Here is a 228,408-nt window from a genome sequence, read left to right on the forward strand (position 1 = left end):
AGTTCGGCGAGGATCTGGCGCTGCCGTTCATACAACGGCCGGCGGTGGTCGCTGGTCATCACAAAGGTGGTGGCCAGGCCCTTCATCACCGCTATTTCCGTGACTGTTTCCTCTGGAACCACCATATCCGCGGCATAACGAGTCAGCGGTTCCGGCCCGAAGATCCTCCGGGTCGTATCGAGCGCGCTGGTGCAGAACCGGCCGATCAGCTGGCTGGTCATGTCCTTCAGCGCCGCCATCGAGGCACGGCTGCCGTCGGCTTCGCGGACCCAGACGGGTGTTGCTTCCAGCCTCGCGAGCGCATCTTCGACGGCGGCGGGGTCGCTGTGCGGCAGGTACCACTGCTGCGTGTAGCCAATGACACGGGCGCGTTCGTCCGGATCTGTCAGCTGTCCGAGCTGGAGGTGCCCCGCGACGATGGCGTCCTCGACGTCGTGCACGGAATAGGAAATGTCATCGGCGAGGTCCATCACCTGCGCTTCGATGCAGGGATGGCGTTCGGGAGCATTGGCACGGAGCCAGTTAAAGACCGGCAGGTCATCCTCGTAGGCACCGAATTTGCTGGTCCGGTGCCCGTGGATGATCGGCGCTTCGACGGCCGACCATGGGTATTTGCAGGCGGCGTCGAGACTCGCGCGGGTCAGGTTCAGCCCGGCAGGGTTGCCGTCCGGACTGATGATTTTCGGTTCCAGCCGGGTCAGCAGGCGCAGGGTTTGCGCATTGCCTTCGAAGCCGCCGACGTCGTGGGCCAGTTCGTTCAGGGCCGACTCACCGTTGTGCCCGAACGGCGGATGGCCCAGGTCATGGGAAAGACAGGCAGCGTCGACGACGTCGGGATCGCAGCCCAGGGCGCGGCCCAATTCCCTGCCGATCTGCGCAACTTCCAGACTGTGGGTCAGCCGGGTGCGGACGAAGTCATCGGTGCCGGGAGCGACCACTTGGGTTTTGGCGCCCAGCCGGCGCAGTGCCGACGAGTGCAGCACCCGGGCACGGTCGCGTTCAAAGTGCGTGCGGTACGTACTCTTGGCGGGTTCTGCGACCCACCTTTCGTGGTCCGCCTCGCTGTAGGCCGTGCCGACGGAACTGGCAGGAACACGCAGCCCGTCGTTGACCTCAACCACCTGATACGTCCAGTTCGGCTGCGGAGATTTCGCCCTGCTGCTCGGCGTTCAGGCAACGTTCCTCGAGCCAGCCCTGAGGCAGTGCAGGATTCTTCGGTGATCCGGCACGTCCGCGCGGGCCTTCGGCGTCGGCTCCCGGGTACGGTGCATTCGGGTCCAGCTGGTCCAGCAGTTCGCGCAGGACCTCCAGCGTAGGAACAGTCGCCAGTTTGGCCCGAAGATCGCCACCCACCACGTACCCCTTGAAATACCAGGCCATGTGCTTGCGGATATCGCGCAGCGCCTTGAGCTCATCACCGAAGGTGTCCACCAGCAGCTCGGCGTGGCGGTACACGCTGGCCGCGACGGCGCCAAGATCCGGCCGGTGCCGTGCGCTGCTGCCCTCGAAGGCAGCCATCAGATCGCCGAACAACCACGGCCGGCCCTGGCAGCCACGGCCGATGACAACGCCGTCGACGCCGGTTTCCGCGACCATCCGCATGGCATCCTCCGCGGACCAGATATCGCCGTTTCCAAGTACGGGAATGTCCGGCAATGCCTCCCGCAGCTCTGCGATGGCGTTCCAGTCCGCCTTGCCCGAATAGAACTGCGAGGCGGTCCGGCCATGCAGGGCGACGGCGGCCACTCCGCTGTCGCGGGCGATTTTCCCGGCCTCGCGGAAGGTCAGGTGGTCCTCGTCAATCCCCTTGCGCATCTTGATGGTGAGCGGAATGTTGCCCTTGGAGGCCTCGCGGACGGCAGTCTGGACGATTCCGGTGAACAGGTCGAGTTTCCATGGCAGCGCCGCACCGCCGCCCTTGCGGGTGACCTTGGGTACGGGACAGCCGAAGTTGAGGTCGATGTGGTCCGCGTGGTCCTCTTCGACGAGCATCCGCACGGCCTGGCCGACGGTGACCGGATCCACGCCATAGAGCTGGACCGACCGGACCTTCTCGTCGTCGTCGTGCGAAATGATGCGCATCGACTCGGGGGTGCGTTCCACGAGAGCCCGGGAAGTGACCATCTCCGAGACGTAGAGTCCCCCGCCATATTCGCGGCAGAGCCGGCGGAAGGCGGTGTTGGTGATTCCGGCCATGGGCGCAAGCACCACCGGCGTGTCGACGGTTAGCCCTCCGAGCTGGAGGGCCGGCAGGCTGAGGCGGGATGTCGTGGTCTCGGAAATCGTGGCTGTCACCCGTCTATTGTCTCAAAGGATGGCAAATCCTCCGACCCGGGCGCAGCACCTGTGGATGAACACCCAATAAGGCGTCCCAGGGCGCCGAATGGTTGCAACACGACAGGTATCGAGCCGCCTATTCGCTGACGATATCCGTTTCGCTCACGACGGCGGCTCCCCCGGCTTCAATCAGCGGGTCGACGACGGCGGTCAGCGCAGTCATCGACTCGTCGACCTCAACCTCGACCGGATACTGGTGCGTCAGCAGTGCCAGCAGCTGGCGCACTCCTTCGGAGGCGTTCGGGTCCGACGTGTCGTAACCGAGCAGCACGTCCGCCGGCGGCTGTTCAGCTTCAGGGTCCTCCTGCGGCTGGGTGTAGCTGACGGCGAATACCCGGATCTTGCCGTTTTCGCGCAGCACGACTGCCCCGTGGGCTCCGGCGGCCTCGCCGAGAAAGAGCTGGTTCACCTTGCCGAGACCGATGTCGGCGGGCGGGTCCCACTGGTGCACATTGACGTAGAAGTCCCAGAGCGCACGGGTCAACTCCACCGATCCGGTGGCCAGATCCTCCACGTCCTTCCGACTGTCCTCGCTAATGCCCTCCAGCCGCAGCGAACCGGCGGCCACACGCACAATGCGCGAGCGCTGGATGGGCTTCAGGCCGGCTGAAGCTGCGAATGACGCACCGGGAGTTCCAGGACCGACCTTCGCGCGGAACAGTTGAGTCCCCGTGCCGGCCGCTTCGGCCTCCTTCTTCAGCATGCCCAGCAGTGTGCCGCCCACGCCCTTGCCACGGTGGTCCTTGGCGACCTCGACGTAGGCCCACAACCGCTCGGGATGGACTCCGGCTTCGGCAACGACGGCGGCCGCCACAGGGATTCCCTGGTCCTCGGCAACGATGGTGCGCGAAAACGGCTCATCCGAAGGTTCACGGAAGAGTTCCCTGCCCGCAATGGCGTCGTGCTCGGCGTCGCCCCAAATATCATTCAGCGCGGCACCGTCGGACGGGTCCCACGGGCGGTAGGTCAGTTCAGTCATTGGTCCTCCTCTTAGGAGCCGATCAGCTTCGCTGCCAGGTAGCCCTCGATGGCGTCCAGCGAGACGCGTTCCTGCGCCATCGTGTCGCGTTCCCGGACCGTAACGGCGTCGTCGTCGAGCGTGTCGAAGTCCACGGTGATGCAGAACGGTGTGCCGATTTCATCCTGGCGACGGTAGCGGCGGCCGATGGCACCGGCGTCGTCGAAATCAATGTTCCAGTTCTTCCGCAAAGCTGCGGCGAGGTCCTTGGCTTTGGGCGAGAGCTTTTCATTACGGCTCAACGGCAGCACGGCGGCCTTGACCGGGGCCAGACGGCGGTCCAGCCTCAGCACAGTGCGCTTGTCCACCCCGCCCTTGGAGTTGGGCGCCTCGTCCTCGGTGTAAGCGTCAATCAGGAAGGCCATCATGGCGCGGGTCAGTCCGAAGGACGGTTCAATCACGTAAGGGGTGAACCGCTCGTTCGTCTGCTGATTGAAGTAGCTCAGCTCGGTTCCGGAATCCTTGGAGTGGACGCCGAGGTCATAGTCGGTGCGGTTGGCCACACCCATCAGTTCGCCCCATTCGCTGCCCTGGAAACCGAAGCGGTATTCCAAGTCGATGGTGCCGGCCGAGTAGTGTGCGCGATCCTCTGCAGGCACATCGAACCGGCGCATATTGTCCGGATTGATACCCAGATCCGTGAACCATTCCCAGCAGATCTCCACCCATTCCTTGAACCACTCGTCCGCATCATCCGGGGCCGTGAAGAACTCAATCTCCATCTGCTCGAATTCGCGGGTGCGGAAGATGAAGTTACCGGGCGTGATTTCGTTCCGGAATGCTTTGCCGATCTGGCCGATGCCGAATGGCGGCTTCTTGCGCGACGTCGTCAGGACGTTGTTGAAGTTCACGAAGATGCCCTGAGCCGTTTCGGGGCGGAGGTAGTGCAGGCCCTCCTGGTTGTCGACAGGGCCGAGGAATGTCTTGAGCAGTCCGGAGAAGTTCTGCGGCTCCGTCCACTGGCCGCGGTTGCCGCAGTTGGGACAGGCGATTTCCTCCATGCCGTTCTCCGGTGGCCGCCCCTTCTTGTCTTCGAACGCCTCGATCAGGTGATCCTGGCGCTGGCGGTGGTGGCAGGAGAGGCACTCCACCAGCGGATCGGAGAACGTGGCGACGTGTCCGGAGGCTTCCCAGACGGGCTTGGGCAGGATGATGGACGAGTCGAGTCCGACCATGTCCTCGCGGCCGCGGACCAGCGACTGCCACCACTGGCGCTTGATGTTTTCCTTCAGTTCCACCCCGAGCGGTCCATAATCCCAGGCCGACCGCGAACCGCCGTAGATCTCACCGGCTTGGAACACAAAGCCGCGGCGCTTGGCCAGGGAGATGATCGCGTCGAGGTTGGATGGATTCGAAGCCATGGGCAGTTACCGCCGTCTCTTTCTTGGGTGCTGCGGGGCCGCTGGATGCGGTCCGCGGGTATTTCGCCGCGCCGGAGCATCGTGCGCTGGTTATGGGCGCAGGCACGGTCAACGAAGCTATCGATACTACCCTACCGGCGCGGCGAATCCTGTGCCGCCGCGGTGGGCTGCCGAACAGGTTCCGGCTGTCTTTCCGGACGCCGGCGGGGCCAGGGCAGGGTGGCGAGGACGACGGCGGCCAGAGTCAGCACGGTGCCGGCGATGGTGGCCGGTGCAATCACCGTTCCCGCAGTCGGGGCAACGATGTCCAGCGCAAGTGATCCGAGCAGCTGGCCGGCAATCATCCCCAGGCTGACCAGCAGCACACCCATGGTCCTGACGAGCAGCGTCGTCAACCCAACGAAAATGGCCCCCAGCGGCCCGCCAATGTAGTACCACCATTCGGAGGGGAGTTCTCCTGAGGCGCCGCCAGCCAGGGTTTGGACCGTCCAGATCAATGCAAGCGTCGTGCCGCCAACGAGGAAGTTCAACGTCGTCGCGGTAATCGGGGTGCCATACGCGACGGCGGCGGTTCCGTTCACCGCGTGCTGCAGGCTGGAGAAGAGCCCGGCCAGCATCGGCAGCAGCACCAGCAGGATCAGCTGGGCCGGCTCTGCTTCCGCATTGATGCGGGGAGAAAGGGCTATCACGACGGCGGCGAGGGTCAGCAGCGCTCCGGCCAACCGTGCCACATTGATCCTCCGCCGTCCGCCGGGGCCGACGCCGATCCGGTCCACCACCAGGCCGCTCAACGATTGGCCGGTCACGACCGCGACGGTAAAGATGGCAACACCGAGCGGGCCAATCGTCGTCGCCTGCATCAGCACGAAAAAGGCGCCACTCATGCCCGCCAGCACATACCAGCGCGGGAAACGCCGCTCCCGGAGTGCGGGCAGAACATTCCGGATCCCGGCCCTCCCCCGCGGAAGCAGAACAGTGACGAGCAGCATCACCACAAGTCCAGTGGTGAAGCTGACCAAGGATGCCGTAACGGCGTCGTCCAGCTCCACCGCCAGGGCGCCGTTGATCCGTCCCTGCAGGGGAAGCAATACCCCGACGGCAAGCATCAGGGGCAGGCCTAGCAGCAAGGGGATTCGGGGGGAGGAAAACACGTATCCAGCCTATGTCAGGCAAAATGAATGCATGGATTCCGATGACATTGTTGAGCTGCCAATCCGCGACGCGATGATCCGCCTGGGTCAACTACTGAAGCTGGCGGATCTGGCCGAAGACGGCCTGATGGCCAAACAGATCATCGAGGATGGACTGGTGACCGTCAACGGAACGGTGGAAACCCGCCGCGGACGCCAGCTTGTGCCCGGCGACATGATTGCTACCCCAAACGGGGCGGTACGGATTTCGGCACCGGAGCCACCCGCCTGAGGGTTCTTTAGCCCTTCGGCGACAGGACAGTCAATTTGAGGAATTCGTTGACATGGCCGAGCTCCTGGGCGTTGATGCCGTGCCCCATGTTTCCGTACAGGACCTTGGTCAGCTTAGTGTGCTCGCGCAGCCATGAATTGGTGAACTCGACGGCCTCGGTGGCGATGACCTGATCCTCCTGGTCCCTGCCCCAGAACAGCGGGATCTGGCGGTCGGCGAGCTGGGCGTCGTCGAAGAAATTGTCCTCATTGTCCGCTCCCTCGGCTTTGAAGGTGAAACCGGAGAGTCCGACGACGGCGGCGAAGTCCGCGGGACGGTGCCGCAGCAGGCTGGTCGCCACTCCCATGCCCTGGGAGAAACCCAAGAGTGTGACGCTGCTGTGCTGGCCTTTGACGCCGTCGAGCCACTTCGTCAGAGCGCTTGTGGTGTCTTTCACGGCCTGCAGCGAGAACGAAAGATCGTTTTTGAGCGGAAACCAGGCGAAGCCGGGTCCGGTAGCGAGGGATGCCCGGACAGACACGACAGTGAATTCCTCGGGCAGTGAAGGAACGAGGCCGAAGAGATCCTGTTCGTTGGAGCCGTAACCGTGAAGCAGCACCAGCAACGGCGTTCCGGCCCGCTCCTCCTCCGGCCTGGACCAGATGACGGTGGGGGCGGCTACAGTCTGTTCAGTCATGCGTCCCATTTTGGCACCGTCCGCTGCGATGGGCTAATGCCGGCGTAACCTACGGTGGCGTAGAAGTTGCGGCGGGAGGATTATAGGTACTGTGAGCAACGATTTGAGTATTCCGGCGGTACCCTTCAATCAATCCACCACCAAGCACGCTTCGACCACGGAGGAGGAACTCCGGTTCGAAGAGGGTACTGCCCCGCCGGCCGCGGACGTCGCCCGAACTTCCCCGGCCGGGATGAGTGCGCGGCCGAACAACCCCCGGTCCCACCCCTGGCGGCGTTACGTTGCGCTGGGCGATTCATTTACTGAAGGAATCGGCGATCCGGACGAGCAGAGCCCGGGAGGCAATCGCGGCTGGGCGGACCGGGTGGCCGAAGAGCTGAGCCGCGGCCACCAGGATTTCGCCTACGCGAACCTGGCCATCCGCGGGCGTCTGCTGCAGCAGATCCTGGATGAACAGATTGAACCGGCTCTGGCGCTCAAGCCCGACTTGGTCACTCTCTCCGCCGGAGGCAACGACATCCTCCGTCCCGGCTCGGATCCCGACGTTCTGGCCGAAAAGCTGGACCGCGCGGTGGGTGATCTGAGCGTCGGTGGCGCCACCGTGGTGCTGTTCACCGGACCGGATTGGGGTGGTACCTCCGTGCTGGGCAGCGTACGGAGCAAAACCGCCATCCTGAACGAGAACCTGCGGACGGTGGCAACCCGGCATGATGCCGTTATTGCCGATATGTGGGCGCTGCGGGAGCTATCCGATCCGCAGATGTGGTCCGGGGACCGCCTGCACCTTTCGCCGCTCGGGCACCACACCGTCGCGATCATGGTGCTCGACACGCTGGCGGTTGACCATACTCTGCATCCGAAGGCTCCCAAGCCTCTTCCACCCAAGAACTGGCGGACCGCCCGGAGCGAGGATCTGGTGTGGGCCCGCGAGTTCTTCCTGCCGTGGGTTCTGCGCCGGATCAGGCATCAGTCGTCCGGGGACCATATCCGGGCGAAGAGGCCCGAGGCCGGACCAATGTTCGGCACCGGGATACCAAGCGACCCACGCTGAGCCGGGCGCACCGCTGTGCTCGCCGCCCTGCTGTCCGGCATCACGCGTCAGCCGTCAGCCGGCAGCCGTCTGCGATCAGCGGCTGATGATGTCGCTCAGTTGTGCCGCCTCGATCAGGAACGCGTCGTGCCCCACGGGCGAGTCGATGAGCTCCAGCCGGGCCTTTACTCCGTCCGGCAGGGCGGACACCAGTTCCTCGGATTGAGCCGGGTAATACAACCGGTCTGAAGTGACCGCGGCGACGACAAATTCGACGTCGGTCCCGGCGAAAACGTCGGAGATGCTTCCGCGTCCGCGGGTGATGTCGTGGCTCATCAACGCCTCGGTAATGGCGATGTAGCTATTGGCGTCAAACCGCCCGGCCAGTTTGCCGGCCTGGTAATCGAGGTAGCTTTCCACCTGGTACCGGCCGCGCGGCTTTGCTCCATTCCGCAGCGGTTCCTCCGAGCCCTGCGGCAGCCGGCCAAACCTGGAATCCAGGTCCGGCTCGCACCGGTAGGTGATGTGGGCGATCCTGCGCGCCAGCCCGAGCCCGGCGGAGGGGCCGTCGTCGTCGTAATAATCGCCGCCGGCAAAGTGCGGGTCCTGGCGGATGGCGAGCAGCTGTGCCTGTGCAAACGCTATCTGTTCGGCGGTGCTTGCCGCGCAGGCTGCGATGCAGATGCAGCGTTCGACCCGGTCCGGGAACATGGCAGCCCATTCCAGAGCACGGGCGCCGCCCATGGAGCCGCCGACGACAGTGTTCCAGCGGGAAATGCCGAGCGCGTCGGCCAGGCGTGCTTCGGCGACGGCGGAATCACGCAGGCTGACGAGCGGGAAACGCGATCCCCACGGCCGGCCATCGGGGGCAGGACTGGCCGGTCCAGTGCTGCCGTAACAACCGCCTACGATATTGGGCGCGACGACGAAATACTCGTCCGTGTCGATCGCCCGGCCGGGGCCGACCAATGGTTCCCACCAGCCGTCCTCGTTCGACGAACCCCGGCTGACGTGCGTACTGCCGGTCAGGGCGTGCAGCACCAGTACGGCGTTCGACCCGTCGGCATTCAGCGTCCCCCACGTTTCGAAACCGAGTACGACGCCGGGCAGCTCACCACCGGCCTCCAGCGGCAGGGTGCCGATCGGCAACAGCTGCAGAACGCCGTCGGGCGCGGCCTTATTGGGTTGGCGTTCCGCTGACGGCGTTTCCGAACCCGGGGCGCCGTCGTCGGGAAGCAGCCATAGTCCACCCTGCTGCGGCCACGAACCTGCCGCTGCGCGCGCTTCTGCGTGCAGTGGGTCATGAGCAGGCGCGCCAGCCCCGTCCAACGGAGCCGGCTCCTTCCATCCCCTTCGCAGTTGGGACGACGTGCTCACTCTGCCTTGGCCGCCCTGAAGCCGGCATCCAGGTCAGCCAGGATGTCCTCAATGTTCTCAAGCCCCACCGACAGTCTGACCAGTCCCGGTGAAACACCGGCGGCGACCTGCTCCTGATCGGAGAGCTGGCTGTGCGTGGTAGACGCCGGATGAATGACCAACGACCGGACGTCACCGATGTTGGCCACGTGCGAATGCAGCTCCAGCGCGTCGACGAAGCGCTTGCCGGCTTCCAGCCCGCCGTCGATATTGAAAGCGATGACCGCCGGGATTCCCTTGGGGCTGTAGGTCCGTCCCCGCTCGTACCACGGGCTGGAAGGCAGGCCTGCGTACGCGACGGACTCGACGGCGTCGTGCTTCTCAAGCCACTGTGCGACCTTCTGCCCGTTCTCCACATGCCGCTCGATCCGGAGGCTGAGGGTTTCGAGGCCCTGGGCGATCAGGAACGCGTTCATCGGCGCGACGGCGGAACCGAGGTCGCGCAGCAGCTGCACCCGCGCCTTGAGAATATAGGACAGATTGGCGCCGAGCGCTCCGCCTTCGCCGAGGTCGCGGCCAAAGACCAGCCCGTTGTAGGTCGGGTCCGGGTCGTTGAAGCCGGGGAACCGCTCAGGGTCCTGCGTGTAGTCGAACTTGCCGGCGTCGACAATTACGCCCGCGATGGCGTTGCCGTGCCCGCCCAGGTATTTGGTCGCTGAATGAACGACGACGTCGGCGCCCCACTCGATCGGCCGGATCAGGTACGGCGTGGCCAGGGTGTTGTCCACAATCAGCGGCACGCCGGCCTGGTGCGCGACCGTGCTGACACCCTCGATGTCGAGCACGTCCTGGCGTGGATTCGAGACCGACTCGGCGAAGAACGCCTTCGTGTTGGGCCGGACGGCATCGCGCCACTGGTCCAGATTGTCCGGATCCGCCACGAAACTGACCTCAATGCCCAGCTTGCGGAGCGTGTGCTGGAGCAGGTTGTAGCTGCCGCCGTACAGGCTGGGGCTGGCAACAATGTGATCGCCCGATTCGGCGACATTGAGAATCGAGTAGGTGGTGGCTGCCTGCCCGGAAGCGACGAGCAGAGCGCCGACGCCGCCTTCCAGGCTGGCGATGCGTGCCTCGACTGCTTCAGAGGTGGGATTGCCGATCCGGCTGTAGATCGGGCCGAGCTCGGCCAGGGCAAACCGGTCGGCGGCCTGCTTCGCGCTGTCGAAGACGAACGACGTCGTTTGGTAGATAGGCAGCGCCCGTGCGCCTGTTGCTGAATCCGGCTCTTGGCCAACATGGATCTGGCGGGTTTCAAAAGACCAGTTATTGCTCATGGAAGACTCCTGTCGATCGGGGCCGACAGAGCTTGGCTGGAACGTGCATTCCAGCACGAGATGTGACCCGCGCTTGCACTCAACCTTCTGGCTGAATGCCAGGTCTTCACCCGGGGCACCCCACCGCGGATGGAGGGTTGCCGGTCAGCAAGCCGGGGCATTGAATCTCATTCCCGTCCGCGCGGTTAAACCACGCCGGCGGTCTACAAGACTCTGCTGACACTCATGACCTGATTCAAGTGTGGGAAATGAATCGGCGGAGGGCAAGAATATGACATGAAGTGGCGTAACAATTACGTGCCGAGGGGTCTTGGACCGGCATTAGGTTGGCCTAAGTCGAGACGCGAATCACAACGTGTAAAGATGAACTATGCGCTTGGATCACATCTCATATGCCTGTGGACCTGACGGACTCGCCGCGACAGCTGAAAGGGTCGCCGACGCCCTCGGAATAGATGCCGTAAAGGGTGGTGTCCATCCTCGTTTCGGTACCCGGAACATGATCTTTCCCCTGACCGATGGCCACTATGCCGAAGTGGTGGAAGTGCTGGATCATCCGGCCTCGGACAAGGCGCCTTTTGGGCAGGCCGTCCGGGCCCGCTCGGAAGCCGGCGGCGGTTGGATGGGCTGGTGCGTTGCGGTCGATGACCTGACTCCGTTTGAACAACGCCTGGGCCGTGAATCCGTCCCCGGCAACCGCAAATTCCCCGACGGACGGGAGCTGGTCTGGCGGCAGATCGGCATCAAGGGTCTGATCGCCGACCCCCAGGTCCCCTACATGCTTAAGTGGGAGGGCGACCCGGATCTGCACCCTTCCAACGCACGGCAAAACGACGTGAAGCTGACCTCCCTGACCATCGCCGGCTCCGCCGCACGGGTTACGGAATGGCTCGGGACCGACGTCGGAAACCCGCTGGACGACGTAAAGGTCGAGTGGATGGCTCCGAACGGTACTCCGGGCATCATGTCCGCGAAGTTCGAAACTCCTACTGGCACCGTCGAGATCTAGCAGATCCTTCCTCGCCACCTTCCTTTGCTTCAGTTTGGGACAATTCGACAGGCGCGCGCATGTCGAATTGTCCCGGATTGAAGCTTTTCGCCGCTCTGGCTCCAGAACCGTGTATTCATCTGTCCAGTGACGCCGGTACCGGCCCTGTCGCCGACCTCAGTACTACACCGTTGTACCTACACCGTTCGCCACGCTCCTAGTTCGGACCCGTCCGCCACGCCCTAGTCATGAGCGATCCGCCACGCTCCAAGTCGATACCCGTCCGCACTCCCGGTTATCCGCCACGCTGATCGGTTCTCCTCCACAGAGGCGGGACACTGATGGGTTTTCCACGTCCAGGAAGATGGCGCTGTCGCTGGTCGGTGCCATACAGCACGCTGGAATCATGGCGAACGCTCTCATATCCGTCAGCGACTACGAACGAGCCGGAGAGAATCGAAGATCACTCGCACGTCAGGTGCAGCGTGGCGTCTTGGTCCGGGTAAGACCTGGTATCTATGCTCCCGCCCGCGAATGGCAGGACCTCACATGGTGGGACCAGTACCGTCTGAAAGTTGAAGCAGTCGCTCAAGGACCGGCATCCGATCCCATTTTTTCACGGCAGTCGGCAGCTTCGGTATGGGGCATTCCGTTTTTCGGTGCCAAGAACCATGTCCACGTCCAGGTTGGACCGTCTACCCATGGCCGTTTGAGCGCAGGCGTCCAAAGCCACCGGGACCTGGAATTGGAATCACCGGTCCAACGCAAGGAATTGTGGGTTACTACGCGTGCGCAAACTGTCATCGAGTTGGCCCTTTCGGTTCCGTTTCCACAAGCCGTCGCCGCCGCCGATCATGTGCTCAACGCAGACAGCGAGGAGTTGTTGGAATCACTCAGTAAGAACGAAATAATGGCCATCGCGGAACGACTGAATTCAAAGACCAAATTCAAGCGGGTTTCAAACGTCATGCGCTTTGCGGACGTACGCTCAGGTTCTCCCGGCGAATCCGCGAGTCGAGCCAATATGTATCTCGAAGGGTTCGTTCAGCCGGAGCTGCAGTACCGTGTCGAGGATGAGGACGGGTCATTGATCGGGATCAGTGACTTCTACTGGGAGGAGTTACGGCTGCTCGGTGAATACGACGGTCTGGCCAAGTACTCCCGTAATGAGTTTCTTCAGGGCAATCTGCCATCCGACATCCTGAACGCAGAAAAAGTCCGTGAGGATGCCATGCGGATGACCGGGCGCGGGATGGTCCGGTGGTTGTGGTCCGACGTGTGGGGTGCCGGACCTGATGCACCACCCAATCTTCCGGCGAAGCTGCGGGCAGCAGGACTGGCAACGGATAAGCGAAAACACCTCTGGTCCCCCGGACAGGAGCGGCGCTAGGACATCTTGGCTTCAGGTTGGGACATTAGCCATGCGCGCGCATGTCTAAATGTCCCGGATTGAAGCAGAAGCAGATCCGGAGGTGGTATTACCTGACCGGGCGGGGGCAGGGAACCCAACCAGTTCGGGGTCCCCTTCAGCGCGGGACCCTCTCCAACCTCTCCGGAGTTAGCCCAAGCCGAGGGCGTCGCCGAAGAGGGTGAAGCCGACGAACGCACCAATATCCAAAAGGGCGTGCGCAATCACCAGGGGCATCACCCGGCCGTACCTCGAGTAGAAGTAACCGAAAATCAGACCCATAATGAAGTTCCCGATGAACGGTCCGATCCCCTGGTAGAGGTGGTAACTGCCGCGGATCAGGGAGCTGACCAGAATGCTTACCAGAGTGCTCCAGCCGAACCGGGCGAAGCGGTCCAGCAGGTAGGCCACGACAATCACTTCCTCGACGATGGCGTGCCGAAGGGCGGACAAAATCAGCACCGGCACCGTCCACCAGTAAGCATCGAGCGCGGCCGGAACAATCGCCGTCGTAATTCCCAAGGCACGTCCGGCGACATAGACACCGATGGTTCCCACGCCAATGACGACTGCCAGCCCAAATCCCATCGAAAAATCCCACACTGGCCGGGCAAAGGTAAATCCCATTCGGCGGAAAGCGGTTTTGCCTCCACCGGTCAGCAGGAACAGCACCAATGCAACCGGCACCAGCGCGAACAATATGTCCAGCAGCTGGTACGTCAGATCGAAGTACGGCCGCTCGTTGAGGGGCTGGTTCATCGTCGTGGTCTGTTCGCCCAGCGGGGCCTTGGTGAGCTTGTCCAACAAATTGACGACGGCGTAAACGGCGGACTGCCCGAGCGACAATCCCAGCACAATGAGCACTTCAAACGTCAGCCAGCGGCGGCTGCGGGTTTCCGTGTAGTCCGGCGGGAGAGTTTCCGTAGGCATTTCTCTATCCTGCCCCGGACCAATCGGACGTGGGAAATGGCCCCGCCAAACGGGTGTCAGAATGCCAATCGGTGGTGGGAGATGGCCCCATCGAAGCACCTATGGGAAATGACCGATGGGATTGCGGATGAAGTGGCCAGCCCCGAATCAGGCGCCGGAAATAACCTGCTCGCCGGCCCGCCATACGGCGTAGGTCAGCGGGATGCCCGGACGGTACGCCAGGTGGGTGGCTGACGGCGCGTTGAGCATATGCAGATCGGCGCGGTGCCCGACGGCGATGCTCCCCACTGCGCGCCGGCCGTCCGAGTCTTCGCCTGTATCGCGCCGCAGCGCCAGCGCTCCCCCGTAGGTAGCGGCGCGGACAGCTTCGTGCACACTCAACTTCATCTGCAGCACGGCGGTCGTCACGCAGTAGGCCATCGAGGACGTGTAGGAAGTACCCGGATTGCAGTTCGATGCCAGCGCGATCTGGACTCCGGCGTCGAGCAGTTCGCGCCCCCGTGCCAGCGGCTGCCGGGTGGACAGATCGCAGGCCGGAAGGCAGGTGGCGACCGTGCCGTACTTGTCCGAGCCCGGAGTCCAGGTGCCCCAGGTTCCGGCAAGGGCGTCGACGTCGTCCCGGTTCAGGTAATTCACGTGATCAACACTGGCGGCCGCCATTTCGACGGCGAGCCGCACTCCCGGCCCCTCCCCCAGTTGGTTGCCGTGCACCCGAAGACCCAGCCCTGCATCCCGCGCCGCCTCCAGCACCCGGCGGGACTGCTCGGCGTCGAACGCACCGCGCTCGCAGAACACGTCTGCCCAGCGGACGTATGGGATGACGCCGTCGAGCATCGGGCCGCAGACAAGATCGAGGTAGTCCTGCGGGTCCATGCCGTCCGGAACCAGGTGTGCGCCGAGGTAGGTCACTTCATCGACCTGCTCGGCTGCGATCCGCGCGCTGCGGATTTCGTCGTCGACGCTGAGCCCGTACCCGGTCTTCGTCTCGAGGTAAGTGGTTCCCTGCGAAACGGCCTCGTCAATCCGGCCGGCCAGCAGCCGCGACAGTTCCTCGTCGGAGGCGTTGCGGGTGGCTCCGGTAGTGACGGCAATGCCCCCGGCCTGATAGCTTTCGCCAGCCATCCGGGCCTCGAATTCGGCGGTCCGGTCGCCGGCAAAGACGAGGTGGCTGTGCGAATCGACCCAGCCGGGCAGCACGGCGCGGCCGCCGGCATCGGTTTTGCTGTCCGCCGCCGGTGCTTCCGCCGCCGGGCCGGTCCAGCTGATGCGCTCGCCTTCAATCACGACGGCGGCGTCCCGAAGTACGGTGCCTTCGACGTCCTGGGTCATCAGTTCGCCGATATTGGTGATCAGATGGCTCATTCTCTACTCCAGTTCCTTCAGTACTGCGGACAGCAGCCGCGCCGGATCTCCCAGCGATTCGTGGATTCCATTCCGGGCGACCACTTTCCCATCAATGGTCACGGATTCGACGTCGGCGGCCGTGGCGGCAAGCGGCAATTGGTCGGCCGCGGCGCCGGCCGTGCGGATGCTGTCCGGACGTACGTGGATGAAGTCGTTTGGCCGTGTTGTTTCGGTCCTGGAGAGTGTCCCGGAAAGGCTGCGTGCCCCACCTGCGCTGAGTGCCTCCACCAGTTCGGCAGGAGTGAAGCGGCCGCGCTCACCGCTGCGCAGCCGTTCCCCGTGTTCCAGCGCGCGCATCTCCAACAACGGGTCGACGACGGCGTGCTGGTCGGTGCCGAGCGAAATCACGGCCCCCGCTTGTGCAAGTTTAAAGGCCGGGCCAATCCCGTCGGCGAGGTCCGCTTCCGTCGTCGGGCACATGACGATATTGGCCCGGGCCGCACCCAGCAGTTCAATATCCCGGCTGGTCAAATGCGTGGCGTGCACGGCGGAAAGCCGCTCCGATAGCAAGCCGTGCCCGGACAGCAACTCCGTCGGCGTCATCCCGTAAGCGCGTTGGCACGCCTCATTTTCGGCTGGCTGCTCGGACAGGTGCACGTGCAGCGGCAGGGACGGGTCGAGTCCCCGCTCAATCTTCGCCAGCGAGTCAGGATCGACGGCACGCACAGAGTGGATGGCGGCACCGACGTTCACGAACGACGGGTCGTAGGTCGAGGCGAAGTCGGCCCGCAAGGATTCCAGCCGCTCCAGCCAGGCGTCGGCATCGGCGTCGGCGAACCGTGCTTGCTCCGCGTTCAGCTCCTGCCCGATCCCGCCTTTGAGGTAGCAAGTGTCGAGCAGTGTCAGCCGGATACCCGCATTCTGCGCCGCACGGGCAAGCGCATGTTCCATCTCATGGGCCGGATACGCCGAACCGCCGGGCTGGTGGTGCACGTAGTGGAATTCGCCGACGGCGCTCCAGCCAGTCACCACCATCTCGGCATAGACGGCGGTGGCCAGGCGTTCGTACAGGTCCGGTGTCAACGCCGCCGAGGAACGGTACATCTGCTCGCGCCAGCTCCAGAAGCTGCCACGGCCCAGATGGGTGCGCCCACGCAGTACGCGGTGGAAGGCATGCGAGTGGGCGTTGACACCGGCCGGCAGCACGACGACGTCGCCCGCGGCAGCCGGGCGCTCGGCGTCCGCGGCAGACACAGAATCCATTCCGGCTCCGCTCCTCACAGCAGACCAGCCAGGACATCCGCGAGCGCGTCGGCCCCGGCGTCGGCATCCCTGCGCTCGATGGCTTCCTCGGGAGAATGGGAAATGCCGGTCGGATTCCGGACAAACAACATCGCCGAAGGGACCTTCGCGGCAAGGACACCGGCGTCGTGGCCGGCCCCGGTGGCGAGTGTTGGCGCGCCGGGCAGCAGGTCCTGCAGGTTCGACTGCAGCCGGGTATCGAAATGGACGGTGTTGCTGTAGGACTCCTCTGTCAGTGTCACCGAGCAGCCCTCCTCGGCCGCGGCGATTTGCGCCTTGCCGTGGATCTTCGTCACCAGTGACGCCGTCACGGCATCATCCGGATGCCGCACGTCCATCCACATCTCGACCTTCGACGCGATCACGTTCGTGCCACCGGGAACCGGCTGCAGGCGTCCGATAGTGGCCCGCGCGTCATCCCGCCCGGCTGCAACCTGCTGTACGGCGAGGACAATCCGCGCGGCTGCCACCATCGGGTCCGCACGGTCCGCCATCAGGGTGGTCCCGGCATGGTTTCCTTGGCCGAAAACGGTGAACTTCCAGCGTCCGTGCCCGAGGATGGAGGAACCAATGGCGATGGCGTTTTCGGAGCTGTCCGCCGGCCCTAAGCCGATCTGCCCGCGGCCCTGTTCAACATGCAGTTCGACGAACTGTCCGATCCTCGCCATTGCAGCTCGATCCGGCCCGATGTGCTCCGGATTCAGACCGTTGGCGCGCGCCGCTTCGGCGAACGTCACGCCGTCGGCATCAGTCAGCGAGCGCGCCCGGTCCGGGTCGATCGCGCCGGTCATCAGGCGTGATCCCAGGCAGGCCACACCGAACCGCGACCCTTCCTCCTCGGGAAAAACCGTCACCGCGAGCGGCCGGGTTCCGCCTTCTCCAGCAGTGATTCCGCGTTCGCGCATCTTGTCGACGGCGGCCAGCGCGGAAGCCACGCCCAGCGGCCCGTCGAAGGCACCGCCTCCGGGAACCGAATCGAGATGACTACCCGTCACCAGTGCGCCACCGGCGTCAGCGTTCGACGGCGGCGCTCCCCACCACGCCCAAATGGCACCATTGCGGTCGGTCTCGACATCAAGCCCGCGGCGCTGCGCCTGCTCGACAAACCACCTGCGCAGATCCAGCTCCGCCGTCGAATACACCGGCCGGCTGTACCCGCCGCGGCGGCCGTCCCGCCCGACATCATCAATCGAATCAAGCAACTCAGATACGGATTCCATCAGACAACTTTCTGTAAAACTACGATCGTACGCATCGCTCGGTCCGGAGGCCGGGACCCTACTCCTTCATCGGGATGCGTACGCCGCGCTCGGCCGCAACTTCGGACGCCCGGTCGTACCCGGCGTCGACGTGGCGGATAACGCCCATACCCGGGTCGTTGGTCAGCAATCGCTCGAGCTTTTCGGCCGCGAGGTCGGACCCATCGGCAACGGATACCTGGCCCGCGTGGATGGAACGGCCGATGCCGACACCGCCTCCGTGGTGAATGGATACCCAGGTGGCGCCCGAGGAGGTGTTCAGCATGGCGTTCAGCAGCGGCCAGTCCGCGATGGCATCCGAACCGTCGGCCATGGCTTCGGTTTCCCGGTACGGCGATGCCACCGAACCGGAATCCAGATGGTCACGGCCAATCACGATCGGCGCGGAGACCTTGCCCTCGGCGACAAGTTTGTTGAACAGCGCGCCGGCCTTGGCCCGGTCTCCGTAACCGAGCCAGCAAATCCGTGCCGGCAGGCCCTCGAACTCGACGTGCTCGGCGGCCGCCTTGAGCCAGGTATGCAGGTGCTCGTCCTCGGGAAAGAGCTCCATCAAGGCCTTGTCCGTGACCTCAATGTCCTTGGGGTCCCCGGACAGCGCCACCCAACGGAACGGGCCGAGCCCCTCGCAGAACAGGGGACGGATGTAGGCGGGAACGAATCCGGGGAACTCGAACGCACGATCGTAGCCGCCCTGGCGTGCCTCGTCGCGGATGGAGTTTCCGTAGTCGAAGACTTCCGATCCTGCGTCCTGGAAGCCAACCATCGCTTCCACATGCGCGGCCATCGAAGCCTGCGCCTTCTTGGTGAAACCGACCGGGTCGGCCTCCGCCTCGGATTTCCAGTCCTCAATTGCAATACCGGCGGGCAGGTAACTGAGCGGATCGTGCGCTGAGGTCTGGTCAGTGACGATGTCTACGGGAACGCCCCGCTTGAGCAGTTCCGGCAGCACCTCGGCGCAGTTCCCGACCAGTCCCACCGAGAGCGCCTGCTTGGCGTCCTTGGCTTCCTGCACCCTGGCCAGCGCCTCGTCCAGATCAGTACTGACGACGTCGAGATAGCGTTTGGAGGCGCGGCGGCGCAGGCGGGTCTCATCGACGTCGACAATCAACACAACGCCGCCGTTAAGGGTGACGGCCAGTGGCTGGGCGCCGCCCATACCGCCGCAGCCGCCGGTCACGGTCAGGGTGCCGGCCAGGGAGCCGTTGAACCGCTTCGCGGCGATGGCGGCGAAGGTTTCGAAGGTGCCCTGCAGAATGCCCTGGGTTCCGATGTAGATCCACGAACCGGCGGTCATCTGGCCGTACATCATCAGGCCCTCGGCCTCAAGTTTGCGGAACTCCGGCCAGGTGGCCCAGTCGCCGACCAGGTTCGAGTTGGCCAGCAGCACACGCGGCGCCCACCTATGCGTGCGGAAGACTCCGACAGGCTTGCCGGACTGGACCAGCAGCGTCTCGTCGTCCTCGAGTGTTTCGAGCGTGCGGACGATCGCGTCATAGGCTTCCCAGCTGCGTGCAGCCCGCCCGGTGCCGCCGTAGACCACGAGGTCGTCGGGCCGTTCGGCAACTTCCGGGTCAAGATTGTTCATCAGCATCCGCATCGGCGCTTCGGTCTGCCAGCTCTTGGCGGTCAGGCCGGTGCCGCGGGCGGCCCGTACTTCGCGTGCTCCCTGCATTGGTTTCTCCTTCAGGTTCAGTGGGATTGCTCAGTGGATGTGGTGGTCAGTGGATGTGGTTGGTCGAATACGTCCGTGGAAGCAGTGTTCAGGCGGTGGGTACCGCGTAGTGGTCCATGATGGTTGCTGCCTCAGCCGCCACCAGCTTGCCGATCGCCTCGGCGTCGTCGTCGCTGATCCGGTAACTTGGCGCCACGACGCTCAAGGCGGCCACTACGCGCGGACCCATCAGGATGGGCGCGGCGATGGCGGTGACATCCGGCTCAACCCCATTACTGACGACGACGTAGCCCGCCTCAGGCGTCGAGCCGTGCAGTACCTGTCCGGCGGCTGTGCCTTCGAGCGGAATGCTGCGGCCGACCCAGCTGGTGTGCCGGACCGAATGCGTTCCTTCTTCGATAGCGATGTAGATTCCGGCCTCGTCATCGGTCGGCATTTTCCGGGACGGGACGTTCAGGTACGCCGACTCGCCGGTCTGCTGCACCAGCCGTTTCATCGGCTCGGCCGCCAGCGACACCAGCGACTCGTGGCTCAGGGCCTGGGCGCCCAACTGAACGATCCGCATCCCCGGCCGGTAGCCGACGTCGTCCTTGCGGACGAAACCCGCCGCTTCCAAGGTGCGCAGCAGCCGCAGGGCCGTGCTGGCGGACAGGTCCACCCCGCGGGCGGCGTCGGCAAGGGTGACGGATCCGCGGTCACACACGGTACCGAGCAGGGATAATGCCCGCTCGACCGTCCGGGTTGAGGCGTCTGCCACGGTGATCTCTCCTTCGCCGGCTTCGTACTGAGGACCGGAATTTTCCGTGCAGATCTTGCAGATCCGCGTCAGATGTATTTCACTTAGTAAAACGGTAATTTCATTCTTTAGCAATATCAAGACCGCTGGCGAAGAATTTTGCCAGTAGCCTAGGACGCACCCCCACAATCCCGAGGAGTACCGATGACCGACACCAGCACGTCCGTTGTTGACGAGACCACCACGCGCGTCGTCGAAGTATCAGTTGGGGCACTCGCTCCCGCCGACGTCGTCGCAGTCACCAGGCGCGGCGCGCAGATCAGGCTGAGCGAAGACTCGATGACGGCGATGGCGGAATCCCGGGCGGTCATCGAGGCGCTGGTCGACGACGACAAGCCGCACTACGGCGTCTCCACTGGTTTCGGCGCTCTCGCCACGAAGCACATCCCCGTCGATCTGCGCTCCCAGCTGCAACGTTCGCTGATTCGCAGCCACGCGGCCAGCAGCGGTGCCGAAGTCGACCGCGAGATCGTCCGCGGGCTGATGCTGCTGCGTCTCTCCACGCTTGCGACCGGCCGCACCGGCGTACGCCCGTCGACGGCGGAGGCTTATGCGGGGATCCTGAACGCGGGCATCACGCCGGTAGTCCGCGAATACGGAAGCCTGGGCTGCTCCGGCGACCTCGCTCCCCTTTCGCATTGCGCGCTGGCACTGATGGGCGAAGGTGAAGTGCGCAATAACGACGGCGTACTGATGGACGCTGCCGATGCCCTCTCCGCTGCCGGCCTAAAACCCGTCGAACTCCGCGAGAAGGAGGGCCTGGCGTTGATCAATGGCACCGACGGCATGCTCGGTATGTTGATCATGGCCTCGGCCGACCTGCACCGGCTGCTCAAGATCGCCGATCTGTCCGCGGCCATGACCGTCGAGGGATTGCTCGGCACGGACGCCGTTTTCGCCGAAGACCTGCAGGCGCTGCGCCCACATCCAGGCCAGAAAACCTCCGCGGCGAACATCCGCGCGGTGTTGGCCGGTTCGCCATTGATCAATGAGCAGCGCCCGGAGGGTTTCACCCGGGTGCAGGATGCCTATTCCGTCCGGTGCGCGCCGCAGGTCCACGGTGCCGTCCGGGCCACGCTTGCGCACGTCGAGTCCGTGGCAGGCTACGAGCTGGCGTCCGCCGTCGATAATCCCGTCATCACCTTGGACGGCCGGATCGAATCCAACGGAAACTTCCATGGCGCTCCGGTGGGTTACGCGCTCGACTTCCTGGCCATCGCCGTCGCCGACCTCGCCTCCATGAGCGAACGCCGCACGGACCGCTTCCTGGATCCGGCCCGCAACCATGGCCTGAACGCGTTCCTCGCGGATGACCCCGGCGTCGACTCCGGCCACATGATTGCCCAGTACACCCAGGCCGGGATCGTTTCCGAGCTCAAGCGCATCGCCGCACCGGCGTCGGTCGACTCGATCCCGTCGTCGGCCATGCAGGAGGACCACGTTTCGATGGGCTGGAGCGCCGGGCTGAAGCTGCGCCGCGCCATCGACGGCCTGACCCGTGTGCTTGCGGTGGAAATCCTCACTTCGGCACGTGCCTTGGATATGCGCGACGGCGGCGTGGACCAGGCGAAGACATCAAAGGCGACGACGGCGGCACGGCAGATGATCCGGGCGGTCGTTGCCGGACCGGATACCGACCGCTATCTGGCACCGGAAATCGAGGCCGCCCGTGTACTGGTGGATTCCGGCGCACTCCTGCATGCCGTCGATGCGGTGTTGGACACTCCACTGCAGTGACCCAGCGGTTATCCTGATCAGACCGCCGACTGGTGGCCGGGCACCACGCCGCCGCACCGGGCGGAGTTGAGGCGCACGACCAAAGGAGAGCATCGTGATCGAGGCAGCATCGTCGGGAAGCGGCGGATCGGGAACAGCCGCGGAAGCCGAAACAACCGGCCGCTACATCGTCATCTTCGCAGGCACCGATACGGATGCCTCCGCGGTGCTTTCGTCGGCCGCGGGCCTGTCAAATGTGGCAAGCTCGAGGGATTTCCGTAACCGCGGCGCTGACCTCTCCGAAACCAGGGACGCCGACGCGACGATCTTCGCCTCGCTGGGAATGGCGGTCGTGTCGGCTAATGCCGAGCAGGCCGCGGCCCTGCAGGCGTCCAGCGGAAGCCAGGGAAAAGTCATTTCGGTCGTGCCGGAACTGGTGCACCGTGTACTGACGGACTCATCGTCGGTTTATGCCCACGGGTACCGCGACGGCGTCGCGGATCTTACGGCGCGGCTGGATTCCGGCGCCGATGCCGACAACGGTTCCGGCGACCGGCCGGCGAACTTCGAGGATTCGGCCACGGCCACTTGGGGCCTTCAGGCAACCCGCGCCACGTCCTCCCCGCAATCCGGGAAGGGCATCAAAGTTGCCGTCCTGGACACCGGCTTCGATGCCAACCACCCCGACTTCGCCGGACGCAATATCACCGCTGAGTCCTTCATCCCCGGCGAATCGGCGCAGGACGGACACGGCCATGGAACCCACTGCATCGGTACCGCCTGCGGCCCAAGGAGCCCTTCCACCGGTCCACGGTACGGCGTCGCCTATGAGGCCGACATCTACGCTGGCAAGGTACTGGACAATGCAGGATCAGGCAACGACGGCGGCATCCTCGCCGGTATCGACTGGGCCGTCTCCAACGACTGCGCGGTGATCTCCATGTCCCTCGGCGCCGACGTCGCGCAGGTCCATCCGCCCTACACCGCCGCCGGCCGGCGGGCCCTGCAGCAAGGCTCGCTCATCGTCGCTGCGGCTGGAAACAACGCTGAGCGTGACAAGGGCAATTTTGGTTTCGTCGGCACGCCGGCCAACAGCCCGTTCATCATCGCCACCGCAGCTCTGAACCAACAGCTGAAACTTGCCAGCTTCTCCGCGCGCAGCGCTCCTGCCAGAGGAGGGCAGGTCGATGTGGCGGGACCTGGCTTCGAGGTGTACTCCTCCTGGCCAATGCCGGAGCGCTACAAGACCATCAGCGGCACCAGTATGGCAACGCCGCACGCCGCCGGCATTGCGGCGCTGTGGGCCGGATCAACCGGCCGCCGTGGACTCGACCTGTGGGCGACCATCGTCCAGGAGGCGCAGCGGTTACATACCCCCTCCGTCGACGTCGGCGCGGGGCTTGTCCTGGCGCCGCAGTAGCCGGTGCCGCAGACGTATTATGGAGCCATGATCCACATCACAGTGACGGTCGATCAGGAACACATCCGCGTGATCGGAGACGTCGCGACCGTGCTGCGCACCAAGGGCATGCACGTGGAGCAGGTGCTCGATAGCATCGGCATCATCACCGGTTCGCTGCCCGAGGACCGACGCCCGGAACTGGAGGCGGCAGAGGGCGTCGAATCCGTGGATGAACAGCAGCATTTCCAGTTGGCACCGCCGGACAGTGACATTCAGTAACCCCGCCATCCGATGACTGCCGGCCGCTGAAACGGCTGACCCGGCCGGCCATCCCCGTGCAGTGGGCCGCGGCTGGTGGCTCGTTCAGCGGCCGGACCCAGACTCCTAGTTCAAAGGTGACAAGGCAGCGGCGATCGGGTCAGTATCGTCAATGGTTCCCATAATCAGACCCGTTGCCAGATCCGCCATCGCCCACGACGTCTGGATCCCGTAACCAGCCTGCCCTGCGAGCCAGAAAAAGTTCGGCGCTTCCTCGTCGAATCCGGCCACCGGCATTCCGCCCGCGCGCTCAGTACGAAGACCCGTCCAGGCCCTGTCCACACTGGTCAGGCCGAGGGTGGTTATCCCATTGACTTTCTCCATCAGCCGCTCGACATCAGTGGCAACGGGCCTGGCGTCCTCGGCCCTGCTGGGCACCGCCTCGCATGGGGATACCAGCAGTTGCGCGCCATCAGGCCGGTAGTAGAAACTGCCGTCTGCCGCCAGGATCATGTGTCCGTCCTCCGGGACCGGTTGACGGGTATTGACGACGGCGGCCGTCCGCCGGTAGGGCTCCAGGCCCAGGGTCCGCACACCGAAAATGACCGCCAGCGGATCTGCCCACGCTCCGGCAGCATTGACCACCGTACGGGCCTTGAACGCCTCATCCCCGGCACCCACGACCCACCCGGCACCGACCTGCTGGGCAGTATGCACCGGTGCGTCGCGGTGGATTTGCACCCCCGCTTCCAGGGCCCGGTCATGGTAGTAGTCGACCAGCACGTCAACTTCGACCTGCAATGAGGACTCATCCAGCGCGACTGCTTCGAACGCTTCAGGACGAAGATCGGGACTCCGTTCCAGGGCTTCGGCGGTGGAAATCGGCACCAACACCTCGTTGCCGGAAAGTTTGGCGTCAACGTCTTCGGTACTGCCGACAAACATCAGCGGCCTGGGACTGAGGATCCGGCGGCCAATCTCGCCGGAAATCCCCTCAACCTGCTCGATGGACCGTTCGGTCAGCTGGCGGATCGGCCACGGCCCGTGGCTTGGCTGCATCTGCCTCGCCGAGCGGGAAGAGGTGTGGTAGGCCAGAGAGCTCTCCGCCTCCACCAGCGCCACACTGCAGTCGCGGCCCAGCCGGGCGGCAAGTGACAGCCCGGCAATCCCACCGCCGACAATCAGAACGTCACAGTTTTCAGCCATAGGGGTATGGTATCGCCGAATCTTTTAGTTATCGCCGACTGAGCTGGCCTTCACCGCGTCCCTGCTGGCCACAAAGGCTTTGACACAGTTTTTGATGTCCTCCGCGCTGTGCGCGGCGGACAGCTGGACCCTGATCCTGGCGGCGTCTTTTGGAACGACGGGGTAGCTGAACGCCGTTACGTAGACTCCGTTACCGAGCATTTCGTCGGCCACTTTGCCAGCCACAACGGCGTCGCCGAACATAACCGGGATGATGGCATGCTCCCCTTCGAGCAGCTCGAATCCTTCCTCCGCCATCCGGGACCGGAAATGCGCCGCGTTTTCCTGGAGACTGCTCCGGAGTTCGCCGCTGTTCACGACCAGGTCCAGCGCCTTCAGCGTGGCGGCCACGATGGAGGGCGCCAGGCTGTTGGAAAACAGGTACGGCCGCGCCTTCTGCCGCAGCATGGCGACAATCTCGCCGCGTCCTGCCACATATCCTCCGGAGGCACCGCCGAGCGCCTTGCCGAACGTTCCGGTGAAAATATCAACCCGGTCCCCAACACCGGCATGTTCAGGTGTTCCTGCCCCGGTCTCCCCCATGAACCCGACGGCATGCGAATCGTCGACCATGACCAGCGCATCGTACTTATCCGCCAGATCGCAGATCGCCTCCAACGGGGCCAGATAGCCGTCCATCGAGAACACTCCGTCGGTAACGATAATCGTCCGCCGGGCGCCTTTGGACCCGTCGGATCGATCCTGCTCCGCCGCGGCCTGAAGCTGGGTCTCGAGATCGGCCATGTCGCGGTTCTTGTAGCGGTACCGTTTGGCTTTGCAGAGCCGGATTCCGTCGATGATCGAGGCGTGGTTCAGAGCATCGGAAATGACCGCGTCGTCGGGACCGAAGAGCGACTCGAAGACCCCACCATTGGCGTCGAAACAGGACGAGAAGAGAATCGTGTCGTCCGTGCCGAGGAATTCGGATACCCGATGTTCCAGCAGCAGGTGCTGGTCCTGGGTTCCACAGATGAACCTGACGCTGGCCATGCCGAACCCGCGTTCATCCATCGCTTCCTTGGCGGCGGCAATAATCTCCGGGTGGTCGGCCAGGCCCAAGTAATTGTTGGCACAGAAATTGAGCACCTCGGCCGGCTCCGCCCCCGGTTGTCCCGCCCGGATATGGCTGGACTGCGGCGAACTGATGCTCCGCTCGGCCTTGAACAATCCGGCTTCGCGGATCGCCTCCAGCTCGGACCGCAGATCTTCCTTCATAGCTGAATACATTGCTTCTCCTGTCAATCCGTCGCGGTTCTAGACCTGGGTCCAGTCCAGCACAACCTTGCCGCCCACACCATTGCGTGCGGCCTCGAAACCCTTCTCCCACTCGGCGGCCGGCAACTGATCGGTAATGACGCCCGAAATCGCGTCATGCAGCCAGTCGCTGGTCTGCAGCATAGCGCTCATGGCATACCAGGTTTCATACATCTCCCGCCCGTAAATCCCCTGCAAAGTCAGCATGTGCGTGACCACCGTCGCCCAATCAATATCAATCGACGACGCCGGCAGGCCCAGCATCGCAATCCGGCCACCATGGTTCATATTCGCAATCATCTCCGGCAACGCCGTCGGATGCCCGCTCATCTCCAACCCGATATCGAACCCCTCGGCCATCCCCATGCTCTGCTGCGCATCCCGGATCTTCGTCCGCGCCACATTAATCGGCAAATCCACGCCCACGGCCTGCGCCAGTTCCAGGCGCGGTTCGCTGACATCCGTGATGACAATGAAACGCGCACCGACATGACGCACCACGGCGGCAGCCATCAGCCCGATCGGCCCCGCCCCCGTGATCAGCACATCCTCGCCGGTGACAGGAAACTTCAACGCCGTGTGGACAGCGTTGCCCAACGGATCGAAGATAGCGCCCAACGCCGGTGTGATCCGCTCATCCTGAACCCAGGCATTCGTCTCCGGAATCACCACGTACTCGGCAAACGCGCCGTCGCGCTGCACACCGACGCTGACCGTGTGGATGCACAACTGCCGCCGGCCGGCCCGGCAGTTCCGGCACATGCCGCAGACAATGTGCCCCTCGCCCGAGACCCGGTCGCCGATCTTGGTATTGTGCACGCCGTCGCCGGTTTCGACGACCTCGCCGTAGAACTCGTGGCCGGGAATCAGCGGTGCGTTGATGGTGCTCTGCGCCCAACTGTCCCAGGACTGGATGTGCAAATCAGTGCCGCAGATCCCGGTAGTCATCACCTTGATCTTTACTTCGCCGGGACCAGGTTCCGGCTCCGGCCGGTCCACCAATTCAAATCCCGGCTGCGCGCCGGACTTATAAAGCGCTTTCACTGATACATCCCTTTCGTACCACCCCTTGAGCCTCGTTGCCCGGCTCTACGCTATCAAGACCGACGGGACTGCAGGATTCCAATCTTCTTCATGAGGGATGGCCTGTCGGCTTCACCCCACCGTTTTATCCACTTCCGGCGACGAGGGCCTGGTGGCCCATCCGTCCGGGCCGTCGGCTGCGAATACCTGACGATGTAGCCATGGCGTCATCCCCGCTGGGATTTTAGGCCGAGAGGCAGACATGGAGAAGTGCCCGTCACCCTTCGCATAGATAGATGCCTGCGACTGACTGAAAGAGAGTACTCATGACACAGTCCGGACCGCCCAACGCCGAAACCCGCCAAACTCCCCCGGCTACAGCCACCCTTCGCGCCCTGCAAGTGACCGCCGTTGTGAGCTTGCTGGCGCTGATCTCCCAATTCATCACCGCTGGCAACATCTTTTCCAGCAGTGTGGCCGCACTGAACCTCCACGGTGCCGGTGCAATTGCGATGCACGTGATCTTCGGACTAGCCACCTTGGCCGCGGCAGCGCACTGGCGTATCCGGCACGCACCGCTGTGGCCCGCAGTGGTCACCGCCGTGGTGTTCGTGCTCAGCTTCGTGCAAGCATATCTTGGCAGCGCAGCGACGCTGTGGGCTCACGTGCCTGGCGCGCTGGTGCTCACCATCGGCGTCGTATGGGTCACCTCATGGTCCTTTAGCCGCAGCGCGCGACACTGAGTGCTCGATGAACGCCTTGACGGTTGGTCGGCAGAGACGGTGAATCCGCCTTCGTGACGGGAGAGGAGCTGCCGCCGTAGGCACGAGGTATATTCCTTCCATCACCGCTGCATGCGGCAACCAGTTCGGCGCTGCCCCTCACCTCACTCGCATCCGACCCCCGGGGCAGCTGGCAACCGCTCCGCAGCCCCGAGGCCATCGACGACGTAGGCCGCTGAACGGTCCGCCGCCAGCCACAGTTCATGACCCTCGCGCCGATAGCCAGTGTCCTCGGCGTCCGCCGGCAGAACGACCTCGTCGTCGTAGGTTGTACGCGTCAGTTCGGCCTCGAACTCGCCGTCGGGGTCGCGCACGTACACCGCACCGCGCTCCTCCCCACCGAGGTACAAGAAGGTGAGGTCGTCCCAGCCGCAGTGTTCCGGGCCGGGTTGGGAGAGCACCATCGTGGTCGGCACCGTGCGGCCACGCTCGTCGGTCCAGAGGCCGAATCCCAGGTCCTCGGCTACCGCTGTGGGGAACTCAGCCGGGTCGCACTGTGCCCACGCCTCGATCCCCCAGCCGCGGTCGCCGGCGTAATTGCCGACGTCGGCAGCGGCGACGAACGCGACCTTGGTCTCGCCGTCGACGTCGTAGGACAGCAGCACCCGGCCACCGTTCTCGCGCTCCACCTGGTAGCCCTCCCCCGGAGTCGCGTATCTGGCATTCGGCTCCCCGGAGAGGTAGTTATCCAGCGCCTCCGCAGCGCTGTCCCCGATCTCGTAGAGGTCGCTTTCGAGGTAGTCAGCACCGCCCCCGGCGAACGGCTTACCCGAGCACTCGAGAGCCAGGCCGGCAGCGCCTGAGCGCTCCCGCACGCTCGCGCGGTCCGCAAACGACTGTGGCACCTTCATCGGTCCGGAGTAGGGCGTGGGAACCGGATCCCCCGCGCTGACCACGGTATGGGCGCCACACCCGGTAAGGAGCATCAGGACCGAGGATGCCCAAAGAACCGGGCTCGTCATGCACTGAGGTGAGCCCCTTGAGTTGATCACCTTCTCCCCCTTCCACATGCAGCACACTGGTCCCGGTACAACGGCCCACCGACAGGTCCGGTTCCCGGTTACCCAATGGTCTTACGGGGCTGTGAGATTTGGAACCGGATCTGTTGAAACACAGATTTGCAGTATTCGCAATGAAGGCGCAGCGACTCAATCCATGGCTGCCAATGGAAACGCCGCCGGCTTGATCCCCAGATTCTCGTCCCGTGATTGCCGTCCTGCCAGGGCGCTAGACTGCTGTGTGACCCTTCACGTTTTGTTTGGATAAGGGGCAGTAATGAATTCTCAACCGGGTCGTTTGCGATGAAGGCCAAGGATCATCCGACGGTGAGGCGCGCGTCCACTTGGTGGGCGACTCGAGCCATCGGGGCGGCGGGCCCAGCAGTCTTTTTTACGTTTTTAGCGGTTCGAGACCCGACAAACGAAACGCTTATATGGGCGGCGGCCGCCAGCGTCATTTTTGCGATCGTGATGGGCTTCTTCGTCGTGTGGCAGATAAAGCAGCTTCGATTCGAATATCGGTATAAAAATGAAGATAACGATGAGTGGGACCAGCGTTTCGAAGCTGAGTTATTGAAGTTGGGCATGACACCCGATGCTGCTGCCATGGCTATAGGCGTAGCAGCTGACAGCGGCGACAATTACGGCGATCCGAAAGAAGTGGCCCGTCGATACGCCGCAGCCAACCCGGATAAGCAATAGAGCGCAAGGCCTGAAACGCTCCCGTGCCGGGCACCCCCATCTAGGGGGCAAGCAACTGCTTGGCGGGAGTTCAAGGAAAGCAAGGGAAGGCTGCAGCTATGACAGAGAAGCAACGAACAAAGCCCGAGCAGGGGGCTGTTGATCTTCGCCGTCTTGGCCTTTACCGCCGGGACAGCGATCTCACCGCTTCTAGGCCTCAATCCCGGTGCTAGCCAGCGCATTCTGCGGATGACGTGGAGGACTGACCCGGCACGGCCTCGGAGGTCAGACGAGCGGTTCGTCGTCGGCCGGCGAGGCCGGCTGCTCGCTGAGCGCCCATTTGAGCTGGAACTCGATCTCCTCTTCTTCATCGCCGCGTTCATGCTCGATGGAGAACTCAGCCCGCGCCGGCACCCGAATGCGCTCTCCGGCGACCTGGATCCGGAACGAGCCTCCGCTCTCGAGTGCGTCCGCGAGGCGCCGTAGCTTCGCGACCACCTCGTCGGTGCCGTACACCCGCTCAATATCTCGTGATTCCTTGGCCACCGCGTTCCTTCCGTCCCGCTTGCACACTGCGTCTGTGAGCGACTATACCGCAACGTTTCTTGCCGCATCCCCGGCCGCTGTGGACGCAGTGATAACAGCGACTACCTTCACATAACCGGTTATAACCGGCGACGGCTGACAATCGAGAAGGCCCTCAGCTCCAAGGGTCAGAATCGATGGAACCAACCCTGTTCCGGTTTTCGCAACTTCTGACGGAGCGTGCCCATTGTGCCGTCTTGAGGTCGGACGCGTGTCGAATCCACCATGTAGACGCAGGTGGCACCCGGCGTCGGCCATGGTGCGGACCAAGGAGACGCGTCGACACTGGATGCCTATAGGTTCGCCCGTTTGGAAGTTCTGGACTTTGCAAGTCCGCAAGTTCCGGTGTGCTCGGATACCTTTTTCCCGACCGTAGAGGCGAGGGCCGCCTCGCTGAGCACGTCTTAGATGCGTCCGTCCAAGCCCCAACGCCGAATCAAGCTACCCCTTTTGTGAATGCACAGAAGCTTCTTCCGAATTATCTGTAGCGGCAACAGCCGTTGCCTCCGAATCGGCGTTGTCAGCGGTATTTCCCGTACCGTTGAAGTTTTGCAGTGTCGCGATGATGTCTAATCCGGTCGTGTCTTTCAAGAGTTGGAGTGATTCCTGAATCCCGGCAGCCACATTCCGGTTCAAGTGTCCGGCACCGTCCTGGGAAATGACGGTCATATTGTCTACGGCGCTCATCGGAGCTGCAATTTCCCTGGCGACACTCGGCAGCGTCTCGAGCACCCGGCTGATGACGGCGGCTTCGTTGAAATGGCTGTAAGCATCGGCCTGCGCCTGAATCCCGGCGGCTTCGGCTTCGCCTTTCCTCCTAATCACATCAGCGTCGGCTTCACCACGTGCCTTGTCTGCGTCTGCTTCGGCCTGCGCCGCGGCCAATCCTGCGGCCGCTTCCTGCTCGGCCTTGTATCGTTGCGCGTCGGCAGGCTTGCGTACCTCAGTGTTTAGTTCGCGCTCACGCAGTTCAGCACGCCGTTCGGCAACTTCCTGGTCTTTGAGAATGACGGCTTGATCCTGTTCAGCCTTGGCCAGCGGTCCTGCCGCGTTGGCTTCAGCCTGGGCCGCGTCAGCCTCCCGCTTCAGCTGCGCACGACGGATTTCCAATCGTTGTTCAGCTTCCGCGACTTTCTCGTCAGCAATTGCAGCAGCTTCAGCGGACTCTTGCCGCGTATTGGCTTCGGCAATATCGGCATTCCGGGCAACTTTCGCAGCCTCCGGCCGGCCGAGATTGCTGAGGTATTCCGTGTCGTCGTCAACCGACTGGATTTGGAATGTATCAATCATCAAACCCTGGTTGTTCATCGAGTGTTCGGCTTCCTCTTTCACCTTGCTGGCAAAAGATGCACGGTCCTTGATGATGGATTCGACCGTCAGCGTTCCGACAATGGAACGCAGCGAGCCGGAGAGGGTCTCTTGAGTGTAAGGGTCAATCTCATGCTGCTGGTCCAGGAAACGCTGCGCAGCCCTGCGCACATACACTTCGTTGCCGCCGACCTTGACCTGCGCAACGCCGGTCAGATGCAACTTGATTCCGTTCTCTGAAATACCCTCGATACGAAGGCTGACTTGACGGGATGCCAATGAAATGGAGTGCGCCCGTTCGGTGAAGGGGTTGATAAAAGCACGACCAAATACCACCCGCTGTTTCGCTTCTTCCATATCGGAATTTTCGGAAACCTGATCCCTACCGCTTTTCCCTGCAATAATCAGCGCTTCGGATGGCTTGGCGATCCGAAGCGAACGCATCAAAATAATTCCAATAATGGCGAGTACAACAACTACCGCCACGGTGACAATAATAAATTCCATATCCCCAGTACTTTCTATTGTTGCTGCATATACACCCAACCTACCCTCGATCGTGACCGGTAGGCGTCGACTAACGGACACACTTGAGAACTAGATCCACGGCGTAGTGCGGTGATGGATCCGCATACGGAATAGAAGAGATACCAAAATGAAGCTGCGATTCAACCCTATTTCTGGTTATCAGTTTCTGGAGGTGCCATTGTCTCCATAGTTGGAGCTTCGTGAAAGTTGACCATAAAAGAGGGTTTGTGATCTGCGCCATATTCTCGTGTTAGGTGCGAACCTGGATAAAAAGCACCGGGGCCGGTGACCGAACCCTTGACCACAATCTCGCCATCCTGCAACGCATCACTGGGCAGTAGATCCTCCCCGCCCCGCAGCCGGATCGTTCACTGTTCACATTGAGCTGTTGCCAAGGACGGGACAGTCCAGGAGCTGCGGAAGTTGAAAATTGACTACTTGGTCCAAGGGAGGACCTTTCGCATTTTCCGATGACGTTACAGCGTCAGGCACACAAGTCTTGGTACTGGAGGGCACACCATGCAGACGGATTCCTCATCAAGTCAGAGGTCGAAGTCCGAGAAGGTAATTGTCGGCTGGGCATGGCAAACACTTGGCCTAATTGCCTTGGTGGCGATTTTCTATGTGATCGCCTCCGCCACCCAGTGAGGAGTTCAGGCACCGGTGCATTCACTTGACTTGATCCCTGCTCACGGTCGTTCATGACGGCTATGCTCGCGTTGTAGGTGGAACCGCTTGGCAACGTTTTCCAGAAGGAAGAGGCCGATGAGGTTAGCTCCCCAGTCGTATCAGCCACAACGGGATCTCTACGACCCCAACCTGCCGGTGGGAGTCGTCGGACTCATTCTGGCGTTCTTCTTACCGCCGATTGGACTGCCAGTCAGTATCGTTCAGTGGGCCACTTATGGCATATACATCGGTTGTGCGGTCTTGCTCATGATGCTGGTAGTTCCCGTAGCCATCGCCTTTGGGGCCTGAACTGATACCAAGCGGCTTGAATATTCTTAGCCGCCATGCGTCAGGATGTGCCAGCAGAAAGCAGGGCTGCTTTGCTCGCACAAGCCGATCCTTGTTTGACACGCCGTTGCTGCGTCGCCTGTGGCGGGTCAAGCTGAGTATGATCTCGGCGTGCGTCGGGGAATCGCACGTCTGGAGGTCGCATGTCGGCCCCAACTCATTCAGTGCCTCAAAATGGACTCCTGGAGCGCACGGCTTGGTCGGCGCGGCCGACGGTATCCACCGCGCCAATAAATAATCGCCACTGTTCTCCCAAGTCCTTCAGCTGCCTGTGCCCCGAGTCCGTTAGCCCGTAGACCTTCCGCGCGGGACCCGAATCGCTCTGCTCCCACTGCGCCACAATGGCTCCTTCGTCCTCGAGCCGCACGAGCGCTGGGTAGAGCTGGGCACCCTTAATCGGTTGGAGCCCCGCCGACACTAGGGCCTGCGAGATGCCGTACCCATGCCGCGGTGCGACGGCGAGCACGCTGAGGATGAGCATCGGCAGTGAGGCCCGCTGCCACGCGGCAATGCTCACTGCCCCTCCCTCCACGGTCTCCGAACCCAGCCGCGGCCAAGAGCGCCAATGGCGACAGCGGCGAGAGCAACCGCCACCGGGATGCTCAACGTTGCCCAACTCTGGTTTGCCAGGACTAGCGTGGCGATCACCAGCGGACCACCCGTGGCAGCAATAGTGGAAGCCCACCAGCGCCGTGACCGCGCAATCTGATCGGACGCGGCCACTTCACGGGCCAGGGCCAAAGGGTGACCGAACTCCTCGAATGCCGAAGTCCCCTTAGATCCGAGCACCTGCTCGATCTCGAGGACGTGACCACGGGCGGCGCCGGCCGGCATCAGGCGGGCCCGCAGGCCGTCCCTGAAGCGGCGCAGCCACTCGATATCGTCCCAGCTCTCGCGGAGTGCTTGCTGCGGCATCCGGCCCCCGACCACGAGCACGATGACGCCCGGGGCAAGCATCGCCAGTGCCAGGAGCGGCACTGGTGCATTGCTCACCGCGATGTGCCCGGAACCTAGGTTCGCCGCGGCGGCGATGCCCGCGATAGCGATCGCCCCTGCCGCGGCCTGGGAACCGAAAGCTAAGACCGACCGTCCAGCGGAGAAGAGCGCTCGAGCTACGACCCATCCCACGGAGGCGGCCAGAACGCCCGCGGCGACCAAGGAGTGCGCGGTATCCATTTCGACCGACCAGCCATGGCGAATGATCGTAAGCAGCACTGCGACGGCGCCGACACCCACAAGCGTGCCCCCAACCTCCCGGAGCGCGGGTCGCAGCCCCCCGCCCAGCGAGGTCCGAACCGCTTCATTTACGGTCGCGAGCTCGGAAGCGTCCTCTGTCGCGAGCACGTCAGCGTTGCCGAAGAGTTCGGCTGCAGAGACCCCGGTCTCACGGAGCGCGTCGAGTAACTCATGCTCACGCTCTTCGAGTATGAGCACTGGAACATGTTTGCCGACCATCGACATCCGGTAGCGCTCCACCCACTTATGGTCCCCGACTGGCCACGCACTTACATCCATTGTTGTATCCTGTATCTAGATTGCAAATGTATCTAGATACAACCATATACGAGCGGACGTAAGCAACACCGCGATCGATTCGTCGTACTGGTCAGGGGTCATTACCAGGCAATGGCGGGCGGGGCCAGTCGTGCCGATTAGATTGCGAACAACCTGCCCGCTGGGGATCGACCACCGGCGCATGGACTGATAGCCAAGCAGCCAATACACGTCTTTTAGCGGCGGAATATCAGTGAATTATTGACGGGGACGTGGTTGGGAACGTATCGGTTCGGCTACGTTCCCAGTTGTCTCGCGCGGTGCGATGTGGAGGATGGCATACTACGGGCTACCGGCAGTACCAAGGCACAGCCGGACGACCCGAACTGCAGCGATATGTCATGAAAATACGAGTACTCCTCTTGACCAGTCTGGCTGTCTCTGCGATGACGGCAGGGTGCGGGAACCAGCAGGGAGACGCTGTCTTCGATGGCCCCATCTCCACTGGGCCGAATGGGGAGATCCTGCTGATAAATCCTGATAGCGGGTCGGACAACTTCGAGATGGAAGCAGCATTCGAAGGAACCTTGGCACTCGGCGACGGAAACTGCATCATCGGACGGACCACTCAGGGCCAGGAATCCACGTTGGTGTTCCCCGCCGATACACGGTTGCCCGGAAACGGATCGATGACCTTGAAAGTGGATGGACGCTCGATTGAGATCGTCGCTCCCGTGACCTTCGGCGGCGGCTTCCTCACGGGAGCACATCTCGAAATACTCTTGACGAACGCTCCTAAGGAATGCCGCCGTGCGGAGACGTTCTATGTGCAGAACATCCAGTAACTCGACCTCCGGGAACGAGCACGTGACAGAGGCGTGACCCCGGCTAATATCGCCGGTGCACCGACGCTGTCGAACGTGTCCGCGGCACCACCGCCCTCAACGGCCGATCCCCCCACGTCGACCTTGCGGATCAGGACCGGTCACTAGTGAACGACCGGCACCACAATAGGATCTTCAACGGGCACCGGAATGGTCGCCGGCTCATCCATCCGTGCGCATCAGGAAGCGGCCAGCGAGCCAAAATTCACGCAGCATCAGTGTCAATGCCCCGACGTAACAGAGAATGAGGAATATGCCGAGCCACAAGACTGTGCTGCTTCCGGATAGCATCTGGGGGATGAAGCCCAGCGGAATCATGGGCTGAATCAGAAGTTGAGTGGCAACATTCTTGCGCTGTTGCACCGCGGCGGCGCGAGTGATTTGAAGATGTTCTGCCTCCACCGGTTCCTTACCGAGTACCTGCCGTCTCACATGCTTCTGCTCATGGCTTTCCAACGACAGCGTCACGCTGACATTCCCAACATCGGCTGCCGGCCGGATTTTCTTCGCGTTGTAGACCACTCCACCAACCAAGGCGCCCACCACGGCCAAAAGGAGCCCGAACTGCAGGTTCAGCCGGTCCATCCAGGCGAGCCCGGTAAGGGCGGCGGTCCCTGCCGAACCCAACAGAACCAGGACAAGAAACCCGATGGGAAAGTATTGGAGAAAATAGGTCTTCAGTGCTGGGCCCAAACCGTTGTCGGCTATGCCTTTGGCTCTGCGGACGGCTTTGGACCACCGGTCATTGGACTCGGCCATCAGGCGGTCAATTCCATTCATGAGCCCACTTCTCCAGGGTTGGAGACCCTTGCCAAAGAGATCTCTCCTCAACTCTCATCAGTTGCGCCACCGGCTTCAACTTCATCTTCATACCGGTCCTCGTGATGAAACTGCTTGAGGGCTTTCCAGTGCAACAAGCCACAAACAATGGTGGCAACGACAGCAAATGCGGCCACGGCCAGTTTTTCGTTGGTTGGGTCCCGCATTTGCCAAAAAAAGATCAGAACCACTGCCAGCCTCGCGAGCTAGATGCATTGAGATGCCCAGATAAAGGTGGCGCGGCGCACCGTTGGGTGATTCTTGGCCCCCATGGTGGAGAACATTCATGGAGAACGCTTGGTAGAAATCCCATCACTGCCCCTGTCGGTAAGCTCCCCAGCGGATTTCGCAGCAGTCTATAGCGCCGGGCACGAGGTGGCCATGACGGGCTCAGGAGTCCAGTTTCGTTGAGATCTGTCCCAAACGTTGTCGAGAATTCTCCGCACGATGCATTGCTCACCTACTGACCTAGCTCGTGTTAGATGAGCCGGACAAATGATCGGCTTGCGGGGCCCCACGATCGGCTGACGACCATGCGAAGAGGGGGGCAGATTCAAGTGTGCAGGGTCGTTCGATCGTCAATCTGCGAACTTGATGGTGGTGACTTCGAACTTGGCGCCCCGGCAGGTCGCGGTCACGGTCACCTGCGGCCGATTCTTCACGGCTAAGGCTTCTTTGAGAAACGATGGGGTCGGCACCGGATCTGTGCTGCTGGTGACGCGCGCATTGAGTTCTACGCGCGACCAAGTATCCAGGTTCAGCCCCTTGCCGCGGGCGGTGGTGAATGCCGCGGTATAGGGAACTGTGAGGTCGTAGTCTCCCTCATCGGGCATGGCCCCGTCGTCGACGACGATATCCCACGTCCCGGTGAACTCCACCGGTTGTTCACACGCTACGGGCCGGGAAGCGGCCTTGACCAAGGCTGGCCACTCATCCATTTTCAGGGACGTGTTCACGTACACCGAACCGCGTCTGCCTTGGCCTAACAACACCGCCTGATCAGTACTGGTATTGGGCAGGGTGAACAACTCACCTTGGTACGACGTCTGTAGCGGACGACCGTCACAGTCGCCGAAATGCGCACTGCCCAACGAACGGCCAGGCCGCGGCATCGAGGCCACCGCCACCGCCCGGTACACCGCGTCGTCGTAGCGGACCCTGACCGTACACTCTCCCTCCATTCCCTGGTGGGGCGAGCACCCCGCGACGCTGACCCCCGTTACGAGAACACCGATCACGCCCCAGGTCACAGCACCGACTCTTCGACGCATCCGTGACCCCTTCCGGCTCGTATCGATGATGCTACGCGCCTTAGTGGCGGTTCGGGCTCCAAAAACGATCAATGGATATGTGGTGTCAGCCCGAACCGACCCCGACGGCGTCTTAGTCTGCTGCGCAGAGGGCGAGTGTCCCTGTGGTCAACGAATGACATAAAGACGTGCTACCGCGCATCCGAGTAATCTCGTCCATCGGCCAGCGTTGAAGTATCGGAAAGACAAACGGTCTGAAATTCCTTTCATGGGCTTGTGGACGGCGCTACCGCATCCCGCTTCGGTGCCGATCTTCAGTCATCGACCGGATGCGCAGGGAGGAATTGGCGAATGCAACTGCAACGAGCAGATAGAGAATGGCCGAAATCATTGTGAGCGCCGGCTCCGTCTGGATCGTCCAGTTTGTCATCAGCAAAGGGACCGCTTGGACTGTGAATATTGCCGCCACCACAAACCCGGACGTTGGTTTGGCTGTCAGCTTCCACAATGGACGGGGCGTAAGCGGCTCGCCTTCACCCCGGAATATCCGTACAAAGATGGCCACCATAGCCAACGTAAGCGCGAGAACAGTAACGATTCCAACTGCTGCACCGGCTATCAGTGTCACCGCAACACCCAAAAAGATGCTGAATATCCATCCAAAAACTAGATAGTTCACTTTAGTTGCATTAGAAGTCACATAGCGTGCCATTTTGTCCCGATCACATCGTGCCAAGCAAGAGCTGACGAGTCGAAGCCGCGATGATCATCCGCTCTGCCAGCTCACATCGCGATTATGAAGAGAAGCATATCCAGCAGTGGTCGGTTGGGGAACACATATTTGTCGTCTTCGTGTCAGCAAAACATTGACATCCAGCAGGGCCATGCGTCCGACGGGCAGATGGTGGGCTCAATAGATCACCGCAATCGCCTTCTGCTACTCCGCCCTTCGATTGCCGAGCGCAAACTGAGCTAGCTGATGTGGAGCCGGCACCAGCTACACAGCCTTCTGGCCATTTTTAAGTTATCGCTTCGCAACCTCTCAACTCTCGCCTTCATATGATCTCGCGGTTAGCGTGATACCAACGTAGTTTCATGCCAGACAGGGACCTAATGCGCACATTGGCCGGACTGACCGCTGGTGTTGTCGTACTGCTGGCGTTGGCCGGCTGCAGTAACGATCCGAAGCCTGGAATATCTGCTCTCGAAGTTCCACCGGGCACGGCTGACACTTTCGGCAGCGACGCCGACGCTTTAGACATTGCAGCAGACAGCATTCGATTGCTGGTGGAAGAGGACGGCTACGCGTTTTATACCGCAGCGCCGGATAATCCCGAGAACGGTAACGTGTGCCTGGTCATCGAGACCCTCGAAGCAAACACCCTATCTGCCGGGTGTACCAAGATCCCCAGCGCGACCCCCTTGGAGGTGACAGTCTCTGGCGTACGAGCGAAGCTGGTGGTTGATGACTATGACGCGGGCAAGGAGCTGTCTGAGGGCTGGCGGCAACTGCACCAGAACCTGCTGGTACTCCTCTAGCTTCGTTGGAAACTGAAGATCGGTAGACCGGCATGATCACCAGACGCGGGATAGTTGAAGACGTCGTCCTGCTGCTTTTCCTGAACGGCGTACTGCTCATCATGCTGCAGGAGCGCTATGACTTCGTTCTGATGCCGACCGGATCGATTATCGGTCTAGCCGGCGCCTCGCTGCTCATCCACGGAATCCGGCTCCTTCGAAGGCAGTACCGGCCGCGGGCAATCCAGAAACGTTGCCACCCGAAAGCCAGACCTCCAGGAACGCATGAATGACACCCATGGTCTGGGCCCAATATCCGGCCGCATTAACCCGGATGAGCTCTCGGCTGCCATTGAGTTCGTCTTTGCATCCACGCCGACGGGCCGGGAAATGCGGATGGCATCGGTCAGCGTGGAGGATGGGACAATCGCCGTCGTCTTCAAAGGCAGCGAAGAGGATGGCGGCGGCCCGTTTGGTGCCCGGCTGCCGGCTCCGGCCGTGATCGGCGACGAAGCGTGGGAACGCTACCCGGATCCAGTAGACCTTGAAGAGTGGGCAACGTATGCCGTCCTGGTCCTCATCGTTGAGGAATACGACACCGGGAGGTTGGAGGGCCGGGGTATTGTCGAGGACGGAATTTTCTGGCTTCAGGTCCAGTAGGGAAGCCGGTTCTTCCCGCTACGATGAAGCGTATGAGGCTCGGCGGCATTGCCAGACAGGCAGTACTGACTGTCCTTTTTGCTGTCGCCGCGGCCACGTTGTGGCTGATCTGGTTTATCTGGCCGGTCCAGTTGGGGTTGGGAAGCCGGGTTCCGGCCGCGGTGTGGATGATCGGGTTCGCCGTGTCGGCGATTGTCCTGATGATGTTCGCATGCCGAAATCTCCACCCGGCCGTCGTGTGCCTGGCCGTTCCCGCAGCCTTCACCCTGGGATTCGCCCTCACCCTGGTTCCTGCAGATTCCACCGGTCTCTCGCGTATAGGGCTCATGCTGGTGGGGCTTGCCAGCTTCACTGTCATTCCCCTCGTGGTGCTCGTCTATACCGGGATCCGCAGCGAAACCTCAGCGACGGCAAAATAAGCTGAGTTCGCAGATCCCTTGGGCACTTCGATCATTCAAATACGGTCAGAAGCTCGGGCGGTGGATGGGCATCGCCCTCAAACCAGGAGATTTCGACGCCGTCCACCAGCCCGTTCCGGTGCCACACCAGCAGCATGACGTTATCGTCCGCGCCGGTCGCCTGATCGATAGCGTTGAAGGCGATGGGGCACTCGGTCTTGCGGGGGATCCGCGGGGTGTCGGCGGTGACCACTATGTCAAAGCATCCATGGTCGCAGTGTTCACTCCTGCGCACCCGCGAATGTGCAAACTGAGCCTCCAGGACAGGCCCGTACTCCTCGCTGACGCTGACCATCCCTGCGTATAAGCGACGGTGTGCGGGACATGGCTCTTCCCACGGCGTTGACTGCTGCTGATCCGGCTCACCGACGGCACCAGCCATCCTTCCACCGTGATCCTCCTCGTACCTGCGATTCGTGCGGCGCTCCAGCACGAAGACCGAGATCGACAGTGCGCCAGCTCCGAGTGCCATCACGATCCGCGGTCGCTGGGAACCTAACGACCGCACCTTGTTCTCAAGCCAGCCATCAACGCGCACAGCCGACCCGGCGAACCTGTACATCAGGGCCGCACCACCTGCCGCCATACCAATACGGATGGGAAGAGTGGGGATCTCCTGCCTGCCGTCGCGCGGCCAGGCCGACAGCTCCAGAGCCGTAAAGGCTGCTAACCCGGTTCGGTAAGGGAGCCACCCGGACTCGGAGGGCAGAACGGGACGGGCAAGGGTTCCGACTGCGGCCACCACCGTGGATACGACGCCGTACTGGACGCTCCCGGAGTCACCGAGAGCGCGCAGCTGGGACAGAAAATCTGGCATGAAGTGAGCATACCGGGCCATGGCGATCCATCAGCAGCAATTCCCGTCAAGCCACCCCCGGGACGCCTGGACGACGTGGCGCCAGGCTTCCTCCATGCGATGGCCGAGCACGTTTCAAAATATGACGCCGGGGCAGGCGTTGGTTTCGGCCGTCATCTGGACGGCGCTGGGAGTGGGTCTCGTGGTGCTACGAGCGGTGGTAACCGATGAATCGCTGATGCTGGCTTGCAGGTGATCGGAGCGGATCAGCGCAGCTGTACGTTTCCGCGCGCACTCCGGAGAGCAGGTTTGGCGCTTGGCTGGTACCTCTGCGGATTGACAAACCGCGCACGCTGCGATCTCCGTACGTTCAACAACAAACGAGACCCTTCCCATATGTCGATCGGTTCGCGGGATGCTTAACCTGTTCTGCTATGCCGGTGTATCTCTTCCAGTGCGCTTTCGGGCCTCTGCGATCTGTAAAGCGGCTTGTGCGGCAGTGAGGTGGGTGGTGTCGACGACCTCAGCCTCGTCGTGCAACCATGAGCTGGCTGCCTCGGCGTAGGGCTCCAGATACCTGAGGCGGAAGGCAGACGGGGGCATATGTTCCCCCTCAATGCGCGCACGGAGGGTTGTTTGATCAGCGTGGAGAACGAAGTGGTGGACCGGAATGGAATGGCTGGCGAGGCCAGCGCTGATCTCGCGCCAGTACGGCTCGACCAGGACAGTCATAGGCATTATCAACGTGCCGCCGGTGTAGTCGAGAATGCGTCGGGCGGTTTCGACGACGAGAGGCCGCCACGGCTGCCAGTGCTGGAAGTTGTCTGTCATCGGCAGCCCGGGTGTGATGTCCATGAGTGTCTCGCCAACCTTTTCGGCGTCGAGCACCCGTGACTCCGGGATCAACGGCTGCACAAGCGCAGCGGTCGTCGTCTTGCCGACTCCGTGAGTGCCGTTGAGCCATATGATCACAAAACCCAACGGTATCGCGAACCCTCGGCCAATGCCTCAGAAACGCGACGAAGGTCCGAATCTGCGCCGGTTAGCTCACCGCAAATCGACCTTTGATGCGGAAGGAGCGAAAAAGGGCGGATCTAAAGCGTGTTGCACCATGGGTGGTCAGGATGGGCGACTTGCAAGGCCGACCCGAGCCATCGTCGGTCGGGCTCGTCCAGCAACGGTAGGCACGATTCGAAGTCCGCCTGATCCTTTGGCCGGAGTCCAGGAGCTTTGTGCAACAACTGGACCTCGGGCCGCAGATAGTCAACCCCATCGCGGGTCCAAAGAAGGTCCTCGGTCGGGCGACTGACACGCCCATCCCGTTTGTAGGTCCACATCGAATTGGCTTCGTCCATGAGAATGACGTCATACTCCCACGGCTCGGCCCCGCCAGTACGCGTCCACAGATTGCTGCAAGTGGATGGAACCGGTTCATTCACGTCACCGACCAGAGGACGTAAGGTTCCTTTATCAGCGGCCCACAAATCGAAGCGGGAGTTGAGGTGCTGTCGCAGGAGGACGATGTCGGATCGTGGGATGCTGACGTCCAAGTCGCCATGTGAGCGGTGTGTTCCGGTGAAGGCTTCGATCGCCCACCCGCCAGCGACCCACCACCGTCCCGGGTATCCTTTGAATAGTTCGACCGCATCAGCCGGGGCTCGACGACGCCACGGCCCGTACAATCGAACGATTTCCTCGTCGTTGAGCACGCTCCAAGTCTAAACAGCTCATCATTGCACCGGCACCATAAAGCGATCCCCATCGGGTTGTTTTGCCCTAGAGAGTTTCAAAGCAGGCAAAGTGTCGACTGTTGAGTAATAAACAACGATTCGTCGTGAACACTGCCTCCTACCACTGGTAGCTCTCCACTGGGTGAGATGTGTTCGTAGTAGCCCAACTTGTTACCCCAGGGATCCGCGAAGTCGAGGAACGCCACCGCTCCAGGCAATGCCGTCATCCAGGAGACCTCCATCCCGCTTTCTGTGAGCCGTGCATGCATGGCATCAAGATCATGCACCCCGAACCGAACACGGTTCAGTAGTGGTTGTACTTCACCTTGATGACGCCGACGAGCCGCAGCAGTTGTACCTCCTGTACGCATACGCCGCGTTCCATGGTTCGGGGGTGGGCGCGGCGCTCCTCAATGCATTTATCGAACGCACCGCGCCTGCTCGCTCTGGGTCACCGACCCCAACCCGCGTGCACAAGCCTTCTACCGAAGGAATGGATTCCTCACCGACGGCGCGGTGTCCGGCTGACGCGACGCTGATTCTGCGGAATGGTTAGCCGTCCAGATGAGCCAAACCGGCAGCGCCGTGCCTTGAACGGGTCCGCGCTACTCGGTATCGTGCAACGCATGCCCATCAAACTCGAGAACGTCGGGATCGCAGTCCGGGACCTCGATGCGGCGATCGCCTTCTTCACTGACCTCGGGCTGGACGTCCTCGGCCGTGACACGGTCAGTGGAGAGTGGACCGACATCGCCGTCGGTCTCGACGGCAATCACGCCAACATCGCCATGCTTCAGACGCCGGACGGCAATGGTCGTCTCGAGCTCTTCGAGTACATCCACCCTGACGCGATCGAGACTGGGCCCACCCTGCCTAACGAGATTGGCATGCACCGCGTCGCCTTCTCGGTCGACGACATCGACGAGGCCCTCGAGATCGCTGCCAGGCACGGCTGCCACCCGCTGCGCGGCGTGGCGACCTACGGCGACGCCTACAAGCTCACCTATTTACGCGGCCCTAGCGGCATCCTTGTGATGCTCGCCGAGGCGCTGAACAAGAGCTGACTAACATTTAGCAATCCAATCCAGAGAAGTGCTCGAGCCAGTTGTGCTGAGCACTTTTAGGCATCGTCGTGGACTTGCCGGCACCGTTCGGGCCGAGGAACCAAGTTATGGTGCCGGGCGCGTTGGTGATGCGGTGGGCCTGTGTGCGCGTCCGATAACCTGACCTGCCGGTATGGGCCTTGGAAGGCCCCTACCGGCAGGTCAGTGGTAGTTGGAGTCCCACCGCCAGGGACCCCACGCCGCGGCACCGAGGCAGATGGCTCCGAACGGGACGGGCACTGCTCAAGGGTTCACGCTTGTTGCTGGGCGCGAACGGCTTCACGGTCCGGGCTGGTCGGCGTGGTCGGCATGGTCGCCGACGGGGCGGTGCGGGGCCAGGCCCGGGCAGAGCGCAGGATAAACGCCAGGATCAGCACCTCGATGCCGATGGAGAGGGCGTAGAAGGAGGCCCATTCCCAGTTCGTCGATGCCGCGTTGAACACCATGACGGGGATGTAGAGCGATGCCACGACGAGGTTCGTGGCGCGGTTCGCACGGGCGGGCAGTGTCATGGAGAGCAGGATCATCAGGGCCGGGATCCCTATGACCACGACGAAAATGGTCAACAATGGCCCGCTGATGTCGAACACATAGATGACGCCACCCCGGATCTGGTCGATGGCGCCGGGCTTGTAGAGGTGGAAGTAGTCGATGTAGATGACGAAGAACATCAAGCTGGTCCAGGCGGCGGCGAGCTTGGCTTGCACCGGCATCCGCAGATGCTCCAGCGTGGTGGCGGGTTGATGTGTTCTCATCATGGGCTCCGTTGTTGTGATGAGGATCGGAAGGTCCTCGGGGTTTCGTCCAACGTGCGACTTACGGTTGTAAGGCACGATCACAAGTGTAGCCTTACGCGCGTAAGTGCGCAAGAATGGGGAAATGACGCGACCCACACCACTGAGCAGGAAGAGGATCATCGACGCCGCCGCCGCAGTCGCCGACCGCGCGGGTGTCGCCGCCGTAAGCATGCGCAGTGTCGCGAAGGTGCTCGGCGTCGAGGCGATGTCGCTCTACCATCACGTTCCAAGCAAGGAGGCGCTGCTCGACGACCTCGCCGACTGGGTATTCGAGAGGATCGAACTGCCCCAGGTCGGCGGTACCTGGCGGGAGGCCCTGACCGACCGGGCACGATCGGCACGATCGGTGCTCACCGCTCATCCGTGGGCGCTCGGGATGATGGAATCTCGTCCCAACCCCGGCCCAGCGCTGCTGCAACACCACGACCGTCTCCTCGGCGTGCTGATGACAGGGGGCTTCAGCCCCGCGCTCGCAATACACGCGTTCTCCGCGATCGACGCCTACGTGCACGGGTTCGCGCTGACCGAGACGAGCCTGCCGTTCGAACCGGGGGACGGCGCCGAGGGAGCGTTCGCCGTCAAGGTCGCGGCGTCGGCGGAGCTGTATCCGCACATTGCGCGCTCGCGCGCCGAGCTGCTGGGCGATGGCGCTTACGCGTTCGCGGACGAGTTCGACTACGGGTTGGAGCTGCTGCTGGAGGCCCTGGAGCGTCGGGTCGCCGACGAGAGCCCCGCGCTACGCGAGCGTTAGCGCATCCGCCTGCGCGAGTACGCTGTCCGGGCAGCAGGAGGGCGGACGTCTTCACCGAACGGCGAGTGATTGCGCGCCCCGGCGGGCGCGACTAGCGTCGGTGCATGAGAGCGATCGTCTATGACCGCTACGGGTCACCCGATGTGCTGCGGCTCGACGATGTCGTCACGCCGACGCCGGGGAGAGGCCAGGTGCTCGTGCGGGTGATCGCAACCTCGGTCAATCTGAGCGATTGGGAGGGGCTGCACGGGTCGCCCGCCTATGCCCGATTCGGCGGCCTGTTCAGACCCGGCCGCCGCACGCTCGGTTCGGACATCGCGGGAGTGGTCCAGGCAGTGGGCGCAGGGGTCACGTTGTTCCGGCCCGGTGACGATGTCTACGGCGACAATCTCGGCCTGAAAGGCGGTTTCGCGGAGTACGCCGTGGCGCCCCAGCACGCTCTCGCTCTCAAGCCGGCCGGACTCTCATTCGCCGAGGCGTCGACCCTGCCGCAGTCGGGGGCGATCGCGGTGCAAGCAGTTGCGCGCGCTAAGGCCGGTGAGCGGATGCTGATCAACGGCGCCGGTGGAGGAACTGGGGCGTTCGCGCTCCAGCTCGCCGCTGCTTCCGGCATCCATGTCACCGGCGTGGACAACGCCGGCAAACTCGACTTCATGCGATCCCTGGGAGCCGCCGAGGTCATCGACTATCGCGCCGACGACTTCACGCGTACCGGTCCGTACGACCTCATTATCGACCTCGTCGCCCGGCGGTCCGTGTTCGCGTATCGCCGTGCGCTCGCCCCTGGTGGCACCTACCTGATCGTCGGTGGGACGACGCGCGCCCTGCTGCGAGTTGTGACGGTAGGCGCACTGATCGGCACCATGACGGGTCGGCGTATGGGGGTTCTCGCCGTCAAGCCGGGTCCGGCGCACTTCTCGCCTCTTGCCGACCGATGCATCGCGGGAGATGTCCGTATCCACATCGACCGCGTGTTCCCACTCGAGCAGGTGCCCCAAGCGCTCACCTACGTCGGCGACGGCCACGCACTCGGCAAAGTGGTGGTCGAGGCGCGGACAGGTGCCGATTGAAGACCGCGCGAACCTACGAGAGGGTCAATTCCAACATTTCGAGGAGCAGGACGATCACGACCGCCGCGGCAAGGTACAGCCGTAGATTCTGGATATGGAATCTCGCCCCGACCCCTGCCCAGCGCTGCTGCAACACCACGACCGCCTCCTCGCGGGAAAGGCGAGGCCGCAGGCGCCGACAGATACGGGCTGGACACCCCTGACCGCTGAGTAGACGAAAATGTCACCCGGCGAAGATGCGGCCACGCTGAGGAGTGATTTCCACAACCCCTATCCGAGCATGCCGCCTGGCGCCGCCGTTGATCTCGTGACCTTCACAGTCCAGCAGTCAGGTTCGTAGAGCGAGCCGCATCTGGCTCTGGTTGTCAAACACCGGATCAGCACGGCATCTGCACCCCGACCGATGATGCTTTTGCTTTCTAGAACGCCAATAGCTGTGGCGGCTTCACGGGTCAAATATCCGATTCCTTTAATTCCGCCAGCACCATTGACAGATACCCCTGGGGGGTATATTTTGAAGGTGTTGGCAGACCCGCTCATCCTTGGTTCACACAAGCGGCGACAGGTCCTCCACCCCAACATGAAAGTGCAACTTAGCGATAACACAACACGTCTGTAGGACTTCCCTTCACTTGTCGGGGGCGATGTCATTTCGGACGAACGGCCCGCCTTTGAACGGGCTCTCACTTCATCCGAACATCTCCAAGTCTGGAAACATCCCCATGTCACAGGTCAGTCGTCAGCTCCCGAACACCACGAGCCACGCAACCCAAGGAGCACCCGAAAAACGCCGCCAGCCATTTCGGCGCACACTAAAAGCCACCGGCGTCATCGCTCTCACCGCACTGGGAATAACTCTTGCATCCACAGCGGCCAACGCACTTCTGGAACAGCAGGAGAAGTCGAGTACCGCTCAGTACGGTGACCTGGTGGAAGTCGCCGGCGGCGAGGTTAACGTCGTTCGGGCTGGCACCGAAGGTGCACAGCCCCTGGTCCTGCTCAGCGGTCTGGGCACAGTAGCTCCGGCGCTGGACTTCGCCCCCTTGATCAGGGAACTCGATGCTTACGATGTCATCGTCGTCGAGGGCTTCGGGTACGGCTACAGCGACATGAGTGCACGTGATCGGACCGTGGAGAATATCAGCACTGAGCTCCACGAGGCCCTCTCCACACTCGACATCGAGAAGCCATACGTTTTGGCTGGACACTCGATCGCGGGCTTATACACACTGGACTATGCGAACCGGTACCCGAGCGAAGTATCCGCCGTTATCGGCATCGACCCCAGCGTGCCTACCACCCAGCTAGCGAAAGATTCCGCGGCTAGCGGCGGCATCAATATCATCGGGATACTGTCCACAATTGGCTTGGTTCGAACAGCGGTCTCGGTCGCGCCCAGCCTGGTGGACCCGCCAAGCGACGACTACACCCGGGCCGAATTAGAACGCAAGCGCCAAATGACAATCTGGGACTACGGCAACGCGGCGGTCGCCGACGAATCCGCCCGGGTCGCCAGCAATGTCGCAGCACTCCAGGGAGTGACCTACCCGGAGGACTTGCCCGTTCTTCACTTCCTCGCCAGTGACAACGTGGCCCAGTCTCCCGACTGGCTCGAGTCGCACAAGAACCAGCTCAAGAACGTCAAACGCCACAAAATCGTCGAGCTCAAGGGCCCACACAACCTGCAATGGACCCAGTCGAAAGCCATGGCCCAGAAAATCACAGAATTCCTTCAGGACAGTGCCGCATCTCAGGTTCCGCCTACACCCCTTGCGGCGGCGACCGAAACGACCTAGGGGAACTAGAAAACGCCTACAGGCAGCCGAGTGACACCACATAGTGGCGCCACTCGGCTCCTCGCAGGCGCTGTCATCCCAGCCCTTCGGACGTCCAACGCGAAGAGTTCAGGCCAGGATCTGTTCAAGGCTGTCCTCGCCGACCTTGCGAAATACGGGATGGTCGTCGGAGGAGGCAAGCATGGCCGTCGACATCGTCAACGCCCAGCCCTTGGCTCGTTTCCAGGTATCGCTGTCGATACTGCCGTGTTCGTTGAGGCGGGCGATGAATCTGTGCCGGCCTTCGCCGTCGAACGTCAGCCAGGCGGTGGCCAGATCAGTGGCCGGATCGCCGGCGGTGAGATCGCCAAAATCGATGACCGCTCTCAGCCGGCCGCGGTCGAGGAGAATATTCGCGGGATGCAGATCACCGTGCAACCACAGTGCGGGACCGCGCCAACCGCGCACGCTGCTGAGTTCATCCCACAATGCCGCGACTTCGCAGCGGCGGGGTATTGCCCCGCTGGCCAACCGTTGAGCGACGGCGGCGTGCCGGGTCCTTAACGGGACGCCGCGCACGGGATTATGCGGTGCGTCGGCCGGGGCCGGGTGGTGAAGCTCCGCGACGAAATCGGCGAGGCTCTCCGCCAGCTCGGTCCGCTCGGCGATGGGAACTTCAGCGGCCTGGACACCGTCGAACCAGGGGCAAACGGACCAGGCCCAGGGATAGTAAGCCGTCGGGCTTCCGGTCCGGACGGGAGCAGGCACATCGACCGTCACGCGGGCCGCCATCGTGGGCAGCCAGTTCTGTTCGTTCAGGACCAGTTGCGCGGCCTGCTGCCGCCGGGGAACGCGGACAGTCAGTCCGGTTCCGAGCCGGAAGATGACGTTATCCCAGCCGTTCGCGGCCTGCTCCAGCGGGAGGTCCGCTAAATCCGGGTGCTGGTCAGTGAGCAACCGGCGGACCAGTTGCTCACTGACGTCAATTTCGGCAGCAGGGACGTTAGCCATTGACGCCGAGGCGTTCCAGGATCAACTCCCGGACACGTCCGGCATCCGCCTGTCCACGGGTCGCTTTCATCACGCCGCCGACAATGGCGCCCACTGCTTGAACCTTGCCGCCACGGATCTTGTCCGCCACGTCCGGCTGCGCCGCCAAGGCGCCGTCAATTGCCTCGAGCAGGGCGCTGTCATCCGACACGACGGCGAGTCCGCGCTGCTGCACGACCTCGGTCGGGGTGCCTTCACCGGCCAGTACGCCGTCGAGCGCCTGGCGGGCCAGCTTGTCGTTGATTTTTCCGGACTGGATCAACTCGTTCAGCTCAATAATCGTCGCCGGGGTGACGCCCAACTCCGCCGGATCCACTTCAGCAACCTTGGCCCGTCGGGAGACCTCACCCATCCACCATTTACGCGCGACGGCGGGACTCGCCCCGGCAGCGATGGTTTCCTCGATCGAGTCCATCAGACCGGCGTTGACCACGTCCCGGAATTCCTCGCCGGAGTAGCCCCAGGCCTCCTGGAGCCGCTTGCGCCGTTCCGCCGGCGGCTCGGGCAGCTGCGCCCGGAGTTCCTCAATCCACTCCTTGGTAGTGACGACTGGGACCAGATCCGGCTCGGGGAAGTAGCGGTAGTCGTCGGCGTCGGACTTGGGCCGGCCCGACGTCGTCGAACGCGTGTCCTCGTGCCAGTGCCGGGTCTCCTGGACCACCGAGCCGCCGTCGTCGAGCAGGGCGGCCTGGCGCTGGATCTCGAACCGGACGGCGTGTTCGACCGAGCGGAGCGAGTTGACGTTCTTGGTCTCGGACCGGGTCCCGAACTTCTCCTGGCCGTACGGGCGCAGCGACACGTTGGCGTCGCAGCGCACGTTGCCGCGTTCCATCCGGGCGTCGGAAACATCCAGGTTCTTCACGATCTCCCGGATGGCGGCGACGTAGGCCTTCGCCAGTTCCGGCGCACGTGCACCGGCACCTTCGATCGGCTTCGTCACGATCTCCACCAGCGGAACGCCGGAGCGGTTGTAGTCAACCAGCGAGTACTCGGCGCCCTGGATGCGGCCGGTCGCGCCGCCCATGTGCGTGAGCTTCCCGGCATCCTCTTCCATGTGGGCGCGTTCGATTTCGACCGTGAAGACGGTGCCGTCCTCGAGTTCGATATCGATGGCGCCGTCGAAGCAGATCGGATCGTCGTACTGCGAGGTCTGGAAGTTCTTTGGCGTATCCGGATAGAAGTACTGCTTCCGGGCAAAGGTGCAGGATTCGGCGATCTTGCAGCCGAGCGCGAGTCCGATCTTGATCGAGTACTCAACGGCCTGCTTGTTTATCACCGGCAGCACGCCGGGCAGGCCGAGGCACACCGGAGTCACGTTCGTATTGGGCTCGTCGCCGAAGACGTTTGGAGCAGACGAGAACATTTTGGTCTTGGTGTTGAGCTCGACGTGGACCTCGAAACCGAGCACCGGGTCGTACTTGGCGATGGCGTCGTCGAAGGACACGATCTGTTCTGTGGCGGTTGCCATCTACTTTGCTCCTTCGGTCTGCAGCCGGCTCTCGGCCAGCTCCGGGGCCTGGGCCAGCAACGGTCCGCCCCACTTCTCTTCCAGCATCGTTTCGAGCACCGCGCCCACCCGGTACAACCGGGCGTCCTCGCGGGCCGGAGCCAGGAGTTGGATTCCGACCGGCAGGCCATCCTCGGAGGCCAGTCCGCCGGGCAGCGACAGCCCGGGTACACCGGCCAGATTCGCCGGAATGGTGGCAACGTCGTTCAGGTACATTGCCAGCGGGTCTTCGAGCTTCTCCCCCAGCTTGAACGCGGTGGTCGGCGCCGTCGGCGAGATCAGGACATCGACCTGGGAGAAGGCCGCGTCAAAGTCACGCTGGATCAGCGTACGGACCTTCTGCGCCGAGCCGTAGTAGGCGTCATAATAACCGGCCGACAGGGCGTACGTTCCGAGGATGATGCGCCGCTTGACCTCGTCACCGAAGCCAGCCTCGCGGGTGGCACCCATGACGCGTTCGATCGTCGTCGGACCGTCCGGCAGCACGCGGTTGCCAAAGCGGACGCCGTCGTACTTGGCCAGGTTGCTGGAGGCTTCCGAAGGCATGATCAGGTAGTACGCACCGAGGGCGTGGTCGAAGTTCGGACAGGAGACCTCGACGATTTCCGCGCCGGCACCGCGCAGCAGGTCCAGCGATTCCTGGAATTTGCTGCGGACACCGTCCTGGTAGCCGTCGCCGTTCAGCTCCTTGATGACGCCGATGCGCAGTCCGGAAACATTGCCCATTTTGGCCGCCTCGACCAAGGGTCCGACCGGATCGGTCAACGAGGTGGAATCGGCCGGATCATGGCCGCCAATAACTTCATGCAGCAGCGCGGAGTCCAGCACCGTCCGGGTTACCGGGCCGATCTGGTCCAGCGAGGAGGCCATGGCGATCGCGCCGTAGCGGGACACTCCGCCATAGGTAGGCTTCACGCCAACGGTTCCGGTCATCGCACCGGGCTGGCGGATCGAACCGCCGGTGTCCGTACCCAGTGCCAGTGGAGCTTCGAATGAGGCGACGGCGGCAGCTGATCCACCGCCGGATCCGCCCGGAATCCGGTCCAGGTTCCACGGGTTGCGGGTGGGGCCGAAGGCGGAGTGCTCGGTGGAGGAACCCATCGCGAATTCGTCCAGGTTCGTCTTGCCCAGCATCGGCATTTTCGCCGCCCGGAGCTTCCGGACAACCGTTGCGTCGTACGGGCTGAGCCAGCCGTCCAGCATCCGGGAGCCCGCCGTCGTCGGCTGTCCCTTGGTGACAATCAGGTCCTTCACGGCGATCGGCACACCGGCCAGCGGATGCAGCTCTTCACCCTTGGAGCGTGCGGCGTCGACCTCGGCGGCGACGGCGAGCGCTTCGTCCGTATTGACGTGCAGGAAAGCGTTGATGGAGCCGTCGACGGCGGCAATCCTGTCGAGGTGGGCCTGCGTCAGTTCGACGGCGGTGACCTCCCCGGCGGCCAGCTTGCCGGACAGTTCTGCGGCGCTGTTATTGATTAGTTCACTCACGTATTAGTCCTCATCCAGAATTGCTGGAACCTTGAAACGCCCATCGGCGGAATCCGGGGCACCGGACAAGGCCTCCTCGTTGGTCAACGTCTCGCCCACCACGTCCTCGCGGTAGACGTTCGCCAGCGGGATCGGGTGCGAGGTGGCGGGGACGTCGTCTCCGGCTGCTTCACTGATCGATTTGATCGAATCAACGATCACGTCAAGCTCACCGGCCATCCGGTCCAGCTCATCGTCGGCCATATCAATGTGGGCCAGGCGCGCCAGATGCGCGACTTGCTCACGGCGAAGGGTAGACATGAATCTCCTGTGGGGAAGTGAACGGTTTGTTATTCCAGTCTAATCGGATGCCAAGGTTCACAGCGCAAGCCGGAAAACGAGCAGCCGGATATCGTATCCGTCAACCGTCCAGTCCCGCTCGGGCACTCTTTCGAAACCCATCGAGGCATAGAGCCGGTGCGCGCCGGTCATGCTCTCCTCGCTCGAGAGGACGACGGCGTTGATTGCCTCCAGCGCTTGAGCATGTTCGACGACGGCCTGCACCAAGGCGCGGCCGATGCCCCCGCGTTGGACGTCCGGGTCGACGGCGAGCATCCGGAACTCGAGCTCCCCGGCGGCGGCGATCTCCGCGTATTCGGAACCTGGCTCCCCTACCGTCACCGCACCTTTGATGCTGCGGTCGACCTCGGCGATCCATAACAAGGCGTGCTGGGCCCGGCGCGCGATGTTGGTGAGCACCGGCAGGTAGCTCTGATCGTCCGCATCGACGAACCCGGCGCCCACGTAAGCCGCTGCAGTGATCCGTTTAACGTCGTCGTAATCCTTTTTCCTGGCGGGACGGACTCGGACTTTCATATCGATCATCACTTTCTCAGGCCGCACGCCAGTACTGGCTGCCGTCCGCGTTCCGCTTCAAATACCCGTAGTCCACCAATGCCCGGCGCAGTGAAGGAACATCCCTGGCCACGGTGCCGAGCACCAGGTTCACTTGCGTCTCGTCGAGAACGTCCTCCGAAGGGAAAAGCCGCACGGCCAGATGGCTGAACAGCTCTTCCCGGTCCCCGGACTTGCGTGGCATGGCGGCGATCCGGCCCTGTTCGAAGAACCGCTCTGGGCCGGAGGGTTTGGATGGCTGCCCGGCCGCGAGCAGCTCCTTGAACACACCGTCATTGACGTGGACATCCCCGTACCTGTCCGGCTTCCGTTCAGCCCCGGGTGTGCCGGAGGAAACGAGCAGGCCCGCATCAATGAGCTTGTCGATCTCGCGCTCTGTAGACCCGCCGCGGATGTCCAGCACCCACTCGGCATAGACCTGCCGCAGCCGCGGGTTGGCGAGCGCGGCCGCTACCTGCTGCCAGCTGGTGGTCATATCGGAAATCTCTCCGACACGTCCGTTGCCGAGGCGGCGACCCAGGCGGCCAGCCGGTCGGGCTCGGACGGCCCGCCGTCCAACGGTGATGGGAGCTTCGGCCGATGCACCCAGGCCCCGGATTCCTCGGCGATCAGGGCTCCGGCGGCCCAGTCGTGTTCGTTGAGCCCGCGTTCCCCGTAGGCGTCCAGTGTGGCGTCCGCGACCATGCAGAGATCCAGCGCGGCCGAACCGAGCCGGCGCATATCCGACAGGCCCTTCATCATCGGCAGGAAATCCTTGACCTGCTCGGCCCGGGTCTCCTCGTCGTAGGAGAATCCAGTGCCCAGAATGCCGCCCTTGCGCGCCAGAACCGGTCCGGGCAGGCGGCGGGTTGTTCCATGCTCATTCAGCCATGCACCACCGGCGCGGGTGGCCCAGTACGTCCGCCGGAGGGCAGGGGCATTGACGACGCCGGCAAGCCAGTTTCCGTCGGCGTCGCAGGCTGCCACCGAGGTGCAGTAATAGACGATGTTGCGGATGAAGTTGGTGGTGCCGTCCAAGGGGTCGATGGACCATCTGATGCCGGAGAAGTTGTCCGCGAGGCTTGTTCCGAGTTCCTCGCCGGTGATGGCGTCATCGGGCCGGGCCGCAGCGATCACCCCGCGCACGGCCTCTTCGGCCGCGATGTCGAAGGAGGTGACCCAGTCGCCGTCGCCGCTCTTGTTGATGGCGTTCAGCTCAGCGGCGTTCCGGCCCGACAGTACATCCGCCCCGGCCTGCGCCGCCGCCTGGGCAATCTCGAGCAGTTCGCCGGTCAGGTCCGCGCCGTTCATGCCGGTCCCTCTGCCAGAAGTTTCCGGAAACCGTCTTCGTCCAGGACCGTCAGGCCAAGCGACTCAGCCTTATCCAGTTTGGTGCCGGCGCTTTCGCCGGCCACCACGTAGTCGGTCTTCTTCGATACCGATCCCGACGCCTTGCCACCGCGGATAATAATCGCCTCCTTGGCCTCGTCCCGGCTGAAATCCTCCAGTGACCCGGTCACGACGATAGTAAGTCCTTCAAGCGTGCGCGGAACGTTTTCGTCCGCCTCGTCCTCCATCCGTACTCCCGCCGCGGTCCACTTGTCTACAATTTCGCGGTGCCAATCCTCGGCGAACCATTCGGTGAGCGCCACCGCTATGGTCGGGCCAACGCCATCGACATCAGCCAGACGTTCCTCGCTGGCATCGCGGATCGCCCGCATCGAGCCAAAAGCCGTGGCAAGTGCGCGTGCCGCCGTCGGGCCGACGTGCCGGATGGAGAGCGCCACCAGCACGCGCCAGAGCGGCTGGGTTTTGGCCTTCTCGAGTTCCTCGAAGAGTTTGCGGGTGTTGGCCGATGGCTCCGACGGCTTTTTGGGGGTCCCCTTCGAATAGAAGTAGGGGACCAGTTCCCGCTCGCCAGTGGGGGCGCCTTTGGACCGTTTCTCCCGCTCGATTTTCACGGCTGCGAGGTCTTCGATCCGCAGGTCGAAAAGGTCGGCCTCGGTGCTCAACGGCGGTGTCTCCGGCTCCACCGGGCCGGTCAGTGCGACGGCGGCCTCCCAGCCGAGTGCCTCGATGTCGAAGCCGCCGCGGCCGGCGAGGTGGAAAATCCGCTCGCGCAATTGGGAGGGGCAGGACCGGGCATTGGGGCAACGGATATCGACGTCGCCCTCCTTGGCCGGTGCCAGCAGGGTTCCACAGGACGGGCAGTGCGTTGGCATCACGAATTCGCGTTCGGTGCCATCGCGCAGTGCCGCCACCGGACCGACGATTTCGGGGATGACGTCCCCGGCTTTGCGCAGCACAACGGTGTCACCGATCAGCACGCCCTTGGCCTTCACCACATCCTGGTTATGCAGCGTGGCCATCTCGACCGTGGAGCCCGCCACCTTGATGGGTTGCATCAGGCCAAAGGGAGTCACCCGGCCCGTCCGCCCGACGTTGACCTGGATGTCGAGCAGCTTTGTGTGGACCTCCTCGGGAGGATACTTATACGCCACCGCCCACCGCGGCACCCTCGACGTATAGCCAACGGCGCGCTGGGTGGCGAAATCGTCAATCTTGATGACAATTCCGTCGATTTCGTGCCGCAGGTCGTGCCGATGGCTGCCGTAGTACTCTATGAACTCCAGAACGGCATCCTGGTCATCGAGGACCTTGGCGTAAGGCGAAACCGGCAGGCCCCAGCCTTCCAGCAGGTCGTAGGTTCCGGACTGGCTTGCGGCGTTGAGCCCCTCCCGGGAACCGATGCCGTGGACGTACATGCTCAATGGCCGCTTCGCCGTCGTTTCCGGGTCCTTCTGGCGCAGTGAACCGGCAGCGGCGTTTCGCGGATTGGCGAACGGTGGCTTGCCTGCTTCGATCATGCCCTCGTTGAGTACGGCGAAGGCCTTGGACGGGATGAAGACCTCGCCGCGGATTTCCATCTCGGCCGGATGGTCGCTGCCCTTGAGCTTGCGGGGTATGTCCTTGATGGTCAGGACGTTGTGGGTGACGTCCTCACCGACGTTCCCATCGCCCCTGGTGGCCGCCCGCACCAATTCGCCATTCCGGTAGAGCAGGCTGATGGCCAGGCCATCGATTTTCAACTCGGTCAGCCACTTGAGCTTGCCGGCATGTCCGCCGCCCAGTTTCTCCACACTCGCCTGCGCCCGGGTCAGCCAGGTGTTCAGCTCCTCGATGGAAAAAACGTCCTCAAGGCTGTACATCCGCTGCAGGTGCTCCACCGGGCTGAAGGCCGCGGACACGGCGCCTCCGACCTCCTGAGTCGGAGAGTCGTTGGATTTCAGCTCGGGATGCAGGCCTTCGAGCTCTTCGAGCCGGCGGTAAAGCTCATCGAATTCCGCGTCCGAGACAGTCGGGGCGTCCTCCTGGTAGTAGGCAAAACGGTGTTTGCGCACCACCTCGGCCAGTTCATCGTATTCGGCGCGCAGTGCCTCACTGGGCGGTTCAGACTGTTGCTCCACATCTGTGCTCACAGTCCCATCTTGCCCTATTGCCCCGACGTTTTCAGTGCAGGTTTGTTCCGACGTTTTCAGCGCCAGGCCTGCACTATGTCCGCCGGTCGGCGTCGCCGTTCATGCTCTCCAGCAGCGGCAGGTCCGCGGCGGTGACCAGATGCGAGGTCACCGAGTGTTCGACCAGCCTGGCACGCCGGTTGCCGGCGGGTTTTCCATTGGCACCACGCAAACCTGCTACGCCGACCCGGTCCAGCTTTTCGCACACGTTATCCAGTTTCCGGTTGAACCGGGTCATAGCCCAGCCCAGCCGCCTTGCTGCTTCGGCCGACGATGGAATGGCGCTGAAACCGGTGCCGTCACGGCGCAGCATCGGCTCTGCCAGCGCAACGATGAGCGCCTTCTGCGAATCGGTGAAAATCACCGGGCCGATGGTGGTTTCGCCAAAACCGGCGTCGTCGGTCGTGCTCTGCAGAAAGGACGGTGTCTTCAGGTGGACGGCAAATTCGTATGTTGTCGGCCCGGCGGTGAAAATGATGTTGGTGTGGCCGAAGACCAGCGGAATCCGCGCGCCCGGGGCGAGCCAAGCCTGCATACCGCCGGAGCTGTCGGCCACGGTTGCCGAAATCATGCTCCCGATGTTGGAGAGCCACCAGATCCCGTCATTCCGGACGATCTGCAGGAATCTGCGGTGCAGGTACGGGTTCTCATCAATCTCGAGGTCACCCTCGCGGCCGATGTGGAACACTCCGTCACTGGCAGGGGTGTACCACTCACCGCAATAGTCGATCGCCAGATCATCCATCCGCGCCTCCGGGTCCTCTCCTTTACCAGTCATCACGGAACGCACGCCGTTGCGGGTTCAACCGAATACTTGCCACTCCCGCGGCGGATCACGACGTCGATGCAGGTTTGCCCTTGCGAGCGCAGTTCCACCCGGACTTCCGGCTTCTCCACCGGCGCGTATTCGCCCTTCCCTGTGACAGTTACAGGACGCCACATGAAAACGTCACCGGGCTGTGGGTCAGGGTTGCGCCAGCTGAATACGGCGCCGTCTTCCACCCGCTCGGCCGTGAGGTTTGCCGGTGCCGGAACCGTTGCGAAGCCGTCGACGGCGTCGGCCGGCTGGCTTGCCAGGCCCGTCGGTTCGGGATCCGCCACGCCGTTTCCCGTGCTGCCCAGCATCAGCCCCGCAACCACGGCGGCAATAAGTACGACGGCGGCGCTGGCCACCAGCCACATCTTCCGTTTCGAGCGGGGTGTGTGGTCAAGAGCGGTATCCGGATAGGCCTCGTTCGGGGAAGTTGTATCCAGTCCTGCCGAGGTTGCGGGACCAACCGGTAATACTGGCTCGGCCGATGCCTCCGGGCCGGGCGGCGCTCCGGGCGCAGGATCGATTGAAACTACCTGCCGCACGCGGGTGGCCACGCCGCCGTCGTCGACGCCGGACTCCTGTTGGCTGGCGGAATCCTCAAGCACCTCAAACGGAGTGAGGGACATATTCAGCTCGGCCTGCACGCGTTGCAGCGCAAGAGCGAAAGCATGAGCTGAGGCAAAGCGCCCGTCCGGGGCCTTCGACATTGCTGTCCCCAGCGCCAGTTCCAGCGAGTCCGGTACGTCGGCCCGTCCCAACCTCGGCAGCGGAGCGGTGCCGATGCGGGACATCAGCCCGCGCTGGGAATTGTCCGCCCCCGGAAGCACAAACGGCGACCGGCCGGCCAGCAGTGTGTAGATGGTCGCTCCGAGCGCCCAAATATCGGTCCTGACGCCATCGACGTTCCGCCCGTGGAACGCTTCCGGCGGGGACCAGGGGATGGACATTCCAGCTTCGTCAGCAGCTACCGAATCCACCGTGCCGGAGATGCCGAAGTCGGTCAGCGCCGGCCGGTTATAGTCGGTGATCAGCACATTGGCGGGCTTAATATCCCGATGCGCGATACCCGCGCGGTGGGCGGTTTCCACGGCGGACGCGACCTGGATACCCATTGCCAGCGCCTCGTCAACGCCCAGCCGTCCGCGGCGGTATCGAACGTCGAGACTGGGCCGGGAACAGTACTCCATCGCCAGATACGAGTGCCCATCGGCGGTGATCCTGGCCTCATAAATGGTGACGATATACGGATGAGAGGAGAGCTGGGCCATCAGATTGGCCTCGGATTCGAAGCGGTTCCTGGCCCCTTCACTCTTCAGATCCGAGAGCAGCACCTTGACTGCCACCCGGCGCCGGGGCTGATCCTGCTCATACAGGTAAACGTCGGAGAACCCGCCCGAACCGAGCAGACTGAGGTACTGATATCCGGGCAAGCCGGGCGGCGGACCGGGAGGGCGCTTGGGGCTCACTGCAGGTCCTCGAACTGGATGGAGACTTCGTCACCGATTTCGACCGTATCGCCGTCGAGCAGCATCGTCTGCTCCCCCGGCACCAGACGCCTCGGGGACTGGCCAGGCCGGGTCAAGAACGTACCGTTGGTCGAGTGCAGGTCCCGCAACATGACATGCCAACCTTCAAGTTGGACCTCAAGGTGCGAGCGGGAGATATCGCCATCCGCGCTCTTGACCTGCACCAGGCGCGGCATGCCGTTGCCCGCCACCCGCGACGCCGACGGTTGCCTGCCAACGATGACCGAACGGTCCAGCTCGATCACCTCGCCGGTGGAAATCCGCATCCGGCCGAGGCTGGGACGGCGCATCTGGCCCGGTTCGGAGGAAATCGGGCTGCCACAGATACAACAGTGTGAATTCGTGGGCGGATTGGCATGCTCCTGAGGGCACATGCGGCCAAGTACAACCGGACCAGTGGCCGGCCTGCTGGCGATTCTGTTGTCCGCTTCGCTCGCCTTGTCAGGCTGCGGCGGAGTGAGGCTGCTGCGCATGACGGTGTGGCCGTCGTGGTCCGCGTCCTCGACCGACGGCTCCGGGTCTTCCCGCAGTTCGCTGCTCATGACTGTGTGCCCATCATGGTCGGTTTGGGGGCTTCGCTTTGTCCACGGAACGGAATCGATCAGCGCCGTCGAGGCGCCGGGTGCGGATTCGGTACTGGAGTCCGCGGCTGGTTCCTCGGGCCTCAGCGTGGGGTGGCCCTCGGCCAGGTTCACCCGTTCCGGCTCTGGTTCCGGCTCTGGCTCCTGCTCCGGTTCCGGCTCTGGTTCCGCCTCTGGCTCCTGCTCCTGTTGCGCCTCCACCGGCGGTTCAGCATCCACTGGCCCAGCGGCGTCGATGGACTTACCCACCTCGTCGGACTTATCGCCGTCGATCCTGACGCTAAGTCCGCTGGTGAGGACCACACCGCCGAGGAGTGGCAGGTCAGCTTCCCCGCCCGGTTCCTCGTCCATGGTGAGTTCGAAGGCGTCCTGGTTGAACAGGACCTGTTCACTCCAGGTCGTGACATGGGCGCCGCTGATTTCCTGCGGATCCGCACCCTGGCACGTCAGCCGGAGGCGGCCGCGGATGATGACGTGCAGTGGCGCACCCAGCACTGCAATGGCAAAGCCCGGCATTCCGGTTGGATCGCTTCCGAACCCGGCAGTGACCGAACGGAGGGTCTTTTCGATATCCGGACCCTCAGCCAGAGCGGTCCAGATACTGTCGATCATCGCCGGTGAGGTCCCTGCCGGCAACACGACCAGGGTGCTGGAGCGGGCAATCGCTATCCAGGAACCGCTCCGATACTTGATGCAGCTCATGCCCCTCCTTGAGAGGGTTCAGCTGAGGCCGTCGGTTCCGCCGTCGAATCCCGCCGGTCGTCCGTATTAGGATTTGCCCCCCGCGGTTCGGCGTCGGCGGCCTCCATTGTCGGCCGAGGCAAGGTGTCTTCATCCGCTTCGCCGGTATTCCCATGCCGGGCTTCGTGCGTGCCGACGGCCACGGCATCGACCACGATTACCGTAACGTTGTCGCGTCCACCGGCACGGAGCGCGGCCTGAACCAGGGCGTCCGCGGCATCCTGGGCATCAGTGACCGAATTGAGCAGTTGCAGGAGCTTCCGGTCATCGACTTCGCCGGTAAGTCCGTCCGAGCACACCAGCATCCGGTCGCCCTCCTCCACCGGTATCAACCAGAAATCCGGCTCGGCCAAAGGCCCGGTGCCCAGTGCCTGGGTGACAACGTGACGGCGCGGATGCACTCTGGCCTCCGACGCCGTAATCCGGCCCATGTCCACCAGTTCCTGCACTTCGGAATGGTCGACGCTGATCTGCTCCAGCCCGCCGTGGCTGAGCCGGTAGGTCCTGGAGTCGCCGACGTTGAAAACGAGCCAATAGGGACGGTTGGTTTCTTCCACCAGCACGACGCCGGTCGCAGTAGTCCCTGCCCGCGACTCGGTGATCTCCCGGATCCGGGCGTCAGCCTGCATCAGGACCTCGTACATAACCGAGGCCTCGATCGCTTCAGAACGCCCGGAAAACAGCGGGTGCTGCCCCAAAGTACGGACGCAGATTCCGCTGGCGACCTCGCCGGCCTCATGCCCGCCCATGCCGTCGGCAACGGCGAAAACCGGATCCATCGCGATGAGCGAATCTTCGTTCAATTCCCGGCGCAGGCCGCGGTCCGATGCATAGCCATGGTCCAGCTCGATGGACCGCTCGGGAGCGGTGTCCCTCGCTCCGCTCATACGTTCTCCACCGTAAAGCTGCGGTCGCCGAAATGGACCGTCGATCCGGGAGCTGCCAGCACCTGTTCCTCTGCGGCCAAAGAGCGCCGCTGGCCGTCGGCAGCGGTGACGGCGCTGCCGTTCGTGGAATTCCGGTCGGTGACCCACACGGTTGCACCTTCCACCCGAAGGTGGAGGTGCGTCTTTGAAACCGATCGTCCCTGATCATGGAAATCGATCAGCTGGCCGATCGTTTCCCCCATCCGGGCGGCCGGATCGCGGCCAATCAAGGCTTCATCCGCGAGCGCTACGTCCCGGCCGTCGTCGAACCTGATCCGGACACCGTTGCGGCCAGTCCGGCTTCTGACCCGGGTGGCTTCGAGTTCATCGTCCGGATGTGCAGGAACACTTTCCGACGGCGGCACGCCCGGGACTTCAGCTATCGGCTCGTGTGTCCCGGGCACCGCCAGGACGGCTGCGCCGTCGTCGAGTGGTTCTGTCGCCCGCGCCGGTTCCACCGCCGCTATGCCTCCGGTCTGCAGCGGGTTGCGTCCGGCCCGGACGTCGAACATATAGGTCCGCGCTATCTTGTCATGCCAGCCCTGGCGGCGGTCGTTCCGGTCCCACAGGTTCGAGATCAGGACGATAACCGCACCAACGACCAGCACGGCGAAACCCACGGCAACAATCAATCCACGCAGGAACACGGCAACCCAACCGGCTGGCAATCCGTCCAGGTTCGATGTCCGCAAACCGAGCATCGCGTTGCCGGGCGTATTGCCCCGGGCGGCCTCCCAGCCCCACAACCACAGCGAATAGGCCACGAAAGCGGCACCGACGAAGATCAGCATTTCGACCGGCAGCCCGGAGGTGGCGCCGGTGCCTCCTGCGGAAGCGTCCGCGGTGGAAAGCTGCCAGAACACGACCGCCAGCACCGCCAACGGCACTGCGTCGATCAGTTTCGACCCCAGCCGCTGGCCGGCGGAGGCGGGAACCAGGCTCGGATTGGCTGGCACCGTTGGATCACTTCCTCGTTGTTTGGAGTCCGACCGCTGATCTGGATCGAGACACAGGCTCATACTGCCAGAGTTTGCCATACCGGTTGGCGCATCATGGCCGGTCATTCCGGTTTCTTCCGGTCGTGTCCGCGGCTTCGGCGCCGCACCGCTGCCGCGCGGGCGTCATGGAACAGCGACCGCGGCGTATATTTCGCCCGCAAACGTTTCCAGAAGCCGACCGAACCGTGCATGTCCCGCAGCGAGGCGTGCACCTGAAGCCAGTAATCCTGGACCTCCTGCTCCGACGGTTCCGGGCTCCCGAAGATGGCCGAGTCGGCGCGCCGGGCCAGGGCGCCGGTGGAGGCTTCGCTCGCTGGAAACGCCCGCCCGAGTCCGGACGCCGTTTCCCGCCGTGTCGCCTTCGGGTTCACGGCCGCGCCGAGGTCGGTGGCGAGAGAGAGAATCTCGGACCATCCGCCGTGCACGCGTTGGGCCGGAACCCCGAGACCAGCCCGGCGTTTGCGCCGTCGTAATTTCAACAAGAGGACCAGCAGCAGCGGCAGCATCAGGACAAACAGCGGAACAACGACGACGGCAATCATCTTGATGAGCGGCCCCCAGATGTCCCAAAACGTCTTTTGCTCTTCCTTGGCGTCCAACGCGTCCGGAGCGGAATCCGGCGGCAGTTCGGCCGGTTCCTGCGGCGGTGGTGGTGGCTGCAGCACCTGCGGTTCCGGCGTGGATTTAGGCTGCGGCTCCGGCGGAATCGGGACATTGTCCTCGTCCGGGGTTGGGTTGAAGCTCACCCAGCCGACGTTCTCGAATGCCACTTCGACCCAGGCATGAACATCCTGGCCCTGGATGGCGATGGTGTCAGCGCCCGCTTCATCTTCGGGCGGGTAGAAGCCCATCACTACGCGCGCCGGCATCCCGAGATGGCGGGCCATCAGCGCCATCGCGACCGAGTACTGTTCGTCATCGCCGACCATCTGCTCGGCATCCAGCAGGGCGGCAATCCGGGCGGCGCCGTGGCCGGAGAGACTGGGCGTCTCGTTCTCCTTGCCATTGCTGAAGAAGCCTTGCTCCTGCAGTGCGGCCTCGATGTTGCGCACGCGCTCGATCGGGGTCGTGGCCGTGCCGACCAGTTCGTTGGCCTTAACGCCGACAATGGGCGGCACCTTCGTGGGCTCCGGGAGGTTCAGGTTGGCAAAATCGTACTGGGCGAGCTGGTCGTCGGTGTATTGGCCCGGATAGGTGACGCTGAGTCCGTAGCTGCTGCCCTGCCTGATCCCCGACGTCGCCAGCAGGATGTTGGAGCCGGCGTTGTGGAACAGCGATTGACCGACCTCCCGTTGCCGGTCGCCGGTGACGTTGATCCCGTTCATCGAGCCGGAACCCGGCACCCAAACGCCCTGATAGCCCTCAATGCTGAACTCCAGCCGGGCATGTGATTCGCCGTCCTGGAGCGCTTGGTCACCGGTGCCGGCGGATTGGGCGTCACCGACCGGAACGAAGCTTCGGGAAGCGGAGGGATTCACGTTGTAGACCACACCGTTGTAGGTATTCAGCGCCGCCAGCCGCACCCGGGCGTTCTTCGGCAGGCCCTCGACGGTGAACAGGGTCTCCTCTTCCCGGTCCGTGACATAGTTGCGGAACCTCATCAGCGGGCTCGGATAGTCGTAGAGCTCCACCGGCGGTACAACGGCGTCGCGCAGCACCTGCCGGTCCCCGCCGCCGGTCAACAATGGCGCCACGGCCAGGGTAATACCGGAGGCCACCACGAGCACGGCCGCACCGGCACCAATCCGGCGGGCGGGGGTGGAGCGTCCGGCCGCGGCGTCGGCGGCCTGACGGTTGGCCGAGACCTGCGTTGTGTCGTCACTTCGGGTTCTTTCCCACCGGTAGGCTAACCAGGCAATGCCGATGACTACCAGCAACACCCCGCGGAGCAGCGGCAATACGGCGTCGTCGGTGCCGAAGGCAATGCTCAGCACAAACAGGCACAGCACCGGAATGAGTGTCCAGGCCGCTCTGCGCAACCGCCAGCACAAGCTTCCAGCCACGACGGCGGCGACCAGGGAGCCCAGGAACGGCACCACCAGCAGGCCGCTGGCAATCCCAACCGGGGCGGCGACGGTGAGAAGCTGCTTCCACGACATGACAATGCCCAGCAGCACGGTGGTGAGCGAATCGGCGGTGGGCAGGAACCCGAGGGCGGTCTGGGTGGGTGCCGCCAAAGCACTGCCGCACAGCAGATAAACCACGAGGGTGACAGCGGCAAGCACCACTACTCCGAGCCTGGCGCGTGCACCAAACCAGCCAATGCCTAGGCCCAGCAGTACGCCGCCAAACCCTGCAATCAGGTAGTGCGTGCCGCCGCCAAAAGTCGGACCAAATCCCGCCACGGACAAACCCAACAGCGTCAACAGGACCAGGACGTCGATGCCAGCCTGAAGTGCTGCCGGCTGGCCGGAAGATGCCCGTCTTCCCGGCCACGGCCGTTGTCCGGCGCTGCGGCGCGGTGGTGCCTCAGTGCTCATGCGGCTGCCCGCTGCAGGACGATGCCAAGATCGGAAAGATCGCCGATCGTGAGGACAGTCAGTTCCCCGATCCGCGCCCGGCTGACCGGCTCACCGGTGTGGCAGCGGATGGCGAAGCTTCGGACCCCGGCCGGTACGGCTGCGGCGGCTGAACGCAATTGCGACGACGTTACGCCGGGGCCGACGACGAGGAAAACGACGGAGGCATTGGGAACCGTGTCCGCCGTCTTACGCGCCAGCTCCACCGCCGTCGAACGCATCCGTGTCCCCTGAAGCAGGGTCATATCGTCCAACAGATTCCTGCCGGTCTCCGTCCGCAGCGGCCCGTTCTGCGTCAACACGCTGAGGTTCCGTTGCTCCCGGATCGCCTGCAGCCCGATGGACGCTCCCACCGAAACCGCCAGCTCCAGGTCGTCGATGGACCCGTACTCCTCCAGATTCGTCGATACCGCGACAGCCAAATGCGCGCGCCGGGTCTCTTCGAATTGCCGGACCATCAAGGTGCCGGTGCGGGCGGTGGTCTTCCAATGGATGTGCCGCCGGTCGTCGCCGGGAACGTAGTCGCGCAGCGCGTGGAAGGAAACGTCGGAGTCGGAAAGATCCGTCGTCGGCAGGCCTTCCATGTCACGGATGAACCCGGCGGCAGATCCGGTCAACGCCGTGGTGCGCGGGTGGACATAAAGGTCCGTCGGTTCGGCCCATTTCACTTGGCGGCGGAGCAGGTTCAGTGGGTCCCCGCGCACGGAACGCACCGGCCCGACGACGATGACGGCACGATGGGTGGTGGGAATGGTGAACAGGTCCTCATGCAGGTGACCGGGCTGCATCCGCGGCAGGTGGAACACCGCCGTCGCGGCTCCCACGGGAAGCTCAAGCGCCACCGGCAGCATCGGGCGGTTGGCCGTATTGACCACTTCCACACTGCCAACGGCATCGTCACCGACGGCTACCCGGGTCCGGGCCAGGTCCAGTTCCACCCGATAGGTACTGCGGCCAAGGATGAAGGGGACAGCGATCGCCAGCAGCAGGGTACCGAGCAGAGCTGCCGTTGTTGCCTCGGCCCAGCCAAATCCGCCTCCCAGGATCCAGAGCAGTACGACGGCGGCCAGCAGCACCCAGCCAAGCGGACTAACGACGTCGACCGTTGGCTGGATATGCCGCATCCACCACGGATGTATCCGACGGGCAATCTGCATCAGACGAAGGCGCGCTGCTGGGGAGCAGCCACGTCGTTCAGGACACGCTGGAGCACTCCCTCGGCCGTTGCACCGGCGAATTCCGCTTCCGGTTCGAGCACGAAACGATGCGTCCACACCACAGCTGCCAGTTCCTTGACATCGTCGGGAAGAACGAAGTTCCTGCCCTGCGAAGCCGCCCAGACCTTGGCCACGCGGACCATCGCGAGGGCGCCACGGACACTGACGCCCAGCCTGCTTTCCGGAGCACTGCGGGTCGCCTCCGTCAGCCGGGAAATGTATTCCAGCACGGCCGTTTCCACATGATTCGACGCCGCCAGGTCGGCCATGTCGGTCACCGCTCCGGTTGTGATGATTGGCTGCAGTCCCAATGACCTGTCCCGTGTTGCGGCACCGCGCAGGAGTTCGACAGTCGCGGCGTGGTCCGGGTAGCCGATGGATGTCTTGATCAGGAACCGGTCCAGCTGAGCCTCGGGCAGCCGGTAGGTTCCGGCCTGCTCAATTGGGTTCTGGGTGGCCAGGACCATGAACGGCCGGCCCGCCTGGTACGTCTTGCCATCGACGCTGACGCGGGATTCCTCCATCACTTCGAGCAGGGCGGACTGTGTCTTCGGTGAGGCACGGTTGATCTCATCGGCGAGCACGATATTGGCGAAAATCGGGCCCTTGTGGAATTCGAACTGTTGCGTCTTCTGGTCATAGATGGTCACGCCGGTGACATCGGAGGGCAGCAAGTCGGGAGTGAACTGGATGCGCGAGTTGCTCCCCTGCACCGTTGCGGCCAGGGACCGGGCGAGCATCGTCTTGCCGGTGCCCGGCGCGTCCTCGAAGAGCACATGCCCTTCCGCCAGCATGGCCGTCAGGGTCAGGCTGATGACCTTGGGCTTGCCCAGCACTGCCTGACCGACATTGCCGACCAGCTTCTCGAAAGTTCCGGCAAACCATTCGGCCTGCTCAGGGGTCATCGCCATGACGTGGATTGTCCTTCTGCTCGGGGTGATAGATACCAGTCGGTCCTGGCCGGCGGCACCGGATTGTTCATCAGCATGATGGCATCCCCGCCGGCGGATTAGTGCCCCACCGGGTGTGGATGCCCTTGATGATGTGGCCGTTATTCCTGGACGGGCTGCCGGATTCCTGCAGGTACCACGGAATATCGTTCACCATGTAGTAGCACCGTGCGGTGATGGAGCTGGCGGGCTGGTTGCGGGGGCCGTTGGCGGGGTACGCCCAGTGCTCGGTACCGTTTGGCTCCTCGCATCTCTTTGGCTCGCCCGAATAGTAGTAGCCCCACACGCCGTACCGCTCCATGCAGGTGCGGACCTCATTATTCACTCCGGTCTTGAACACCGGCGGTGGTGGTTCGGAACCGCTGCGGCCGGTGGCCGAGACAGTGGGCCCCCAGTTGCCCTTGGAATTGGCTGTCCGCACCGACATTGTCTTCGACTCGTTGTAGCCGTTGGTGTTCACCGTCTTGCTGCCATTGCCGACAGGGACGCTCTGCCACCCGTTTCCGAAGTTGATCTGCATCCGGGCAACATCATGAGTACTCGTGTTGGGCGGCGACCAGCTGAACGAGACGTTCTTCTGGCCTTGGGAGCCGCTCCGTGCCGAGACACTGGGCGTGCCCGGCGATCCATAGGGAACGGTACTGGCAGCGGCGCTGGCGGAGCCGTTGTAGCTCGCGCCGTCGCTGGTTGACACGGCGGTGATCTGCACACTGTGCCGGGTCCCGTTATCGAAACCGCCGACAGTCTGGCCATTGGAGATGCCCATGCTGCGCCCGTCGCTGAAACTGGCGCGGTAGTTGATCTCGCCGGCCTTGGCACCGTTGCGCTGCGAAGGGGAAAGCTCATTGAAGCGGACCGTGATCGCCTGGCCAGCCCCTCCGGTGTTGGCAGGCGTGGCGCTGAGGTTGGAGACCGTTCCGGGCTGGCCGAACGCCCGCCGGGGTGCCGAGGGCGCGCTGAGGTCACTGGTGCCGGCCTTGTTGGTGGCACTGACCCGGAAGGTGTAGTCCGCCTCGGCATTCGGAACGGTGACCGCCTGGCTGGTGCCCGCCACCTCCAGGCTGCGCTGAACGGAGCCACCTCGCAGGATCTGAAGGGTGTACGACTCGACCGGGTCGCCATTACCGGCCGGAGCGTTCCAGTCGACCTGGAGCTGGCTCTGGTTGCCCACCGGTTTGACCCGCTGGGTGCTTGGCGCCTGCGGCACAGCAGGTTTCCCGGCCGGGATCTCCGCTGCCGAGTAGGCGCTCCAGTCGGAGGGATCCGGCGCGTCGTTGACCGCCTGAACCTGTACCTTGTACGCCACACCGTTCTCGAGCCCGTCCCAGGTCAGGCTGTTGCCGGTTACGCCGGTCTTGGAGGATCCTCCTCCGGGCGGCGCCGGCGAAATCCGCAGGTTAAAGCTCTCCACTGGCGATCCCGGCGTCGGCGGCGTATCCCAGGAAACATCCACCGAGCCGTCACCGAAGGTGAGCTTGGGCGGTTGCGGACGCTCGGGCTTGGCATCCGGGCGGGCCTCGGCGGACTGTGGCGACGGATCGGAGGTGCCGACGGCGTTGGTCGCGGTGACTTTGAACTGATAGACGACGTCGTTCGTCAGTCCGTCGATGGTGCAGGTCGTCGCTCCGCAGTCCTGCTGCACGCCGTTATTACCTGTCACGGTGTAATTGGCGATCGGTGAACCGTTGTTGCTGGGTGGATTCCAGGACAGCACGACGGTTTGGTTCCGCACCTCTTCCACGATGGGCGTGCCGGGAGTATCCGGGGCGCCCTTGACCGTGAGCCGGACCCGCGCGTCGACATACCTGTTGGGATCGCCGGTCTTGTCGGCAACGGTATAGCGGACCACCATGGTGCCGACGAAGTCGTCCGACGGCGTCACCGCAACCGTGCCGCCGTCGACCGAGGCGCTACCTTGACCGGTTTCGACGACGGCTTCGACAACCTTCAGCGGCGCATCGTCGTAAGGGCTTACGTCATTGGACAGCACGTCGACAGTTTCGGTCTCGCCCTGGAAGGCGTTGGTTACCACGTCGTCATTGGCAATGGCCAGCGCCCGGTTTGATGCTGTGGTGGTCACGGTGACGGAGGCAGTCACCGGATCGCTCCGGCCGTCCGTAACGCTGAGGTTCACATCCCCGGTGTATCCGGGGTCTGCTGCGTCGTTGGCCTTGACGGTCAGAATGCTTCCGTCCAGGGAGGCGTCGTAGCCGGCGGGAACTTCCCCGTCAATGGCGAATTCATGTTCACCCTGGTCCCGTCTGTCGGGGTCTTCGACCAGCTTGGCCAGGTCCAAGCTTTGGCCCTCTTCGGCCTCGGCGACCTGCAGGGAGGAGCTGCTGAACTCCGGTGGCGTATTGCGGTCAGGATCCGGGATGACTTCGGTCATCACCGTCAGCGTCGCCTTGTTGCCGTCCGGATCATCCGGTCCCGAGCCGTCCGTCACCTCGAATGTTATGGATCCGGGTCCCGCGTAATCAGGTGCTGCGGTGTACGTCAGCGTGTCCTCGTCAACAACCATTTCGGTGTTGCTGTTGCCAATTCCGCGGACGCTTTCCACTTCCGTGATCCGCGCGCTGCGGCCGTCCCGGACCTGGACGGCATCGGCGAGGTCGAGTTCGAAGGATTCACCGGCCTGGACCTCGATCGGTGTCTTGTCGGCCAAGGTGGGAATCTGGTCGCCGACGCCGGGTACCCAGATGATGGCGGTTGCCTTGCCGCCATCGACGTCGGTCACGGTATAGGGGATCACCTGAGGGGCGCGCGTCAACTCGATCAACGCTTCACCGCCAACGCTTACGCTGGCGTTGGCAGTTGAGCCGGGGAAGCCGATTTTCAAGTCCTCGGCGACGCCGTCGGGATCTTCATCATTGTCCAGCACGGCTACCGAAACGGCGGTCTTGCCCAGTGTTTCCGCCACGGTGACCCGGTCGTCCCTGGCCACCGGAAGGTGCAGCGGCGCATCCTTGTCAACATCAAGGCGGACGACGGCGGAAGCCTCGGCACCTCGTTCATCGGCAATTCCGTACCGGACGGTCTGGATTCCTTCGCTCTCCGGTGCGCTGACCAGGATGCGGTCTTCCCTCACCTTGGCTTCCAGTGCATCCTTCGCGTCCAATCCGGCCTTGACGAAACCGATGGCATCGCCGTCCGGGTCGGAATCATTCTTCAGTGAATTGACCGCGACCCGCTTCCCCGGGCGGAGGTGGACGGCGTCGTCGATCGCCACTGGTTTCTGGTTTCTATCCAGCTTGGGCGCGATTCCGACCAGGACCGTTCCGGTGTTGGTTGCCCCCTGCCGGTCCCGCACCGTATAGGTGAAGGAATCCGTTCCGCTGGCGTTTCCAGCGGCAACGTAATCGATGTAGTTGCTGCCAACGAGAGCGGTGCCCTTTTCCGGTGCGTCGCCAACACCCGTCAGCAGCACCGAGTCACCATCGGCGTCGATGCCGTTCAGTGGCACCGGAATCCTGATTGAGGATCCGGCCAGCACCCTGCCCGTGAGGCTCTCCGGCTCAGGCCGTGAGTTGTGCTTGGGGTCATTGGCCCGGATATTGATCGTGACCTGGGCAGAATCCTTCTGTCCGGAGGTGTCCGCGACGTTATAGATCGCATGGACGGTCTTCGCCTTGGGCCCGGCAATAAACCGGAGCTTGTCCTGCGAGACGAAGAGCCGTCCGTCGTCGCCTTCGATGTCCTGGACCAGTTTTGGATCCAGGCTCAGTTCGTCGCCATTGGGATGGCTGTCATTGTCGAGGACGTCGATGGTTACGACGTCGCCTGCCCGCACGGTGGCCTCGTCCGCCGTAGCCTCCGGTGGCTGCAGCGTCGCCGGCGCCGGCACGGGGATGACGCTGACCTCGCCGGTGGCGGAAGCGGTGCCGTTGGACATGGTGTAGCGGATAGATGTCTGCCCCGACAGCCCCTGGCTGTCCGTGATCCGCAGAATGCTGTGGTCCAGAACAGCCACGTTGAGGGGCGACTCCACCGGTACCGAGACGGATTGAACCACCAGTACGCCGCCATTGGGGTCGGTATCGTTTCCCAGCACATCGACCAGCACATCGCCATTAGAGGGCAGCAGCGCGACGTCCCGCACTGCGACCGGTGCCCCTTCTTCACCACCGGCCTTCACATCGATCCGGATCAATCCGGTGGAACTGGCCGGATCATTGGTCACGAGGTATTTCAGGTAATACGTACCGGGAGTGCCGGATTCGACCGTGACGGTCCCGGCCTCATAGTCGGGGGTGAATTCGATATTGCGTTCCGGATCCACGCGGGCCAGGCGCAAGGTTCCGCCGTTCGGATCCAGATCGTTCTTCAACGGGGAAATCAGCACCTCCTGGCCAACGGAGGTCGAAACGTGGTCCGGGTTGGCCACCGGAGGCAACGCGCCGGGCGGGCGCACATCCATGGTCACGGTTCCCTCGGTGCTGGCACGCCCATCCGAGACGGTGATCTGCACGTCCTTTTCACCGTAGCTGGTGCCGACGTCCTGGAACGTCAGCCGCCCATCGGCGCGGAACCGCACCTGGTCGCCTTCGCTGGTCGCTTTGGCCCCGGTCAGGAACAGGTCATCGCCGTCGGGATCGATCCAGTCGGAGAGCACATTCTGGCTGATGCTCCCGCCCTGCTCGAGCAGGATTTTCGTCTCCCGTTTGGACTTGGGCGGCTCGTTGCTTTCCGGACCACGGACCACCAGCTGCACTGTGGCCTGATCGGTGCCGCCCCGGCCGTCGTCGGCTTCATAAGTAAAGCTGTGGGTTCCGCTGCTGGCGTCTTTCGGCACCACAACCTGCAGGCCGGTGCCGTCATAGATCCGCTGCAGGGAGCCCACGTCCGGCCCATCGCCAACCAGTGATGCGGTCAGCAAGTCGCCGTCCGGGTCGGAATCGTTATCCAGCACCGGCAGCAGTGTGGTGCGCCCGGGACGTACGCCGTAGGAATCATCCTCGGCCACCGGCTCCCGGTTTTCCTTTGTCCGGTCCGGCAGCGTGTCAATCGGATTGTCGTCGGCGGAGTCCTCTTCCTCCTCGTCCGATTCATCGGGAGGAGGAATGATGTCATCCCAGTTGTTGACCAGTTGCATATTTTTATTGACCAGCCAGATATTGCCGGATATCAGGTCGTTAAGAACGACGACGTCCCTGTTGACCCTGAACTCGAGCCCGGCGTTGGCACCGACTTGGGGAATGACTGTGGTCTTATCGTCCTCGGTGCCGCCGCAATCCCGCAGATATAATCCGGCGCCGGCCCAGGCCGCATGGACGCAGCCGCCAAGCTGGACCGGCTGCGCGGGAACGCCTTGGGATTCGAGCGGAACCACGGACGCCTCGGAGCCGTCCAACGGCTGCTTGATCAGGCCGTCCCTGGTCGCGATTGCCACAAAGCCGCTCTCCGGGCCGCTTTGCTGCAACCTGGCACGCTCTGCATCCGGAAGCTGGACGGTGTTCCCGCCGGGAAGCCGCAGCAATCCGGTTGTGCCATCGAAAATTACCGGCTCATCCCCCACTGCCGCGATCTGGGTCTCCCCCATACGCTCGAGCGCATCGGCTTCCGTGGTCTCCCTGTTGGTGACGGCCCCCTGCTGGTCGACGTCGACCTGGACGATTTGCCCGGCCGCGGGGTCGGCGATGAAGACTGTGTCCTCTTCGGCCACGGTGGCTGCCGCTTCCGGGGAGGCAGTGAGCACCGGCTTGGTGTTTTCCGGGCTGAACGATCCCAGCGAGCCTGCGGTGGTAATCCAGACCTCGCCCGTCGCGGGACTGGCAATGGACATCGTGTTGGAGCCCAGGGAGATCTCGGCGCCACTGGGAATCTGCTGCTCGCTGCCCAAGCCGACCTTCGCGACGTCGACGGAGTTCAAGGTGGAGTGATCCGTGTTTTCCATGAACACCGTTCCGGCGTCCTGAAGCACGTCGAAACCGGCACTGTTGGCGAGGAACCCGCCGTCGAGCACCTTGGATTGGTAATTCAGGTGCCCCACCAGGTTCTGGGAGGTGTTGGTGACCCAGACTCCGCCGTCGTTCAGATCCACGTCGGCGGTCTTAAACCCGGGATACAGTACGGCGCCGGTAATGGCAACGGCCGCAATGGTGGAAGTAGAGATCACCGAAAGCAGCCTCTGGCGATCCCGCCTGAGACCCTTGAGACCGCGGAAAAAATCCATGCCCTGGTAATGCCCTCAGATAGTCAGCGTGCCGCCCCTCCGGCACCCAAGGCTCTTGCCACCCCCAGGTGCACAAGGCCGAAACATTTTGCTCTGACTATGCCATGTGAACGGGCTAATCCACAATCAGGCCTTCACCGGAGCCCCGGGCCAGCGTAACAGGGTGGACTTGCCCGAAGCCGCGCACGGTCCGGACCTTCTGCGGAACGAGCACGAATCTGTCGTTCTGGCTCAAGGTTGCTGCGGTCGAAGCATCGGTCAGCACCGTTCCGGGTTCGGCGAGCGCCGTCAGTCTCGACGCCAGATTCACGGTTGGCCCGTAGATGTCGCCAAGCCTGGACAGGACCCGCCCCCAGACCATGGAGACCCTCGCGTCCGGCAGCACTTCATCCTCGGCGAAGGTGCGCGCCAGGGCGAGTGAGATCTCGGCCCCGGCTTCCGGACTTTCGGCGTTGAACAGCACTTCGTCCCCGATGGTCTTGACCAGCCGCCCGCCGCCGACCGAAATAATCTCCGCACATTTGTTCTCGAAGCGCTGGACCAGCTGGGCCAGGGTCTGTTCGTTCATTTGCCTGGAGAGGCTGGTGTAGGAGACTAGGTCGGCGAATCCGACGGCGCGGGCCAGCGGCAGCGGCGCGTCGTCTTCATCACCTTCGCGGCCGTGCTCGCTCGATTCCAGGCCGGATTCCGCCCTGAGCGCCAGCCGCTGCACGCCGGCATTGAGCTGCCGGCGCCAGGCATAGCGCAGTATTTTTTCCATCGGTTCGATCAGATTGGGCAACTCGGAGATCAGTTCTTTGCGTGCCTCGGCGTCGCTGATGCCCCGCTGCACGACCATGTCCTCGATCAGCGCCTCGACCTGCCACACCACCATCCGGTCGGTCATTTGGCCGATCGACCGGGCGATGGAAATGGTGGCTTCCTCCGTGAGCTTGTCCTCGCGGACCAGGCCGATGACCGTATTCAGCGCCTCCAGGTCATTCGTGGTGAAGGCGACGTCGTCGTCGGCCAAATTGGGAAATCCCATGGCGCGCCAAAGTTTACGGGCGGACAGCAGGGACACACCGGCTCCGGCCGCAATTTCCCGCCGCCGCAGCGTACGTTCGGCGCCGAGCAGCTCAATTTCGAGGGCGCGGATGGCATCGCGGTCCGGATTCCTGGGTTTCTGGCCAGTGGACGCGTTGTCCGCGGATCTGTAGTCAGCGGCCACCTGTGCGGGCAGCGGACCGGTTTTGAACATATCCGGATGGGTGTCGGCTCCCTCCCTGTCCAGTGCATTCACTTCGTCGGTCTCCGGTGGCACCGCTGCGGACTCCTCGTCGTTCATCGCCTCGTCCCATCTGTCCACGTATCGCCATCCTGTCCGGGCTCCCGCAGGGTTCCGTCCCAGCTGTCCTGACTCTGATCAATCTCCTGACGGAAATCCAGTCCGTCAAACATGGCCGTCTGAGGAAGGTCCTCGATGGTCTGCAGGACTATGTTCCGGAAACGTGCCACCTCCGGTACGTCAACGTATGTCGTGCCCTTGCCGTTCCCCAGATTGAGCGATATATTCCCGGAGCGTAATGCACGCTGCCGCAATGATTGTTGCATTCCCACCTGCTGGACTGCCACCAGCGGACTTTGAAGTTCGTTCCGGCGCAGTATTCCCCGGCGGCTGATTAACCTCCGGCTGGTCAGTACGTAGCGGGTTCCCAGCCAACGTAGCAGAGGGCGCAGACAGTACAGCAGTAAGAGGAAGAGCCCGACGCCGGTAATTGCCATCATCGCGGCAGGCACCCAGGCGCGGAGGCCGGCGTCGAACGTACCTTGGTTGCGGGTCAACCAGCCGGCGGCAAAGGTGCAGCCGGCTGGTATCAGGATGAACAGCACCGCCGGCCAAACCAGCGATCCGGGCTGTGGGCGCGTCAACAGGATCACGCGCTCCCCCGGAGCGAGTCCATATCCCACTACTGCTGTCTCCCGCTGTCGTTGGTGCGGCGCATTTATGCTTCGTGCGGCCGCAAATGCACGATGTCGCCGGCCGATACCGGGTGCACGGTGCCGCCGTCGTCGCGGATCAGCAAGGCCCCGGAACGGTCGATGCCCTCGGCGATGCCAATCAGATCATTGCCGCCGGGAAGCTCCGCCCGGACCTGTTGGCCGATGGTCACCATCTGCCGGGCCGCAAGCTGCCGCAAGGAGAAACTGCGGTCCAGCACCGCCTCCGCGTCACCGTTCACGGCACAGAACTGCCGGTAAAGCTCGCCGAAGGAACGCAGATATGCCTTCAGGAGGATATTCCTGTTGGTCGTGGATGCCCGCTCGATCAACAACGAGGTCGCATTGGGGTGTGGAAGTTCATGCGCACCAATGCTGACGTTAAGTCCGGTCCCGACGACGACGGCGGGCTCCCCGCCCGCTGGCGCCGGAACCACCTGCGCCAGTACGCCGGCGACCTTCCGGCCTCCGATCTGCACGTCATTGGGCCACTTCAGCTCCGCCGTCACACCGGCCCGCTCGGACAATGTCCGGGTCAACGCCGTCGCGGCGAGCAGGGACAGCCAGGCCATCGATTCCGGCGGCAGCTGACCGCCGCCGGTTCCCCGCGGGCGCAACAGCACGCTGACCGACACGGAGGATCTGGCCGGCGCGATCCATTCCCTGTCCAACCTTCCCCTGCCGGCAGTCTGGTGTTCGGCCACCAGCACGCTCAGGTCCGGCCAGGCTTCGGGGTCATCCGCTGCGCTGGCGGCAAGATCGGCGTTGGTGGAACCGGTCTCCTCGACGCCTTCGAACCGGGCGAAGGGGCCGTGGCCCCCTGCGAGTGACGACCTCAGCTGCACGGCATCCAGCCCTGGGCGGTCAAGATCAGCGAAGCGGTTACTCATACCCACGATCTTACGCAGGACGTTGCCCGCAGCGGGGATTCCCGGCCGGCAGACGATCTGAACGTCAGAGGAAGAGCCAGAGGAATCAGAGGAAGATGTCGGGAACCAGCTCCGTGCCGGACGCGCCGAGACTGTACCCGGTGAAGTCGACGACGCCTTCCTCCGTCAGCACCTGCTCGTCAGTGAAGAAGTTCCCCGTGGTGATCCGGGCTGCCCGGGTCAGCACCGCGTGCGCGGCATCGGCCATAATCGCAGGACCCCGTGCTCCCTTGACGATCTGCGCACCGCCGGGCATGTTCCGGATGGCGGCCGTGTCAATTAAGGTGCAGGGCCACAACGAATTCACGCCAATGCCAGCTTCCTTGAGCTCCTCCGCCAAGCCGAGGGTCGTCAGGCTCATTCCGTACTTGGCCATCGTGTACGGCAGGTGGGCGCCGGCCCATTTTGGCGACAGATTGAGCGGCGGGGACAACGTCAGGATGTGCGGATTCGTGGCACGGCCCAGGGCCGGAATGCTGAATTTCGACAGCATGAAGGTACCGCGGACGTTAATGTCGGCCATCAGGTCATAGCGCTTCATGTCAATGTCGGTGGTGTTGGACAGGTCTATCGCGGAAGCATTATTGATGACGACGTCGATCCCACCGAAGCGGTCAAGGGCTGCATCAACGGCTGCCCTTACGTCAGCCTCCTTGCGGACGTCGCCGACCAACGGCAGGGCCTGGCCGCCAGCTGCAGTCAGTTCATCTGCCGCGGTGTAGACGGTGCCTTCGAGTTTCGGGTGCGGCTCGGCGGTTTTGGCCATCAAGACGATGTTGGCCCCGTCCTCCGCAGCGCGGCGCGCTATGGCGAGTCCGATACCGCGGCTGCCTCCGGACATCAGGACGGTTTTGCCCTTCAGGGTCCGGTTGGCGGTTGTTCCGGCGGGCTGGGCATCATCGCGTGCGGTCATGGCTCCACGATAATCGAAAACAGCGGACCCATGTTACTGGCCGGTAACCTGAAAACCTCGTTCAATGGAAATTGTAGGGTTTCTACAGCTGAACACCATGAAAGGCTCACTAGACTGACTTGGAAACGGTTGTTTTTGTACGAAACCTACTTAAGAGCGAATCCGCTGCCGACGATGTGGAGATCCGGAGACTAAATGAGCAACGACACGGAACCTGATCTGCAGACCACAGCCGGCAAGATCGCCGATTTCCGCAACCGGCGGGCAGAGTCACTGGAGCCGGTTGGTTCGGCTCCCATCGAACGGCAGCACTCCCGCGGCAAGGGCACGGCCCGCGAACGCATCGAAATGCTGGTCGATTCCGGTTCCTTCGTCGAGTTTGATGCGTTGGCCGCCCACCGGTCCACCTCCTTTGGGATGGAGAAGAAGCGGCCCCTGGGTGACGGCGTCGTTTCCGGCTACGGCACCGTCGACGGCCGCCAGATCGCGGTCTATAGCCAGGATTTCACCGTCTACGGCGGCTCCTTGAGCAAGGCCAACGGAGAAAAAATCGTCAAGGTGCAGGAGTTCGCACTGCGGAATGGCTGTCCACTGGTGGGCATCAACGACGGCGGCGGTGCCCGCATCCAGGAAGGCGTGGCCTCACTGGCCATGTTCGCCGACATTTTCCGCAACAACGTCCACTCCTCCGGCGTCGTTCCGCAGATCTCCCTGATCATGGGGCCCTGCGCAGGCGGAGCAGCCTACTCCCCCGCCCTGACCGACTATGTGGTGATGGTGGATAAGACATCGCACATGTTCATCACCGGCCCGGACGTCATTAAGACAGTCACCGGTGAGGACGTCGACATGGAGACGCTTGGCGGGGCCCGGTCGCACAACGCCACCACCGGAACGTCGACCTATCTGGCGTCCGACGAACAGGACGCCATCGACTTCGTCCGGGAGCTGCTGGATTTTTTGCCCGGCAACAATCTCGCCGAGGCCCCGCTGATGGAGTTCGAGGAGGAGCTGGATGTCACCGCTGACGATCTGGCCCTCGATACGCTGGTTCCCGACTCCGCCAACCAGCCCTACGACATGCGAACGGTGATCGAGTCCATTGTCGACGACGGTCATTTCCTCCAGATGCAGGAACTCTATGCGCCAAACGTGATTATTGGCTATGCGCGGGTGGAGGGCCACACGGTCGGAATCGTGGCGAATCAGCCGATGCAGTTCGCCGGCACATTGGATATTGCCGCAAGCGAGAAGGCGGCCCGGTTTGTCCGGCACTGCGACGCCTTCAATGTCCCGATCCTCACCCTCGTCGACGTCCCGGGCTTCCTGCCGGGCACCGACCAGGAATTCAACGGCATTATCCGCCGCGGCGCCAAGCTGCTCTACGCCTATGCCGAAGCGACGGTTCCGCTGCTGACCATCATTACGCGCAAGGCCTATGGCGGTGCCTACATCGTGATGGGATCGAAAAAGCTCGGTGCCGACATCAACCTCGCCTGGCCAACCGCGCAGATCGGTGTCATGGGGGCGCAGGGTGCCGTCAATATACTGCACCGCAGCAGGCTCAAGGCAGCGGCCGACGGCGGAGAGAACGTCGAGGCGGTCCGTGCGGATCTTGTGGAGCAGTATGAGGAAGAACTCCTCAATCCGTACCAGTCCGCCGAACTGGGATACATCGACGCCGTGATCCTGCCCTCCGAGACCCGGGTCCAGGTTGTCCGCGGGTTGCGCACCCTGCGCGAAAAGCGGGCCTCCCTGCCGGCCAAGAAACACGGAAACATTCCGCTATGACAAGCAACCACCAGGAGAAGCCCGACGCCCCGCTGTTCAGCGTGGTGCATGGCAACCCGGATGACGAGGAAATCGCCGCTCTTGCCGCCGTCGTCATGTCCCTTGGCTCTGCCGCGGCCGCTCCGGAACCGAAACGCCGGACGAGGGCCTGGATACGCCGCCGCCAGCTCCGCCTGCAGCCCGCTCCCGGCCCGGGATCGTGGCGCCGCAGCCGCGGCTAATATCCACAGCACCAGTTTGTCCACTTCGACGGCGGGCCACCGGGCAAAGTAGGCTCGGGTCTGTGACATACGAGACACCCACCACCGAATCCGAGTCCACCGACTACACCTATGACGTCACGCAGCGGCCGCAGACCGCCATCGACGGCGTTGCCGATGCTTTTGTGGAGACTCTGCTGGAACTGGATCCAGGCTTTGCCACATCGCTCGGAATCCCCGGGCATGAGACGGAGTACCGCGACTATTCGCCTGCCGGTCACATCGCGATGGCGGAGGCCACCCAGGAGACCCTCGAGCGGTTGACGGATCTCGAGCCAACCGACGACGTCGACCGTGTGACACTGGATGCCATGCGGGAACGGCTCGGCCTGGAGCTGGAAATTTTCGAAACAGGCATCGACCTGGCGGACCTGAACAACATTGCCTCACCCGCTCAGGAAATCAGGGCCATCTTCGACCTGATGCCGACCGACACTGTCGAGGACTGGGACAACATTGCCGGCAGGCTGCATAACCTGCCGGATGCAATTTCGGGCTATGTCTCGTCCCTCCGAACTGCCCGGGAGAACGGCATTGTCGCCGCCAAGCGGCAGGTGCGGACCGTCATCGAACAGACTGGAAAATATGCTGGCGATGGTGGGTTCTTTGACTCGTTTGCCGAATCCGCCGGCACCCAGGACGGTGCCCTGCCCGCGGAAATGAAGGAAAAGCTGCGCAACGGTGCGGATGCGGCCAAGGCTGCCTACACGCATTTGTCCTCCTTCCTGTCCGATGAGCTTTTGGAGGCGGCTCCGGAAGAAGACGCCGTCGGCCGTGAACGTTATGCCCTGATGTCACGCCGCTTCCTGGGAGCTTCCGTGGACCTGGAGGAGACCTACCAGTGGGGTGTCGAGGAACTCGACCGGGTGATCGCCGAACAGGAAGCGGTCGCCAACGAGATCAAGGACGGCGCCACCATCGCCGAGGCCATCGAAATCCTCGATGCGGATCCGGACCGGCAGCTCGCCGGCACCGACAGCCTGCAGGCGTGGATGCAGAAACTTTCCGATAAGGCAGTCGAGGAGCTGGCCGGCACGCACTTCGACATTCCGGACATCATGCGCACCATCGAGTGCATGATCGCTCCGACGCAGGAAGGCGGCATCTACTACAGCGGCCCCAGCGACGATTTTTCCCGTCCTGGACGGATGTGGTGGTCGGTGCCCGAGGGCGAAGACACCTTTACCACTTGGCGCGAGACGACGACCGTCTACCACGAGGGCGTGCCTGGCCATCACCTGCAAATTGGAACCGCAACGTATCAGCGCGGGCTGCTGAACAACTGGCGGCGCAACGCCTGCTGGGTATCCGGACACGGTGAGGGCTGGGCACTTTACGCCGAGCGGTTGATGGCTGATCTGGGCTATCTCGATGATCCGGGCGACCGGCTCGGTATGCTGGACGGCCAGCGGATGCGCGCCGCGCGGGTGGTCTTCGACATCGGAGTCCATCTTGGCTTGGAAATGCCGGAGCGGTGGGGGTCGGGTACCTGGACCGCAGAAAAGGGCTACGACTTCCTCCGGAAGAACATCGCCATCAGCGAGGGCCAACTCGACTTTGAATTCACCAGGTACCTCGGCTGGCCCGGGCAGGCCCCGTCCTACAAGATCGGCCAGCGGCTCTGGGAGGAAATCCGGGACACCGTTAAGGAGCAGGAAGGCGGTTCGTATGACCAGCGGGCGTTCCACACACGTGCCTTGAACCTTGGTTCCGTGGGACTGGATACCCTGCGCCGGGCGCTCGCCGGTTCAGCTCCGTCCGGGGACGATCCGGCTTGATGTTTGTCACGTTGGCAGTGGGAATAGCTTCATAATTCCTTGCAATAGGAGGGTTCTGCGGGCCTGCGAGACTACAGAGCAGGCATAGCGGCGTAACATTTCGCAATCGGAGCTCTGCCTGTTACCGGCGGTGCCCTAATGTTGCTCCGGTGACTTCAGATACCCGCACCTCAGAAGGGGCCCAGCGCCCGAAAAGCCAGCTCCCCCGGTGGATGACCTCGTTCGGCCCGCAGATCATTGCGGCACTGATCGCCGGTCTGCTGCTGGGCTTGCTCGCCCGCTCTCTCGGCGAAGCTGCCGGCGGTGAACCGAATGGTCTGACGACCACACTCACGACGATTGGCGACAGCTATGTGACGTTGCTGAAGACAGCCGTCATACCGTTGATCTTCACCGCCGTGGTCAGCAGCATTTCCAACCTGCGCCAGGTCTCCAATGCCGCCCGGCTGGCTTGGAATACATTGCTCTGGTTCGGGATCACCGCGCTCATCGCCGTCGTCATTGGCATGGGACTCGGCACACTGCTGCAGCCGGGCGCGAATACCGGAGCCGCTCAACCGGCCGAATACACGGGCGGAACGGGAAGCTGGTGGGCATTCCTGCAGGGGCTGATCCCGCAGAACTTCCTCGGCCTTGCGGCTGAGACCACAATTACCGAGGGTGAACCGGCCACGTCGCTGAGCTTCAATGTGCTCCAGCTGCTTGTCGTTGCTGCCGCCGTCGGCATTGCCGCCCTCAAGGTGGGCGAAAAGGCCGAGCCGTTCCTGAACCTCAATGCTTCCGCACTGGCAATTATCCAGAAAGTACTCTGGTGGATCATCCGCCTCGCCCCTTTGGGCACGGTGGGCCTGATCGGACGTGCTGTGGCAACCTACGGCTGGGACACCATCGGTTCGCTCGGCAAGTTCACGCTGGCCATCTATCTCGGACTGGCCCTGGTGCTTTTCGTTGTCTACCCGGTATTGATCCGGGCGCACGGGCTATCACCCCGGCAGTACTTCTCAGGAGCATGGCCCGCTATCCAGCTCGCCTTCGTCTCCCGCTCATCAGTGGGAACACTTCCCTTGACCCAGCGCGTCGCTGAGCGCAACCTGGGAGTGCCGCGGAGCTACGCATCGTTCGCCGTTCCGCTCGGCGCCACCACCAAGATGGACGGCTGCGCCGCCATCTATCCCGCCGTTGCGGCCATCTTCGTGGCACAGTTCTACGGTATTGAGCTGAATGCAACCCAGTATCTGTTGATTGCACTGGTCTCCGTCCTCGGTTCAGCCGCGACCGCCGGAACCACGGGCGCGGTCGTGATGCTGACGCTGACCCTTTCCACCCTGGGACTGCCGCTGGCCGGCGTCGGGCTGCTGCTCGCCGTCGACCCCATCGTGGATATGGGACGCACCGCTGTCAACGTTGCCGGCCAGGCCCTGGTGCCCACCATTGTCGCCAAGCGGCAGGGCATCATGGATGAGGAACTCTACAACGCCGAACGCAACGGTGATCCGTTCGCCGACGATTCCGTGGACAGCGACGCAGGGACTTCGACCGGGACCGGTACAACGGAACTGGCTGGAGCCGCCCGCTAGCGCGCAAGGCCATAACACATAGCCCGGGAGGAGTGCTGATACGAGCATCCCTCCCGGGCTTTTTGCCGTCCGGTCCGCATAGGCTGGAACCGTGACTAAAACAAAGCTGATCCTTGCCTCCGCCTCCCCCGCCCGCACGAAACTGCTCTCCAACGCCGGAATCGAACACAGCGTGATGGTTTCCGACGTCGACGAGGATGCAGTGACCCGCGATCACGGGGTCACCGATCCGCATGACACTGCCCTGCTGCTGGCGAGGGCCAAATGCGAGGCAGTCGGCGGACTGGAAGATGCCGCCGGGACACTGGTGCTCGGTTGCGATTCCGTGTTCGAGTTCAACGGCCAGGCATATGGGAAGCCCTACACAGCGGCCGCGGCACGGGAGCGGATCCTGCAGATGAGGGGCAGTTCCGGCGTTCTGCACACCGGGCACTGGCTCATCGACAACCGGGACGCCGACGACGGCGGCAGCGGTGCGGCTGCCGGCGTGGTCGCCTCGGCCACGGTGCAGTTCGCGGACATGACCGAAGACGAGGTAGATGCCTACGTGGCGACCGGCGAACCGCTGAATGTGGCCGGGTCCTTCACCATCGACAGCCTCGGCGGTGCGTTCATCACCCGGGTCGAAGGCGATGCCCATGCCATTGTGGGCCTAAGCGTCTCCACCCTCCGCGGACTGCTCAATACGGCAGGTGTCTCGATTACGGAATTCTGGCAGTAGCAGCCGGGCGGAAGACGGACTGCCTTTGTAGCTTCCCTACAAAATTGCGACCGATCCCACGCAGATACGGCATGAATCTTAGGCGAAAACCGCAAAAAAGCGCTAGGCTCCGAAGAGATTACTAAGGAGCCACAGTGACGAGTACACCCATGTCCTCACCCGATGCATCGCCAATCACGAAAGTGCTGATTGCCAACCGGGGTGAGATCGCCGTGCGGATAATCCGCGCCGCCCGTGATGAAGGTATCGCCTCCGTGGCCGTCTACGCTGAACCGGACCGCGAGGCCCTGCATGTCCGGCTGGCCGATGAAGCATACGCGCTGGGTGGATCCACCGCCGCCGATTCCTATCTGGTAATGGAAAAAATATTGGACGCGGCCGCGCAATCCGGTGCTGACGCTGTTCACCCCGGATACGGCTTCCTTTCGGAGAACGCCGATTTCGCCCAGCGGGTGATCGACGCCGGGCTGACCTGGATTGGACCGCCCCCGGCAGCCATCTCCTCTCTGGGTGACAAGGTCCAGGCCCGGCATATTGCCGAAAAGGTCGGTGCACCGCTGGTACCGGGCACTAAAGACCCGGTCAGTTCCGCGGGTGAGGTCCTCAGCTTCGCCGACGAGTATGGGCTCCCACTCGCCATCAAGGCCGCATTCGGCGGCGGTGGACGTGGCATTAAGGTCGCGCGCACCAGAGCGGAAATCCCGGAGATGTATGAGTCGGCCGTCCGTGAAGCCACCGCGGCCTTTGGCCGGGGCGAATGCTTCATCGAACGGTTCCTGGATGCTCCCAGGCATGTCGAAACCCAATGTCTGGCGGACGCCGCCGGCAATGTCGTCGTGATATCAACCCGGGACTGCTCGCTGCAGCGCCGGAACCAGAAACTCGTTGAAGAGGCGCCGGCGCCGTTCCTGACAGATGAGCAGAACGGGCGGCTCTACGAATCGTCCAAGGCAATCCTCAAGGAAGCCGGCTATCAGGGTGCCGGAACCTGTGAGTTCCTGGTGGGCCAGGATGGCACCATCTCATTCCTGGAAGTCAACACCCGCCTGCAGGTCGAGCATCCCGTCTCGGAAGAGGTGACCGGGATTGATCTCGTCCGCGAACAGTTCCGGCTGGCCCGTGGCGAGGAACTGGGCTATCCCGATCCGGCCATCCATGGGCACTCCTTTGAGTTCCGGATTAATGGCGAGGACCCAGGCCGCAACTTCCTGCCCCAGCCCGGTACGGTGGCCGCCATGAAGCTGCCCACCGGCCCAGGTGTGAGGGTGGATTCCGGGATTGAAGCCGGCGAGGTAATCGGCGGCAACTTCGACTCCATGCTGGCGAAACTGATTATCAGCGGAGCCACACGCCAACAGGCGCTTGAGCGTTCCCGCCGTGCGCTTGCGGAAATGCAGATTGATGGCATGCCGACCGTCCTGCCGTTTCATGCCGCCGTCGTCGCCGATCCTGCTTTTGCACCGGCCAAGGGCAGTTTCTCAGTCCATACGCGGTGGATCGAAACCGAATTCGTTAACGATTTGCCCGCCTACGCCGCCAACGGCGCGGCCGATGGGGATGACAATGGCGAGCGTCAGCGCGTCACCGTCGAGGTTGGTGGCAAGCGCCTCGAGGTAGTGCTTCCCGCGTCGCTGGCCGGTGCCGCTTCCGCCGGAGGAAATGGCGGCAAGAAGAAGAAGTCGGCGCGCAGCAGGTCGGCCACGCCGGCGGCCGCGAGCGGTGATGCACTTGCCTCCCCCATGCAGGGAACCATTGTCAAAGTCGCCGTGCAGGACGGCGACACCGTTGCTGAAGGCGATCTCGTCGTCGTCCTCGAAGCCATGAAGATGGAACAGCCCCTGACCGCTCACAGAGCCGGCAAGGTCTCTTCCCTCAGCGCCCGGCCGGGCGACACCGTCTCGGCCGGCGCCGTCCTGGCCAATATCCTCGACTGACTCCCGCCTCGGTTCCCGGCCTCGCAGGCCGTCCGGTTTTTCCCTGCTGACGTTCACCGAACGTTCAGGCTGGCTCCGTACCTTGTTGTACATCAGCCTGAAAACCAGAGAGGGAACTGAACATGGGGTCACGAACGAATATGCCGGGCAAACAGCACGACCAGGACTGGTACACGCCTGAGCGGGGCCAGCATGTCAAGCTTCAGCATCATCAGCATGGACCGGTTACCGGAACCTTCGATATGCGCACCGACGATGGTGCTGTGATCTGGGTGCATTTGAGCGACGGCGGTGGCCGCCGGTTGATTCACCGCGAAGACGGTTACCGGATCGACAGGACTCCCGACCGCTCCTGAAAGCAGTCACATTGGGAACAGGTTTTTCATAAGGTTGCTGTGGAATTCTCCAGCCAGTGGTAAGGCCGGCAGACAAGTGCAATACCGCCGGGTGCCACTTGGGGGTAGCTGGGGCTTCGAGCGACAAAGAGCTGGGGGCCATTGCATGGGGAGTTTGCAATGGAAGACAATTCACGGCGCCATGACCGGCGTCGACAAGCGGGGAGAAAGCTGACGGTACTTGCTTCCGTCGGAGCTATGGCTGTTACCGGACTGCTGGCGCCAGGGGGGCCGGCTACAGCCGCACCACCTCCTGGACAGGACTTCAACGTCACAGTCGGTGACCTTGAATTCATTCTCAAACAGATCGACATCTCCGAGGCCCACGCCAATGATGTGGTGAATGAGAACCAGAATTCTTCCCCGCTTTGCAAGCGTGGGAAGACTTTTAACGTCGAAGAGCAGACGCATTACGACGTCGATGGCGACCCCTGCGTGGGCGACCCGACATTGCCCTTTGGACTTCGGACAGTCGACGGGCGGTGGAACAATCTTCTGCCCGGCCAGGACGGTTATGGCGCCGGACTGCAGAACTTCCCAAGAATGCTTGAACCCGAGTTCCAGGATGCGGACCCCATTCCCCGGGGCGCTCCCGGCGGACCGGCCGGAACGCCGACAAGCTACAAGAGCACGAACGGCAGCTTCGTCTACGATTCGGAGCCCCGGACAATCAGCAATCTGATCGTGGATCAGACGACGTCCAATCCGGCCGCCGTGGCAGTCAAGGACCGCGTCGAAGGTTCCAGCGTCCTGCCGGGCGCATCCCTTTCGCGTATAGCCGGGTCCAGCCTCTACAACACCTCTGCGGCTATCAGCAAGAGCAACTTCGAGCCGGGTGTCCCGGTCGCCTACATTGCCCGCGGCGATCGCTTCTCCGATGCCCTCGCCGGCGGTCCGGCCGCAAAGGCCGGCGGCGGACCACTTCTCCTCGTTAAGACCGGGGAAATTCCAGCCGGAATCCGGGCTGAACTGACGAGGCTGAAGCCGGCGAAGATCGTCGTATTGGGCGGCCATCTTGCCGTCAGCGACGCCGTCGTCACGCAGCTGGGGACCTTTACCTCCGGTGCCGTTTCCCGGCTGGCCGGAGCAACCGCCTACGCGACTGCCGCAGAGATCAGCAAGGCAACACAGGAGACCGGTGTCAGCCGGGTCTATGTCGCCACGGGTGAGAACTTCCCCGATGCGCTGGCTGCAGCGGCTCCGGCGGCCCGGGACGGCCACCCGATCCTGCTGGTCAAGCGCGGCAGCATTCCCCCGGCAACGGCGGCTGAATTAGCCCGCCTGGCTCCAGCCGAAATCGTTGTTCTGGGTGGACCGATTGCCATCTCCGATCCGGTATACAACGAGCTTGCCGCGCTGCCCGGAGACATCAGCCGCATTGGTGGTGCCTCCAAGTACGACACCGCAGCGATGATTTCGGAGCGGTTCTATACCCCGCCAGTCGAGCAGGTCTACATCGCCACGGGGGAAAATTTCCCGGATGCTCTGTCGGTTGCGGCCGTTGCCGGACTGCGTAGTGCGCCAATCCTGCTGGTTCCTTCCACAGGAACTGTCCGCCCCAGCGTCCTCGCCGAGTTGGAGCGGCTGCAGCCGAAAGCTGTGACACTCCTCGGTGGCCCGATAGCGATCGACTCGACGGTGGAGGCACAGCTGCAGAACCAGTCAAAGGGCACGGAGATTTTCATTCCGGATATTGCCACTGATGAGGGTTTGTCGGCTTCGGTGACGAGTTGGTTCACGTACTTTGGTCAGTTCTTTGATCATGGTTTGGATCAGGTGTCCAAGGGTGGAAATGGTGCTGTGGTGGTTCCGTTGCAGCCCGATGACCCGCTTTATGTTGAGGGTTCGCGGTTGAACTTTTTGATGTTGACTCGGGCGACCGTTTCCGAGGGTGAGGGGCAGCAGCACGAGAACCGGACGACGCCGTTTGTGGATCAGAACCAGACCTATACCTCGCATCCCTCGCATCAGGTGTTCCTGCGCGAATACAGTGCCGCTGGTGGCGCGCCGGTGCCTACCGGCCAGCTGCTCAATGGCGCATCCGGTGAGGGCATGCCGACCTGGAACGATGTCAAGGCCCAGTCACGGGATCTGCTCGGCATTGCTTTGACGGACATGGATGTGTTGAAAGTTCCGATGCTGCGCACGGATCCTTATGGCAGGTTCGTGCAGGGTCCCAGCGGCCTGCCGCAGATCGTGTTGAAGGACGGGACATTGCTGGAAGGCAACGTTGCCAACCCGGTTGCGGTTCCGGATAACGCTTTGGACGCGGGTCACGCTTTCCTCGATGACATCGCTAATGGAGCGACACCGGTTGAGCCCCCGGGACCGGGAGAACCGAACCTTCCCGGTTACAACGTCGACAAACTGGGAGAGCACTTCATCACTGGTGATGGCCGCGGTAATGAGAACATGGCGCTGACTTCGGTCCACCACGTCTTCCATTCCGAGCACAACCGGGTGATGAAGCAGATCGAGGGTGTGTTGAACGAACCAGGGAACGAGGAACTGCTCGCCGAATACCAGAAAGATGGTTTCTGGGGTTATGGTGAGCGGCTGTTCCAGGCTGCGAGGTTCTTCACTGAGATGCAGTACCAGCACCTGGTGTTTGAGGAATTCGCCCGCCGGATCCAACCGAATATTGATCCGACGACCCCGAACGAAAACTCCTACATGCCCGACGTCAATCCGGCGATTACCGCCGAATTCGCTCACGTGGTCTACCGGTTCGGACATTCCCTGCTGACTGAGAATGTTCCCCGGGAGATCGACGGACAAACCACGCAGATTCCGCTCTTTGACGCTTTCCTGAATCCCCAAGGGTTCCTGAAGGCTCCAGACGGTACCGCGTTGACTCCTGATGAGGCGGCCGGCTCATTGATTAAAGGGCTGACGCACCAGACGGCGAATGGCATCGACGAGTTCGTCACCAACACGCTGCGGAACCAGCTGCTGGGTCTGCCGCTGGACTTGGCGACGATCAACATGGCCAGGGCACGCGATACGGGAATTCCGGGACTGCAGGCAGCCCGCCAACAGTTCTACGAGGCCACCCTGCACCCGGAGCTGGAACCCTACGAATCGTGGGAGGACTACCGGCTGAGCATGAAGAACCCTGAATCCATCCTCAACTTCGTAGCCGCCTACGGTATCCACCCGAGCCTCGCCTCGGCCGACACCCTGGCAGCGAAGCGGACGGCGGCTGAGGCACTGATCGCGAATCCGGCGTTCATGAACGCCCCGGCAGCGCAAACAGGCCTCAACGGTGTTGATTTCTGGATGGGCGGACTGGCTGAGAAGCCATTCGTGTTCGGCGGCATGCTGGGCACCACGTTCAACTTCGTCTTCGAGCAGCAGCTCGAAAACCTGCAGAACGGCGACCGGTTCTACTACCTGACCCGGAACCTCGGCAACCCGCTGTTCCACACCCTGGAGGCGAACTCGTTCTCGCAGCTGATCATCCGCAACACCAGCGCGGACAAGCTGCCCCACGACGTCTTCGCCTCACCACAGGCCACCTTCGACCTGACCCAGAGCGACGCGCAACTAACCGCTGCGGGGCTGGTCAACCAGAATGGGCAGTGGCGGTTCACCGGTGCGGAACATGTGGTGATGCAGGGCTCCGACGCCGCTAACAATATCCGCGGCGGTATCGGTGATGACTCCATCTGGGGCCGCGCCGGTAACGACAGGATAGAAGGCGACGACGGCGTCGATGCCATCATGGGCGGTGACGGCGACGACATCCTGACCGATCTCAATGGAGACGACAGACTCCAGGGAGAGGCAGGCAACGACGCCATCGCAGGCGGGCCGGGAATCGGGGACCTGCTCTTCGGAGGCTCCGGGAAGGACTTCATCCACGGCGGCCAGGACCATGCCACGGTCTTCGCCGGCCTCGGCGATGACTTCATCTACGGCTCCAGCGGCGCCGACGTCATCGGCGGCAACGAAGGAGACGACTGGATTGAAGGCGCCGGCGGCGGCACCGACCTGCTGGTTGGGGATAACAGCAACACGCTGGAGAACGATCCCAACCTCTGGCACGGCGGCCACGACGTCCTCGATGGCGGATCCGGCAACACCGACTTCGACTCCGAAGGAGGCGACGACATCATGATTGCCGGCGCTTCCAGCGAACGGTTCGCCGGGATGCTCGGATTCGACTGGGTAACCCACAAGGACTACCCCTACCCGGTCAATATCGACATGGCCGTGTTGACCATCCTTCCGGACACGCTTAGCCAGATCTCCGACAGGTTCCTGAACGTGGAGGCAACCTCAGGGTGGAAGAACGACGATATCCTCCGCGGCTCCGCGGCCGAGGACGACATCACCGCACCGGCAGTAGGAACCCTCGGTTACGGCCACCGCCTCACCCAGGAACACCTGGACCGGGTCGATGGTCTCCGGGCCCTGCTCGGCGGCGGGGAGAAGCCCGAATACGCGCTGCCGTTCCTGGACAGTGAACCCTTCAACGACGAGGAGGACTTCAACAACAACATCCTCCTCGGCGGGCAGGGCAGTGACCTCATTGAACCGCGCATGGGCCGCAACTTCGTCGACGGCGATGCGTGGCTCAATGTCAGGATCGAATACCGGCCGGCAGGCAGGACAGTGGAAACCGCAGACAGCATGCGCGCCTTCCAGGGCCGCATCTTCAACGGCACCATCAACCCGGCCGACCTGCATATCGTCCGTGAAGTCGCCAACGCCAACACCAACCAGGCAGGCGCCGTCGACACGGCCGTCTTCTCCGGGGCACGCAGCGACTACACCATCGATCGACCACACCCGGCAACCCAGCCGAATGTGTGGCGGGTCGCCAGCAACGCCTCAGCCCCACAGGTGTCCACGGACATCCTGCGGAACATGGAACGGCTCCAGTTCAACGACCAGGTCGTCTGCATCACCAACGGCAGCCTGGCCGCGAACTGCTCCGACGCCGCTGGCACGGTCCAACTGAACGGTACCGCCTTCACCGAAGGAGATACCGTCACCGCCACCGCGGACATCACCGACCCACAAGGAAACGGAAACTTCATCTACGAGCTGCAAGCTCAAAGCGAAGCCGGAGCCGACGGGATCGCCGACCTGTGGATCACGACACAAACGAATGCGTCCGGAACCTTCACCCTCTCCAACAGTGAAGCCGGCCACTCAGTACGCGTGGTGGTCTCCTACGTCGACGGCAGTGGAATCCACGAGCAAATCGCCTCACCCGCAACCGGGCCAGTGGTGAATAACAACGATGCACCAACACCACAGGAAATCGGCCCCGCCGAACCGCTCGTCGGTGACGCATTGCGCATCGCCAAGCAGTTCACCGACGCTGACGGTGCCGCAGACGCCATCGAACACTCCGCTCTCACCTACCAGTGGCAGCAGGGAACCGAGTCGGCAGGCTTCACCAACATCGCCGGAGCGACAGCGGAAACCTTCGCCGTCACCGCCGCCCAAACAGGGAAGCAAATACGGCTGATCATCAGCTACACCGATGACAACGGCACCGCCGAGGAAGCGGTCTCCGAGCCAACCGGCGTCGTCAACCCAGGAGGCACCACCTAACCAGTCAACCCAAATGTGCCGCCCAACCGGCAGCACCTGACAGACAGAAAGCCTGCGCGCTGGGAGATTCCCACCGCGCAGGCTTTCTTCTGTTTCGGCTGATGTCTCAGCATATGGATGTTACTGTCCAGTAATCACGACGCGAACTATCCTTTATTGGTTTGAATTTTCGCCCTTAAGGAGTATGCGTGAGCAGCAGTGAGCCCGCCGGAACGACGGCGGCAAAGAGTGACGACGGCGTGAATGTACCGCGCAGCCGCATCGTCATTGCAAGTCTGGTCGGTACGACCATTGAGTTCTACGACTTCTACATTTACGCCACTGCCGCGATCTCGGTCTTCCCGCTTCTGTTCTTCCCTACCGGGGACAGTGGCGCTGCACTGCTGTCGTCGCTGGCGACCTTCGGCCTGGCGTTTGTGGCACGGCCGATCGGCTCAATTGTGTTCGGCCACTTCGGAGACCGGGTCGGACGCAAGGCGACTCTGGTCGGCTCACTGTTGACGATGGGAATTGCGACCTTCCTGATCGGATTGCTTCCAACATATGCGCAGATCGGCCTGTTCGCCCCGGCGATGCTGGCCATCCTGCGCTTCTGCCAGGGCCTTGGGCTCGGCGGCGAGTGGAGTGGTGCGGCCCTGCTCGCCACCGAAACGGCCAAGAAGGGTAAGCGCGCCTGGGCGGCAATGTGGCCACAGCTGGGTGCCCCTTTCGGCTTCATCCTCGCCAACGGCTTTTTCCTGCTGCTCACTGTCTGGATGGGCTACACAGGTTCGGCCGCGAACGATCCGAGCCATCCCTTTGTCATGTGGGGCTGGCGGATTCCCTTCCTGGTTTCGGCGATCATCGTCCTGATTGGCCTGTACGTGCGGCTCAAGCTGGAGGAAACGCCGGTGTTCGCCCGCGCCGTGGCGCAGGGCAAGAAGGTCAAGACACCGATCGTCGAGGTTTTCCGCACCGCCTGGAAGCCGCTGATCCTGGGCACGTTCATCATGCTCGCGACCTACAGCCTCTTCTACCTGATGACCACGTGGATCCTCAGCTATGCCATTGGGTCGGTCGAGAACGGCTTCCTGGGTATCCCCTACCAGGACTTCCTGATCCTGCAACTGATTTCCATCATTTTCTTTGCGGCGTTCATTCCGGTGGCCGGCTGGCTGGCTGACAAGTTCGGCCGCCGTCGTACCCTGATGGTCGTCACCGCGGGCATCATTGTCTTCGGCCTCTGCTTCAATTTCTTCCTCGCCCCGGAGATCATGGGCCAGGGCGACAACGCAAACCACGCCCTGATGCTGACCTTCCTGATCATCGGAATGATGCTGATGGGCCTCACCTTCGGGCCGATGAGCGCCATTCTGCCGGAGCTCTTCGCGACGAACGTGCGCTACACCGGCTCCGCCTTCGCCTACAACATCTCCTCCATCTTTGGGGCCGCATTGGCACCGTTCATTGCGGCTTGGCTGGCGAGGGACTTCGGCGTCGGCTGGGTTGGGGTCTACCTTGCGTCAATGGCAGTGCTGACCTTCGTCGCGCTGTACCTGTCCAAAGAGACCAAGAACATGAGCATGGACACCCTGGAGGACGAGGTGGAAGAGGCCGGCCAGGAAGCGGCTGCCTTCAACCGTTAGGGGCCGCGGTCAAACACCCTGAAGTGTAACGGCGACCCGCTGGAGGATCTGCCGGGCCTGCACCTGCGCAGCACCATCAGGAGCTGTGTACGTGCAGCCTCCGGGCGGCTTCGGCGATTGAGCCTGACAGCGACGGATACACCGTGACTGTATTGGCGACGTCGTCAACGTGCAGCTTTTGTGCGACGGCCAGTGCGATGGGATAAATCAGCTCAGAGGCGCGCGGTCCGACGACGACGCCGCCAATCACGGTGCCGGAGCCCCGCCGGGAGAAGACTTTGATGAAGCCGTCCTCGACGTTCATCATTTTTGCCCTCGGGTTCGTCCGCAAGGGCAGTTTGATGATGTCGCCCTGATACTTCCCCGAGGAGATGTCTTCCTCGGTTACGCCCACGGAGGCGATTTCCGGGGCGGTGAAGATGTTCGAGGCGACCTGCTTGAGTTTGAGTGGCTTGACCACGTCGCCGAGCAGGTGTGCCATGGCGATACGTCCCTGCATGGCGGCAATGGAGGCCAGCGCAAAGACGCCGGTGCAGTCGCCGGCCGCATACACGTTCGGCGAGGTGGTGCGGGAAACGCCGTCGACCTTGATGTGCCCGCTCTCTGTCAGGGTCACACCCGCTTCTTCGAGGCCGATATCCGCCGTGTTCGGGATGGCGCCAACGGCGAGCAGGCAGTGGCTGCCTTCGATGGTGCGCCCGTCGTTAAGCTTGACCCGCACGCCGTCGTCGGTCCGTTCCACGGTTTCCGCACGGGTGCGCGACAGTACAGTCATTCCCCGCCGCTGGAAGGCCGATTCAAGCACCTCCGCCGCATCGGCGTCTTCGCCGGGGAGAACCTGGTCGCGGCTGGAGACCAGCGTGACGTGGGATCCGAGACCGTTGTACGCGGACGCGAATTCGGCGCCAGTAACACCGGAGCCGACGACGATCAGGGCCTTGGGCAGTTCGGTCAGGTTGTAGACCTGGGTCCAGTTGAAGATGCGTTCGCCGTCCGGCTTGGCGCCAGGAAGTTCGCGGGGGTGCGCGCCGGTGGCGATCAGGATGGCATCCGCCTCAACGGTTTCCGTGCCCTCGGCCGTCGTCGCTTCGATCCGGTGATTGTCCAGCAACCTGCCGGTGCCTGTCAGGATCCGGACTCCGGACCGCTGCAGGCCCTGGCTGATGTCTTCGGATTGCTCAGCCGCGAGCTTAAGCAGCCGTTCGTTGACGTGCGCGAGATCCGCGTAGGCGGCCTCCGCATTGTCCCTGAATTTAACGCCCGTGGTGTAGGCATCGGCGACGCGGACCATGGTGTCCGCCGTCGCGATGAGCGTCTTGGACGGAACGACGTCGGTCAGTACCGCGGATCCGCCGACCCCCTTGTTCTCGACGATTGTTACGTCAGCCCCCAACGACGCAGCCACCATAGCGGCCTCGTAACCTCCGGGGCCACCACCAAGGATGGCAATTTTCAGGGCGCTGAAATCCAATTGACTCGTCACGGTCCAATTGTTGCTTACTTTCCAGTAAGCCCTCAACCAGGTAAGTTCCAACGGCGAGCCTGCACACGGTACGTTGGTGCAGTGACTACAGATGAGCTGGAACGCAACGACCCCTTCGAACTGGCACGGCGGGCCGCCGGTTACATCGCGGAACAGACCGGAGTGGAGCAGCACGATATCGGTCTGGTTCTCGGTTCCGGTTGGGGTGGAGCGGCCGAATTGATCGGTGAAACAGTGGCGACCGTCAACGCCGCCGACATTCCCGGATTTTCCGCTCCCGCTGTGGAAGGACATGTCGGAACCATCCGTTCGGTGCAGGTTCCGGACGGACGGCGCGCGCTGGTCCTCGGTGCACGGACGCATTTCTACGAAGGAAAAGACGTACGCTCCGTCGTGCATGGAGTCCGCACCGCCGCCGCGGCAGGTGTGAAGACCATGGTCCTGACCAACGGCTGCGGCGGACTCAACGAAGACTGGCCGCCCGGGACCCCGGTGCTGATCTCGGACCACATTAATCTAACCGCCACATCGCCGCTCGAGGGTGCGACCTTCGTGGATTTGACCGACCTGTATTCCCAACGGATCCGCAGCATCGCCCGCGGCGTTGACCCCTCCCTCGATGAAGGCGTCTACGCGCAGTTCACCGGACCGCACTATGAAACACCCGCCGAGGTCAGGATGGCCAGGACCATCGGTGCGGATCTCGTCGGGATGTCGACGGCGCTGGAAGCCATCGCGGCCCGGCACGCCGGCATGGAGGTATTCGGCATCTCCCTGGTGACCAACGCGGCCGCCGGCATCAGCCCTGCCGCGCTGAGCCATCAGGAAGTAATTGCGGCCGGCCAGGAGGCGGGTCCGCGCATCTCCCGTTTGCTGGCCGGCATCATCGACAAACTGTAAACCCGTCCCCGTTGTGAACGCGCCGCCCCCGTGGCGCGGCGTGTAGGTTAAAACAATGACGCTCACCGAATCCGAGCTGGAGCAGCTCACGACGACTGCCGCCCAATGGGCGGAGGCCGATCCTGATCCGCAGACCGCGGCCGAACTGCGCGAACTGATTAAGCAGGCGGGCGGTGAAGGCACCGGCCAACTGCAGGCGAGCCAGGAGCTGGCCGACGCCTTCAATGGCACCCTTGAATTCGGCACCGCCGGTCTGCGCGCAGCGCTCGGGCCCGGTCCCAACCGGATGAACCGCATCGTCGTGCGCCGTGCCGCTGCAGGAGTGGCCGCGTTCCTGCAGCAAAAGGCCGCCGGCCAGTACACTCCACGGGCCGTCGTCGGTTTCGATGCCCGGCATAATTCAGATGTCTTCGCCCAGGAGACTGCGGCCATTTTCACCGCCGCAGGCCTCGAGACATTCCTGTTGCCCTCGACCCTGCCGACACCGGTGCTGGCCTACGCAGTCCGGTCGCTGGATTGCGAATGCGGCATCATGGTCACCGCCAGCCACAATCCCCCACGGGACAACGGCTACAAGGTCTACCTTGGTGGACGTGCGGCCGACGACGCAGGCCGCGGAGCACAGATCGTCGCGCCCTACGATACTGAAATCGCTGCACAGATTAACGCCGTTTCCGCGGCCTCCGGCACAATACCAATGTCCGACGGCGGCTGGACCACCTTGGAGCCGGGCATCGAGGACGACTATGTGAATGCAATCACGTCGCTGGCCATGCCGGCCCGGTATCCCGCCCGCGATTTGAAAGTCGTCCTGACTCCTCTGCACGGCGTCGGCGGCGGGACCGCCACCAAGGTGCTCTCGGCGGCCGGCTTCAACGATGTCACCCCGGTGGCTGAGCAGGCCGAACCGGATCCTGACTTTCCGACCGTCAGTTTCCCCAACCCGGAGGAAGCCGGCGCGCTGGACCTTGCCTTTGAGACAGCCGCGGAAGCCGGTGCCGACATCGTGATCGCCAATGATCCCGACGCCGACCGGGCAGCTGTTGCCGCCGTCGACCCTGACACCGGACAGTGGCGGATGCTGCGCGGTGACGAGGTGGGCGCCCTGCTCGGCGCGCACATGGTGGCGCGGATGGCAGTCGACGACGGCGCGAATCAACCGGGTGCGGTGTTCGCCAACTCCATTGTGTCCTCCCGGATGCTGGGCAGGATCGCGGCGGCGGCCGGGTTCGAGCATACGGAGACGCTGACCGGTTTCAAATGGATCTCGCGGGTGCCGGAGCTCGCTTTCGGTTACGAAGAGGCCCTCGGATACTGTGTCGCGCCATCGCTGGTCCGGGACAAGGACGGCATCTCGGCCGCCTTGCTGATCGCCGAACTCGCCGCGGATCTAAAAGCGGCGGGCAAGACACTCTTTGACAGCCTGGATGAGCTGGCCCTGTACCACGGGCTGCATCTCACCGACCAGTTCTCGGTGCGCGTGGGCAATCTCGGTCTCCTCGACGCGATGATGAACCGGCTGCGTGAACACCCTCCGGAGTCCTTTGGCGGATCGCCGCTGGATAACGACGTCGATCTGTCTGTGGGCAGCGAAACGCTTCCGCCGACGGACGGCCTGCTGTACATCACCCGTGACGACACGCGGGTGATCGTCCGTCCCAGCGGCACCGAACCAAAGCTCAAGTGTTATCTCGAGACCATTGTCCCGGTCGACGCCGGCGCTGACCTGCCGGAAACCAGGGCGCAGGCCCGGGAAACAATGGACGCTGTGCTCGAGGATGTCCGCGAAGCGCTGGGGCTCTGACAGCCGGCGCCTACGGCTGGCAAGGACAAGCGGCTGAATCCGCGTGGCCGAAGCACTAAACTGGTTCTGAACCATCATGAACCGCCGTCACAACCGTGAATTACCGTGAACTGTCCCCGCTACGGCGGGCATAACCGCAGGAGAAACAATGCAGCGCCCCAACTCGCACGCCACCCATTCGGGTGAAGGACATCTTGTCTCGAACGTGATCATCTTCACCATCATGATGGTGTTGTTCCTCGGGTCCCTGTACGCTTTCTCATTCTGGAGCCTGGACAACGTCTTCCTGCCCGGAATCATCGGCATGGTCTTGTTCGCGCTGGCTTTCTTTATCCCGAAGCAGATCATGGCCAACATGGAAAAGCGGACGCGGGAGAAATAAAGCGCTCTCTCCACACCTGCACGAAAAGAGGGCCCCGGCCGCGGAAAGATCCGCTGGCCGGGTCCCTCTTTTCGTGCGGGGGTTCGCAGAAGTTAGAGCAGCCCCTTGGTGTGCCACACGGTCTTGGTCTCGGTGAAGAACGTGATCCGGTCAATGGACGGCGCTCCGGCGTCCGCCCCTGACTCCGGCGGGAGCACCCGCTTGAGCGTTTCCGCAGCCGCGATCTGCAGGTCGACCCAGTCGAGGTCTCCGGCGCCCAGCAGGTCGAGGGCATTGACGTCGGCGTGACTGGCCAACCAAGGCGCAATTTCGGCAGGTGAACCACTGAGAATGTTCACCACCCCGGCTGGAACATCGCTCGTCGCCAGAACTTCGGCCAAGCTCAGAGCGGCCAACGGTGTCTGCTCGTTCGCCACAACCACGACCGTGTTGCCGCTCACCAGCACCGGCGCAACGGCACGGACGAATCCGAGCAGTGATCCGGAATCCTGTGGGGCAATAACGGCGACGACTCCGGTGGGTTCGGGCGTGGAGAGGTTGAAGTACGGGCCGGACACCGGATTGCCATTGCCGGCCACCTGGACGTATTTGTCGGCCCAGCCTGCGTACCAGACCCAGAGGTCGATGGCTTCGTCGATCTGGGCCGCGGCCGCCGTCGTCGAAGCTCCTTCCGACTGGATGATCTCATCAATAAACTGCGCACGCCGTCCGTCCAGCAGTTCCGCAATTCGATACAGCACCTGGCCCCGGTTATAACCGGTGGCTCCGGACCAGCCGCTCACCGCAGCGCGGGCGGCGACGACGGCGTCACGGGCATCCTTGCGTGATGCCTTGGCCGCATTGGCCATGAAGCTTCCCTTCCTGGTGGTCACTTCGTAAACCCGTCCTGATTCGCTGCGGGCAAATTTGCCGCCGATGTAGAGTTTGTACGTTTTCGGAACAGTCAGCCGTGCCTGGCTCATTTCCTGCCTCCTTTGGCGGCGGTGCGGTCGGCGGGAGCCAGATACGCGGCCAGCCCGTGCCTGCCGCCTTCCCTGCCGTAGCCGGACTCCTTGTACCCCCCGAACGGGGAGGCCGGGTCGAACTTATTGAATGTGTTGGCCCAGATGACGCCCGCCCGCAGCTTGTCGGCCACTGCCAGTACCCGGCTGCCCTTGTCCGACCAGATTCCGGCGGAGAGCCCGTACGGAGTGTTGTTTGCCTTCGCGATGGCCTCGGCCGGGGTTCGGAACGTCAGTACCGACAGCACCGGTCCAAAAATTTCGTCCCGCGCGATCCGGTGACTGGTGGAAACGTTGGTAAAGATGGTCGGCGGGAACCAGAACCCTGACGACGGCAGCACGCATTCAGCGCTCCACCGGTCCGCCCCTTCCTGCTCGCCGATGTCGGACAGTTCGCGCATCCGCCCCAGCTGTGACGCGGAGTTGATGGCGCCGATGTCGGTGTTCTTGTCCAGTGGATCTCCGACGCGCAGCGTTGAGAGCCGTGCCTTGAGCCTGTCGACGACCTCGTCGTGGATGGATTCCTGGACGAGCAGCCGTGACCCGGCACAGCAGACCTGTCCCTGGTTGAAGAAGATGCCGTTGACGATGCCTTCGATGGCCTGATCGATCGGGGCGTCGTCAAAGACGATATTCGCGCCCTTGCCGCCCAGCTCAAGAGTCAACTTCTTGGCCGTACCCGCCGTGGAACGCGCAATCTGCCGGCCCACCGCCGTCGAACCGGTGAAGGCCACTTTGTTGACGTCGGGGTGGTTGACCAGGTCCGAACCAGTCTGCCCGGCACCGGTGATGATGTTGACGACGCCGTCGGGCAGATCCGCCTGCTGCAGGATCTCGGCGAACAGCAGTGCCGTCAGCGGAGTGGTTTCGGCAGGCTTCAACACCACTGTATTTCCCGCCGCCAGTGCCGGCGCGATTTTCCAAGCCAGCATCAGCAGCGGAAAGTTCCACGGAATAACCTGTGCGGCAACACCGAGCGAACGTGGATCCGGGCCAAGTCCGGCATAGTCCAGCTTGTCGGCCCAACCCGCGTAGTAGAAGAACCACGCGGCCACCATCGGGATATCGACGTCGCGGCTCTCCTTGATCGGTTTGCCGTTGTCGAGACTCTCCGCGACGGCCAGCTCGCGGGAGCGCTCCTGGACCAGCCGGGCAATGCGGAACAGGTACTTGCCGCGATCGGCCCCGGAGAGCTTGGACCAGGTCCGCTCGTAGGCTTTACGGGCGGCGGCGACGGCGGAATCCACGTCCTTTTCGTCGGCGCAGGAGATCGTGGAGATGTGCTTCTCCGTGGCGGGGGAAATCGTCTTGAACGATTCGCCGTTGCCTGGCCGGAATTCGCCATTAATGAACAGGCCGTACTCGCTCTTGAGGTTCAGAATCGCCGTCGATTCCGGAGCAGGGGCGTAATCAAGGAATGTCATCTTGGGAAAGTCCTTCAGTCGATCGTGACGTAAGAGGAGCCGGAGTAGTATCCGCTGGCCAGTTTCTGCCGCTGTAGGATGACGTCGTTGAGCAGGCTCGAGGCTCCGAAGCGGAACAGGTCGGGCTGCAGCCATTCCTCGCCCACCGTTTCGGCTACTGTCACGAGGTATTTGATGGCGTCCTTCGAGGTGCGGATACCGCCGGCCGGTTTGACCCCGATCTTTTCACCGGTCAGCCGGTGCCAGTCGCGCACAACTTCAAGCATGGAAAGCGTCACCGGCAGTGTGGCTGCGGGTGCGACCTTGCCGGTGGAGGTTTTGATGAAGTCGCCGCCGGCCAGGATCGCCAGCCATGATGCCCGGCGGACGTTGTCGTAGGTGTTCAGTTCACCAGTCTCCAGGATGACCTTCAGGTGGGCGTAGCTGCCGTCTTCGCGCCGGCAGGCCTCCTTGACCGCGACGATCTCGTCGAAGACTTCCCCGTAGCGGCCGGACAGGAAGGCCCCACGGTCGATCACCATGTCGATTTCGTCCGCGCCGGCGGCCACGGCCTCAGCCGTGTCGGCCAGTTTGACGGCGCGGGATGCCCTGCCGCTCGGGAAGGCGGTTGCCACCGCCGCAATGTTGATACCCCCGCCGGCTGCCGCCGTCGAACCTGCGTGTGCACTGCCAAGCGCCTGTACGGCGTATGGAACCATGTCCCCGTAGACGCAGACGGCGGCGACCTGCGGCGTCGACAAATCATCCGGATCAGGGACCCGGGCCTTGGCCACCAGCGAGCGCACCTTCCCTGGCGTGTCGGCACCTTCCAGGGTGGTCAAGTCGGTCAGCGCAATGATCCGGTCCAGCGCCCAGGCCTTGGATGTGGTTTTTATTGATCTGGTTCCCAGGGCGGCTGCCCGGGCTTCCAGTCCGACGGCGTCGACCCCGGCGATGCCCTCCAAGTACCGACGCAGGCTCCGCTCGGTGAGGTCTGCGCCGATCACGTCAAGCGCCCTGGCTGCTGGGGCGATGCTTGTGCCACCGGCCGCCGAAATGTCCATCGTCACGTATTCTCCATGCCTCTCACAGTGGCGTCATTGCTTCTGTTCCCGACTACCAATCCTACCCCGGCTGTTCCATCCCACCATCGCCCGCTTTTAGTCACGGAAGATGGTTTCGACCACCGTATTGGCCCAGGCCAGCACCTCTGCGTCCACCAGGTCGCGGCCAGCGATCCGGGCGGTCTTCGGCTTCGGGATCAGCACCGCATCGAGGGCCGGTTTCACCATCGCTCCCGGATACATCCGCTGCAGCCGCATCGTTTTCGACTCCGGCAGATCCGCGGGCGCGAACTTGATGAAGTTGCCCTGCAGTGCGACGTCGGTCAGCCCCACCTCGCGCGCGGCCACCCGGAAGCGGGAGACGGCGAGCAGGTTGAGTACCGGTTGCGGCAGTTCCCCGTACCGGTCCTCGAGTTCGGCGCGCACCTCGTCGATGCCCTCGTGGGTGGTGGCAGCGGCCAGTTTCCGGTAGGCCTCCAGGCGCAGCCGCTCCCCCGGTACGTAATCGTGCGGCAGGTGGGCGTTGACGGGCAGCTCGATCTTCATCTCCTTGACCTGCTCCTCCGTATCACCGCGGTAATCGGCCACGGCCTCACCCACCAGCCGGATGTACAGGTCGAACCCGACCCCGGCGATGTGCCCGGACTGCTCGCCGCCCAGCAGGTTGCCCGCGCCGCGGATCTCCAGGTCCTTCATCGCCAGCTGCATACCGGCCCCGAGTTCGTTGTTGGCGGCCACCGCCTTCAGCCGTTCCAGCGCCACCTCGCCGAGCGGCTTATCAAACGGGTAGAGGAAGTACGCGTAGGCGCGTTCACGCCCGCGGCCAACACGCCCGCGCAACTGGTGCAGCTGCGAGAGACCGTAGTTGTCCGCCCGGTCCACAATCAGCGTGTTCGCGTTGGAGATATCCAGTCCGGTTTCGATGATGGTCGTGCACACCAGCACGTCGAACTTCTTCTCCCAGAAGTCGACGATGATCTGCTCCAGTTTGGACTCGCTCATCTGCCCATGCGCCACCGCCACCCGGGCTTCCGGCACCAGCTGCTGGATGTGGGCAGCTGTCCGGTCAATGCTCGAAACCCGGTTGTGCACGAAGAAAACCTGGCCCTCGCGCATCAGCTCCCGGCGGATAGCCGCGGAGGCTTGCTTGTCCGTGTATGGTCCAACGTAGGTCAGCACCGGATGCCGTTCCTCGGGCGGCGTAGCCAGCGTGGACATCTCCCGGATTCCCGTCACCGCCATTTCCAAGGTGCGGGGAATCGGCGTCGCACTCATCGCCAGCACATCCACATTGGTGCGCAGCTTCTTCAACTGCTCCTTATGTTCGACGCCGAAACGCTGCTCTTCATCGACAATCACCAGCCCCAGATCCTTGAACTCGAAGTCCTTGGAGAGCAGCCGGTGGGTTCCGATGACGACGTCGACGCTTCCGTTCTTCGCGCCGGCCGCCGTTTCCTTGGCCTCCTTGGAGGACTGGAACCGGGAGAGCGGCTGGACCCGTACCGGGAACCCGGAGAACCGCTCCGAGAAGGTGTCGTGGTGCTGCTGCACCAGCAGAGTCGTGGGCACCAGCACGGCCACCTGCTTGCCGTCCTGGACAGCCTTGAAAGCGGCACGCACGGCGATCTCGGTCTTGCCATAGCCGACGTCGCCGGAGACCAGCCGGTCCATCGGGATTTCCCGCTCCATATCGGCCTTGACCTCGTTGATCGTCGTCAACTGGTCCGGCGTCTCGATATACGGGAACGCCTCCTCGAGCTCCCGCTGCCACGGCGTATCAGGCCCGTAGGCGTAGCCGCGCGAGGCCATCCGCGCCGAGTACAGCCGGATCAGTTCGCCGGCAATCTCCTTGACAGCCTTGCGCGCCTGGCCCTTGGTCTTCGCCCAGTCCGCGCCGCCCATCTTCGACAGCGCTGGGGAATCACCACCGACGTAGCGTGTCACCTGGTCCAGCTGGTCCGTCGGCACGAACAGCCGGTCCCCCGGTGCCCCACGCTTGGACGGCGCGTATTCCAACACCAGGTACTCACGGACCGTCTTCGTCCCGCCACCGGCCGCCGTCGCTCGCTGGATCAGCTCAATGAACCTGCCCACACCGTGCTGCTCATGCACAACATGGTCGCCGGCCTGCAGCTGGAGGGGGTCGACGGCGTTGCGCCGCTTGGAAGGCATCCGCCGCATGTCTTTGGTCGAGTAGGCGCTGCTGCGTCCCAGCAGGTCCGCCTCGGTCAGCAGCCCCAGCTTCAAGCCGTCGAAGACAAAGCCACGCCCGGCAGTCGCCGTCGTGATCTCGATGATGCCCGGTTGCGGGGACTTCTCCAGCGAATCCACCCGGGCGGCGGGGATTTGCGCGTCATGGAACAACTCCGCCAGCCGCTGCGCCGGACCGGGCCCGTCGGTTGCGACAACAATGCGCCATTGGTCCCGCACCCGCGAACCGATGAAGTCCATCATCTCCGCCACCTCGCCCTGATAACCGCGCGGTTCCCGGGCATTGATGCTGAGCGTGTCGGTATCCAGCTCGAGCTCGTCATCCTGATTGAACGATGTGATCGACCACCACCCCATGGAGTGTTCCAGGGCGGTGGAGCGGGTCTGCGCCAGAGTGCGGAAGCTCGCGGCCTCGAGATCGACGCCGAGGTCAATCGGCGCCTGCGCCCCTTCAGAGGCAGTGGACCAGGCGGCTTCCAGGAACTCCTCGTTGGTCGCGTTCAGGTCATGCGCGCGTGCCCGGACTTTCTCCGGTTCGACCACGACGGCGACAGAGCCAGCCGGGAACTGGTCCACCAGCGGGACCATGGCGTCCACCAGGGCCGGGGCGAGCGATTCCATTCCCTCCACCGCGATGCCACCGGCGATCCGCTCCAGCATCGAGGCGGCCGCCGGCATCTTGTCCTGCAGCTTCGCGGCGCGGGACATCACCTCCGGCGTAATCAGGATTTCGCGGCACGGCGGAGCGTAGAGGTGGACCGGCGGCTCCATTCCATCTGAACCCTGTTTCGGGGCAGGAATCGAGCGCTGGTCGGCAACGGCAAACCACCGCATCGATTCGACCTCATCGCCAAAGAATTCGATCCGGATGGGATGGTCTTCGGTCGGGGGGAATACATCCAGGATGCCGCCGCGGACGGCAAATTCGCCGCGGCGGGTGACCATGTCCACCCGGGCGTACGCGGCCGCGGCGAGCTGCTCCACCAGATCGGCAAAGCCAATCTCGTCACCGGTGGACAGCGAGACCGGCTGCAGATCGCCGAGCCCGTCAACGAGCGGCTGGACGACGGCGCGCACGGGCGCCACGACGACCTGGAGCGGATCTGCCTGCGGATGCTTCAGCCGGCGCAGCACCGAGAGCCGGCGGCCAACGGTGTCCGACCGCGGCGAAAGCCGTTCGTGCGGCAGTGTCTCCCAACTCGGAAACTCCTCAACCGCTGTGGCCGGCAGGTAGCCACGCAACGCGGCAGCGAGGTCCTCGGTTTCCCTGCCGGTGGCAGTTACCGCCAGTACGACGCCGGTGGGCTCTCCGCTGCCCGCTGGCCCGCCGTCGTCGTTCTGTTCCTGCCTCAGGCCTTCGACGATCTCCGCCAGCAGGGCAGCGCGCAATCCGGCCGGGGCGCCTATCTGCAGGTCGGCGCTGCGGACTCCGGGAGTCTTGAGGGCCTCTTCCCGCACCCTTGAAAATGAGGCGTCCTCCGCCAGAGCGGCCCGCAGTCCAATTAGAGTCATCGTTCGTGAATCCTTCACCATCGTCGGCCACCGCGGGCATGAAACATGTAGGCTGGCTGCAGCCGGAGCACAGCACAAATACCCGAGGATCACGATGAACCCCGGGGCAACGACTCAAGCCTACGCCTGCGCGCTGAAACAGGAAAAGCTAGGATAATACCGAACATCTTCGCCGGAGCTCTGCCTCCCGGGCAGATCAGCAACCGGGACCGACCCCTTACCTGTGGAGGAATTATGGCGCTCAGCGCTTCAACCAACCTGCCTGCCAACCCGCAGCGCGTTACCGAAGTCTTCACCAACGAGGACTTTGTTCGCCACATCAGCGAAAAGGTGGGTGGTTCGCTCGAATCGCTGAAGATCGACGGCGCCATCACCGGCCCGTTCAAGCTCACCGCCGTGCGCACCGTGCCCGCGAACCGGCTCCCCGATTTTGCGAAGAAATTTATCGGCCAGAAACTGACCGTGACCCAGACGGAACAGTGGGAAGCACCGGCAACCGATGGCTCCCGCCGTGCGGACGTCAGCCTGAAGGTCTCCGGAGCACCTGTCGACGCCTCTGCCGTCCAGCGCTTGGTTCCTACCGCGGAGGGCACGCGTGTCGAATTGGAAGGCGACGTGAAGTCTTCCATCCCGTTCCTCGGCAGCAAGATCGCCGCCGCAGCGGAACCGATGGTGGGCAAAGCACTCAACATCCAGGCCACGGAAGCCCGTACCTGGCTCAAAGAGCACTAGGCCGGAGACTGCCGCATGTCAATGCCACTATCGCTTGCCCTGGTACTGATCCTGGCCGGTGTCTGGACGCTCATAGTCTGGCCGCCCTTTCTGCGCCGCATCCTCAAGGACCCGCGCGCCCGGGACGAGGCAGGACGCCGCACCCGCTTCATGATGGTGCATCTGATGCTGATCTCAACCTCCATGATTCTTGGCCTGGCCACCGCGGTGATTGGAATCCGCGCCGCCGTCGGCTAGGACCTTCCGTTACCGCGTACCTCACCTTCATGCAAATTCGAGGAGGTGACCGGCGCCACGTAGAATGAACGCCAGGAGAGCCGGGAAGTCTGGTCGGCATGGACTTCAGCCTGACCACGTATATTTTCGAGGAGACCCGCAATGGCCCACCAGACACCTGACGATCAAGGCCCCCGGCGGGTGTTGTCCCGGTCGAGCTACTCCGAGAGCGTCCGCATTTCCGAGATCCTCCGCAAGGAGACTGTCGGTGGTGCGTTGCTGCTCATCGCGGCGGTGGCGGCCCTGATCTGGGCGAACTCCCCGGCCAGCGACAGTTACTTCGCACTGCGGGACTTCACCTTTGGACCGGAGTCGCTGCACCTCAACCTTTCGGTGGGCGCCTGGGCCGCGGACGGTCTGCTGGCGGTGTTCTTTTTCCTGGCCGGTCTGGAGCTTAAGCGCGAGTTCGTTGCCGGGGACTTGAGGCGTTTCAATAAGGCAATCGTTCCCGTGACGGCGGCCTTCGGCGGTGTTGCTGTCCCAGCCATCATCTACACCGTCATCAACCTCAATGCCGGCGCGGAAGCCCTTCGCGGCTGGGCCATTCCGACGGCTACGGATATTGCCTTCGCCGTCGCAGTCCTTGCTGTGATCAGCACCCATCTGCCTTCAGCGCTGCGCTTGTTCCTGCTGACACTGGCAGTCGTCGATGACCTTATCGCTATCGCCATCATCGCCTTCTTCTACACCGACGACCTTGCTCCACAGTTCCTCGCTCTGTCGCTGCTGCCGATGGCATTGTTCGCCTTTCTCGTCCAGAAACGTATCCGCAGCTGGTACTTCCTGATGCCCCTGGCAGTCGCCACCTGGGCGCTCTTCCACGCGTCGGGGATCCATGCCACCGTCGCGGGCGTGCTGCTGGGCTTCACTGTTCCGGTGTTGCGCGCAGACCGTAATCTCCGGCCCGATGCCGGTCCCGGGCTCGCAGAATATCTGGAACATCGTTTCCGCCCCTTCTCCGCCGGTGTTGCTGTTCCGGTCTTCGCCTTCTTCTCTGCCGGTGTCGCCGTCGGCGGCTGGGATGGCATCACCGGAGCCCTGACGGATTCGATCACGTATGGCATTATCATTGCCCTGTTCGTGGGCAAGACCATCGGAATTATGGGCTCAACCTGGATCGTCACCAAGACGACAAGAGCCGTTCTGGACAAGTCGTATAAATGGATTGACGTCCTCGGGATATCCATGCTGGCCGGCGTCGGTTTCACCGTGTCCTTGCTCGTCGCCAAACTCAGTTTCGACGTCGGAACCCTCGCCAATGACCATGCAAAAGTAGGCATCCTTGCCGGGTCGTTGTTGTCTGCCTTGCTGGCCACCGTGCTGTTGAAGGCGCGCGACCGGCAGTACAAGCGCATCCGTATGGAAGAGACCAGGGATACCGATAAGGACGGCATTCCCGACGTGTATGAGGACAACGGAACCGGCAACGGCTAGCGCCACAAAATACGAAAGATTTCCTCAGGATTTGGCACCGTTCCGGAAGAACCCGCTCCAGACAGGTATTCTGTAAACACTTTATTGGCCCGCCATCGAGGAGCGGTCTTGAATACCTACCTGCTGTTTTCCAGCAACGGACGACTGGCAAGGCCATGAGCCTCGACCATGCCGGATCATTGCCGCTCGTCGCGGATAAAGCACTCCGCGGGCTGCAACGCGACTTGGGGGACGATGGCCGGGCGGGCCTGTTGTTTGTTAAGTCTTTCATGAGCATGTGGCCGGACCGCTACAAGCGCTTGAGCGAAGCCGTCCGGGGGCGCCATGAGGTGGCCTCGATGGATGCGGTCCTCAGTCTTCGCACGTCCAGCAAGATGCTGGGCGCCGAACGCCTGGCGGCCTTGGCCGACGAACTCGAAGGCGAACTGCGCCGGGGAAACCACGCAATCGCCACCGACATTCTCGTCGATATCCGGATCTGTGGTGAAGCGACGATGGAACTGCTTGAAGCCCACTACCCCGCAGCAGGAGCCAGGCAGTAGCCGACACCGCGCACGGTCTTCAGCCACCGCGGCGACCGGGAATTGTCGCCGAGCTTCCGCCGCAGATTACCGATGTGCACCTCGATGGCACGCTCATCCGCGTCACTGATGTAGCTGCCGGTATCGTAATCGTCGGCCCGCAGCCAGCGGACTAAATCGGCTTTGGTCCTAACCGCTTGGCCACTCTCGAGCAGCGCGTGCAGGAGGTCAAACTCCGTCCGGGTCAGTTCCAGCTCCTGATCCTCGACCCGGGCCACCCGTGTCCGGGGAGCAAGCATCAGACCATTATGCTCAATACAGTCAGTATCCACAGCCGTCCCGGCAGCTCTTCCGCCCGGGAAACCGCTGACCCCGCCGCCGTCGTTATTCCTGGTCATACCGGCGGCCCCGGCCTGTGCCGGGGATCCACCACCGGACGCAGGGACAAGTGTGTTCTGGCCGGTTTCCGGAGCGGGTACGGTTGGGACCCCACCAGTGGAGATATGCGGGCGGCGCATCATGGCAGCCACACGGGCCCGCAGCTCGCGTGGGCGGAAGGGTTTGGTGAGATAGTCGTCGGCGCCGGATTCGAGACCCATAAGGGTGTCAAGTTCTTCCGCCCGGGCGGTGAGCATCACGATGTAGCTGTCGCTGAACAGCCGTATCTGCCGCGCGACCTCGTACCCATCAATATCGGGCAAGCCAAGGTCGAGCGTGATGATGGCCGGAGCGTATTTCTTGACCGCTTCGACGCCGGCCGTGCCGCTGGTGGCTGAATAAACTTCAAAGCCACCCTGCTGCAGAACCACTTCAATCAGTTCGCGAATATCCTTATCGTCTTCGATGACGACGGCAACACGAGTCCTATCCAACGTTTACTCCCCCAGTTCCGTCGAGACCATTCCGGTTTCCCAAAAGAAGAGACTCTCTTTTGGCAGTATATCGTGATATGTGTTATCCACGTCATCCTGTGCGGTGAATTTTGTGTTTGACGCTTGCCTGGCTTGTGGGGGCACTGATGAGCGTGAGGAGGAGTAATCCGGCGATGACATTCAAAAGCGCCTTATCGCCGCTGACATTCCAAACCTATTTCCACCGGCTGAACCTCCGGCAACGGGTCGTGATCAGCCAGATGCCGCTGGCCGCCTCGATGATCCTGGTCATCATCGTTGGTCTGTTCTACCACCGGGAAATCTTCCTGGACCGGTCATTCATCGCGGGGCTGATTGTCCACGGACTGATCCTGCTCGCCTGCACCGAGGTTCCTTGGCAGAAACTGCGCAGGACAGCATCGCTGGCAATTCCGATACTCGATTTCATCGCCATCAGCCTCATACTCGAGGGCGCAGGCGACGCCCTTAACGGGCTGGCCTTCCTGTTTGTATTCCCCGTCATTTGGCTGGCCTGCGGTAGCCAGGGATTGCACTCTGTGGCCCTGCTCAGCTTCTTTGGTCCCTTGGCGGCCGTTTGGATTCCCCCGCTTGTGGAGGGCGCAGGATTGGGCAGCCTGGGCCGGGTGGTTCTCGTACCATTCATGATGCTGGCCGTGGGTATTACGGTGCGGGTCGTAACCGCCAGCATGAATGGCCAGCAGCGCGAACTGGAAGACAAGGAACGCCTGCTCAACACCATTGTGGAGACTGTCGGCGTCGGCGTAGTGGTGGTGGACAAGGATGGCCACGATGTGCTGATGAACCTGCAGCAGCGCAATAACCACCACGTCGCCACCCCCGAAGATGTGGATGATCCAAACGAGTCCCAGCTGCTGCTCTTCCGTCCCGACAAGGAAACGCCTGTTCCGGCGGAAGAACGGCCGGTTGGCCGCGCCGTCTCTGGTGAATCTTTTTCCGATTACCTGATGTGGATCGGCAAGGAAGCGGACCGGCGCGCCGTCTCCGCCTCTGCACGGACGATGACCGATGACGGCGGCAACTTCGCCGGGTCCGTCGTCGCGTTCAGCGATGTCTCGGACCTGGTATCGGCCCTGGCGGCCAAGGACGATTTTGTTTCGAATGTATCGCACGAATTCCGGACCCCGCTGACGTCAATCCTCGGTTACCTTGACCTGGCTGTTGAGGACGGTGACCAAATGCCGCCACCGGTGGTCCACTACCTGGACGTTGCGCGGCGCAATACCGAGCGGCTGCTGAGGCTGGTTTCGGATTTATTGGCGACGACGTCCAATTCCATGACGCTCGACGTCGAACCAACAGACATAGCCGCCCTGATCGAAAATTGTCTATCGTCGGCGCAGGTCCGCGCCGGGGACGCCGGTATCCAGTTGGTCAATGAAGCGGAGGCGGACGTACGGGCCGAGATTGATCCGTTGCGGATCGGCCAGGTTCTGGACAACCTGCTGTCGAACGCCGTTAAGTACTCGCCCGGTGGCGGTACTGTCACCGTAGGTGCCTGGACGGCAGATGGGAAGGTGCTCTTGCGGGTCTCGGATACCGGTATGGGAATGGACCAGGCGGATCAGGCCGGCGTGTTTACCAAGTTCTTCCGCGCGGACAGTGTCCGGAATACCACGATCCCCGGCGTCGGGTTGGGTCTGTTGATTACGAAGACGATTGTGGACCGCCATGGTGGAGGCATCGAGCTGGAAAGCGTTCCCGGAGTTGGAACGTCATTCACCATAACGCTCCCCCTGGAGGCGGGTAAGCCGGCCCGCGGTGCGTATGCCACAGGAACCGCGCGCTATCCGCACTGAGCAACGCCACTGCTCTTTTGAAGTCGCGGCGATCAGCGCGAGGCCAGCATGGCTTCCTCGGCGGCGACCCAGGCCAGCATCGCGCATTTAACCCGGGCGGGATAACGGGAAACGCCGGAGAAGGCTGCGGCATCGCCGAGTACCTCCTCGTCCGCTTCCACAGTGCCGCGTGAGCGCAGAACCTCGCGGAAGTTATCGATCAGGCTGAGTAGCTCCGTCTGGCTCAGCCCATCGCCCACCATGTCGGTAAGCACTGATGCGGCCGCCATCGAAATTGAGCAGCCATCGCCTTCCCAGCTGACAGCGGCGATGGTGTCGCCGTTGCGGACCACCCGAAGGGTGATTTCGTCGCCACAGGTTGGGTTGTACTGGTGCGATTGTCCGGCGACCATTCCCTCGGCCGCCTCCTTAAGCCCTTCGCCATGCCGCGACTTGGAATGGTCGAGGATGATCTGTTGATAAAGCTGTTGTAGCTCTGCGCTCATTACTTCACTCCAAAAAAGGCGCGGACGCCGGCCACTGCCTCCAGCAGGAAGTCAACGTCGTCTGTGGTGTTGTACAAATAAGTACTGGCGCGGGTTGATGCGGTCAGGCCGAGCCGCCGGTGCAGCGGTTGGGCGCAATGGTGGCCGACCCGCACCGCTATGCCGCGGTCATCCAGGAACTGGCCGACGTCATGAGCGTGTACGCCGTCGACGTCGAAAGCCGCTAAACCTATGCGCTCAACGCCGGCGGGCGGCCCCAGAACGCGGATCCCCTCAATCTGCTGCAGTCCGGACACCATCCGTTGCCCGAGCTGCGCCTCCCAGTCGGCGACCCTTTCCATACCGGTTTCAACGAGATAGTTGACGGCCACGGCCAGGGCGGCGGCCTGCGACACCTGCTGCGTGCCGGCTTCAAACCGGGTGGGCGATGGCAGGTATTCGGCGCCGTCCATGGTGACCTTGGTGATCATCGAGCCGCCGGTGAGGAATGGCGGCATGCTGTCCAGCAACTCCGCCTTGCCGTAGAGCACACCGATCCCGGTAGGCCCCAGCATTTTGTGCCCGGAGAAGACGAGAAAGTCCACATCCAGCTCTTTCACATTTACTGGCATGTGCGGGACGGACTGGCAGCCGTCCAGCACCACAAGGGCGCCATGTTTATGCGCCAATTCCGTGAGCTCCCCTACCGGAGTGATGGACCCGAGAACATTGGAAGCGTGGGTAAAAGAGACAATTTTCGTCGCCGGATTGATGATGGCCGCCGCGTCGTCCATCTTGAGTCCGCCGTCGTCGTCCACGGGGATGTAACGCAGCACCGCACCGGTGCGGAATGCCAGTTCCTGCCACGGAATGAGATTGGCGTGATGCTCCAACTCGGTCACCACAATCTCGTCCCCCGGCTTGAGGGCGAACCGGCGGGCCTGCTCCCCTCCGCGTCCGGTGCTCGCGTTGGAGAAGGAATAAGTCAACAGGTTCAAGCCCTCGGTGGCATTGGCGGTCCACACGATTTCATTCCCCGCGGCCCCGATGAAGCGTGCCACTGTTTCGCGGGCGTCCTCGTAGACATCCGTGGCCGCCACGGCGAGGGTATGCGCACCCCGGTGCACGGCTGCATTTCGCTGCTCGTAGAATTCCTGCTCCGCTTCGATGACGGACAACGGGTTTTGCGAGGTGGCTCCGGAATCGAGGTAAACCAGTTCCCGGTCATTCACGCGGTGGCTGAGAATGGGAAAGTCGTTACGGATCCGCCGGACTTCCTGATCATCGATGGCCGGATCGGCGGGTTTGAGCGTTGTGGGCGTTGAAACCACTGACACTGCGGGAACTCCTTGTAACGAGGAACAGAACGGCTGACATTACGGTACGTAAGTCTTTCCTAATTCTCGCACGTCCGGCCCCGCTGGCGCGCATGCCATTGCTGGCAGCCGATTGGAGATTGCCACGAATAGAGAGGTGCAGCGCCGGTCCTGTACCCGGCACTGCACCTGCTCAAACAAGGAGCCGGCGGCGACTGGGGGGTGGCCTCGGTCTCAGAAGGCAACCTCACCGCCGGCTCCGCTTAGGGGCCCCCGGATCCGCGGGGCGCGATGGTCGACGACGTCGAAGCCCGCTTTTTGAGCGGCTGTCCCGCCGCCAGGGGTTTGGAAAGGTGAATGCGGTCGAGGCGAATGGCTCTGCGCCGCAATACTGGTCCCATTTCAGCCGCCCCCAACCGATCTGTATGCCACCGGGTGGATCCGGTGCCAGTAGTGGAAGGCTAGTTCGCGGACCTTGGATAAACCTTGGGGTTTGCGCATGACTGTATCTGCCTGGCTGCGGCGCCTCATCTGCCGGGCTGCTGAGCCTCGCGATCAGTACTCATGACACCTGCCGGCGGGTTCGATCCGCAGGGGATTTGGGCATAAAGAAGGGGCCGACGGTGGGATGGGGGTGGCCCAGTCTCAGAGGCCGCCCACCGCCGGCCCCGCTTTGGGAGCCTTTGAGGCTGGTAAGAGCATAAGGGTTTAAGACGCGGTGTGACCAGTCCTGTTATAGAACGTCACATCTATGGACATTTTAGCGCCTATGAGGTACAGGAATGAAAGCGCTGTTGAGCGGTGAGCAAACCCTCATTAACGAGCATTTCCACTGCATCCGCGCCATCCTGGATTACCAGCGGCAAATCTCCGCGCTCGGAGGGTGCGAAGTCCTTGAGTACGTAATCCGCTGCGGCCATCCGCCCGGGTGGCCGGCCCACGCCAACCCGTACCCGGAGGTAGTCCTTCGTGCCCAGAGCCTTGCTGATGTCGCGAAGTCCGTTGTGGCCGCCTTCACCACCACCACGCTTCAGCTTCACCGTGTTGAACGGAATATCGATCTCATCATGGACAGCGATGACGTTTTCGGGACTGATGCCATAGAACTTGGCGAGGGCCGACGTCGGACCCCCGGTCAAATTCATGAAGGTCAGTGGTTTGGCCAGCACCACCCGGGGTCCGCCGATCTCCAGACGTCCTTCGAGAACAGCGGCATGCGCCTTGTGCGTCTTGAACTTGCCGCCGAGGCGTCCGGCGATTTCATCCACGACCATGTGGCCCACATTGTGCCGGTTATGACTGTAGCCGGGCCCGGGATTACCGAGCCCGACTACAAGCCAGGTTTCACTCATGAGTCAGACTCTACTCAGATTCTCCGGCGGACTCGGGCTTGGCCTCGCCTTCACCCTCGCCTTCACCCTCGGTCTCTTCCTCGGCCTCTTCGGTCTCGCCTTCACCCAGATCCTGGACCGTAGGCGACGCAACGTTGACGATGAGGGTATCTTCCTCGGTCAGCAACGTAACGCCCTTGGGCAGAAAGATGTCTGAGGCGTGGACGTGGTCGCCGACCTCGTGGCCGGTGATGTTGACGTCCAGGTGCGGCGGCAGGTGCGTAGCTTCTGCCTCCACGGTGACCGTCGGTGCTTCGAGGTTGATGACAACACCAGGGGTAACTTCACCGATGATGACGACGCCGACCTCAACGGTGACTTTCTCGCCGCGCTTGACGGCCAGCAGGTCAAGGTGCTCAACGATCTGCCTGACCGGATCGCGCTGAACGTCCTTGGCCAGCGTCAGGTGCTCGTCGCCGTGGATGTCCAAACGCAACAAGGCGTTCGGGGTGCGGACCGCGAGGGTGGTCTCTTTCTCGGGCACGGCGACGTGGATGACGTCGGCACCATGGCCGTAGATCACCGCGGGGATCATTTCCGCACGACGCAGCCGACGGGCCGCGCCCTTGCCGAACTCGGTGCGAAGGTCTGCGGGAAGCTTCTGCTCAGACATATAGTTCTCCTGAAACTTTGGAACAAGGCAGCCCGGACAGATCCGGACCACTTAGGTGGTGTTGATCAAGAGGTATTTCAACCGGCTATCTCAACCTGTGGTTTGCCGGCGGGCCGCCATGGGAAGGAACCGGCCCGGAGGGGGAAGAGTTCCGCCCCTCGGTGAGTGTCCTGCCATGTCGATTACGGAGAACGAATCTCCCTCGCCAAGCATCGCGGACCAGTCTACCAGCCTTGGAAGCACGCGCGGTATGGCGGACTGGCGGAGTAATCACCGGCGGGCCGGCGAACCTGTCAGGATGCCAGTCGCGTGGTTAGGCCATTGCTCGCGACCCTGCCATTCATAGCCTGCGCGAGCCTTCTCTGCAGGTCGTTTGGGCTGAAAAGATCGCCCCACTCAAGTCGGACGAATGACCATCCAGCCTCCATCAACACCTTTTCCCTGCGCCTCTCTTCAAACAGGGCCTCCTCCGTTGGCTGATAACTGAAGTACTTATCCCGGCCATCGAATTCAAGTATCAGCTTGGAAGCCGGCCATGCGAAGTCCGCCCGGAACAAGCCCAGCCTGGTGGAGATTTCGTATTGCAACTCGGCCTGCGGAAAATCGATGAGGTCTATCAGTAGTCTCGTCAGAGTTTCACCCGGAGACTCAGAACTGCCATTCGCGTTGGCGAGGACTCTGCGCACACTCCTGATTCCACGCGAGCCGGCACTCTCCAAAGCGATCTGCTGCATTAGACGGCCATCGGCACCGAGGCGAAGTGCGTGATCCGCGATGATTACCGCTTTCCGGAATTCCAATACGCGTGCGCAATCAACAACGGTTCGCTCCAAAGAAGTGACCCACCGGCCGTCTACGTAGCTGAGATCCCTGCGGGTGACAGGTCGTGTATGCACCACAACATCGTCAGCGTAGGCCTTACTCTTCGTACTGTACTTCTGCGTCACGTGAATCGTCCCGGGAACTTTCCAGGTGAAGCAGCCATGGAGGCGTGCGGCGGAAAGATGGCTGAAGATTGTCGTTCCCTGCGTGCCGAGATGGAACGCGTGGATCTTGCAGAGCGCCCGCTGGTTTTGGTCCAAACTGCGCCAGTCCTCGCCTTGGAGGTATACGCCGCGCCGGATGCGAACGAGCTCGCCATAGGTCACAGCATCAGAGATCCACCGCGTGGAAAACCCCATGGCGGACAGTTCGGAAGTCGATAAAAGCCTGTGACGCGGCAGCTCCACCCCGAGATGGCTGACCGTTGCGGCTTTCCGAGAGGTGACGGTGGCTTCGGAAGAGTGGGTAGAGGCTTCACGGGATTCGGTTTTGGGTTCAGCAGGTACGTCCATCTGAACAGACTGCCCGTAATCCAGTGGGGTCGGGCGGCGCGACGGCGACTATGTGCATTAAGCACGCGTGTGGGGCGGCTGTGGAGGATGACTGACACACCCCCGCCAGGATAAATGGCCGATTGGGTCGGTCGCCTGGCTGGAGTTACCACTCAGAAACGCTGAGGCTACCGTGAGCGCTGCCGAACACGAACCTTCTATGCGAAAGCAGGAGAAGCCCACGCCGAACGAGAACGTCCAGTACGAAAGCTGGGTAAGTTTATTCTGCTTTGGTACTGGACCTTCATGTTCGGGAAGCGCACACAGCCCAGGGACGCGCACGGCCGCACGGCCCAGGGACGAGGCTCGTTAGGCGTTGCCGTCGAAGAGGCTGGTGACGGAACCGTCGTCGAACACTTCACGGATCGCGCGGCCGATCAGGGGCGCGATGGAGAGCACGGTCAGGTTGCGGAAACGCTTCTCCGGCGGAATCGGCACCGTGTTGGTCACCACGACTTCACGTGCGCCGGATTCGGCCAGCCGGCGGGGCGCAGGATCGGAGAAGACGCCGTGGGTGGAGGCGATGATAACGTCCTTCGCGCCGGCATTCTTCAGCACCTGCACCGCTCCGGCGATAGTTCCGCCGGTGTCGATCATGTCGTCAATCAGCACGCAGTCGCGGCCTTCAATCTGCCCGACAACCTGTTTGGACACGGCCTGGTTCGGAACAGTGGCGTCACGCGACTTGTGCACGAAGGCCAGCGGTGCTCCACCGAGACGTTCGGCCCACTGCTCGGCCACACGGACGCGTCCCGTGTCTGGGGAAACCACGGTGACGTTATCGGCGTCGATCCGGGTGCGCACGTAATCGGCCAGCAGCGGCAGGGCCATCAGATGGTCCACAGGTCCGTCAAAGAAGCCCTGGATCTGGGCGGTGTGCAGATCCACGGACATCAGCCGGTCGGCGCCCGCCGTCTTGTACAGATCGGCCATCAGGCGGGCCGAGATCGGCTCGCGGCCGCGGTGCTTTTTGTCTTGGCGCGCATACGGATAGAACGGGGAAACAACCGTGATCCGTTTGGCGGATGCCCGCTTCAGGGTGTCGATCATGATCAGTTGTTCCATCATCCACTGATTGATCGGAGCGGTATGGGACTGGAGGACGAAGGCGTCACAGCCGCGCACGCTCTCCTCGAACCGGACATAGATCTCACCGTTGGCGAAGTCGTACGCCGAGGTTGGGACAAGTTCGGTGCCCAGTTCAGAAGCGATTTCCTTCGCCAGTTCAGGATGCGCCCGCCCTGAGGCCAGGACTAGTTTCTTTTCACCCTGAATCTTGATGCCGGTCATGAAGGGTCACTTTCTCGCGGGGTTTTCTCAACTTTTGCAGAGTCTTGGGGAGCGGCACTGGCTGCAGCGTCGGCGGCGGCGGTTCCCGGCCGGTTGGCCTTGACCCAGCCGTCCATATTGCGCTGCGGAGCCACATTGATGGCCAGCGCGCCGGCGGGAACGTCCTTGCGGATGACGGTTCCGGCCCCGCTGTAGGCGCCATCGCCGACGGTCACCGGAGCGACGTACATGTTGTCGCTGCCCATCCGGACGTGGGAACCGATCGTCGTATGGTGCTTGGCCACGCCGTCGTAATTGACAAAGACCGAAGCCGCCCCAATGTTGGAGCCCTCTCCGATCGTCGCGTCGCCCACGTAGCTCAGATGCGGAACTTTGGAACCGGCGCCGATGTCCGCGTTCTTGGTCTCCACAAAGGTGCCGATTTTGCCCTTCACGCCCAGCACAGTGCCCGGCCGCAGGTAGGCGAATGGCCCGACGTCGGCGCCGGCACCGATCACGGCACCGGAACCGTGGGTGCGCACAACCTTGGCGCCAAAGCCTACCTTTACAGAGTCCAAAGTGGTGTCCGGACCAACGACGGCGTCGCGTTCAACGACCGTGTCGCCGTGCAGCTGCGTCCCGGGCAGGATGGTGACGTCCTCGTCGAGGGTCACAGTCGAGTCGATCCACGTTGTGGCCGGGTCGACGACGGTGACGCCGGCCCGCATCCAACGTTCCAGGTTGCGGCGGTTGTGCTCGGCGGACAGTGCTGCCAGCTGCACGCGGTCGTTGGCGCCTTCAACCTGCCACCGGTCATCGCACACCAGTGCGGCCACCCGGCCACCGGCGTCGCGCGCGATGCTGAGCACGTCTGTCAGGTACTTTTCGCCCTGCACGTTCTCAGTCGACACCCGGGAAAGTGCCGCCCTCAACGTGCTTGCGTCGAAGGCGTAAATGCCGGAATTGATCTCCCGGACCGTCCGCTGCTCCGGCGTCGCATCCTTATGCTCGACGATCCCCGTGACGGTGCCGTCGTCGGCCCGCAGGATACGGCCGTAGCCGGCGGCATCGTCAAGTACGGCGGTCAAAACGGTGACGGCGTTGCCCTCGGTCTGATGTGCTGCCACCAGGCCCTGCAGCCGCTCAGTGGTCAACAGGGGGACGTCGCCATAGGTCACGACGACGGTGCCGGACAGGCTGGAGTCCAGAGCCTGAAGCGCCACCTCAACAGCCCGGCCGGTACCCGGAATGTCATCCTGGTCCACGATCAGTGCGCCCTCGTCAAGCCCGCGGATATGGTCGGCCACGAGATCCCGCTCATGCCGGACGGTGACCGCGAGGACATCGGGGTTCAGCCCGCGTGCGGCGGCGAGCGCGTGTCCGATCATGGAGACGCCGCCGATGCCGTGCAGGATCTTGGGCGTCTTGGACTTCATCCGGGTTCCTGCACCTGCCGCCAGAACGATGACTGCTGCCGGTGGTCCGGTGGTGTCTCCCGCCGGCGTTGCTGCAGTTGCCTCGGGGCGGTGTTCGTCGGACGAACTCACAGCTGGGCACTCCTACTCGGTTGGGACAAACCTGCTTCAATCGTCGTTGAAGCTGTTCCGCCCATAGGATTCGAACCTATACTCCACAGCTCCAAAGGCTGGGGTGCTGCCTATTACACCAGGGCGGACCGTGCGGTCAGCGTGCGTCACCGGCGCCGATCGGTCCGGAGCGTCGTCGCTTGCACAAGCATCCAGTCTGCCATGTGCACGGACCCTTATGCGACTTGAAAGCCGTGCAGCGCGCAGTGGAACTCGTGTGCGGGGAGAAAACCGGATCACCCTAGGATGGGTGGGTGGCTACTACAGCGGGACCATCCGACGGCGGTCCAAGACTCCGGATGACCGGAGAACAACGGCGCGCGCAATTGATCGACGTCGGACGTGGTTTGTTCGCATTGCGTGGTCTGGATGGAACGACCATTGAGGAAATAGCGCTGGTCGCAGGGGTATCGAAACCGGTCATTTATGAGCGGTTTGGCTCCAAGGAAGGTCTCTACACCGAGGTGGTGGAGAACGAATTCCGCATCCTGCTCGGGAATATCACCGCGGCCCTGAATACCGAGGCCAGTTCCCGGGTCCTGCTCGAGCGGGCCGCGCTGGCGCTGCTGGATTACATCGAAAACCGCACCGATGGATTCCGTATTCTGGTCCGGGACGCACCGCCGTCGCAGCCCGAGGGCGCCTTCTCAACACTGCTCTCGCAGGTAACGGCGCGGGTGGAACATATCCTGTCGGATGAATTCGGCAGCAGGGGTTTTGACGCCCGGGACGGTGCGATGTATGCGCAAATGCTCGTCGGCATGGTTGCCATGACGGGTCAGTGGTGGCTGGATACACGCCATCCTGACAAGAAGGCCGTTGCTGCGCACCTGGTGAATCTTGCCTGGAATGGGCTGAGCGGCATGCAGCAGAATCCGCGCCTGCAGTCAGAGCCGGACGCCGCGGACGGCCCGGAGCACCCGGAGCCTTAGGCGCCGGTCGCCGCCGGTTCGTCCGCGGCTTCAATCAGAACCGGAACGCCCGCCATCTCCGGAACCGCGTTAAGCAGGGCGGTTGCTGCGGCGGCGGATTCGCAGAGGATGTAACCCCTGCCGTCTTCGAGGTACGGCCTCAGCAGCTTCGCGGACACGGCAGGTGTCTCACCGGCAGCAACCGATGTACGGACGTTCCAGGCCGCTCCAGCGGAAGGACCATCGCCATCGGGGACGGAAGCCTGCGCCTCCACGGTTGTCGTAACCGGCACTTCGCCGGTAGCCGGTCCGGCGGGGAACGTCGCAGCTTCCAGCACTGCCGCCAGCTCCTCGGCGCCGGAGGCAAGACCGGAATTTTCGACGACGAGCCGTACTTTGAGTTCTGCGGCACGGCCCAGCACCGCGGCCAACCGTTGGCTGATCCGTTCGCCGTCAGGGGCGGTCCCTTGTTCGTCGCCCTCCGCCGCGCCGGGCAGCGAAGCGGCCCTCAGCTTCAACCGCAGTGCACCCAGGTCAGCGGCCAGCGTGAGGTAAGCATCGACGTCGGCCACCACCCCTTCATCCGGCTGCTCCACGTTGAGCGCAACCGGCGCCGCAACGGCTTCGATCGTGATTCCGGCCTGGGCGAATGCGTCGCGGATGCCATGGCGGGGCACCGTGCCGAGATGCAGTCCGGCCATATGTCCGAAGCCGGCCACCAGCTCGACCGATTCTGTTCCGTCCTCGAGAAGTCCGGCAATCAGGGGTTCGGCATCATGGGCAGCCTCTATCACCGCACCGAACGGTCGTTGGTGCGGTTCGCGCAGTTCAGTCATGAAGCTAGTTTTGCATGTCCGGCGTCCAGGCGCCCACCAAGGACAGCGCCAGCACGCACCCCGCAGTCAATGCAGCTAGGAGAGCAGCTCGGCCGCCATCAGCCACTCTTCCTCCAGCTGTGCCTGCTCTGCCTCCAAGGCGCGCAGCTTCGCGTTGAGCTCCTCGAGCCGTTTCAGGTCCAACGGCTCGTGCTGGGACACCTCGGCCATTTGCGCGTGCAGCTTCCGGTTCTGATCACTCAGTTTCCCCAGCTGACGCTCGATCCGGGCAACATCCTTGCGCGCGGTTCGCTGGTCGGCGGCACTGGCCGCAGGCTCCGCTCCGCCCGCAGCGCCGCCATCACCCTTATTCGTTCCGCCCCCCGGAGCTCCTGATCCGCCGGCACCACCGGTGGTTTGAGCCGTTGACGCCGTCGGTGATCCGGCTCCGCCTGGTCCCGAAGCTCCGGTTCCGGTCCCCGCCTCACCGCGCAGCTGAAGGTACTGATCCACTCCCCCGGGCAGCCCGCGGAGCTTGCCGTCGCCGAGCAGCGCCATCTGATGATCGGTCACCCGTTCCAGGAGGTAGCGGTCGTGCGAGACGACGACGAGTGTTCCCGGCCAGCCATCCAACACGTCCTCCACAGCTGCCAGGGTGTCGGTGTCCAGGTCGTTGGTGGGCTCATCGAGCATCAGGACGTTCGGTTCGCCGACGAGCAACCGCAGCAGCTGCAGTCTGCGCCGTTCACCGCCGGAGAGTTCGGAGACTTTGGTCCATTGGCGCTGGTTGGTGAAACCGAGCTGTTCCACCAGTTGCGACGCCGTGACCTCCTTGTTGCCGACATTGACGACGCGCTTTTCCCGCTCGATAACTTCGATCACGCGCAGGTGGTCGACGTCGTCCAGTTCCCGCACTTCCTGCGACAGCACGGCCGTCTTGACGGTCTTGCCCCGCTTCAGCCGCCCCGAGGTGGGATGGACTTCGCCGTTGAGCAGCCGCAGCAGTGTGGTCTTTCCTGAGCCATTGACGCCAACGATGCCGAGACGTTCCCCCGGCGCCAGCCGCAGGGTGATGTTATGGAAGAGCTCGGTGCGGGCGCTGCCCTCCGTGTTGGCGACGGCGCCGCCCGCGCGGCCGTCGAAACCGAGCGAAACGTGCTCCAGGTCCAGCACGTCCTTGCCGAGCCGGGTGGTGGCCATGCTGTTCAGGGCCAGCGTGTCCCGCGGCGGCGGCACATCGCTGATCAACGCGTTGGCGGCGTCGATCCGGAACTTGGGTTTGGAGGTGCGGGCCGGAGCTCCGCGGCGCAGCCAGGCAAGTTCCTTCTTCACCAGCTGGGTCCGCTTATTCTCGGCCACCGCAGCAGCCCGGTCGCGTTCGGCCCGGGCGAGGACGTAGGCAGCATAGCCACCATCGAAAGGTTCGACGACGCCGTCGTGCACCTCCCACGTTCTGGTGCAGACCTCGTCCAGGAACCAGCGGTCGTGGGTAACCACGAGCAGGCCGCCATCGCTGCTGCGCCAGCGTTGCTTCAGGTGCTTCGCCAGCCAGGCGACGCCCTCGATGTCCAGATGGTTCGTCGGCTCGTCGAGCATGAGGACGTCGTCGTCCGCTATCAACAGTTTCGCCAAGGCAACCCGGCGACGCTGCCCGCCGGAGAGGTCCGAAACGGTTGCGTGCCAGTCGACGTCGGACACCAGGCCGCCCATCACCTCACGAATGCGGGGGTTGGAGGCCCATTCGTGGTCGGCGGCGCTGCCGACGATGGCGGTGCCGACGTCGAGCGTGCCGTCGAGAACGTCAGTCTGGTCGAGGAAGCCCACCGTGACATCGCGGCGGCGGGTAATCCTGCCTTCATCGGCCTCGGAGCGTTGGGCGAGCAGGCGCATCAGCGTGGACTTACCGTCACCGTTTCGGCCGACGACGCCGATCCGGTCGCCTTCGTCAACGCCGAGCGATACCTCATCGAGGATCGTCCTGGTCGCAAAGGACACGGTGATGTTCTCACCGCCGAGCAGATGTGCCACGGAAACTACTTTCGTTTTGGGTCAGTTGCGGATTCCGGCAAGGATCCGGGCACCGTGGACGGGACCGTACACCGGTACGGCTTCGAACCCGTCGTCGTCGAAACAGCCGGCGATCTCCAAGGCCCGGTCCTCATTTTCGGCCAGGAAGGCGACGGTGGGACCGGATCCGGACACCATGCCGGCCAACGCCCCGTGCCCTTCCCCACGTTCAAGGATATCGGTAAGCTCCGGCGCCAGTTTCAAGGCTGCGGGCTGCAGGTCGTTGTGGAGCACATCGCTGAGCGCACCGGCGTCACCCGAACGCAATGCCTGCAGCACACGCGGATCAACTCGGGTCGGCTCCTGGGCCTTCTTTTTGGCGCGCGCCCGCATCGTGTCCAGCTCCGCATAGACCCGCGGCGTGGAGAGTCCGGAGGCAGATGGAACCAACACCCAGTGCAGCTGTCCCGGACACAACGCCGGAGTGAGCTGGTCGCCCACGCCGAGTCCGACGGCGGCGCCACCGAGGAGTGCGAACGGCACGTCCGCTCCGAGATCGGCCGCCATCCGTGCCAGCTCGTCGCGGGAGTAACCGCATCCCCAGAGGGCGTCGCAAGCGACCAGTGTTGCTGCTGCGTCCGCCGAGCCACCCCCCATCCCGCCGGCCACCGGAACCCGTTTGGTCAGCTCCAGATGGACCCCGGTGGATTGCGCGGCGGCACCCTGCAGCAGGGCTGCCGCCTGAACCGCCAGGTTGCTTTCGTCGAGCGGGATACCGGCCTTGCCGCCGTCGTCCGCTCCATCCTTGAGACTCACGGTGATTCCGCGGCCTTCAGTAATGGTTGCCGTCACTTCCTCATACAGCGAGACTGCAAGATAAGCGCTGGCAACACCGTGATAACCATCGGCGCGCTTCGGTCCGACACCGAGCGAGATATTGATTTTTCCTGGCGCCTGGGCACTGACGCTCCGTGGTGTCTGCGGGGTGCCGGGCAAAGTCATGGTTCCAACTTAGAGCAAGGTCGGCGGCTGTCCCGAATCAGGTTCGGCTCAGGCCTGCAGCTGGATCTTGTGTTCGGCGATGCGCGCGAAGTCGTGGACGTCGATGACCTCGCCCCGTGCCCGTGGATCTATCCCCGCGGCCACCAATGCCTGTTCCGCCGCGGCGGCGCTGCCCGCCCAACCGGAGAGAGCCGCCCGCAGGGTCTTGCGCCGCTGGGCGAAGGCGGCGTCGATGACGGCGAAGACCTCCTCGCGGGGCGCCTTGGTTTCCGGTGGTTCACGCCGCGTCATACTGACGAGTCCGGAGGCAATGGTCGGCGCCGGCCAAAAGACGTTTTTCCCAACGACGCCGGCCTTGCGCACGGATGCGTACCAGGCCGCCTTGACGGAAGGAACGCCATAGGTCTTCGATCCGGGGACTGCTGCCAGCCGATCGGCGACCTCATCCTGCACCATCACCAGGGCATGGTCGAGTGACGGAAACGCCTTAAGCAGGTTCAGCACCACAGGCACGGCAACGTTGTACGGCAGGTTGGCCACCAGGGCAGTTGGCATGGCAGGAAATTCCGTCACCTTGAGCGCATCCGCCTCCACGACGTCGAGACGGCCCGCCGCTTCAGGACGCCAGGTGGCGACGGTCCGCGGCAGCCTGCCTGCAAGGACAGGATCGATTTCGACGGCGACCACATGTTTGGCCGCATCCAGCAGTCCCAGCGTGAGCGAGCCCAGTCCGGGGCCGACTTCCAGGACCGTTTCCTCCGGTCCAATCCGGGCAGTCTGGACGATGCGCCGGATGGTATTGGCGTCGATGACGAAATTCTGGCCGAGCGTTTTAGTCGGCCGGACATTCAGCTCCGCAGCCAAGGCGCGGATGTCCGCAGGCCCCAGCAGACGTTTGATCTCCTGTGGCTGGCCGGCGATCTCATCAGGCTGGTTCACCCGTACATCCTAACGGCTCCGGTCGTCGTATTCAGCGCCGGCCACACCTGGCGGCAACCGGCACAGTCAACGCAAGCTGAGCAGTCAGACCAATCAGAGTAGTCCCAGTTTCGACGCGCATGAGGGCCAGTGTCCCCAGCCGCCGCTTTGCTTCAGCACCTTGGCGGTTGCGATCTGCTCAGCGGGGCTTGCCTGATGCGGCAGCGGTGCGTACTTTCCGCCGCCGGCGCCCATCCAGCTGCTCTGGCTGAATTGCAGGCCGCCGTAGTAACCGTTACCGCTATTGATGGACCAGTTGCCACCGGACTCGCAGTCGGCCAGCGCCTGCCAGACTCCGGCGCCCGGGCCGGGCAGCGTGGTTCCGCTGCTGCCGGAAGACGTCTCCGGTTCGGTCGCCGGTTCAGGCTCCGGCGCGGGTTCGGGCTTCGGCGCGGGTTCAGGCTCCGGGCGTTCCATGGTTCCGACGGCGATTTTCTGCATCACTGGTTTGATGCTGACTTCTTCGCTCACCAGCTTGCGGCCGACCTCTTCGCCGTCAATGCGCACAAGCGAGTAGGTCTTCACCAGTGTTCCAGCCTGGCCTGCCTGCGCCACTTCCCGCTGGCCTTCATACAGGCTGGCGTCCTCTTCGGTGACTGATTCAAACGGAATGGTTTCCTCGACCGTGTCCTTGGTGGACGTGTCGACGCGGGTGATCTTCAGCGCCATGTTGTCAACGATCGGAGCGTCGCCGGACACCGAGACGCGGTCGTCGTCGTCAAACTTGATACCGGACTCATCGAGCAGCTGACCCACGGTGGTGGCGGTGGTTTCCTCGCTGTGCTTTTGCCCATCGGCGAGGATATGGACGGTCTTCGGGGTGGAAATCTCGACGTAGTCGCCACTCGAAGCGAGGACCATAGTGGCCGGCTCGGAAACTTCTGCCTGTTCCGGGACGCCCATCTCATCCACCATGTCCCCCACCGTGTAACCGGTCGTGTGGACAACGCGCTCGGCGCCGTTCAACTCCACCTGGACTTCCTTGGCTGTGTTGACAGTGATCCGGGTCCCGTCATCCACCGGCGCGGACAGCGCCGGCTGCACCTCGTCGTGGGCGGAAACTTCGACGTCGGCGGTTTCCAGAGCTTCAGCGACTGTTCCCCCGAAGGTCGTTACCGAACTGGCTTGGCCATCAACGGTCAGGACGACGTCCTTGTTGGTGCCGACAAAAGCCACCAGCCCCAGGACGAGTGCCGTCATCACGGATGCCTTGCCGGCAAGTTTCAGCCAGCGTTTCGAGAATGCACTAAGCATGGAGACCCATATCGTTGCGAGTGACCGGGCACGGGGAATGGGCGCGCCGAATTGCACGGATAAAAAGTTCCACCCCAGGCAGAATCCGTGCATGGCGATATGCGGCAGCGGTGAGTTTGGCCGTACGAACGGGAACGTCCAACGCTCAGCACTGATGGATCACATTAGTCCGCAAGGCCTTCCCCGACCCCGGCTAATAAGAGAACACCGTAACCGAAATGAGATAACCGATCAAACCAGCGCCCAGGATCCGTACACCGCCTCCGTGGTATCCACCAGCCGCGCCCCCAGTTCGGCGGTGTCAATGCCCCGCAGTTCCGCGACCGCACGGACGGTATAGGGAACCATGTAGCTGGCGTTGGGCCGGCCCCGGTACGGGTGTGGCGTCAGGAAGGGTGAATCGGTCTCGACCAGGATCCGGTCCAGTTCGGCGACCGCGAGCGCCTCGCGCAGGTTTGCCGCATTCTTGAAGGTCAATGTCCCCGCGAAGGACATGTACCAGCCCTCCGCATTGCAGATCCGGGCGAGTTCAGCATCGCCGGAGAAGCAGTGGAATACCACCCGTTCCGGGGCTCCTTCCTCGCGCAGGATCCGCACCACGTCATCATGCGCATCGCGGTCGTGGATCTGCAGCGCCAGGCCAAGGCGCTTGGCCAGGTCGATGTGGCGGCGGAAAGAATACTGCTGGCGCTCGATTCCATCCGCGGCCGTGCGGAAGTAGTCCAGTCCGGTTTCGCCGATGCAGCGGACGCGGGGATGGGCGGCCAGCTGTTCGATCTCATCCAGTGCGGACTCCAGGGTGCCTGCCTGCGCCATCAACGGCGCCTCATTCGGATGGATGGCGACGGCGCCCAGCAGCCGGGGTTCGATGTCGAGGGCCTCAACGGTGAACCGGGAAGACGCCAGGTCACAACCGACCTGGACCGCCCCCTTGACCCCGGCCAACTCCGCCGCGTCGAGCGCATCGCGCACGGAAACCTCGACCGCACCGTCGCGGAAATCAAGATGCGTGTGGTTGTCGATTACCTGTACCGGCAAGGGATCCGGGGCGGGCGGATAATCAAGTGCCCTGCGCTGGCCATTGCTGTCGACCGCGCCACGGGAACGACCGCCCTCCGGTGCCGCTTCCCCGGAGGCCATAGCGCCGTCGTCGGGCCCATCACCGGGTTCAGCGGGACGGCGGTATGCCGCTGGAATAAGCCCAGCCGCGCCTTCTTGCTGGTTACACATTTTCGCTCAACTTTCCTCGTCCTGCCGGTGACCACTTTTCAGCTTAAGGGTTCGCGGCGGCGTCGAACTGAACTTTGTGCCCGTGGAGCTCGTTGAGCTAGTAATCTAAATCACTAAGAGGTATGTCTTTTTCAATTCAGAGGGGGGCGTGCATGGAATCCCATGACCACGCGATCGATCCGGGGCAGGCAGGTGTTTCCGGCGGGGGCCGGAACGTCGCCAAGACTGCGAATACACGGGCCGGCTTCACGTCCTTGGCCAAGAGTCCGGGAAACCAGGCTGTGGCCAGCAACGGACAGGCCAAGACCGCCGGGATGACGACCGATCACTTCCACCGGGCCAGTAACCGGATCCTGGACGTTATCGGCACGGTTATCGACGGCAAAGAGGAAGCAGCGCGGCTTTCCCTGACGGTGTTGCTTGCCCAGGGGCACCTGCTGCTGGAGGACGTTCCCGGCGTCGGGAAAACAATGTTGGCGAAGACCCTCGCCCGTGCCATTGACTGCTCGGTCAGCCGCATCCAGTTCACTCCTGACCTGCTGCCCTCCGATGTGACCGGCGTATCGGTGTTCAACCAGTCATCGCAGGAATTCGAATTCCGGCCCGGACCCGTCTTCGCCAACATCGTCATCGGTGACGAAATCAACCGGGCCTCGGCCAAGACGCAATCGTCGCTGCTGGAGTGCATGGAGGAACACCAGGTCACCGTCGACGGCAACTCCTATCCACTTGGCGAGCCATTTATGGTCGTGGCCACCCAGAATCCGATTGAGATGGAAGGGACTTATCCGCTGCCCGAGGCGCAGCGCGACCGTTTCATGGCCCGCATCTCCATGGGCTATCCGGACACCGAGGCCGAAATCGAGATGCTGGAGACGCATCAGTCGATCTCCCCGCTGGCCAATATCCGGCCTGTGGTCGGCGGTGACGAGGTCGCCGCCATGATCGACCTGGTCCGGAACGTCTACGTCGCACCGCCGGTCAAGGAGTACATAGTCAGCCTCGGCCGGGCCACCCGGGAGCACCCGCAACTGCGTCTTGGTGCCAGCCCGCGGGCGCTGCTGCAGCTTCTCCGGGCCGCCAAGGCCGCCGCCGCGCTGGCTGGGCGGGATTTCGTCCTTCCCGACGACGTCTCCGCCGCCGCTCCGGCCGTGCTGGCACACCGGCTCATCCTCGACCGGAAAGCCTCGAGCGCGGGAGAGAGCCCTTCGAGCGTGATCGAGTCGATCCTCGCTAAGCTTCCAGTTGCATCCGGCGGCCAACGCACCGCCGCCCGGCGCTGATCAGACGGAGCAGACAGGTGTTGGAGAAACTGCCCTCAAGCGTCCTCACCGGACGCGGCTGGGGGCTGTGCATAGCCGGGGCCATCGCACTCATCGCGGCAGAGATCCTTGGCCGCAGGGATCTGCTGCATCTGGGTTTTTTCCTGGTGTTGCTTCCACTTTTGGCAGCCTTGGCACTGCACCTGCTCAAGCCGGCATTCGACGTCGGACGCACCTTCCGGCCAATCTCCATCGAAACCAACTCGACGACGACGGTCCGGTTGTCGGTGCGCGCGCACGGTTCGCTGGGCGGCATTGTCACGATGGCCGAGCAGCTCCCTCAGCGTTTCGGCGAGGCACCGACGTTCAAGTATCCGTCACGGTCGCCGGGCCGCCGTGGGCAGAGCCTGTACGAGTACAAGCTGCGCTCAAGCCACCGCGGACTGTACAAAATCGGGCCAGTCTCGGCGGAGTTTGGCGACCCATTTGGCTTGAGCCGGCACCAGAACATCCTCGGCGACGTCGACCGGCTGACGGTCACACCGGCCCCGCTGGACTTGCCCGAAACGGCGGTCACCGGTTCCCGCGGCACCGACGGCTCCACGGCCACCAGGACGCAGGCCAACCCGAGCAACGATGATGTGATGACCCGCGAGTACCGCCATGGAGATCCGATGCGGCGCGTGCACTGGCCTGCCACCGCCCGGGCCGGGGAACTGATGGTCCGGCAGGAGGAATCAGTCACCACCCCTGAGGCCACGATCATTATGGACCAGCGCGCCGCCAGCTTCAGCAGCAGCGCCTTCACCTCGCTGGCGGAAAGCACTCCGGCCAAGGACACCTTGCTGACCACCGTCAACTTTGAATGGGCCGTCACGGCCGCCGTCTCCATCGCCCACCACTTGGTGGAGCGGAACTATGCCATCCGGGTGCTGGACAGTTACGCCGCCCCGGGCCTGCGCCGTTCCGTATCCTCGCCATGGCCGGAGGAAGAGGAATTCTCCGGCAGCGCCGGCCTGCACAATCTTTCCGAGAGTCTGGCCGCGCTTGAACTGGAGCCCGAGCCCGGGCCCTCCCGGACGTCCGCGCCCGCACGGGCCTTCGGCGACGCATTGATGGATAAGCTCGCGATGCACAAATTGCGCGGACCGCTCGTAGCCATCACCGGCCGGTTGACCCATGACGAGGCCCGCGAACTGGCCTCGGCGGCTGAATACGGATCCCATGCCTTTGCCTTCGTGATCGTGGACCCGCCAAACGACAGTGAGCCCGTGCTGGATGTTCTGCGCCATGGCGGTTGGCGCGCCGTCGCCGTGAATTCCAGGACGCCGCTGCCCTCAGCCTGGTCCTACTACGATGCACCGCAGACACACACCAGTTCCACGGCCAGAACCACGATCGGGACCAGGACATGAGTGCCACTCAGACCGACAGCCGCGGACCGGTGGCCTCCCCGGCCCCGCCCAAAGCCGGGCCTGCGCAGGGCAAGCAACCGGTGGGAACCTGGCCTTGGGTGCTTAGTGCCGCCATCGGAATCGCCGTCATTTTCTCCGCGTTCAGCCTCAATGGCGTGTTCCTCGGCTGGGGTTGGCTGTCGCAGGTGACGGTCAGCGTCGCCGCAGTCCTCGCGGCAACCGCCGGCGCCCGGATCCTGAGGGTGCCTGCCGCGCTGATTCCGGTAGCCGGCATCGCTGTCCTCATCGCCATCCTGACGCTGATGTTCTTCCCCGGCGACAGCTTTTTGGGGGTGGTGCCAACCACGGAGACCCTCGATGCGCTGTGGCTGTTGCTGCTCGATGCCAATCAGGTTGTAGTCAGCCAGGTCGCTCCGGTGCAGACCACGCCCGGGATAGTGCTGGTTGCCTGTGTTGGTCTGGCCCTGGTGGCGCTGCTGATCGACACGCTGGCCGCAACACTGCAGATGCCAGCGACCAGTGGTCTGGGATTGCTGGCCGTGTTGTTGGTACCCGCCATCGTCAAGCCGAATGGCGTCGGAGGCAGCGGCTACGCGGCCGCCGTGATGGGGTACCTGGTGTTGCTCGGCTGCGCGCACTGGGTGTCCAACCGCAGCAGCGCAGACTCAGGCGGCTACTCAGCCTCGCAACTGAACCGCGCCGTCGCCATCGGTGCCGCAGGCCTCGCCGCGACGCTGGTCCTGCCAGTCGCGGTGCCCGGATTCACCTCCGGCCTGTTTCCCGAAGGGACCCGGCTCAGCCTCGGCACCTCGTCCGGCTTGAATCCGATGGTCACGTTGGGCAATGACCTGCGCAACCCTGGCAGCGCGGGCAGAATGACCTACACGACCACTGACGAAGAACCGGTCTACCTGCGTGCGGTAACGCTGGAGAACTTTGACGGCTCCACCTGGGAGCCCGAGCCAAGGGAGGACGAGCGTGTAGTGGGGCTGGACTCCATTGGCTCCTCGGCCCGCGACCAACTGCGCGGCCAGGTCAGTTTCTCCACTACCAGGATTGACGCCGGTGACTTCGTCAGCCCCTGGCTGCCGGTGCCTTATGCGCCGGTCGAAATCGCCGGCCTGGCCGGGCAGTGGAGCGTTGATCCCAGAACCCTGAGCATCATGGGGATGGATCAATCAACGACGGCGGACCAAAGTTACGCCGTCACGAGCATCTCCCCTGTCCTGACCCCGGAGACCCTTGCCGACGCGAGCGCGATCCCGTCCGACGCCCTTGAGGACCCGTTCCTGGAGCTGCCTGAAGACACACCGGACCTCATCAATGAAACCGCTGATGAAATCACCTCCGGAGTTGATAACCGTTACCGCAAGGCAATGGCGATCCAGAACTACCTCCGTTCAGAAGATTTCGTGTATTCGGAAACAGCACCGGTGCAGGGCGGCTATGACGGCAGCTCCATGGATGTCGTCGCACGCTTCCTGGAGGAAAAGAGCGGTTACTGTGTGCACTATTCCGCAGCGATGGCCGTGATGGCCCGGGCCGAAGGCATTCCCAGCCGGATCGCTGTCGGCTACGCCCCGGGAACGGCAACGGGAGACACCGTCACCAACCGCAACGGCGAGGAAGTGCCGGTCTTCGAGGTGGATTCCGATGACGCGCACGCCTGGCCGGAACTGTATTTCGCCGGTCTGGGCTGGGTGAAGTTCGAGCCCACCACCTCCCGCGGCGTTGTCCCCGACTACGCACAACCGCAGACGGAGGACTTCAACTCGGACATCACCCCCGGCAACCTAAACCCGCAGGCACCCGAAGACGCCGGTTCCGACGACGAAGAGACCGAAGGGCAGGATCAGTCCACGGCCGCGCCACGGACGGCGCAGGACGAAGAGTCGAACGCCGGCTGGATCACCGCCGGTGTCGTCGCCGCACTATTGGCATTGCTGGCCATGCCGCATCTGACCCGCCGGAGGATCTCCGTTAGCCGCCTTGGTGTCGTGCGGAAGAAGTACGACGACGACACGTCCGCCATCACCGCCTGGCGCGAGGTGAACGATACCGCGATGGACCATGGCGCTGGAGCGGACCCGAGCGAGACACCACGGACCTTCACCGACAGGCTGGGCCGCGCCGGATTGCTGGGCGTGGAAGCGTCGAAGGCGATGCGCCGTCTGTCCCACGCCTACGAGCGGGCGGAATATGGGCGCCCTGTGAAGGAACTGGTCGCGGCCGGACTTGGCGGTGCGACGGGAGCTGGCGGTATGGCAGAAGCTGGCGGTGCGGCAGGACCCGGCGGTGCTGCAGCCGTGCCGGAACTCTCCGGCTACGACGGGCACCGCGAAGTCGACGACGAGCATGGTCCGGGCGACGCCGGGGGGCGCAGTTCAAGCGACGACGACAAGCACGGTGCGGGCGAGGATGTCGTGTTGGTCAACGAGGCCATCAACCTCAACAGCACCCGCGGGCAACGGTTCCGCGCCGTCCTGCTGCCAAAATCCCTCTGGCGCCCCTGGCGGCGCACCCCCTAACTGACCGCCCTGGTCCAAGCCGGGTGTTTGGCCAACGGTCCGATCCATCACTTCCACTGTTACGGAAGGCGCCCAGGACTGGTGCCTCGCGCACCGTCTCCGGCTCCAACCGACACAATCCGACGCCCGCACGACGCCAATCCGACGCGGGCCAACGCCAATCCGACGCGGGCCAACGCCAATCCGACGCCGGCCCGACGCCTTCAGCCCAATATTCGACGCCGGCGAGTGGGCAGAAACCATCCCGGCCCACTTACCCGCACCGCAAAGTGGGCTGGAGTGCACTGACCAAGCGGGCAGCTGCCCTGAGGAGTGCACCCCCAAGCGGGCCGGCTGCCCCTCACAAGGAAGCCGGGTCGACGGCTATTACTGGTCGTCGGCGTACGGGTCGGCGATGCTGGTGTACTGCGTGTACAGGTATTCCTCGATACCTTCCAGACCTCCCTCGCGTCCCAGCCCGGACTGCTTCACTCCGCCAAAGGGTGCCGCGGCGTTAGAGACCACGCCGGCGTTCAGGCCCAACATGCCGGTCTCGAGCTTCTCGCCGATACGCAGTCCGCGGTTCAGGTTTTTGGTGAAGACGAAGGAGACCAGGCCATATTCCGTGTCGTTGGCCATCGCGACAGCCTCGTTTTCGGTACTGAAGGTAACAATCGGCGCCACCGGGCCAAAGATTTCCTCCTGCAGGATCCGGGCGGACGCCGGCACTTCGATGAGCACCGTCGGCTGGTAAAAATAGCCCGCTCCGTCCACAGGTGAACCACCGGTGACCGCCTTGGCTCCGCCGTCGAGCGCGTCCTGCACGAGGGCATGGACCTTGTCACGGCTCTTTCCATCGATCAACGGACCGACCTTCGAGTCGTCCTCGGTACCGCGGGCCAGCGTCAGCTCCGCCATCTTCGCCGCGAACTTCTCGGCGAACTCGCCGGCAACCGACTCGTGGACGATAAACCGGTTGGCGGCGGTGCAGGCCTCGCCCATGTTCCGCAGCTTCGCCGCCATCGCTCCGGTGACCGCGGCGTCCAGATCCGCGTCCTCGAAGACCAGGAATGGTGCATTGCCGCCGAGCTCCATCGAGGTGCGCAGGACATTCTGCGATGCATCGGCCAGCAGCGAGCGGCCCACCGGGGTGGAGCCCGTGAAGGAGATTTTGCGCAGCCGCGGGTCCTGGATCAGCGGCCCGGTCACTCCCCCGGCGTCGGTCGTGTGCACAATGTTCAACACACCGTCGGGCAATCCCGCTTCCTGCAGCACCTGGGCAAACAACGACGACGTCAGCGGGGTCAAGGTCGCGGGCTTGAGGACCATGGTGCAACCGGCGGCAACCGCCGGGGCGATCTTGCGGGTGGCCATGGCCAGCGGGAAGTTCCAGGGGGTGATCAGCAGGCTGGGCCCGACAGGCTTCTTGCTGACCAGCATCCGGCTTTTGCCATCCGGCGAGGTCGAGTAGCGGCCGGAGGTCCGTACCGCTTCCTCGGAGAACCAACGCAGAAATTCTGCTCCATAGGTGACTTCGCCGCGGGACTCGGCCAGTGGCTTGCCCATCTCCAAGGTCATCAGCAGGGCGAAGTCGTCGGCGCGCGCGGTGACAGCTTCAAAGGCCCGGCGGAGGATTTCCCCTCGTTCGCGGGCGGGGGTCTTCCCCCATGATTCCTGGGCGGCGACTGCGGCGTCGAGGGCTGCGGCGCCATCTTCGGGCGTGGCGTCGGCAATGCTCAGCAGGGTTTCGCCGGTGGCCGGATCCTCGACGTCGAACGTCTTGTCGCCGGTGGCCGGACGCCACTGGCCACCAATCAGAAGGCCGGTGGGGACGGAAGCGAGAAGCTCGCTTTCATGTGCAGCGGAAAAGGCCATGGTTTGTGACTCCGTACTTCGAGTGTTGGATACAGAACCGATGCCATTGCCCTCAGGTGAGCAAAGTCATCTTCTTCGCATCACGCTATCGCCGCCGTCAACCCACTGTCCATACAAGACCGCACAGGATCACAGCGCCGAGGCTGTGCAGCTGCATAACGGCCGGGCCGCCCGTCGAGCCGGGAATCCGCCCGTCCACCGCAGCCCGGGCGCCGGTCACCTTACCGGGCGGCGAGGACGGCCGCGTAGAGCTCGCGCTTGCTGATCCTGGCATCCTCAGCGACCGTGCTGACGGCTTCCTTCAAACGCGCTCCCTTGGCGACCAGTTCGTTGACAGCGGCAACGTGGTCTTCCGGCCGCTCGGGCTCTGCTTCCCCAGCCCCGGCGACGACGACGGCGATCTCGCCACGGACGTCGCCCTCCTCCGCCCAGTTCAGCAATTCGCGCAGGGAACCGCGGAGCACCTGCTCGTGCAGTTTGGTCAGCTCGCGTGCCACCGCCGCCCGGCGGTCGCCACCAAATTCATTGTCGAGGGCCCGGAGCATGGCCTCGAGCCGGTGCGGAGCTTCAAAGAACACCATCGTCCGGCGTTCGCCGCCCAGCTCCTTCAGCCGGGATGACCGCTCGCCGGTCTTCCGCGGCAGGAATCCCTCAAAACAGAACCTGTCGGTGGGCAGGCCCGACAGCGCAAGGGCCATCAGTACCGCCGACGGTCCGGGGATTGCGGTGACCAGAAGTCCCGCCTCGGCCGCGGCTTCCACCAGCCGGAAGCCAGGGTCGGAAACAGCGGGCATACCGGCGTCCGTAACCATCAACAGCGTCTTGCCGGCCCTGACAGTCTCAAGCAAATCTTCGGTGCGGCTCGCTTCGTTGTGTTCGTGATAGCTGATGATGCGGGCATTCAGCGTGATCCCCAGGGCCTGCACCAGTTTGTGCAGCCGGCGGGTATCCTCGGCGGCGATGACGTCCGCGGTTTGCAGCAGCTCGGTCAGGCGCGGGGAGGCATCGCCCATATTGCCGATAGGGGTCGCTGCCAGCACAATGCTGCCGCCGCCGTCGTTATTGTCCGCGTTATTCACCACTGATCCAGCGTAGCGCCTGACGGACCGCTGGACGGCAGCTGCCAGCAACGTAGCATAAGCATGCTTAGCATAAACCGGAGGCCACCGCCGGTAGCATTGATCCAGTGAGCCGGACCATTCAAGAGGCGGCGCCGAAAACGGCAGCGCCCATTCCCTCGACGCCGGCGCGGAATTCCGGCTGGGTGGAGGCCCCGTCCACTTTCTACAGTGCGGCCGGACTCCGCCGGAGGCTGCTCGGTGATCCGCTCACTTTACGGCTCTGGGGCTGGTTGATTCCGGTCCTGACCGCCGTCGTCGGAGGGTTGCTGCGCTTCGTCCGGCTTGGCCAGCCGGAGTCCCTCATCTTCGACGAGACCTATTACGTCAAGGACGCCTATTCATACCTCTTGAGTGGTTATGAGCGTGACTGGCCCGATGATGCGAATGCCGCCTTTGCCGCCGGGGACCAGTCCGTCATTAAGGACAGCGCCTCCTATGTGGTCCATCCACCGGTAGGCAAGTGGATGATCGCGTTCGGGATGTGGATCTTTGGCCCGGACAGTTCGTTCGGATGGCGCTTCAGCGCGGCACTGGCGGGAACAATCTCCATCCTGCTGATCGCGCTGATCGCCCAAAAGTTGTTCCACTCCACCACGCTCGGCGGGATCGCAGGGCTGCTGGTCGCCATCGACGGGCATCACTTGGTTCACTCCCGGACCTCCCTGCTCGACATCTTCCTGATGTTCTGGGTGGTGGTCGCTTTCGGTGCCCTGTTGCTGGACCGCGACGACGGACGACGGCGGCTGGCCCGCAGGCTCGCTGCCCGCACGGGTTCCGGCGGCATCCCGTCGCGGGCGCAGTTGGCGTCCGGGCCCTGGCTCGGCATTCGCTGGTGGCGGCTGGCGGCGGGAATCGCCCTCGGCCTGGCGGTGGGAACGAAGTGGTCCGGGTTGTTCTTCCTCGCCGCCTTTGGCCTGATGACCGTGCTCTGGGACTTGAACGCGCGGCGGATTGCCGGTGTCCGGAGCTGGTTTACCGCCGGTGTGGTGAAAGACGGATTGTTCGCCTTCGTCTGCATGGTTCCGGTTGCCGCCCTGACCTATCTTGGGTCCTGGACCGGCTGGTTGATGTCCCGCAATGCCTACGACCGCAACTGGGCCGCCGAGAATCCCTCCAGCACCTGGGGCTGGCTGCCGGACAGCTTACGGTCATTGGCGGAGTACCACCGCAGCGCCTACAGCTTCCATCAAGGTCTCAGCTCCGAGCATCCCTACGAGGCGAATCCCTGGACGTGGCTGGTGCTGGGACGGCCGACGTCGTTCTATTTCGAGGATCCGGCACGTGGCCAGGATGGCTGCCAGGTGGAGGAGTGCGCGCAGGCGATTTCCGTCGTCGGCAATCCGTTAATCTGGTGGTCCGCCGCGCTGGCGCTGCTGGTGCTGCTCTTTTACTGGATCGGACGGCGGGACTGGCGCGCCGGCGCGATCCTGGCCGGTGTGGCTGCCGGCTACCTGCCGTGGTTTATGTATCCGGACCGGACAACGTTCTTTTTCTACGCCATCGCCTTCGAACCGTTCCTGATCCTCGGTCTGGTCTACTGCCTCGGCCTGGTTCTCGGCAGATCCTCCGCACCCGCCTGGCGCCGGCAGAGCGGCCTCATCCTGGTGGGCGCCTTCGTGGTGACGGCGCTGGCCCTTTCAGCGTTCTTCCTGCCGATCTGGACCGCACAGACGATCCCTTACGAGCACTGGCAGTTGCGGATGTGGATGCCAAGCTGGATCTAACTGGTTCCAGCCGGTTCCGGCTGGATCCAGCCGGATTTAGCTGGACCGCACCGAGCGCCGCCGTTTCGTGGGCCAGGTGGCCAGCAGCGTCACGACCGAGATGAGCAGGATAACCGCGGCAACGGCAATGCCAGCGTCAATCCAGAACTGTCCCGGGAACAACCGGATGAGGGTATCGTCCGCGGCGAAGGTCCAGGTTCCATCCGCGAAGAACACCGAATGGAAGGCCGCGAAGAACCGCTGCCACCCCAGGGCGGCCAGCACGGCCACGACACTGATCAGCACCAGCGTCGCCACCGCCCCCGCGAACAAGGCCCGCCGGACCCCACCGGGATAGCGCCGGGCCAGATAGATGATGGAAATGACCGACACCAGTACCAGGACGAGAGCCACCAGGAACGTCAGTTGAATGACCATTTTGACGTCCGCCATGTGGCCCACTTCGCCAGTGGCGAAAAGCGGATCCCCACCAGGGCCCACCAGACCGCCAAGATACTCCGGTCCGGCAAAGTTCAGCAGGTAGTCCATTGTGTAGGAGGCGTAAGTCATCCGTTCTTCGGAGTCGAATCCAAATCGGTCTGCCGGGAAGCCTGGGCGGTTGTATTCGAACCACAGGAACAGTGGAGATGTGACGGCCCGGATGGCAGCGGCAATCACAATGATGGGAAAGAATACGGCCACGAGCGCCTGGAGGACCCGGGCGAGCACCGGCTTCGCGTTCGCCGCCTGGTCGCGTTCGGCGGCTCGACGCTCGGCTTCACTGTTGGACGGGCGGACGGCCGCTTCACTCGTGGATAACGACGCCGTGTCCCCGGCAGCAGTGTGACTCCCAGCGTTCGACGGCGCAGCTGGACCAGCGGCACCTCCGTGGACGTCCGACGGCGCATCGTCAACGTCGGTATCCGCAGCACGGCGTCCGGATTCCTTCGGACGGGAGGAATAATCCTCCTCCGGAGCGGAACCGGTGCCGGCCCGTCCCGGGACGTCATGCTCCGCCTTGTTCTCGCTGATCACTGCCGCCTCTTTCTGTTTCCGATCTCTTCTGCTGCTGACGAGCGTACAGCCGAAAGCACCTGATTCGGCTGAAGCTCCCACCCGGACCAGCGGGCTGTCACGCCGCCCGGACCGTCTCCCCTGCATCCTGAGCGCTGAGATCTCCCCGGGCCCCGGCGTCGTACGCTCTTTTGCCCAGTACCAGAGTGTAGATCCAGTATGCCGCCAAAACCGTGGCACCAATGCCGATTTTGAGCCAGGAGGGCAGCGGGCTGGGCGTGACGAAGCCTTCGACCAAACCGGAGACCAGCAGGACCAGCACCAGTCCCAGCGCGACCGTCACCAGGGACCGTCCCTCCTGCGCCACCGATTGAATCCGTGTCCGCGGGCCGGGAGCTACAACTGCCCAGAAAATGCGCAGACCGGCGGCTCCGGCGATGAATATCGAAGTGAGTTCCATCAGGCCATGCGGCAGGATGTACAGGAAGAAGGTGTCGAGCTCTCCATAGGCATGCATCAGCCCGCCTGCCATTCCGGTGCTCTGCGCATTAAGGTACAGGATCATCGGCACCCACAGGCCGGTGATGCCAAACGCGACCATTTGCGCCGCAATCCAGGCGTTGTTGGTCCATACTGCGCCCGCAAAGGCACCAGCCGGATCAGTCGAGTAGTAGTTGACGAACTCCTCTTCAACGTATTGCTCGAGTTCAGCATCGCTGCCCATGGCACGGACCACTTCCGGCGTCGTTGCAACCCAGGCACCGTAGAGCCAAGCCACGGCGATGAAGACAAGTCCGACCCAGAGCGTCAGCCAGCGCAGCCGGTAAAACGCCGCCGGCAGCGAGATCACGAAGAAATTGGCCAGGTCTTCGGTGAAGTTGGAGCGTGCGCCTGTGAACGTCGTCCGCGCCCTGGCCAACCTGGCGGACAGCGACGCCGAGAGCACGCCTTCCGGAGCGACCGAACGGACCATGGACAAGTGCGTCGAGGTGCGCTGGTACAGCACCAGTAACTCGTCTGATTCCGCGCCGGTGAGCCGGCCCTTGGCCACCAGTACATCCAGCCGTTCCCAATCGGGGCGGTGCACCGCTGTGAAGGCGTCTATATCCACCTTCCAAGCCTAGCTGTATTACCCCACCAACAGTCAGCACCCATCCGTGGCCCGGTCTTATAGAGTGGTGTTGCAGTCGTTACCTGCCTCCCGGCGGACTGGCCGACCGGTCGCCGTGCCCGAGCCGAAAGGTGCTTGAAGTGAGTTCAATTGTCACCGGGGAGGCTGTGGTCCTCGAACTCCGCCCGGCGTCCTTTGCCGCACGCGGTCTCGGCGTCCTGATCGATATCGCCGCTCAGATTGCCATATTTTTTGCCGGCTTCTACTTAATCGGCGAGGCGGTGTCCGGATCTTTGAACTCCTCGGCTTCCCGCGCGCTCATCCTGGCCGGTGCGGTGCTCATCCTCGTCATCATGCCCATCGCGGTCGAGACGCTCACCCGTGGAAAATCGCTGGGAAAGCTCGTAATGGGACTGCGGATAGTGCGCGACGACGGCGGATCGATACGCTTCCGGCACGCCCTGCTGCGCGCCCTGCTGGCAGTACTTGAGATCTATATGCTGTTCGGCTCGGTGGCGATCATCGTTTCGATGCTCAATGACCGGTCGAAGCGGCTCGGCGACATGCTGGCCGGCACCTACTCGATGCGCGAGCGGTTGCCCCCCACGCCCGTCCTGCAGTTCATGACGCCGGCCCATCTGCAGCAGTGGGCATCCTTGGCCGACATCGGAAGGCTTCCCGATCCGTTGGCACGCAGGATCTCGCAATTTCTGCACCAGGAAGCCAAAATGACGCCGGCCTCACGGGCGCAGCTTGCTGAAACGCTGGCCAACGAAGCTGCCGCGCACGTCTCTCCCGCGCCGCCTGCCGGAACCGCACCGCAGGAGTTCCTGTCCGCGCTGATGAGCGAGCGGCGCGGCCGGGACTTCACCCGGCTCACCGCACAACGTCAGCGGAGCGAACGGCTTGGCGAGCGGCTGCACCGGCTGCCGTTCCACTCACGGTAGGCAACCCTGGACCGACCCGGCGGAACAGTCCGGCCCCGAAACCAAGATCCGGGCCGGTCCGAATCTGCAGCGTGCGGCTGCTACTCCTGTGTCCAGTTTTCCCAGCTGATGTTCCAGTCGCCGTAACCGTCCAGAGGGGCGAGTTCCGCGCCGCTGCTGTTGGTGATCTTGACGACGTCGCCTGTCCCGAAGTTCTTAAAGAACCATCCCGCGTTCGCCTCCGTCAACCCAATGCACCCGTGCGAAACATTGACGCTGCCAAGGTAGGGCAGAGCTTCCTCAAGCGCGGCATGGACGAACTCACCGCTCTGGGATATACGGCTGGCGTATTCGACTGTCAGGGGCGGGTAGTAGTGCTCGTCGCCGGGCTCCAGGCCGATGGTTCCGGCGTTGAAATCGGCGTACCGTTGCTGGCCCATGACCACGTGGACTCCACTGGTGGAGGGCCATTCCTTCATCCCCAGTGTCGCGGGCATTGTCCGCACCAGCTCGCCGTTGATGTAGGCCTTCATCTCCTTGGTCTTGTTATCCACGACCGCGACCTTCTTGTCAGCGATGTTCACCGTGACGGTGGAGTCGTGGTTGCCGATCATCCCATTGCCGAATTCCACGCCGAAGAGCTTGAAATCGACGGTGATGGTGCTGTTTGCTTCCCAGAATTCCTTGGGCCGGTACCGGAGCATCTCGTCGTTATACCAGTGGAATTCGCCGGTTTGGCCTGCCGACGTCGTAATGGAGATGGCCTTTTCGACCTTGGCCTTATTCAGGACAGGTTCGCTGAAGTTGATCTGCAGGGGCTGGCCGACCCCAACGGTCATGCCATCCAACGGGTAGGTCCAGGCGTTTGCTTCATTTGCGGGGACGATGGTGGTGAAGGTCCTGGCTTTCGTGGTCTCCCGGCCCGCGCCATCGACGACTGTGTAACTGAAGTTGTACTGGGTGTTGAACGCCAGACGTTCGGCAGCGGTCCAGACATGGCCGCCGTCGCTGAGCTTGCCTTCAATCGATTCGCCGCCGCTCGCCGGAACGAGCTTCACCGATTCCACAGTGCCGTTCTGAGCTTCGATGACAGGGGCCGTTGCGGGGTTGACCTCCACCGCACCATCGGCGGGTGTGGCCTGAAGCTTTACTTCTTCGACCACAGGGCTGGCCATACCCGGCGTGGACCGGGCCGGGCTTTCAGCCTCTGCCTCGATCTTCGCCTCGATACTGGAATTGGCGTTCTGCTCGGCCCATGTGGGAAGCGTGATTGCGCCGATGCCACCACCGACCAACAGCAGCGCGACAGTGACCAGCGCCCCGACTTTCCAGCCCTTGCGGTTACTCTTCTGCTCGCTCATCCGGCTCCCATCACCCCTCAATGCGAACTACTCGCCGTTTAAAGCCTACGCGGCGGTTCCCGGAATTCCGGGCAATTACGCGTCGAGGAGAACTACAGACAGGTAACGTTTGCCCCATCGGAACCAAACGCCACCTGTCCAGCGGCCTTTAGTACCGGTAGTGGTCAGCCTTGTACGGCCCAGCCACGTCGACGCCGAGGTACTCCGCCTGCGGCTTCGTCAGCTCGGTCAGTTCAACCCCCAGGGCACCCAGATGCAGCCGCGCGACCTTCTCGTCAAGGAGCTTCGGGAGCACGTAAACCTGCTTTTCGTACTCCTGCTGTCCCAGCCCGTCACCGGCTCCCGAACCTGTAGCCGCCGCGAACAGTTCGATCTGCGCGATCACCTGGTTGGCGAAGGAGTTGCTCATCACGAAGGAGGGATGTCCGGTGGCATTGCCAAGATTCAACAGACGCCCCTCGGACAGCACGATGATGCTGTGCGGTTTGGTTCCGTCGGCACCGAAAGTCCATTCGTGGACCTGCGGCTTGATCTCCACCTTCTTGACACCGGGGACCTTCGACAGGCCGGCAATGTCGATCTCATTGTCGAAGTGGCCGATATTTCCCACGATGGCCTGATGCTTCATCCGCTGCATATCAGCGGCCATGATGACATCTTTGTTACCCGTGGTGGTGATGAAGATATCGCCCCGCTCGACGACGGCATCCAGAGTCGTCACTTGGTACCCATCCATGGCGGCCTGCAGCGCGCAAATGGGGTCAATCTCGGTCACGATCACCCGCGCGCCCTGGCCACGCAATGCCTCCGCCGCACCCTTGCCGACGTCGCCATAGCCACAGATGACGGCAACCTTTCCGCCGATCAATACGTCGGTGGCGCGGTTGATGCCATCGGGCAGGGAGTGGCGGATTCCGTACTTATTGTCGAACTTGGACTTGGTGACCGAGTCATTGACGTTGATAGCCGGGAACAGCAATTCGTCCTGCTCGGCCAGCTGGTACAGCCGGTGTACGCCCGTGGTCGTCTCTTCGGTGACGCCGAGGACACCGGCGGAAAGTCCGGTCCACTTGTTCGGCTCTTCCGCCTGGATTTTCCGCAGCAGGTCCAGGACGATGGCGAACTCATGGTTGTATTCGTCCGAGTCGGGAGAAGGCGCACTCGGTACCGAACCGGCGGCCTCGAACTCGACACCCTTGTGCACGAGCAGGGTGGCGTCGCCGCCGTCGTCGAGGATCATGTTGGGACCGGTTGGCTTGCCATCCTCCCCTGCGGGCCAGCTGAGGATGCGCGAAGCGGTCCACCAGTAGTCTTCGAGCGACTCGTTCTTCCACGCGAACACCGGCACACCCGCCGGTTCATCGACGGTTCCGGTGCCGACGACGACGGCGGCCGCGGCCTCGTCCTGGGTGGAGTAGATGTTGCAGGACGCCCACCGGACCTCTGCGCCGAGCGCCAGCAGGGTCTCGATCAGCACCGCGGTCTGGACGGTCATGTGCAGCGAGCCGGCGATCTTCGCGCCGGCCAGCGGCTTCGATTGTCCGTATTCCTCGCGCAAGGCCATCAGGCCGGGCATCTCATGCTCGGCCAGGCGGATCTGATGCCGCCCCGCCTCGTGAAGGGAGAGATCGGCAACTTTATATTCGAAAGTCATGGGTATTCCTACTTCGTCGTTGAGTCGGTGGTGGCTTGTCCGTCGTGCTGGTCCGAGCCCGCCTGCGTCGCCGCCGTGAGCAGGTCGGCCGGCAGCAGCACCGGGATTCCTTCATTGATGCTGTAGCGCAACGGCTTGCCATCCGGACCCGGAGCCTCGGAGGTCAGCTGGTTCCCGTCCTGGATGAGCTTGGACCCAGTGACCGGGCAACGCAGGATGGACAAAAGCTCAGGAGCGAGGTTTGGCATCGGGAAAATACTCCGGTTATCCGGCGCGTGAGAGCACCTTTAGTCGTCCGGGGCGGAACGCAGCCCCGTGATTCCAGCCTATCGGGCGGAGCTTATTCGCGCAGAATACGCAGATGGCCCCGGCGGGTTTCACCGGTCTCGGCGGGAGGCTCGATTGACCCACGTGAGGACCTGCGCGTTGCAACGGGCTCCTCCACCGGCTGCGGGTTCGCCGCTTCCCTGACGGCATTGGCGAGGGCCAGCAGGTCGTCCGGGTTGGGCTCGGCCGGCATTTGCGGGAGCGCCAGCCGGACCACTTCCCAGCCCCTCGGAACCGTCAGCCGGCCGGCATGCTCGGCACACAAATCGTAACAATGCGGCTCTGCGTAGGTGGCCAGCGGTCCCAGGACGGCGGTGGAATCGGCATAGACGTAGGTCAAAGTGGACATAGCCCTGTTGCTGCAGGCTGATCGCGAACATTGACGTATGGCTACCACGACACCTGAGCCTACTATCCTTTGCGGCCTTAGGGCTTTTCGCCATGCGGGGATTTACAGCATTTCGCGCCATCTCGCCGAGACGCCGTTGAAGGTCTAAAGTCTTGTGTATGGAGAACGGATCGCACTTCACCGTTCGGTTGACGGCGGACGCGGTAACGCCTGAAGCTGCCGGTCCCGGCACCCGGGACGGCGCGGTGCAGCCACACGCCCACAGCTCATTCCGGCTCCGTCGGCGAAACCGGCACGGCCGCGGGCTACGGTCCCCGCTGCTTCCTCCCGGTGCGCCCGCCTCGCTGAGCAGAAGCCAGCAGTTCGACCAGTACGTTCTCGAATCCGCTGAGCGGCTGCACCAGTTGTGGGGATCGGTCATCGATTCCATTGAATTCCAGGTGGAGGACATCCCTCCGCAGCTTGAGGAACTGGCCGCATTGGGCGGTTGCGCCCCACTTGGCACCTTCCGGCCGGAAACCTCCGACGACCCTGCCGCCATCGTCATCTACCGGCATCCCGTACAGACAGCGGCCCGCGGCCACGGCGAGGTCAGTGAACTTGTCCACGATGCGGTCGTGGAGCAGGCCGCCGAACTGCTGGGTATCGCGCCCGAAGCGGTCGATCCGATGTACGGACACTTCGGCGGCTGAGCAGCCCCCCGGATCCTGAGTTAGTAGCGGACGCTGACAGGCAGGCTGCGTTTCCCGTTCACTGCTTCCGGAACCGGCACGACGGCGATGTCCGCTTTGCCGTCGTCGGTAAGCAACTGGGCTCCATAGACGGCGCCACCCGAAGCGCTGGCAACGAAGGCCACCGCGCCGTCTCCACCGACCGGCAATTGCCCGGTGGTGCCGGCGGCTATCTCTACCGTCCGGCTCTCCCCCGGTTCGCCGTCCGCACTGATCGGAATCAGTTCCACCTCGGCATCCCGGAACGGGGCGCCGAAGACCAGCTTTGCTTCAACGCCGGAAGCGACAGGAATGACATGGCGGCTTCCCATCCGGTCCACGCTGCCGCTAAAACCCATATCCACCGGTTCTCCGGGTTTGATCCCCTTGCTCAGCCTTGCCGCTGCGGCGACCGATACATCAGAACTGGCGACAACGGTATAGGTACCCTTCGGAAGGCCGCTTAGCGGAATCTCCTGGACGGTTTCACCGGGAACGGTCAGAACTTTGCCCTCTGCCAGAGGTTCCTCACCGTCCGGGCCGAAGACCTGCACCTCCACGACGGCCTCCGTCGTCCCCGGAACCGCCAGCTGCAAGACAGGGCTCGCTGAGGCATATCCTGCCTGGCCACTGATTCCGGCAGCGGTCTCTTCGCCCTGAATCCGCACACCCGTCACGACCTGCCGCGTCGATGGTCCGGAACCCGGCGAAAGGTACTCGACACCACCGGGAACGAGATCGCGCAGGGCGCTTTGCTGGATATTCGCCGTGACCGACCCGCCGCTGCTGTGGACATGCACCGCCAATTGACCACGGTCCGGCGCGAGCCCGCCGAGCACGACCGATTCGTTCTTACCCGGCGGGACCAGGATGCCGCGGCTGCCGGCGGCATCGATGGGACCATCCGCGCCGAACAGCTCGAGGTCCACCGTGGCCGGGGTGCTGGAGGGGTTGTAGATGTTCAGCAGCGCAGTCTGGCCGATGGTCGTGTTGGCGCCGAGCAGCCACAGATCGTTGCCGGGGCGCTGGCAGTTGGCCGCGGCGAGCCCACGCAGATCTCCGTCCTTGGCTGAATAGGTCAGGACTGCTCCGGCCGCCGCCTCCTGCTGGCCGAGCGGCCGGGCGCGGAGTACCGCCGCTTCATCGACTCCTTCGGAAGGAACGACGGCGGCGCTGAGGTTATCCCGCGCCTCGCCTTCGGAAGGCTCACCCGCCTTGTCCTGTCCGGCTGAAGCATCCGTTCCTTCCGCGATAGTGCTCAGCCGGTCCCCGCCTCCGAGCTCGGAAATTGTGCTGCCTGGAATGGAACCGGTGGCATTATTGAGCACGACGGCGGTCACCGCACTCTTGGCCGTTTCGGACTTCGGGCTGAATTGGGTATCGGTGCCGGCCAATGCCCCTTTGAGCAGGTGCGCCGGCTCCGGACATACCGACACATAATCACCGGCGGGGACGGCGGTCTTGGGCACCGGAAGGGATTCCGTTGCAGAGCCTGGATTGGCGATGAGGGCGGAGGCGACCATGGCGGAGCCCGCACAGATGACGGCAACCGACACCGCAACGCCTCCCATCCGCCGGGAGCTGGTTTTATTCAACATCTCAACCTGTCCTGGCTTCCGGCCGGTCAGCTTCCGAGCCGACCCGCCGTCGTATTGTGTTCCGCCGCTTGGCCGGAAGCGGGACGGCCAGCAGCACGGTAAGGCCGATCACGACGATCTGCCCTGTTGCCCACCAGGCTGTCCACGGATGTGAGTACTTAATCTGAAGCGATCCGCCATCGGCAGGCAAGGCGAAGGCCTGCGCCCAATCATCCGCCGTGGCGGTGAGCCGCTCCCCGTCCAGCCAGGCGGACCAGTGCGGGTTCTTCCGCTCAGCCAGCACCACAAGGCGATCGGCACCGCCGTCGGAGATTTCTGCAGAAACTTCATTGCCATCCGAGGGCACCCCTGCGACGGTCCGGCCTTCGCCGTCCACGATCCGCACTCTTGAAGTAGCTTCGGCGGCCCTCTGCTCATCGTCGGCGGTGGCCAGCGGACGGACCCTCCACAGCCAGCCCGAATCCGTTTCGCCTACTGAGGTCAGTCCGGGGACCGTGTCGATATGGCTGGACAACAATTCTGCGGCCGTATCGGACTGCTGCAGCACGACGAAACCGGCGCCCAGCTGTTCCAGTTCAGGACGCGGATCCACGCCGGCCCCGGCGGCAATGATCGCCGCGGCTTTGCGGAGCATCTGTTCGGCCGGGTCCGGAGCGGCGGCAGTCTCCTCCCCTGGCCCGCCAACGACCGGGCGCGCGGGAACAAGGGTGGAGAGTGCGTCCATGGTGGTGCCACCGCCGCGCATCAGGGCAGCACTGACTTTTCCGGTTCCGTCCACGTTCAGCACCAGGGTGCGGGTCTGCTCAGGACCATAGGCGCGATCCGTTGCAGTTGCCGGAAGTGTCCTCGGGGCAGCCGGACGGATATGGGTTTCCGCGGAAGCCACCGAAACACCGGCCGTGGGTATCGCCCACAGTGCGAGACTGGCAACAGGGCCGAGCAGCAGCACGCCTGCCGCGGCCGCGGCGATAACACGTGGCAGCCTCCGGATTCTTCCGTCCCCGGCCCGCCGGACTTCCAGCATCCGGTTGGCTCCGAGGACGGCGGCTCCGAGCATCATGAAGACCAGCAGCGAGACGAGCGGTCCGGTGAACGGCGGAATCAGGACCTCAGATCGCCCACTGACAGCAATCCGGGTGCAGATAAACGCGCCGCCGGCCGCCAGCAGCGCGACCAACCACAAAACCCGCGCCAGGTTGCTGCGATTGCCCGTTGTGAAGAGTGAAACGGCAGCCAGGAGCACGAGCGGCGCACCGATCACGAGAGCCGCGATCAGGGTCCATGGTCCCGGCAGCAAGGTGGAGAGTTCCGGGAACGCGTGCAGTCCCGCCTCCGGATCGAGCCTGACGGGATAGCCAAGGAACTTCTGCCACAGCAGCGCGTCCTCGAACGGCAATGGTTGACCGGGGTCTGCGAGCAGAGCCCGCGGGTGGGACAGCGCTGAGACGGCGAAGGGTGCAAAAAGCGCCAGACTCGGCAGCAGCGACCACCACAAGGTCTTGGCCCGCCGGCGCAGCCCGATGCTGAGGGCAATCACCACCAGCATTGCCAGCGGCAGCAGGGTGGGGGCCGACGCCGTCAGCGCCGCCAATACCAGGCCGGCAGCGGCGGCGGCGGTCCAGGATGGGCGGCCATTGGTTCCGGGAGTCCCCACAGAATCGGATTGCCTGCTGATTCCGCTGGCCGCCCCCGGCGGGCGCTTCGCGGCGGCACCCACGGCCCGGAGCATCCCCAGCACGACCCAAGGAATCAGCAGGTGTGCCAGCAAGGCGCCCAGGCGGCCGCTTCCCAGCGCAATCTGAAGTGCCGGGACACCGGCCCAGACCAGTGCCGCCCAAAACCGCACCAATGGCCGCTGCGTCAGTGCACCGGCGGCAGTCCAGGCACCAAGCCCTGCCAGCGGCAGGGCCAGCAAGGTCAGCCACAGCACCGCGGCAGAACCGTTGCCGAATCCGACGGCCGCGAGCAGCCACAGGATGTAGTCGAAAGGATCGCCATGGCCGGCAAAACCGGCGCCGAGTCCGACCCACCAGGACGAAGCGTTCTGCCAGATGGCCGTCATGGTTGGCGACAGCGGAAGCAGCGAACCGCCCGCGATCGCCTGCGCGCCAAACAGCCAGTGCAGGCCAAAGAACGATACGGCCGTCAAGATCAACGCCGCGGCGATGGCCCCTGTCCCGGACCATCGCCGGGCGGGCGCGGCCAGCGAGACGAAATCGTCCGACCCACCGGTCGGCGACTGCAACCCTTGGCCATCGCCGTCGTCACCGCCGTCACCGTCGCCCACGATGTACTGGGCGTCGAAAGCCTCCAGCCGGGAGCGCCGGTGCGACCAGACTTCCCGCCTCGGCGTTTGCAGCCCCCGGATGACAGTACGGGAGACGCGGCGGGTGCGGGCGGCCCGGCGTCGTCCCTTAAACAAAGTGAAGGGACGCAGCAGCGCTGCCAGAGTGGCCACCAACTGACCGGCTCCGTAGGCCGGATCTTTCGCAATCACACTCAAAACGAACCGGATGATACTGCCCAGCAGTGCTCCGGCGGCCAGGAACGGCACCTTCCACAGCGGTGCATGCTTCAGCCGCAGGTACACCTCGGCGCGACGCGCAATCGAGGGGCTGCCCATATCGTGCGGGCGGCGCACCACGTGCTGCATCCGGGCGCTGGGCACGACCACCACACGGTGTCCGGCCAGCCTGTTACGCCAGCAGAAATCCACATCGTCACCGGCACCCGGGAGGGCGCGGTCAAAGCCCCCGAGCGCATCCCACACATCGCGGCGCACCAGCATCCCGGCCGAGTTGACCGCAAAAACGTCGCTCCGGCCGTCGTACTGACCCTGGTCCAGCTCATCGACGTCGATGAGGGACAAGCGCTCGGCCCAACCGCTTGTGGACAGACCAACATCAATCAGACGGCGGGGATGATCCCATTCGAGTTGCTTGCAGCCGGCCACGGTTACGGCGGGAGCCCGTTCGACGGCGGCCAATAGTTCCGCCAATGCGTCCGGGGCAGGTGCCGAATCGTCGTGCAGCAGCCACAGCCACTCTTCGGCTCCTCCGACGGGCTCATCGGGCGGATCGGCCAGGGCCACCGAACCGCCAGAGTTGTTGACAGACCCCGCCGGAAGCTTCGCGGCCAGCCGGTCGTTCCGGCGGGACCTGCTGCCATCCTTCTCAGCCAGGCCCAGTGCGACGGCGGAGCCAAAGCCGGTTTTGTGTCCGGATGCCACGGCGGCGTGCGGACCGATGAGGTGCTCGGTCAGCAGTGCTTCGGAATGATCGGTGGAGCCAACGTTGACTCCGACGACGAAGTCAGCCGGCCTGGTTTGTCCAGCCAGTGAATCGAGAGTGCGGGAAAGGTACTGTCCGCCATTGTGTGCGACAACGACGGCGGTGACGCGGACTTGCTGCAGAATCAGACTGCCCGTTTCCGCAACCGGCGGCGTTCACGCTCGGACAGTCCGCCCCAAATGCCGAAGCGCTCGTCATTGGCAAGCGCATACTCCAGGCACTGCGAGCGCACGTTGCAGGCACCGCACACCTTTTTGGCATCCCGGGTCGAGCCGCCCTTTTCGGGGAAGAAAGCCTCCGGGTCGGTCTGTGCGCAGAGGGCGTCGGTCTGCCAGCCGAGCTCCCCCTCGTCGTCGAAATCCGCTACGCCCGGCAGCCCAATCCAGACCGCCTGGTCGTTGCGCTCCTGCGGCTCGCGGACGGGGCTTTTCGGCGGACTGCTGAGCAGGCTGCGCGGCGCCAGATCCAGCGGATCCTGGGTATCGTCGTCCTCACTGGCTTCATGGGCGGCAAGGAACGCGGTTGCCGCAGCATCCAGCGACTGCTCCGCATCCTGGCGGAACTTCTCCGCCGCGCCCGGGTCCGCAGGATCGACATACCAGTCGCCCGGTACGCCTCGTGAGCCATAGCGTGCAGATGCCTGCGCCGCGATGGTGGAACGATCCTGGCTTCGTTCAGCGTGCCCCATGATGCTCCTCCCGGTGAATTATTATCCTGGCTGCGGGTACGTTTAGTGGATAGCCAAGATTTAGACCGATACCTAATTACACGTGTGTAATACAGAGGAGTCAAGCGGTCGGCGGAATCTTATCGATGACTGAACCGGATGGCTGGCAGGCCACGCCCGCGTTTCTGCTCGGTTTCCCGGCGCGTCGACGCTCCAGGTTGCGGAACAACACCCACAATGTGAGGAAGGCAACAATGAAAAGTACGCCGACAGTCGCAGCCCTGCTGACCGGACTGCGCCAGAACCGCGCGTCCTCCCCCAGGTTGATTTGGTACGGTCCCGGCGGTGAACGCGTAGAACTCTCCGGCCGGGTGCTGGACAACTGGGTGGCGAAGACGGCCAACCTGATGGTCGACGACCTGGACGCTGAAGAAGACACCACCATCCTGCTGGATATGCCACCACATTGGCGTTCGCTTTGCTGGGCACTGGCCGGCTGGCAGACCGGAGCCACCATCCGGCTGGATTCCGTCGGTGAGGCCGCGTCTTCAGACCTCATTGTCACCACCCAACCGGAGCACTGGGGCGACGACGTTAAGCCACCGCAGTATCTCGTGGCCGTCGCCCTGGGCGCCCTGGACATGAAATGGAACGGAGAGCTGCCGGCGGATGCGCTCGACTACGCCTCTGAGGTGCGGTCCCACGCCGATGAGTACCTCGGCTTGTCAGGACCGGCCGACGACGGCACCGCCCTTGAGTTCGGCTCCCGGCAAATTTCCCACAAGCAGTTATTGGCCGGCTATGCCGGTTTGAGCAGGGGTTCCGAGGTGGAGCCGGGCCGAACGCCGGAGCCTGCGGCAGAGACGGTCCTGATCCACGCCGGGCTGGGGATGCCGGAAGTCCTGCGCCTCGCACTTGGCACCTGGGCCACCGACGGCGCCGTAGTTCTGGTCCATCCTTCGGTTGAAGTATCCGATTCGCTGGTCAGCAGCGAGCGGATCACGCGCCGGTTCGATGACGATCCTGGCCTTTGACGGCACCCTTGCCGGGGGTCGATTGCTGGTCGCCCGGCGTCGTCGATTGCCGGCCTCCGGGAAGACGGGGGACGCGTGGAGGATCGGCGAATGCCGGGTCCTCGGCGAGTTCCACTGAAAACACCCAGTAGCGGTAGGCGATGAAGCGGAAAATCGTGCCCAGTACCAGACCGATCACATTCTTGGCGATGAAATCGGCGTGGGTGGTTTGGTAGCCCAGTACGTAGTGGGAAATGAACAGGCAAAAAGTGGCAATGCCGATCCCAATGGCGTTCATTATGGCGAACATCATCAGTTCCCGCAGGACACCCGGGCGGCGCCGATGCCGGAATGTCCAGTACCTGTTGGCCACCCAGGAAAAAACGGTGGCGACGACGCTGGCGATGACGCCGGCCGTCAGCGTCTTGTGTGAGAGTGCGCCTTCACGGAGGAAGAGGAACAAGGTGCTGTCAATGACATATGCGACGCCGCCAACAGCGCCGAACTTCATGATCTCGCGCCACAGCAGAGAGAAGAGTCCGCCCAGGCGCTCAGCCACCTTGTTCAACATGATCCTCCCAGCCCTGGCGTGCAGCGAGACCCGGCTGAATCCACTGCGGCCCGGTTTTCACCGTCCGGATGAAGCCTTCAACCAGCACGTTAAGCTCAACGCTACCGTCTAATCAGACATGTTGTGGCGACGGGCCGGAGCACATGGTGAAACCGTGATGAAGAAGTTGTACGGGTAGTCTGTGTGGGTGACTTTTCCTGTAATTGGCGTAATTGGCGGTGGCCAGTTGGCCCGGATGATGGCCCCTGCCGCCGTGGCAATGGGCTTCGAGCTCCGGGTTCTGGCGGAGAATGAGACGGTTTCGGCGGTCAGCGCCGTGCCGAAGGCGGCGGTCGGTGACTACACCGATCTGGAGACCCTGCGGGAGTTTGCCCGTGGTGTCGACGTCCTGACTTTCGACCATGAACACGTTCCCGCGCCGCACCTGAAGGCACTGCAATCCGACGGCGTCAATCTGCATCCCGGCCCGGCTGCGCTGGTGCATGCCCAGGACAAACTCGTGATGCGTGCCGCCGTCGAACGTCTTGGCCTCCCCAATCCGGAGTGGGCCAGGGCAGCCAACGTTTCGGATCTGGTTGCGTTTGGCGACAGAACCGGCTGGCCCGTGGTCCTAAAGACACCGCGCGGAGGCTATGACGGCAAGGGTGTGCGCATACTTGCGGATGCAGCGGCAGCGGAAACAGCGGCGGACTGGTTCGACGGCGGCGGGCTGCTGGTCGAACAGAAGGTCCCCTTCAGCCGCGAACTGTCTGCGCTGGTGGCCCGCACTCCGGGTGGGGAATCCCGAGCCTGGCCGGTGGTGCAAACCATCCAGGTCGACGGCGTATGCGATGAAGTTCTGGCCCCAGCCCGCGGACTGCCCGATACTGTTGCCGCGGCCGCGCAGAATGCCGCGCTCCGCCTCGCCGCGGAACTGGACGTCACCGGCGTGATGGCCGTGGAAATGTTCGAGACGCCGGATCAGGGCGAGGGATTCCTGATCAATGAACTGGCCATGCGGCCGCACAATTCCGGCCACTGGACCATCGACGGTTCGGTCACCAGCCAGTTTGAGCAGCACCTGCGCGCGGTCCTGGACCTGCCCCTCGGTTCGACCGATCTGCTTGGCGGGGCAGTGGTGATGAAAAACTTCCTCGGCGGCAGTAACGAGGATCTGTACAGCGCCTACCCCGATGCGATGGCGGCCGATCCGGGTGCGAAGGTGCACAGCTACGGCAAATCGGTACGTCCGGGGCGTAAGATCGGCCACATTAACGTCGTCGGCCGCTCGATATCGGAACTCGACGAGCTGCGTAAACGTGCTAGTAAGGTGGCCGGGATTATCAGCAGCGGCCCGAAGGCAACAAAGGAATCATTATGACGTCGCCACACCCCCTGGTCTCGGTCGTTATGGGTTCGGACTCCGATTGGCCAGTAATGGAAGCCGCTGCGGCGGCACTGGATGAATTTGACGTTCCCTACGAGGTCGACGTCGTCTCCGCCCACCGCATGCCGGAGGAGATGATGGCCCACGGCCGCAATGCCCAAGCGCGCGGACTGCGGGTGATCATCGCAGGCGCCGGCGGGGCGGCACATCTGCCCGGGATGCTGGCCTCCGTCACTCCCCTGCCGGTCATTGGAGTGCCTGTTCCGCTGAAGACCCTGGACGGAATGGACTCTCTGCTCTCGATCGTCCAGATGCCCGCCGGAGTTCCGGTCGCTACCGTTTCCATCGGCGGTGCCCGCAATGCCGGCCTGCTGGCAGTGCGGATGCTGGCTGCCGGAACCGACGAATTGGCGGTTCGGTTGCAATCCGACCTGGTCGACTTTGCCGACCAGTTGCGCCAGTCCGCCATAGACAAGGGCGCATCGCTTTCCGCCCGGCTTAATACCAAAACCCCCCAGGTGTAAATATTTCGATGAAATCCAATCCGATGCAGTCCATGCTGACGGACCCGGTCCGCTACCCCCAGACCGCGCCCGCCGAGCTCCGGACCAAACGCGCCTTCACCCTCTTGCTGATGACTCTGGTGCTGCCCGGCAGCGCGCAGATTGTTGCCGGCAACCGGCGGTTGGGACGCAGGGCCCTGCGCGTTACCTTCGCTGCCTGGGCCGCGGTGATTACCGCCGTCGTCCTCTATTTCGTCAACCGGGCGCTCCTGTTCGGTCTGTTTACGCATCAGGTGTGGTCGCTGGTCATTATTGCGGTCCTGGTGCTGCTGGCCATTGGCTGGGCACTAATGTTCCTCAATACCCTGCGGATCATCCGGCCCGGACTGCTCACGTCTGGAATGCGTCCGGTTGTTGCTGTTTCCCTGGCGGCACTGATGCTGCTCACCAGCGGGGCGCTCGGATACAGCGCCTATATGCTCAATATCGGGCGCAACGCGATCAGCGACGTTTTCGTTGCAGGGCCGGACATGGAACCGGTCGATGGACGCTACAACTTCCTGCTGATGGGCGGCGACGCCGGTGAAAGCCGCGAGGGCCGGCGCCCGGACAGCATTTCCGTGATCAGCGTGGACGCCGAGACGGGACAACCGATCGTCTTCGGCATTCCCCGCAACCTGCAGAACGCTCCGTTCCCGGCAGATTCGCCGATGAACCAGGTGTATCCGGACGGTTACAACTGTGGCGACGCGTGCATTATCAACAGTCTTTACACCGAGGTGACGCTGAACTACGCCGACCTCTATCCCGAGGCGGAGGACCCGGGGGCAGCGGCCATGATGGACGCTGCGAGCGGCATCCTCGGCCTCGAGGTCCAGGGGTACGTGCTGGTCGATATGGCCGGCTTCGAGAAGTTGATCGACGCCATGGGCGGGATCACTATCGACGTCGGCGGCCGGGTGCCGATTGGCGGCGGAACAAATCTCGAGACGGGCATGCCGAACGAAATCAAGGGCTACATCGAGCCCGGGGTGCAGAACATGGACGGCTATACCGCCCTGTGGTACGCCCGCTCACGCGAAGGCGCTACCGACTATGACCGGATGGCCCGCCAGCGTTGTGTGCAGCAGGCCATGATTTCCCAGCTCAATCCCGCCACGTTGCTGACGAAGTTCCAGGGAATTGCCGCGGCCGGAACGCAGATAATCGAGTCCAATATTTCCTCCTCGCAGCTGAACAGCTTCCTTGACCTCGCGTTGAAGGCGAAGGGCAAGAAGCTGCTGTCGCTCACCGCGGGTCCTCCGGACTACGGCATCAACTTCCCGACCTACCCGGACTTCGCAGTACTGCAGCAGGATGTGCAGGCACTGATTGAAAAGTCCGGGAAGGAATCCGAAGAGCCGAAACCAGACGGTGGTTCACAGGCGCAAGCTCCATCCGGATCCTCCGGGGAGGGACAGTCTGCGCCGTCAGAACAGGCCCCCGCTGAGTCAGCTCCCTCTCCGGCACCATCCGGTGGCGGTGGCGGCGGCGGCCTCTCGCCCAACGGCACCTGCAGCGTCCCGTAAGCGGGACAGTTGGCGGTGCCTGCGTTACAGTCGGGGCGACCGCATCCTGTGTCGCGGCGGCCGCGTCCTCTCGGTGCCACCGCATCCTGTCGGTCCCACCGCGTAATGTACAAAGTGCAGTGACGGTGCCCAACAGCGAGGAGCTGGTGAATGTACAAGCTGGAGAATACGCTCCGCCCCTATGCCTGGGGTTCAACTACGGCGATAGCAGAGCTCTTCGGCAGGGAACCTTCAGGCGGGCCGGAGGCCGAACTTTGGCTTGGCGCGCACCCTGACTCCCCGTCGCGGGTGGTGCTCCCCGACGGCAGTTCTGAGCCGTTGGACCGCCTGATCGCAGGAAATCCGTCAGTCGCGCTCGGCCCCGACTGCGTGCAATCCTTCGGTGACAGCCTGCCTTTCCTGGTCAAGGTTCTTGCCGCCGACGCTCCATTGTCGCTGCAGGTGCATCCGACCCAGGAGCAGGCACGCCGCGGTTTCCAGGACGAAGAGGCGGCCGGAATTCCCCGCGATGCCGGAAACCGCAACTACAAGGATGCAAACCACAAGCCTGAAATGATCTTCGCCCTCACCCAATTCGAGGCGTTGTGCGGCTTCCGCGATCCGTCCGAAAGTGCGCAACTCCTTGTCGAAGTCCGCGCAGCCATTTCCGGTGCCGGCCGGCCTGCGCCGGAGCTGTTGACCGCGCTGATCGACCTGCTGGATGGACCGCTGCCGGAAACTGAGCGGCTGGAACAGGCCTTCGGCCGGCTGATCAACGGCGGCGACGACGTCGAGGCACTGGTGGCAACTGCGCTTGCGGCTCTCGAGGACCACAAACCGGGTAAGTTCGCACTGGAACTGGGCACCGCCGTCGAACTTGCCCGCCGGTATCCGGGAGACCCTGGAGTACTGATCTCGCTTCTGCTGAACCGGCTTTCGCTGCAGCCCGGCGAAGCGGTCTACCTTCCGGCAGGCAATATCCACGCCTACCTCAGTGGTCTGGGGGTCGAAGTAATGGCCTCCTCGGACAATGTGCTCCGAGGAGGGCTCACTCCCAAGCACGTCGATGTCCACGAGTTGATGAAGACCGTCCAGTTCGCCACGGCCGGGGTGCCGGAACTGGTTGCCGAACGCACCGGGCTCGGCCAGGAGGTTTACCGTCCTCCGTTCCAGGAATTCCAGCTGCAGCGGATCGAGATACCGGCGGACAGCGCCTCCATGGCCGCGGACGATATTCCGGTGGCCCAGAATGGGCCGGCGATTGTGCTTGCGGTGCACGGCTCAATCGTGCTGGATTCGCCTCACGGCGACCTGCGCCTCGAGCCTGGCAGCAGCGCCTTCCTACCGGCCGATGAGGCGCCGGTCATGGCGAAGCTTGTCAACGACCAGAGTGCAGGACCCTCCGGCGCTCTGGCGTTCGCCGTCACCGTTTCCACCCGCTGAGCATCTTCCCGCCCGTCCAGCTTGGTAGGGTCTAGGGGTGAAAAGTTTCCTGCAATCGACATCATGGGCCCAATTTCAAAAGGACCTGGGACGTCAGGTATTTCAAACTGAAGGCCCGGATTTCAGTTATCTGGCAATCCTGGAACGGAACGCCGTCGGGCCTTACCTCTACTCTCCTTACGGCCCCGTAGCCACGGACCGGGAAGCGCTCAATTGCGCACTCGAATCCTTGCAGGAGCTCGCGGCCGGTCAAGGTGCGCGGTTCATCCGTATTGAACCCGTCTCGGCATCGAGTGGGGCCACGGTGGAGTCTGTTTCCGCCTCGCTCAGGCGTGCAGGCTGCCTGCCCGCACCCCGTGACATCCAACCGGGCCGTACCTGGCTGGTGGACCTGCGCCCGCCGGAAGACGAGTTGCTGGCAGCTATGAAGTCGACCAACCGGAACCTGCACCGGAACATCCACAAAAAAGGCGTGAGCTTCAGCACCTCGAACGATCCAGCGGACATCGAAATACTGCTTCGGTTCCTGCACCAGACGGCAGAGCGGTCTAAATTCAAACCTCAGGAAGACACCTACCTGAGAACGGCCGCACAGGCGCTGATGCCCTCGGGAGACGCCACCCTGTATGTGGCGAATCTGGATGACGCGCCGATTGGAGCGGCACTGGTGTTCGATTCGGCGGACACCCGCACGTATGCCCATGCCGCCCTGGACAGCACGCACCGCAAACTCAGTGCAGGCATACCCATGGTCGTGCGAATGATCCTCGACGCGAAGGCCAAGGGACTGACGACCTTCGACATGTGGGGCATCGCGCCGGACAACGACCCAGACCACCCATGGGCCGGATTCAGCTACTTCAAGAAGTCGTTCGGCGGAGCTGCCGTCGAGTATCCGGGCACCTGGGACCTGCCGGTAAACAAGCCGGTTTACACTGCTTACACCCTGGCGCGCAAGACCTACCAGCAGGTTGGAAAGGTCCGGAACCGGATCGCCGCGCTGCAGCGCAGCCGCGCCCGGTCTTAGCCCATCCGGGCTACCGGTCTGGCCCGTCCGGGCTACCGGTCTGGCCCGTCCGGCACCTACGCCTTAGCCCATCCGGGCGTAAGTCTCCCACTTGTGGGCCTGGTGTTCGCCATCGACAAACCGGGTGGTGCCGGACTTGGACCGCATCACGATGGACTGTGTCAGGACCTTGCTCTTGTCGTAACGCACGCCCCGCAGCAGATCGCCGTCGGTAATGCCAGTCGCCGCGAAGTAGCAGTTGTCGCTGCTGACCAGGTCATTGGTGGTCAGCACCTTGTCCAAGTCGTGGCCGGCGTCGAGCGCCTTCTGCTTTTCTTCATCGTTGGTGGGCCACAACCGGCCCTGGATCACACCGCCAAGCGCACGGACAGCGCAGGCCGTAATAATTCCCTCCGGCGTGCCGCCAATTCCCATCAACGCATCGACTCCCGTTCCGGCCCGGCAAGCCGCGATGCCACCGGCGACATCGCCGTCGAGAATGATTTTGGTACGGGCACCGGCGCTGCGGATCTCCTCGATCAGCGGCTTATGCCGGTCCCGGTCCAGGACGCAGACGTTGAGCTGATTGACTTTCACGCCCTTGGCCTTGGCGATCAGGTGGAGATTCTGCTTGACCGGCAGGCGCAGATCCACCATGTCGGCGGCCTCCGGACCGGTAATCAGCTTCTCCATGTAGAAAACAGCGGAAGGATCGAACATCGTGCCGCGTTCCGCCACCGCCAGAACCGCCAGCGCGTTGTTCATTCCCAGTGCCGTCAAACGGGTGCCATCAATCGGGTCGACGGCGACGTCGCACTCCGGGCCGGTGCCGTCACCAACGCGCTCGCCATTGAACAGCATCGGCGCCTCGTCTTTTTCGCCTTCACCGATAACGACGACGCCGTTGAACCGGACCGTCGACAGCAGGGAGCGCATCGCATCCACGGCAGCGCCATCGGCGGTATTCTTGTCCCCGAATCCGACCCAGTGGCCACCGGCAATGGCGGCTGCCTCGGTGACCCGGACCAGCTCGAGCGCCAGGTTGCGGTCCGGCTCGTCGTCTCCAACGGCCAAAGACTTGGACAGAGTTGAATACTGGTTTGGGGATACATCAGACACGTGGAGAACCTCATCTTCGAGTGGCGCAGGGACTTTCTCATTCGATCATAGACGGCCACCTCCATCCGCGACGGGTGAGCTGGATCTCACGGGCACCGCAGAAGGTGAGATTCAACGGAGATTTAAGCGACTATGGATGTGTGAGCGAACCGCAGGAACAACCCAAACCGGTCATTACCGATCAGCAGGCAAAACGCCTGAACGCGCCGATCGGCGGGATGATTCTGTCCGTCCTGGTCTGTGCCCTGGCATTCCTGCCCATCTGGCTCTTGAACGCCTTCCCGAAGGAAAGCACCTACGACCGCAACATCAACGTCACAGCAGCGGCTGAACAGGCGGCCGGCGTCGCAGGTTTTGATCCCCTGGCCCCCAAATTGCCCGAGGGCTGGAATCCCAACTATGCCCGCTGGACTGGCGGCGGGGCCGACGGCGTCGCGCACTGGGAAGTCGGTTACGTTACCCCGGATGAAGAATTCCTCTCCATCGCCCAGACCGCTGAAGCCAACCCCACCTGGCTGGCACAGCAAACAGAACAAGCTCCCGCCGTCGGCGAACGCAAGGTGGCCGGACACAGCTGGCAAATCCGGCACCAACCCGAGGTGGACCGCAGCCTCGTGCTGGAGCTGAAGGACTCGACCATCGTCGTCTCCGGCACGGCCTCCGACAAGGAGTTTGATGTTCTGGCCTCGGCCGTCACCGGATTCCTCGAATCGGAGCCTGCAGTAAAGTAAAAACCGTGACGACTGAATCCACTCCCCAAAGTTCATGGCAGCGCCTCCGCGAAGGTAATGAGCGTTTTGTCGAAGGCACAACCTCGCATCCCAATCAGGATGCCTTCCGACGTGAATCGCTTGTGAACACGCAGCATCCGTTCGCCGTCATCTTCGGTTGTTCCGACTCCCGCCTGGCCGCCGAGATCATTTTCGACGTCGGACTCGGTGACGTTTTCGTCGTGCGTACCGCGGGGCAAGTGATTGACGACGCCGTGCTCGGCTCGCTGGAATTCAGCACCGTCGAGCTCGGTGTGCCGTTGATTGTGGTGCTTGGACACGACAGCTGCGGCGCGGTTACCGCGACCCGCGACGCCGTCCAGACCGGCCAGATGCCGCCCGGCTTTCTGCGCGACCTGGTCGAGCGGATCACGCCGTCGGTGCTGACCTCGATCCGGAACGAGGAAACGGAGATCAACCAAATGGTCTCCGAGCATGTGAAGCAGACGACCACGCGCCTGGTCGATTCGTCCCGGCTGATCTCCAAGGCGGTCGACGACGGCACGGTGGCAGTCATCGGCGTCACCTACCACCTCGAAGACGGACGGGCGGAAATCGTCTCCGGAGCCGAATCCCTCCAGGGTATTTCCACCTCCTGATCCGACTCATTTTTCGAAGCAGGGCACCGGCGCCATAAACTGGCACCATGACTTCCACTGACGCCGCTACGGCCGCTGATCGCACTGAGTACCGCATCGAACACGACACCATGGGCGAAGTCCGTGTCCCGGCCGACGCCCTTTACAGCGCCCAGACCCAGCGCGCCGTCGAGAATTTCCCCATCTCCGGCACCACCCTGGAGCGCGCTCACATCGAGGCGCTGGCAAGGATCAAGAAGGCCGCGGCCACAGCCAACGCTGAATTGAACGTGCTCGACGGCGAACTCGCCCGCGCGATTGCGGCGGCAGCCGACGAAGTGGCCAGCGGAAAATACGACGCCCACTTCCCCATCGACATTTACCAGACCGGCTCCGGAACGTCGTCGAACATGAACACCAACGAGGTGCTGGCCACTCTGGCCAACCGTGCACTCGAGGACGCCGGCAGCGAAGCGCGGGTCCACCCGAACGACCACGTCAACGCATCGCAGTCCTCCAATGATGTCTTCCCGACGTCGGTCCACGTCGCCGCTACTTCCGCGCTCACGAACGACCTGATTCCAGCACTGGACCATCTGGCGGCATCCCTGGAGCGCAAGGCTGAAGAGTTCGCCTCCATCGTGAAGTCCGGCCGTACCCACCTGATGGACGCCACGCCCGTCACGCTCGGCCAGGAATTCGGCGGCTACGCTGCGCAGATCCGCTACGCCGTCGAACGCATCCAGGCCTCCCTCCCCCGCGTCGCCGAAGTTCCACTGGGCGGCACCGCCGTCGGCACCGGCATTAACACTCCAGCCGGATTCCCTGAACGCGTCATCGAGCTGCTGGCCGAGGACACCAAACTGCCGCTGACCGAAGCCCGCGACCACTTCGAAGCGCAGGCCAACCGCGACGGTTTGGTCGAAGTTTCCGGCATGCTGCGGACCATTGCGGTGTCGCTAACCAAAATCAGCAACGACCTCCGCTGGATGGGATCCGGACCCAACACCGGCCTCGGCGAGATCGCCATTCCCGATCTGCAGCCCGGTTCCTCGATCATGCCCGGCAAGGTCAATCCCGTGATCTGCGAAGCGGTCCTGCAGGTCTGCGCGCAGGTGATGGGGAACGACACCACCGTTGCCTGGGCCGGTACCAACGGGATGTTTGAGCTGAACGTCGGCATTCCCGTCATCGCCCGGAATGTGCTGGAATCCACCCGACTGCTCTCGAACTCTACTCGGGTCATGGCCGACAAGATGATCGACGGCATCACCGCGAACGAGGAGCGCGCCCGCTTCCTTGCCGAGGCATCGCCGTCGATCGTCACTCCGCTGAACAAGGTCATCGGCTACGAAGCCGCTGCCAAGATCGCCAAGCACGCCGTCACGCAGAAGATGACCGTCCGCGAGGCCGTCGTCGACCTCGGCTACGTCGAGCGCGGGGATGTCACCGAGGAGCAACTCGATTCGGCGCTGGACGTCCTGTCCATGACCCGTCCTCCGCAGAAGTAGGCGAGGCGTGGATCTGCGTAAGGAATTCTTCAAGGGACTGGACCTTTTCGCCGACACGGTGGAGAGGGTCGGCAACAATATCAACCTTCCCTCCGCTTGTGCCGAATGGGACCTTTCGGGAGTTGTAGCGCATGAGCGGAATGTACTGCTCAACGAGTTGCTTCCCGCGGTCACCGGCGCTCCGGCGGGCAATGCCCCCGGCGCCGCCGATGCTCTGACGCTGGCTGACCAATGGGCGGTGGTGGACCTCCAAGTCACCACCGCGATGGAAGAGGCGAAGTTCGACGACGGCGACATGGCCGTGACCATGGCCACGTTGGACTTGTTCCTGCACGCCTGGGATATCAGCTGGGGACTCGCTGCAGCGGGACATGGTGAACGGGTCGAGTTCGACGAGGAAACCGTGAAGTGGCTCGACGATTTCCTTCAGGCTGCCCCCGAGGAGAAGCTGCGAGTGGCTGATGGATTCGGTCCTCCCACTGAGGCTCCCGACGGTGCCACCGCCACCGAGAAGGTCATGGCCTTCGCAGGGCGGACGGTCTAAGCACCGGTCCGACAGTTTAGGTACCGGGTCTTCCTCTCTTTGTCAGTCTCCGGTTTCGTTACTGTTTCGTTATTCGATAGCGTACAGGGTTTCGAATAATGTCAGTGGCGGCTGGTGTACTGAAGGTATGGCAAACGAGGAAGCACCAAACGGCGGGAACAGCGACGGCGCTCCCACCGGTGCCTTCGAGCTGCCCGAACTGGCCGGACCCCTCGGCGACGTGGTCCCCGGGGCCTTGTCGTTCGATGAAGCCACCATGGCCCTGGTCTCGGCCGGGCAGCTCATCGCGTGGGCCGAAGGACTCAAAGCCCGCCTCGTCACCCGGCTCTGCGAAACCTCCGCCGGCACGGTCCCCCAGCCCGATCCCGCCGGCCCGTCACGGAACGCCGAACGCCTGGCCCGGATGAACGTCGAGGGCGAAGTCAGCGGGGCGTTGACCCTAGCAACGAAGACAGCGCAGAAACTCATCTTCGAAAGCACTGAACTGGTCGGCTCTTTCCCCGCCACGCTCGACCGCCTCGAAACCGGGGCGCTGAACCGGGATCAGGCCATGGTCATCATCGATCAGGCACAAACCCTCCCCGAAGACGCCCAACCCGAATTCGAGAAGGAAGTGCTTACCGAAGCTCCCGGCCTGCCCCGGCCGAAGCTGGCCGGCAAGGCCAAGCGCCTGCGCGAACGGATGCATCCCGAATCCGGCGCCCGGCGGAAAAAGAAAGCCGCCTGCGACCGCAGGGCCTGGTTCCAGCCCGCCGAAGACGGCATGGCCTGGCTCGGCGCCTACCTGCCCGCCGAAGCCGCCACCGCAGCGTTCAACCGCATCACCGCCGCCGCCCGATCCCTCCGCTCCCCGGACGAGGAACGAACCAGCGCCCAACTGAGTGCCGACGTCTTCACCGACCTCCTCCTCGGCGCCGGGCCGATCCCAGATGGACCAATTGCGGGCCTGAACGATGACAACAACAACGATCGTGGCAGGGGTGGGAATCCGTCCCCCGGCTCAACCGGCACTGCTCCCTCCGGTCAGGCCGTGGCAGAACCACACCTGCCCAACTACGAGCAGATCAAACCCGAAGAGCCGGCTGAGCTTGAAGGCTTCGGACCCATGGACGACGAAACCGCCCGAAAACTATGCGCGAACGCTCCCTCATTCAAACGGATCCTCACGCACCCCGAAACCGGGGCGATGATCTCCTTCGGCAGAACCACCTACAAAGTACCCGCCGACCTGAAAAAAATGATCAATATCCGCGACCGATGTTGCCGCGCACCGGGCTGCAACCGATCCGCACGCTTCACCGAACTCGACCACACCACGCCCTGGGCCGAAGGCGGAAAAACAGACTACGAATCGCTGAAAGGCTACTGCCCCATGCACCATCTCCGTAAAACCGCCTGCGGCTGGAAAGACACCCAAGACAAAGACGGCACCATCACCGTCACATCACCAGCAGGACGAACCTACACATCCAAACCCGAAGGACCCGTCCTCACCAGCCGCAAAGACGCCCAACGCTACGCCACCGGCAACGGCCACCACTTCGACCCCTGGGACCCCAAAAACAACAACAAAACCGCAAACACCACCGAAACCTGGGACCACGACCAAACCCCGCCACCATTCTGAAACCAGCACCGACTGCTCCAGCGGCGTTAGAAAGCGGGACCTGAGCGGTGGGCAAGGCCACGGGTCTCATTGATTGTTCGCAGGTCTCAGTGGCCCTAACGCACGAACTGCGTTTCAGAACCCGGGTCCTTCCAACTGTGGGCTGTTTGGAGACGGGACAAATGGTAATCCGGTAATTCCGGAAGATCGTCGAGGTGGAACCAGCCGACATCTAGCGACTCGTCATCGCCAACCTTTGCCTCACCGGAGACCGCCCGACATCGAAAGGTAAGAGAGAGAAACTGCACTTGGTCGCCGTTGACGAATTCGACAGGTCTGTCGGCCCGAGCGTCAATCAACGCTTCGACCTCGACGATCACTCCCGTCTCTTCAAGCACTTCCCTGGCAAGACCTGGGGCCGGTTGTTCGCCAGGCTCCAGCATGCCTGTAATCAATGTCCACACGCCATTGTCTGATCGTTGTCCCAACAACACCTGGCCGGCGTCGTTGAATATCACCCCAATAACGCCGGGCAGCCATAGGAGATCGTGTCCGATCTTCTTTCGCATTTCGAGGACAAACTCGGGAGTAGGCATTGCATCACTGTAGCTAGAAGACGAAAACGTTAGCCACCATGTCGGGAGTCGGGACCGTCGCCACGTCCGTCAGTGCGTCAGCGAATTATTGGATGGTGGGCGTGGCTGTGAACTCCGGAACCGGCACGAACGCCATCACGAGGGCCGTTCCCAGGATCATAAATGGCCCAAAGGGAATCCTCGTCTTGAGATTTCCCCTGCGCGTCAGGAGAAGGACGGTTCCGGTAATTCCCGCCAGAACAAACGCCGCAGCGCTGCCAAGGAGCGCGTGTCCCCAACTGAGGTAGCCCAGGTAAATGCCCAACACTCCTGCCAGCTTCACGTCCCCGTAGCCCATTCCAGGCGGATAGACCCAGCGCAGGGCGAAGTAGAAAACCCACAATGCGGCAGCGGCAAGAACCATCCGGAGCAGCCCCCACCAGTCGCCCATCAGCGCGCTGGCCACACCTAGTAGTACCGCGGCCACAGGGTAGGCAGGGAAAATGATCTTATTGGGCAGCCGGTGCTCACGGAGATCGATCCGGGTGAGACGAACGGCGATAACCACAAAATACCCGACGGCGAGCAGCACCAGGATGAATGCGGCGATGCTGTTCTGCCAGAGATCAGAGAGCCGCCAAACCATTATTCGAGACTACTTGATGTGGGGAACATGAACGCCATGTTGCGCCGAAGCCTGCCCGCCCGGCGTATCGTGCTGCGCCGCCACCTGCCCGCCCGGCAGACGTGGTAGGAATGGCCGGTGAGCACTTTACCTGCGCTGTGGCCTCTTTTCGGCCTCAAGCTGACCACCCCACGGCTGGAACTGCGTCCAGTATCGGATGCGGACCTGCCCCACCTGATTGCTGCTGCCCACGCCGGTATACACGACCCCGCGATCATGCCTTTCTCCTACCCGTGGACAGATGCCAAGGGCGAGGAGCTCACTCAGGAGACCCTCAAGTACTTCTGGCAGACCCGCGCTGCCGTCTCGCCGAATAAGTGGATCATCAATTTCGGCGTGTGGATCGATGGGGATTTCGCCGGCGTGCAGGAACTCATGACCACGGACTTCCCCGTTCTGAAGACGGTCCGAAGCGGGTCTTGGCTGACCATGTCCAGGCAGGGCCATGGAATCGGCACAGAAATGCGCCAGGCTGTGATGGCCTACGCATTCGATTACCTGGGCGCAGAGGTTGCGGAGTCGGATGCAGCGCCGTTTAACCATGCCTCGCTGGGTGTTTCGCGCAAGCTCGGCTATCGGGACAATGGAGTGACGAGGGTTGCCGTCCGTGATGGCGAGCTGCGTGAGCAACGGCGGGTCCGCCTCGACAGGGAAGACTACGTCCGCCCCAGTTGGTCATTGATTGTTCACGGGCACGACGACGTCGCGCGGTTTCTCGGGCTCTAACCGTCGGTCCGCTATCAGGGCCCGTCCGGCCACTTGGCAAGCTTCGGCAACGGCACGACGGGCCGCCACTTCGTCACTTGGTGCCATAGCCGGACGGGCCGTTGGAGGCGAATCGCTAGATTTCCGCTCCTTCCAGCAATTCGGTTACCAGCGCCGCTATCGGCGAGCGCTCAGAACGGGTGAGCGTAATGTGCCCGAACAATGGATGTCCCTTCAGAGTTTCGACGACGGCGGCCACCCCGTCGTGCCTGCCGACCCGTAGGTTGTCACGCTGCGCGACGTCGTGCGTCAACACCACTTTGGAATTCTGGCCGATCCGGGAGAGTACCGTCAGCAGAACATTCTTCTCCAGTGATTGAGCTTCGTCGACGATCACGAACGAGTCGTGCAGGGAGCGTCCACGGATGTGGGTCAGCGGCAGCACCTCAAGCATGCCGCGGTCCATGACTTCCTCCACGACCTCTTGAGAGACCAGCGCGCCGAGGGTATCGAAAACTGCCTGAGCCCACGGGTTCATCTTTTCCGATTCGGAACCGGGGAGGTAGCCCAGTTCCTGGCCGCCGACGGCATACAACGGCCGGAAAACTACAACCTTCCGATGCTCGCGCCGCTCAAGGACCGCTTCAAGCCCGGCACACAGCGCGAGGGCGGATTTGCCGGTGCCGGCCCTGCCGCCGAGGGAGACGATGCCGACCTCGTGATCCATCAACATGTCGATGGCGAGGCGCTGCTCGGCAGAGCGTCCGTGCAGTCCGAAGACATCCCTGTCGCCCTTGACCAGCCGTACCTGCTTGTCCGCGCCGACCCTTCCGAGCGCGGATCCCTTGCTGGAAAGCAGTACGAGCCCGGTGTTCACGGGCATTTCTGCGGCGGCCGGGATAAAAACGGGTTCATGTTGATAGAGGTTGTTGACGTCGTCGTCGACCACATCCAGTTCAGCCATGCCGGTCCACCCGGATTCCTTCGACTGCTCATGCAGATACTCATTGGCCGTCAGCCCTATCGCCGAGGCCTTCACGCGCATGGGCAGGTCCTTGGAGACCACCGTGACGTTATGGCCCTCATCTGAGAGGTTCTTCGCCACGGCAAGAATCCTCGTGTCATTGTCACCCAACCGGAACCCGGCCGGCAGCACTTCGGCGGAGATGTGGTTCAACTCGACACGCAGCGATCCGCCCTCTTCCCCAAGTGGGATCGCCCGGTTGAGTTCTCCGTGTTCGATCCTGAGCTCGTCCAGGAGCCGAAGGGCCTTGCGGGCGAAGTAGCCGAGTTCGGGGTCATGGCGCTTGCCTTCAAGCTCGGTGATAACCACCACCGGGAGAACGACTTCATGCTCGGCGAAGCGCATGATCGCCCGCGGATCGGACAACAGTACAGAAGTATCCAGCACGTAGGTTTTGTCAGCGACAGCAGAAACAGAAAGACCGGCCGCGACGTCGGATTTACTATCATCCTTTGTCTGCCGGCCGGTCCCTGTGTTGGACTGCTTGATCCTGGACTGTGCTTTTTCAGATTCCACGTCGACTCCAGTCCCGGGCGTGCGCGCCCGGAATCGATAGGGGCGATTGACACGGTGCGGCCGCGGGGCCGGGCACGGCCCCTGACGTTACTGGCGCTGGTTTGCGCTGCATACGGTGGCCTCCCGACAGTCTGCGGTGTTGCTGACTGATAGCACCGAGAATACGCCTGGCCGACGGCCTGCGGAATGAACTGGCGGGTGTGTCGAATTCAATTGTGGGTGAACGGCGTATCAACACGCCCGACGGCGGATGGCTCGGCACCGGTGCCTGGCTGCGGAATGAACTAGGCGACCGGACAGCTCATGAACAGCGGGTCTCAGCACCCGAACCGGCGCTGCCGGCGGGCGTAATCCCGTAATGCGCGGAGGAAGTCCACCCGGCGGAAATCCGGCCAGAGCGCTTCGCAGAAGTAGAACTCACTGTAGGCGCTCTGCCACATCAGGAAGCCCGACAGCCGCTGTTCCCCCGAGGTGCGGATGACCAGCTCGGGGTCTGGCTGGCCTCTGGTGTAGAGGTGCTCGGAGATGTGCTCCACGGTCAGTTCGTCGGCCAGCTCGGTCATCGAGCGGCCTTTTTCCTCGGCGTCGTGCAGCAACTCGCGTACGGCGTCGACAATTTCCCTTCGTCCGCCGTAGCCCACTGCCACGTTCACGTGCAGGCCCGTGGCATCGGCGGTACGTGCGGCGAGGGAGCTGAGCCGCTCGGCCAGATACTCCGGCAGCAGTTCGGGGGCGCCCATGGGATGCACGCGCACGTTGCTGTCGTCACCGATCCGGTCCAGCGTGTTGGCGATGATACCCATCAGCTGGTCGAGTTCCTCTGCGGAGCGGTTCATGTTGTCGGTGGAGAGCATGTAGAGGGTTACGACCTTGACTCCGAGCTCATTGCACCAACCAAGGAATTCGTGGATTTTCTCGGCGCCGGCCTGGTGCCCATCGCGGGTTGGTGCCCCGGAGATTTTTGCCCAGCGGCGGTTCCCGTCCACCATGACACCGATGTGTCCGGGGATCCTGTCCGGTGGCAACGACTTGCTCAGCCGCCTCTCGTAGACGTCATACAGCAGTCCAGGCAGTTTCACCTTTGCTTCACCTGGCTCTCTGCCGGTTCAGGCCGGCGGGACATTTTCGACACTGTTTCCTACCGTACCGCCCCGGGTCCGGCGCCCGGTAGTTCGCGCCTATCATGGCCGACGCCGGTGCGGTTGGCTTGGTCATCCCGCCGGAGCGTTGGCTACTCCGCGGTAACCTACGCCGTCGTCGGTTAGAATTCTGCCATGAGCCGCAACGCGCCAAACGGATCCGGTTCCCGCAAGTCCCCTGACGATTCCGGCCCCAGCAAATCGCCTGACGGCTCCCATACCAGCAAGTCCACTTACGGCTCCCGCACCAGCAAGTCCGCTGACGAATGCGGTTCCGGCAAATCCTCCGATGGTCCGATTGAAGAGTCCGTCGAAAAAGTTGCCGATGTTCTGAATATCAAACCAAAGTGGCGCGGTTGGCTGCATACCGGAGCTACCCCTCTGGCGATAGCTGCCGGAATCGTTCTGGTGGTTGTGGCGCCGACGCCTGGAGGAAAGGTCACATCGGCGATTTACGCCGTGACAGGCATCCTTCTCTTCGGCGTCAGTGCCGTCTACCATCGAGGTAACTGGTCGCCAAAAATCCGCACCATCCTCAAGCGGTTGGACCACACCAACATCATGCTGGTCATCGCGGGGTCCTACACGCCGCTGGCCTGGGCCTTACTGCCCCGGGATTCTGCGATCCTGTTGTTGTGGCTGATCTGGAGTGGAGCAGTTCTTGGCGTCTTGTTCCGCCTCTTCTGGCTGGAAGCGCCGCGGTGGCTGTATGTTCCGGTCTACATCGCACTCGGCCTCGGCGCCCTGTTCTACATACCGGACTTCTTCGCAGCCAACCCGCCTGTTGCCATCCTGATCTGCGTTGGCGGCGTGCTGTACATCACCGGAGCGGTGTTCTACGCGTTGAAGCGGCCCAATCCGAGTCCGGAGCAATTCGGCTTCCACGAGCTCTTCCACGCCTTCACCGTCGCTGCCTTCGCTGCCCATTTTGTGGCGATTATGATGGCGGTACTCAGCGTGGGGTCCTAGGTTTTCCGGCCAAGCTGTTCGAGCAGCGCTTCCACGGAATCCGCGGGCAGATCGCACACCATATCCCGGCAGACGTATGCCCGCGCGGCGCCGGAAGGACCCGATGGACGTCCCTTCAAGAGAGGCACGACAGCGCCTGGGTCTATGCCCGCCCCTGAACCTGAGTCTGCCCCTGAGACGGCGAGGACAAGTCCAGGCGAGCAAGATTCCCAAACGGTACGGACCATCGCTTCCTTTTCCGGTCCTTCCGCCCCGGTCACGGCAACCTGAAGGGGTCCGGCGTCGACGGCCTCAAGGGCGGCCAGTCCTCCGCCGACTGCACGGGGTGCCCGTCCGGCCAGTGGTCCGACATAACCAAGGATGCCTTCGCCCAATGCCCTGTGGCGGTGTGATCCGCTGTACGCGGCGTACGTGATCAGCACCTGGGCGAAGACGGCGGCACCTGACGGAGTGGGGCTGTCGAGGGGGTCGACGGCGGCGCTGCGGCCTTGTGCGTTCCACAACTGGGACGATTCACCTCCGCTGTCGCGCAATTGCCCATCGACGACGAAGCGCTCTTCGGCCGTCAAGGTCAGCCGCCCGGCCAGCTCGTACCAGTCGGTGTTCCCGGTGGCAGCGTAGAGGGTGAAGAAGCCTTCGGCGCAGAAGGCGTAGTCCTCCAGCAGTCCGCCGATCCCCTGTGCCTTGCCGTCATGCGAGACACGCTTGAGCACGCCGTCGTCCAGATGAACCTCTGCGAGATAGCGCCCGGTGCGTTCAGCTGCTGCGACAAAGTCCTGCCGGCCAAGGATCATGCCGGCCTCGGCGAGGGCGGCAACGGCCATCCCATTCCACCCGGCAACCACCTTTTCGTCCCGCGCCGGCTGGGGACGACGTCGTCGTACTTCACGCAGACGCGGCCGTACCCGCTCCCACAACTGCTCCTCCTCAGCGCTGAGCCGCTGTCCCGGATGCAGGGCCGAGCCCTCGGCTGAGACGGTCCCACGAGGGGTAATGCCCATCATGTCCGCCACCACCAAGCCGTCCGCCCCCAGCACGGATTCCAATTCCGCCCGGGTCCACAGGTAGGTTCCCCCTTCTTCATGGACGCCGCCGACCACCGTGTCGGCGTCGAGTGAGGACGCGAAGGCGCCGGAAGGGTCAAGGGCCAGGTCGGCGAGCATCCATTCGGCCGTTTCAACCGCGATCCGTCCGGCGAACTCACCGCCTCCGTCCAGCCTGCTCCACCGGGCATAAAGGCGCAGCAACTGGACATTGTCGTAAAGCATTTTCTCGAAGTGCGGCACCATCCACTTCCGGTCCACCGCATAGCGCGCAAAGCCGCCCTCGAGCTGGTCGAATAGTGCCGACGTCGCCATGGATTCGAGCGTCCGTGACGCCATGGCGGCCGACCGCGCCGGGGCATCCTCTCCTGCAGCGCCGTCGTCGGGCACCGCTTCGTCGTCGTGACGCTCCGCCCCACTGTCGCCAGCGGAGCGGGATGCGCCGCGCCTGGAGTCGGCGTGCCGGATCAGCCAGTCGAGAACCGGCGACGGCGGGAATTTGGGGGCATTGCCAAAGCCGCCGAACTCGACGTCCTCCTGGCCGGACAGGACATTGAGCGCATCCTCGAACGTCGCAGCCCGGCGCTCAACCGCGTCATCATTGTGGGCAGTCTCCGGCTGCGGTTCCACGGCGAGCGACCCGATCAGGTCCCGGTTGACGGTCAGGCTCTTGGAAAGCTGTGCCGCGAGTTGCTTCGCGCTGGATTCGACCTGCTCCCGCCGCTGCGTCCACGCTTCGTGCACCGCCTCCAACACCTGGCGGAAAGAGGCCCGTCCCGGCATGGGCGACGGCGGGAAATAGGTTCCGGCGTAAAAGGCCCGGCCGTCGGTGGTCAGGAAGACGCTCATCGGCCAGCCGCCCTCGCCGGTTACGGCCTGCGTGGCGCTCATGTAGATGGCGTCAACGTCGGGCCGCTCTTCCCGGTCAACCTTGATGCTGACGAAGTTTTCGTTGAGGTAGGCGGCGACCTCCTCGTTCTCGAAGGATTCGCCTGCCATCACGTGGCACCAGTGGCAGGCGGCATAGCCTACCGAGAGGAAGACCGGGACGTCGCGCTGCTCTGCCTCGTGGAAGGCGTCGTCGCCAAAAGGCCACCAGTGGACCGGGTTATCCGCGTGCTGCCGCAGATACGCCGAAGATTCACCGGCCAGCCTGTTCATGAAGGATCAGTTCCTCCGGTTGGATTCGGGGCCGTCATGTTCATGGCGCCCATCGGCAGCGGAATCGTCCGCATCGGAATCGTCCGCAGCCGGACCGCCCGCTGCAGTGCCGCCGTCGTTATCCTCCGCTGCTGCTGCTTCTGCGCGCGCGGCCTCTTCCTGTACCTGCTCGCGGTAGCGGACCCGGCGGACGCGTTTGGTCATGTCGCGGATCAAGAAGAATGTGATGACGACGACGAACAGTGTGGCCAGGAAGCCGAGCGTGCCGGGAGTGACGGCTTCAGGATCGAGTCCCTCGCGCAGATCTCCCCCTGGAGAGGGTTCAGTCGTCGCCAGGAACACCATCAAATTACGCACTTAAAGTCTTTCTGTTGGTCGAGCGGCCGGTAACGGCTGTCTCTATCGTATGCCCGTAAAGAAGTCCGATTCCGGCAGTTCCGTCTGCACCCGCGACTCGATCAGGGAATAATCCTCCCACGGCCAGACCCGGCGCTGCATGTCAGCCGAAACGGCGAAGAAGAACCCGTCCGGCGCCACTTGGGTCCGGTGCGACAGCAAGGCTCGTTCACGGTGCTCGAAGAAATCGCCGCAGTCGATCTGGGTCGTCGTCTTGTGCCCGGCGGGCATCGCCTGGTGGCCTTCGGCGTCGGCCTCGGCCCACGCTGCGATCCGTTCCGCATACGGCGACTGGAGGCCGGCTTCCTCGAGGGCGAAGTGCAGGGCGCGGAACCGTTCAGGGTTGAAGGCCCGGTCGTAGTAGAGCTTCAGCGGCTCCCATGGTTCGCCGGTTCCTTCATACGCTTCCGGGTTTCCTGACGCCCTGAACGCTTCGACGGCGACTTTGTGCGCCATGATGTGGTCCGGGTGCGGATACCCGCCGTTCTCGTCATAGCTGAGGATGACGTGCGGCCGGAACTGGCGGACAAGCCGGACCAGCGGTGCCGTGGCCCGCTCAAGCGGCTGCAGGGCGAAGCAACCGAACGGCAGTTCCGGCAACGGGTCGCCTTCGGGCAGTCCGGAGTCAGCGAACCCAATCCAGCGCTGCTCCACCCCGAGGGCGGCGGCGGCGTTGGCCATTTCGATCTGGCGAAGTCCAGCCAGATCACGCAGCGCATGCGGGTCATCGGCGACTTCCGCATTAAGGACAGAGCCGCGTTCGCCTCCCGTGCAGGTGGCGACTATTACTTCCACTCCGGCGGCCGCGTAGCTTGCCATCACCGCCGCACCCTTGCTCGACTCGTCGTCGGGATGCGCGTGGATGGCCAGCAGGCGCAGGCCCGTGTCGGGGCCGGAACCGGATGGGGCAGACAGAGACTCTGTCGATTGGGACAAGGAAAATCCTCCTGAAAATCCATGGCGATAAGACGCGGTAAAGTGGAACCAAACCCACCACCGCGAAGAAACCACCCGTGAGCGCCACACAGACTTCCTCCGAGCAATCCTCACCCTCAAGCCTAGCCAATCGCTATGGCTCACCCAAGCGGCGCCTGTCCCGCCGTACGCGGATAATCATTATCAGCGCCGGGTTGTTGGCCGGCGTCATCCTGATGGGGATTTTCACCGTACTTTCGTCCACGCCCGCGGTCACATCGAAGGACGTCGGATTCCAGGTGACGGACTCGACCCAGGCCTTTGTGGAGTTCCGTGTCACCAAGGATCCGGAGGCGACGGCGCAGTGCGCGGTGCAGGTGCTCAACTCCAGCTTCGCAATTGTGGGTTGGAAGGTTGCAACCATCGGCCCGACGCCGGAAACCGAGGGCGTTAATGATGGCCGCACGACGGCGGAACGCGTCTCGGTGCGGACCGAATCCCTCGGTGTGTCCGGCGGAGTCAATTCCTGCTGGATCGTCGAATAACACTGGTAATAAACCGACGCACCGGTATGGTTTTGGCTCCTGCTGTTGGGTTTCTCACCCAAACTCACTAAAATGGTTCTAATAACGTTCGCCCGCCGCTTCCGGCGCTGCTCAGAATGTGCAGCGAGGACAGCCGGCGGGTGTTTGCATGAAGGGCCTTGAGAAAACAGGGCACCTCTCAGCAGTCACCGCGCTGGACTGATCAGTTCAGTCCGAGCAGTATCGAAGGAGAAGTCGTGTCTACCACTGACGCATCATCCGTAGCCTGGCTCACCCAGGAAGCCCACGACCGGCTGACAGCCGAGCTGGAACACCTGTCCGGCCCCGGCCGGATTGAGGTCGTCAAGAAGATCGAAGAAGCGCGGTCCGAGGGCGATTTGAAGGAGAATGGTGGCTATCATGCCGCCAAGGAAGAGCAGGGCAAGATCGAGGCCCGCATCCGCCATCTGACTGACCTCCTCCGCAACTCACACGTCGGCGCGTCCCCTGCCGACGACGGCGTCGTTGAACCCGGGATGCTCGTGGTGGCCAAGGTGGCCGGCGACGAAGAGACTTTTGTCCTGGGCAGCCGCGAGATTGCCGGCGAGACCGACCTGCAGGTATTCAGCGAAAAGTCCCCGCTCGGCGCAGCGATCCACGGCATGCGGGCCGGGGAAAAGGGATCATACAAGGCTCCGAGCGGCAAGGACATTGAGGTGGAGATCGTCTCCGCCAAGCCCTTCGCCGGCTAGCACTCACTCCCGTGAAGGAGTTCCGCCCGATGTCGCGGCTCGTGAAGACGCTGTTTATCGCATCCATTGTGTGCGGCGTGGTCACGATCGTGCTCATCATCATCGGTTTCAGCAATCCCTGGATGAATACCCGTCCGGGGATTGTGCCAACCTTCATTTTCCTCACCGTGCTGCTGTCGTTCATCACCTTTGGTTTAGGTGGTGGACGACGGCGGTACTGGCTTTGGCGCCGGAAGTAGCCTTGGTGCGTGCTAGTGCACCACGATCGGGTGCAGGCCCTCCGCCCGCAGGCGTTCAAGCACGAACTCGCAATGCTCGTGGCCCTTCGCCTCGATATCCACCGTGATGGAAACGTCGCCCATGCTGATCGAGCCGCCCAGCCTGGTGTGGTCCACACCGGTGACGTTGGCATCCGACTCGGCAATAATGCGTGAAATTGTCGCCAGCGAACCCGGCCGGTCATCGAGCATCATCCGGATGGTCATGAACCGGCCCGCGGCGGATAGTCCGCGCTGAATGACTTTCAGCATCAGCATCGGATCAATGTTGCCTCCGGAGAGCACCGCCACGGTGGTCCCCGGATTCTCAATCTTCCCTTCCATCAGCGCCGCAACGCCGACAGCCCCGGCAGGTTCAACCACCATTTTCGCCCGTTCCAGCAGGAAAATCAGGGCCCGGGCGAGGGCATCCTCGCTGACGGTCACGACGTCGTCGACAAGTTCCTTAATGATGGAAAAGGGCAGCTGGCCCGGCCGGCCCACGGCAATACCGTCCGCCATCGTGGAAACCCGCTGCAGCGGCACAAGCGCATCGGCGGCGAGCGACGGCGGGTAGGCTGCCGCGTTTTCCGCCTGGACTCCAATGATCCGGATGTCCTTGCCCAGCTCCTTCGCGCGCTGTTTAACGGCGACCGCAACGCCAGCCATCAGCCCTCCGCCACCAACACCCATCAGGATGGTGTCCACGTGCGGGACCTGTTCGAGGATTTCCAGACCGATGGTCCCCTGCCCGGCAATGACGTCGACATTGTCGAAGGGGTGCACGACGACGGCGCCGGTGTCGTCGGCGTAACGCTGGGCCTCCGCGAGCGCCTCGTCGACGGTGTGTCCGTGCAGGATCACCTCTGCCCCGTGGCCGCGGGTGGCGGCAAGTTTGGGCAGGGCCACACCGACGGGCATGAAGATCCTGGCCTTGATGCCCAGCTTGCTGGCCGCAACAGCGACGCCCTGGGCATGGTTTCCGGCAGAGGCAGCGACGACACCGCGGGCCCGCTCTTCCGCGCTGAGTTTGGCCATCCGGACATAGGCGCCGCGGACCTTGAAGGATCCGGCCCGCTGCAGATTCTCGCACTTGAAGTACACCTCTGAGCCGGACTGCCTGCCGAGGGCACGCGAATTCTCGATCGGGGTCAGCTCAATGACGCCCTTAAGCAGGGTGCGGGCCGCTTCGACGTCGGCCAGAGTTACGGGCAACCCGCCTGCTGGAGTCACTGTTTGTAGCCTCATTTCCTTGTTCTTGAGTGTCAATTTGACGGTGTTCGTCTTCGGGTTTGGTTAGCCGAGTTCGGCGCTGATACCCCAACTGGCGCTGAAACTTTCCCCCGGCTCGAGCCAGCGGAGGCCCTCACCGGAGTTGAATGCGTTCGCCGGCGCGGTCATCGGCTCCATCGCCACGGCCTTTTCGACGCCGGGAAACTGATCCGTGACGAACACTTGGGTGTATTGGAAGGCACCACCGGCCCACAGGCTGACGCTGCGTCCGTCGGCGGCGGAAAGAGTGTGGTGCACCTTGCCGTCGGTGAAGTCGAGGTCGGTATAGGCCGTGTCCAGGTCGAGGTCGCCAACGCGCCGGCCGGCCCTCAAATCGAAAACGCCCGACGCCGGCTCTGTGCCTTGCGGGATTTGCTGCTCGTTGGTCAGCAACCGGGTTGCGGCGTTGACCGTCAAGTTGAGGTCCTTCGTGGGGACATCGCCGATCTTAAAATACGGATGGGCACCAAGGGCGAAGGGTGCGCTCGCCTGCGAGGAGTTGTACAACTCCTGTGTGACGGTGAGCGAGAGATCCTCGTCGATTTCATACTGCACCCGGTGTTCGACTTTGAACGGGTAGCCGTGCTGCGGGAAAATCGTCGCTGCCAGGCGGACGCTTGAGTCCGTGCGGTCGAGCATCTGGTAGCCCGCGTTGCGGAGCAATCCGTGAATGGCGTTGTTCCTTGCCACTTCTGTGATGTCGAGTTGCTGCCCGCCGCCGTCGAGCGTCCATCGTCCGTCCTGGATCCGGTTAGGCCACGGCGCGAGCATGATTCCCGAGCCCGCTGGTGGAATCCGGTCATCGGAATAGGTCTCGGTCAGGTCGATTCCGCCGCGTTGGAACGAGCGGATTCCGCCGGCAAGTTCAGCAATCACCGCGCGGGCATCACCACGGGAAATTCCGTATTGCCGGCCGGTGGCGTACGTCCGCCCGTCCCGCTCTGCATGCTCCGCCATGGAACCACGGTACCGGAGATCGCCAGCCACAGTTCAATCTCTTACGCTAAGGAAATTCCGCCCACAACCGGCGTATGGTTTTTCGGTTATGTTAGGATTTGGTTGATTTCTGTTGCTTTTGCTTGGAGAGGACGACAATGCTGGCCCCTGAACGGCATCACCGCATTGTCCTCGAACTCGAGTCGCGCGAGGCGGTCCGGGTGACTGAGCTGGCCGGAGCGCTTGGCGTCTCCGAGATGACGGTCCGCAGGGATATTGAGACGCTCGACGGCAGGGGGCTGCTCCGCAAGATCCACGGAGGCGCCAGCCGGATCCAGGCCTTCACCGCCGTCGAACCCGGGTTTGAACGGAATCTGGACCGGGAGCAGGAGGCCAAGGCAGCGATCGCCCGTGCCGCCGTCGGGCTCCTCTCCCCCGGCATGACCATTGCCCTCACCGGCGGCAGTACCACGTACCAATTGGCCGGGCAGCTGGGTGCGGTCGAGGGACTGACCGTCGTGACGAATTCGCTGAAGGTCGCCGATTCGCTGTATTCGGGGGCCGCTGGTGGTTCCGGACCGGCGGCGGGGATGTACGGGTCCGGGCCGGCGGCGGGGATGTACGGGTCCGGACCGGGTACCGCCACCGTCATCATTACGGGTGGCGAGCGGACGCCGTCGGAGGCCCTGGTGGGACCCGTCGCCACAAACGCCATCCGGACTCTGCACTTCGATATGTGCTTCATGGGCGTGCACGGAATCGAACCCGAACGCGGGCTGTCGACACCGAACATGCATGAAGCCGAGACCAATCGTGCGTTCGCGGCATCGACGAGTGAGCTGGTGGTGCTGGCCGACCATACGAAGTTCGGCATTATCGCGCTGGCGGGCATCCTTCCGCTGGACGACGTCGATACCCTCGTCACGGACCGGCTTCCGGCGGGCGCGGCGGGCGATGGATACCGGAAAGCCGTGGCCCGGATCCTGACCACTGATGACGTGGCAACGGCGCCAAATACCGAACGAAGCGCCGCAATGAGAACCAAACCCGAGGCCTGAGATGACGAATGGAACGGAAACCGCATGACCCTGGTGACACCAACGCAGCTGGCCGATGGCCGCGAGCTGATCTATTTCGACGAAACCGAGGCGTCCGCCGAACGGCACCGTGACGCGGAGCTGGCCCGCGATCGGCGCCCGCTGGATCCGCGTGGCAGCACCGGACAGATGCGCTACGACGCCCTGAATGATGACTGGGTCGCCATCGCTGCGCACCGGCAGACACGCACGTATCTGCCACCTGCGGACCAGTGCCCGCTGTGTCCGACAACCGACGCGAACCCGTCGGAGATCCCGGCCGCGGACTACGATGTCGCAGTCTTCGAAAACCGCTTCCCCTCGTTCGGTCCGGCCACCGGGCCTGTCCCGGAGCAGCCGGTTTGGGGCACCCACGGCTCCTCATTCGGACGCTGCGAGGTCGTGGCGTTTACGCCGCAGCACACCGGTTCGTTCGCCGGTCTCGGAGCAGAGCGGGCACTGACAGTGATTGACGCCTGGGCCCAGCGCACGGAGGCGTTGTCGGCGCTCGATGGCGTGAAGCAGGTGTTTCCGTTCGAGAACCGCGGAGCTGACATCGGAGTGACGCTGCACCACCCGCACGGCCAGATTTACGCTTACCCCTACATCCCCGCCAAGTCGGTTGCGATGGCTGAGGCTGCCCGGAAATATTACGACGACGCCGACGGCACCAGGACGCTAACCGGTTCCATTCTCGCGGCCGAGCGCGAAGACGGCTCGCGGATGATCCGCGAAGGCGAACACTTCAGCGCCTACGTCCCGTTCGCGGCACGCTGGCCGTTGGAAGTCCACTTGGTGCCGCACCGGCAGGTCCCGGATCTGGCTGCGCTCAGCGGAGCCGAACGCGAGGAACTGGCCACGCTGTATCTGGACCTGCTGGGCCGGTTCGACGCGATGTACCAGACGCCCACTCCGTATATATCCGCCTGGCACCAGGCACCGCTCGACAAGCGGCTCCGTCCGGCCAGTTACCTGCACCTGCAGCTGACCTCGCCGCGCCGCGCGGAGGACAAGCTGAAGTTCCTGGCCGGTTCGGAGGCTGCCATGGGCGCCTTTATTAATGACACGACGCCGGAGGATGTTGCCCGGCGGCTGCGGGAAGTGAAGTAATGAACACCAACAACTCCCTCGACCGGCTCGCCGAAGAGTTCGGCCGACAGTTCGGAACTGAACCGGAAGGCATCTGGTCCGCCCCGGGCAGGGTGAACCTGATCGGAGAGCACACTGACTACAACGGCGGCTTCGTCCTGCCGTTCGCCATCGACCGGCGGACCCGGGTGGCCGTGCGCGCCCGCACTGACCGCAAGATCCAGGTCGCGTCCACCTTCGCCGGCAGCTCACCAGCCACCATGGATATCGACGACGTCGGACCGGGCACCGTCAGCGGCTGGTCGGCGTATCCACTGGGCGTGGTCTGGTCGATGCGAGAAGCCGGAGTGAACCTTGGCGGCTTCGACATGCTCATCGACTCCAGCGTCCCAGTCGGTGCCGGACTGTCGTCGTCGGCGGCAATTGAGTGCGCCGTCGCCGTCGCCATTAACGATTTGGCCGATGCGGGGCTGTCCCGGACGAGGCTTGCGTTGATTGGCCAGCGGGCCGAAAACGAGGTTGTCGGCGCGCCAACAGGAATTATGGACCAATCAGCGTCGCTGCTGGGGCAGGAAGGTTCGGCCGTCTTTATCGACTGCCGCTCGTATGGATCCGAACTGGTGCCGCTCGACCTGGCCGGCTCGGAGCTCGTGCTGCAGATTATCGATACGAAGGTCTCGCACTCCCATGCCACCGGCGGCTACGCGGCCCGGCGTGCCTCCTGTGAACGCGGTGCTGCCGAATTGGGAGTTGATTCGCTGCGGGATGTCACCGCGCCGGAGCTCGACGGCGCCGCCGGCCAGCTGGATGAAGAGACCTTCCGCCGTGTCCGGCATGTGGTTACCGAAAACGAACGGGTCCAGCAAACCGTGGAAGTGTTGCGGACACAGGGACCAACCGCGATCGGGGAACTATTGGACCAGAGCCATGTTTCCATGCGGGACGACTTTGAAATTTCCTGCCCGGAGCTCGATCTCTCTGTCGAAACGGCACGCAATAATGGCGCCATCGGTGCGCGGATGACCGGCGGCGGCTTTGGCGGTTCAGCCATTGCGCTCACCCCCGTGGACCAGGTCGAAGCCGTGCGGGCGGCCGTGCTGGCCGGATTTGAACGGGCGGGGTGGACGACGCCGGATATTTTCGAGGTCCAGCCCGCAGATGGGGCCCACCGGGCCTGCTGAATCCCGGCCCGATCGTTGGGCGGTGCCGACGCATTCAACGCCCGGTTCGCCACGGTGCCATTGCCGGGCGAAAATGGAGGCATGAACAACGAATTCCTGCGCACCATGTCCGAGCGCCGTTCCGTGTCCACGGTTGATGAGACGGCGCCCAGCGACAACGAACTGCGGGAGCTGCTGACCGCCGTCGTTCCCGTTGCCGACCATAAGGGACTGCGGCCGTGGCGCCTGGTCGCGCACCGTGGTGACGACCGGCTGCGCGTCGGCGATGCGCTGGCCCGGGGTGACTTGAAGCGGAGCCACGAACCGGAGGACAAAGCGGTCGAGCATTTCCGCAAGAAGGCCACGCGGGCACCGCTGCTGATCGCGATTATCGCCGAGCGGCGCAGCCGGAAGTTGCCCAAATGGGAGCAGGAGGCGGTGGCTTCGGGCGCCGCGCACCTGCTGGAGCTCGCCCTTTTCGCCGCCGGCTGGGGTGCGATGTGGCGTTCGGGCGTGGGCACGGAAACCAAGGCGGTCCGCCGTCTCTACGGGCTGGAAAAGCGGGACCGGCTCCTCGGGTGGCTCTATGTCGGCGGGGTTCCGGAACGAAGCGACGGCAGCAGAACCACCAAGCCCAAGAAGCGCCCGGATCCGGCACAGTTCCTCAGCCGGTTGCCGGAGGAGTAACGGATGCCCGCGGGCAGTTCCTCACGGGCACGTCCAAAAGAGTAACGTCAATTACGACGACGGCGGCGGCAGCCTGGTGAGGCCAGGCCACCGGCCGCACATCCGCATTGGCAAAGGAGTCCGTGATGGCAGAAGCAGTGATCGTTTCGGTGGCACGCAGCGGGATTGGCAGGGCGTTCAAGGGATCGCTGATCGGCGAACGGCCGGATGACCTCGCCGCGGCCATGATCAGCGCTGCGCTGGACAAGGTTCCCGAACTGGACCGAAACCAAATCGAGGACATCTACCTGGGCTGCGCAGAACCGAGTGGTGAGGCCGGATCCAACATGGCCCGCGTGGCCGGTGTGCTGGCCGGAATGGACGATGTTCCAGCCTCCACCGTCAACCGCTTCTGCGCCTCAAGCGTGCAGACGCTGCGGATGGCCTTCCATGCGATCAAAGCAGGTGAGGGCAGCGCCTTCGTGTCCGCCGGCGTCGAATCTGTCTCCCGATACCAGAACTGGGCCGGGGCGGGCGAGACGGCCGGTTCGAACCACAACCCAAAATTCGCCCAAGCCGGCCAGCGGACCAAGGAACAGGCGGTCACCAATTCCGCGTGGACCGATCCGCGGGACGAGGGAAAGCTGCCGGACGTCTATGTCTCGATGGGCCAGACAGCCGAGAATGTAGCGACATCACTGGGGATCAGCCGGCGGGAGCAGGACGAGTGGGCCGTGCTCAGCCAGAACCGGACAGAGGCTGCGATAAAGAACGGCTTCTACGCCCGCGAAATCACGCCGTACACCCTGAGCGATGGAAGTGTCTTCGAACGGGACGATTCTCCGCGGGCCGGCGTGACGCTGGACGCGGTCAGCCAGCTGAAGCCGGTCTTCCGCGAGGACGGCACCATCACGGCGGGTAACGCCTGCCCGCTCAACGACGGCGCCGCGGCCATGGTCGTGATGAGTGACGTGCGGGCCCGGGAACTCGGTCTCACCCCGCTGGCCAGGATCGTTGCGACGTCGGCCAGTGCGCTCTCCCCCGAAATCATGGGGCTGGGACCGATCGAGGCGACCCGCAGAGTCCTGTCCCAGGCGAATCTGACCATCGATGACATCGACCTGGTCGAACTGAACGAGGCCTTCGCCGTGCAGGTGGTGGCCAGCGCACGCGAACTCGGCATTGATCCTGCCAAACTCAACGTCCATGGCGGCTCTATCGCGCTGGGCCACCCCTTTGGAATGACCGGGCTACGTCTGACGACCACCCTGCTGAACGGGCTCTCCGCCACCGGCGGCACTCTCGGACTTGTCACCCTGTGTGTCGGCGGCGGCCAAGGCATGGCCTTGGTCCTGGAGCGGCTTAGCTGATCCGCCCCGGCCCGGGCCGCGGTCACGTCTGGGCTTGGAGGCTCCGGCCACGCGGCGCTTGTTGAAGACGTCGAAGGCCACCGCCAGCAGCAGGACCATGCCCTTGATGAACTGCTGGTAGTCCGTTCCGACACCCATCAGGGACATGCCGTTGTTCAGCACACCCATGATCAGGCCGCCCGTGATGGCACCCACGACGGTGCCGATACCGCCTGTGACGGCCGCGCCACCGATGAACGCTGCGGCGATGGCGTCCAGTTCAAACAGGTTTCCCGCACCCGGTCCGGCAGAGTTGAGCCGGCCGGTGAAGACCAGACCGGCCAATGCCGAGAGCGCACCCATGTTGACGAACAGGTAGAAGTCGATCTTCTTCGTCTTGACTCCGGAAAGCTCCGCAGCGTGTAGGTTCCCACCGCGGGCGTAAATGTGCCGGCCGAAGACGCTCCGGTTCATCACCGAGCTGTAGATAACGATCAGCGCGCCCAGCACCACCAGGACGATCGGCGTTCCACCGCGGGAGCTGCCCAACAGGTAGGTGACTCCGAGGATCATGATGATGCCGAAGGCCAGCTTGGTGGTGAACCATGCCTTGGGTTCCTCGTCCAGGCCGAGCCTGCTGCGGGATTTGCGGGACCGGAGCTGCTGGGCGGTCAGCAGTACGACGGCGAGCAGGCCAAGGCCGACGGTGGTCCAGTCGAAGATATTCGTCTCCGGCGGAAAGAGCCCGGGGAACAGGAAGCCGCCGCCGAGCTGGCGGTACTCCTCGGGAAAGCCTGTGATGCGCTGGTTCTCGAGGACGATCTGCGTCAGGCCGCGGAAGATCAGCATGCCCGCGAGCGTCACGATGAAGGCCGGAATGCCGACATAGGCAATCCAGAATCCCTGCCATGCACCGACCAGTGCGCCGACGACGAGTGAGGCTACCAGTGCCAGCCACCAGGGGAATCCCCAGTCCTGGATCATGACGCCGGACATCGCGCCGACAAACGCAGCCACTGAACCGACCGACAGGTCGATATGGCCCGCGATAATGACCATCACCATGCCGATGGCCAGCAGCAGAATGTAGCTGTTCTGAACGACAATGTTCGAAACGTTCTCGGGCTGCAGCAGTGCTCCGGCGGTCAGGATCTGGAAGAAGCCGACGATAACCAGCAGTGCGACGAAGATGCCGATTTGCCGCAGTCTGCTGGTCAGGAAACTGGTGGCATCCTTGAGGGTCGTAACCATTCGAGCTAGTCCTTGTCCTTGGTCATATGTTGCATGAGAATTTCCGGATTCGCCTCGGCAATCGAAACTTCACCGGTGATGACACCCTCGGCCAGGGTGTAGATGCGGTCGCAAATGCCGAGAATTTCCGGCAGTTCCGAGGAGATAACGATGACGGCTTTCCCCTCGGCCGCGAGCTTGTTGATGATGGTGTAAATCTCGTATTTGGCTCCGACGTCGATGCCGCGGGTGGGCTCGTCGAGGATCAGCACGTCGGGGTCCGAAAACATCCATTTCGAGAGGACGACCTTCTGCTGGTTGCCCCCGGAAAGTTTGCCGGTAACCGACGTGACGGAAGGCGCCTTGATGTTCATCGACCGCCGGTACTTTTCCGCTACGATGACTTCCTTATCGCCGTCCACCCAACCCTTTTTGGCGAGCTTCCCCAAAGCGGCAGCGGAGATATTGCGTTTGACGTCTTCGATCAGGTTCAGCCCGTACTTTTTCCGGTCTTCGGTCGCATAGGCAATGCCGTGGTCTATGGCTTCACTGACTGTGCGGGTGCTGATCGGCACGCCCTTTTTATAGACCGTGCCGGTGATATTCGTGCCGTAGCTGTGGCCGAAGATACTCATTGCGAGTTCGGTCCGGCCGGCTCCCATCAGCCCGGCAATACCCACAATTTCACCCGCGCGGACGCTGAGGTTCACCCCGTCGATAACGACCCTTGAGTGTTCATCTGGGTGGTGGACGGTCCAGTCTTCGACGCGGAGGACTTCTTCGCCGATGGCCGGAACCCGGTGCGGGTAGCGGTGTTCAAGGTCCCGCCCCACCATGCCCTTAATGATCCGGTCTTCGCTGACCTCTCCCTCGTCCAGCCGCAACGATTCGATGGTGCGCCCGTCGCGGATGATGGTGACGACGTCGGCAATGGCACGGATTTCGTTGAGTTTGTGGCTGATGATGATGCAGGTAATTCCCTCATCCCGCAGCTCGCGGACCAGGCCAAGCAGGTGTTCGGAGTCTTCATCATTGAGCGCGGCCGTCGGCTCGTCCAGGATCAGCAGCCGGACATCCTTCGACAGCGCCTTGGCGATCTCGACCAGCTGCTGCCGTCCGACGCCGATATCGCCGGCTCTGGTCAGCGGGCTCATTTTCAGGCCGACCCTCGCCAGCAGCTTCGATGCCTCGAGATTTGTGGCATCCCAGTCGATGAACCCCCGGTGCGATCGTTCGTTGCCGAGGAAGATATTCTCGGCAACCGAGAGGTACGGGCTCAATGCCAGTTCCTGGTGGATGATGACGATTCCGCTTTTTTCGCTGTCGCGGATGTCTTTGAACTCGACGGGCTGACCCTCGAAGATGATGTCTCCGTCGTAGGTACCGTGCGGGTAGACGCCGGAAAGGACCTTCATCAGCGTGGATTTGCCGGCGCCGTTTTCACCACAGATAGCGTGGACGTGCCCATATTCGACGTCCAGATTCACGTTCGCCAGCGCCTTCACGCCGGGAAAAGTCTTCGTGATGTCCCGCATCCCGAGTATGTGTTTGGCCATGGACATTCCAATTCTTTGTTGTCAGTTGCGGCAGGAGCGCCGGAGCGGCGTTGCCGGGGCAAACCGTGCCCCGACAACGCCTGGAAATGCCTACTTCAGTTCTTTGGGCTCGTAGTAGCCGCTGTCGACCAGAACCTTTTCGTAGTTGTCCACGGTCACGATCTCGGATTCGAGCAGGTACGACGGAACGATCTTTTCGCCGTTGTCGTATGTCTCGGTGTCGTTCACCTCCGGCTCTTCGCCCTTGAGCAGGTCATCCACCATGATGGTGGCGCGTTCGCCGAGCTTGCGGACATCCTTGAAGATCGTGGAGTATTGCTCGCCATTGATGATGGACTTCACGGAACCCACCTCGGCGTCCTGGCCGGTTACCACGGGCAGCTTGTCGCCTGAGTAGCCTGCCGACGTCAGAGCGGAGATGATTCCGATGGAGAGGCCGTCGTATGGGGAGAGAACGCCGTCGAGCTTCTTGCCGCCGCCGACGGTGAGCAGGTCTTCCATGCGGTCCTGGGCCGTATCGGGCAGCCAGCGCAGGATGGCTGCCTGCTCGAAGTCGGTCTGGCCGCTCGGCACATTCAGGACACCACTGTCCAGGTACGGCTGCAGCGTATCCATGGCGCCGTTCCAGAAGAAGGTGGCGTTGTTATCGTCCGGGCTGCCGGCGAAGAGCTCAACGTTGAACGGGCCCTTTTCGCCGGTTTCCTCACCGTTCTCGTCCAGGATTCCGAGGCCGATCAGCAGCGATGTTCCCTGCTGTACACCGACCTGGTAATTGTCGAAGGTGGTGTAGTAGTCGACAGTGTCGGAACCGTTGATGAGCCGGTCGTAGGCAATGACGGGAATGTCCTGTGCCTCGGCGGTCTCCAGGACGCTGGTCAGGGTTGTCCCGTCGATCGAGGCGACAATCAGGGCCTCGACGCCGCTGTTGATCATGTTCTCGATCTGCGACACCTGAGTGGGAATGTCGTCGTTGGCGTACTGCAGGTCCACTTTGTAGCCCAGCTCTTTCAGCTCTGCCTCAACGTTGGCTCCGTCGGCAATCCATCGCTCCGACTGCTGTGTCGGCATTGCCACACCAACGAGGGCGCCTTCGTTCGAGCCCGAGTCGTCTCCACCCGCACCCGCACGGCTGCCGGCGCAAGCCGTCAGGCTGAGCGTGAGGACGCTGGCGGCGGCCATGCCCACCATAAAATTGTTCTTCTTCACTGCTGTTCCTCTCGTGAATTAAAGCAAAAATGTGAGCGTTCACATCCGCCCGTGTTAGTTTACTCACCATCCAGCGGAGCGTGTCAATGCGTAGCGGTCTCAGTTTGATAACGCCGCAGGCAGCTTAAATAGCTGTGGCCCCCGTATGTTCCGGGGGCCACAGCTATTTGGACTCAGATACCGGCTGCCTTGGCCGGATCATAAACGCCGCGTTGAATTAGTCGCTGCCGCGGAGGATAGCCAGCAGGCGCAGGATCTCGACGTACAGCCACACGAGGGTCACGGTTAGGCCGAAGGCTGCGGTCCAGGAATACTTCGCCGGAACACCGTTCCTGACACCCTGCTCGATGGCAGTGAAGTCGATGATCAGCGAGAAGGCCGCCAGGCCGATGGCCAGAATGCCGATGAAGACACCCAGCGGGATGCCGAAGATCTCGAAGTCGGTCCGCAGTCCCCATGCCGATTCGGTGGCACCGAACATCATCATGCCAAGGTTGACCAGCGAGAACAGTGCGTAAGCGGAGATCGCGATCATGAAGAACTTCATGGCCTTGGGAGACGCCCGGACCTTGCCGCTCTTGAACAGCGCGAAGGTCACGCCGAAGACGATCAGCGTACCCATCACCGCCTGGAAGACGATTCCCGGGTACAGGCCTTCAAGGATGCCGGACAGGGCGCCGACGAAGAGGCCTTCGACCGCCGCGTACGCCAGGATGAGCACCGGTGACGGCTCCTTCTTGAAGGCGTTGACCAGTCCCAGCACGAGACCACCGATCAGGCCGACCCACAGCAGGATGGGGAAGGCCGCACCGATGAGGGCGCCGACGACCAGGACGGCCAGACAGCCGATGGTCTTCATGATGACGTCGTCGATCGTCATCCGGCCGGTTTTGACCGGTCCGGCCGACGGCTGGTTGTACAGTTCCTGAAGCTGCTCGCTGGAGAGCTGAGTCTGGTTGGCCATGGTGGCCGAACCTGTGCTCGCCCGGCCAGCAGGCTGGCTGCGGAAACTCTTGTTGTTATTGAAAACCGGGTTTCCACCGAATGCCATGTGAAGTCCTCCATCTAGGGGGCGTTGCGATTAGCTAAATCGTATCAGCCACCGGTGCAATTTACCCCTGCAATGCCCGGTACGACGGCGGAATACGCTGTAATGTTCAACGTACGGACGGGCCAAAATACTCCCGGAATACAGCTATGGATTTCCGCTGGTGCCCCAACTGGGACTCGAACCCAGACTGAACAGATTTTAAGTCTGCTGCCTCTGCCGATTGGGCTACTGGGGCGTGGCCGCGGGCGGAAATCGTCCAGCTAAGCGTACTAGATCGGGGCGCGCAGATAGTAACGGAACCGACGCCGGCTCTGCTAAACGTCGTCGAACGGTGCGGCGTAGCGGAACTTTCCCCTGATCCGGCTACTGTGGCTCCGGAGTGGCAGGGCCTGAAAATGGTCTCCCCATACCGGCCGCGGAGCTGCGATCCCCCACTTCGAGGCAGGGACAAATCCGAAGCGCGGATAGTACTCAGTGCTGCCCAGCAGGACGATGGTGCTCTCCCCCAGCTTTTCCGCGGCCGCGATGGTGGCGTTGATGAGTTCCGTACCGACACCGCGCCCCTGATGGTCCGGAGATACGCTGATCGGCCCCAGCCCAAGAACCGGCTGATCTTCCACCCACGCTCTGGTGGTGATGACAGCTCCAATAATCCGGCCGCCGTCCTCGGCCACCAGTGACAGTTCAGGTATGTACGCTGCGGATTGCATCAGTTGCCGCTGCAATTCGACCTCGACCGGTTTGTCGTCCGGCCGGTCCTGCCGCTCAAAGGCTGCAGCGACGAGATTGAGGATTGCCGCTCGGTCGGCGGCGGTTTCCTTCCTGATCAACACGTGGCTCGTCCTCCAGCGTAGCGTGCGGCGTCGATGGAAAAGGCCGGGCTGCCCATAGAGATGGTCGGCCCGGCCTTTCGCGAGTTCACAACGGATTCCTCCGCTGGACTGCAACTTTGGCCTCGCTACTTCTTGGCGCCAACCTCGGTCTTTTCGCCGGGCTTCTTGGCATCGTCCTTCGACCCGCCGTCGTTCTTGCTGTCATCCTTCTTCGGCGGATTGGCCGCAGCGCGGAAGGCGGCGCGGGGACGGTCAAGATCCTCAAGCTGGGTGGTGTCCCGGCTGAGCAGCATGTTCCAGAACCAGCCGGAAATAACCCGTGCTTTCCGCTCGAACGTGGGAATGGCCAGACCGTGATACCCGCGGTGCATCATCCAGGCAGGCAGACCGAAGAGGGCGCGTCCGTAGATATTCGCCACACCCTTGCCGAGTCCGAAGCCTGCAACGACGCCGATGGTGGAGTGCTTGTAGTCGACGAGTTCCCCACCTTCCCGGGAAGCGAGCAGATTGGAAGCCAACCGCTTCGCCTGGCGCACCGCGTGCTGGGCATTGGGCACGCAGTAACCGCCGACTCCGCCGCCGGAGAGATCGGGAACAGCTGACACATCGCCGGCCGTCCACGCGTTTTCGAGCGGACCGTCATCGCCGGTGATGCGCAAATCGGTACCGGCTTTGATCCGTCCACGTTCGTCGACGGGGAAATCGCTCTTCTTGGCGAGCGGGTTGGCCTGGACACCGGCGGTCCACACCAGGGTGTCGGTTTCGAACTGATCCACCGGGTTCTTGTCCGGCATGCTGATCAGTTCGAGCTTGCCGTCAACGGCGCTGGAGAGCGAGGTGTTAAGCAGCACCTCAATGCCGCGGCTGCGCAGGTGCTCGACCACGCCCACGGCCTGTTCCTCGGTGACTTCCGGCATGATCCTGCCCATGGCTTCCACGAGGACAAACCGGACGTCCTTCATGGTCAAGCGGGAGTTCCGCCGCACCGCAGCGCGGGCGAGGTCTTCCAGCTCCGCGATCGCCTCGATACCGGCGAACCCGCCGCCGACGACGACGAACGTCAGCGCGCGCCGGCGGACGGCGTCGTCGCTCTCCATCGAGCCGCTTTCGATCTTCTCCAGCACCTGGTTGCGCAGGGCGACGGCTTCCTCGATCGTCTTGAGCCCGATACCGTTCTCGGCCAGGCCCGGAATCGGGAAGGTCTTGGTCTGTGCACCGGCGGACATGATGATGTCCTGATACGGAACTTCGAATGTTTCGCCGTCTTCGAGCTTGACCGTGGCTTTGCGGTTCTTGTGATCGATGCTCGCCACTTCGCCATCGATGAGCTCGGTGTCCTTCAAGTGCCTGCGGTGCGAGACCACTGAGTGGCGGGCCTCGATATTTCCGCCGGCCACCTCGGGCAGGAACGGCTGATAGGTCATGTAGGGCAGCGGATCGACGACGGTGACGATGCCACCGGCATTTTTGATCTTGCTCTGCAGCCGCATGGCGGCGTAGAAACCTACGTATCCGCCACCGACGATGAGCACGCGCGGACGATCCTGAAGTTGTGGTTTGGAAGACATATCTTCATGCTACAAGACTTTGTGAAAATCTTCACGAACTGGAGGAGTCCCGCTGGCGGACGTACACCACGTGGGCCGTTCCAGCGACGATGACCAGCGCGATCAGGCCTGCGAAGCCAAGGATTACCGCGCGCGGCAGGTCTTCGTTCAGGCCGGCAGGTTCGGCGGCAACGGGCGCATCGGGAACCGGTATCTCCGGCTCCTCCGATGGCGCGGGAGCCGCCGGATTAGCCTGGGTTGCCGGCTCCGCATTGGTGGGCCGGTGGGTGCGGATCCACTCCGCCAGGGTTACGCCCAGCGGATTACTCGCAACCGGGGCGACATTGGCAGTCAGCGCCGCTTCGGCGTCGAGTAATCCGTAACCATAGATGGGATCCTTACCCGGTACGCCCGCGTCGTCGGCAGTGGTGATGATCCGCTGGATGACCTGGTTGGCGCTCATAGTCGGCCATTTGGACCTGATCAAGGCGGCGACACCGGCGACGATGGGTGCCGCTCCGGAGGTTCCGGACCACATGGCGTAGCCCCCACCCGGCAAGCCACCGACCAGGTCCTCGGACGGCGCGGCAACGCCGAGCGTGATGCCCTGCGAGGAGGAATCCCAACTGGCCTTGCCCTCGCGGTTCACGCCCGCCACTGAGAGTACCCCCGGGATGGTCGCGGGTGCGCCGACCTGCTCCATGCCGGCGCCGCGGTTTCCGGCGGCGGCAACAATCAGGACGTCGTGCTGCTCGGCATACAGGAAGGCGTTGTCCCAACTTCGCGGCCAGGAGGTGGAGGTGCTGCCCAAGGACATGTTGATGACGTCGGCGCCATGGTCCACCGCCCACCGCACTGCCGCAGGGATCTGCTGGTCAACGCTGACACCGGATGGATTCGGTTTTTCCACGCCGAGCCAGGTCGAGATACTAAGGATCTGGGCTTCGGGGGCCACGCCGATGAGGCCGTCAGGCCCGTTGCCAGGACCATCGTAGGTGGGGGCGGCACTGGGGCTGCTGCCGCCGTCGTTCCCCTTGTTGTCCCCCGAATCATCCGGATCCAGATTAGGTGCAGGCGGGGGCTCCGGGGCATGCCCGCGCCCGGCCAGCAGCGTCGCGACCAGAGTACCGTGCTCGGGAGAATCGCCCAGCCCTTCCAGGCCGTCCGGACTGCCCGAACCGGAGACGTCGGTTCCGCCGGCGATGGCGCCTTCGAGGTCAGGATGCTCGCCGTCGATCCCGCTGTCGATGATGGCCACTGTGACGCCGGCGCCCTTGGATTCGTTCCAGGCGTCGCGGATCCCGTATTCGTCCAGCCAGTACTGCCGCTCGCGGATACCGTCTTCCGCGATGGCGGCCGGAGCCACGGCAAGGCCGGTGAACAGTGAAGCCAGCATGGTCAGGACAAGCGCCAGGGCAGGCATGCTGCGGCGCTGTTCCAGATGGTTCATGGCACTCCGTTCGGCGGGCGGGAAGAAGTCATACACCAGTGACGTTGGAGCGGATGCTCAGGGCGATGCCATCCAGAATATCGTGCTCACTGGTCACGGCGGAACCCACGCGTCCCCCGGTCAGTCCGCCGAGCCGCTCGATCACCCGGCGCCAGATCAAGGCGCCGGAGCCGATGACGTCGACCCGCCCGGGGTGCATGTACGGCAGTTCCGCGCGCCGGGCACGGGGCAGCTGGAGCAGGTCTCCGGCGGCCGCTGCGATTTCCGACGCCGGCAGTTCGGTGGCGTGGATGGCATCACGCTGATAGCTGTCGAGTTTCAGCGCGTGCGCCGTGATGGTGGTGACCGAGCCCGCGACGCCGACGACGGTGGCCACCGAATCGAGCGGCACGCTGGTGAGGACCGAATCAATGGCGGCGTCGACGTCGGCGGTTGCGGCCGCTATTTCGGCGCTGGTCGGCGGATCGGAGTGCAGATGCCTCTCGGTCAGCCGTACGCACCCCACGTCCACACTCCTGGCGGCCGTGACACCGTTTGAATCCCCCAGCACGAATTCTGTGCTGCCGCCGCCGAGGTCGATGACGAGGACCGGTTCCGGGCTGTCGGGATCGAGAACGCTGACCGCACCGGCGAAGGACAAGGACGCTTCCTCGTCGCCGGTAATGACCTCGGGATCGACACCGAGACGGTGCCGGATGCCATTGACGAACACCTGCCGGTTTTCCGCGTCCCTGGTTGCGGACGTGGCCACGAACCGGATCCGCTCGACGCCATGTTCCCGCATCAGGCCGGCGTACTCCTCCACCGCCGCGAAGGTGCGCTCCAGTGCTTCCTCCGCCAGGCGGCCGGTGGCATCGACGCCCTGGCCGAGACGGACCACGCGCATTAACCGGACGACGTCGGTCAGCCCGCCGGCGCCGCCGACGTTGCCCACGCTGCCGCCGCCGAGGCCGGTCCCGCCCGCGGTGCCGGCCTCGACGTCGGCGATCAGCAAGCGGATCGAGTTCGTTCCGCAATCAATGGCACCGACGCGCATCAGCGTCCTTCCTGATTCGAATTCGGCATTTCCGCGGTTGCGGGCTTCTGCTCCTGGGTTTTGACGTGGCGGCTCAGGTCCTTGGCGGGAACCGGTCCGGCGACGTCCCACGCGCCGTCGCAATAGCAACGGTCCGCCGTCCACCATGGCCGGATCTGTTCGAGTGCCTCATCGCCGAGCGGGTTGACCCCCGGGCCGGCGGCGAGCGAATGTCCGACCAGGACGTGCAGGCACTTGACCCGCACTGGCATTCCGCCGGCGGAAACTCCGGCAATTTCGGGTACGGGGCCGACGCCGGTCCGGGCCCCGATTTCGTCCCGGACAGCCAGGTAGTGCTCATGCGCCGCTTGGTAGGCCGCGGCGAGCTCCTCGTCCTGCAGGAGCCGCTCGCTCATTTCGGTCATCAGGCCGGACGCCTCGAGCCGCGACACGGCTGCGGTGATGACGGGGTGGGTGAGGTAGAACGTCGTCGGAAAGGGGATTCCCTTGCTCAACCGCGGGGCGGTGGTTGCCACCAGCGGATTACCGCAGATGCAGCGGGCGCCGATTTCGACGACATCGCGCACCGGCCTGCCCAGTTGGCGGCTGAGGGTGTCGGGATCCCCGCGCTGTACCGTGCGGGAAGAATCAGTCACCGCGGTCCTTCGTGTCGGTTTAGTCTGTACCGGAGCGTTTGATGGATTCGAAAAGTGCATCGACCCAGGGAACGTCCTCATCCCCCTCGGGAGATGCGGGCACGTTGGACGCGTCCTGCGCGCCGTCGGCGCCCATTACCAAGTATCGCGTCTCGCCCGGCATTACCAAAAACAACCTGTTGCGGGCCTGCTGTTTGATGTAGGCCGGATCTTCCCAACGGGCCAGCTGATGCTTCAGTTCCGCCCGCTCGTCCTGCTGTACGGCGATTTCATCCTGCAGGGCGTTAATTTCGGCACGCTGCTCCAGATAGGTTTTCACCGTAGGGGCCAGCAGTACTGTAATCGTGACCAGGACGACGCCGAGGGCCAGCAACCTGCCCGAAAACGACTTTGCGGGAACCGGAGCGGCGTTACCTGCTCCGGAAGCGGCACCATTTGCAGAACCGCCCTTCGTCCTGGCTCCGCCATCCGCGGTCGACTCATCCTTCGCCCAGCCAATGACCGGCTGGCGGACGGAGTATTTGGCGCTCTCACGTTCGTGCGCCCGGCGCGCCGCCGCGGACAGCCGGGAAACTTTGGATTTGGATGGGCCGTGGCTCGAAACCCGGTGGCCCGACCCGCCGTCGGCAGGTCTTTGCGCCCCGGCTGTGCCGGACTTGGACGAGGGCTTTGCCCGCGCCTCCGGCTCCGCCCCGGCACGTGGCTTCGAAGGATCCACAGTGGCGGAGAAGCCGGGTTCGCCAGTGGCGGAGAAGCCGGGTTCGCCAGTGGCGGAGAAGCCGGGTTCGCCAGTGGCGGAGAAGCCGGGTTCGCTTTCATCCTTGCGGCCAAAGTCCGGCCGCAGCACGTCGGCGCCTACGCCGGATCCGCCGCTGGAGTCCGGACCAGCACCGGAGCCGCCGGTGCTGGTGACCGCGCCGGAGCCGCCGTCGTTCCGGGCTGGTCTCCCAGCGCGCGGAACATTAGGGCGACGCGTGGACATGGCCCTCCTTGATGGGGCTCGGGTAAAACTCCTGCTGGCTACACTCCACGATAGCGAGCAGGAGCCTCATCTACGCCGTGAAACGCGGGAAGGCGGACAATCCGGCATACCGGGCGGCGTCCATCAGCTCTTCTTCAATCCGCAACAGGTGGTTGTATTTAGCCACCCGCTCCGACCGCGCCGGGGCGCCGGTCTTGATCTGGCCCGCGTTGGTGGCCACGCAGATGTCGGCGATGGTGGTGTCTTCGGTTTCGCCGGAACGGTGCGAGGTGATGGTCGTATAGCCGGCACGCTGGGCCATCGAAATGGCATCCAGTGTTTCGCTGAGCGTGCCGATCTGGTTGACCTTGACCAGCAGTGAGTTTGCCGTCTTGGAGTCGATTCCGCGCTGCAGGCGCTCCGGATTGGTGACAAAGAGGTCGTCGCCCACGAGCTGGGTCTTGTCGCCGAGGGTCGCCGTCAGTGCGGCCCAGCCTTCCCAGTCGTCCTCGTCCAGCGGGTCCTCGATGGACACCAGCGGGTAGTCGCGGACCAGTTCCTCGTAGTAGGAGGCCATTTCCTCGCGGGTGCGGGCCTTGCCCTCGAACTGGTAGGCGCCGTCGGAGAAGAATTCGCTTGCGGCAACGTCCAGGGCGAAGGCGATGTCCTTTCCCGGGGTGAAGCCAGCGCGCTCGATCGCCGTCGTGATCAGGTCCAGCGCCTCACGGTTGGAGGACAGATTCGGGGCGAAGCCGCCCTCGTCGCCCAGCCCGGTGGCCAGGCCCTTCTCCTTCAGGACGGATTTGAGGCTGTGGTAAGTCTCCACACCCCAGCGCAGGCCCTCCGAGTAGCTCGGAGCGCCCAGTGGCACGACCATGAATTCCTGAATGTCGACGTCGGAATCCGCATGCGAGCCGCCGTTGAGGATGTTCATCAGCGGCACCGGAAGCATGTGCGCGTTCGGCCCGCCGAGGTAGCGGTACAGCGGCAGCGCGGAAGACTCGGCGGCGGCACGGGCGACGGCGAGGGAGACGCCCAGCATCGCGTTCGCACCGAGGTTGGACTTATTCTCGGTACCGTCCAGGTCGATCATGATCTGGTCGACAGTGCGCTGATCCGTGGCGTCATAGCCCTGCAGAGCCGGGCCGATCTGGTCCATCACTGCCTCAACGGCCTGCGTGACGCCCTTGCCCATGTACCTGTTCTTGTCGCCATCGCGGCGTTCGACGGCCTCGAACTGGCCGGTGGAGGCGCCGGAAGGAACAGCGGCGCGGCCGAACGTGTCGTCGTCGAGGAGGACCTCAACTTCAACGGTGGGATTGCCGCGGGAGTCGAGAATTTCACGTGCGTGGATGGCGTCAATAACGGCCATGGCGTAGCTCCTGTCGTAAGAAAACGTTGGTGGAACGGCGTCGAACCGGGTTCTGTCCCCCAGCCTAGTTCAGTTTCGGCCGCCGTGGCATGCGTTACGCCCGGCGCTGCCGTTGTCCGGTGGGCAGACGCCGGGCGTTGCGCTGAATGAGACAGCTAGCACTGCGCCGTCCCAAGGATGGCCATGGTTGGCGCTTTACGGCTGACGAATCTATGAGGCGTTTCCCGCTTACGCACCTACTCGGCACTATGTGTTCGACCCAGTACTTTTTCGCACACATATTGCCCACCAGATTCACGTCGGCGCTGTACCGCACACATATTGTTCACCAGTCTGGGTTGGAGTACGACTCTCCTCTGGATACAGCGCGGTTTGCGCAGAAATATGCATCCGGAACGCGGAACGTCGTGGCCGGTCATTTCGGAGCTATACGGGCAACCTGAAAGCGCAATACGGCGGCACGAAGGGCGCGTTCGGCGTCGAGACCGTTGCCGATAGACTGGCCGACGACGTCGAGCAGGAAGTTTCCGAGCTCGGCTTCAGTCGAGGGAATCTGGACCGGCTTCGGCTCAGGACTCGCTTGGGCCAGCGCCGCGCTAGGGCCCGGCGACGCAGAAACCACCTGACTCACTCGTCCCGGTGACACGACGCCTGCCTGTTCGGCATGATCCCGCGACTCACTACCCGCTTGCTCTGCACGCTTGAGCGTCTTGGCGGCGAATGCGAGCGCCGGAAGGTGGTGCGGGACGCCGTCGAACGGTGAAGTCCTTTCCGGTTTCTCCTGCTTCTTGACCGCGTGCCAGCGCTCGATGATCTCGTCCACAGTGGCCGGAAAACTCTCCTGCAACGTTCCATCGGGCTGGAAGACGTGGGGGTTGCGCCGCACCATTTTGGCGGTCAGCGCTTCCACGACGTCCTGCATCCGGAAGAGGCCGGACTCCTCCGCGAGCCGGGCATGCAGCACAACCTGCAGCAGGACATCACCGAGTTCGCCCTTTAGTTCCTCCGCCGGGTGCCCGCCCTCGATCGCGTCGACCAACTCGTACGTCTCCTCGACCAGGTACTCGACGAGCGATTCGTGCGTCAGCTCCCCCATCCAGGGACAGTGCCGCCGCAGGTCGGCGATGACCTCGAGGAGACGCGCGAAAGCTGGCTCTGGACCAGTCACTGGTGGCTCTGGAAGCCTTCGATGATGTAGTCGGCAAGGGCTTCGCGCTCCTCCAACGGCAGGAATGCGGCCTCAACGGCGTTAAGCGTCAGCCGCTGCAAGTCGTCCAGATCGTAGTCGAAGGTTTCCACCAACAGCTCAAACTCATCGCTGAGGGTCGCTCCGCTCATCAATCGGTTGTCGGGGTTGATGGTGACATTGAAACCGGTTTGGTACAGCAGATCGACCGGGTGCTCGGCAATGCTGTCACCGAATTCAGCGACGGCTCCGGTCTGCAGGTTCGAGGACGGGCAGACCTCGAGCGGGATACTGCGGTCGCGGATCCATGAGGCAAGGCGTCCCAGGGTGACCAGGCCGACGTCGCTCTCGTTGTCTTCGTCGGTGGTGAATTCGACGTCGATGTCTTCGGCAATGCGAACTCCGTGGCCCAACCGGATGGCGCGGGCGTTGACCAGCGCGTCCTGGATGCTGTCCAAACCGGCGGCTTCTCCGGCGTGCGTGGTGACCGGGAACTGGTTTTCGGCCAGGTAGGTGAAGGCCTCCGCGAAGCGCGACGGCGGGAATCCGTCCTCCGCGCCGGCGATGTCGAATCCGACCGCGCCGGAATCCCGGTGGCGGACAGCCAGTTCGGCGATTTCCATGCTGCGGTCGGCATGCCGCATGGCGGTGATCAGCTGGCCGACCTGGATGTGCCGCCCGGATGTTTCCACTGCGTCCACGCCGGCTTCGAGCCCTTCCTGGACTGCCTCGACAACCTCGTCCAGGCTCAGGCCCTGCTGGAGATGCTGCTCAGGTGCCCAGCGCACCTCTCCGTAGATGACGCCGTCATCGGCCAGATCCTCCACGAATTCCCGCGCCACCCGGGCAAGTCCTTCCCGGGTCTGCATCACGGCTATGGTGTGGTCGAACGTCTCGAGGTAGCGCGGCAGCGAGCCCGAATCGGCGGAATCGCGGAACCACTCGCCGAGCGCAACTGCGTCGGTCGAGGGCAGTTCGTGTCCGGCCTCGGCGGCCAGTTCGATGATGGTCTTCGGTCGCAGTCCGCCATCGAGGTGGTCATGCAGTGACACTTTCGGCAGGGACCGGATGTCAAAGGTCAGATCGGATGCGGGCACGGCGTTCAATACTGGTTCAGTCACAGAAGCCACTGTAGTACGAACGGGTGGTGGGACGCCTGGGGGTGTGGACCGGACAGGACGCCGGTCAGAGGCGGCTGGGCTCCGGGCACGGCTTTGAGATTTCGGCACGGGCGGAATGCCGGGCGGCGAGGAGCCGACTGACCTGGTCCACAATGAGTCCGATCGTCAGCGCGATACCGACGGCGAGACCGACGCCGAGGAGCGCGTTGTCCTGCACCCAATGACCGGCCAGGACACCGATCCCGACCGAGTAGAGCGACCAGGAGCAGCCCGCGATGACGGAAAACCAAAAGAACCGGACGCGGCGGAACCCGGTGGCGCCGGCCGTCATGTTGACGGCGATCCGGCCGACCGGGATGTAGCGGGCAATCATGATCAGCATCGCCCCGCGCTTGTCCAGCTTCGCTCCAGCCCACACAAACGAATCGGCCACCCGCGGCCGGTGCATCCAGCGGAACCGGGTCGTGCCGATACTGCGGCCGATGGCGTACGCGGTGTTGTCCCCTATCACCGCCCCGGCCGCGGCGAGCAGGATAATCAGCCACAGGTTCGGCACGTCGGAACTCATCGCAACCGCGGCGAGGGCGACGACGATTGTCTCGCTTGGGACCGGTGGGAAGAAGCCGTCGATAATGCACACGCCCAGCAGCAGCAAGTACACCCAGGGGGATCCGGCGGCGTCAAGGATAAATGCGTTGATGGCGTCGATCCATGCCGTGAAGTCTTGGAGCGTTTCCATGCCGGTCCCCTGATTCGTTGTCTGCTACCTCAACGATCCCGTGCTCCGGCGCCGCCCACTATGGGGTGTACCCCTGATTGGTCCCGCATTCACAACGTAATTCCCGTGGGTGGTCCGGCACATCAGTCCAGGGAGTACTCCCCGGCAGCGGATTTCTCATACCTGAGGATGAGGAAGCCCCGATGCCTGACCCAACCGGATCTGCTTCCAAATGGGACATTTCGACATACGCGCGCATGTCGAAATGTCCCAAATTGAAGCAAGCAGGTGGGTCGAAAGCAGGCATCGGCCACGCGAGGATTTTGCCCGACGGGTCGGGCTCTGGGAAGTGTCGGGGTCAGGAGATGCGGTCGATGATGAGCCGCTGGGCGGGGCGTGCGCCTTCGGAGGCGATGACCACGGCCTCGCTCAGCGCGTCATGGGCGCGGTCGAACTTTTCCGGAGTGTCGGTCAAGAGAGTCATCAGCGGCTCTCCTGCCCGGACCATCGCCCCCGGCTTGGCGTGCATCCGGACACCGGCACCGGCCTGGACTACGTCCTCCTTGCGGGCACGCCCGGCTCCGAGCCGCCAGGCCGCGACGCCGACACTGAGCGCATCGAGTCCGACCAACACGCCATCGGCGGGAGCGTAAATCGTTTCCGACTCTTTCGCCACCGGCAGCGACGCGTCGGGGTCTCCGCCCTGGGCAGAAATCATCCGCTTCCACACGTCCATCGCCCGGCCGTCTTTGAGCGCCGCGGCCGGATCGGCGTCGTGGATTCCGGCGCAGGCCAGCATCTCCTCCGCCAGTTTCACGGTCAGTTCGACGACGTCTTCCGGACCGCCGCCGGCAAGCACCTCGACGGATTCGGCCACCTCGATGGCATTTCCCGCCGTCAGGCCCAACGGCGTTTCCATATTGGTCAGCAGCGCCACGGTGTTGACGCCGGCGTCCTTGCCCAGCGCGACCATGGTTTCGGCGAGCTCACGGGCGGACTCCTCGTCCTTCATGAACGCCCCGGAACCGACCTTGACATCGAGGACCAGCGAGCCGGTTCCTTCGGCGATCTTCTTGCTCATGATGGACGAGGCGATCAGCGGTATGGATTCCACCGTCCCGGTGACGTCGCGGAGGGCGTAGAGTTTCTTGTCCGCCGGTGCCAACCCTGAGCCGGCAGCGCAGATGACAGCGCCGACGTCGGACAGTTGGCTCATCATCTGCTCGTTCGACAGCGCCGCTTGCCAGCCTGGAATGGATTCCAGCTTGTCCAGGGTTCCGCCGGTGTGGCCGAGCCCGCGGCCCGAGAGTTGTGGAACCGCGACGCCGAAGACCGCGACCAGTGGTGCGAGCGGCAGCGTGATCTTGTCGCCGACCCCGCCGGTGGAGTGCTTGTCGGCGGTGGCCTTGCCCAGGGCGGAGAAGTCCATCCGTTCGCCCGAGGCAATCATCGCAGCGGTCCAGCGGGAGATCTCCGTACGTGACATCCCGTTGAGCAGGATCGCCATATTCAGGGCCGACATTTGCTCGTCGGCAATGATGCCGCGGGTGTACGCGTCGATGGTCCAGTCGATCTGCTCGTCACTGAGCGTACCCTTGTCGCGTTTGGTCCGGATGATGTCGACGGCGTCGAAGTTACCGCTCATGATGACCTTCCTTCGTCGAGGTCCTGTGGTCCGAAGGCATCCGGCAGGACCTCGTCCATGGTGCGGATCCCGCTGACGGTGAGCAGACTCATTCCTGGTGCGCGGTGTTCGTAGAGCAGTTGGCGGCATCGTCCGCATGGCATCAGGATATTACCGTTTCCATCGACACAGGTGAAGGCTGCAATCTTTCCGCCGCCGGACATGTGCAGGGCCGAGACCAGTGAACATTCCGCACACAAGGTGAGGCCGTAGGAGGCGTTTTCCACATTGGCTCCGGTGATCAACCGTCCGTCGTCGGCCAATGCGGCGGCCCCTACAGGGTACTTCGAGTATGGGACGTAGGCGTGCTGCATCGCGTCCTGCGCGGCTGCGGTGAGCGCCTCCCAGTCCACATCAGCACCCGTGCCGTCGTTCCCGGCCGGAGCCGCGCCGTCGTTATGAACTTTCATATCAACCCTTGATGTACGGCGTGCCATTGGCCGCCGGCGGTCTCGACCGTCCGACCAGCCCGGCGACGGCGACGATCGTCACCACGTACGGCAACATGGCCAAAAACTCCCCGGGCACCGGCGTGCCGAGAATGGACAGCACAAACCGGAGGTTGGTCGCGAAGCCGAAGAGGAGCGCGGCGAAGAATGCCCATACCGGATTCCACCGGCCGAAGATCATCGCCGCAAGGGCGATGTATCCCTGTCCGGCAGTCATGTCCGTGGTGAACTGGCTGACGGAAACGAGGGTATAGAAGGACCCGCCAAGACCGGCCACGGCGCCACCGAGCATGACGTTGCGTGCGCGGGTGAAATTAACCTTGATACCCAGGGTGTCGGCCGCCTTCGGGTGCTCCCCTACTGACCGGACGCGCAGCCCCCACTTGGTGTGGAAGAGGCCGATGTAGACGATGATCACGGCGGCGTACATCAGGTAACCCACGATGGTCTGCCGGAACAAGATACCGCCGAGAATCGGGATATGTTCCAAGACTGGAACCTGGATGACCGGCAACGACGGCGGTGAGTTCCAGGTCTGCGAGTCACGGCTGAGCACGGTCGAGAACAGGAACCCGGTAAGCCCTGAGACCAGTACGTTGAGCACCACACCAACGATGATCTGATTCACCAGATACTTGATGCTGAAGACTGCCAGCACCACGGACACCAGAACACCCGCGACGGCGGCCGCCAACATGCCTGCGTAGACGTTTCCGGAAATGGAAGCTGCCACGGCAGCGGCGAAGGCACCGGCCAGCAATTGCCCTTCGATGGCGATATTGATGACTCCCACCCGTTCGCTGAGCACACCGGAGAGCGAGCCGAAGATCAGCGGAACGGCCAACGTGACGGATCCGGCGAGCAGCCCGACCAAGGAGACGTCGGTGCGTTCAGCGCTGCCGACAACCCAAACCAGGAATCCGGTGATGAATACCGCTGCATAGATGATCGGAAACCATCGCGGATCTTTGCGGCCGGCCTTGGTTTGCAGGAAGGAAAATACAGCGATGCCAGTCAGAATCAGTGCACTCGCCCAGCCACCCGGCACGGTGGGTACCACCACGGGCGCAAGCTGAATAGCGTCTCTACCTGCTGAGATCCCGAAGGTCGCTGTTCCGCCGGGGGCGTTGAAGGCGAAGCCTGCCAGCGCAACGACGGCGAAAATCGCGTAAATGATGGGCGTCTTCCAACTCCGCACCGTATCGAGCTGGGGCGCCTGTCCCTGAGGCGATAATACTGGGGCGCTCATGCGGCACCTCCTGCCTTGACTGTCCGGCGGGAGGGCTTGGGTTTCTGCTTGCCCTTCCCGCCGTCTCGATCTTCGTGGATCCTGAAGATCGCCCTAACCAACGGAGGCGCGGCGATGAAGAGCACAATCAGCGACTGCACCACGAGCACGATATCGATCGGGGTACCGGTCAGGGTCTGCATGGTGACGCCGCCCGCGCGGAAGGCTCCAAACAGCAGGCCTGCGAAAAAGGTTCCCCATGGAGTGGATCTGCCCAGCAGCGCCACCGTAATGGCGTCGAATCCGAAGCTGGCAGCCACACCGTCGGTCAATACGCCTTCGGTACCCGAGACCTGGGCAACCCCTGCCAGGCCCGACAGCGCACCGGCGATAATCATCACCAATGTGTACCCCTTGGCGACGCTGATCCCGGCGGTCTTGGAGGCGTGCGGGTTGGCGCCGACGGCACGGAACTCGAACCCGATGGTGGAGCGGTGCAACAGCCACCAGACCAGCAGCGTGGCACCGATAGCGACGACGAAGCCCCAGTGCAGCCGGAACCCGTCACCGAACAAACGCGGATACATCGCTGTTGGATCCAGCCGGGGCGAGATCGGTTGGGAGGAATCGGGGCGTTGGAATGATTCGGTGGTCAGCAGATATGCCAGCAGGTAGACGGCGATGTAATTCAGCATGATGGTCAGGATGACCTCGTGGGCGCCCGTGCGGGCCTTCAGCAGGCCCGCGATGCCTGCCCAGATCCCGCCGCCAACGATGCCCGCCAGCATTACCAGGAGCAGGTGGATGCCCCACGGCAGATCCAAGCTGAATCCCACCCAGGCCGCCATAGTGGCTCCGATGATGATCTGGCCCTGTGCGCCGATATTGAACAGTCCGGCGCGGAAAGCCAACGCGACGCCTAAACCTGCGAGGATCAGTGGCGTGGAAACCGCCAACGTCTCAGTGAAGGGGAAGATCATGCCTTGGAAATCGCTGGCGCGTGGGTTGAAGATGGCCCCTTGGAACAGTGCCACGTAGGCGCTGGACGCCGCCTCCCAGGCGGCTGCCAGCGTATCGGTCGGCTGGGCGAAGAAGTACGTTGCCGCTTCCGCTACCCGCTCGTTGGTGGCAGCGATCAGGATGCCGCCCAGGAACAAGGAGAGCACAATGGCCAGGATGGATACCAGGGAGCCACCTTGGAAGATCTGCTTGAGCACCGAACGGCCGCGGTTTTCCGGTGTTTCAATCTCACCGCTTTGCGCCTCGGCAGGAACGGGCGGCAATGGCTCACGGCCTCCGGCAGATCCCACTTCCGCCCTGGACTTGTTGTCGTCCTGGCCGAAATCCTGGTCGCGTCCGTCGTCGTCGCGCCGGCTGTCATCGTCGGAACGGCTCATTTGCCTCCTCCCCGCTCCTCGGTTTGGCCCTCCTGCGGGGCCTTGTTACGTTCCTCGATGTGGGCGGGACCGCCCGTTTCCATCGGATGCTCGGAGTGTGGCTGCGCTTTGGCGTCCTCCTCCGTCATGCCGGCCATCATTAGGCCCAGTACATCCCTCGAGGTGCCACCCGGGACGATGCCCATCAACTTGCCTTGGTACATCACCGCAATCCGGTCCGCCAGTTCGGCGACCTCGTCCAGCTCGGTGGACACGATCATGACCGGCGTGCCGTTGTCACGCTCGGTGATAATGCGTTTGTGCACAAACTCAATGGAGCCGACGTCGAGACCGCGGGTTGGCTGTGATGCGATAAACAACTTCAGCGGCCGGGACAATTCGCGCGCCAGCACCACCTTCTGCTGATTTCCGCCGGACAGCGTCCCTACCGCAGATTCGATTCCGGAGGTCCGAACGTCGAATTCCTCCACTTTTTCACGTGCATGATCGGCGATGACCTTCGGCTTCATGCCCAGCCCCTTGGCGTAGGGCGCCCGGTCATACATGTCCAAAACCATGTTTTCGGCAATGGTGAAGGGCCCGACCAATCCGTCCACGGTGCGGTCCTCGGGAACAAACCCGACGCCGGCAGCCAGCACCTGTTTGACGGTCCGGCCTACGAGTTCCTTGCCCTCCAGTTTGATGGAGCCGGAGACATGGTCCTGCAGTCCGAGCACCGCTTCAGTGAGTTCCGTTTGGCCGTTGCCCTGCACACCTGCGACGGCGAGAACCTCTCCCTTGGCGATGTCGAAGCTGACACCGTTAACGACGCGGTAGCCATTTGCAGCGGTAACCTTCAAGTCTTTCACCTGGAAGGTTTTCTCTCCTGGTGTGGCGTCTTTCTTTTCCAGGTTGAGGCTCACGGACCGTCCCACCATCAGCGATGCCAGTTCGGTGGTCGATGCCGACGGATCGGCGGTTCCGACCACCTTTCCACGGCGGATCACGGTGATGACGTCGGAGACGGCCTTGACCTCACGCAGTTTGTGCGAAATGAAGACAATGGAAGTCCCGTTGGCTTTCAACTGGGCCATGATATCGATCAGTTCGTCGGTTTCCTGCGGCGTCAGGACCGCCGTGGGCTCATCGAGGATCAGTACCTCAGCATCACGGACCAATGCTTTGATGATCTCCACCCGCTGCTGCACGCCGACCGGCAGGTCTTCGACCAAGGCATCGGGGTCGACATGGAAGCCGTACCGGTCGGAAATCTCCCTGATGCGGCGCCGGGTTTCCTCCAGGTCGAGCATTCCCCCGGCACGCGTTGCCTCGTTACCGAGCGCGACGTTTTCTGCCACAGTAAAAACCGGGATCAACATGAAGTGCTGATGCACCATGCCGATACCCGCCGCCATCGCATCGCCGGGACCCTTGAAGGTCTTTTGCTTGTCGTCGACCAGAATCCGGCCTTCAGTGGGGTGATACAGGCCGTACAGCACGTTCATCAGGGTCGACTTGCCTGCACCATTTTCGCCCAGCAACGAATGAATCTGTCCGGGCTCGACCACCAGGTCGATGTGGTCGTTGGCCACCAGGGAACCAAACCGTTTGGTAATTCCCTCGAGTTCGAGTTTCAAAACCCCAACCAATCTGTTTTTCTATGAATGAGTCGCGCCGGCATCGCGCCGCCGGCGGAGTACAGACAAGGCGCGCCGGCCCGAATGTGCCGGCGCGCCTTGCGTTGCTTGTCCTACTGCTCGGGACTGGCGTCCGACTGGACATCGATTTCGCCGGCGATGATGCCGGCCTTGAGGTCCTCAATCTGGGACTTCAGATCCTCCGGCACCTCATCCTCGAAGGAGTGGTACGGGGCGATGCTCACGCCACCGTTTTCCAAAGTGCCAACATAGGGCTCGCTCGAGAACTTGCCGTTCACATCAGCGGTGATGACGTCTTCCACCGACTTCGAGATTCCCTTCATCACCGACGTAAGGAACAAGTCCTGTGCCTCGGGAACGGCTTCGTATCCGTCGGAGTCGACCCACACGATACTGGCGTCCTTACCGGAGTTATTCGCTTCCTTCACCGCGTCGACTGTGCCCAGCCCCACCGGCCCCGCAACGGGAAGGATGATGTCCGCTCCCTCGTTGATGAAGTTGGAGGTGTTGGTCTTGCCCGCACTCTGGTTCTCGAAGTCACCGATGAAAGTGCCTTCCTGGGACTCACGGTCCCAGCCCAGCAGGTTCACATCGGCGTCGTTCTGCTCGTTGTAGTAATCAATACCGGCATCGAACCCGTCCATGAAGATCGTCACGGTCGGAATTTTCACGCCCCCGTAAGTGGCGACGGTGCCGGTTTCGGTCATGCCCGCGGAAAGATAGCCGGCCAGGAAGGCGGCCTGGGCAGTGTCATAAATCAGTGGCTTGACGTTGTCAGTGAACTCCGGGTCGTTGTAGTCGACGATCGCGAAGTTCTGCTCCGGGTTGTCTGCTGCTACAGCCTTGGTGGCGTCCCCGAGCAGGAAGCCGACGGTGACCGTCAGGTTACAGCCGGACTGCACCATGGAATTGAGGTTCGGTTCAAAGTCCGTAGGCGCCTGGGACTCCGCCTGCTGGATTTCGATGCCGAGTTTCTCCTTCGCAGCCGTCAGCCCTTCGTAGCTGGACTGGTTAAAGGAGCGGTCGTCGAATCCGCCAGAGTCCGAAACGATGCAGCCCAAATAGTCGCTGTTGGCCGCGCTCGTCTCTCCCCCGCCGTTACCATTGTTTTCCGACGACGGCGGAGCTTCCCCGCAGCCGGTGAGCACAAGTGCGGAGACGCCGAGAATGGCCGCCCCGAGAGAGGTGCCCCGCTTGGCAGCACTGAAAATTTTCTTCACTGTTCCTCCAGAGGATATTTTCCCCACGACTGAAGTTTCAATGAGTGTCCGCTCCGCAATGATCGCCGATGACCGCTGCGTTTCCTGCTCTGTTTTCACTGATGCTCGTGGGGGTGCGCCGGGGCGCACGGTACGAGACTACCTTAGTGCCCCAAATCACCAACGGGCGCCAAAACACACGCTGAACGCGGCATCGTTGGAAAGTTGTTACCCGGACGGATCAGCTGCCCGGGTTTACACCCATCCGGGCCACTTCCTGACGCCGGAGCCGGACGGCCCGAAGTGCCGCTGAAGCCATCACCCGGACTCCGACGCCGATGGCCCGCTCGTCCGCCACGTAGTCACCACGGTGCAGATCGAAGATGCCGCCGCCCGGCGCGCGGGTGCCGAGCCGCATCATGGAGCCGGGCACATCCTGCAGGAACCAGGCAAAGTCTTCGCCGCCCATGGATTGCGGTGTCAGGACGACGGAGTCCTCGCCGAGTTCGGCACGGGCGGCCGCTTCCAGAAGTGCTGTTTCGGTTTCCGAGTTCACGACCGGAGGCACGCCGCGCAGGTGTTCCAGATGCACGTCCACTCCGAACGGCGCGGCCGTCTGCCGCACCACCTGGTCCAGCAGGTCGCCGGCCGCGTGCCAGTCGTCCCGGTCCAGAATGCGCATGGTTCCGGCCATGAAGCCGCTGGATGGAATGGCATTCGGCGCCGAGCCGGCCCGGATCTGTCCCCAGACGACGGATACGGCGCTGCGGACGTCTATCCGCCGGTTCAGCACCGCCGGAACATTGACCGCAATTTCCGCAAGCGCAAAGACCAGATCCTCGGTCGCATGCGGCCGGGAGGTGTGCCCGCCGCGGCCGGACAGTTCAATCCGGATTGTGTCGGACGCCGACGTGATGGCGCCAATCCGCGTTCCGACATGGCCCACCTCCACCCGCGGATCGCAGTGCAGGGCCAGGATCCGCGGAACCGACTCCATCCCGCCCTGCTCGATCACATCGAGCGCTCCGCCGGGCATGGTCTCCTCGGCAGGCTGGAAGATAATCCGAACAGTGCCGGCCAGTGGAGTCTGTGCATCGATCTCGCCCAGGATCAGGGCGACGCCGACCATCACCGTGGTGTGAATGTCGTGGCCGCAGGCGTGCGTCACCCCGGGATTGTTGGAGGAGTACTCCAGATCGGTCTCCTCCACAATGGGGAGGGCATCTATGTCGCCGCGCAGCGCCGTCGCAATTGGACCATGGCCGATATCAACGTACAGACCAGTGTTTTCAAACCTCTTGGGTGACAAACCGGCCTCAGTCAGCCGGTCGACAATCTTGTCGGTGGTCCGGTATTCCTTGCGGGAGAGTTCGGGATTGGCATGTAGATCCCGGCGGAATGCGATCAGCTCGTCCACCTTTGGCAGCAGCAAAGGTCCGACCAGCTTGAAGGGATCGCTTTCGACTGGATCTGTGTGCACACCAAAACCCTATCTAGCCCGGGCCGGTTTTTGTGGATCTTGAGCGGTCCATTACGAATCTCCGGTTACAAAACATCGTGGTCGCCGCTTGCCTTGAGCCGCTCCACGGCTTGTTTAACTTCCTGGGCGTGTGCCGTCGTCGTCACCAGCAGTGCATCCTTCGTATCGACGACGACGAGATCCTCGATTCCGATCAGCGCAATAACCCGCTTCGTATCGGAGAAAACGACGCCGGAGGACGCCTCGGAGAAGACTCTTGCGCCCTTGCCCATCACCGTCAGGTCGGAAATTTCAGCCGCACTGTTGAGCCGGCCCAGCGCAGCGAAGTCGCCGACGTCGTCCCACTTGAACGTACCGGGCACCATCGCGACGTCCCCGGCAGCGGCTGCCGGTTCCGCGACGGCGTAGTCAATGGCGATCTTTGGCAGCGTTGGCCAAAGCCGGTCCATCACCTCGTTCCGCCGGGGCGTGTCCCAGGCGTCGGCGATCTCGGACAGACCCGAGTAAAGTTCCGGCTCGGAAACGGAGAGGTGCTGGAGCATCAGCGACGCCGGGGCGACGAACATGCCGGCGTTCCAGTGATACTCGCCGGACGACAAATACTGCCGGGCAACACCCTCAGTCGGCTTCTCCACGAATTCGACGACGGCGCGTGCGCTGGGCGCGCCCTCGATGCCTAGTTTGCTGTTGGACCTGATATATCCGAAACCAGTGGACGGATAGGTGGGGTGGATGCCGATCGTGACGATTTTGCCGGCTGCGGCCGTATAGACGGCTTCGCGCACAGCGTCCTGGAACACCGAATCCGGGCTGATCACGTGGTCGGCGGCGAAGGAACCCATGATGATGTCCGGGTTCCTGCGGTAAAGAATGGCGGCGGCGAGGCCGATGGCGGCCGCCGAATCCTTCTGTTCGCTCTCCAGCAGCAGATCCGCTTCGTCCACCTCGGGCAATTGGCTGCAGACGGCGTCGCGGTGGGCTGCGCCGGTGACCAACAGGATCCGCTTCCCGGTCAGAGGTTCCAGCCGGTCGTAGGTGGAGCGCAGCAGCGTGCTCCCGGAACCGGTCAGGTCGTGCAGGAACTTGGGGGTGGCCGCGCGGGACAGCGGCCACAAGCGGGTTCCCGTTCCTCCCGCCGGAATGACGCCATAGAACCGGTCCATAATGTCGTCTTGCGCGCGGCCGGGGGCCGTTGCTCGTGTTTCGTCAGTACTCATCAGTCCCAGCGTAGCGCGAGGGTCCCGGGCACGGTCGGCGGCAACACCATTCGGCGCCCGGCGCTGGATACGGTGACCAAGGCAACACTCAATAAAGGAGTACCTAAATTGAACTTCCAGCCGCTGCGGGCCTAAGTTAGAGTCGAGCTTATTAGTGCTCTCGCAAATGCGCTTCCCCGCGTGGAAAACACGCTGGCGCCGTTGCGATGCAGGGAGGTTAATTCAGTGTCGAAGACACCAGCTGGAACCCTCTACCGCGGCCGTGAAGGTCAGTGGTCCTGGGTCGGACACCGGATAACCGGCGTCGTTATCTTTTTCTTCTTATTGGTGCATGTGCTTGATACGTCGCTGGTGCGGGTCTCCCCCGAGGCGTACAACGCTGTGATTGGCGCCTATAAGAACCCACTGATGGGTCTTGGCGAAGCTGGCCTGGTCGCCGCCATCATCTTCCACGCCTTCAACGGGATCCGGATCATTCTGATCGACTTCTGGAAGAAGGGACCCAAGTTCCACCGGCAGATGCTGTGGATCGTCCTTGCACTGTGGGCCGTGACGCTGACCGTCTTCCTTATCCGGCATCTACCCAACGTCTTCGGGGGGCACTAAATGGCGCAGACAATCCAACCTCCGCGCAGCTACGACAACACCAAGACCGGAATTAAGTACAACCGGACCGGTGGCAGTGGCTCGAATTTCGAGATGATCGGCTGGCTGTTCATGCGGCTGTCCGGCATCGTGCTGCTCGTTTTGATCTTCGTCCACCTCTACGTGAACCTGATGGTTGGCGACGGTATCCAGGCAGTGGACTTCGGCTTCGTGGCCGGTAAGTGGGCCGATCCGTTCTGGCAGGTATGGGACCTTGCCATGCTGTGGCTTGCAATGCTGCATGGAACCAACGGCGTGCGCACCATCATCAATGACTACGCGGATAAGGACGGGACGCGGTTCTGGCTCAAGATGATCCTTTACACGGCTACGCTCGTCATCCTCGTTCTGGGAACGCTCGTGATCTTCACCTTCAATCCCTGCCCGCCCGGGGCCGCGGCGGAGTTGCTGCCGTCATTCTGCAGCGCTTCCTAGCCACGCGGAGTCCCTCTCACTTAGCATCTGAATTCAACAGAAAGAGCACCAGGCATGCAGGTTCATAAGTACGACGTCGTTATTGTCGGCGCCGGTGGTGCCGGTATGCGCGCGGCCATCGAATCCGGTCAGCGCGCACGGACGGCTGTACTGACGAAGCTTTACCCCACCCGCTCGCACACCGGCGCCGCGCAAGGCGGAATGTGTGCCGCACTGGCCAACGTCGAAGAAGACAACTGGGAATGGCACACCTTCGACACGGTCAAGGGCGGGGACTACCTGGTGGACCAGGACGCCGCCGAGGTCATGGCCAAGGAAGCCATCGACGCTGTGCTGGACCTGGAAAAGATGGGCCTGCCGTTCAACCGCACGCCCGAGGGCCGCATTGACCAGCGCCGGTTCGGCGGCCACACCCGTGACCACGGAAAGGCGCCGGTACGCCGCTCCTGCTACGCGGCGGACCGCACCGGACACATGATCCTGCAGACGTTGTACCAAAACTGTGTCAAGCACAACGTCGAGTTCTACAACGAGTTCTACGTGTTGGACCTGCTGATGGTCGACGACGAAGTGGACGGCAAGCTCAACCGGAAGGTCGCCGGCGTGGTCGCCTACGATCTGGCCAGTGGCGAGCTGCACGTCTTCCAGGCGAAGTCCGTCATTTTCGCCACCGGCGGCTCGGGCAAGGTCTTCAAGACAACGTCCAACGCGCACACCCTGACCGGTGACGGCATGGGCATCGCCTACCGCCGCGGCATTCCCCTCGAGGACATGGAATTCTTCCAGTTCCACCCGACGGGCCTGGCCGGTCTGGGGATCCTGCTCTCGGAAGCGGCGCGTGGTGAGGGCGGAATCCTCCGCAATGCCGACGGCGAACGCTTCATGGAACGCTACGCCCCCACGATTAAGGACCTCGCACCGCGCGATATCGTCGCCCGGTCCATGGCCAATGAGGTGCGCGAAGGCCGCGGCGCCGGTCCGAACAAGGACTATGTGCTGCTCGACCTGACCCACCTCGAGCCTGCCCACATCGACGCGAAGCTGCCGGACATCACCGAGTTCGCCCGCACCTACCTGGGTGTCGAGCCGTACACGGAGCCTGTTCCGGTCTTCCCCACCGCGCACTACAACATGGGTGGAATCCCCACCAACATCACCGCCGAGGTCTTGCAGGACAACGAGACGACCATCCCCGGTCTCTACGCCGCCGGCGAGGTCGCCTGCGTGTCGGTGCATGGTTCCAACCGGTTGGGCACCAACTCGCTGCTGGATATCAATGTCTTCGGCAAGCGGGCGGGTATTGCCGCCGCGGAATACGCGTTGACGGCCGACTACGTTGACCTGCCGGAGGATCCGGAATCCTACACCGTCAAGCTGCTGGACACCGTCCGCGGTTCAGAGGGTGGCGAGCGGGTTGCTGCAATCCGCAAGGAACTGCAGGACACCATGGATGCCAATGTGCAGGTGTTCCGTACCGCGGACACCCTCAAGGAAGCAGTAGCCGTTATCGATTCCCTGAAGGAGCGGTACACACGCATCACCGTGCAGGACAAGGGCAAGCGCTTCAATCTGGACCTGCTGGAAGCTGTTGAACTGGGCATTCTGCTGGATCTGGCCCGTGTGACGACCGCAGCAGCCCTGCACCGCAAAGAGTCCCGCGGGGGTCACTACCGCGAGGACTATCCCGAGCGCGACGATGAGAACTTCATGGAGCATTCCATGGCCTTCCTTGACCCGTCCGCAACAGAGGCAGACGTCCCCGGAATCCGCCTGGCTACGAAACCGGTGGTCTTTACCCGTTACAAGCCGATGGAGCGTAAGTACTGATGTCCACCCCGACCAAAGACGAAACAGCAGAGCCAGCTTCCAAAGTCGAGCTGCCCGAAAGTGTTGCCGGCAGCGGAGAGATCCCATCGTTCGAAGTCACGCTCCGCGTCCGCAGGTACAACCCGGAATTCTCCGACGAGGCGCGCTGGGATGACTTCCAGCTGACCATGTATGGCACGGACCGTGTCCTCGATGCGCTCCACAAGGCCAAATGGGAGCACGACGGATCGGTGTCGTTCCGCCGCTCCTGCGCCCACGGTGTCTGTGGTTCCGACGCGATGCGCATCAATGGGCGCAACCGCCTGGCCTGCAAAGTGCTGCTGAAGGACCTGGATACCTCCAAGCCGATCACCGTCGAGCCGATCAAGGGCCTGCCGGTCGAGAAGGACCTGATTGTGGACATGGAACCGTTCTTCCAGTCCTACCGCGAGATCATGCCCTTCCTGATGAACAACAGCCACACCCCCACCAAGGAACGGCTGCAGTCGTCCGAGGAGCGGGAGCGGTTCGACGACACCACCAAGTGCATTCTCTGCGCCGCATGCACGTCCTCCTGCCCGGTCTTCTGGACCGATGGCCAGTACTTCGGGCCTGCAGCAATAGTGAATGCACACCGGTTCATTTTCGATTCCCGCGACGATGCCGGCGACATGCGCCTGGAAATCCTCAACGATAAGGAAGGTGTCTGGCGCTGCCGCACCACCTTCAACTGCACCGATGCCTGCCCCCGCGGGATTCAGGTGACCAAAGCCATCGCAGAGGTCAAGCAGGCTATCCTGTCCCGAAAGGTCTAGTCTGCAGCCGGACTAGCCCGTACGGGCTGTGGAAGCAGCACCTATTGCGGGATCGATTCGAAGTGAGGAGCCGTGCAAGTGTCCAGAACCGAAAACGTCTCATTCACAGGCGTTAATGACGTCAGACTGTCCGGCAAACTCGATCTGCCCGACGGTGATGTACGGTCCTACGCGCTGGTGGTCCATGGGTTCACGCTCGGCAAGGACAGTCCGGCTGCTTCACGCATCTCGAAGGCCTTGGCAAATGCTGGTATTGGCACACTCCGGTTCGACTTCACCGGGCTTGGCGATTCGGAGGGCGACTTCTCCGATGCAACCTTCAGCACCAATCTCGCCAACATCGAGCGCGCCGCGGACTTCATGAAATCCGAGGGCAGAACCTTGTCGCTGGTCGTCGGACATTCGCTTGGCGGTGCCGCCGTCCTGGCTGCGGCGAAGAAACTCAAGGACGTGGACGCGGTTGTCACCATTGCCGCCCCCTACGACCCCGCACATCTGGAGCATGCCTTCGAACCTGTTATGGACGAAATCCAGGAGGAAGGCAGCGCCGAGGTCAAGGTCGGCGGGCGGGAACTCAATGTCCGCAAGGAGATGCTCGAGGACCTGCGCAACCAGGATCTCACCGGCTGCATCAAGGGACTCCGCCGGCCGCTGCTGGTGATGCACTCCCCCACCGACAACACCGTGGGCATAGAAAACGCCGGGCAGATATTCGAAGCCGCACGGCATCCCAAGTCTTTCGTATCCCTGGAAGGCAGCGACCACCTGCTGCTCGGCCGCGGCGATGCCAAAAGAGCCGCCAATATTATCTCAGCCTGGTCTGACCAGTACCTCGAGCTCGACGACGTCGAGTAAGCCACACCGGACTGCACCTAGTTCCGCTTTGCGGCCGCCCGTGCCCGCTGGCGCAGCGACGGCAGCCGAACATCCTGCGCATCGTCCTTCCGTGCCGCTACCGCATCGGCGGTGCCGATAACACCCCAGGCAGTTGCATAGAGGTACACCTGGCTGAGCAGAAAGAACCATACAAACAGGCCTAGAATAACGGCGAACGACGCCAACAAGGGATTGTTTCCGGCCGAGCCCAACAACTGGGTGCTGAACGTCCGTAGCAGGGTACTGCCGACACCTGCCAACAGTGCAGCCTGAAGCATGGGCATCCGAGGCATCCGGACGCCTGAAGCCAGCCGGAACATGATCACAGCAACAACCATATCCAGCAACAACATCACAAGCAGTCCGGCTATCCGGGTCAGGATGCCAGCGAAGACTCCCAGGTTCAGCAGATCCAGCAACGTATCCAACAAGGTGTTGGCCACCACGCCGACGGCAAAAGTCACCACCATCGCCACCGCTAGAATTCCAAGCGTTCCCAGGTCCTTCAGCTTTATCAGCACCGGATTTCCCTGCAACGGGAGCAGACCGAAAACGCCACGCATGCCCTCACGAAGGCTGCCGATCCAACGCAGTGCCGTGAACAGCATCGTCGCGGTCGAGATGATCAGTGTCAGGCTCAGCGCCCCGCCGGTATCGAACAGCTCCTCGGGCGTCGCCAGTCCGCCGTCGCCAGTATTGATTAGATTGGGCACCTGCCTGTCAACCCCTCTGACAACCAGTTCCTGCAATTCACGATTGCCCACCACGACCAAGCCCATGATGGAAAACCCCGCCACCAGCATTGCGGCGACCGCAAAAAACATGTTGTAAGAGATTCCCGCGGCCATCAATGGACCGTGCCTGCGCGTATAGATCTGGAAGGCACGCATTGGCTTAACGGTGTTCAGCTTCGCAATCAGCCACATCAGCGTGGCCAAGGCCACACCTGCAAAGCCTTTTCCTTCACGCTTGACCTTGGCGATTTCGCGGCGCTTATGCAACGCAATTATTTTAAGCTTTACCCGCTCAGTTGGCTCAGGCGGTGTCTCATGGTCAGCGGCGCCGTGAGGAACTCGACTCCTGATTCGCGCTCTCGCTGCCAAAGTTCAACTCTTCCCGTAGTCTCCACACGCCATTGTTGTCGTGCTCGTAGAGTCCCATCGTACCGATTTCGAAGCTTGCTTCGTATGATTCAAGCAGCTGCTCGGCGTCGTCCATGTTCTCGTCGCTGACGTCATGGGCGACGGTGACGTGGGGGTGGAAGGCGAAGGGCAGATCCCGGCCCAGCGGTCCCGACTGAAGCTGTTCGTGCAGGCGGACGCAATCGTCGAATCCCTCAGCCACGTTCAAGTACACCACCGGGGACACCGGGCGGAAGGAGCCAGTGCCCTTAATATGGATCCGGAACGGCGATTGTTGCCGTGCCACCTTCCTGACGTGCTCGACCGTGGCATCCCAGTCGGTGTAGTAGGTCGTGGTAACCAGAGTGATGTGGGCGGGTACGACGTCGGCCAACGGGTCGCCGAAGGAAGCCCGCCACTTTCGCAGCTCACCGGCGATAGGTTCCGGAATGGCGATGACAATTCCGACGAGGTTGCTTCCCGCCGGCGGAACCACGTCGACGTTGGAACCGGCCCGGGCCTTCACCGAACCGGCCCGGGTGTTCATTGATCCGTCCATCCCCGACATGGGATTAGTACTGGTCCCCGGCGGGTTGCGGCAGGAATCCAACGCGCTCATAGACCTGGGCCAGCGTCTGGCCCGCCATTTTCCGTGCTCTGGAGGCACCTACGGCCAACAACCGGTCCAGTTCCGCCGGGTCGGCCAACAGTTCGGTGGCGCGTGCCCGGACCGGCGTGATGAAGTCCGTTACCACTTCGGCCAGATCCGTCTTGAGGTGCCCGTACATTTTGCCAGCGTACTCTTCCTCCAGCTGAGCCACCGTCCTGCCGGTCAGCGAGGAGTAGATTGACAGCAGGTTCGACACGCCGGGCTTGTTGTCCCGGTCGAAGCGGATCTCCGTGCCGTCGTCGGTCACTGCGGACTTGATCTTCTTCGCGGTAACCTTCGGCTCGTCCAGCAGATTGATCAGGCCGCCCGGCGATGCTGCCGACTTGGACATCTTCGCTGTCGGGTTCTGCAGGTCGTAGATCCGCGCCGATTCCTTCTGGATGAACGGCTGGGGCACGATGAAGGTCTCACCGAACCGGCTGTTGAACCGCTGCGCAAGGTCGCGGCTGAGCTCCACGTGCTGGCGCTGGTCCTCGCCGACCGGAACACCGTGCGGCTGGTAGAGCAAAATATCGGCCGCTTGCAGCACGGGATAGGTGAAAAGCCCGACGCTCGCGTGCTCCGCCCCCTGCTTCTGGAATTTGTCCTTGAACTGGGTCATCCGCGAGGCCTCGCCGAAGCCGGTGATGCAGTTGAGCACCCAGGCCAGTTGGGCGTGCTCGGGCACGTGCGACTGCACGAACAGGGTGCATTTGTCGATATCGACGCCGCCGGCGATGTACTGCGCCGCCGTCACGCGGGTGCGCTTGGCCAGATTTGCAGGATCCTGCGGTACGGTGATCGCATGCAGGTCGGGAATGAAGAAGTACGCGTCGTACTCCTCCTGCATCCGGACCCAGTTCAGCAATGCGCCGACATAATTTCCCAAGTGGAGGGAGTCAGCCGAGGGCTGCATGCCGGACAGAATCCGGGAACGTTCCGGAACTGGATCGGGGTGAACCATGAATCCATACTTTCAATGATCGATGCCCGGCACACGAGGTGCCGCGCTGGGTCGGGTAATAAGTGTGATTACAGCTGGTAATCGACTACCAGCGGGGCGTGATCAGAGAAACGCTGATCATAGGCAGCCGCGCGGTCGACGACGGCGGTAACAGCTGCGTCAGTCAGTTCAGGAGTCGCGAGCTGGTAATCAATGCGCCAGCCAGTGTCATTGTCGAAGGCCTTGCCGCGCCAGGACCACCAGGTGTACGGCCCATCAACTTCACCGGCCATCCGGCGCGCGACGTCGGCCCAGCCCATGTCGCCGAAGAACCGGTCGAAATACTTCCGCTCTTCGGGCAGGAAGCCGGACTTCTTGACGTTGCCCTTCCAATTCTTGATGTCGAGTTCGGTATGACCGACGTTCAGGTCTCCCACCACCAGTGCATGGTCACGGGTTTCCTTCAGATCCGGAAGCCGTGTCGACATCGCGTCCAGGAAGCGGTACTTGTCCAGTTGCTTGGGTGTGTCGGCCTCGCCCGAGTGGACGTAGGCACTGGCGACCGTCAATGTCCGGTTGCCTGCCGGCGTCGTCAATTCAAAGTCCGATTCAATCCAGCGTCCGGCCGTAGCGAAGTAATCGTCACCGATGCCGGAACGGGTGGCCGTTGGCTCCATCCGGGAGGCGATCGCCACGCCGGCACGTCCCTTGTCGGCGGCTTCGGCATGGGCGATGTGCCAGGAATCACCGAGCAACTCATGCACGACCGCATCCGGCGCCCGCACCTCCTGCAAGCAGAGGACGTCCACACCGCGCTCGTGCAGCCACTCCGCCATGCCGCGCTTGTAGGCAGCGCGGATGCCGTTCACATTCACCGATGCAACGCGCAGGCGTACTGGCTCAGATTTCATAGTCGATGCCGATTTCACCCGTCTAACCTTACCGCCAGCCAAGGAGGAGTACATCCTTCAACCTTTGCTCGAAGCCGTTGAGGAAGGTACCGCATTCAGTCGACAACCTTGCCGCTGATCGGCTCGCCGTCGTCGCCTTTCAGCATTCCCATCCCGTTATGGGCGGTGATCTCGATCGTTTCCAGGGCGCGTGCGACGGCGTCGGGATCCTTGCCCAGGTTCTCCTCCACAACCCGCTTCTGCACCTGGACAATCTTGAAACTGTGAGCGAGCTTCTGGTCCCGCATCGAATTTCCCCGGTTGGCCGGAGCCTCATCGACCAGGCGGGTGCCACCGCGGCTTGAGGATGACGACGACGGCGCGCGGCCGGTTGCGCTGCGGATGTTGTCCTGCGCCTCGCGCACCTGGGCAGCACCGAACTTCGCCGCCCGGCGGATACTGATCACGATGAAGGTCGCCAGCAACAACCAGCCAAAAGCGACTATGGCGATAATCCAGCCGATCACGTCGTTCTCATTGGCGGCGAAGACGAGCGTGACCAGGAAAACAAACGCCATCACGGCCATACCGATACCGCTGCTCCGCCCAAAGAGCACGCCCTTGCGCTTCGACGGGTCCACGTTGTTGTCGGTGCCTAAAGGATGCATGACCTCATTGTCTCAAACCACCGGCACCCGCGCCCGCCGCTTCCACTTAAGGCGAACGGATCGAGCGCTTGAGGAAAAAATCTTCAATCCGACCCATCCGTGACAGCGGGCACCCCGAACCGCCAGTATGCGTGCCTAAGAGTTGGGCAGCACAACCTGCATGAGGAGGAAACTCACATGAAGAAGAAAGCATTCCTGCTGGCACCCGCCGTCGCCCTGGGCCTGACCGCTATGGCCGGTGCCCCCGCAATGGCCGACCATGCCGAGGGCTCGTACTCCGCCCCGCTGATGGAACTGAACAACAGCGGCGCCTCCGGCTCTGCCTGGATCGACGTCAACGGCTCTGAAGCAACTGTCACCGTTGAAACATCCGGCCTCGCCGAGACCTTCAAGGACGCTCCGTACCCGCATGTGCAGCACATCCACATCGGTGAACAGGGAATCTGCCCCACGATGGAAGATGACGCCAATGGTGACGGCGTCCTGAGCACCGTCGAAGGTGTGCCGGCCTACGGCAAGGTTGGAACCACCCTGTCGCTTTCAGGCCCCACCGGTGCTGAGGCAGCCACCGACGTCAGCGTCGCGCCCTCCGGCAGCGGCTACACCTACGAGCGCACGTTCGAGCTGAACGAAGACACCCAGGATGCCCTCGCCAACGGTAGCGGCGTCGTCGTCGTCCATGGCCTGGACCCGGCCACCCAGCCGGCCGCAGCCACGGAGAAAATGAGCGAACTCGCACCGAGCCTGCCGCTGGCAGCCACCGCCCCGGCGGCATGTGGTGCACTTGAGATGGCACCGGCAGGCGGTGCTGACACCGGTGTCACCGCTGCAGCTTCCAATGGGGGCAACGGTGGAAACGAGATGGGCATGATCGCCCTCGGAGGTGGCCTGCTGGCTGCAGCCGGTGGTGCCTACGCCGTCCGCCGCCACGTTGTCGCCGGACGCTAAGTCCCGCCGTACGGGTCATGATCTAACGACGTGATCCATGGTCAAGATGGCCGCCGTTTCCGCTTCCGGGCGGGTGCGGCGGCCATCTTTTTACCAGGCGGACCCATCCGGAATGGCCGGCACAGCGAAGTACTGGTGTGCCCGCCCATCCCGGGCTTGCCCGACTTCTCCACTCTCCGCACTGTGTGGTTCACTTGAGATGATCTGCCGGAAGGACAATTTCCTACCATGATTTCCAGTAATACAGGCCAACGCTTCCGCCGTTCGGCGGGGACCGCTGCCCTGCTGTTCCTCCTGGCCGGATGCGGCGGCTCCCCCGATGCACCCACCGGAAACGACCAAAAGTCCCCGGTGGAGGCCTCCCCTGCAGCCACGGCCGCGCCAACCCCGCCGGCAAAGTCTTCTCCAGGACCCGCCGATGCGGAAGCCACCCCTGGCGTGCCCGACCGGGGCATGGCGGCCTCGCAGCCTGTGAGCTTCTCAATTCCGGCGCTGGACCGGGAAGCGAAGATTATCGAAACCGGGCTGCGGGATGACCAGTCACTTGAGGTTCCGCCCGAGCACGAGGGCGCGCCGGCCAGCTGGTTCAACGGCTCGCCGACTCCCGGCGAGGTGGGACCCTCTGTCCTCCTCGGCCACGTGAACTCACTCGCTGACGAAAGCGGCGTGTTCTACAACCTGGAGGGTCTCGAAAAGGGCGACAAGATTTCCGTCACCCGCGAAGATGGCACTGTTGCCAACTTCGAGGTCTACAAGAGCGAGCTCTACGAGAAGGACGAATTCCCCACCAAGGCGGTCTACTTCCCGACCGAGGAACCTGAGCTCCGGCTGATTACCTGCGATGGCTTCACCGAGTCGAGCGGCTTGTTCGAGAAGAACCTCGTGATCTACGCCGAGTTCACCGGCCGCGGCTGACGCAGCCCGGTGACTTACCCGGTCACGAGGCAGAACGGATGGCCCGCCGGATCGAGATACACCCGGAAGCTCTCCTGCTCGTAGCCCTGCTTGCGGGCACCGAGCTCCAAAACCTTCTTCTCGCCGTCGTCCAGGTCCTCAACCTTCACATCCACGTGCATTTGCTGGGGATGCTCTGAGCCCGGCCAGTCCGGAGGAGTGAGCTTCTCCACCTTCTGGAAGGCCACGGCAGGACGGTCCGGAGCGTCGCCGATGGTGATCCAGTCGTCCTCGGTGTCCACTCGCTGCATGCCAACCAGGCTTTCGTGGAACTTCGCCGTGGTTTCGATGTCTTCGCAATCAATTACCAGTGCATGAAATGTTCCAACCATGCCTAAGAGTATGCCGCTGAACCGGTCGAATGGACAGAGGCAAGCCCGCCTGGATCAGGAAGCGACCGCCGTTGTTCCCTTCATCAGGATCAAGACCGGACCGCCGTTGTTCCTCTCGACCGGACGACGCCGGCAGCCTGTGCAACGATCTCCGTCACGGGATCATCGATGCTTAGCCGCACTCCCGGCTCGCCCGCGGCCAGCGGTTCCAACGTTGCCAGCTGAGATTCGAGCAGCCCCGGGGGCATGAAATGACCGCTGCGCTGGTTCATCCTGGCCGTTAGCGTCTCTTCCGAGCCGTCCAGATGCACGAAAAAAGTCCCGGCTGACGCCTCGAGAATCGTCTGCCGGTAGGACTGCTTCAAGGCCGAACAGGCAATCACCATTCCGGCCCCCGGCGCGTCCGCGAGCGTCTGCCCGATCCGGGCAAGCCACGGCTGGCGGTCGCCGTCGTTCAGCGGAGTGCCTGCCGCCATTTTCTCCACGTTGGCGGCCGGGTGCAGCGCATCGCCGTCGATAAATCCCAGTCCGAGTTCCGCGGCCAGCTGCTCACCGATGGTGGTTTTCCCCGACCCGGACACGCCCATCACAATCACGCTCAAACGCGCACCCTCGGACGTCCCGGGATCCTGCAGGGTGTCCCGGCCTGTTTCCGCGGCATGATCAACATCCCGCCGGCGCATGACTGCGGCACCCTGATCAGTTTCCGCCATCACCAGTCGTGGACCGTTCCGTCAGTGAGCCTGTTGTATGGCAGGTACGCCTGCTGGTACGGGTACGACGCCGCGGCATCCTCGTTGAGTTCCACGCCGAGGCCCGGCTTCTCACCCGGATGCAGGTACCCATCATTGAAGGTGATCGACTGTTCAAAGACCGTGTTGGTCGCGTCGCTGTGCTCCATGTACTCCTGTATACCGAAATTGTGGATCGCCAGACCGACGTGGGTCTGGGCGGCGAGACCGACCGGAGACACGTCGGTGGGTCCGTGGAAGCCGGACTTGATCTGGTACTGCGCGGCGAAGTCCATGACCTTCTTCAGCGGTGAGATTCCGCCGAAGTGGGTGGAAGCCGCCCTGACATAGTCGATCAGCTGCTCGGTGATCAGGGTCTGGAAGTCGAAGACGGTGTTGAAGATTTCGCCCACGGCCAGCGGCGTGGTGGTATGCTGCCGGATCCGGCGGAAGGCCTCCTGGTTCTCAGCCGGGGTGACGTCCTCGAGCCAAAACAAATCGTAGGGTTCCAGCGACTTGCCCAGTTTGGCCGCCTGGATCGGCGTCATCCTGTGGTGCCCATCATGCAGCAGCGGCAGCTCCGGACCGAACTCATTGCGCACCGCCTCGAAGACGGTGGGAACGTGCCGCAGGTAGGCGCGGGTGTCCCAGTCCTCCTCGGTCGGCTGGGCGCCGCGCCCGGCCGGCTCGTAGTCGTAACGTTCACCGGACGATTGCGCCTGGGCGGCGACGCCGTAAAGTGACTTGATACCCGGAACCGAGGTCTGGATGCGGACCGATTTATAGCCTTCCTCCAGATGTTCGCGGATTGAGTCGAACAGCTCGGGAACGTCCCGGCCCGAGGCGTGTCCGTAAGTGCGCAGCCCGGTGCGGGAGGCACCGCCCAGCAGCTGGTAGACCGGCAACCCGGCAACCTTTCCTTTGATATCCCACAGCGCCATATCGACGGCGGCGATGGCGGCCATGGTGACCGGGCCACGGCGCCAGTATGAGCTTCTGTACAGGAACTGCCAGGTGTCCTCGATGCGGTGCGGATCCTTCCCTGTCAGCAGCGGAACTACATGTTCAGTCAGATACGACGCGACCGCCAGCTCCCGGCCATTGAGCGTCGCATCGCCCAGGCCCGTGACGCCGTCCTCGGTGGTGATCTTAAGCGTGACGAAGTTTCGGCTGGGACTGGTGACGATGACGTCCGCGGCAATGATCTTCACGTGGTGTTCCTTTCACAGGTTCTTCAGTTCTGGCGGCACGCGCCAAGGTTTGGTCGCCGTCGTGCCGTGGTGGAGGTAGGAATGTCCAGCCTCTAGGAGTTTGCAGATTCAGATAACGCGCTCAAGCTTCGGCCGGAGGGACTCAATAAGCTGGACCGCCCCGGCCTCGTCCGCCAGATCTTCGTCCAGCAGCTTCACGAGACTACGTGTCCTGCTGGAAATATCACCGGCCAGAATACCTCGGATGACAGTGTCGGCGCTGTCCCGGGACGCATTCCCTGACTGGACGTAATCAATCCACTGCGAGATCAGGCGGGCACTGGCCTCGCCGCTCCTGCCAGCCTGCCGTTCGGCACGCATCACAGGGACGGCGCGCAGACGCAGTTTACTGCTCCCGTCCGTGGCGATCTGCGCCAACCGGTGCTCGATCCTGGAATTGCCGAAGCGCTTGAGCAATGCGGCACGATAACCGGGAACGTCGAGCCCTTCGGCGGTCAGATGCTGCTGAGCCTCATCCCAGAACTGCTCCATCCAATCTGCACAGACCGGGTCCTGCAGCGCCTGGGCCACTGTTGCATGGCCACGCAGGCTTCCGGCATACGCTAAAAGCGAGTGAGCGCCGTTCAGCAGCCATAGCTTGCGGTCCTCGAAAGGCTGGAGTTGATCGACGAAGATTGCGCCGGCTTCTTCCCACGGCGGCCGCCCGGCGGGAAATTCGCCACTGAGGACCCAACTCGCGAACGGCTCCGTGACCACCGGTGCGTGATCGGCGATGTCCTGCGCCCGTTCGAGTTCCGCAATGTCCTCCGCGGTGGTCTGCGGTGTGATCCTGTCGATCGAAGTCTGCACGAAACTGACCTGTGTCCGGATCCAGTCCGCCAGGTCGCCGTCAATCTCGTCGGCGAATCCGAGGACCGCCGCGCGGGCGACCGTTCCGTTTCCGGACAAGTTGTCGCAGGATACGACGGCGATTGGCCCGCCTGACGCAACCTTCCGCGCTTGCAAGCCGAGCAGCAGCCTGGCCGGCATGGTTGAGACAGCGCGGCTCTCCGCGCGGGCTGGTCCGCCATCGTTGACGCTGTCCTTCAGGAGCTGAAGGTCCTCTGCAACTGGATCTGAGTGGGTATCAAGAATTCCGTCAGGTCCCACGTGGTAGGCAGCCTCTGTGACGGTAATCGTGATAACCGTCGTCGTTTCGGCAGCAACCAAACGGCAGAGGGCATCCAAATCCGCACCATCGTGAGTTTCGACGATGCTCTCGATAACCTTGTGGCTGTCCCCGTCGTCAGACCGCTCGATCAGAGTGTAGAGGCCATCCTGTTCAGCCAGGACGCGAGCTGCTTCGGGGCTCCGACCGGTGAACGCGGCAATGCCCCATTCGCGCCCGCGGTCCACCACATCGGTGTACCAAGCCTGATGCGCACGGTGAAAAGCACCGAGGCCAAGGTGGACGATCCGGACCGGCGACTTAGCTCCGGCAGCAAATGTTGAGCGGTTCAATCGCGGCGCCGTCATAGTTTGAAGACCCGTCGCGGTGCGCCGTCAACAATGTCGACGATCAGTTCGTGGGCACGCTCTTCCGAGACCCGCCGTTCGGCCACAAGCCGGGCCAGAAAGGAGGCTTCGACGCGCCGGGATGCATCATGGCGTGCCGGGATGGAGCAGAACGCCCGGGTATCGTCAATAAATCCGGATGAACGGGAGAATCCGGCCGTTTCCGTCACTGCCGCCCGGTAGCGCAGCATGGCATCGGGTGCATCCAGGAACCACCACGGAGCACCGATGTAAACGGACGGGTAAAAACCTGCCAAGGGTGCCAGCTCACGGGAGTAAACGGTTTCGTCGACTGTGAACAGGACCAAATGGAAGTCCTCTGCCGTACCGAAATCGGCCAACAGTGGCTGAAGCCCCTCGGTGAAACTAACGGGAAAGGGAATGTCATGACCGCTGTCCCCGCCAAAGCGTTCGAACGTTCCCGGATGGTGGTTCCGGAAAATACCCGGATGCAGGGTCATTACCAGTCCATCCGCGGTCGACATCCGCGCCATTTCGTAAAGCATGTGTGCTTCGAAGGCGTCCCTGTCCCCTGCGAGAGTCTCTCCACGACGGGCACGGTCGAAGATTTGCTCCGCTTCTGCCGCGCTCAGTTTGAGTGTTCGCGGGGTACGGACGCCATGGTCTGCGGAAACCGCTCCGTGGTCAACGAAGTACCGCCGGCGGTTTTCCAATCCACGAATATAGGCGCCATAGCCACTCAATCCGTCTGCCGACGTCGCAATTAGTTCTTCCACCCGGGCCGCCCAACCCGGGGCATCAATATTGACGTACCCATCCGGGCGGAAGGTTGGTACTACTTTTCCGGCAAAGGACGCATCCGCCGCTAGTGATGCATGCGCCGCCAGGTCGTCCAGGGGATCGTCCGTAGTGGCCAGCACCTCAATGTTGAAGTCCTTGAACAGGTGGCGTGGGCTGAAACCGGGTTCTTGAAGTCTAGAGTTAATGAGATCGAAGGTCTCGTCGGCGTTGGCGCCGGACAATTCCGTTGTCAGGCCGAATACGTCGTGGAACGCCGACCGCAACCAATACGCAGAGGCGGTTCCGTCGAAGAGCGGCCAACTTTCGCAAAACCGGCGCCATACCTGTCGTGGCTGGACCTCGGCCGTTCCGCCCACCCGCAGTTCTTCGAGTGGCACTCCGCTGGCATGGATCAACCGCGTCACATAGTGGTCGGGGCTTACTAAAAGGGTTGCCGGGTCCGGAAACGGAGTGTCGTCGGCCAGGATCGAGGCGTCGACGTGGCCATGTGGGGAAATGATCGGAAGGTTCTCCACCCGGTCCAGCAGGTTCCGGGCAATAGAGCGGACAGCTGGATCAGCGGGCAGTAGCCGATGAGGATCGGCTGCAATCGAGGTGGGCATAGTTCAATGCTCAAAGATGCCAGACCCGAACGGCAATTAGTTGCCATCACTTGCCGCGGATTGCCCTTTTCCCGGCTGGAGCGGCTGTCGATTCCCTGACGACGAGTTTGGCGGGGAGGATCACCGGCTGTCCCGACCTTGAACGTGCACCGGCAGCTATCGCCAGCAGATTATTGACTGCGGTTGAGCCGAGTGCGTAGAGCGGGGATGCGACCGTCGTAAGCGGCGGCGTAACGAGTTCAGCTCCGAAGGTATTGTCGAAACCAACAACACTGACATCGTTCGGGACCGATATTCCGTGTTTGTGTATTTCGCGGATGAAGCCAATGGCTAGTTGATCGTTATAGGCCACCACAGCGGTAGAAGGATGCTCGATCCACTGCCGGGCTGCCTCCGCTCCGCCGCGCAGAGTCGGGTGGAACGGTCCAGAGCGGCGAATCCGGATTTCCAATTCCATCCCCGCCTCCCGCAACGCACGCCAACGCATCCCGTCGGCCCAGGAGGCTTCGGGCCCGGATAGGTACTGCAGCTCGGTATGGCCAAGCTCCCCCAAGTGCTCTGCAGCGCGGCGCATGCCTCGCGCGTTGTCAGTGACGACGCTGGACACGTCGGCTACGGCACGATTCATCACAAGAGTGGGCTTCTGCTTTGCCATTTGCCGGATGGATGAGTCCGACATTCTCGAACTTGATAGTACGATCCCATCGACCATGGACATGGCGCGTTCCAGCGCTTGCCGCTCTCTTCGGTCTGACTCCTGTGAATTGAACAAGAGCATGGTGTAACCAGCATCGGTGGCTGCCGCCTCAGCGCCACGGATCATCTCAAAATAGACTGGGTTCGTAATATCGGCAATGACCAAGGCAATAATTTGCGACCGTGAAGCCGAAACCCCACTTTGGCCCATGGACTTGGACCGGTAACCCAGTTCTTCGGCGGCTTCGCGGATGCGGCGCGCGGTTTCATAACTGACGCGGCCAGGGCGGGCAAAAGCGCGGGAGACAGTAGAGGATGCAACGCCGGCGACGCGGGCGACGTCGTAAATAGTAGGGGGCTTATCCGCCCCTTGATCCCCTCCGCCCTGCGCCATCCCCTGATGCTACGAGCAGAAGGCAACTAATGGCAATTGATTGGCACTTCAAGCTGTCATCTGTCTGAATCGAATAATACGCAGCAACGGTACCCCCCGCCGGCTCCCGGCAGGACGAGGGGCCACTTGCCCTTCCAGCCGCGGGCTGGCTGGCAAACATCTGCGTCTATCACGAGCAACGCCCCCTTCGTGGGCACAAGAGAGGTACCACCATGAGCCGCAAGAAGACTTATTCCATCATGGCCGCCGCCGGCGCTGTGGCGCTGACGCTTTCCGCCTGTGGCGGCGGTGGAAGCGAGGCAGGGGGTGGAGCCGAAGGTGGCTCCACCATGCGCCTGGCCTTGAACCAGACCGAACAGCACCCGTCCTACATTGCCCTGGACGACTTCGGGACCCGCCTCTCCGAAGCCACCGAGGGCTGGGACGTCAAGGTCTACCCGAATGAAACGCTCGGCGCCCAGCAGGAAGCTCTCCAGCTGGTCAGCGATGGTTCAGTGGAGATGGCGATTGTCTCCGGGACACAGCTGGAGAACCTGAACCCGGATTTCAAGGTCTTCAACCTGCCTGGCGTGTTCAAGAACATCGACCACCAGATGAAAGTTCTGAATGACGAAGAAATAGTCGGTGAACTGTTCACCTCCCTGGAGGACGAAAATATTACCGTGCTCAGTGGTGGCTTTACCCAAGGTGCACGGAGCGTCTACAACTCCAAGCACCCCATCAACACTCCCGAGGACATGAACGGCCTCAAGTTCCGCGTGCAGGAGTCCGACATCGCGCAGGACATGATTAGCCTGATGGGCGGTTCACCGACGCCGATGGCATACGGCGAGGTCTACACCGCGTTGCAGTCCGGCGTCATTGACGGTGCGGAGAACAACGAAATCTCCTACTTGACCCAGAAGCACAACGAAGTCGCCGAGTACTTCTCCTACACCGAGCACCTCGTCGGTATCGACTACATGATCATCAACACCGATGTACTGGAGTCGATGTCCGATAAAGACCGCAAGGCCTTCCAGCAGGGATGGGAGCAGACGGTGGAGGACTTCACCGCGATGTGGAAGAAGCAGACAGAGGAGGCCCACGCCACATTGAAGGAAGAAGGCGTGAAGTTCAATCAGGTCGATAAGGAAGCCTTCGAGAAGGCATTGGCTCCGATTGTGGAGAAGAACCTCGACAATAAAGCCCAGCGTGAGCTTTACGAAGCCACCAAGGCAGCCGCAGAATAAACCGCCCCACAGACGAAGGTCGTTGATTCACCCCTCATGGAACCATCCAAGAAAACCCTCGACCGGACACTTGAGGTCGCCTGCGTCGTGCTGTTCACTGCCTTGGTCCTCGTCGTCGTCTGGCAGGTCTTCACACGGCAGGTACTGAACGAGCCCAGCTCATGGTCCTCGGTCCTGGCCCGGTACATATTCGTATGGCTGGGCCTGGCCGGGGCCGCCCTGGTCTTTGGAGAACGCGGCCACATCGCCGTCGACTTCGTGGTCCGGAAACTGCCCGACTCTGTCGAGAAAGGCATCTCCGTTCTGGTCCAGACCATCATCGCGGCCTTCTCAGTGATCGTCCTGATCTGGGGCGGTTACCGGGTTGCTCTGCAATCCTGGGATCAGGCATTGTCCGGTCTCCCGCTCTCCATTGGACCGCTTTACCTTGCCATGCCGGTCGCGGGGGCGCTGATCGTTTTCTATGCGATATACCACTCCGTGCAGGTATTGAGCAGCAAGGAACCGCCGATCGAACACGACGAGTCTGAAGCGATATAGGAGACGACCTTGGATACAGCATTAATTGCAGGTCTGATCCTGTTCTTCAGTATCGCCATCGGAATCATACTCAGCGTTCCGATCGCGGTTTCCATCGGCCTCGGCGCCGTGTTCGCCACCATGTCAGTCCTCGACTTCGACCAGGCCGTACTAACGAGTTCCCAGCAATTGTTTACGGGGATCAACTCGTTCACGCTGCTGGCAATCCCGTTCTTCGTGCTGGCCGGGGTGCTAATGAACAACGGCGGTATTGCCGAACGACTGATCGATGCCGGCAAGGTGGTGGTCGGCCGGATGCCCGGCTCGCTGGCGCAGACCAACGTGGTGGCCAATGCCATGTTCGGTTCGGTCAGCGGTGCGGCGGTTGCCGCGGCAGCCGCCATCGGAACTGTGATGGGACCGAGGCAGGAAAGGGAAGGTTACGACCGGAATTTCTCGGCCGCAGTAAACGTCGCCTCGGCGCCGGCGGGCATGCTCATCCCGCCGAGTAACACGTTCATTGTGTATGCGCTGGTCTCCAGCAGTTCGATCGCCGCGCTGTTCATGGCCGGCGTCGGACCCGGACTGCTGTGGGCGTTGGCATGTTTCATCGTCGTTTACATCTATGCGCGTAAGCGCCCCGAGCTGAAGTCCGCCGATCGGGTGACCCTGCCTGTCGCGCTGCTGACACTGCTGCGGGCACTGCCTTCGTTGCTGATGATCATCATCGTCATCGGCGGTATTCTGACCGGCATTTTCACCCCGACCGAGTCGGCGGCCATCGCCGTCGTCTATTGCTTGGTGCTCGGCTTCGCGTATCGAAACATTAAGATCAGCCATCTGCCGGCGATCCTGCTCGATGCAGCCCGGACCACGGCGATCGTGATGCTGTTGGTCGGCGTGTCGACGGCGATGGCTTGGGTGATGTCTTTCGCGCTGATTCCGGACATGATCGCCGAAGCGCTGCTGGGAATCAGCGACAGCCCGACTGTCATCCTGCTGATTATGATGGGGATCCTCCTGGTCGTCGGAACGTTCATGGATCCCACGCCGGCAATCCTGATCTTCACCCCGATCTTCCTGCCGATCGTCACGGAATTCGGCATTTCCCCGATCCACTTCGGTGCGATGATCGTGATGAACCTCTGCGTCGGCACGATTACTCCCCCAGTGGGCAACGTGCTGTTTGTCGGAGCGAGAGTGGCTGGACTACGGATTGAACCAGTTGTGCAGAAACTGCTGCCGTTCCTGCTGGCCCTGATCATCATGCTGTTCGTGGTGGTTTTCATACCTCAGATCAGCATGTGGCTGCCAACCCAGTTGGGGCTGGTCGAGTAGCGTTTCGCTACTCCCCATCAGCGAGGCAACACCGATGAAAGCGGGCGGCGGTTATTGCAACCACCGCCCGCTTTCATGTCTTGGAAGATTATCCACCAGGGCTGCGAAGAGCCGGCAGCGCTGCAGACGCGGCGCGAATATGCTCCTCTGTGAGCTCCGCAGCCCGCGCACCGTCACCTTCAGCAATGGCCTCAAGGATGGCGTGGTGCTGTTTCCGCAGCATTCCACAGACACCGGACCATTCTTCCAGTTGACGGAAGGCTTCCAGGATGGGTGCCCGCAGCGAAGCCCTGATCGCGATGGTCATGTCAGCCACCAGACGGTTCCCGCCCGCCTCGGCGATCGCTACGTGGAACGCCGTGTCGGCGTCGTTGAATTCTTCGCGCGAGATTCCCTCGATGTCCATGCGCTCCAGCGGAGCGCGGATGGCCGCGCGTGAGCTCTGATCCGCGTTTCTCGCAGCCAGGGAAGCACTCGAACGCTCCAGCATGACCCGCGCTTCGACTACATCAGCGAGCCGAAAGTTCGACAACGCGACATGAAGCCGCAGGAAGCGCGTTAGAGCCTCACTCGGCATTGCCGCGATAAACGTGCCTGCCTCTGCTCCCGCTCCGACATGGGAGCGCAGTACGCCCTGCCCCTCAAGGACCCGGATCGCTTCGCGCACGCCGGCACGGCTAACCTGCAGCCGTGACGCGAGATCACGCTCGGGTGGTAACGGATCGCCCACCTTCAGCGCGCCAGTCATGATCTGGTCCTCGATCGCCTCGATCACCAATTCATGGGCCCGGGTGCGCGAGACAGGCCGCCATGTCGGACCACCCAGCCACGATTCAGGGACGTTTTCGCTCATAAAGCCATAATGTCACGCAGGGGCGAACGGCCGGGGACCGCGCCGTGAAATCGGCTGGGCAGATGCACTTCAACAGGGAGTCAGCTGAGGGCAACCGGCGTACCCTGAGAAACATTAAACAGCGGAAAGTGTTGACGCAGATCACATTCCACCCCTACACTCGTTCTATTGGTCAGACCACTAAAAGGTCAGTACTACTTTCTATTTCCCGCAGCCAAGGCGATGCTCAGCCAGGCGTCGATGGCGAAACCCGGAGAAGACATCATGGACGTATCCGAAGTGGCACCTATAGCCGAAAACCCCGCAGGACGGAGAGGAGCAAATCATGGATAACCTTGCAGTGCTTAGCCTTCTAGCTTTGTTGCCCATCCTTGTGGTGGGTGTTTTGTTGGCGGGATTTCGATGGCCGGCGAAGTTCGCCATGCCGGTGGGTTATG

The 228,408-nt window shown here is 63.1% G+C and carries 202 protein-coding genes, 2 tRNA genes and 1 riboswitch (1 of these 205 running past the window's edge); of the genes, 75 read left to right on the forward strand and 129 right to left on the reverse strand.

The genetic code is table 11. From position 1 onward, the window contains the following. From ACX80B_RS03690 to ACX80B_RS03710, 5 genes are all read right to left on the reverse strand, one after another. A protein-coding gene (locus ACX80B_RS03690; RefSeq protein ID WP_459293557.1) for a deoxyguanosinetriphosphate triphosphohydrolase crosses the window boundary here: on the reverse strand, positions 1-1,100 show its 5' portion. The gene continues 166 nt to the left of window position 1, outside the view; the window shows 1,100 of its 1,266 coding nt (coding positions 1-1,100); its start codon is at positions 1,098-1,100; its stop codon lies off the left edge, out of view. Between the two features lie 13 nt (positions 1,101-1,113). Continuing rightward, a complete protein-coding gene (dusB, locus tag ACX80B_RS03695; RefSeq protein WP_459293176.1) occupies positions 1,114-2,295 on the reverse strand; it encodes a tRNA dihydrouridine synthase DusB in 1,182 nt (393 codons plus the stop codon). Between the two features lie 118 nt (positions 2,296-2,413). After that, complete coding sequence (locus tag ACX80B_RS03700) at positions 2,414-3,316, reverse strand: GNAT family N-acetyltransferase (RefSeq protein ID WP_459293178.1); 903 nt, start codon at positions 3,314-3,316, stop codon at positions 2,414-2,416. 11 nt (positions 3,317-3,327) lie between these two features. Beyond that, the gene (locus ACX80B_RS03705; protein ID WP_459293180.1) at positions 3,328-4,716 is read right to left on the reverse strand and encodes a glycine--tRNA ligase; all 1,389 of its coding nucleotides are present in this window, start codon (positions 4,714-4,716) and stop codon (positions 3,328-3,330) included. 131 nt (positions 4,717-4,847) lie between these two features. Next, the gene (locus ACX80B_RS03710) at positions 4,848-5,867 is read right to left on the reverse strand and encodes a DMT family transporter (RefSeq protein ID WP_459293182.1); all 1,020 of its coding nucleotides are present in this window, start codon (positions 5,865-5,867) and stop codon (positions 4,848-4,850) included. A gap of 31 nt (positions 5,868-5,898) precedes the next feature. Here ACX80B_RS03710 and ACX80B_RS03715 point away from each other — a divergent pair, with 31 nt between their 5' ends. Next, positions 5,899-6,138 carry an RNA-binding S4 domain-containing protein gene (locus ACX80B_RS03715; RefSeq protein ID WP_459293184.1) on the forward strand — a complete coding sequence of 80 codons (240 nt, stop codon included), beginning with the start codon at positions 5,899-5,901 and terminating at the stop codon, positions 6,136-6,138. A gap of 7 nt (positions 6,139-6,145) precedes the next feature. Here ACX80B_RS03715 and ACX80B_RS03720 read toward each other — a convergent pair whose 3' ends face one another. Continuing rightward, complete coding sequence (locus tag ACX80B_RS03720; protein WP_459293186.1) at positions 6,146-6,814, reverse strand: alpha/beta hydrolase; 669 nt, start codon at positions 6,812-6,814, stop codon at positions 6,146-6,148. A gap of 232 nt (positions 6,815-7,046) precedes the next feature. On the opposite strand from ACX80B_RS03720, the gene ACX80B_RS03725 reads away from it, so the two are divergent. Beyond that, the gene (locus ACX80B_RS03725) at positions 7,047-7,865 is read left to right on the forward strand and encodes an SGNH/GDSL hydrolase family protein (protein WP_459293559.1); all 819 of its coding nucleotides are present in this window, start codon (positions 7,047-7,049) and stop codon (positions 7,863-7,865) included. 75 nt (positions 7,866-7,940) lie between these two features. On the opposite strand, the gene metX is transcribed toward ACX80B_RS03725, so the two are convergent. Both metX and ACX80B_RS03735 read right to left on the reverse strand, forming a co-directional pair. Beyond that, positions 7,941-9,083 (reverse strand): homoserine O-acetyltransferase MetX, encoded by a 1,143-nt coding sequence (gene metX, locus ACX80B_RS03730; protein WP_459293561.1) that lies wholly within the window; start codon positions 9,081-9,083, stop codon positions 7,941-7,943. Between the two features lie 134 nt (positions 9,084-9,217). Then, positions 9,218-10,588: a bifunctional o-acetylhomoserine/o-acetylserine sulfhydrylase gene (locus ACX80B_RS03735; protein WP_459293563.1), complete on the reverse strand. Its 1,371-nt coding sequence runs from the start codon at positions 10,586-10,588 to the stop codon at positions 9,218-9,220. A gap of 10 nt (positions 10,589-10,598) precedes the next feature. Next, positions 10,599-10,765: riboswitch (SAM riboswitch) on the reverse strand. Positions 10,766-10,904: 139 nt separating this feature from the next. Between ACX80B_RS03735 and ACX80B_RS03740 the strand changes: the two genes are divergently transcribed. Continuing rightward, positions 10,905-11,543: a VOC family protein gene (locus tag ACX80B_RS03740; protein ID WP_459293187.1), complete on the forward strand. Its 639-nt coding sequence runs from the start codon at positions 10,905-10,907 to the stop codon at positions 11,541-11,543. A gap of 385 nt (positions 11,544-11,928) precedes the next feature. Then, positions 11,929-12,912, forward strand: a complete 984-nt coding sequence (locus ACX80B_RS03745; protein ID WP_459293189.1) for a hypothetical protein — start codon at positions 11,929-11,931, stop codon at positions 12,910-12,912. Between the two features lie 168 nt (positions 12,913-13,080). Here ACX80B_RS03745 and ACX80B_RS03750 read toward each other — a convergent pair whose 3' ends face one another. The 6 genes from ACX80B_RS03750 to ACX80B_RS03775 form a co-directional block, all read right to left on the reverse strand. Beyond that, a complete protein-coding gene (locus ACX80B_RS03750; RefSeq protein ID WP_459293191.1) occupies positions 13,081-13,860 on the reverse strand; it encodes a CPBP family intramembrane glutamic endopeptidase in 780 nt (259 codons plus the stop codon). A gap of 147 nt (positions 13,861-14,007) precedes the next feature. Continuing rightward, positions 14,008-15,222, reverse strand: coding sequence for an imidazolonepropionase (gene hutI / locus ACX80B_RS03755; RefSeq protein ID WP_459293193.1), 1,215 nt, complete (start codon positions 15,220-15,222; stop codon positions 14,008-14,010). A 3-nt stretch (positions 15,223-15,225) separates the two neighbouring features. Then, positions 15,226-16,467: a formimidoylglutamate deiminase gene (locus tag ACX80B_RS03760; protein ID WP_459293195.1), complete on the reverse strand. Its 1,242-nt coding sequence runs from the start codon at positions 16,465-16,467 to the stop codon at positions 15,226-15,228. Between the two features lie 14 nt (positions 16,468-16,481). Further along, positions 16,482-17,726, reverse strand: a complete 1,245-nt coding sequence (locus ACX80B_RS03765; RefSeq protein ID WP_459293197.1) for an allantoate amidohydrolase — start codon at positions 17,724-17,726, stop codon at positions 16,482-16,484. Between the two features lie 58 nt (positions 17,727-17,784). After that, the gene (gene hutU / locus ACX80B_RS03770; protein ID WP_459293199.1) at positions 17,785-19,437 is read right to left on the reverse strand and encodes a urocanate hydratase; all 1,653 of its coding nucleotides are present in this window, start codon (positions 19,435-19,437) and stop codon (positions 17,785-17,787) included. Between the two features lie 88 nt (positions 19,438-19,525). After that, positions 19,526-20,194, reverse strand: a complete 669-nt coding sequence (locus ACX80B_RS03775; protein ID WP_459293201.1) for an IclR family transcriptional regulator — start codon at positions 20,192-20,194, stop codon at positions 19,526-19,528. A gap of 183 nt (positions 20,195-20,377) precedes the next feature. On the opposite strand from ACX80B_RS03775, the gene hutH reads away from it, so the two are divergent. The 3 genes from hutH (at position 20,378) to ACX80B_RS03790 (ending at position 23,630) form a co-directional block, all read left to right on the forward strand. Next, the gene (gene hutH / locus ACX80B_RS03780; RefSeq protein WP_459293203.1) at positions 20,378-21,970 is read left to right on the forward strand and encodes a histidine ammonia-lyase; all 1,593 of its coding nucleotides are present in this window, start codon (positions 20,378-20,380) and stop codon (positions 21,968-21,970) included. Positions 21,971-22,064: 94 nt separating this feature from the next. Continuing rightward, the gene (locus ACX80B_RS03785; RefSeq protein WP_459293205.1) at positions 22,065-23,369 is read left to right on the forward strand and encodes a S8 family serine peptidase; all 1,305 of its coding nucleotides are present in this window, start codon (positions 22,065-22,067) and stop codon (positions 23,367-23,369) included. Between the two features lie 27 nt (positions 23,370-23,396). Next, complete coding sequence (locus ACX80B_RS03790; protein WP_459293207.1) at positions 23,397-23,630, forward strand: hypothetical protein; 234 nt, start codon at positions 23,397-23,399, stop codon at positions 23,628-23,630. Between the two features lie 105 nt (positions 23,631-23,735). Here the strand turns inward: ACX80B_RS03790 and ACX80B_RS03795 are convergent, their stop codons facing one another. The 3 genes from ACX80B_RS03795 to tdh are packed head-to-tail and all read right to left on the reverse strand — an operon-like array spanning position 23,736 to position 27,152. Then, positions 23,736-24,815 (reverse strand): NAD(P)/FAD-dependent oxidoreductase, encoded by a 1,080-nt coding sequence (locus ACX80B_RS03795; RefSeq protein ID WP_459293209.1) that lies wholly within the window; start codon positions 24,813-24,815, stop codon positions 23,736-23,738. Positions 24,816-24,839: 24 nt separating this feature from the next. After that, entirely contained in the window at positions 24,840-26,081 is a 1,242-nt protein-coding gene (locus ACX80B_RS03800; RefSeq protein ID WP_459293211.1) for a glycine C-acetyltransferase, read from the reverse strand. Positions 26,082-26,108: 27 nt separating this feature from the next. Next, positions 26,109-27,152: an L-threonine 3-dehydrogenase gene (gene tdh / locus ACX80B_RS03805; RefSeq protein ID WP_459293213.1), complete on the reverse strand. Its 1,044-nt coding sequence runs from the start codon at positions 27,150-27,152 to the stop codon at positions 26,109-26,111. 305 nt (positions 27,153-27,457) lie between these two features. Between tdh and ACX80B_RS03810 the strand changes: the two genes are divergently transcribed. Further along, positions 27,458-27,874 (forward strand): hypothetical protein, encoded by a 417-nt coding sequence (locus ACX80B_RS03810; protein ID WP_459293215.1) that lies wholly within the window; start codon positions 27,458-27,460, stop codon positions 27,872-27,874. A 143-nt stretch (positions 27,875-28,017) separates the two neighbouring features. On the opposite strand, the gene ACX80B_RS03815 is transcribed toward ACX80B_RS03810, so the two are convergent. After that, positions 28,018-28,875 carry a hypothetical protein gene (locus ACX80B_RS03815; protein ID WP_459293217.1) on the reverse strand — a complete coding sequence of 286 codons (858 nt, stop codon included), beginning with the start codon at positions 28,873-28,875 and terminating at the stop codon, positions 28,018-28,020. Positions 28,876-29,214: 339 nt separating this feature from the next. Here ACX80B_RS03815 and ACX80B_RS03820 point away from each other — a divergent pair, with 339 nt between their 5' ends. Continuing rightward, the gene (locus ACX80B_RS03820) at positions 29,215-29,613 is read left to right on the forward strand and encodes a hypothetical protein (protein WP_459293219.1); all 399 of its coding nucleotides are present in this window, start codon (positions 29,215-29,217) and stop codon (positions 29,611-29,613) included. 264 nt (positions 29,614-29,877) lie between these two features. Here the strand turns inward: ACX80B_RS03820 and ACX80B_RS03825 are convergent, their stop codons facing one another. After that, complete coding sequence (locus ACX80B_RS03825) at positions 29,878-30,138, reverse strand: amphi-Trp domain-containing protein (protein ID WP_459293221.1); 261 nt, start codon at positions 30,136-30,138, stop codon at positions 29,878-29,880. A 480-nt stretch (positions 30,139-30,618) separates the two neighbouring features. Next, positions 30,619-31,992, reverse strand: coding sequence for a flotillin family protein (locus ACX80B_RS03830; RefSeq protein WP_459293223.1), 1,374 nt, complete (start codon positions 31,990-31,992; stop codon positions 30,619-30,621). Positions 31,993-32,532: 540 nt separating this feature from the next. On the opposite strand from ACX80B_RS03830, the gene ACX80B_RS03835 reads away from it, so the two are divergent. After that, on the forward strand, positions 32,533-32,661 hold the full coding sequence (locus ACX80B_RS03835; protein WP_459293225.1) for a hypothetical protein: 129 nt from the start codon (positions 32,533-32,535) through the stop codon (positions 32,659-32,661). A 117-nt stretch (positions 32,662-32,778) separates the two neighbouring features. Continuing rightward, on the forward strand, positions 32,779-32,991 hold the full coding sequence (locus ACX80B_RS03840) for a hypothetical protein (protein ID WP_459293227.1): 213 nt from the start codon (positions 32,779-32,781) through the stop codon (positions 32,989-32,991). Positions 32,992-33,199: 208 nt separating this feature from the next. On the opposite strand, the gene ACX80B_RS03845 is transcribed toward ACX80B_RS03840, so the two are convergent. Both ACX80B_RS03845 and ACX80B_RS03850 read right to left on the reverse strand, forming a co-directional pair. Further along, complete coding sequence (locus ACX80B_RS03845) at positions 33,200-33,547, reverse strand: PadR family transcriptional regulator (protein ID WP_459293229.1); 348 nt, start codon at positions 33,545-33,547, stop codon at positions 33,200-33,202. Further along, on the reverse strand, positions 33,544-34,545 hold the full coding sequence (locus tag ACX80B_RS03850) for a hypothetical protein (protein ID WP_459293231.1): 1,002 nt from the start codon (positions 34,543-34,545) through the stop codon (positions 33,544-33,546). Before ACX80B_RS03850 ends, ACX80B_RS03845 begins: the two co-directional genes overlap by 4 nt. A gap of 380 nt (positions 34,546-34,925) precedes the next feature. Between ACX80B_RS03850 and ACX80B_RS03855 the strand changes: the two genes are divergently transcribed. Next, complete coding sequence (locus ACX80B_RS03855; RefSeq protein ID WP_459293233.1) at positions 34,926-35,369, forward strand: hypothetical protein; 444 nt, start codon at positions 34,926-34,928, stop codon at positions 35,367-35,369. A gap of 201 nt (positions 35,370-35,570) precedes the next feature. Here ACX80B_RS03855 and ACX80B_RS03860 read toward each other — a convergent pair whose 3' ends face one another. The 4 genes from ACX80B_RS03860 to ACX80B_RS03875 all read right to left on the reverse strand — a co-directional run bounded on the left by ACX80B_RS03860 (position 35,571) and on the right by ACX80B_RS03875 (position 38,177). Then, on the reverse strand, positions 35,571-36,188 hold the full coding sequence (locus ACX80B_RS03860; protein ID WP_459293235.1) for a hypothetical protein: 618 nt from the start codon (positions 36,186-36,188) through the stop codon (positions 35,571-35,573). Between the two features lie 47 nt (positions 36,189-36,235). Then, positions 36,236-36,418 (reverse strand): hypothetical protein, encoded by a 183-nt coding sequence (locus ACX80B_RS03865; protein WP_459293237.1) that lies wholly within the window; start codon positions 36,416-36,418, stop codon positions 36,236-36,238. Positions 36,419-36,805: 387 nt separating this feature from the next. Continuing rightward, positions 36,806-37,498 carry a hypothetical protein gene (locus ACX80B_RS03870; protein WP_459293239.1) on the reverse strand — a complete coding sequence of 231 codons (693 nt, stop codon included), beginning with the start codon at positions 37,496-37,498 and terminating at the stop codon, positions 36,806-36,808. A gap of 265 nt (positions 37,499-37,763) precedes the next feature. Beyond that, positions 37,764-38,177 carry a hypothetical protein gene (locus tag ACX80B_RS03875; RefSeq protein WP_459293241.1) on the reverse strand — a complete coding sequence of 138 codons (414 nt, stop codon included), beginning with the start codon at positions 38,175-38,177 and terminating at the stop codon, positions 37,764-37,766. A 395-nt stretch (positions 38,178-38,572) separates the two neighbouring features. On the opposite strand from ACX80B_RS03875, the gene ACX80B_RS03880 reads away from it, so the two are divergent. Genes ACX80B_RS03880 through ACX80B_RS03895 form a run of 4 tightly spaced genes read left to right on the forward strand, consistent with a single transcriptional unit; the run spans position 38,573 to position 40,074 of the window. Further along, complete coding sequence (locus tag ACX80B_RS03880) at positions 38,573-39,016, forward strand: hypothetical protein (RefSeq protein ID WP_459293242.1); 444 nt, start codon at positions 38,573-38,575, stop codon at positions 39,014-39,016. Between the two features lie 32 nt (positions 39,017-39,048). Continuing rightward, positions 39,049-39,288, forward strand: coding sequence for a hypothetical protein (locus ACX80B_RS03885; protein WP_459293244.1), 240 nt, complete (start codon positions 39,049-39,051; stop codon positions 39,286-39,288). Next, on the forward strand, positions 39,281-39,655 hold the full coding sequence (locus tag ACX80B_RS03890; RefSeq protein WP_459293246.1) for a hypothetical protein: 375 nt from the start codon (positions 39,281-39,283) through the stop codon (positions 39,653-39,655). The genes ACX80B_RS03885 and ACX80B_RS03890 overlap by 8 nt, the downstream gene beginning before the upstream one ends. 32 nt (positions 39,656-39,687) lie before the next feature. Then, the gene (locus ACX80B_RS03895; RefSeq protein WP_459293248.1) at positions 39,688-40,074 is read left to right on the forward strand and encodes a hypothetical protein; all 387 of its coding nucleotides are present in this window, start codon (positions 39,688-39,690) and stop codon (positions 40,072-40,074) included. Positions 40,075-40,105: 31 nt separating this feature from the next. Here the strand turns inward: ACX80B_RS03895 and ACX80B_RS03900 are convergent, their stop codons facing one another. From ACX80B_RS03900 to ACX80B_RS03910, 3 genes are all read right to left on the reverse strand, one after another. Next, the gene (locus ACX80B_RS03900) at positions 40,106-40,930 is read right to left on the reverse strand and encodes a hypothetical protein (protein WP_459293250.1); all 825 of its coding nucleotides are present in this window, start codon (positions 40,928-40,930) and stop codon (positions 40,106-40,108) included. A gap of 411 nt (positions 40,931-41,341) precedes the next feature. Continuing rightward, positions 41,342-41,881 (reverse strand): DEAD/DEAH box helicase family protein, encoded by a 540-nt coding sequence (locus ACX80B_RS03905; protein WP_459293252.1) that lies wholly within the window; start codon positions 41,879-41,881, stop codon positions 41,342-41,344. A 122-nt stretch (positions 41,882-42,003) separates the two neighbouring features. Then, positions 42,004-42,618, reverse strand: coding sequence for a nucleotidyltransferase domain-containing protein (locus ACX80B_RS03910; protein ID WP_459293254.1), 615 nt, complete (start codon positions 42,616-42,618; stop codon positions 42,004-42,006). A 647-nt stretch (positions 42,619-43,265) separates the two neighbouring features. Between ACX80B_RS03910 and ACX80B_RS03915 the strand changes: the two genes are divergently transcribed. After that, positions 43,266-43,703, forward strand: coding sequence for a VOC family protein (locus ACX80B_RS03915; protein WP_459293565.1), 438 nt, complete (start codon positions 43,266-43,268; stop codon positions 43,701-43,703). A 290-nt stretch (positions 43,704-43,993) separates the two neighbouring features. On the opposite strand, the gene ACX80B_RS03920 is transcribed toward ACX80B_RS03915, so the two are convergent. Beyond that, the gene (locus ACX80B_RS03920) at positions 43,994-44,497 is read right to left on the reverse strand and encodes a DUF6326 family protein (protein ID WP_459293256.1); all 504 of its coding nucleotides are present in this window, start codon (positions 44,495-44,497) and stop codon (positions 43,994-43,996) included. Positions 44,498-44,621: 124 nt separating this feature from the next. Between ACX80B_RS03920 and ACX80B_RS03925 the strand changes: the two genes are divergently transcribed. Next, positions 44,622-45,290 (forward strand): TetR/AcrR family transcriptional regulator C-terminal domain-containing protein, encoded by a 669-nt coding sequence (locus ACX80B_RS03925; protein WP_459293258.1) that lies wholly within the window; start codon positions 44,622-44,624, stop codon positions 45,288-45,290. A gap of 104 nt (positions 45,291-45,394) precedes the next feature. Further along, a complete protein-coding gene (locus ACX80B_RS03930) occupies positions 45,395-46,360 on the forward strand; it encodes an NAD(P)-dependent alcohol dehydrogenase (RefSeq protein ID WP_459293260.1) in 966 nt (321 codons plus the stop codon). 13 nt (positions 46,361-46,373) lie between these two features. Here ACX80B_RS03930 and ACX80B_RS03935 read toward each other — a convergent pair whose 3' ends face one another. Then, positions 46,374-46,499: a hypothetical protein gene (locus ACX80B_RS03935; RefSeq protein ID WP_459293262.1), complete on the reverse strand. Its 126-nt coding sequence runs from the start codon at positions 46,497-46,499 to the stop codon at positions 46,374-46,376. 583 nt (positions 46,500-47,082) lie between these two features. Between ACX80B_RS03935 and ACX80B_RS03940 the strand changes: the two genes are divergently transcribed. After that, positions 47,083-48,156: an alpha/beta fold hydrolase gene (locus tag ACX80B_RS03940; protein ID WP_459293264.1), complete on the forward strand. Its 1,074-nt coding sequence runs from the start codon at positions 47,083-47,085 to the stop codon at positions 48,154-48,156. Between the two features lie 108 nt (positions 48,157-48,264). On the opposite strand, the gene ACX80B_RS03945 is transcribed toward ACX80B_RS03940, so the two are convergent. From ACX80B_RS03945 to ACX80B_RS04045, 21 genes are all read right to left on the reverse strand, one after another. Then, a complete protein-coding gene (locus ACX80B_RS03945) occupies positions 48,265-49,146 on the reverse strand; it encodes an aminoglycoside phosphotransferase family protein (protein WP_459293266.1) in 882 nt (293 codons plus the stop codon). Further along, positions 49,139-50,653 (reverse strand): Asp-tRNA(Asn)/Glu-tRNA(Gln) amidotransferase subunit GatB, encoded by a 1,515-nt coding sequence (gene gatB / locus ACX80B_RS03950; RefSeq protein ID WP_459293268.1) that lies wholly within the window; start codon positions 50,651-50,653, stop codon positions 49,139-49,141. Before gatB ends, ACX80B_RS03945 begins: the two co-directional genes overlap by 8 nt. After that, on the reverse strand, positions 50,654-52,180 hold the full coding sequence (gene gatA / locus ACX80B_RS03955; protein WP_459293270.1) for an Asp-tRNA(Asn)/Glu-tRNA(Gln) amidotransferase subunit GatA: 1,527 nt from the start codon (positions 52,178-52,180) through the stop codon (positions 50,654-50,656). 3 nt (positions 52,181-52,183) lie between these two features. Continuing rightward, positions 52,184-52,480 carry an Asp-tRNA(Asn)/Glu-tRNA(Gln) amidotransferase subunit GatC gene (gatC, locus tag ACX80B_RS03960; protein WP_026534876.1) on the reverse strand — a complete coding sequence of 99 codons (297 nt, stop codon included), beginning with the start codon at positions 52,478-52,480 and terminating at the stop codon, positions 52,184-52,186. Positions 52,481-52,537: 57 nt separating this feature from the next. Then, a complete protein-coding gene (locus ACX80B_RS03965) occupies positions 52,538-53,062 on the reverse strand; it encodes a GNAT family N-acetyltransferase (protein WP_459293273.1) in 525 nt (174 codons plus the stop codon). After that, positions 53,052-53,549 carry a DUF2087 domain-containing protein gene (locus tag ACX80B_RS03970; protein ID WP_459293275.1) on the reverse strand — a complete coding sequence of 166 codons (498 nt, stop codon included), beginning with the start codon at positions 53,547-53,549 and terminating at the stop codon, positions 53,052-53,054. The genes ACX80B_RS03965 and ACX80B_RS03970 overlap by 11 nt, the downstream gene beginning before the upstream one ends. Continuing rightward, entirely contained in the window at positions 53,546-54,364 is an 819-nt protein-coding gene (locus ACX80B_RS03975) for an inositol monophosphatase family protein (protein WP_459293277.1), read from the reverse strand. The genes ACX80B_RS03970 and ACX80B_RS03975 overlap by 4 nt, the downstream gene beginning before the upstream one ends. Beyond that, on the reverse strand, positions 54,361-56,532 hold the full coding sequence (gene ligA / locus ACX80B_RS03980) for an NAD-dependent DNA ligase LigA (protein WP_459293279.1): 2,172 nt from the start codon (positions 56,530-56,532) through the stop codon (positions 54,361-54,363). Before ligA ends, ACX80B_RS03975 begins: the two co-directional genes overlap by 4 nt. A 73-nt stretch (positions 56,533-56,605) precedes the next feature. Continuing rightward, a complete protein-coding gene (locus ACX80B_RS03985; RefSeq protein ID WP_459293567.1) occupies positions 56,606-57,316 on the reverse strand; it encodes a hypothetical protein in 711 nt (236 codons plus the stop codon). A 32-nt stretch (positions 57,317-57,348) separates the two neighbouring features. Then, positions 57,349-58,851, reverse strand: a complete 1,503-nt coding sequence (locus ACX80B_RS03990; RefSeq protein ID WP_459293281.1) for a serine/threonine-protein kinase — start codon at positions 58,849-58,851, stop codon at positions 57,349-57,351. Then, entirely contained in the window at positions 58,848-60,194 is a 1,347-nt protein-coding gene (locus tag ACX80B_RS03995; RefSeq protein ID WP_459293283.1) for an FHA domain-containing protein, read from the reverse strand. The genes ACX80B_RS03990 and ACX80B_RS03995 overlap by 4 nt, the downstream gene beginning before the upstream one ends. Further along, positions 60,191-61,120 (reverse strand): PP2C family protein-serine/threonine phosphatase, encoded by a 930-nt coding sequence (locus tag ACX80B_RS04000; protein WP_459293285.1) that lies wholly within the window; start codon positions 61,118-61,120, stop codon positions 60,191-60,193. Before ACX80B_RS04000 ends, ACX80B_RS03995 begins: the two co-directional genes overlap by 4 nt. Further along, complete coding sequence (locus ACX80B_RS04005) at positions 61,117-62,115, reverse strand: RDD family protein (protein WP_459293287.1); 999 nt, start codon at positions 62,113-62,115, stop codon at positions 61,117-61,119. The genes ACX80B_RS04000 and ACX80B_RS04005 overlap by 4 nt, the downstream gene beginning before the upstream one ends. A gap of 104 nt (positions 62,116-62,219) precedes the next feature. Further along, on the reverse strand, positions 62,220-64,637 hold the full coding sequence (locus tag ACX80B_RS04010; RefSeq protein WP_459293289.1) for a transglutaminase-like domain-containing protein: 2,418 nt from the start codon (positions 64,635-64,637) through the stop codon (positions 62,220-62,222). After that, positions 64,634-65,833 (reverse strand): DUF58 domain-containing protein, encoded by a 1,200-nt coding sequence (locus ACX80B_RS04015; RefSeq protein ID WP_459293291.1) that lies wholly within the window; start codon positions 65,831-65,833, stop codon positions 64,634-64,636. The genes ACX80B_RS04010 and ACX80B_RS04015 overlap by 4 nt, the downstream gene beginning before the upstream one ends. Next, positions 65,833-66,804, reverse strand: a complete 972-nt coding sequence (locus ACX80B_RS04020; protein ID WP_459293293.1) for an AAA family ATPase — start codon at positions 66,802-66,804, stop codon at positions 65,833-65,835. Before ACX80B_RS04020 ends, ACX80B_RS04015 begins: the two co-directional genes overlap by 1 nt. Before the next feature lie 70 nt (positions 66,805-66,874). Next, the gene (locus ACX80B_RS04025; RefSeq protein ID WP_459293295.1) at positions 66,875-72,958 is read right to left on the reverse strand and encodes an Ig-like domain-containing protein; all 6,084 of its coding nucleotides are present in this window, start codon (positions 72,956-72,958) and stop codon (positions 66,875-66,877) included. A 172-nt stretch (positions 72,959-73,130) separates the two neighbouring features. Continuing rightward, complete coding sequence (locus ACX80B_RS04030) at positions 73,131-74,342, reverse strand: adenylate/guanylate cyclase domain-containing protein (protein WP_459293569.1); 1,212 nt, start codon at positions 74,340-74,342, stop codon at positions 73,131-73,133. Beyond that, on the reverse strand, positions 74,339-74,965 hold the full coding sequence (locus ACX80B_RS04035) for a PH domain-containing protein (RefSeq protein ID WP_459293297.1): 627 nt from the start codon (positions 74,963-74,965) through the stop codon (positions 74,339-74,341). The genes ACX80B_RS04030 and ACX80B_RS04035 overlap by 4 nt, the downstream gene beginning before the upstream one ends. Positions 74,966-75,000: 35 nt before the next feature. Then, positions 75,001-75,885: a biotin--[acetyl-CoA-carboxylase] ligase gene (locus ACX80B_RS04040; protein WP_459293299.1), complete on the reverse strand. Its 885-nt coding sequence runs from the start codon at positions 75,883-75,885 to the stop codon at positions 75,001-75,003. Between the two features lie 85 nt (positions 75,886-75,970). Continuing rightward, entirely contained in the window at positions 75,971-76,837 is an 867-nt protein-coding gene (locus ACX80B_RS04045; protein WP_459293301.1) for an SDR family oxidoreductase, read from the reverse strand. Positions 76,838-77,032: 195 nt separating this feature from the next. On the opposite strand from ACX80B_RS04045, the gene ACX80B_RS04050 reads away from it, so the two are divergent. The 9 genes from ACX80B_RS04050 to ACX80B_RS04090 all read left to right on the forward strand — a co-directional run bounded on the left by ACX80B_RS04050 (position 77,033) and on the right by ACX80B_RS04090 (position 92,486). After that, positions 77,033-78,628, forward strand: a complete 1,596-nt coding sequence (locus tag ACX80B_RS04050) for an acyl-CoA carboxylase subunit beta (protein ID WP_459293303.1) — start codon at positions 77,033-77,035, stop codon at positions 78,626-78,628. After that, positions 78,625-78,849 (forward strand): acyl-CoA carboxylase subunit epsilon, encoded by a 225-nt coding sequence (locus ACX80B_RS04055; protein ID WP_459293305.1) that lies wholly within the window; start codon positions 78,625-78,627, stop codon positions 78,847-78,849. The genes ACX80B_RS04050 and ACX80B_RS04055 overlap by 4 nt, the downstream gene beginning before the upstream one ends. A 140-nt stretch (positions 78,850-78,989) precedes the next feature. Beyond that, positions 78,990-80,666 carry a DUF885 domain-containing protein gene (locus tag ACX80B_RS04060; protein ID WP_459293571.1) on the forward strand — a complete coding sequence of 559 codons (1,677 nt, stop codon included), beginning with the start codon at positions 78,990-78,992 and terminating at the stop codon, positions 80,664-80,666. Between the two features lie 212 nt (positions 80,667-80,878). After that, positions 80,879-82,243, forward strand: a complete 1,365-nt coding sequence (locus tag ACX80B_RS04065) for a dicarboxylate/amino acid:cation symporter (protein WP_459293573.1) — start codon at positions 80,879-80,881, stop codon at positions 82,241-82,243. 91 nt (positions 82,244-82,334) lie between these two features. Continuing rightward, positions 82,335-82,964 (forward strand): Maf family protein, encoded by a 630-nt coding sequence (locus ACX80B_RS04070; RefSeq protein ID WP_459293307.1) that lies wholly within the window; start codon positions 82,335-82,337, stop codon positions 82,962-82,964. Between the two features lie 149 nt (positions 82,965-83,113). Further along, positions 83,114-84,898 (forward strand): acetyl/propionyl/methylcrotonyl-CoA carboxylase subunit alpha, encoded by a 1,785-nt coding sequence (locus ACX80B_RS04075; RefSeq protein WP_459293575.1) that lies wholly within the window; start codon positions 83,114-83,116, stop codon positions 84,896-84,898. Positions 84,899-85,020: 122 nt separating this feature from the next. Continuing rightward, positions 85,021-85,254: a hypothetical protein gene (locus tag ACX80B_RS04080; RefSeq protein WP_459293309.1), complete on the forward strand. Its 234-nt coding sequence runs from the start codon at positions 85,021-85,023 to the stop codon at positions 85,252-85,254. Positions 85,255-85,413: 159 nt separating this feature from the next. After that, positions 85,414-90,861 carry a peroxidase family protein gene (locus ACX80B_RS04085; RefSeq protein ID WP_459293311.1) on the forward strand — a complete coding sequence of 1,816 codons (5,448 nt, stop codon included), beginning with the start codon at positions 85,414-85,416 and terminating at the stop codon, positions 90,859-90,861. Between the two features lie 188 nt (positions 90,862-91,049). Continuing rightward, the gene (locus ACX80B_RS04090) at positions 91,050-92,486 is read left to right on the forward strand and encodes an MFS transporter (protein ID WP_459293313.1); all 1,437 of its coding nucleotides are present in this window, start codon (positions 91,050-91,052) and stop codon (positions 92,484-92,486) included. A 76-nt stretch (positions 92,487-92,562) separates the two neighbouring features. Here the strand turns inward: ACX80B_RS04090 and ACX80B_RS04095 are convergent, their stop codons facing one another. Next, positions 92,563-93,969, reverse strand: coding sequence for an NAD(P)H-quinone dehydrogenase (locus ACX80B_RS04095; protein ID WP_459293315.1), 1,407 nt, complete (start codon positions 93,967-93,969; stop codon positions 92,563-92,565). Positions 93,970-94,050: 81 nt separating this feature from the next. Here ACX80B_RS04095 and ACX80B_RS04100 point away from each other — a divergent pair, with 81 nt between their 5' ends. From ACX80B_RS04100 to ACX80B_RS04110, 3 genes are all read left to right on the forward strand, one after another. Then, on the forward strand, positions 94,051-94,869 hold the full coding sequence (locus ACX80B_RS04100) for a purine-nucleoside phosphorylase (RefSeq protein WP_459293317.1): 819 nt from the start codon (positions 94,051-94,053) through the stop codon (positions 94,867-94,869). A 55-nt stretch (positions 94,870-94,924) separates the two neighbouring features. Further along, the gene (locus ACX80B_RS04105; RefSeq protein WP_459293319.1) at positions 94,925-96,673 is read left to right on the forward strand and encodes a phospho-sugar mutase; all 1,749 of its coding nucleotides are present in this window, start codon (positions 94,925-94,927) and stop codon (positions 96,671-96,673) included. Positions 96,674-96,821: 148 nt separating this feature from the next. Then, positions 96,822-97,055 (forward strand): hypothetical protein, encoded by a 234-nt coding sequence (locus tag ACX80B_RS04110; RefSeq protein WP_459293321.1) that lies wholly within the window; start codon positions 96,822-96,824, stop codon positions 97,053-97,055. Between the two features lie 92 nt (positions 97,056-97,147). Here ACX80B_RS04110 and ACX80B_RS04115 read toward each other — a convergent pair whose 3' ends face one another. The 4 genes from ACX80B_RS04115 to mfd all read right to left on the reverse strand — a co-directional run bounded on the left by ACX80B_RS04115 (position 97,148) and on the right by mfd (position 104,246). After that, a complete protein-coding gene (locus ACX80B_RS04115; RefSeq protein ID WP_459293323.1) occupies positions 97,148-98,017 on the reverse strand; it encodes an aldehyde dehydrogenase family protein in 870 nt (289 codons plus the stop codon). Next, on the reverse strand, positions 98,014-99,480 hold the full coding sequence (locus tag ACX80B_RS04120) for an aldehyde dehydrogenase family protein (protein ID WP_459293325.1): 1,467 nt from the start codon (positions 99,478-99,480) through the stop codon (positions 98,014-98,016). Before ACX80B_RS04120 ends, ACX80B_RS04115 begins: the two co-directional genes overlap by 4 nt. A gap of 14 nt (positions 99,481-99,494) precedes the next feature. Next, positions 99,495-100,523 (reverse strand): deoxyribose-phosphate aldolase, encoded by a 1,029-nt coding sequence (gene deoC, locus ACX80B_RS04125; protein ID WP_459293577.1) that lies wholly within the window; start codon positions 100,521-100,523, stop codon positions 99,495-99,497. Between the two features lie 96 nt (positions 100,524-100,619). Next, positions 100,620-104,246 (reverse strand): transcription-repair coupling factor, encoded by a 3,627-nt coding sequence (gene mfd, locus ACX80B_RS04130; protein ID WP_459293327.1) that lies wholly within the window; start codon positions 104,244-104,246, stop codon positions 100,620-100,622. 234 nt (positions 104,247-104,480) lie between these two features. Between mfd and ACX80B_RS04135 the strand changes: the two genes are divergently transcribed. The 4 genes from ACX80B_RS04135 to ACX80B_RS04150 all read left to right on the forward strand — a co-directional run bounded on the left by ACX80B_RS04135 (position 104,481) and on the right by ACX80B_RS04150 (position 107,230). Continuing rightward, positions 104,481-104,978, forward strand: coding sequence for a DUF2505 domain-containing protein (locus ACX80B_RS04135; RefSeq protein ID WP_459293329.1), 498 nt, complete (start codon positions 104,481-104,483; stop codon positions 104,976-104,978). A 15-nt stretch (positions 104,979-104,993) separates the two neighbouring features. After that, a complete protein-coding gene (locus tag ACX80B_RS04140) occupies positions 104,994-105,215 on the forward strand; it encodes an SCO4848 family membrane protein (protein WP_459293331.1) in 222 nt (73 codons plus the stop codon). Positions 105,216-105,356: 141 nt separating this feature from the next. Next, positions 105,357-106,688 carry a Na+/H+ antiporter NhaA gene (nhaA, locus tag ACX80B_RS04145; RefSeq protein WP_459293333.1) on the forward strand — a complete coding sequence of 444 codons (1,332 nt, stop codon included), beginning with the start codon at positions 105,357-105,359 and terminating at the stop codon, positions 106,686-106,688. A 155-nt stretch (positions 106,689-106,843) separates the two neighbouring features. Then, positions 106,844-107,230, forward strand: coding sequence for an Hpt domain-containing protein (locus ACX80B_RS04150; protein ID WP_459293335.1), 387 nt, complete (start codon positions 106,844-106,846; stop codon positions 107,228-107,230). On the opposite strand, the gene ACX80B_RS04155 is transcribed toward ACX80B_RS04150, so the two are convergent. Further along, on the reverse strand, positions 107,203-108,081 hold the full coding sequence (locus ACX80B_RS04155; RefSeq protein WP_459293337.1) for a response regulator transcription factor: 879 nt from the start codon (positions 108,079-108,081) through the stop codon (positions 107,203-107,205). The two genes, ACX80B_RS04150 and ACX80B_RS04155, sit on opposite strands and share 28 nt — an antisense overlap. A gap of 173 nt (positions 108,082-108,254) precedes the next feature. Between ACX80B_RS04155 and ACX80B_RS04160 the strand changes: the two genes are divergently transcribed. Beyond that, complete coding sequence (locus tag ACX80B_RS04160; RefSeq protein WP_459293339.1) at positions 108,255-109,919, forward strand: sensor histidine kinase; 1,665 nt, start codon at positions 108,255-108,257, stop codon at positions 109,917-109,919. 32 nt (positions 109,920-109,951) lie between these two features. Here the strand turns inward: ACX80B_RS04160 and sufU are convergent, their stop codons facing one another. From sufU to ACX80B_RS04200, 8 genes are all read right to left on the reverse strand, one after another. Further along, entirely contained in the window at positions 109,952-110,404 is a 453-nt protein-coding gene (gene sufU / locus ACX80B_RS04165; RefSeq protein ID WP_459293341.1) for a Fe-S cluster assembly sulfur transfer protein SufU, read from the reverse strand. After that, positions 110,404-111,720, reverse strand: a complete 1,317-nt coding sequence (locus ACX80B_RS04170) for an aminotransferase class V-fold PLP-dependent enzyme (RefSeq protein ID WP_459293343.1) — start codon at positions 111,718-111,720, stop codon at positions 110,404-110,406. The genes sufU and ACX80B_RS04170 overlap by 1 nt, the downstream gene beginning before the upstream one ends. A 746-nt stretch (positions 111,721-112,466) precedes the next feature. After that, positions 112,467-113,051 carry an aminoacyl-tRNA hydrolase gene (pth, locus tag ACX80B_RS04175; protein ID WP_459293345.1) on the reverse strand — a complete coding sequence of 195 codons (585 nt, stop codon included), beginning with the start codon at positions 113,049-113,051 and terminating at the stop codon, positions 112,467-112,469. 10 nt (positions 113,052-113,061) lie between these two features. After that, entirely contained in the window at positions 113,062-113,703 is a 642-nt protein-coding gene (locus ACX80B_RS04180) for a 50S ribosomal protein L25/general stress protein Ctc (RefSeq protein WP_459293347.1), read from the reverse strand. A gap of 293 nt (positions 113,704-113,996) precedes the next feature. Continuing rightward, positions 113,997-115,037, reverse strand: coding sequence for a type IV toxin-antitoxin system AbiEi family antitoxin domain-containing protein (locus tag ACX80B_RS04185; protein ID WP_459293349.1), 1,041 nt, complete (start codon positions 115,035-115,037; stop codon positions 113,997-113,999). Positions 115,038-115,385: 348 nt separating this feature from the next. Continuing rightward, positions 115,386-116,366 carry a ribose-phosphate diphosphokinase gene (locus tag ACX80B_RS04190; protein WP_459293351.1) on the reverse strand — a complete coding sequence of 327 codons (981 nt, stop codon included), beginning with the start codon at positions 116,364-116,366 and terminating at the stop codon, positions 115,386-115,388. Next, a complete protein-coding gene (glmU, locus tag ACX80B_RS04195) occupies positions 116,363-117,892 on the reverse strand; it encodes a bifunctional UDP-N-acetylglucosamine diphosphorylase/glucosamine-1-phosphate N-acetyltransferase GlmU (protein ID WP_459293353.1) in 1,530 nt (509 codons plus the stop codon). The genes ACX80B_RS04190 and glmU overlap by 4 nt, the downstream gene beginning before the upstream one ends. Positions 117,893-117,947: 55 nt before the next feature. Further along, a tRNA-Gln gene (locus ACX80B_RS04200) sits at positions 117,948-118,020 on the reverse strand. Positions 118,021-118,230: 210 nt separating this feature from the next. Here ACX80B_RS04200 and ACX80B_RS04205 point away from each other — a divergent pair. Then, positions 118,231-118,863 (forward strand): TetR/AcrR family transcriptional regulator, encoded by a 633-nt coding sequence (locus ACX80B_RS04205; RefSeq protein ID WP_459293579.1) that lies wholly within the window; start codon positions 118,231-118,233, stop codon positions 118,861-118,863. Here the strand turns inward: ACX80B_RS04205 and ACX80B_RS04210 are convergent. The 6 genes from ACX80B_RS04210 to ACX80B_RS04235 all read right to left on the reverse strand — a co-directional run bounded on the left by ACX80B_RS04210 (position 118,860) and on the right by ACX80B_RS04235 (position 126,128). Beyond that, positions 118,860-119,678 (reverse strand): hypothetical protein, encoded by an 819-nt coding sequence (locus ACX80B_RS04210; RefSeq protein ID WP_459293355.1) that lies wholly within the window; start codon positions 119,676-119,678, stop codon positions 118,860-118,862. The genes ACX80B_RS04205 and ACX80B_RS04210 overlap by 4 nt on opposite strands. Before the next feature lie 75 nt (positions 119,679-119,753). After that, complete coding sequence (locus ACX80B_RS04215; protein ID WP_459293357.1) at positions 119,754-121,685, reverse strand: ABC-F family ATP-binding cassette domain-containing protein; 1,932 nt, start codon at positions 121,683-121,685, stop codon at positions 119,754-119,756. 21 nt (positions 121,686-121,706) lie between these two features. Beyond that, positions 121,707-122,666, reverse strand: a complete 960-nt coding sequence (locus ACX80B_RS04220) for a 4-(cytidine 5'-diphospho)-2-C-methyl-D-erythritol kinase (protein WP_459293359.1) — start codon at positions 122,664-122,666, stop codon at positions 121,707-121,709. A gap of 48 nt (positions 122,667-122,714) precedes the next feature. Then, a complete protein-coding gene (gene rsmA, locus ACX80B_RS04225; RefSeq protein ID WP_459293581.1) occupies positions 122,715-123,587 on the reverse strand; it encodes a 16S rRNA (adenine(1518)-N(6)/adenine(1519)-N(6))-dimethyltransferase RsmA in 873 nt (290 codons plus the stop codon). A gap of 111 nt (positions 123,588-123,698) precedes the next feature. Further along, entirely contained in the window at positions 123,699-124,898 is a 1,200-nt protein-coding gene (locus ACX80B_RS04230) for a transglycosylase family protein (RefSeq protein WP_459293361.1), read from the reverse strand. A gap of 231 nt (positions 124,899-125,129) precedes the next feature. Continuing rightward, positions 125,130-126,128, reverse strand: a complete 999-nt coding sequence (locus ACX80B_RS04235) for a TatD family hydrolase (protein ID WP_459293363.1) — start codon at positions 126,126-126,128, stop codon at positions 125,130-125,132. A gap of 152 nt (positions 126,129-126,280) precedes the next feature. Between ACX80B_RS04235 and ACX80B_RS04240 the strand changes: the two genes are divergently transcribed. The 3 genes from ACX80B_RS04240 to ACX80B_RS04250 are packed head-to-tail and all read left to right on the forward strand — an operon-like array spanning position 126,281 to position 131,333. Continuing rightward, entirely contained in the window at positions 126,281-127,411 is a 1,131-nt protein-coding gene (locus ACX80B_RS04240) for an AAA family ATPase (RefSeq protein ID WP_459293365.1), read from the forward strand. Between the two features lie 17 nt (positions 127,412-127,428). Beyond that, complete coding sequence (locus tag ACX80B_RS04245; RefSeq protein ID WP_459293367.1) at positions 127,429-128,805, forward strand: DUF58 domain-containing protein; 1,377 nt, start codon at positions 127,429-127,431, stop codon at positions 128,803-128,805. Beyond that, entirely contained in the window at positions 128,802-131,333 is a 2,532-nt protein-coding gene (locus tag ACX80B_RS04250) for a transglutaminase TgpA family protein (protein WP_459293369.1), read from the forward strand. Before ACX80B_RS04245 ends, ACX80B_RS04250 begins: the two co-directional genes overlap by 4 nt. Positions 131,334-131,699: 366 nt before the next feature. On the opposite strand, the gene ACX80B_RS04255 is transcribed toward ACX80B_RS04250, so the two are convergent. After that, the gene (locus tag ACX80B_RS04255) at positions 131,700-133,187 is read right to left on the reverse strand and encodes an NAD-dependent succinate-semialdehyde dehydrogenase (RefSeq protein WP_459293371.1); all 1,488 of its coding nucleotides are present in this window, start codon (positions 133,185-133,187) and stop codon (positions 131,700-131,702) included. Positions 133,188-133,408: 221 nt separating this feature from the next. Beyond that, on the reverse strand, positions 133,409-134,269 hold the full coding sequence (gene rsmI / locus ACX80B_RS04260; RefSeq protein ID WP_459293373.1) for a 16S rRNA (cytidine(1402)-2'-O)-methyltransferase: 861 nt from the start codon (positions 134,267-134,269) through the stop codon (positions 133,409-133,411). Between the two features lie 104 nt (positions 134,270-134,373). On the opposite strand from rsmI, the gene ACX80B_RS04265 reads away from it, so the two are divergent. After that, entirely contained in the window at positions 134,374-136,032 is a 1,659-nt protein-coding gene (locus tag ACX80B_RS04265; RefSeq protein WP_459293375.1) for a dolichyl-phosphate-mannose--protein mannosyltransferase, read from the forward strand. 36 nt (positions 136,033-136,068) lie between these two features. Here ACX80B_RS04265 and ACX80B_RS04270 read toward each other — a convergent pair whose 3' ends face one another. Both ACX80B_RS04270 and ACX80B_RS04275 read right to left on the reverse strand, forming a co-directional pair. Further along, the gene (locus ACX80B_RS04270) at positions 136,069-137,046 is read right to left on the reverse strand and encodes a TIGR01906 family membrane protein (protein ID WP_459293377.1); all 978 of its coding nucleotides are present in this window, start codon (positions 137,044-137,046) and stop codon (positions 136,069-136,071) included. Between the two features lie 97 nt (positions 137,047-137,143). Then, the gene (locus tag ACX80B_RS04275; RefSeq protein ID WP_459293379.1) at positions 137,144-138,136 is read right to left on the reverse strand and encodes a stage II sporulation protein M; all 993 of its coding nucleotides are present in this window, start codon (positions 138,134-138,136) and stop codon (positions 137,144-137,146) included. Positions 138,137-138,276: 140 nt separating this feature from the next. Here ACX80B_RS04275 and ACX80B_RS04280 point away from each other — a divergent pair, with 140 nt between their 5' ends. Continuing rightward, positions 138,277-139,083: an RDD family protein gene (locus tag ACX80B_RS04280; RefSeq protein ID WP_459293381.1), complete on the forward strand. Its 807-nt coding sequence runs from the start codon at positions 138,277-138,279 to the stop codon at positions 139,081-139,083. A gap of 80 nt (positions 139,084-139,163) precedes the next feature. Here the strand turns inward: ACX80B_RS04280 and ACX80B_RS04285 are convergent, their stop codons facing one another. The 4 genes from ACX80B_RS04285 to ACX80B_RS04300 all read right to left on the reverse strand — a co-directional run bounded on the left by ACX80B_RS04285 (position 139,164) and on the right by ACX80B_RS04300 (position 142,753). Further along, the gene (locus ACX80B_RS04285) at positions 139,164-140,423 is read right to left on the reverse strand and encodes a L,D-transpeptidase (protein WP_459293383.1); all 1,260 of its coding nucleotides are present in this window, start codon (positions 140,421-140,423) and stop codon (positions 139,164-139,166) included. Positions 140,424-140,571: 148 nt separating this feature from the next. After that, complete coding sequence (gene ahcY / locus ACX80B_RS04290) at positions 140,572-142,077, reverse strand: adenosylhomocysteinase (protein WP_459293385.1); 1,506 nt, start codon at positions 142,075-142,077, stop codon at positions 140,572-140,574. A gap of 8 nt (positions 142,078-142,085) precedes the next feature. Then, on the reverse strand, positions 142,086-142,325 hold the full coding sequence (locus ACX80B_RS04295) for a Trm112 family protein (RefSeq protein ID WP_459293387.1): 240 nt from the start codon (positions 142,323-142,325) through the stop codon (positions 142,086-142,088). 92 nt (positions 142,326-142,417) lie between these two features. After that, entirely contained in the window at positions 142,418-142,753 is a 336-nt protein-coding gene (locus ACX80B_RS04300) for a DUF3499 domain-containing protein (RefSeq protein ID WP_459293389.1), read from the reverse strand. 158 nt (positions 142,754-142,911) lie between these two features. Here ACX80B_RS04300 and ACX80B_RS04305 point away from each other — a divergent pair, with 158 nt between their 5' ends. Continuing rightward, a complete protein-coding gene (locus ACX80B_RS04305; protein WP_459293391.1) occupies positions 142,912-143,445 on the forward strand; it encodes a metallopeptidase family protein in 534 nt (177 codons plus the stop codon). Positions 143,446-143,465: 20 nt separating this feature from the next. Here the strand turns inward: ACX80B_RS04305 and ACX80B_RS04310 are convergent, their stop codons facing one another. Genes ACX80B_RS04310 through ACX80B_RS04320 form a run of 3 tightly spaced genes read right to left on the reverse strand, consistent with a single transcriptional unit; the run spans position 143,466 to position 149,039 of the window. Further along, positions 143,466-145,061 (reverse strand): DUF5719 family protein, encoded by a 1,596-nt coding sequence (locus ACX80B_RS04310; RefSeq protein WP_459293393.1) that lies wholly within the window; start codon positions 145,059-145,061, stop codon positions 143,466-143,468. Position 145,062: 1 nt separating this feature from the next. Then, positions 145,063-148,479: a glycosyltransferase family 2 protein gene (locus tag ACX80B_RS04315; RefSeq protein WP_459293583.1), complete on the reverse strand. Its 3,417-nt coding sequence runs from the start codon at positions 148,477-148,479 to the stop codon at positions 145,063-145,065. Beyond that, entirely contained in the window at positions 148,476-149,039 is a 564-nt protein-coding gene (locus tag ACX80B_RS04320) for a WhiB family transcriptional regulator (RefSeq protein ID WP_459293395.1), read from the reverse strand. The genes ACX80B_RS04315 and ACX80B_RS04320 overlap by 4 nt, the downstream gene beginning before the upstream one ends. 233 nt (positions 149,040-149,272) lie before the next feature. Between ACX80B_RS04320 and ACX80B_RS04325 the strand changes: the two genes are divergently transcribed. Then, on the forward strand, positions 149,273-150,052 hold the full coding sequence (locus ACX80B_RS04325; RefSeq protein ID WP_459293397.1) for a TIGR03089 family protein: 780 nt from the start codon (positions 149,273-149,275) through the stop codon (positions 150,050-150,052). Here the strand turns inward: ACX80B_RS04325 and ACX80B_RS04330 are convergent. Then, positions 150,018-150,602 carry a GtrA family protein gene (locus ACX80B_RS04330; RefSeq protein WP_459293399.1) on the reverse strand — a complete coding sequence of 195 codons (585 nt, stop codon included), beginning with the start codon at positions 150,600-150,602 and terminating at the stop codon, positions 150,018-150,020. The genes ACX80B_RS04325 and ACX80B_RS04330 overlap by 35 nt on opposite strands. 187 nt (positions 150,603-150,789) lie before the next feature. Between ACX80B_RS04330 and ACX80B_RS04335 the strand changes: the two genes are divergently transcribed. The 5 genes from ACX80B_RS04335 to ACX80B_RS04355 all read left to right on the forward strand — a co-directional run bounded on the left by ACX80B_RS04335 (position 150,790) and on the right by ACX80B_RS04355 (position 156,488). Continuing rightward, positions 150,790-151,962 (forward strand): 5-(carboxyamino)imidazole ribonucleotide synthase, encoded by a 1,173-nt coding sequence (locus ACX80B_RS04335; protein ID WP_459293401.1) that lies wholly within the window; start codon positions 150,790-150,792, stop codon positions 151,960-151,962. Further along, positions 151,959-152,492, forward strand: coding sequence for a 5-(carboxyamino)imidazole ribonucleotide mutase (purE, locus tag ACX80B_RS04340; RefSeq protein WP_459293403.1), 534 nt, complete (start codon positions 151,959-151,961; stop codon positions 152,490-152,492). The genes ACX80B_RS04335 and purE overlap by 4 nt, the downstream gene beginning before the upstream one ends. 8 nt (positions 152,493-152,500) lie before the next feature. After that, positions 152,501-154,039, forward strand: coding sequence for an LCP family protein (locus ACX80B_RS04345; RefSeq protein ID WP_459293405.1), 1,539 nt, complete (start codon positions 152,501-152,503; stop codon positions 154,037-154,039). Between the two features lie 150 nt (positions 154,040-154,189). Continuing rightward, on the forward strand, positions 154,190-155,461 hold the full coding sequence (gene manA / locus ACX80B_RS04350; RefSeq protein ID WP_459293407.1) for a mannose-6-phosphate isomerase, class I: 1,272 nt from the start codon (positions 154,190-154,192) through the stop codon (positions 155,459-155,461). Between the two features lie 37 nt (positions 155,462-155,498). Then, the gene (locus tag ACX80B_RS04355; RefSeq protein ID WP_459293409.1) at positions 155,499-156,488 is read left to right on the forward strand and encodes a lipid II:glycine glycyltransferase FemX; all 990 of its coding nucleotides are present in this window, start codon (positions 155,499-155,501) and stop codon (positions 156,486-156,488) included. 63 nt (positions 156,489-156,551) lie between these two features. On the opposite strand, the gene glpX is transcribed toward ACX80B_RS04355, so the two are convergent. Continuing rightward, positions 156,552-157,586, reverse strand: coding sequence for a class II fructose-bisphosphatase (glpX, locus tag ACX80B_RS04360; RefSeq protein ID WP_459293411.1), 1,035 nt, complete (start codon positions 157,584-157,586; stop codon positions 156,552-156,554). Positions 157,587-157,726: 140 nt separating this feature from the next. Between glpX and ACX80B_RS04365 the strand changes: the two genes are divergently transcribed. From ACX80B_RS04365 to ACX80B_RS04385, 5 genes are all read left to right on the forward strand, one after another. Continuing rightward, entirely contained in the window at positions 157,727-158,317 is a 591-nt protein-coding gene (locus tag ACX80B_RS04365; protein ID WP_459293413.1) for a DUF4245 domain-containing protein, read from the forward strand. A 5-nt stretch (positions 158,318-158,322) separates the two neighbouring features. Continuing rightward, positions 158,323-158,955, forward strand: a complete 633-nt coding sequence (locus ACX80B_RS04370; RefSeq protein WP_459293415.1) for a carbonic anhydrase — start codon at positions 158,323-158,325, stop codon at positions 158,953-158,955. 47 nt (positions 158,956-159,002) lie between these two features. Further along, positions 159,003-160,445, forward strand: coding sequence for a class II fumarate hydratase (locus ACX80B_RS04375; protein WP_459293417.1), 1,443 nt, complete (start codon positions 159,003-159,005; stop codon positions 160,443-160,445). A gap of 7 nt (positions 160,446-160,452) precedes the next feature. Continuing rightward, the gene (locus ACX80B_RS04380; RefSeq protein WP_459293419.1) at positions 160,453-160,989 is read left to right on the forward strand and encodes a DinB family protein; all 537 of its coding nucleotides are present in this window, start codon (positions 160,453-160,455) and stop codon (positions 160,987-160,989) included. Positions 160,990-161,116: 127 nt separating this feature from the next. Continuing rightward, entirely contained in the window at positions 161,117-162,616 is a 1,500-nt protein-coding gene (locus ACX80B_RS04385) for an HNH endonuclease signature motif containing protein (RefSeq protein WP_459293421.1), read from the forward strand. Positions 162,617-162,711: 95 nt separating this feature from the next. On the opposite strand, the gene ACX80B_RS04390 is transcribed toward ACX80B_RS04385, so the two are convergent. Next, positions 162,712-163,191: an NUDIX hydrolase gene (locus tag ACX80B_RS04390; RefSeq protein WP_459293422.1), complete on the reverse strand. Its 480-nt coding sequence runs from the start codon at positions 163,189-163,191 to the stop codon at positions 162,712-162,714. An 85-nt stretch (positions 163,192-163,276) separates the two neighbouring features. Next, the gene (locus tag ACX80B_RS04395; RefSeq protein ID WP_459293424.1) at positions 163,277-163,816 is read right to left on the reverse strand and encodes a prepilin peptidase; all 540 of its coding nucleotides are present in this window, start codon (positions 163,814-163,816) and stop codon (positions 163,277-163,279) included. 117 nt (positions 163,817-163,933) lie between these two features. On the opposite strand from ACX80B_RS04395, the gene ACX80B_RS04400 reads away from it, so the two are divergent. Beyond that, positions 163,934-164,581, forward strand: a complete 648-nt coding sequence (locus ACX80B_RS04400; protein ID WP_459293426.1) for a GNAT family N-acetyltransferase — start codon at positions 163,934-163,936, stop codon at positions 164,579-164,581. A gap of 115 nt (positions 164,582-164,696) precedes the next feature. Here ACX80B_RS04400 and ACX80B_RS04405 read toward each other — a convergent pair whose 3' ends face one another. Then, positions 164,697-166,100, reverse strand: a complete 1,404-nt coding sequence (locus tag ACX80B_RS04405; RefSeq protein WP_459293428.1) for a PhoH family protein — start codon at positions 166,098-166,100, stop codon at positions 164,697-164,699. A gap of 317 nt (positions 166,101-166,417) precedes the next feature. Continuing rightward, a complete protein-coding gene (locus tag ACX80B_RS04410) occupies positions 166,418-167,179 on the reverse strand; it encodes an isoprenyl transferase (RefSeq protein WP_459293430.1) in 762 nt (253 codons plus the stop codon). Between the two features lie 195 nt (positions 167,180-167,374). Here ACX80B_RS04410 and trhA point away from each other — a divergent pair, with 195 nt between their 5' ends. Further along, the gene (gene trhA, locus ACX80B_RS04415; RefSeq protein ID WP_459293432.1) at positions 167,375-168,208 is read left to right on the forward strand and encodes a PAQR family membrane homeostasis protein TrhA; all 834 of its coding nucleotides are present in this window, start codon (positions 167,375-167,377) and stop codon (positions 168,206-168,208) included. Here the strand turns inward: trhA and ACX80B_RS04420 are convergent. The 3 genes from ACX80B_RS04420 to mca are packed head-to-tail and all read right to left on the reverse strand — an operon-like array spanning position 168,205 to position 171,744. Further along, positions 168,205-170,412, reverse strand: coding sequence for a thioredoxin domain-containing protein (locus ACX80B_RS04420; protein ID WP_459293434.1), 2,208 nt, complete (start codon positions 170,410-170,412; stop codon positions 168,205-168,207). The two genes, trhA and ACX80B_RS04420, sit on opposite strands and share 4 nt — an antisense overlap. 6 nt (positions 170,413-170,418) lie before the next feature. Further along, positions 170,419-170,769 carry a hypothetical protein gene (locus tag ACX80B_RS04425; protein ID WP_459293436.1) on the reverse strand — a complete coding sequence of 117 codons (351 nt, stop codon included), beginning with the start codon at positions 170,767-170,769 and terminating at the stop codon, positions 170,419-170,421. A 42-nt stretch (positions 170,770-170,811) separates the two neighbouring features. After that, complete coding sequence (gene mca / locus ACX80B_RS04430) at positions 170,812-171,744, reverse strand: mycothiol conjugate amidase Mca (protein ID WP_459293438.1); 933 nt, start codon at positions 171,742-171,744, stop codon at positions 170,812-170,814. A 77-nt stretch (positions 171,745-171,821) separates the two neighbouring features. Here mca and ACX80B_RS04435 point away from each other — a divergent pair, with 77 nt between their 5' ends. The 3 genes from ACX80B_RS04435 to ACX80B_RS04445 all read left to right on the forward strand — a co-directional run bounded on the left by ACX80B_RS04435 (position 171,822) and on the right by ACX80B_RS04445 (position 173,238). After that, the gene (locus ACX80B_RS04435) at positions 171,822-172,268 is read left to right on the forward strand and encodes a DUF4307 domain-containing protein (RefSeq protein WP_459293440.1); all 447 of its coding nucleotides are present in this window, start codon (positions 171,822-171,824) and stop codon (positions 172,266-172,268) included. A 236-nt stretch (positions 172,269-172,504) separates the two neighbouring features. Then, positions 172,505-172,999, forward strand: a complete 495-nt coding sequence (greA, locus tag ACX80B_RS04440) for a transcription elongation factor GreA (protein WP_459293442.1) — start codon at positions 172,505-172,507, stop codon at positions 172,997-172,999. 29 nt (positions 173,000-173,028) lie between these two features. Then, positions 173,029-173,238: a hypothetical protein gene (locus ACX80B_RS04445; protein ID WP_459293444.1), complete on the forward strand. Its 210-nt coding sequence runs from the start codon at positions 173,029-173,031 to the stop codon at positions 173,236-173,238. Between the two features lie 12 nt (positions 173,239-173,250). Here ACX80B_RS04445 and ilvA read toward each other — a convergent pair whose 3' ends face one another. Next, positions 173,251-174,504, reverse strand: coding sequence for a threonine ammonia-lyase (ilvA, locus tag ACX80B_RS04450; RefSeq protein ID WP_459293446.1), 1,254 nt, complete (start codon positions 174,502-174,504; stop codon positions 173,251-173,253). A 48-nt stretch (positions 174,505-174,552) separates the two neighbouring features. Further along, complete coding sequence (locus ACX80B_RS04455; RefSeq protein ID WP_459293448.1) at positions 174,553-175,485, reverse strand: aldose 1-epimerase family protein; 933 nt, start codon at positions 175,483-175,485, stop codon at positions 174,553-174,555. 137 nt (positions 175,486-175,622) lie between these two features. Here ACX80B_RS04455 and ACX80B_RS04460 point away from each other — a divergent pair, with 137 nt between their 5' ends. The 5 genes from ACX80B_RS04460 to ACX80B_RS04480 all read left to right on the forward strand — a co-directional run bounded on the left by ACX80B_RS04460 (position 175,623) and on the right by ACX80B_RS04480 (position 180,825). Beyond that, positions 175,623-176,522 (forward strand): DeoR/GlpR family DNA-binding transcription regulator, encoded by a 900-nt coding sequence (locus ACX80B_RS04460; RefSeq protein WP_459293449.1) that lies wholly within the window; start codon positions 175,623-175,625, stop codon positions 176,520-176,522. Positions 176,523-176,546: 24 nt separating this feature from the next. Then, on the forward strand, positions 176,547-177,650 hold the full coding sequence (galT, locus tag ACX80B_RS04465; protein ID WP_459293451.1) for a galactose-1-phosphate uridylyltransferase: 1,104 nt from the start codon (positions 176,547-176,549) through the stop codon (positions 177,648-177,650). Further along, positions 177,650-178,810: a galactokinase gene (galK, locus tag ACX80B_RS04470; RefSeq protein WP_459293453.1), complete on the forward strand. Its 1,161-nt coding sequence runs from the start codon at positions 177,650-177,652 to the stop codon at positions 178,808-178,810. The genes galT and galK overlap by 1 nt, the downstream gene beginning before the upstream one ends. Before the next feature lie 81 nt (positions 178,811-178,891). Continuing rightward, on the forward strand, positions 178,892-179,476 hold the full coding sequence (locus ACX80B_RS04475) for a nitroreductase family protein (RefSeq protein WP_459293455.1): 585 nt from the start codon (positions 178,892-178,894) through the stop codon (positions 179,474-179,476). 125 nt (positions 179,477-179,601) lie between these two features. Then, positions 179,602-180,825, forward strand: coding sequence for an acetyl-CoA C-acetyltransferase (locus ACX80B_RS04480; RefSeq protein ID WP_459293457.1), 1,224 nt, complete (start codon positions 179,602-179,604; stop codon positions 180,823-180,825). On the opposite strand, the gene mmsB is transcribed toward ACX80B_RS04480, so the two are convergent. From mmsB to ACX80B_RS04595, 23 genes are all read right to left on the reverse strand, one after another. Then, positions 180,706-182,055, reverse strand: a complete 1,350-nt coding sequence (mmsB, locus tag ACX80B_RS04485) for a multiple monosaccharide ABC transporter permease (protein WP_459293459.1) — start codon at positions 182,053-182,055, stop codon at positions 180,706-180,708. The genes ACX80B_RS04480 and mmsB overlap by 120 nt on opposite strands. 5 nt (positions 182,056-182,060) lie before the next feature. Beyond that, positions 182,061-183,590: a multiple monosaccharide ABC transporter ATP-binding protein gene (mmsA, locus tag ACX80B_RS04490; RefSeq protein WP_459293461.1), complete on the reverse strand. Its 1,530-nt coding sequence runs from the start codon at positions 183,588-183,590 to the stop codon at positions 182,061-182,063. A 90-nt stretch (positions 183,591-183,680) separates the two neighbouring features. Beyond that, positions 183,681-184,778: a multiple monosaccharide ABC transporter substrate-binding protein gene (gene chvE, locus ACX80B_RS04495; RefSeq protein WP_459293585.1), complete on the reverse strand. Its 1,098-nt coding sequence runs from the start codon at positions 184,776-184,778 to the stop codon at positions 183,681-183,683. A gap of 235 nt (positions 184,779-185,013) precedes the next feature. After that, on the reverse strand, positions 185,014-185,847 hold the full coding sequence (locus ACX80B_RS04500) for a Bax inhibitor-1/YccA family protein (RefSeq protein ID WP_459293463.1): 834 nt from the start codon (positions 185,845-185,847) through the stop codon (positions 185,014-185,016). A 158-nt stretch (positions 185,848-186,005) separates the two neighbouring features. Beyond that, positions 186,006-186,082, reverse strand: a tRNA-Leu gene (locus ACX80B_RS04505). Positions 186,083-186,161: 79 nt separating this feature from the next. After that, positions 186,162-186,680 carry a GNAT family N-acetyltransferase gene (locus ACX80B_RS04510; RefSeq protein WP_459293465.1) on the reverse strand — a complete coding sequence of 173 codons (519 nt, stop codon included), beginning with the start codon at positions 186,678-186,680 and terminating at the stop codon, positions 186,162-186,164. Positions 186,681-186,805: 125 nt separating this feature from the next. Then, the gene (locus tag ACX80B_RS04515; RefSeq protein WP_459293467.1) at positions 186,806-188,248 is read right to left on the reverse strand and encodes an NAD(P)/FAD-dependent oxidoreductase; all 1,443 of its coding nucleotides are present in this window, start codon (positions 188,246-188,248) and stop codon (positions 186,806-186,808) included. Between the two features lie 31 nt (positions 188,249-188,279). Then, positions 188,280-189,677 (reverse strand): S8 family serine peptidase, encoded by a 1,398-nt coding sequence (locus ACX80B_RS04520; protein WP_459293469.1) that lies wholly within the window; start codon positions 189,675-189,677, stop codon positions 188,280-188,282. Between the two features lie 28 nt (positions 189,678-189,705). Then, entirely contained in the window at positions 189,706-190,716 is a 1,011-nt protein-coding gene (locus ACX80B_RS04525; RefSeq protein WP_459293587.1) for a Ppx/GppA phosphatase family protein, read from the reverse strand. Next, on the reverse strand, positions 190,713-191,408 hold the full coding sequence (locus ACX80B_RS04530; protein WP_459293471.1) for a DUF501 domain-containing protein: 696 nt from the start codon (positions 191,406-191,408) through the stop codon (positions 190,713-190,715). Before ACX80B_RS04530 ends, ACX80B_RS04525 begins: the two co-directional genes overlap by 4 nt. Further along, complete coding sequence (locus ACX80B_RS04535; protein ID WP_459293473.1) at positions 191,368-192,330, reverse strand: FtsB family cell division protein; 963 nt, start codon at positions 192,328-192,330, stop codon at positions 191,368-191,370. Before ACX80B_RS04535 ends, ACX80B_RS04530 begins: the two co-directional genes overlap by 41 nt. A gap of 70 nt (positions 192,331-192,400) precedes the next feature. Further along, positions 192,401-193,681 (reverse strand): phosphopyruvate hydratase, encoded by a 1,281-nt coding sequence (gene eno, locus ACX80B_RS04540; RefSeq protein WP_459293475.1) that lies wholly within the window; start codon positions 193,679-193,681, stop codon positions 192,401-192,403. A gap of 415 nt (positions 193,682-194,096) precedes the next feature. Then, a complete protein-coding gene (locus ACX80B_RS04545; RefSeq protein ID WP_459293477.1) occupies positions 194,097-194,849 on the reverse strand; it encodes a MazG nucleotide pyrophosphohydrolase domain-containing protein in 753 nt (250 codons plus the stop codon). After that, on the reverse strand, positions 194,846-195,988 hold the full coding sequence (locus ACX80B_RS04550; protein ID WP_459293479.1) for an adenosine deaminase: 1,143 nt from the start codon (positions 195,986-195,988) through the stop codon (positions 194,846-194,848). The genes ACX80B_RS04545 and ACX80B_RS04550 overlap by 4 nt, the downstream gene beginning before the upstream one ends. 64 nt (positions 195,989-196,052) lie before the next feature. Further along, positions 196,053-196,727: a DedA family protein gene (locus ACX80B_RS04555; RefSeq protein ID WP_459293481.1), complete on the reverse strand. Its 675-nt coding sequence runs from the start codon at positions 196,725-196,727 to the stop codon at positions 196,053-196,055. Positions 196,728-197,064: 337 nt separating this feature from the next. Continuing rightward, positions 197,065-198,351, reverse strand: coding sequence for a thymidine phosphorylase (locus ACX80B_RS04560; protein WP_459293483.1), 1,287 nt, complete (start codon positions 198,349-198,351; stop codon positions 197,065-197,067). After that, positions 198,348-198,800, reverse strand: a complete 453-nt coding sequence (locus ACX80B_RS04565) for a cytidine deaminase (RefSeq protein WP_459293485.1) — start codon at positions 198,798-198,800, stop codon at positions 198,348-198,350. The genes ACX80B_RS04560 and ACX80B_RS04565 overlap by 4 nt, the downstream gene beginning before the upstream one ends. Before the next feature lies 1 nt (position 198,801). Further along, positions 198,802-200,088, reverse strand: coding sequence for an ABC transporter permease (locus ACX80B_RS04570; protein WP_459293487.1), 1,287 nt, complete (start codon positions 200,086-200,088; stop codon positions 198,802-198,804). Continuing rightward, positions 200,085-201,464, reverse strand: coding sequence for an ABC transporter permease (locus tag ACX80B_RS04575; protein ID WP_459293490.1), 1,380 nt, complete (start codon positions 201,462-201,464; stop codon positions 200,085-200,087). The genes ACX80B_RS04570 and ACX80B_RS04575 overlap by 4 nt, the downstream gene beginning before the upstream one ends. Continuing rightward, positions 201,461-203,080 carry an ABC transporter ATP-binding protein gene (locus ACX80B_RS04580; protein ID WP_459293589.1) on the reverse strand — a complete coding sequence of 540 codons (1,620 nt, stop codon included), beginning with the start codon at positions 203,078-203,080 and terminating at the stop codon, positions 201,461-201,463. The genes ACX80B_RS04575 and ACX80B_RS04580 overlap by 4 nt, the downstream gene beginning before the upstream one ends. Positions 203,081-203,193: 113 nt before the next feature. Continuing rightward, positions 203,194-204,321 (reverse strand): BMP family lipoprotein, encoded by a 1,128-nt coding sequence (locus ACX80B_RS04585; protein ID WP_459293492.1) that lies wholly within the window; start codon positions 204,319-204,321, stop codon positions 203,194-203,196. Positions 204,322-204,541: 220 nt separating this feature from the next. Next, the gene (locus ACX80B_RS04590) at positions 204,542-205,744 is read right to left on the reverse strand and encodes an amidohydrolase (protein WP_459293591.1); all 1,203 of its coding nucleotides are present in this window, start codon (positions 205,742-205,744) and stop codon (positions 204,542-204,544) included. Positions 205,745-205,845: 101 nt separating this feature from the next. Next, positions 205,846-206,997: a mannose-1-phosphate guanylyltransferase gene (locus ACX80B_RS04595; protein ID WP_459293494.1), complete on the reverse strand. Its 1,152-nt coding sequence runs from the start codon at positions 206,995-206,997 to the stop codon at positions 205,846-205,848. Between the two features lie 225 nt (positions 206,998-207,222). On the opposite strand from ACX80B_RS04595, the gene sdhC reads away from it, so the two are divergent. The 5 genes from sdhC to ACX80B_RS04620 all read left to right on the forward strand — a co-directional run bounded on the left by sdhC (position 207,223) and on the right by ACX80B_RS04620 (position 211,553). Then, the gene (sdhC, locus tag ACX80B_RS04600; protein WP_051441681.1) at positions 207,223-207,603 is read left to right on the forward strand and encodes a succinate dehydrogenase, cytochrome b556 subunit; all 381 of its coding nucleotides are present in this window, start codon (positions 207,223-207,225) and stop codon (positions 207,601-207,603) included. Continuing rightward, on the forward strand, positions 207,604-208,077 hold the full coding sequence (locus ACX80B_RS04605; RefSeq protein ID WP_459293497.1) for a succinate dehydrogenase hydrophobic membrane anchor subunit: 474 nt from the start codon (positions 207,604-207,606) through the stop codon (positions 208,075-208,077). 54 nt (positions 208,078-208,131) lie between these two features. After that, entirely contained in the window at positions 208,132-209,904 is a 1,773-nt protein-coding gene (gene sdhA / locus ACX80B_RS04610; RefSeq protein WP_459293499.1) for a succinate dehydrogenase flavoprotein subunit, read from the forward strand. After that, on the forward strand, positions 209,904-210,698 hold the full coding sequence (locus tag ACX80B_RS04615) for a succinate dehydrogenase iron-sulfur subunit (protein ID WP_459293501.1): 795 nt from the start codon (positions 209,904-209,906) through the stop codon (positions 210,696-210,698). Before sdhA ends, ACX80B_RS04615 begins: the two co-directional genes overlap by 1 nt. A gap of 78 nt (positions 210,699-210,776) precedes the next feature. Further along, positions 210,777-211,553, forward strand: coding sequence for an alpha/beta hydrolase family protein (locus ACX80B_RS04620; RefSeq protein ID WP_459293503.1), 777 nt, complete (start codon positions 210,777-210,779; stop codon positions 211,551-211,553). 17 nt (positions 211,554-211,570) lie between these two features. Here the strand turns inward: ACX80B_RS04620 and ACX80B_RS04625 are convergent, their stop codons facing one another. From ACX80B_RS04625 to ACX80B_RS04645, 5 genes are all read right to left on the reverse strand, one after another. Then, the gene (locus ACX80B_RS04625) at positions 211,571-212,575 is read right to left on the reverse strand and encodes a YihY/virulence factor BrkB family protein (RefSeq protein WP_459293505.1); all 1,005 of its coding nucleotides are present in this window, start codon (positions 212,573-212,575) and stop codon (positions 211,571-211,573) included. A gap of 52 nt (positions 212,576-212,627) precedes the next feature. Continuing rightward, a complete protein-coding gene (locus ACX80B_RS04630; RefSeq protein ID WP_459293507.1) occupies positions 212,628-213,242 on the reverse strand; it encodes a 2'-5' RNA ligase family protein in 615 nt (204 codons plus the stop codon). 25 nt (positions 213,243-213,267) lie between these two features. Then, positions 213,268-214,308 carry a tryptophan--tRNA ligase gene (gene trpS / locus ACX80B_RS04635; protein ID WP_459293509.1) on the reverse strand — a complete coding sequence of 347 codons (1,041 nt, stop codon included), beginning with the start codon at positions 214,306-214,308 and terminating at the stop codon, positions 213,268-213,270. Positions 214,309-214,376: 68 nt separating this feature from the next. Continuing rightward, positions 214,377-215,198, reverse strand: a complete 822-nt coding sequence (locus ACX80B_RS04640; RefSeq protein ID WP_459293511.1) for an exodeoxyribonuclease III — start codon at positions 215,196-215,198, stop codon at positions 214,377-214,379. Positions 215,199-215,293: 95 nt separating this feature from the next. Continuing rightward, positions 215,294-215,845: a hypothetical protein gene (locus ACX80B_RS04645; protein ID WP_459293513.1), complete on the reverse strand. Its 552-nt coding sequence runs from the start codon at positions 215,843-215,845 to the stop codon at positions 215,294-215,296. Positions 215,846-216,022: 177 nt separating this feature from the next. On the opposite strand from ACX80B_RS04645, the gene ACX80B_RS04650 reads away from it, so the two are divergent. Next, positions 216,023-216,793 carry a hypothetical protein gene (locus tag ACX80B_RS04650; protein ID WP_459293515.1) on the forward strand — a complete coding sequence of 257 codons (771 nt, stop codon included), beginning with the start codon at positions 216,023-216,025 and terminating at the stop codon, positions 216,791-216,793. Between the two features lie 228 nt (positions 216,794-217,021). Continuing rightward, a complete protein-coding gene (locus tag ACX80B_RS04655; RefSeq protein WP_459293517.1) occupies positions 217,022-217,708 on the forward strand; it encodes a sortase domain-containing protein in 687 nt (228 codons plus the stop codon). A gap of 14 nt (positions 217,709-217,722) precedes the next feature. Here ACX80B_RS04655 and ACX80B_RS04660 read toward each other — a convergent pair whose 3' ends face one another. The 6 genes from ACX80B_RS04660 to ACX80B_RS04685 all read right to left on the reverse strand — a co-directional run bounded on the left by ACX80B_RS04660 (position 217,723) and on the right by ACX80B_RS04685 (position 224,029). After that, a complete protein-coding gene (locus ACX80B_RS04660) occupies positions 217,723-218,079 on the reverse strand; it encodes a VOC family protein (protein WP_459293519.1) in 357 nt (118 codons plus the stop codon). A gap of 89 nt (positions 218,080-218,168) precedes the next feature. Continuing rightward, positions 218,169-218,792, reverse strand: a complete 624-nt coding sequence (locus ACX80B_RS04665) for a gluconokinase (protein ID WP_459293521.1) — start codon at positions 218,790-218,792, stop codon at positions 218,169-218,171. Then, positions 218,792-220,021 (reverse strand): D-mannonate dehydratase ManD, encoded by a 1,230-nt coding sequence (gene manD / locus ACX80B_RS04670; RefSeq protein ID WP_459293523.1) that lies wholly within the window; start codon positions 220,019-220,021, stop codon positions 218,792-218,794. The genes ACX80B_RS04665 and manD overlap by 1 nt, the downstream gene beginning before the upstream one ends. A gap of 108 nt (positions 220,022-220,129) precedes the next feature. Continuing rightward, positions 220,130-221,521 carry a mannitol dehydrogenase family protein gene (locus ACX80B_RS04675; protein WP_459293525.1) on the reverse strand — a complete coding sequence of 464 codons (1,392 nt, stop codon included), beginning with the start codon at positions 221,519-221,521 and terminating at the stop codon, positions 220,130-220,132. Positions 221,522-221,532: 11 nt separating this feature from the next. Next, the gene (gene uxaC, locus ACX80B_RS04680; protein ID WP_459293527.1) at positions 221,533-222,939 is read right to left on the reverse strand and encodes a glucuronate isomerase; all 1,407 of its coding nucleotides are present in this window, start codon (positions 222,937-222,939) and stop codon (positions 221,533-221,535) included. A 46-nt stretch (positions 222,940-222,985) separates the two neighbouring features. After that, positions 222,986-224,029, reverse strand: coding sequence for a LacI family DNA-binding transcriptional regulator (locus ACX80B_RS04685; protein ID WP_459293529.1), 1,044 nt, complete (start codon positions 224,027-224,029; stop codon positions 222,986-222,988). A 212-nt stretch (positions 224,030-224,241) separates the two neighbouring features. On the opposite strand from ACX80B_RS04685, the gene ACX80B_RS04690 reads away from it, so the two are divergent. The 3 genes from ACX80B_RS04690 to ACX80B_RS04700 are packed head-to-tail and all read left to right on the forward strand — an operon-like array spanning position 224,242 to position 227,118. Continuing rightward, positions 224,242-225,261: a TRAP transporter substrate-binding protein gene (locus tag ACX80B_RS04690; RefSeq protein ID WP_459293531.1), complete on the forward strand. Its 1,020-nt coding sequence runs from the start codon at positions 224,242-224,244 to the stop codon at positions 225,259-225,261. A gap of 36 nt (positions 225,262-225,297) precedes the next feature. Further along, positions 225,298-225,801: a TRAP transporter small permease gene (locus ACX80B_RS04695; RefSeq protein WP_459293533.1), complete on the forward strand. Its 504-nt coding sequence runs from the start codon at positions 225,298-225,300 to the stop codon at positions 225,799-225,801. Between the two features lie 9 nt (positions 225,802-225,810). Then, positions 225,811-227,118 carry a TRAP transporter large permease gene (locus ACX80B_RS04700; protein WP_459293535.1) on the forward strand — a complete coding sequence of 436 codons (1,308 nt, stop codon included), beginning with the start codon at positions 225,811-225,813 and terminating at the stop codon, positions 227,116-227,118. An 88-nt stretch (positions 227,119-227,206) separates the two neighbouring features. On the opposite strand, the gene ACX80B_RS04705 is transcribed toward ACX80B_RS04700, so the two are convergent. Continuing rightward, on the reverse strand, positions 227,207-227,971 hold the full coding sequence (locus ACX80B_RS04705; RefSeq protein WP_459293537.1) for a FadR/GntR family transcriptional regulator: 765 nt from the start codon (positions 227,969-227,971) through the stop codon (positions 227,207-227,209). Positions 227,972-228,408 lie beyond the last annotated feature (437 nt).

Source organism: Arthrobacter monumenti (genome assembly GCF_054511255.1).

What these genes read in the sequence shown, in the direction of transcription:
- ACX80B_RS04310 (WP_459293393.1), bottom strand. Translation starts at nt 145,061, where the DNA reads ATGTTGAATAAAACCAGCTCCCGGCGGATGGGAGGCGTTGCGGTGTCG.
- ACX80B_RS04595 (WP_459293494.1), bottom strand. Translation starts at nt 206,997, where the DNA reads ATGAGTACTGACGAAACACGAGCAACGGCCCCCGGCCGCGCGCAAGAC.
- ACX80B_RS03870 (WP_459293239.1), bottom strand. Translation starts at nt 37,498, where the DNA reads ATGCGTCGAAGAGTCGGTGCTGTGACCTGGGGCGTGATCGGTGTTCTC.
- ACX80B_RS04010 (WP_459293289.1), bottom strand. Translation starts at nt 64,637, where the DNA reads ATGAGCACTGAGGCACCACCGCGCCGCAGCGCCGGACAACGGCCGTGG.
- ACX80B_RS04240 (WP_459293365.1), top strand. Translation starts at nt 126,281, where the DNA reads ATGGAATCCCATGACCACGCGATCGATCCGGGGCAGGCAGGTGTTTCC.
- ACX80B_RS04650 (WP_459293515.1), top strand. Translation starts at nt 216,023, where the DNA reads ATGAAGAAGAAAGCATTCCTGCTGGCACCCGCCGTCGCCCTGGGCCTG.
- galT (WP_459293451.1), top strand. Translation starts at nt 176,547, where the DNA reads ATGACCCTGGTGACACCAACGCAGCTGGCCGATGGCCGCGAGCTGATC.
- ACX80B_RS04515 (WP_459293467.1), bottom strand. Translation starts at nt 188,248, where the DNA reads ATGTCTTCCAAACCACAACTTCAGGATCGTCCGCGCGTGCTCATCGTC.
- sdhA (WP_459293499.1), top strand. Translation starts at nt 208,132, where the DNA reads ATGCAGGTTCATAAGTACGACGTCGTTATTGTCGGCGCCGGTGGTGCC.
- ACX80B_RS03945 (WP_459293266.1), bottom strand. Translation starts at nt 49,146, where the DNA reads ATGGCTAACGTCCCTGCTGCCGAAATTGACGTCAGTGAGCAACTGGTC.
- ACX80B_RS04135 (WP_459293329.1), top strand. Translation starts at nt 104,481, where the DNA reads ATGGCGCTCAGCGCTTCAACCAACCTGCCTGCCAACCCGCAGCGCGTT.
- ACX80B_RS03720 (WP_459293186.1), bottom strand. Translation starts at nt 6,814, where the DNA reads ATGACTGAACAGACTGTAGCCGCCCCCACCGTCATCTGGTCCAGGCCG.
- ACX80B_RS03885 (WP_459293244.1), top strand. Translation starts at nt 39,049, where the DNA reads ATGATCACCAGACGCGGGATAGTTGAAGACGTCGTCCTGCTGCTTTTC.
- ACX80B_RS04345 (WP_459293405.1), top strand. Translation starts at nt 152,501, where the DNA reads ATGAAATCCAATCCGATGCAGTCCATGCTGACGGACCCGGTCCGCTAC.
- ACX80B_RS03915 (WP_459293565.1), top strand. Translation starts at nt 43,266, where the DNA reads ATGCCCATCAAACTCGAGAACGTCGGGATCGCAGTCCGGGACCTCGAT.
- ACX80B_RS03880 (WP_459293242.1), top strand. Translation starts at nt 38,573, where the DNA reads ATGCCAGACAGGGACCTAATGCGCACATTGGCCGGACTGACCGCTGGT.
- ACX80B_RS04150 (WP_459293335.1), top strand. Translation starts at nt 106,844, where the DNA reads ATGAGCCTCGACCATGCCGGATCATTGCCGCTCGTCGCGGATAAAGCA.
- ACX80B_RS04185 (WP_459293349.1), bottom strand. Translation starts at nt 115,037, where the DNA reads ATGGACGTACCTGCTGAACCCAAAACCGAATCCCGTGAAGCCTCTACC.
- ACX80B_RS04140 (WP_459293331.1), top strand. Translation starts at nt 104,994, where the DNA reads ATGTCAATGCCACTATCGCTTGCCCTGGTACTGATCCTGGCCGGTGTC.
- ACX80B_RS04445 (WP_459293444.1), top strand. Translation starts at nt 173,029, where the DNA reads ATGTCGCGGCTCGTGAAGACGCTGTTTATCGCATCCATTGTGTGCGGC.
- ACX80B_RS04655 (WP_459293517.1), top strand. Translation starts at nt 217,022, where the DNA reads ATGATTTCCAGTAATACAGGCCAACGCTTCCGCCGTTCGGCGGGGACC.
- hutI (WP_459293193.1), bottom strand. Translation starts at nt 15,222, where the DNA reads ATGAGCCATCTGATCACCAATATCGGCGAACTGATGACCCAGGACGTC.
- ACX80B_RS03800 (WP_459293211.1), bottom strand. Translation starts at nt 26,081, where the DNA reads ATGTATTCAGCTATGAAGGAAGATCTGCGGTCCGAGCTGGAGGCGATC.
- ACX80B_RS04205 (WP_459293579.1), top strand. Translation starts at nt 118,231, where the DNA reads ATGACCGGAGAACAACGGCGCGCGCAATTGATCGACGTCGGACGTGGT.
- ACX80B_RS04180 (WP_459293347.1), bottom strand. Translation starts at nt 113,703, where the DNA reads ATGTCTGAGCAGAAGCTTCCCGCAGACCTTCGCACCGAGTTCGGCAAG.
- ACX80B_RS04110 (WP_459293321.1), top strand. Translation starts at nt 96,822, where the DNA reads ATGCAGCGCCCCAACTCGCACGCCACCCATTCGGGTGAAGGACATCTT.
- ACX80B_RS04690 (WP_459293531.1), top strand. Translation starts at nt 224,242, where the DNA reads ATGAGCCGCAAGAAGACTTATTCCATCATGGCCGCCGCCGGCGCTGTG.
- ACX80B_RS04570 (WP_459293487.1), bottom strand. Translation starts at nt 200,088, where the DNA reads ATGAGCGCCCCAGTATTATCGCCTCAGGGACAGGCGCCCCAGCTCGAT.
- ilvA (WP_459293446.1), bottom strand. Translation starts at nt 174,504, where the DNA reads ATGAGGCTACAAACAGTGACTCCAGCAGGCGGGTTGCCCGTAACTCTG.
- ACX80B_RS03715 (WP_459293184.1), top strand. Translation starts at nt 5,899, where the DNA reads ATGGATTCCGATGACATTGTTGAGCTGCCAATCCGCGACGCGATGATC.
- ahcY (WP_459293385.1), bottom strand. Translation starts at nt 142,077, where the DNA reads ATGACTTTCGAATATAAAGTTGCCGATCTCTCCCTTCACGAGGCGGGG.
- galK (WP_459293453.1), top strand. Translation starts at nt 177,650, where the DNA reads ATGAACACCAACAACTCCCTCGACCGGCTCGCCGAAGAGTTCGGCCGA.
- ACX80B_RS03705 (WP_459293180.1), bottom strand. Translation starts at nt 4,716, where the DNA reads ATGGCTTCGAATCCATCCAACCTCGACGCGATCATCTCCCTGGCCAAG.
- ACX80B_RS04030 (WP_459293569.1), bottom strand. Translation starts at nt 74,342, where the DNA reads ATGAACGACGAGGAGTCCGCAGCGGTGCCACCGGAGACCGACGAAGTG.
- ACX80B_RS04500 (WP_459293463.1), bottom strand. Translation starts at nt 185,847, where the DNA reads ATGGCATTCGGTGGAAACCCGGTTTTCAATAACAACAAGAGTTTCCGC.
- ACX80B_RS04560 (WP_459293483.1), bottom strand. Translation starts at nt 198,351, where the DNA reads ATGAGCGGTAACTTCGACGCCGTCGACATCATCCGGACCAAACGCGAC.
- ACX80B_RS03930 (WP_459293260.1), top strand. Translation starts at nt 45,395, where the DNA reads ATGAGAGCGATCGTCTATGACCGCTACGGGTCACCCGATGTGCTGCGG.
- ACX80B_RS03900 (WP_459293250.1), bottom strand. Translation starts at nt 40,930, where the DNA reads ATGCCAGATTTTCTGTCCCAGCTGCGCGCTCTCGGTGACTCCGGGAGC.
- ACX80B_RS04605 (WP_459293497.1), top strand. Translation starts at nt 207,604, where the DNA reads ATGGCGCAGACAATCCAACCTCCGCGCAGCTACGACAACACCAAGACC.
- ACX80B_RS04250 (WP_459293369.1), top strand. Translation starts at nt 128,802, where the DNA reads ATGAGTGCCACTCAGACCGACAGCCGCGGACCGGTGGCCTCCCCGGCC.
- ACX80B_RS03700 (WP_459293178.1), bottom strand. Translation starts at nt 3,316, where the DNA reads ATGACTGAACTGACCTACCGCCCGTGGGACCCGTCCGACGGTGCCGCG.
- ACX80B_RS04255 (WP_459293371.1), bottom strand. Translation starts at nt 133,187, where the DNA reads ATGGCCTTTTCCGCTGCACATGAAAGCGAGCTTCTCGCTTCCGTCCCC.
- ACX80B_RS04420 (WP_459293434.1), bottom strand. Translation starts at nt 170,412, where the DNA reads ATGAACAGGCTGGCCGGTGAATCTTCGGCGTATCTGCGGCAGCACGCG.
- ACX80B_RS04535 (WP_459293473.1), bottom strand. Translation starts at nt 192,330, where the DNA reads ATGTCCACGCGTCGCCCTAATGTTCCGCGCGCTGGGAGACCAGCCCGG.
- ACX80B_RS04015 (WP_459293291.1), bottom strand. Translation starts at nt 65,833, where the DNA reads ATGCAGATTGCCCGTCGGATACATCCGTGGTGGATGCGGCATATCCAG.
- ACX80B_RS04160 (WP_459293339.1), top strand. Translation starts at nt 108,255, where the DNA reads ATGACATTCAAAAGCGCCTTATCGCCGCTGACATTCCAAACCTATTTC.
- pth (WP_459293345.1), bottom strand. Translation starts at nt 113,051, where the DNA reads ATGAGTGAAACCTGGCTTGTAGTCGGGCTCGGTAATCCCGGGCCCGGC.
- ACX80B_RS04295 (WP_459293387.1), bottom strand. Translation starts at nt 142,325, where the DNA reads ATGCCAAACCTCGCTCCTGAGCTTTTGTCCATCCTGCGTTGCCCGGTC.
- ACX80B_RS04020 (WP_459293293.1), bottom strand. Translation starts at nt 66,804, where the DNA reads ATGGCGATGACCCCTGAGCAGGCCGAATGGTTTGCCGGAACTTTCGAG.
- ACX80B_RS04640 (WP_459293511.1), bottom strand. Translation starts at nt 215,198, where the DNA reads ATGAAATCTGAGCCAGTACGCCTGCGCGTTGCATCGGTGAATGTGAAC.
- deoC (WP_459293577.1), bottom strand. Translation starts at nt 100,523, where the DNA reads ATGGACATTTCGGCGGCCGGTGGCACAAGCATCGCCCCAGCAGCCAGG.
- gatB (WP_459293268.1), bottom strand. Translation starts at nt 50,653, where the DNA reads ATGGCAACCGCCACAGAACAGATCGTGTCCTTCGACGACGCCATCGCC.
- ACX80B_RS03850 (WP_459293231.1), bottom strand. Translation starts at nt 34,545, where the DNA reads ATGGATGTAAGTGCGTGGCCAGTCGGGGACCATAAGTGGGTGGAGCGC.
- ACX80B_RS04565 (WP_459293485.1), bottom strand. Translation starts at nt 198,800, where the DNA reads ATGAAAGTTCATAACGACGGCGCGGCTCCGGCCGGGAACGACGGCACG.
- ACX80B_RS04615 (WP_459293501.1), top strand. Translation starts at nt 209,904, where the DNA reads ATGTCCACCCCGACCAAAGACGAAACAGCAGAGCCAGCTTCCAAAGTC.
- ACX80B_RS04300 (WP_459293389.1), bottom strand. Translation starts at nt 142,753, where the DNA reads ATGTCCACTTTGACCTACGTCTATGCCGATTCCACCGCCGTCCTGGGA.
- ACX80B_RS03975 (WP_459293277.1), bottom strand. Translation starts at nt 54,364, where the DNA reads ATGAACGGCGCGGACCTGACCGGCGAACTGCTCGAGATTGCCCAGGCG.
- trhA (WP_459293432.1), top strand. Translation starts at nt 167,375, where the DNA reads ATGAGCCGCAACGCGCCAAACGGATCCGGTTCCCGCAAGTCCCCTGAC.
- ACX80B_RS03970 (WP_459293275.1), bottom strand. Translation starts at nt 53,549, where the DNA reads ATGACCACCAGCTGGCAGCAGGTAGCGGCCGCGCTCGCCAACCCGCGG.
- ACX80B_RS03760 (WP_459293195.1), bottom strand. Translation starts at nt 16,467, where the DNA reads ATGGATTCTGTGTCTGCCGCGGACGCCGAGCGCCCGGCTGCCGCGGGC.
- ACX80B_RS04230 (WP_459293361.1), bottom strand. Translation starts at nt 124,898, where the DNA reads ATGCTTAGTGCATTCTCGAAACGCTGGCTGAAACTTGCCGGCAAGGCA.
- ACX80B_RS03815 (WP_459293217.1), bottom strand. Translation starts at nt 28,875, where the DNA reads ATGACGAGCCCGGTTCTTTGGGCATCCTCGGTCCTGATGCTCCTTACC.
- ACX80B_RS03745 (WP_459293189.1), top strand. Translation starts at nt 11,929, where the DNA reads ATGGCGAACGCTCTCATATCCGTCAGCGACTACGAACGAGCCGGAGAG.
- ACX80B_RS04480 (WP_459293457.1), top strand. Translation starts at nt 179,602, where the DNA reads ATGGCAGAAGCAGTGATCGTTTCGGTGGCACGCAGCGGGATTGGCAGG.
- ACX80B_RS03995 (WP_459293283.1), bottom strand. Translation starts at nt 60,194, where the DNA reads ATGAGCTGCATCAAGTATCGGAGCGGTTCCTGGATAGCGATTGCCCGC.
- mmsB (WP_459293459.1), bottom strand. Translation starts at nt 182,055, where the DNA reads ATGGTTACGACCCTCAAGGATGCCACCAGTTTCCTGACCAGCAGACTG.
- ACX80B_RS04075 (WP_459293575.1), top strand. Translation starts at nt 83,114, where the DNA reads ATGTCCTCACCCGATGCATCGCCAATCACGAAAGTGCTGATTGCCAAC.
- ACX80B_RS04045 (WP_459293301.1), bottom strand. Translation starts at nt 76,837, where the DNA reads ATGACCGCACGCGATGATGCCCAGCCCGCCGGAACAACCGCCAACCGG.
- ACX80B_RS04055 (WP_459293305.1), top strand. Translation starts at nt 78,625, where the DNA reads ATGACAAGCAACCACCAGGAGAAGCCCGACGCCCCGCTGTTCAGCGTG.
- ACX80B_RS04285 (WP_459293383.1), bottom strand. Translation starts at nt 140,423, where the DNA reads ATGAGCGAGCAGAAGAGTAACCGCAAGGGCTGGAAAGTCGGGGCGCTG.
- ACX80B_RS03740 (WP_459293187.1), top strand. Translation starts at nt 10,905, where the DNA reads ATGCGCTTGGATCACATCTCATATGCCTGTGGACCTGACGGACTCGCC.
- uxaC (WP_459293527.1), bottom strand. Translation starts at nt 222,939, where the DNA reads ATGCCCACCTCGATTGCAGCCGATCCTCATCGGCTACTGCCCGCTGAT.
- sufU (WP_459293341.1), bottom strand. Translation starts at nt 110,404, where the DNA reads ATGAGCGCAGAGCTACAACAGCTTTATCAACAGATCATCCTCGACCAT.
- ACX80B_RS04385 (WP_459293421.1), top strand. Translation starts at nt 161,117, where the DNA reads ATGGCAAACGAGGAAGCACCAAACGGCGGGAACAGCGACGGCGCTCCC.
- mmsA (WP_459293461.1), bottom strand. Translation starts at nt 183,590, where the DNA reads ATGGCCAAACACATACTCGGGATGCGGGACATCACGAAGACTTTTCCC.
- ACX80B_RS04665 (WP_459293521.1), bottom strand. Translation starts at nt 218,792, where the DNA reads ATGGCGGAAACTGATCAGGGTGCCGCAGTCATGCGCCGGCGGGATGTT.
- ACX80B_RS04000 (WP_459293285.1), bottom strand. Translation starts at nt 61,120, where the DNA reads ATGAGCGGAGCGAGGGACACCGCTCCCGAGCGGTCCATCGAGCTGGAC.
- ACX80B_RS04080 (WP_459293309.1), top strand. Translation starts at nt 85,021, where the DNA reads ATGGGGTCACGAACGAATATGCCGGGCAAACAGCACGACCAGGACTGG.
- ACX80B_RS04115 (WP_459293323.1), bottom strand. Translation starts at nt 98,017, where the DNA reads ATGAGCCAGGCACGGCTGACTGTTCCGAAAACGTACAAACTCTACATC.
- ACX80B_RS03890 (WP_459293246.1), top strand. Translation starts at nt 39,281, where the DNA reads ATGAATGACACCCATGGTCTGGGCCCAATATCCGGCCGCATTAACCCG.
- ACX80B_RS03830 (WP_459293223.1), bottom strand. Translation starts at nt 31,992, where the DNA reads ATGGAATTTATTATTGTCACCGTGGCGGTAGTTGTTGTACTCGCCATT.
- ACX80B_RS04695 (WP_459293533.1), top strand. Translation starts at nt 225,298, where the DNA reads ATGGAACCATCCAAGAAAACCCTCGACCGGACACTTGAGGTCGCCTGC.
- ACX80B_RS04050 (WP_459293303.1), top strand. Translation starts at nt 77,033, where the DNA reads ATGAGCAACGACACGGAACCTGATCTGCAGACCACAGCCGGCAAGATC.
- ACX80B_RS03790 (WP_459293207.1), top strand. Translation starts at nt 23,397, where the DNA reads ATGATCCACATCACAGTGACGGTCGATCAGGAACACATCCGCGTGATC.
- ACX80B_RS04630 (WP_459293507.1), bottom strand. Translation starts at nt 213,242, where the DNA reads ATGAACACCCGGGCCGGTTCGGTGAAGGCCCGGGCCGGTTCCAACGTC.
- ACX80B_RS03895 (WP_459293248.1), top strand. Translation starts at nt 39,688, where the DNA reads ATGAGGCTCGGCGGCATTGCCAGACAGGCAGTACTGACTGTCCTTTTT.
- ACX80B_RS03940 (WP_459293264.1), top strand. Translation starts at nt 47,083, where the DNA reads ATGTCACAGGTCAGTCGTCAGCTCCCGAACACCACGAGCCACGCAACC.
- ACX80B_RS04575 (WP_459293490.1), bottom strand. Translation starts at nt 201,464, where the DNA reads ATGAGCCGTTCCGACGATGACAGCCGGCGCGACGACGACGGACGCGAC.
- ACX80B_RS03750 (WP_459293191.1), bottom strand. Translation starts at nt 13,860, where the DNA reads ATGCCTACGGAAACTCTCCCGCCGGACTACACGGAAACCCGCAGCCGC.
- ACX80B_RS04645 (WP_459293513.1), bottom strand. Translation starts at nt 215,845, where the DNA reads ATGCATCCTTTAGGCACCGACAACAACGTGGACCCGTCGAAGCGCAAG.
- ACX80B_RS04320 (WP_459293395.1), bottom strand. Translation starts at nt 149,039, where the DNA reads ATGGGGCACGCTGAACGAAGCCAGGATCGTTCCACCATCGCGGCGCAG.
- ACX80B_RS03725 (WP_459293559.1), top strand. Translation starts at nt 7,047, where the DNA reads ATGAGTGCGCGGCCGAACAACCCCCGGTCCCACCCCTGGCGGCGTTAC.
- ACX80B_RS04085 (WP_459293311.1), top strand. Translation starts at nt 85,414, where the DNA reads ATGGAAGACAATTCACGGCGCCATGACCGGCGTCGACAAGCGGGGAGA.
- ACX80B_RS04685 (WP_459293529.1), bottom strand. Translation starts at nt 224,029, where the DNA reads ATGGCGCAGGGCGGAGGGGATCAAGGGGCGGATAAGCCCCCTACTATT.
- ACX80B_RS04040 (WP_459293299.1), bottom strand. Translation starts at nt 75,885, where the DNA reads ATGAGTAACCGCTTCGCTGATCTTGACCGCCCAGGGCTGGATGCCGTG.
- ACX80B_RS04325 (WP_459293397.1), top strand. Translation starts at nt 149,273, where the DNA reads ATGAAAAGTACGCCGACAGTCGCAGCCCTGCTGACCGGACTGCGCCAG.
- ACX80B_RS04220 (WP_459293359.1), bottom strand. Translation starts at nt 122,666, where the DNA reads ATGACTTTGCCCGGCACCCCGCAGACACCACGGAGCGTCAGTGCCCAG.
- nhaA (WP_459293333.1), top strand. Translation starts at nt 105,357, where the DNA reads ATGGCCCACCAGACACCTGACGATCAAGGCCCCCGGCGGGTGTTGTCC.
- ACX80B_RS04705 (WP_459293537.1), bottom strand. Translation starts at nt 227,971, where the DNA reads ATGAGCGAAAACGTCCCTGAATCGTGGCTGGGTGGTCCGACATGGCGG.
- chvE (WP_459293585.1), bottom strand. Translation starts at nt 184,778, where the DNA reads ATGGTGGGCATGGCCGCCGCCAGCGTCCTCACGCTCAGCCTGACGGCT.
- ACX80B_RS04455 (WP_459293448.1), bottom strand. Translation starts at nt 175,485, where the DNA reads ATGGCGGAGCATGCAGAGCGGGACGGGCGGACGTACGCCACCGGCCGG.
- ACX80B_RS04210 (WP_459293355.1), bottom strand. Translation starts at nt 119,678, where the DNA reads ATGACTGAACTGCGCGAACCGCACCAACGACCGTTCGGTGCGGTGATA.
- gatC (WP_026534876.1), bottom strand. Translation starts at nt 52,480, where the DNA reads ATGTCTACCCTTCGCCGTGAGCAAGTCGCGCATCTGGCGCGCCTGGCC.
- ACX80B_RS03765 (WP_459293197.1), bottom strand. Translation starts at nt 17,726, where the DNA reads ATGGAATCCGTATCTGAGTTGCTTGATTCGATTGATGATGTCGGGCGG.
- ACX80B_RS04375 (WP_459293417.1), top strand. Translation starts at nt 159,003, where the DNA reads ATGACTTCCACTGACGCCGCTACGGCCGCTGATCGCACTGAGTACCGC.
- hutU (WP_459293199.1), bottom strand. Translation starts at nt 19,437, where the DNA reads ATGCAGGGAGCACGCGAAGTACGGGCCGCCCGCGGCACCGGCCTGACC.
- ACX80B_RS04190 (WP_459293351.1), bottom strand. Translation starts at nt 116,366, where the DNA reads ATGACCGGCATCAAGATTCAGGGTGAAAAGAAACTAGTCCTGGCCTCA.
- ACX80B_RS04395 (WP_459293424.1), bottom strand. Translation starts at nt 163,816, where the DNA reads ATGGTTTGGCGGCTCTCTGATCTCTGGCAGAACAGCATCGCCGCATTC.
- ACX80B_RS03840 (WP_459293227.1), top strand. Translation starts at nt 32,779, where the DNA reads ATGAGGTTAGCTCCCCAGTCGTATCAGCCACAACGGGATCTCTACGAC.
- ACX80B_RS04305 (WP_459293391.1), top strand. Translation starts at nt 142,912, where the DNA reads ATGGAGAACGGATCGCACTTCACCGTTCGGTTGACGGCGGACGCGGTA.
- mfd (WP_459293327.1), bottom strand. Translation starts at nt 104,246, where the DNA reads ATGACTCTAATTGGACTGCGGGCCGCTCTGGCGGAGGACGCCTCATTT.
- ACX80B_RS04065 (WP_459293573.1), top strand. Translation starts at nt 80,879, where the DNA reads ATGACCTCGTTCGGCCCGCAGATCATTGCGGCACTGATCGCCGGTCTG.
- ACX80B_RS03835 (WP_459293225.1), top strand. Translation starts at nt 32,533, where the DNA reads ATGCAGACGGATTCCTCATCAAGTCAGAGGTCGAAGTCCGAGAAGGTA.
- ACX80B_RS04530 (WP_459293471.1), bottom strand. Translation starts at nt 191,408, where the DNA reads ATGCACTTTTCGAATCCATCAAACGCTCCGGTACAGACTAAACCGACA.
- ACX80B_RS04475 (WP_459293455.1), top strand. Translation starts at nt 178,892, where the DNA reads ATGAACAACGAATTCCTGCGCACCATGTCCGAGCGCCGTTCCGTGTCC.
- ACX80B_RS04330 (WP_459293399.1), bottom strand. Translation starts at nt 150,602, where the DNA reads ATGTTGAACAAGGTGGCTGAGCGCCTGGGCGGACTCTTCTCTCTGCTG.
- trpS (WP_459293509.1), bottom strand. Translation starts at nt 214,308, where the DNA reads ATGGTTCACCCCGATCCAGTTCCGGAACGTTCCCGGATTCTGTCCGGC.
- ACX80B_RS03820 (WP_459293219.1), top strand. Translation starts at nt 29,215, where the DNA reads ATGAAGGCCAAGGATCATCCGACGGTGAGGCGCGCGTCCACTTGGTGG.
- ACX80B_RS04660 (WP_459293519.1), bottom strand. Translation starts at nt 218,079, where the DNA reads ATGGTTGGAACATTTCATGCACTGGTAATTGATTGCGAAGACATCGAA.
- eno (WP_459293475.1), bottom strand. Translation starts at nt 193,681, where the DNA reads ATGGCCGTTATTGACGCCATCCACGCACGTGAAATTCTCGACTCCCGC.
- ACX80B_RS04120 (WP_459293325.1), bottom strand. Translation starts at nt 99,480, where the DNA reads ATGACATTCCTTGATTACGCCCCTGCTCCGGAATCGACGGCGATTCTG.
- ACX80B_RS03925 (WP_459293258.1), top strand. Translation starts at nt 44,622, where the DNA reads ATGACGCGACCCACACCACTGAGCAGGAAGAGGATCATCGACGCCGCC.
- ACX80B_RS04555 (WP_459293481.1), bottom strand. Translation starts at nt 196,727, where the DNA reads ATGGAAACGCTCCAAGACTTCACGGCATGGATCGACGCCATCAACGCA.
- ACX80B_RS04235 (WP_459293363.1), bottom strand. Translation starts at nt 126,128, where the DNA reads ATGTGTAACCAGCAAGAAGGCGCGGCTGGGCTTATTCCAGCGGCATAC.
- ACX80B_RS03920 (WP_459293256.1), bottom strand. Translation starts at nt 44,497, where the DNA reads ATGAGAACACATCAACCCGCCACCACGCTGGAGCATCTGCGGATGCCG.
- ACX80B_RS04460 (WP_459293449.1), top strand. Translation starts at nt 175,623, where the DNA reads ATGCTGGCCCCTGAACGGCATCACCGCATTGTCCTCGAACTCGAGTCG.
- ACX80B_RS03855 (WP_459293233.1), top strand. Translation starts at nt 34,926, where the DNA reads ATGAAAATACGAGTACTCCTCTTGACCAGTCTGGCTGTCTCTGCGATG.
- hutH (WP_459293203.1), top strand. Translation starts at nt 20,378, where the DNA reads ATGACCGACACCAGCACGTCCGTTGTTGACGAGACCACCACGCGCGTC.
- ACX80B_RS04105 (WP_459293319.1), top strand. Translation starts at nt 94,925, where the DNA reads ATGACGCTCACCGAATCCGAGCTGGAGCAGCTCACGACGACTGCCGCC.
- ACX80B_RS03985 (WP_459293567.1), bottom strand. Translation starts at nt 57,316, where the DNA reads ATGGATGATCTGGCGATCGACTATTGCGGTGAGTGGTACACCCCTGCC.
- ACX80B_RS04390 (WP_459293422.1), bottom strand. Translation starts at nt 163,191, where the DNA reads ATGCCTACTCCCGAGTTTGTCCTCGAAATGCGAAAGAAGATCGGACAC.
- ACX80B_RS03810 (WP_459293215.1), top strand. Translation starts at nt 27,458, where the DNA reads ATGACACAGTCCGGACCGCCCAACGCCGAAACCCGCCAAACTCCCCCG.
- ACX80B_RS04520 (WP_459293469.1), bottom strand. Translation starts at nt 189,677, where the DNA reads ATGAACCATCTGGAACAGCGCCGCAGCATGCCTGCCCTGGCGCTTGTC.
- manA (WP_459293407.1), top strand. Translation starts at nt 154,190, where the DNA reads ATGTACAAGCTGGAGAATACGCTCCGCCCCTATGCCTGGGGTTCAACT.
- purE (WP_459293403.1), top strand. Translation starts at nt 151,959, where the DNA reads ATGACGTCGCCACACCCCCTGGTCTCGGTCGTTATGGGTTCGGACTCC.
- ACX80B_RS03860 (WP_459293235.1), bottom strand. Translation starts at nt 36,188, where the DNA reads ATGAATGGAATTGACCGCCTGATGGCCGAGTCCAATGACCGGTGGTCC.
- ACX80B_RS03795 (WP_459293209.1), bottom strand. Translation starts at nt 24,815, where the DNA reads ATGGCTGAAAACTGTGACGTTCTGATTGTCGGCGGTGGGATTGCCGGG.